162 protein-coding genes, 7 tRNA genes and 1 pseudogene are annotated in these 168,713 nt (G+C 62.8%); 86 read left to right on the top strand and 84 right to left on the bottom strand.

Annotation, left to right across the window (positions count from 1 at the left end):
- Positions 1–120: 120 nt before the first annotated feature.
- Together rlmD and amt are read right to left on the bottom strand one after the other, a co-directional pair.
- Positions 121–1,473, bottom strand: coding sequence for a 23S rRNA (uracil(1939)-C(5))-methyltransferase RlmD (gene rlmD / locus AB5Y89_RS09215; RefSeq protein ID WP_039039940.1), 1,353 nt, complete (start codon positions 1,471–1,473; stop codon positions 121–123).
- A 231-nt stretch (positions 1,474–1,704) separates the two neighbouring features.
- On the bottom strand, positions 1,705–3,132 hold the full coding sequence (amt, locus tag AB5Y89_RS09220; protein ID WP_010673021.1) for an ammonium transporter: 1,428 nt from the start codon (positions 3,130–3,132) through the stop codon (positions 1,705–1,707).
- A 533-nt stretch (positions 3,133–3,665) separates the two neighbouring features.
- Between amt and AB5Y89_RS09225 the strand changes: the two genes are divergently transcribed.
- Entirely contained in the window at positions 3,666–4,034 is a 369-nt protein-coding gene (locus AB5Y89_RS09225) for a VOC family protein (protein ID WP_128341747.1), read from the top strand.
- Between the two features lie 209 nt (positions 4,035–4,243).
- On the opposite strand, the gene AB5Y89_RS09230 is transcribed toward AB5Y89_RS09225, so the two are convergent.
- Positions 4,244–4,328 (bottom strand) — tRNA-Leu (locus tag AB5Y89_RS09230).
- A gap of 143 nt (positions 4,329–4,471) precedes the next feature.
- On the opposite strand from AB5Y89_RS09230, the gene AB5Y89_RS09235 reads away from it, so the two are divergent.
- Positions 4,472–4,984 carry an RDD family protein gene (locus tag AB5Y89_RS09235; RefSeq protein WP_161470421.1) on the top strand — a complete coding sequence of 171 codons (513 nt, stop codon included), beginning with the start codon at positions 4,472–4,474 and terminating at the stop codon, positions 4,982–4,984.
- 145 nt (positions 4,985–5,129) lie between these two features.
- Here the strand turns inward: AB5Y89_RS09235 and lptG are convergent, their stop codons facing one another.
- On the bottom strand, positions 5,130–6,200 hold the full coding sequence (lptG, locus tag AB5Y89_RS09240; protein WP_010672962.1) for an LPS export ABC transporter permease LptG: 1,071 nt from the start codon (positions 6,198–6,200) through the stop codon (positions 5,130–5,132).
- A gap of 25 nt (positions 6,201–6,225) precedes the next feature.
- Positions 6,226–7,338, bottom strand: coding sequence for an LPS export ABC transporter permease LptF (gene lptF, locus AB5Y89_RS09245; RefSeq protein ID WP_029313726.1), 1,113 nt, complete (start codon positions 7,336–7,338; stop codon positions 6,226–6,228).
- A 172-nt stretch (positions 7,339–7,510) separates the two neighbouring features.
- Here lptF and pepA point away from each other — a divergent pair, with 172 nt between their 5' ends.
- The 6 genes from pepA to pbpG all read left to right on the top strand — a co-directional run bounded on the left by pepA (position 7,511) and on the right by pbpG (position 15,713).
- Positions 7,511–9,022 (top strand): leucyl aminopeptidase, encoded by a 1,512-nt coding sequence (gene pepA / locus AB5Y89_RS09250; protein ID WP_010672960.1) that lies wholly within the window; start codon positions 7,511–7,513, stop codon positions 9,020–9,022.
- 169 nt (positions 9,023–9,191) lie between these two features.
- The gene (locus AB5Y89_RS09255) at positions 9,192–9,647 is read left to right on the top strand and encodes a DNA polymerase III subunit chi (RefSeq protein WP_368223596.1); all 456 of its coding nucleotides are present in this window, start codon (positions 9,192–9,194) and stop codon (positions 9,645–9,647) included.
- A gap of 65 nt (positions 9,648–9,712) precedes the next feature.
- Positions 9,713–12,565 (top strand): valine--tRNA ligase, encoded by a 2,853-nt coding sequence (locus AB5Y89_RS09260; protein ID WP_368223598.1) that lies wholly within the window; start codon positions 9,713–9,715, stop codon positions 12,563–12,565.
- Between the two features lie 207 nt (positions 12,566–12,772).
- Positions 12,773–14,065, top strand: a complete 1,293-nt coding sequence (locus AB5Y89_RS09265) for a hemolysin family protein (RefSeq protein WP_029313724.1) — start codon at positions 12,773–12,775, stop codon at positions 14,063–14,065.
- Positions 14,066–14,083: 18 nt separating this feature from the next.
- The gene (locus AB5Y89_RS09270; RefSeq protein ID WP_010672956.1) at positions 14,084–14,749 is read left to right on the top strand and encodes a DedA family protein; all 666 of its coding nucleotides are present in this window, start codon (positions 14,084–14,086) and stop codon (positions 14,747–14,749) included.
- Between the two features lie 136 nt (positions 14,750–14,885).
- Entirely contained in the window at positions 14,886–15,713 is an 828-nt protein-coding gene (pbpG, locus tag AB5Y89_RS09275; protein WP_041214408.1) for a D-alanyl-D-alanine endopeptidase, read from the top strand.
- Positions 15,714–16,042: 329 nt separating this feature from the next.
- On the opposite strand, the gene AB5Y89_RS09280 is transcribed toward pbpG, so the two are convergent.
- The 12 genes from AB5Y89_RS09280 to pncC form a co-directional block, all read right to left on the bottom strand.
- Positions 16,043–16,119 (bottom strand) — tRNA-Arg (locus tag AB5Y89_RS09280).
- A gap of 27 nt (positions 16,120–16,146) precedes the next feature.
- Positions 16,147–16,223: transfer RNA gene (locus AB5Y89_RS09285), tRNA-Arg, on the bottom strand.
- A 27-nt stretch (positions 16,224–16,250) separates the two neighbouring features.
- A tRNA-Arg gene (locus AB5Y89_RS09290) sits at positions 16,251–16,327 on the bottom strand.
- A gap of 25 nt (positions 16,328–16,352) precedes the next feature.
- A tRNA-Arg gene (locus AB5Y89_RS09295) sits at positions 16,353–16,429 on the bottom strand.
- Between the two features lie 94 nt (positions 16,430–16,523).
- A tRNA-Arg gene (locus tag AB5Y89_RS09300) sits at positions 16,524–16,600 on the bottom strand.
- Between the two features lie 4 nt (positions 16,601–16,604).
- Positions 16,605–16,697: transfer RNA gene (locus tag AB5Y89_RS09305), tRNA-Ser, on the bottom strand.
- A gap of 212 nt (positions 16,698–16,909) precedes the next feature.
- Positions 16,910–17,098 carry a carbon storage regulator CsrA gene (gene csrA, locus AB5Y89_RS09310; protein WP_005315760.1) on the bottom strand — a complete coding sequence of 63 codons (189 nt, stop codon included), beginning with the start codon at positions 17,096–17,098 and terminating at the stop codon, positions 16,910–16,912.
- Between the two features lie 93 nt (positions 17,099–17,191).
- Complete coding sequence (locus AB5Y89_RS09315; protein ID WP_113069578.1) at positions 17,192–18,439, bottom strand: aspartate kinase; 1,248 nt, start codon at positions 18,437–18,439, stop codon at positions 17,192–17,194.
- Positions 18,440–18,455: 16 nt separating this feature from the next.
- Positions 18,456–21,080, bottom strand: coding sequence for an alanine--tRNA ligase (gene alaS, locus AB5Y89_RS09320; protein WP_041212325.1), 2,625 nt, complete (start codon positions 21,078–21,080; stop codon positions 18,456–18,458).
- Positions 21,081–21,352: 272 nt separating this feature from the next.
- Positions 21,353–21,859 carry a regulatory protein RecX gene (locus tag AB5Y89_RS09325; protein WP_368223600.1) on the bottom strand — a complete coding sequence of 169 codons (507 nt, stop codon included), beginning with the start codon at positions 21,857–21,859 and terminating at the stop codon, positions 21,353–21,355.
- Positions 21,860–21,900: 41 nt separating this feature from the next.
- Positions 21,901–22,965, bottom strand: coding sequence for a recombinase RecA (recA, locus tag AB5Y89_RS09330; RefSeq protein WP_323951257.1), 1,065 nt, complete (start codon positions 22,963–22,965; stop codon positions 21,901–21,903).
- A gap of 80 nt (positions 22,966–23,045) precedes the next feature.
- Positions 23,046–23,537, bottom strand: a complete 492-nt coding sequence (gene pncC / locus AB5Y89_RS09335) for a nicotinamide-nucleotide amidase (RefSeq protein WP_029313644.1) — start codon at positions 23,535–23,537, stop codon at positions 23,046–23,048.
- A 199-nt stretch (positions 23,538–23,736) separates the two neighbouring features.
- Here pncC and AB5Y89_RS09340 point away from each other — a divergent pair, with 199 nt between their 5' ends.
- On the top strand, positions 23,737–24,144 hold the full coding sequence (locus tag AB5Y89_RS09340) for a Spy/CpxP family protein refolding chaperone (protein WP_268453217.1): 408 nt from the start codon (positions 23,737–23,739) through the stop codon (positions 24,142–24,144).
- Positions 24,145–24,407: 263 nt separating this feature from the next.
- The gene (gene mutS, locus AB5Y89_RS09345) at positions 24,408–26,978 is read left to right on the top strand and encodes a DNA mismatch repair protein MutS (RefSeq protein ID WP_039040927.1); all 2,571 of its coding nucleotides are present in this window, start codon (positions 24,408–24,410) and stop codon (positions 26,976–26,978) included.
- A 70-nt stretch (positions 26,979–27,048) separates the two neighbouring features.
- Here mutS and AB5Y89_RS09350 read toward each other — a convergent pair whose 3' ends face one another.
- Together AB5Y89_RS09350 and AB5Y89_RS09355 are read right to left on the bottom strand one after the other, a co-directional pair.
- Positions 27,049–28,647, bottom strand: a complete 1,599-nt coding sequence (locus AB5Y89_RS09350) for a BCCT family transporter (protein ID WP_010672815.1) — start codon at positions 28,645–28,647, stop codon at positions 27,049–27,051.
- A gap of 9 nt (positions 28,648–28,656) precedes the next feature.
- Positions 28,657–29,184: a hypothetical protein gene (locus tag AB5Y89_RS09355; protein ID WP_010672814.1), complete on the bottom strand. Its 528-nt coding sequence runs from the start codon at positions 29,182–29,184 to the stop codon at positions 28,657–28,659.
- Positions 29,185–29,347: 163 nt separating this feature from the next.
- On the opposite strand from AB5Y89_RS09355, the gene AB5Y89_RS09360 reads away from it, so the two are divergent.
- The gene (locus AB5Y89_RS09360) at positions 29,348–29,827 is read left to right on the top strand and encodes a MarR family winged helix-turn-helix transcriptional regulator (RefSeq protein ID WP_010672813.1); all 480 of its coding nucleotides are present in this window, start codon (positions 29,348–29,350) and stop codon (positions 29,825–29,827) included.
- Between the two features lie 61 nt (positions 29,828–29,888).
- Here AB5Y89_RS09360 and AB5Y89_RS09365 read toward each other — a convergent pair whose 3' ends face one another.
- Complete coding sequence (locus AB5Y89_RS09365) at positions 29,889–30,470, bottom strand: YjaG family protein (protein WP_042864483.1); 582 nt, start codon at positions 30,468–30,470, stop codon at positions 29,889–29,891.
- Between the two features lie 161 nt (positions 30,471–30,631).
- Between AB5Y89_RS09365 and AB5Y89_RS09370 the strand changes: the two genes are divergently transcribed.
- Positions 30,632–31,576, top strand: coding sequence for a D-2-hydroxyacid dehydrogenase (locus AB5Y89_RS09370; RefSeq protein ID WP_043152907.1), 945 nt, complete (start codon positions 30,632–30,634; stop codon positions 31,574–31,576).
- A gap of 63 nt (positions 31,577–31,639) precedes the next feature.
- Here AB5Y89_RS09370 and mepM read toward each other — a convergent pair whose 3' ends face one another.
- Entirely contained in the window at positions 31,640–32,977 is a 1,338-nt protein-coding gene (mepM, locus tag AB5Y89_RS09375; protein WP_201890489.1) for a murein DD-endopeptidase MepM, read from the bottom strand.
- A gap of 271 nt (positions 32,978–33,248) precedes the next feature.
- On the opposite strand from mepM, the gene AB5Y89_RS09380 reads away from it, so the two are divergent.
- Together AB5Y89_RS09380 and AB5Y89_RS09385 are read left to right on the top strand one after the other, a co-directional pair.
- Entirely contained in the window at positions 33,249–34,550 is a 1,302-nt protein-coding gene (locus AB5Y89_RS09380) for a LapD/MoxY N-terminal periplasmic domain-containing protein (protein ID WP_043152912.1), read from the top strand.
- Positions 34,544–35,485, top strand: a complete 942-nt coding sequence (locus tag AB5Y89_RS09385; protein WP_103261192.1) for a TAXI family TRAP transporter solute-binding subunit — start codon at positions 34,544–34,546, stop codon at positions 35,483–35,485. The genes AB5Y89_RS09380 and AB5Y89_RS09385 overlap by 7 nt, the downstream gene beginning before the upstream one ends.
- Here AB5Y89_RS09385 and AB5Y89_RS09390 read toward each other — a convergent pair.
- Positions 35,480–36,154 carry a transglutaminase-like cysteine peptidase gene (locus tag AB5Y89_RS09390; RefSeq protein ID WP_041212317.1) on the bottom strand — a complete coding sequence of 225 codons (675 nt, stop codon included), beginning with the start codon at positions 36,152–36,154 and terminating at the stop codon, positions 35,480–35,482. The genes AB5Y89_RS09385 and AB5Y89_RS09390 overlap by 6 nt on opposite strands.
- A gap of 76 nt (positions 36,155–36,230) precedes the next feature.
- Complete coding sequence (gene znuA / locus AB5Y89_RS09395; protein ID WP_368223604.1) at positions 36,231–37,169, bottom strand: zinc ABC transporter substrate-binding protein ZnuA; 939 nt, start codon at positions 37,167–37,169, stop codon at positions 36,231–36,233.
- Between the two features lie 94 nt (positions 37,170–37,263).
- Between znuA and znuC the strand changes: the two genes are divergently transcribed.
- Positions 37,264–38,028: a zinc ABC transporter ATP-binding protein ZnuC gene (gene znuC / locus AB5Y89_RS09400; RefSeq protein ID WP_202044571.1), complete on the top strand. Its 765-nt coding sequence runs from the start codon at positions 37,264–37,266 to the stop codon at positions 38,026–38,028.
- 9 nt (positions 38,029–38,037) lie between these two features.
- Entirely contained in the window at positions 38,038–38,817 is a 780-nt protein-coding gene (gene znuB, locus AB5Y89_RS09405; protein WP_257709721.1) for a zinc ABC transporter permease subunit ZnuB, read from the top strand.
- A gap of 104 nt (positions 38,818–38,921) precedes the next feature.
- On the opposite strand, the gene AB5Y89_RS09410 is transcribed toward znuB, so the two are convergent.
- Entirely contained in the window at positions 38,922–39,839 is a 918-nt protein-coding gene (locus tag AB5Y89_RS09410) for a LysR substrate-binding domain-containing protein (protein WP_042014956.1), read from the bottom strand.
- A gap of 91 nt (positions 39,840–39,930) precedes the next feature.
- Between AB5Y89_RS09410 and AB5Y89_RS09415 the strand changes: the two genes are divergently transcribed.
- On the top strand, positions 39,931–40,788 hold the full coding sequence (locus tag AB5Y89_RS09415; protein WP_336566573.1) for a DMT family transporter: 858 nt from the start codon (positions 39,931–39,933) through the stop codon (positions 40,786–40,788).
- On the opposite strand, the gene AB5Y89_RS09420 is transcribed toward AB5Y89_RS09415, so the two are convergent.
- Entirely contained in the window at positions 40,785–41,375 is a 591-nt protein-coding gene (locus tag AB5Y89_RS09420; RefSeq protein WP_010672800.1) for a uracil-DNA glycosylase family protein, read from the bottom strand. The two genes, AB5Y89_RS09415 and AB5Y89_RS09420, sit on opposite strands and share 4 nt — an antisense overlap.
- A gap of 102 nt (positions 41,376–41,477) precedes the next feature.
- Here AB5Y89_RS09420 and rarD point away from each other — a divergent pair, with 102 nt between their 5' ends.
- Complete coding sequence (gene rarD, locus AB5Y89_RS09425; protein WP_113069038.1) at positions 41,478–42,371, top strand: EamA family transporter RarD; 894 nt, start codon at positions 41,478–41,480, stop codon at positions 42,369–42,371.
- Positions 42,368–42,703, top strand: coding sequence for a GIY-YIG nuclease family protein (locus AB5Y89_RS09430; RefSeq protein ID WP_368223606.1), 336 nt, complete (start codon positions 42,368–42,370; stop codon positions 42,701–42,703). The genes rarD and AB5Y89_RS09430 overlap by 4 nt, the downstream gene beginning before the upstream one ends.
- Positions 42,704–42,753: 50 nt before the next feature.
- Here the strand turns inward: AB5Y89_RS09430 and pspG are convergent, their stop codons facing one another.
- The 4 genes from pspG to AB5Y89_RS09450 all read right to left on the bottom strand — a co-directional run bounded on the left by pspG (position 42,754) and on the right by AB5Y89_RS09450 (position 44,826).
- Complete coding sequence (gene pspG, locus AB5Y89_RS09435) at positions 42,754–42,972, bottom strand: envelope stress response protein PspG (protein WP_010672797.1); 219 nt, start codon at positions 42,970–42,972, stop codon at positions 42,754–42,756.
- A 47-nt stretch (positions 42,973–43,019) separates the two neighbouring features.
- Positions 43,020–43,226 carry a PspC domain-containing protein gene (locus AB5Y89_RS09440; RefSeq protein WP_010672796.1) on the bottom strand — a complete coding sequence of 69 codons (207 nt, stop codon included), beginning with the start codon at positions 43,224–43,226 and terminating at the stop codon, positions 43,020–43,022.
- A 2-nt stretch (positions 43,227–43,228) separates the two neighbouring features.
- A complete protein-coding gene (gene pspA, locus AB5Y89_RS09445) occupies positions 43,229–43,891 on the bottom strand; it encodes a phage shock protein PspA (RefSeq protein WP_201926693.1) in 663 nt (220 codons plus the stop codon).
- A 206-nt stretch (positions 43,892–44,097) separates the two neighbouring features.
- Positions 44,098–44,826: a 1-acylglycerol-3-phosphate O-acyltransferase gene (locus AB5Y89_RS09450; RefSeq protein ID WP_039039739.1), complete on the bottom strand. Its 729-nt coding sequence runs from the start codon at positions 44,824–44,826 to the stop codon at positions 44,098–44,100.
- 163 nt (positions 44,827–44,989) lie between these two features.
- On the opposite strand from AB5Y89_RS09450, the gene AB5Y89_RS09455 reads away from it, so the two are divergent.
- The 4 genes from AB5Y89_RS09455 to AB5Y89_RS09470 are packed head-to-tail and all read left to right on the top strand — an operon-like array spanning position 44,990 to position 48,761.
- Positions 44,990–45,370, top strand: a complete 381-nt coding sequence (locus tag AB5Y89_RS09455; protein ID WP_368223608.1) for a hypothetical protein — start codon at positions 44,990–44,992, stop codon at positions 45,368–45,370.
- Between the two features lie 54 nt (positions 45,371–45,424).
- The gene (locus AB5Y89_RS09460) at positions 45,425–47,467 is read left to right on the top strand and encodes a protein-disulfide reductase DsbD family protein (protein WP_368223610.1); all 2,043 of its coding nucleotides are present in this window, start codon (positions 45,425–45,427) and stop codon (positions 47,465–47,467) included.
- A gap of 10 nt (positions 47,468–47,477) precedes the next feature.
- Positions 47,478–48,233 carry a DsbA family protein gene (locus AB5Y89_RS09465; RefSeq protein WP_368223612.1) on the top strand — a complete coding sequence of 252 codons (756 nt, stop codon included), beginning with the start codon at positions 47,478–47,480 and terminating at the stop codon, positions 48,231–48,233.
- 3 nt (positions 48,234–48,236) lie between these two features.
- Positions 48,237–48,761, top strand: a complete 525-nt coding sequence (locus AB5Y89_RS09470) for a protein disulfide oxidoreductase (protein ID WP_368223614.1) — start codon at positions 48,237–48,239, stop codon at positions 48,759–48,761.
- A 76-nt stretch (positions 48,762–48,837) separates the two neighbouring features.
- Here AB5Y89_RS09470 and AB5Y89_RS09475 read toward each other — a convergent pair whose 3' ends face one another.
- Entirely contained in the window at positions 48,838–49,248 is a 411-nt protein-coding gene (locus AB5Y89_RS09475) for an EF-hand domain-containing protein (protein ID WP_010672789.1), read from the bottom strand.
- Between the two features lie 267 nt (positions 49,249–49,515).
- On the opposite strand from AB5Y89_RS09475, the gene AB5Y89_RS09480 reads away from it, so the two are divergent.
- Genes AB5Y89_RS09480 through AB5Y89_RS09495 form a run of 4 tightly spaced genes read left to right on the top strand, consistent with a single transcriptional unit; the run spans position 49,516 to position 52,060 of the window.
- The gene (locus AB5Y89_RS09480) at positions 49,516–49,800 is read left to right on the top strand and encodes a DnaJ domain-containing protein (protein ID WP_005305278.1); all 285 of its coding nucleotides are present in this window, start codon (positions 49,516–49,518) and stop codon (positions 49,798–49,800) included.
- 23 nt (positions 49,801–49,823) lie between these two features.
- Entirely contained in the window at positions 49,824–50,366 is a 543-nt protein-coding gene (locus AB5Y89_RS09485) for a hypothetical protein (RefSeq protein ID WP_128272295.1), read from the top strand.
- Positions 50,367–50,378: 12 nt separating this feature from the next.
- Positions 50,379–51,146, top strand: a complete 768-nt coding sequence (locus AB5Y89_RS09490; protein WP_045523193.1) for a hypothetical protein — start codon at positions 50,379–50,381, stop codon at positions 51,144–51,146.
- Between the two features lie 11 nt (positions 51,147–51,157).
- A complete protein-coding gene (locus AB5Y89_RS09495; RefSeq protein ID WP_368223616.1) occupies positions 51,158–52,060 on the top strand; it encodes a hypothetical protein in 903 nt (300 codons plus the stop codon).
- A gap of 85 nt (positions 52,061–52,145) precedes the next feature.
- On the opposite strand, the gene AB5Y89_RS09500 is transcribed toward AB5Y89_RS09495, so the two are convergent.
- Positions 52,146–52,469: a hypothetical protein gene (locus AB5Y89_RS09500; RefSeq protein ID WP_045523112.1), complete on the bottom strand. Its 324-nt coding sequence runs from the start codon at positions 52,467–52,469 to the stop codon at positions 52,146–52,148.
- Positions 52,470–52,715: 246 nt separating this feature from the next.
- Between AB5Y89_RS09500 and AB5Y89_RS09505 the strand changes: the two genes are divergently transcribed.
- The 4 genes from AB5Y89_RS09505 (at position 52,716) to AB5Y89_RS09520 (ending at position 56,252) form a co-directional block, all read left to right on the top strand.
- Complete coding sequence (locus AB5Y89_RS09505) at positions 52,716–52,967, top strand: hypothetical protein (RefSeq protein ID WP_368223681.1); 252 nt, start codon at positions 52,716–52,718, stop codon at positions 52,965–52,967.
- 148 nt (positions 52,968–53,115) lie between these two features.
- Positions 53,116–53,490: a hypothetical protein gene (locus tag AB5Y89_RS09510; protein WP_043152954.1), complete on the top strand. Its 375-nt coding sequence runs from the start codon at positions 53,116–53,118 to the stop codon at positions 53,488–53,490.
- A 109-nt stretch (positions 53,491–53,599) separates the two neighbouring features.
- Positions 53,600–54,394: a CPBP family intramembrane glutamic endopeptidase gene (locus tag AB5Y89_RS09515; RefSeq protein WP_368223619.1), complete on the top strand. Its 795-nt coding sequence runs from the start codon at positions 53,600–53,602 to the stop codon at positions 54,392–54,394.
- A gap of 565 nt (positions 54,395–54,959) precedes the next feature.
- A complete protein-coding gene (locus AB5Y89_RS09520; RefSeq protein WP_180911261.1) occupies positions 54,960–56,252 on the top strand; it encodes an FRG domain-containing protein in 1,293 nt (430 codons plus the stop codon).
- 91 nt (positions 56,253–56,343) lie between these two features.
- Here the strand turns inward: AB5Y89_RS09520 and parC are convergent, their stop codons facing one another.
- The 11 genes from parC to nudF form a co-directional block, all read right to left on the bottom strand.
- Complete coding sequence (parC, locus tag AB5Y89_RS09525) at positions 56,344–58,638, bottom strand: DNA topoisomerase IV subunit A (RefSeq protein ID WP_368223621.1); 2,295 nt, start codon at positions 58,636–58,638, stop codon at positions 56,344–56,346.
- Between the two features lie 178 nt (positions 58,639–58,816).
- Positions 58,817–60,727 (bottom strand): DNA topoisomerase IV subunit B, encoded by a 1,911-nt coding sequence (gene parE / locus AB5Y89_RS09530; RefSeq protein WP_319894438.1) that lies wholly within the window; start codon positions 60,725–60,727, stop codon positions 58,817–58,819.
- A 113-nt stretch (positions 60,728–60,840) separates the two neighbouring features.
- Entirely contained in the window at positions 60,841–62,844 is a 2,004-nt protein-coding gene (locus tag AB5Y89_RS09535; protein WP_368223623.1) for an FUSC family protein, read from the bottom strand.
- A 1-nt stretch (position 62,845) separates the two neighbouring features.
- Positions 62,846–63,712, bottom strand: coding sequence for an HlyD family secretion protein (locus AB5Y89_RS09540; protein WP_010672778.1), 867 nt, complete (start codon positions 63,710–63,712; stop codon positions 62,846–62,848).
- Positions 63,705–63,947: a DUF1656 domain-containing protein gene (locus AB5Y89_RS09545; RefSeq protein WP_039039819.1), complete on the bottom strand. Its 243-nt coding sequence runs from the start codon at positions 63,945–63,947 to the stop codon at positions 63,705–63,707. The genes AB5Y89_RS09540 and AB5Y89_RS09545 overlap by 8 nt, the downstream gene beginning before the upstream one ends.
- Before the next feature lie 171 nt (positions 63,948–64,118).
- Positions 64,119–64,523 (bottom strand): GFA family protein, encoded by a 405-nt coding sequence (locus AB5Y89_RS09550; RefSeq protein WP_039039754.1) that lies wholly within the window; start codon positions 64,521–64,523, stop codon positions 64,119–64,121.
- A gap of 36 nt (positions 64,524–64,559) precedes the next feature.
- On the bottom strand, positions 64,560–65,183 hold the full coding sequence (locus AB5Y89_RS09555) for an NUDIX hydrolase (protein WP_319911337.1): 624 nt from the start codon (positions 65,181–65,183) through the stop codon (positions 64,560–64,562).
- A 2-nt stretch (positions 65,184–65,185) separates the two neighbouring features.
- Entirely contained in the window at positions 65,186–65,773 is a 588-nt protein-coding gene (locus tag AB5Y89_RS09560; protein WP_368223626.1) for a YqiA/YcfP family alpha/beta fold hydrolase, read from the bottom strand.
- 9 nt (positions 65,774–65,782) lie between these two features.
- Complete coding sequence (gene cpdA / locus AB5Y89_RS09565) at positions 65,783–66,601, bottom strand: 3',5'-cyclic-AMP phosphodiesterase (RefSeq protein WP_368223628.1); 819 nt, start codon at positions 66,599–66,601, stop codon at positions 65,783–65,785.
- Between the two features lie 27 nt (positions 66,602–66,628).
- Positions 66,629–67,075 (bottom strand): DUF1249 domain-containing protein, encoded by a 447-nt coding sequence (locus tag AB5Y89_RS09570; RefSeq protein ID WP_039039758.1) that lies wholly within the window; start codon positions 67,073–67,075, stop codon positions 66,629–66,631.
- A gap of 99 nt (positions 67,076–67,174) precedes the next feature.
- A complete protein-coding gene (nudF, locus tag AB5Y89_RS09575; protein WP_010672772.1) occupies positions 67,175–67,816 on the bottom strand; it encodes an ADP-ribose diphosphatase in 642 nt (213 codons plus the stop codon).
- Between the two features lie 306 nt (positions 67,817–68,122).
- Here nudF and tolC point away from each other — a divergent pair, with 306 nt between their 5' ends.
- Positions 68,123–69,448, top strand: a complete 1,326-nt coding sequence (gene tolC, locus AB5Y89_RS09580; protein ID WP_029313618.1) for an outer membrane channel protein TolC — start codon at positions 68,123–68,125, stop codon at positions 69,446–69,448.
- A gap of 154 nt (positions 69,449–69,602) precedes the next feature.
- Here the strand turns inward: tolC and hldE are convergent, their stop codons facing one another.
- Positions 69,603–71,030, bottom strand: coding sequence for a bifunctional D-glycero-beta-D-manno-heptose-7-phosphate kinase/D-glycero-beta-D-manno-heptose 1-phosphate adenylyltransferase HldE (gene hldE / locus AB5Y89_RS09585; protein ID WP_039039759.1), 1,428 nt, complete (start codon positions 71,028–71,030; stop codon positions 69,603–69,605).
- A gap of 249 nt (positions 71,031–71,279) precedes the next feature.
- Between hldE and lpxL the strand changes: the two genes are divergently transcribed.
- Positions 71,280–72,203 (top strand): LpxL/LpxP family Kdo(2)-lipid IV(A) lauroyl/palmitoleoyl acyltransferase, encoded by a 924-nt coding sequence (gene lpxL, locus AB5Y89_RS09590; RefSeq protein WP_010672769.1) that lies wholly within the window; start codon positions 71,280–71,282, stop codon positions 72,201–72,203.
- Between the two features lie 114 nt (positions 72,204–72,317).
- On the opposite strand, the gene AB5Y89_RS09595 is transcribed toward lpxL, so the two are convergent.
- From AB5Y89_RS09595 to AB5Y89_RS09605, 3 genes are all read right to left on the bottom strand, one after another.
- Entirely contained in the window at positions 72,318–74,297 is a 1,980-nt protein-coding gene (locus AB5Y89_RS09595) for a bifunctional 2',3'-cyclic-nucleotide 2'-phosphodiesterase/3'-nucleotidase (protein ID WP_167825831.1), read from the bottom strand.
- Positions 74,298–74,424: 127 nt separating this feature from the next.
- Complete coding sequence (lysE, locus tag AB5Y89_RS09600) at positions 74,425–75,045, bottom strand: L-lysine exporter (RefSeq protein ID WP_041212291.1); 621 nt, start codon at positions 75,043–75,045, stop codon at positions 74,425–74,427.
- A gap of 262 nt (positions 75,046–75,307) precedes the next feature.
- Positions 75,308–76,090: a LuxR family transcriptional regulator gene (locus tag AB5Y89_RS09605; RefSeq protein WP_010672766.1), complete on the bottom strand. Its 783-nt coding sequence runs from the start codon at positions 76,088–76,090 to the stop codon at positions 75,308–75,310.
- Between the two features lie 64 nt (positions 76,091–76,154).
- Here AB5Y89_RS09605 and AB5Y89_RS09610 point away from each other — a divergent pair, with 64 nt between their 5' ends.
- The 8 genes from AB5Y89_RS09610 to AB5Y89_RS09645 all read left to right on the top strand — a co-directional run bounded on the left by AB5Y89_RS09610 (position 76,155) and on the right by AB5Y89_RS09645 (position 86,603).
- Positions 76,155–76,784, top strand: coding sequence for an acyl-homoserine-lactone synthase (locus AB5Y89_RS09610; RefSeq protein ID WP_029313613.1), 630 nt, complete (start codon positions 76,155–76,157; stop codon positions 76,782–76,784).
- A 233-nt stretch (positions 76,785–77,017) separates the two neighbouring features.
- Complete coding sequence (locus tag AB5Y89_RS09615; RefSeq protein WP_010672764.1) at positions 77,018–77,917, top strand: LysR family transcriptional regulator ArgP; 900 nt, start codon at positions 77,018–77,020, stop codon at positions 77,915–77,917.
- Between the two features lie 86 nt (positions 77,918–78,003).
- Positions 78,004–80,025, top strand: coding sequence for an exoribonuclease II (locus tag AB5Y89_RS09620; RefSeq protein WP_010672763.1), 2,022 nt, complete (start codon positions 78,004–78,006; stop codon positions 80,023–80,025).
- 644 nt (positions 80,026–80,669) lie between these two features.
- A complete protein-coding gene (locus AB5Y89_RS09625) occupies positions 80,670–82,598 on the top strand; it encodes a PTS mannitol transporter subunit IICBA (RefSeq protein ID WP_368223630.1) in 1,929 nt (642 codons plus the stop codon).
- 37 nt (positions 82,599–82,635) lie between these two features.
- Complete coding sequence (locus AB5Y89_RS09630) at positions 82,636–83,781, top strand: mannitol-1-phosphate 5-dehydrogenase (RefSeq protein WP_052815685.1); 1,146 nt, start codon at positions 82,636–82,638, stop codon at positions 83,779–83,781.
- A gap of 97 nt (positions 83,782–83,878) precedes the next feature.
- On the top strand, positions 83,879–84,400 hold the full coding sequence (locus tag AB5Y89_RS09635; RefSeq protein ID WP_010672759.1) for an MltR family transcriptional regulator: 522 nt from the start codon (positions 83,879–83,881) through the stop codon (positions 84,398–84,400).
- Between the two features lie 94 nt (positions 84,401–84,494).
- Positions 84,495–86,285, top strand: coding sequence for a sodium:proton antiporter (locus AB5Y89_RS09640; RefSeq protein WP_139737611.1), 1,791 nt, complete (start codon positions 84,495–84,497; stop codon positions 86,283–86,285).
- Between the two features lie 69 nt (positions 86,286–86,354).
- Positions 86,355–86,603 (top strand): hypothetical protein, encoded by a 249-nt coding sequence (locus tag AB5Y89_RS09645; protein ID WP_010672757.1) that lies wholly within the window; start codon positions 86,355–86,357, stop codon positions 86,601–86,603.
- Between the two features lie 36 nt (positions 86,604–86,639).
- On the opposite strand, the gene AB5Y89_RS09650 is transcribed toward AB5Y89_RS09645, so the two are convergent.
- Both AB5Y89_RS09650 and zntB read right to left on the bottom strand, forming a co-directional pair.
- A complete protein-coding gene (locus AB5Y89_RS09650) occupies positions 86,640–87,158 on the bottom strand; it encodes a mechanosensitive ion channel domain-containing protein (RefSeq protein ID WP_368223632.1) in 519 nt (172 codons plus the stop codon).
- Positions 87,159–87,167: 9 nt separating this feature from the next.
- On the bottom strand, positions 87,168–88,133 hold the full coding sequence (zntB, locus tag AB5Y89_RS09655; protein WP_174213885.1) for a zinc transporter ZntB: 966 nt from the start codon (positions 88,131–88,133) through the stop codon (positions 87,168–87,170).
- Positions 88,134–88,264: 131 nt separating this feature from the next.
- On the opposite strand from zntB, the gene AB5Y89_RS09660 reads away from it, so the two are divergent.
- From AB5Y89_RS09660 to AB5Y89_RS09670, 3 genes are all read left to right on the top strand, one after another.
- Positions 88,265–88,717, top strand: coding sequence for a YaiI/YqxD family protein (locus AB5Y89_RS09660; protein ID WP_103243801.1), 453 nt, complete (start codon positions 88,265–88,267; stop codon positions 88,715–88,717).
- A 121-nt stretch (positions 88,718–88,838) separates the two neighbouring features.
- Complete coding sequence (locus tag AB5Y89_RS09665; protein WP_010672753.1) at positions 88,839–89,108, top strand: PepSY domain-containing protein; 270 nt, start codon at positions 88,839–88,841, stop codon at positions 89,106–89,108.
- Positions 89,109–89,156: 48 nt separating this feature from the next.
- On the top strand, positions 89,157–89,714 hold the full coding sequence (locus tag AB5Y89_RS09670; RefSeq protein ID WP_041214375.1) for a cytochrome b/b6 domain-containing protein: 558 nt from the start codon (positions 89,157–89,159) through the stop codon (positions 89,712–89,714).
- A 106-nt stretch (positions 89,715–89,820) separates the two neighbouring features.
- Here the strand turns inward: AB5Y89_RS09670 and AB5Y89_RS09675 are convergent, their stop codons facing one another.
- Positions 89,821–91,026, bottom strand: coding sequence for a NupC/NupG family nucleoside CNT transporter (locus AB5Y89_RS09675; RefSeq protein ID WP_041214374.1), 1,206 nt, complete (start codon positions 91,024–91,026; stop codon positions 89,821–89,823).
- A gap of 527 nt (positions 91,027–91,553) precedes the next feature.
- Between AB5Y89_RS09675 and dbpA the strand changes: the two genes are divergently transcribed.
- Both dbpA and AB5Y89_RS09685 read left to right on the top strand, forming a co-directional pair.
- Entirely contained in the window at positions 91,554–92,933 is a 1,380-nt protein-coding gene (gene dbpA, locus AB5Y89_RS09680; RefSeq protein WP_223919326.1) for an ATP-dependent RNA helicase DbpA, read from the top strand.
- Positions 92,934–93,019: 86 nt separating this feature from the next.
- Positions 93,020–93,310 carry a YkgJ family cysteine cluster protein gene (locus AB5Y89_RS09685; RefSeq protein ID WP_039039772.1) on the top strand — a complete coding sequence of 97 codons (291 nt, stop codon included), beginning with the start codon at positions 93,020–93,022 and terminating at the stop codon, positions 93,308–93,310.
- Positions 93,311–93,319: 9 nt separating this feature from the next.
- On the opposite strand, the gene AB5Y89_RS09690 is transcribed toward AB5Y89_RS09685, so the two are convergent.
- Entirely contained in the window at positions 93,320–93,742 is a 423-nt protein-coding gene (locus AB5Y89_RS09690) for a hypothetical protein (RefSeq protein WP_039039773.1), read from the bottom strand.
- A gap of 255 nt (positions 93,743–93,997) precedes the next feature.
- Between AB5Y89_RS09690 and AB5Y89_RS09695 the strand changes: the two genes are divergently transcribed.
- A complete protein-coding gene (locus AB5Y89_RS09695; protein WP_045523081.1) occupies positions 93,998–95,392 on the top strand; it encodes a PepSY domain-containing protein in 1,395 nt (464 codons plus the stop codon).
- A gap of 206 nt (positions 95,393–95,598) precedes the next feature.
- On the opposite strand, the gene AB5Y89_RS09700 is transcribed toward AB5Y89_RS09695, so the two are convergent.
- Positions 95,599–96,504, bottom strand: a complete 906-nt coding sequence (locus tag AB5Y89_RS09700; RefSeq protein WP_029313608.1) for a 1,4-dihydroxy-2-naphthoate polyprenyltransferase — start codon at positions 96,502–96,504, stop codon at positions 95,599–95,601.
- Between the two features lie 210 nt (positions 96,505–96,714).
- Here AB5Y89_RS09700 and AB5Y89_RS09705 point away from each other — a divergent pair, with 210 nt between their 5' ends.
- The 8 genes from AB5Y89_RS09705 to AB5Y89_RS09740 all read left to right on the top strand — a co-directional run bounded on the left by AB5Y89_RS09705 (position 96,715) and on the right by AB5Y89_RS09740 (position 107,763).
- A complete protein-coding gene (locus tag AB5Y89_RS09705) occupies positions 96,715–98,046 on the top strand; it encodes an isochorismate synthase MenF (RefSeq protein ID WP_368223635.1) in 1,332 nt (443 codons plus the stop codon).
- Positions 98,047–98,079: 33 nt separating this feature from the next.
- Positions 98,080–99,825, top strand: a complete 1,746-nt coding sequence (menD, locus tag AB5Y89_RS09710; protein ID WP_368223637.1) for a 2-succinyl-5-enolpyruvyl-6-hydroxy-3-cyclohexene-1-carboxylic-acid synthase — start codon at positions 98,080–98,082, stop codon at positions 99,823–99,825.
- Positions 99,815–100,579, top strand: a complete 765-nt coding sequence (gene menH / locus AB5Y89_RS09715; protein ID WP_368223639.1) for a 2-succinyl-6-hydroxy-2,4-cyclohexadiene-1-carboxylate synthase — start codon at positions 99,815–99,817, stop codon at positions 100,577–100,579. The genes menD and menH overlap by 11 nt, the downstream gene beginning before the upstream one ends.
- Before the next feature lie 4 nt (positions 100,580–100,583).
- The gene (gene menB, locus AB5Y89_RS09720) at positions 100,584–101,432 is read left to right on the top strand and encodes a 1,4-dihydroxy-2-naphthoyl-CoA synthase (RefSeq protein ID WP_010672740.1); all 849 of its coding nucleotides are present in this window, start codon (positions 100,584–100,586) and stop codon (positions 101,430–101,432) included.
- Positions 101,432–102,361 carry an o-succinylbenzoate synthase gene (gene menC / locus AB5Y89_RS09725; protein WP_041212276.1) on the top strand — a complete coding sequence of 310 codons (930 nt, stop codon included), beginning with the start codon at positions 101,432–101,434 and terminating at the stop codon, positions 102,359–102,361. The genes menB and menC overlap by 1 nt, the downstream gene beginning before the upstream one ends.
- A 3-nt stretch (positions 102,362–102,364) precedes the next feature.
- Positions 102,365–103,765 (top strand): o-succinylbenzoate--CoA ligase, encoded by a 1,401-nt coding sequence (menE, locus tag AB5Y89_RS09730; protein WP_041214368.1) that lies wholly within the window; start codon positions 102,365–102,367, stop codon positions 103,763–103,765.
- 176 nt (positions 103,766–103,941) lie between these two features.
- Positions 103,942–106,689: a collagenase gene (locus tag AB5Y89_RS09735; protein WP_368223641.1), complete on the top strand. Its 2,748-nt coding sequence runs from the start codon at positions 103,942–103,944 to the stop codon at positions 106,687–106,689.
- A 156-nt stretch (positions 106,690–106,845) separates the two neighbouring features.
- Positions 106,846–107,763 (top strand): vancomycin high temperature exclusion protein, encoded by a 918-nt coding sequence (locus tag AB5Y89_RS09740; RefSeq protein WP_124244407.1) that lies wholly within the window; start codon positions 106,846–106,848, stop codon positions 107,761–107,763.
- 53 nt (positions 107,764–107,816) lie between these two features.
- Here AB5Y89_RS09740 and AB5Y89_RS09745 read toward each other — a convergent pair whose 3' ends face one another.
- Both AB5Y89_RS09745 and AB5Y89_RS09750 read right to left on the bottom strand, forming a co-directional pair.
- Positions 107,817–108,431: a superoxide dismutase gene (locus AB5Y89_RS09745; RefSeq protein ID WP_069785467.1), complete on the bottom strand. Its 615-nt coding sequence runs from the start codon at positions 108,429–108,431 to the stop codon at positions 107,817–107,819.
- A gap of 23 nt (positions 108,432–108,454) precedes the next feature.
- Positions 108,455–108,880, bottom strand: a complete 426-nt coding sequence (locus tag AB5Y89_RS09750) for a hypothetical protein (protein ID WP_069785466.1) — start codon at positions 108,878–108,880, stop codon at positions 108,455–108,457.
- Between the two features lie 305 nt (positions 108,881–109,185).
- Between AB5Y89_RS09750 and AB5Y89_RS09755 the strand changes: the two genes are divergently transcribed.
- Both AB5Y89_RS09755 and AB5Y89_RS09760 read left to right on the top strand, forming a co-directional pair.
- Positions 109,186–110,097 (top strand): esterase/lipase family protein, encoded by a 912-nt coding sequence (locus tag AB5Y89_RS09755; protein WP_368223643.1) that lies wholly within the window; start codon positions 109,186–109,188, stop codon positions 110,095–110,097.
- Positions 110,094–110,834 (top strand): lipase secretion chaperone, encoded by a 741-nt coding sequence (locus tag AB5Y89_RS09760; protein ID WP_368223644.1) that lies wholly within the window; start codon positions 110,094–110,096, stop codon positions 110,832–110,834. Before AB5Y89_RS09755 ends, AB5Y89_RS09760 begins: the two co-directional genes overlap by 4 nt.
- 54 nt (positions 110,835–110,888) lie before the next feature.
- Here AB5Y89_RS09760 and AB5Y89_RS09765 read toward each other — a convergent pair whose 3' ends face one another.
- From AB5Y89_RS09765 to sgrR, 3 genes are read right to left on the bottom strand one after another with little or no spacing between them, the layout of a single operon-like run.
- Entirely contained in the window at positions 110,889–111,602 is a 714-nt protein-coding gene (locus tag AB5Y89_RS09765; RefSeq protein WP_045523067.1) for a hypothetical protein, read from the bottom strand.
- A gap of 30 nt (positions 111,603–111,632) precedes the next feature.
- On the bottom strand, positions 111,633–112,028 hold the full coding sequence (locus tag AB5Y89_RS09770) for a thioesterase family protein (RefSeq protein WP_010672731.1): 396 nt from the start codon (positions 112,026–112,028) through the stop codon (positions 111,633–111,635).
- Between the two features lie 35 nt (positions 112,029–112,063).
- On the bottom strand, positions 112,064–113,818 hold the full coding sequence (sgrR, locus tag AB5Y89_RS09775) for an HTH-type transcriptional regulator SgrR (protein ID WP_368223646.1): 1,755 nt from the start codon (positions 113,816–113,818) through the stop codon (positions 112,064–112,066).
- 100 nt (positions 113,819–113,918) lie between these two features.
- Between sgrR and AB5Y89_RS09780 the strand changes: the two genes are divergently transcribed.
- The 3 genes from AB5Y89_RS09780 to AB5Y89_RS09790 all read left to right on the top strand — a co-directional run bounded on the left by AB5Y89_RS09780 (position 113,919) and on the right by AB5Y89_RS09790 (position 116,241).
- Positions 113,919–114,095: a hypothetical protein gene (locus tag AB5Y89_RS09780; RefSeq protein ID WP_080769963.1), complete on the top strand. Its 177-nt coding sequence runs from the start codon at positions 113,919–113,921 to the stop codon at positions 114,093–114,095.
- 139 nt (positions 114,096–114,234) lie between these two features.
- On the top strand, positions 114,235–115,503 hold the full coding sequence (locus tag AB5Y89_RS09785) for an O-acetylhomoserine aminocarboxypropyltransferase/cysteine synthase family protein (protein WP_368223648.1): 1,269 nt from the start codon (positions 114,235–114,237) through the stop codon (positions 115,501–115,503).
- A 108-nt stretch (positions 115,504–115,611) separates the two neighbouring features.
- Positions 115,612–116,241, top strand: a complete 630-nt coding sequence (locus AB5Y89_RS09790; RefSeq protein WP_368223650.1) for a glutathione S-transferase family protein — start codon at positions 115,612–115,614, stop codon at positions 116,239–116,241.
- A gap of 205 nt (positions 116,242–116,446) precedes the next feature.
- On the opposite strand, the gene AB5Y89_RS09795 is transcribed toward AB5Y89_RS09790, so the two are convergent.
- Entirely contained in the window at positions 116,447–117,622 is a 1,176-nt protein-coding gene (locus tag AB5Y89_RS09795) for an iron-containing alcohol dehydrogenase (protein WP_139737601.1), read from the bottom strand.
- A gap of 185 nt (positions 117,623–117,807) precedes the next feature.
- Here AB5Y89_RS09795 and AB5Y89_RS09800 point away from each other — a divergent pair, with 185 nt between their 5' ends.
- Positions 117,808–118,392: a hypothetical protein gene (locus AB5Y89_RS09800; protein ID WP_041212267.1), complete on the top strand. Its 585-nt coding sequence runs from the start codon at positions 117,808–117,810 to the stop codon at positions 118,390–118,392.
- An 81-nt stretch (positions 118,393–118,473) separates the two neighbouring features.
- On the opposite strand, the gene AB5Y89_RS09805 is transcribed toward AB5Y89_RS09800, so the two are convergent.
- The 4 genes from AB5Y89_RS09805 to AB5Y89_RS09820 all read right to left on the bottom strand — a co-directional run bounded on the left by AB5Y89_RS09805 (position 118,474) and on the right by AB5Y89_RS09820 (position 120,618).
- The gene (locus AB5Y89_RS09805; protein WP_029313593.1) at positions 118,474–118,899 is read right to left on the bottom strand and encodes a hypothetical protein; all 426 of its coding nucleotides are present in this window, start codon (positions 118,897–118,899) and stop codon (positions 118,474–118,476) included.
- 223 nt (positions 118,900–119,122) lie between these two features.
- The gene (locus AB5Y89_RS09810) at positions 119,123–119,869 is read right to left on the bottom strand and encodes an SDR family oxidoreductase (RefSeq protein WP_124244416.1); all 747 of its coding nucleotides are present in this window, start codon (positions 119,867–119,869) and stop codon (positions 119,123–119,125) included.
- A 42-nt stretch (positions 119,870–119,911) separates the two neighbouring features.
- A complete protein-coding gene (locus AB5Y89_RS09815; protein WP_041212265.1) occupies positions 119,912–120,148 on the bottom strand; it encodes a DUF3624 domain-containing protein in 237 nt (78 codons plus the stop codon).
- Positions 120,145–120,618, bottom strand: coding sequence for a GNAT family N-acetyltransferase (locus AB5Y89_RS09820; protein ID WP_124244417.1), 474 nt, complete (start codon positions 120,616–120,618; stop codon positions 120,145–120,147). The genes AB5Y89_RS09815 and AB5Y89_RS09820 overlap by 4 nt, the downstream gene beginning before the upstream one ends.
- Positions 120,619–120,805: 187 nt before the next feature.
- Between AB5Y89_RS09820 and AB5Y89_RS09825 the strand changes: the two genes are divergently transcribed.
- Together AB5Y89_RS09825 and AB5Y89_RS09830 are read left to right on the top strand one after the other, a co-directional pair.
- Positions 120,806–122,248, top strand: coding sequence for a RimK family protein (locus AB5Y89_RS09825; RefSeq protein WP_048208957.1), 1,443 nt, complete (start codon positions 120,806–120,808; stop codon positions 122,246–122,248).
- 24 nt (positions 122,249–122,272) lie between these two features.
- A complete protein-coding gene (locus AB5Y89_RS09830) occupies positions 122,273–122,803 on the top strand; it encodes an MgtC/SapB family protein (RefSeq protein ID WP_039039793.1) in 531 nt (176 codons plus the stop codon).
- Between the two features lie 55 nt (positions 122,804–122,858).
- Here the strand turns inward: AB5Y89_RS09830 and AB5Y89_RS09835 are convergent, their stop codons facing one another.
- Positions 122,859–124,475 (bottom strand): alpha-amylase family protein, encoded by a 1,617-nt coding sequence (locus AB5Y89_RS09835; protein WP_214002862.1) that lies wholly within the window; start codon positions 124,473–124,475, stop codon positions 122,859–122,861.
- A 117-nt stretch (positions 124,476–124,592) separates the two neighbouring features.
- Complete coding sequence (locus tag AB5Y89_RS09840; RefSeq protein WP_043154040.1) at positions 124,593–124,871, bottom strand: DUF2442 domain-containing protein; 279 nt, start codon at positions 124,869–124,871, stop codon at positions 124,593–124,595.
- Between the two features lie 258 nt (positions 124,872–125,129).
- Here AB5Y89_RS09840 and AB5Y89_RS09845 point away from each other — a divergent pair, with 258 nt between their 5' ends.
- Positions 125,130–127,094, top strand: coding sequence for an LTA synthase family protein (locus AB5Y89_RS09845; protein ID WP_213319760.1), 1,965 nt, complete (start codon positions 125,130–125,132; stop codon positions 127,092–127,094).
- Between the two features lie 55 nt (positions 127,095–127,149).
- Here AB5Y89_RS09845 and AB5Y89_RS09850 read toward each other — a convergent pair whose 3' ends face one another.
- Positions 127,150–127,620 (bottom strand): Lrp/AsnC family transcriptional regulator, encoded by a 471-nt coding sequence (locus AB5Y89_RS09850; protein ID WP_010672715.1) that lies wholly within the window; start codon positions 127,618–127,620, stop codon positions 127,150–127,152.
- Positions 127,621–127,769: 149 nt separating this feature from the next.
- On the opposite strand from AB5Y89_RS09850, the gene AB5Y89_RS09855 reads away from it, so the two are divergent.
- Entirely contained in the window at positions 127,770–128,288 is a 519-nt protein-coding gene (locus AB5Y89_RS09855) for a tyrosine-protein phosphatase (RefSeq protein WP_010672714.1), read from the top strand.
- Between the two features lie 6 nt (positions 128,289–128,294).
- Here AB5Y89_RS09855 and metA read toward each other — a convergent pair whose 3' ends face one another.
- Positions 128,295–129,242: a homoserine O-succinyltransferase gene (gene metA / locus AB5Y89_RS09860; protein WP_010672713.1), complete on the bottom strand. Its 948-nt coding sequence runs from the start codon at positions 129,240–129,242 to the stop codon at positions 128,295–128,297.
- Between the two features lie 144 nt (positions 129,243–129,386).
- Between metA and AB5Y89_RS09865 the strand changes: the two genes are divergently transcribed.
- Together AB5Y89_RS09865 and AB5Y89_RS09870 are read left to right on the top strand one after the other, a co-directional pair.
- Positions 129,387–130,631, top strand: a complete 1,245-nt coding sequence (locus AB5Y89_RS09865; protein WP_324021164.1) for an HD-GYP domain-containing protein — start codon at positions 129,387–129,389, stop codon at positions 130,629–130,631.
- A 28-nt stretch (positions 130,632–130,659) separates the two neighbouring features.
- Positions 130,660–131,835, top strand: a complete 1,176-nt coding sequence (locus AB5Y89_RS09870; RefSeq protein WP_368223653.1) for a competence/damage-inducible protein A — start codon at positions 130,660–130,662, stop codon at positions 131,833–131,835.
- Here AB5Y89_RS09870 and AB5Y89_RS09875 read toward each other — a convergent pair.
- Positions 131,832–132,347, bottom strand: a complete 516-nt coding sequence (locus AB5Y89_RS09875; RefSeq protein ID WP_010672710.1) for a metal-dependent hydrolase — start codon at positions 132,345–132,347, stop codon at positions 131,832–131,834. The two genes, AB5Y89_RS09870 and AB5Y89_RS09875, sit on opposite strands and share 4 nt — an antisense overlap.
- Before the next feature lie 394 nt (positions 132,348–132,741).
- Between AB5Y89_RS09875 and AB5Y89_RS09880 the strand changes: the two genes are divergently transcribed.
- From AB5Y89_RS09880 to AB5Y89_RS09890, 3 genes are all read left to right on the top strand, one after another.
- Positions 132,742–134,406: a FapA family protein gene (locus AB5Y89_RS09880; RefSeq protein ID WP_368223655.1), complete on the top strand. Its 1,665-nt coding sequence runs from the start codon at positions 132,742–132,744 to the stop codon at positions 134,404–134,406.
- A gap of 113 nt (positions 134,407–134,519) precedes the next feature.
- Positions 134,520–135,329: a sugar-phosphatase gene (gene yidA / locus AB5Y89_RS09885; RefSeq protein ID WP_368223657.1), complete on the top strand. Its 810-nt coding sequence runs from the start codon at positions 134,520–134,522 to the stop codon at positions 135,327–135,329.
- A gap of 363 nt (positions 135,330–135,692) precedes the next feature.
- Entirely contained in the window at positions 135,693–136,463 is a 771-nt protein-coding gene (locus AB5Y89_RS09890; protein WP_368223658.1) for a gamma-glutamyl-gamma-aminobutyrate hydrolase family protein, read from the top strand.
- Positions 136,464–136,614: 151 nt separating this feature from the next.
- On the opposite strand, the gene AB5Y89_RS09895 is transcribed toward AB5Y89_RS09890, so the two are convergent.
- The 7 genes from AB5Y89_RS09895 to AB5Y89_RS09925 form a co-directional block, all read right to left on the bottom strand.
- On the bottom strand, positions 136,615–137,019 hold the full coding sequence (locus AB5Y89_RS09895) for a hypothetical protein (protein ID WP_010672705.1): 405 nt from the start codon (positions 137,017–137,019) through the stop codon (positions 136,615–136,617).
- Between the two features lie 71 nt (positions 137,020–137,090).
- Positions 137,091–137,801, bottom strand: coding sequence for an HAD-IA family hydrolase (locus tag AB5Y89_RS09900; protein ID WP_128296375.1), 711 nt, complete (start codon positions 137,799–137,801; stop codon positions 137,091–137,093).
- Between the two features lie 95 nt (positions 137,802–137,896).
- Entirely contained in the window at positions 137,897–138,874 is a 978-nt protein-coding gene (gene xerC, locus AB5Y89_RS09905) for a tyrosine recombinase XerC (RefSeq protein WP_049637244.1), read from the bottom strand.
- Positions 138,867–139,547: a DUF484 family protein gene (locus AB5Y89_RS09910; RefSeq protein WP_010672702.1), complete on the bottom strand. Its 681-nt coding sequence runs from the start codon at positions 139,545–139,547 to the stop codon at positions 138,867–138,869. The genes xerC and AB5Y89_RS09910 overlap by 8 nt, the downstream gene beginning before the upstream one ends.
- Positions 139,548–139,626: 79 nt before the next feature.
- Positions 139,627–140,457 carry a diaminopimelate epimerase gene (dapF, locus tag AB5Y89_RS09915; protein WP_029313578.1) on the bottom strand — a complete coding sequence of 277 codons (831 nt, stop codon included), beginning with the start codon at positions 140,455–140,457 and terminating at the stop codon, positions 139,627–139,629.
- Between the two features lie 62 nt (positions 140,458–140,519).
- Positions 140,520–141,770: a diaminopimelate decarboxylase gene (lysA, locus tag AB5Y89_RS09920; protein WP_039039806.1), complete on the bottom strand. Its 1,251-nt coding sequence runs from the start codon at positions 141,768–141,770 to the stop codon at positions 140,520–140,522.
- A gap of 20 nt (positions 141,771–141,790) precedes the next feature.
- Positions 141,791–141,991, bottom strand: coding sequence for a lipoprotein (locus AB5Y89_RS09925; RefSeq protein ID WP_109112268.1), 201 nt, complete (start codon positions 141,989–141,991; stop codon positions 141,791–141,793).
- Between the two features lie 73 nt (positions 141,992–142,064).
- Here AB5Y89_RS09925 and cyaY point away from each other — a divergent pair, with 73 nt between their 5' ends.
- Positions 142,065–142,379: an iron donor protein CyaY gene (gene cyaY, locus AB5Y89_RS09930; RefSeq protein WP_010672698.1), complete on the top strand. Its 315-nt coding sequence runs from the start codon at positions 142,065–142,067 to the stop codon at positions 142,377–142,379.
- Positions 142,376–143,029 (top strand): alpha/beta hydrolase, encoded by a 654-nt coding sequence (locus tag AB5Y89_RS09935; RefSeq protein ID WP_368223661.1) that lies wholly within the window; start codon positions 142,376–142,378, stop codon positions 143,027–143,029. The genes cyaY and AB5Y89_RS09935 overlap by 4 nt, the downstream gene beginning before the upstream one ends.
- 187 nt (positions 143,030–143,216) lie before the next feature.
- Here the strand turns inward: AB5Y89_RS09935 and AB5Y89_RS09940 are convergent, their stop codons facing one another.
- The gene (locus AB5Y89_RS09940) at positions 143,217–145,736 is read right to left on the bottom strand and encodes a class I adenylate cyclase (RefSeq protein WP_268451489.1); all 2,520 of its coding nucleotides are present in this window, start codon (positions 145,734–145,736) and stop codon (positions 143,217–143,219) included.
- Positions 145,737–146,058: 322 nt separating this feature from the next.
- Between AB5Y89_RS09940 and hemC the strand changes: the two genes are divergently transcribed.
- The 4 genes from hemC to AB5Y89_RS09960 are packed head-to-tail and all read left to right on the top strand — an operon-like array spanning position 146,059 to position 150,016.
- Complete coding sequence (gene hemC, locus AB5Y89_RS09945; protein WP_368223663.1) at positions 146,059–146,988, top strand: hydroxymethylbilane synthase; 930 nt, start codon at positions 146,059–146,061, stop codon at positions 146,986–146,988.
- Positions 146,989–147,034: 46 nt separating this feature from the next.
- Entirely contained in the window at positions 147,035–147,769 is a 735-nt protein-coding gene (locus tag AB5Y89_RS09950) for a uroporphyrinogen-III synthase (protein WP_268451485.1), read from the top strand.
- Entirely contained in the window at positions 147,766–148,842 is a 1,077-nt protein-coding gene (locus AB5Y89_RS09955; RefSeq protein WP_268451483.1) for a uroporphyrinogen-III C-methyltransferase, read from the top strand. Before AB5Y89_RS09950 ends, AB5Y89_RS09955 begins: the two co-directional genes overlap by 4 nt.
- 10 nt (positions 148,843–148,852) lie before the next feature.
- Complete coding sequence (locus tag AB5Y89_RS09960; RefSeq protein ID WP_045523022.1) at positions 148,853–150,016, top strand: heme biosynthesis HemY N-terminal domain-containing protein; 1,164 nt, start codon at positions 148,853–148,855, stop codon at positions 150,014–150,016.
- Positions 150,017–150,184: 168 nt separating this feature from the next.
- Here AB5Y89_RS09960 and AB5Y89_RS09965 read toward each other — a convergent pair whose 3' ends face one another.
- Together AB5Y89_RS09965 and glpX are read right to left on the bottom strand one after the other, a co-directional pair.
- Positions 150,185–150,436, bottom strand: coding sequence for a YkgJ family cysteine cluster protein (locus tag AB5Y89_RS09965; protein ID WP_010675884.1), 252 nt, complete (start codon positions 150,434–150,436; stop codon positions 150,185–150,187).
- 355 nt (positions 150,437–150,791) lie between these two features.
- Positions 150,792–151,802, bottom strand: a complete 1,011-nt coding sequence (glpX, locus tag AB5Y89_RS09970; protein WP_039040467.1) for a class II fructose-bisphosphatase — start codon at positions 151,800–151,802, stop codon at positions 150,792–150,794.
- 218 nt (positions 151,803–152,020) lie between these two features.
- Between glpX and AB5Y89_RS09975 the strand changes: the two genes are divergently transcribed.
- The gene (locus AB5Y89_RS09975; protein ID WP_029313567.1) at positions 152,021–153,079 is read left to right on the top strand and encodes a porin; all 1,059 of its coding nucleotides are present in this window, start codon (positions 152,021–152,023) and stop codon (positions 153,077–153,079) included.
- 82 nt (positions 153,080–153,161) lie between these two features.
- On the opposite strand, the gene AB5Y89_RS09980 is transcribed toward AB5Y89_RS09975, so the two are convergent.
- Complete coding sequence (locus AB5Y89_RS09980) at positions 153,162–153,641, bottom strand: GNAT family N-acetyltransferase (protein WP_049637272.1); 480 nt, start codon at positions 153,639–153,641, stop codon at positions 153,162–153,164.
- Positions 153,642–153,913: 272 nt separating this feature from the next.
- Here AB5Y89_RS09980 and AB5Y89_RS09985 point away from each other — a divergent pair, with 272 nt between their 5' ends.
- The 3 genes from AB5Y89_RS09985 (at position 153,914) to AB5Y89_RS09995 (ending at position 157,856) form a co-directional block, all read left to right on the top strand.
- A complete protein-coding gene (locus AB5Y89_RS09985) occupies positions 153,914–155,956 on the top strand; it encodes a TonB-dependent receptor (RefSeq protein ID WP_368223666.1) in 2,043 nt (680 codons plus the stop codon).
- A 65-nt stretch (positions 155,957–156,021) separates the two neighbouring features.
- On the top strand, positions 156,022–156,642 hold the full coding sequence (locus tag AB5Y89_RS09990; protein WP_069652288.1) for a PepSY-associated TM helix domain-containing protein: 621 nt from the start codon (positions 156,022–156,024) through the stop codon (positions 156,640–156,642).
- A 176-nt stretch (positions 156,643–156,818) separates the two neighbouring features.
- Positions 156,819–157,856, top strand: coding sequence for an acyltransferase (locus AB5Y89_RS09995; RefSeq protein WP_139736941.1), 1,038 nt, complete (start codon positions 156,819–156,821; stop codon positions 157,854–157,856).
- Here AB5Y89_RS09995 and AB5Y89_RS10000 read toward each other — a convergent pair.
- Positions 157,828–158,184 (bottom strand): helix-turn-helix domain-containing protein, encoded by a 357-nt coding sequence (locus tag AB5Y89_RS10000; RefSeq protein ID WP_139736942.1) that lies wholly within the window; start codon positions 158,182–158,184, stop codon positions 157,828–157,830. The genes AB5Y89_RS09995 and AB5Y89_RS10000 overlap by 29 nt on opposite strands.
- Before the next feature lie 121 nt (positions 158,185–158,305).
- Here AB5Y89_RS10000 and AB5Y89_RS10005 point away from each other — a divergent pair, with 121 nt between their 5' ends.
- Positions 158,306–158,611, top strand: a complete 306-nt coding sequence (locus AB5Y89_RS10005) for a monooxygenase (RefSeq protein ID WP_039040460.1) — start codon at positions 158,306–158,308, stop codon at positions 158,609–158,611.
- Here AB5Y89_RS10005 and AB5Y89_RS10010 read toward each other — a convergent pair.
- Positions 158,592–159,122: a GNAT family N-acetyltransferase gene (locus AB5Y89_RS10010; protein WP_368223668.1), complete on the bottom strand. Its 531-nt coding sequence runs from the start codon at positions 159,120–159,122 to the stop codon at positions 158,592–158,594. The genes AB5Y89_RS10005 and AB5Y89_RS10010 overlap by 20 nt on opposite strands.
- Before the next feature lie 45 nt (positions 159,123–159,167).
- On the bottom strand, positions 159,168–159,782 hold the full coding sequence (locus AB5Y89_RS10015; RefSeq protein ID WP_042864545.1) for an outer membrane beta-barrel protein: 615 nt from the start codon (positions 159,780–159,782) through the stop codon (positions 159,168–159,170).
- A 201-nt stretch (positions 159,783–159,983) separates the two neighbouring features.
- Between AB5Y89_RS10015 and AB5Y89_RS10020 the strand changes: the two genes are divergently transcribed.
- A complete protein-coding gene (locus tag AB5Y89_RS10020; protein ID WP_010672675.1) occupies positions 159,984–160,622 on the top strand; it encodes an exopolysaccharide biosynthesis protein in 639 nt (212 codons plus the stop codon).
- A gap of 63 nt (positions 160,623–160,685) precedes the next feature.
- Here AB5Y89_RS10020 and AB5Y89_RS10025 read toward each other — a convergent pair whose 3' ends face one another.
- The 3 genes from AB5Y89_RS10025 to AB5Y89_RS10035 all read right to left on the bottom strand — a co-directional run bounded on the left by AB5Y89_RS10025 (position 160,686) and on the right by AB5Y89_RS10035 (position 163,266).
- Positions 160,686–161,576, bottom strand: coding sequence for a sensor domain-containing diguanylate cyclase (locus AB5Y89_RS10025; protein ID WP_042015352.1), 891 nt, complete (start codon positions 161,574–161,576; stop codon positions 160,686–160,688).
- Positions 161,577–162,145: 569 nt separating this feature from the next.
- Positions 162,146–162,730, bottom strand: coding sequence for a penicillin-binding protein activator LpoB (locus AB5Y89_RS10030; RefSeq protein ID WP_368223669.1), 585 nt, complete (start codon positions 162,728–162,730; stop codon positions 162,146–162,148).
- A 215-nt stretch (positions 162,731–162,945) separates the two neighbouring features.
- The gene (locus AB5Y89_RS10035; RefSeq protein WP_104453191.1) at positions 162,946–163,266 is read right to left on the bottom strand and encodes a hypothetical protein; all 321 of its coding nucleotides are present in this window, start codon (positions 163,264–163,266) and stop codon (positions 162,946–162,948) included.
- A 142-nt stretch (positions 163,267–163,408) separates the two neighbouring features.
- Between AB5Y89_RS10035 and AB5Y89_RS10040 the strand changes: the two genes are divergently transcribed.
- From AB5Y89_RS10040 to AB5Y89_RS10055, 4 genes and pseudogenes are all read left to right on the top strand, one after another.
- Entirely contained in the window at positions 163,409–163,744 is a 336-nt protein-coding gene (locus AB5Y89_RS10040) for a hypothetical protein (protein WP_104451985.1), read from the top strand.
- The gene (locus tag AB5Y89_RS10045) at positions 163,725–164,186 is read left to right on the top strand and encodes a hypothetical protein (RefSeq protein WP_233759649.1); all 462 of its coding nucleotides are present in this window, start codon (positions 163,725–163,727) and stop codon (positions 164,184–164,186) included. The genes AB5Y89_RS10040 and AB5Y89_RS10045 overlap by 20 nt, the downstream gene beginning before the upstream one ends.
- 81 nt (positions 164,187–164,267) lie before the next feature.
- A pseudogene (locus AB5Y89_RS10050) lies at positions 164,268–164,480 on the top strand (GNAT family N-acetyltransferase); the annotation flags it as partial.
- Positions 164,481–164,712: 232 nt separating this feature from the next.
- Entirely contained in the window at positions 164,713–166,872 is a 2,160-nt protein-coding gene (locus AB5Y89_RS10055; protein ID WP_368223671.1) for an AAA family ATPase, read from the top strand.
- A 703-nt stretch (positions 166,873–167,575) separates the two neighbouring features.
- Here the strand turns inward: AB5Y89_RS10055 and thiH are convergent.
- Positions 167,576–168,713 (bottom strand): 2-iminoacetate synthase ThiH (gene thiH / locus AB5Y89_RS10060; protein WP_368223673.1); only part of this gene is annotated, 1,138 nt, incomplete at its 5' end.

The following is a 168,713-nucleotide window of genomic DNA, read 5'->3' on the forward strand; positions in this document are numbered from 1 at the left end:
GTTTTTATCAGAGCCATATGGCTAACGCCACGCCCTCGGCCCGATCAGGCTTTCGCTGGCAGGCTCAGGCAGGCGACCACTTCCACCAGCATCGCGCGAGGGGAAGATCCCGAGCGACGATCAGGCCTTCGCTGGCAGGCTCAGGCGAGCAACGGCTTCCACGTGCATGGAGTGCGGGAACATGTCCACCGGCTGCACCTCGTCCAGCACGAAGCCCTGCTTGACCAGCCAGGCGAGATCCCGGGCCAGGGTCTGGGGGTTGCAGGAGACATAGACCAGACGGCGCGGCGCCATGGCCACCAGGGTCTGCAATACCGCCTTGTCACAGCCCTTGCGGGGCGGATCCATCACCACCACGTCGGCACTCACCCCGTCGGCATGCAGGGCAGGCATCAGCTGCTCCGCCTTGCCCACGTGGAACTCGGTCTGCTCGATGCCGTTGAGGGCCGCATTGCGACGGGCGTCGCTGATGGCGCTCTCCACCGACTCGATCCCCACCACCTTGGCGGCCTTGCCTGCCAGGAACAGGGAGATGGTGCCGATGCCGCAATAGATGTCGAACACCGTCTCGCTGCCGGTCAGCTCGCAATACTCCAGCGCCTTGGAGTAGAGCACGTCGGTCTGGCTCGGGTTGTTCTGGAAGAAGGAGAGGGGCGAGATCTCGAATTCGAGCTCGTGGATCTTGTCGCGGATCACCCCGCTGCCCAGCAGCACCCGGTTCTTGTCACCCAGGATGCGGTTGGTGCGCGCCTCGTTGATGTTCTGCACCAGAGTAGTGACCGGCAGATCCGCCAGGGCCGCCAGCAGCTCGGCTTCGAACGGCAGCGCTTCGCCCAGGGTCACCAGCACCACCATCAGCTCGCCGCTCTTGAAGCCCTTGCGGGTCATCAGGTTGCGCACGCAGCCGGTGTGGGCCACCTCGTCATAGGCCGCGATGTCGTGCTCGCGCATCCAGTTGCGTACCCGGGCGTTGAGCTCCACGTGCAGGGAGTCCTGCACCGCGCAATCATCGGCGGTGATGAGGTCATGGGAGTGTTTGCGGTAGAAGCCGATCTCGGCGCCCGCCTCGCTGCCACGCACCGCGTACTGGGCCTTGTTGCGATAGGCAAACGGCGTCTCCATGCCGAGGATGGGGTTGACCACGGCCTCACCCAGCCCGACCTGCTCCAGTGCGCTCTGCACCAGGCTCTGCTTGAGGGCAAGCTGGGCCGGATAGGCCAGCGGGCGCACCTGGCAGCCACCGCATTCGGTGTTGGGGCAAAAATCGGCCACCCGATCGGCAGAGGGCTGGGTCAGCTCGACCAGCTTGCCGTGCAGGTAGTTCGGTTTGACCTCGGTCAACTCGACCAGCGCCTGCTCACCGGGCAGCAGACCCTCGACAAACAGGGGGCGATCGAACAGGCGACCCTTGCCATCCCCCTTGTCGGTCAGTTCCAGAATATCGATCTGATGTTGGTGTCCCACTAACGGCATGAGCGGCTCCGAAGGCATGAAAGAGAGGGTGACGACGGGGCAGACCCGGCGACCCCGAATAAAGGGTGGCAGAGTTTAGCGGAGATCCGCCCAAAATGCAGGCATAAAAGACCCCGCAAACACAAATAGCGACCCTGGCCACCAGCAGCCCGGTCCGGGCAGCCTGGCCAGCCCGCCCCAATAAAAAAACCGCCGGACGGGGCCGGCGGTATGACATTCATGGCAGCAGGATCAATGGCTGTAGGCTTTCTCGCCGTGGCTGGTCACGTCCAGCCCTTCGCGCTCGGCATCTTCCTTCACCCGCAGACCGATCAGCAGGTCCACCAGCTTGTAGGCCACGGCCGAGACCAGGGCGGTCCAGACCACGGTCACCCCCACGCCGATGACCTGTACCTTGACCTGGGCCAGGATGGAGTACCCCTCGGCCACCTGGTTGGTCACATAGTCCCACACCCCGGTACCGCCCAGATCCGGGCTGGCGAACACCCCGGTCAGCACGGCCCCCAGGATCCCGCACACCCCGTGCAGGCCGAACACGTCCAGGCTGTCATCGGCCCCCAGCAGACGCTTGAGACCGTGCACGCCCCACAGACCAGCCACACCGCTGAGCAGGCCGATGATGAGGGCGCCCCCCACACCGACGAAACCGGCGGCAGGGGTGATGGCGACCAGACCCGCCACCGCACCGGAGACGGCGCCAAGCAGGGAGGGACGGCCCTTCATCGCCCACTCAGCGAAAGTCCAGGAGAGGGCGGCAGCGGCCGGTGCGATCCAGGTGTTGGCGAAGGCCAGGGCCGCCGTGCCGTTGGCTTCGAGGGAGGAGCCGGCGTTGAAGCCGAACCAGCCGAACCACAGCAGGGCGGCACCGATCATGGTCATGGTCAGGCTGTGGGGGGTCATGGGGTCACGGCCATAGCCAACCCGTTTGCCCACCATGAAGGCCCCAACCAGACCGGCCACCGCGGCGTTGATGTGCACCACGGTGCCGCCGGCGAAGTCCAGAGCGCCGTGCTGGAACAGATAGCCTGCGGTGGCACCGGCCGCTTCGGCGGCGGCCGCATCCGTGTAGGCATCCGGACCCGCCCAGTACCACACCATGTGCGCCATCGGGATATAGGCGAAGGTGAACCAGATCACCGCGAACAGCAGCACCGCCGAGAACTTCATCCGCTCGGCAAAGCCGCCGACGATGAGCCCGCAGGTGATGGCGGCAAAGGCGCCCTGGAACACCACGTAGATGAACTCGCTGATCCCGACCCCCTTGCTGAAGGTGGCGGCGATGGAATCCGGCGTCACCCCCATCAACAGCACCTTGTCGAAGGAGCCGTAGAAGGCGCCGCCCTCGGTGAAGGCCAGGGAGTAGCCGTAGACCACCCAAAGGACGGTGATGAGGCAGAACAGGGTAAACACCTGCATCAGCACACTCAGCATGTTCTTGGCGCGCACCAGGCCGCCGTAGAAGAGGGCGAGGCCCGGCACGGACATCAGGATCACCAGGGCCGCCGCCACCATCAGCCAGGTATTGTCCCCCTTGTTGATGGTCACGGTCGCGGCCGCCTGTACCACATCGGCCTGCGCGGCCACCTCTTCGGCCCAGCCCGGGGCGGCCATGGTGGCGGCCAGCGCCAGCAGGCCAGTCATTACGAGTCTCTTGAACATACAGCCCTCTCCTTGTCGTCCCGGCATCCGGGTCCATTTCCTGATATGCATTTCCAACCTGGCCACCTGCCCACCGCACCTGTGTGGCTCACGGAGACATCATGGCGACATGACATGGGGAAAGCATAAAGCAGGCCAACAAAAATAATCCTTTTATTTCATGGCGTTATGTTTTTATCACATTCAACACGCACCATCTTGGCGCACGATGCCCGGTTACAGGGGGAAAATCGCACTTTGGCTGTGCATTGCCGGGAAAATGCACCAGGATGACCCAATCGCTTCACAATGACGGGGCGAACCCGTGGTGATGTCACCCTGGCAGGCTTATCTATCCCGCTAAGGTATTTATGAAATAAATGAAATGGGCCATACCATGGTGAAATCAAATGAGGCTGACGGCCAATATCCCCCCACCCGAGGGGCACAAGCACTTTAAGAGTGCAAACGCGCGCCATTCGTCTGGCTTGCCCCGAAATGCCCGGTCATACTGGCAAGCCATCTTCCCCTGTTCCCAGCGCCGCGAGGAGCCCATGCCCAATCTCAACGTGACCGAAATAAAGGCCTTCGTGCCTGCCCGGGATTTCCCGCTGTCAAAGCAGTTCTATCAGGATCTCGGCTTTACCCTGGCCTCCGATGGCGACGGCGTGGCCTATTTTCATCTCGGCAACGCAAGCTTCCTGCTGCAGGATGGCAACCCCCCGGGGCTGGCCGAGCAGCTCATGATGCACCTCCTGGTGGAGGACGTGGCCGCCTGGCGGGCCCAAGTGGAGGCGAGCCAGATCGCCGCCCGCTACGGCGTCCGGGTCACGGAGCTCGTCACCCAGCCGTGGCGCATGAAGGAGTTCTGTCTGTACGATCCCGCCGGCGTGCTGTGGCGCATCGCACAGAACATCGACTGAGGGTATGGCAGTCCGAGAGGCTGATGGCCTGACAGCCTGTGGGTCTGAGGGTCTGAGGGTCTGAGGGTCTGAGGGTCTGAGGGTCTGAGGGTCTGAGGGTCTGAGGGTCTGAGGGTCTGAGGGTCTGAGGGTCTGAGGGTACACCTCTTCGCACCGCCCGGAAAAACAAAAGGCCATCCGCGAGGATGGCCTTTTGTCATGGAATCTGATGGTGCCCGGGGTCGGACTCGAACCGACACGTTTTGCAACGGCGGATTTTGAATCCGCTGCGTCTACCGATTTCGCCACCCGGGCAGCTGCGAGGGATTATACGAATGGCGCTTGGCCATGCAAGGTGTTTTTCTTGCCCCCACCGTTGTTTGCTCATTTATTCAACGCCTTGCCGATGCCAGGCCAGTTACATAGAATGCCCGCATCATATTAATGGAATAATCATCATGGCCAAGCGCAAGACCCCCTCCCCTCTCCAGCCTGCTCCCCGGCATCCGTCCGCCGGTCTGCTGCGCCGCCTCGGCGCCCTGCTCTATGACTATCTGGTGGTGATTGCCCTGCTGATCATCGCCGGCTTCATCGGTATGGGGGTGGCCCACCTGCTGCTGGCCACCGGCATGGCGCACGTTCCCGAGGGCAAGGATGCCGCCTGGCTGCTCACCAGCCCCCTCTACAGCGCCTGGCTGGCCTTCGTCATCTGCGGTTTCTACACCTGGTTCTGGGTCCGTGCCGGCCAGACCATCGGCATGCGGGCCTGGCGCCTGCGCATCCAGAACCTGGACGGCAGCAACATTCGCGTCACCCAGGCCCTGATCCGGCTCGCCACCTCGGCATTTGGCCTGGGCAACCTGCTGTGTGTGTTCAATCGCGCCCGTCCCCGCGCCTTCCAGGACATCTGGGCCGAGTGCGAGGTGGTGGTGCTCGGCAAGGCGGAAAACCTGGAGCAGCTCAATCGCTGATCCCAAGGCGGCAACGAAAAAGGGCACCCAGAGGTGCCCTTTTTGCTGACCAGAACTGACTGCTTGCAGCTCAGAACCTTGACGGAAGCGGTGCATCGGGATGCGATGGCCGCCTTTTGTCAGCAGCCCTCCGCCCTTCAGGCCGCTACTGCTTGCGGCTCAGGATATAGAAGGAGATGCCGCCAAACAGCAGGCTGGGTGCGATGGCCGCGAGGATGGGCGGGACCGCATAGACCAGGCTGACCGGGCCGAACACCCTGTCGCTCACATAGACCGCGAAGCCGGTCATGATCCCCATCAGCATCCGCGCCCCCATGCTCACCGAACGCAGCGGGCCGAAGATGAAGGAGGAGGCGAGCAGTATCATGGCCACCACGGAGAGCGGTGAGAGCAGCTTGCGCCACATCTCCAGCTTGTAGCGTCCGGCATCCTGCTTGTTGGCATCCAGATAACCGATGTAGTCCCGCAGCCCCGAGATGGGCAGGTTTTCGGGATCGATACTGACCACCCCGAGCTGCTTGGGGGTCAGCTCGGATTGCCAGGCCATCTGGGCATGCTCTTCGTCCTGGATCCGGGTGGGATCGTCAAACCGGGTGATGTGCACCTGTTTCAGCAGCCAGTGGTGATCCTCGAACACCCCCTCCTTCGCCTGCACCACGTCGATCAGGTTGCGGGACGGAGTGAAGCGGTAGAGGGTGATGCCGGTCAGGGCGCCATCGTTGCGCACCCCGTTGATGTTGACGAAGTTGTTGCCATCCCGTGCCCAGACCCCGTAGGCCGAGACCGTGAGCCGCCCTTCCGACATGGCCCCCGCCTTGATGTCATCCGCCATCCGCTTGGCGGCCGGTGCGACGTACTCGCCCATCAGCCCCACCAGCAGCATCAGGGGAATGGCGGTCTTGAGCGCCGCCATGACGATGCTGATCTTGGAGCGACCCGCCGCCTGCATCACCACCAGCTCGGAGCTGGTCGCGAGCTGGCCCAGACCGATGAGGCCACCGAGCAGGGCCGCCAGGGGGAAGAAGAGCACCGCCTCCTTGGGCATGGAGAGCAGCACGTAGTAGAGGGCGTTGAGCATGTCGTAGTTACCTTCCCCGACCGCCTTCAACTGCTCCACGTACTTGATGAGCGCGGCCAGCCCGACCAGGGTCAGCTCGCACAGCAGGATCGACATGAAGATGACCCTGCCTATGTATCTATCGAGAATGCCGAACATCAGCAGAGACTCCCAGGTTGCAGCATCATGCTGACTTTCTCTTGAACAATTGCCCTTTGACCCCGTTCCACCAGCTGGTGCCCTGCAGGTTGAGAGGCAACCCTATCAGCAGCAGATAGACCAGGGGCACCAGGAACATCCCGGGCCAGTGGGGCAGACGCCCGCTGTCGATGGCCGACCGGGCGGCACTGAGCAGCAGGAAATAGGAGAGATAGAGCAGGATGGCCGGCAGCAGCTTGGCGTAACGCCCCTGACGGGGATTGACCCGCGCCATCGGCACCACCAGGAAGGTGAGCACCAGGATGGAGAGGGGCAGCGACAGGCGCCACTGCAATTCGGCCATCAGCTGGTTGTCCTGGGTGCCGAGCAATGCCAGGGTCGGCTTGGCCGCCGCCTTGCGGTTGGATCGCTCCATCTCCTGCTGGCGGATCACCAGGCTGTATTCACGGAACTCCGATACCTGGAACTGCTTGCCGGTGAAATGCCCCTCGTAGCGCGAGCCATCCTTCAGGGTCAGCCACTGCAAGCCGTTGCTGTCGGCGGTCACCTGCCCCTCGTTGGCCACCACCACTGACGGGGGTGAGCCACCCTCGGCCCGTTGCAGCACGAAGATTTTCTGCAACTCCGACCCCTTGTCGTTCAGATCCTGGATGTAGGCCACCAGGCGCCCCTTGTCGAGCTCCATGAAGCGGCCGGCCTGCAGGAAAGAGATACCGGGATCGGCCTTGAACTCGTCGATCACCTGGTACTCCCGCTCCTTGGCCTGGGGGGCGACCCAGCCTGTGTTGAACGCCGCGACGGCGGCGGTCAGCAGGGCCAGCACCAGGGCACTGCCCATGATGAAACGGTGACTGAAACCCACCGCGTGCATCACCGTCATCTCGCTTTCCGCGTACAAACGGCCGTGAGCAAACAGAATGGCTAAAAACAGACTGATAGGCAGCATCAACAACGCCATATTCGGCAGGTTGAGCAGCAGGAGGGTGGATACCAGGCGCGTCGGCACCTCACCATCGGCGGCATCGCCAATGATCTGGATAAATTGCTGGCTGACGAAGATAAGCAGCAGCACGAACAGCACCGCCAGCTGGGTTTTCAGGGTCTCCCTGAACAAATATCGGAAAACGATCACAGTCATTCCCAAGTAAACTTGTGTTTTTAGTCGAATGCCTGAAAAATAGGGCCCTATATTGGATTTTTACCAGTTTGAACTGCGGAGCCTGTGACTGTTCGCTCCGCCTCTGATACCCCAACAAGCACCGCATTATTCAATAAATGGTGCCTTTTGTCTTTAGGATGTAGGAGATTCCATGGAGTTCAGTGTAAAGAGTGGCAGTCCTGAGAAGCAACGCAGTGCCTGCGTCGTGGTCGGCGTTTTTGAGCCCCGCCGCCTCTCTCCGGTTGCCGAACAGCTGGACAAGATCAGCGACGGCTACCTCAGCTCGCTGCTGCGCCGTGGCGACCTGGAAGGGAAACCGGGCCAGATGCTGCTGCTGCATCAAGTACCGGGCGTGCTCAGCGAGCGCGTACTGCTGGTCGGGTGCGGCAAGGAGCGCGAACTCGACGAGCGCCAGTACAAGCAGATCATCAACAAGACCATCACCACCCTGAACGAAACCGGCTCCATGGAGGCGGTCTGCTTCCTGACCGAGCTGCACGTCAAGGGTCGGGATACCTACTGGAAGGTGCGTCAGGCGGTGGAAACCACCAAGGCGGGCCTCTACAGCTTCGATCAGTTCAAGACCAACAAGGCCGAACCGCGCCGTCCGCTGCGCAAGCTGGTCTTCAACGTGCCGACGCGTCGGGAACTGACCATAGGCGAGCGCGCCATCAACCACGGCCTGGCCGTGGCGAAAGGGGTGCGCATCTGCCGCGACGTGGCGAACATGCCGCCCAACGTCTGCAACCCCGCCTACCTCGCCTCCCAGGCCCGCCGTCTGGCGGATGCCTATGACAACATCACCACCAGGGTGGTGGGGGAGCAGGAGATGGCCGAGCTCGGCATGAACTCCTACCTGGCAGTGGCCCGCGGCTCCGAGAACGAAGCCATGATGGCCATCATCGAGTACAAGGGCAACGCCGACGCCAAGCCCATCGTGCTGGTGGGCAAGGGGCTGACCTTCGACTCCGGCGGCATCTCCATCAAGCCGGCAGACGGCATGGACGAGATGAAGTACGACATGGGTGGCGCCGCCTCCGTGCTCGGCACCATGCACGCCCTGGCCCAGTTGCAGCTGCCCATCAACGTCATCGGCGTGCTGGCGGGCTGCGAGAACATGCCGGGGGGCAACGCCTACCGCCCCGGTGACATCCTCACTACCATGTCCGGCCAGACCGTCGAGGTGCTCAACACCGACGCCGAAGGCCGCCTGGTGTTGTGCGATGCCCTGACCTATGTGGACCGCTACGATCCCGAGACCGTGATCGATGTGGCGACCCTGACCGGTGCCTGCATCATCGCCCTTGGCCACCATACCTCTGGCCTCTTGGCGAACCACAACCCGCTGGCCCACGAGCTGCTCAACGCCTCCGAACAGGCCGGCGATCGCGCCTGGCGCCTGCCCCTGTTCGACGAGTATCAGGAGCAGCTGGAAAGCCCGTTCGCGGACATGGCCAACATCGGTGGCCGTCCGGCCGGTACCATCACCGCCGCCGCCTTCCTGTCGCGCTTCACCAAGAAGTACAACTGGGCCCACCTGGATATCGCAGGGACCGCCTGGAAGAGCGGCAAGGAGAAGGGCTCCACTGGCCGTCCTGTGCCCCTGCTGACCCAGTTCCTGCTCAACCGGGCCGGCGTGGCGGACGTCGAAGACAAGGAGTGATCCCCTTCCCCATCGACTCGAAGAGCGATGCGAGAAGGCGTTACCCTGTATCACAAGGAAGAGGCCTGCCTCTTCCTTGTTTCATTGAGAGAATCCGGGAAGTCCGTGCCAGACGCGGCTCCCGAAGACGGCCAATCGCTGTCCGTCACAGCCAAACGGGACCGACCTGATGAGCCAAGTGACCTTTTACCTGATGAGCCAGCCCGATGATGCGGATGCCACCGCCGTCGAGCGCCTCGCCTGCCAGCTTGCGGCCGATGGCTGGAGCGCAGGCCACCTCTATCTGCTGTGCGAGGACGAGGCCCAGGCCCTGCGTCTGGACGAGCTGTTGTGGCAGTTGCCGCCCGATCGCTTCGTACCGCACCAGTTGCAGGGGGAGAGCGGTCAGGCCCCGGTGGAGATAGGCCATCAGCCGCCACGGCGGCGCTATGCCTGCCTCATCAACCTGGCCCGGCAGACACCTTTGTTTGCAGGACACTTCGCTCAAGTGGTAGATTTTGTCCCCACTGACGAAACGCAAAAGCAGCAAGCCCGCGAGCGCTACAAGCACTATCGCCAGGCGGGCCATACCCTCGAGATGAGGGATCAGCCCGTCCTTGCCGCACCGGATCCGGCGCAGCCCTGACTGTGCCACCCTCGATCCACGACGAATCAACACCAGAATCCATCCATCCAGAATACGGCGAGACCATGGAAAAGACTTTTAATCACAACGCCATCGAACAGGCACTCTATCAGCACTGGGAAGCCCAGGGTTACTTCAAGCCCCACGGCGACACCAGCAAAGACTCCTTCTGCATCATGATCCCGCCGCCGAACGTCACCGGCAGCCTGCACATGGGTCACGCCTTCCAGCAGACCCTGATGGACACCCTGATCCGCTACAACCGCATGCAGGGCAAGAACACCCTGTGGCAGGCGGGTACCGACCACGCCGGTATCGCCACCCAGATGGTGGTTGAGCGCAAGATCGCCGCAGAAGAGGGCAAGACCCGCCACGATTACGGCCGGGAAGCCTTCATCGACAAGATCTGGCAGTGGAAGGAAGAGTCCGGTGGCACCATCACCCGTCAGATGCGCCGTCTGGGTGACTCCGTGGACTGGGAGCGCGAGCGCTTCACCATGGATGAGGGCCTCTCCGCCGCCGTCCAGGAAGTGTTCGTGCGCCTGTACGAAGACGGCCTGATGTACCGCGGCAAGCGTCTGGTGAACTGGGATCCCAAGCTCAACACCGCCATCTCCGACCTGGAAGTGGAAAACCGCGAGATCAAGGGCCACATGTGGCACCTTCGCTACCCGCTGGCCAACGGCGCCAAGACCGCCGAAGGCCAGGATCACCTGATCGTCGCCACCACCCGTCCGGAAACCATGCTGGGTGATACCGCCGTGGCCGTGAACCCGGAAGACCCGCGCTACAAGGCGCTGATCGGCCAGCACATCCTGCTGCCGCTGGTGAACCGTCTGATTCCCATCGTTGCCGACGAACACGCCGACATGGAAAAGGGCACCGGCTGCGTGAAAATCACCCCGGCCCACGACTTCAACGACAACGAAGTGGGCAAGCGCCACAACCTGCCGATGATCAACATCTTCACCCTGGACGCCCACGTGCGTGCCGAGGCCGAAGTGGTCGATACCAATGGCAACCCGAGCACCGCCTATGACGCTGCCCTGCCGACCGAGTTCGCCGGGATGGAGCGCTTCGCCGCCCGCAAGGCCATCGTCGCCAAGCTGGACGAGCTGGGCCTCCTGGCCGAGATCAAGGATCATGTGCTGCAACAGCCTTACGGCGATCGCGGCGGCGTGCCCATCGAGCCCATGCTGACCGACCAGTGGTACGTGCGCGTGGCCCCCATGGCCAAGACCGCCATCGAGGCGGTGGAAGATGGCCGCATCCAGTTCGTGCCGAAGCAGTACGAAAACATGTACTTCTCCTGGATGCGCGACATTCAGGACTGGTGCGTCTCCCGTCAGCTGTGGTGGGGTCACCGCATCCCGGCATGGTATGACGATGCCGGCAACGTCTACGTGGGCCGCAACGAAGAGGAAGTGCGCGCCAAGCACAGCATCCCGTCCGTGACCGTGCTGCGTCAGGACGAAGACGTGCTCGACACCTGGTTCAGCTCCGCCCTGTGGACCTTCTCCACCCTGGGCTGGCCGAACAACACCGAGGCGCTCAAGACCTTCCACCCGACCGACGTGTTGATGAGCGGCTTCGACATCATCTTCTTCTGGATTGCCCGGATGATCATGATGACCATGCACTTCATCAAGGACGAGAACGGCCAGCCGCAAGTCCCGTTCAAGACCGTCTACATCACCGGCCTCATCCGTGACGAAGAAGGCCAGAAGATGTCCAAGTCCATGGGCAACGTGCTGGACCCCCTCGACATGATCGACGGCATCTCCCTGGAAGACCTGCTGGAGAAGCGCACCGGCAACATGATGCGGCCGCAGATGGCCGAGAAGATCGCCAAGCGCACCGCCAAGCAGTTCCCGGAAGGGATCGAGGCCCACGGCACCGACGCCATGCGCTTCACCCTGGCGGCGCTCGCCTCCACCGGTCGTGACATCAACTGGGACATGAAGCGTCTGGATGGCTACAACAACTTCTGCAACAAGCTGTGGAACGCCTCCCGCTATGTGCTGATGAACACCGAAGATCAGGATTGCGGCTTTGCCGGTGGCGAGATGCAGTTCAGCCTGGCGGATCGCTGGATCCAGTCCCAGCTGCAAGTGGCCATCCGTGACTTCCGAACCGCCCTCGATACCTACCGCTTCGACATCGCGGCAGGCGTGCTGTACGAATTTATCTGGAACCAGTTCTGTGACTGGTATCTGGAACTGACCAAGCCGGTACTGACCAAGGGCTCCGAGGCCGAGCAGCGCGCTGCCCGCCACACCCTCGTCAGCGTCCTCGAGACCCTGCTGCGCCTGGCACACCCGATCATCCCGTTCATCACCGAGACCATCTGGAAATCGGTCGCCCCGCTGGCCGGCGTACACGCCGACACCATCATGATTCAGGCTTTCCCGGAATTCGACGCCGCCAAGGTGGACGAAGCCGCGATGGCGGATCAGGAGTGGGTGAAGGAGTTCATCGTCAGCATCCGCAACATCCGCGCCGAGATGAACGTGGCCCCGAGCGTGCCCCTCAACGTGCTGCTCCAGTGCGATGCCAAGGATGCCCAGCGCGCCCAGGGCAACGAGGCCTTCCTCAAATCCCTGGCCCGTCTGGAATCCATCCGCGTACTGGCGGCCGGTGAAACCGCCCCGCTGTCGGTCAAGAAATTGATCGGTGCCACCGAGCTGATGATCCCCATGGCCGGTCTCATCGACAAGGAAGCCGAACTGGCCCGTCTGGCCAAAGAGGTGGCCCGTCTGGTGGGCGAGTGCGGTCGCATCGAAGGCAAGCTCGGCAACGAGGCCTTCGTCGCCAAGGCGCCGGAAGCGGTCATCATCAAGGAGCGCGAGAAGCTGGAAGATTACCGTCTCCAGCTGACCAAGCTGGAAGCCCAGCAGGCCGAGATCGCCGCGCTCTAAGCCACAGCGCAACATGACAAGCCCCCGTTTATCGGGGGCTTTTTCATGTCAGGGGTTCAGTTCTCCCTCTCCTGCCCCGCGGTTTTATCCCTCCCGCCGGGGCGATATTCAAAAATTCACGAGCCAAATCACCTCCTTTCACAAGCGCAGAGCCCGCAAATTCATTACACTGCCAGCGGTCTTTTCTATCGGGAGTGCTGCTGCAGTATGGAAATATTGATCCTGTTTGGATTGATTTTGCTCAATGGCGTCTTCGCCATGTCGGAAATCGCCATCGTGACGGCACGCAAGGCACGTCTCGCCAAAATGGCGAGCGAAGGGAGCCGCTCCGCCGCCATCGCCCTCAAACTCGGGGAAGATCCGACCCATTTCCTCTCCGCCGTGCAGATCGGCATCACCAGCATCGGTCTGCTCAACGGTATCTATGGCGAGTCCCTGCTGGCCCAGCCCTTCGCCCTCTGGCTGCAGGAGTGGGGGCTCTCCCCCAAGAGCAGCAGCCTGCTCGCCACCGTCATCGTGGTCGTGCTGGTCACCTATCTCTCCATCGTGGTAGGGGAGCTCGTGCCCAAACGCCTCGGACAGCTCAGCGCCGAGCGCATCGCCTGTCTGGTAGCCCGCCCCATGCTCTGGCTGGCGACCCTGACCCGTCCCTTCGTCTGGTTGCTCTCCGCCTCCACCAACGCCAGCCTGCGGCTGCTGCGGGTCGATCAGCGCAGCAGCAACAACGTCACTCAGGAGGAGATCCACGCCATGCTGGTGGAGGGCTCCGAAGCGGGGGTGATCGAGGACCATGAGCACACTATGTTGCGCAACGTGTTCCGCCTCGACGAACGCAGCCTGGCCTCCCTGATGGTGCCGCGCAGCGACATCCGCTATCTGGACCTGTCACTGCCGCTGGAAGTGAACCTCCAACGTCTGGTGGAGTATCGCCACAGCTTCTTTCCTGTCTGTGACGGCAGCCTGTCAGATCTCGTCGGCATCCTCAACGTCAGCAAGGTGCTGCACGCCTACATCAAGGGAGAGCCCATCGATCTGGCGGCGCTGACCCAGGACGGCAGCCTGCTGCCGGAGACCCTCAATGGCCTGGAGCTGCTCAACCACTTCCGTACCCACTCCGAGCACATGGTGCTGGTGGTGGACGAATATGGCGAGCTGCAGGGGCTGGTCACCCAGCAGGATCTGCTGGAAACCCTGGCCGGCGACTTCCAGCAGGAAGATGGGGAGGACAACTGGGCCTTCCAGCGCGCCGACGGCAGCTGGCTGCTCGACGGCCTCATTCCACTGCCAGAATTGAAGGACTGTCTGGAGCTGGTTCGTCTGCCGGAAGAAGAAAAACATCACTATCACACCCTTGGAGGGCTTATCATGCTGCTCCTTGGCCGCCTTCCCCAGACCGGAGACCTGGTCACCCTGGAACAGTGGCAACTGGAAATCGTGGATATGGACGGCCTGCGCATCGACAAGGTACTTGCCATGCCCTTGACCGACCAACCCAGCTAACCTGCGGAGTTTGCATGTATGGAGCAGTTTTACCACCTGGCTCACGCCTTTATGCATCAGGATCTGGCGACACTCTCTGATCCCAAGATGGTCTTCATGGTCTATGTCGTCCTGCTGACCTTCCTGGTGCTCGAGAATGGCTTTATCCCCACCGCCTTCCTGCCAGGGGATACCCTGCTGATCCTGACCGGCGTGCTGATCTATCAGGGGGTGTTGCCGATGGCGGTGGTCCCGCTGCTGATCATGGCAACCTTCGTCGGTACCTGGCTTGGCTACATGCAGGGGCGTTTCCTCGGCCACACCCGGATGTATCACAGGCTGATGTCCCACCTCGATGACAAGCACAAGGAGAAGGTGCACTACCTGCTCAACAAGTACGGCATCATCACCCTGATCACCGCCCGCTACATCGCCTTCGTGCGTACCGCCTACCCCTATATCGTCGGCGCCAACGAGATCCCCCAGGGGCGCTTCCTCGTGGTCAACCTGATCAGCTCCATCATGTGGATCTGCCCCCTGGTCGGGCTGGGTTACTACCTGAGCCACACCAAGCTGGCCGCGCAGTATGAGTCCCAATTTCTCAGCGTCATTCTCTACCTGCCGGTCGTGCTGCTGGTGGGCGGCCTCATCGCTCTGGTCTGGCGCTGGTGGAGCAGACGCAAGCCCGGCGTCTCCAGAGAGTGAGACAAGCCACAGGGTCGCCCACAGGCGGCCCTTTTTTATGGAAAATAGTGGCGAATTCCCCCTGCTCGCTCTTGTAAAGCAGGGGCAAAAATGAGTGAATCTAGCGCCTTTTTTCGCTGTGGATGGAGTTGGTTGTATGGGGTGTTGGATTCGCGCAATCGCGCTGGTAGGTGGATTGATGGGACTGCTGGGTTCGCAGACAGCCCTGGCGACTCCCGACCCGGCCAAGCTGCAGCTCAAATCGGGCAGTGCCCTGGTGATGGACGTCAACACCGGCAAGACCCTGTATCAGAAAAACCCCACCCGGGTGCGCCCCATCGCCTCCCTCACCAAGCTGATGACGGCGCTGGTGGTGCTCGATGCCCGCCAGAACCTCAATCAGACCCTGACCATCGATCAGAATGACAGGGACAACATCAAGCACACCTATTCACGGGTGCGCATGGGCACCCAGGTCAGCCGCCGCGACGCCCTGCATCTGGCGCTGATGTCCTCCGAGAACCGCATGGCCTCGGCGCTTGCCCGCCACTACCCGGGGGGTCGCCAGGCCTTCATCCGCGCCATGAACAACAAGGCCAGACAGCTCGGCATGCGCAACACCCGCTACTATGACTCCACCGGTCTCTCCACCCGCAACGTCTCCACCGCCCAGGATCTGGCCAAGCTCCTCTCTGCGGCCTATCGACAGCCGCTGATCCGTGAATTCACCCAGGACACCAGCAGGGAGATGCGCTTTCGCAAGCCGGCCTACAGCCTGATGTTCAACAATACCAACCCCCTGGTGAAGAACCCGGACTGGGATGTACGCCTCTCCAAGACAGGCTATACCGACGAAGCGGGCCGCTGCCTGCTGATGCGTGCCAAACCGGATCGTCAGGAGCTCGCCATCGTACTGCTCAACTCGGTGGGCAAACGCACCCCTGTCGGGGATGCCAACCGCATCCGCAAGTGGCTGAAAAGCTGATTATCTCAACGAAGACATAAAAGGATGCCGCGGCATCCTTTTTTATTGCCCGCCAAACGCCACAGCAGACCGCCAGAGGCCGCCAGCCCCGCACAGCATAGATGCGCATGGTTCGGGCACCCAGGTCGCCACAGGCACGGCCACGGGATGCGTCAGCAGCCTGCCAGGCAAGATACGTCGAGAGTGGTGACCCGGGGGCACGTGCAGCAAGGGGGAACCGTCCCCCATGGGAGCGTCAGGGAGAAGGACACGAGAGAGACAACCCCATGATGGGGAGGAGGATATCGCCCATAAAAAAACAGCCCCGACTGACGTCGAGGCTGTCTGTATGGTGCGCCCGAGAGGATTCGAACCTCTGACCACCTGGTTCGTAGCCAGGTACTCTATCCAGCTGAGCTACGGGCGCTCACAACTTGTTGCACTGCTTGAAATATGGTGCGCCCGAGAGGATTCGAACCTCTGACCACCTGGTTCGTAGCCAGGTACTCTATCCAGCTGAGCTACGGGCGCTCATAAATTGTTGCACTGCTTTAAACATGGTGCGCCCGAGAGGATTCGAACCTCTGACCACCTGGTTCGTAGCCAGGTACTCTATCCAGCTGAGCTACGGGCGCTCATAAATCATTGTATTGCTTGAAATGGTGCGCCCGAGAGGATTCGAACCTCTGACCACCTGGTTCGTAGCCAGGTACTCTATCCAGCTGAGCTACGGGCGCCCTGTTTTCAAACGATAAAAAAAGCTTACTCAACAGTAAGCCTTCTTTAGTGTCGACTTGCTGATGGTCAACACATGACTCCAAGAGTCAAATATGGTGCGCCCGAGAGGATTCGAACCTCTGACCACCTGGTTCGTAGCCAGGTACTCTATCCAGCTGAGCTACGGGCGCAAAATGGCGGAGAAGGGGGGATTCGAACCCCCGATGCGGGTATAAGCCGCATACTCCCTTAGCAGGGGAGCGCCTTCAGCCTCTCGGCCACCTCTCCGTTTGCGGGGCTGATAATACTTCACAGGGATTTTTAGTCAAACACTTTTTTGGAGAAAACAGAGCGTTCGCTCAGCATTTGGCCAAAGAGTGGAATATTCAAGCAATATCGACACTTACCCAGTAGTTTCGGGCTCTGCAGGCCGATTTGCTGGCCCCTGAAAAACAAAAGGCGACATCCGGGATGTCGCCTTCAGGCAGCCATGAAATGGCTTAGAAATTCGGTTGGCCCGGGACTTTCTCGGCCTGTATCCGCATGTAGATCTCTTCGCGGTGTACGGAAACCTCTTTCGGTGCATTCACACCGATACGAACCTGGTTCCCTTTTACGCCCAGTACGGTAACGGTTACTTCGTCACCAATCATCAGGGTTTCCCCTACACGACGAGTCAAAATAAGCATTCGCTTGCTCCTGTATCCTGTTTTGTATTTATATCGATATGCGCCATTATCTTACAAAGATACCGATATGGTAAATGGTTGAAACTAAATCAATCAGGGATTGTTTCCCAAGGGCTGCTCATTAGGCTCTTGATCCAACCCGAACGCCGAGTGCAACGAACGCACGGCCAGCTCCAGGTACTTCTCGTCAATCACCACGGATATCTTGATTTCAGAGGTGGAGATCAGCTGCATGTTGATCCCTTCCTCACCCAATACCTTGAACATGGTGCGCGCTACACCAGGATGATTCCACATGCCGACCCCGACGATGGAGACCTTGGCGATCTCTCCGTTGCCCTGCACGCAGGCGGCCCCCAGCTCGCTGGCGGTCTCCTCCAGCAAGGCGCGGGCCCGGCGATAATCATCGCGATTCACCGTGAAGGTGAAATCGGCGGTGCCATCCCCCATGGTGTTCTGCACTATCATGTCGACATCTATGTTGGCGTCGCTGATCGGATTCAGGATCTGCGCGGCCACGGTCGGCCTGTCCGGCACACCCAGAATGGTCAGGCTGGCCTCGTTGCGATTGAACGCAATGCCGGATACCAGGGGTGCTTCCATCCTCTCACCTCCATATGTGATTAAGGTTCCCTCTCCGTCGACGAAACTCGACAGCACCCTTAGCGGCACGCGGTACTTGCCCGCGAACTCGACCGAACGGATCTGCAACACCTTGGCTCCGAGACTCGCCATCTCGAGCATCTCCTCGAAGGTGATGGTATCGAGGCGACGCGCCTTGGGCTCGATGCGCGGATCCGTGGTATAGACCCCATCCACATCGGTAAAGATCTGGCATTCATCGGCCTTGATGGCTGCCGCCACGGCAACCGCCGTGGTGTCCGACCCGCCCCGTCCCAGGGTAGTGATGGCATTGTGCTCATCACGGCCCTGGAAGCCGGCGATCACCACCACCCTGCCCGCACCCAGCTCGGCCTGAACCTGCTCGGTGTCGATGTGGGTGATGCGCGCCTTGCCATGGGCGGAATCGGTGTGGATGCGAACCTGATCACCGGTCATCGAGACCGCCGGACAACCGCGCTTGTTGAGCGCAATCGCCAGCAGTGCAATGGTGACCTGCTCACCGGTGGAGACCAGCACATCCATCTCGCGCCGGTTGGCATCCGGATCCAGCTGCTGGGCCATGCCCAGCAACCGGTTTGTTTCGCCCGACATGGCGGAGACCACCACCACCACGTCATGTCCCTGGGCACGGGTCAGTTGAACCCGCTCAGCAACTGCCTCGATCCGCTCCAGCGTGCCGACCGAGGTGCCACCGTACTTCTGTACATAGAGTGCCACAGATCACCTCGCCCGCTTACAGGCGCTCTTCCAGCCAGGAGTGAACGGATTGCAGCGCCGCCGGCACCGCCTCAGGCTGGGTACCACCCGCCTGTGCCATGTCGGGACGACCACCGCCCTTGCCACCCACCTGCTGGGCCACCAGATTGACCAGCTCACCAGCTTTGACCTTGCCGGTCAGGTCATTGGTCACGCCCGCGATCAGGTTGACCTTGCCATCACTGCTGGTTGCCAGCAGCACGACACCGGATTTCATCTGGTTCTTCAACTCGTCCAGCATGCCGCGCAGGGATTTGGGGTCGACCCCTTCCAGGGCGGCAACCAGCACCTTCTGGCCATTGATGTCGATGACCTGGCTCAGCAGGTCGTTACCCGCCTGTGCCGCCAGCTTGGCCTTGAGCTGTTCCAGCTCGCGCTCCATCATCTTGGCCTTGTCCAGTACCTGGCGAACCTTGTCGGCGATGGAGAACTGATCGCCCTTCACCAGCGCGGCGGCCTCTTCGATCTGTTCACCCAGCTGGTGCATCAGATCGATGGCGCTCTTGCCGGTGACCGCTTCGATGCGGCGCACGCCCGCCGCGATGCCGCTCTCGGCAATGATCTTGAAGAAGCCGATATCACCGGTGCGCTTGGCGTGAGTACCGCCGCACAGCTCGGTGGAGTAGTCGCCCATGCGTACCACGCGCACATCGTCTTCATATTTCTCGCCAAACAGCGCCATGGCACCGGCTGACTTGGCCTCTTCCAGCCCCATCAGCTGGGTGGCCACCTCGTGGTTGGCACGGATCTGGGCGTTGACGAGCTCCTCGATCCGGCGAATGGTCGCCATGGTCAGCCCTTCGAAGTGGGAGAAGTCGAAGCGCATGCGCTCGGCGCCCACCAGGGATCCTTTCTGGGTCACGTGCTCACCCAGCGCCTGGCGCAAGGCCGCGTGCAGCAGGTGAGTCACGGAGTGGTTAAGGGCGATGGCCTGACGACGGTCGCCATCGACCACGGCCTCGACCTCGGCTCCCTTCTCCAGGGTACCCAGTTCCAGATAGCCCTTGTGGATGATCGCCTTGCCCGCTTTCTGGGTGTCGGTGACGGCGAAGATGCCGTCATCCACCTTGAGGATGCCACTGTCACCCACCTGACCGCCGGACTCCGCATAGAAGGGGGTCTCCGCCAGCACGATCACTGCCTCTTCACCGGCGATGAGGCCATTGACCTCGACACCATCCTTGTAGATACCGACCACCTGGGTGTTCTGGCTCAGTTGCTTGTAACCGGTAAAGGGGGTCTCGAAATCGAGCTTCAGCACGTCGTTGTAGTTCACGCCGAAACTGGAAGCCTCTTTCGCGCGGGCGCGCTGCTTCTCCATCTCGGCCTTGAAGCCCTCTTCGTCGATGCCGATCTCGCGCTCGCGCACCACGTCGGCGGTCAGGTCGGCCGGGAAGCCGTATGTGTCATAGAGCTTGAACACCACTTCACCCGGGATCACCTTGGCATCACCGAGGTTGGCCAGGGCGTCTTCCAGCAGCAGCAGACCTCTGTCCAGCGTGCGGACGAACTGCTCCTCCTCGATGCGCAACACTCGCTCGACCAGCGGCAGCTGGGCGATCAGTTCCGCCGCCACATCCTTCATCTGCACGGCCAGCTCGGCAGCCAGCTTGTAGAAGAAGACGTCGGTAGCACCCAGCTTGCGGCCGTGACGCACGGCGCGGCGGATGATGCGGCGCAGCACGTAGCCGCGACCTTCATTGGAGGGCATGACACCGTCAGCCACCAGGAAGGCGCAGGAACGGATGTGGTCCGCGATGACGCGCAGGGACTGGTTGCTCAGATCCGTGGTGCCGACAATCTCGGCCGCCTTCTTGATCAACGCCTGGAAGATGTCGATCTCATAGTTGGAGTGCACCCCCTGCATGATGGCGGAGATACGCTCCAGACCCATGCCGGTATCCACGGACGGACGGGGCAGCGGCTCCATGGTGCCGTCAGCCTGACGGTTGAACTGCATGAAGACCACGTTCCAGATCTCGATGAAGCGGTCGCCATCCTCTTCCGGTGAACCGGGAGGGCCACCCCAGATGTGATCGCCGTGGTCGTAGAAGATCTCGGTACAGGGACCGCATGGGCCGGTATCGCCCATGGCCCAGAAGTTGTCGGATGCATAAGGAGCACCCTTGTTGTCACCGATGCGCACGATGCGATCGGCCGGCACGCCGACCTCTTTTTCCCAGATGTCGAAGGCTTCGTCATCAGTCGCGTAGACGGTCACCAGCAGGCGCTCTTTGGGCAGCTTGAGGGTACCGGTCAGGAATTCCCATGCAAACCGGATGGCGTCCTGTTTGAAGTAGTCACCGAAGCTGAAGTTGCCCAGCATCTCGAAGAAGGTATGGTGACGGGCGGTATAGCCGACGTTTTCCAGGTCATTGTGCTTGCCGCCAGCCCGCACGCAACGCTGGGCCGTGGTGGCACGGTGATAGGCACGCTTGTCGGCGCCAAGGAACACGTCCTTGAACTGGTTCATCCCTGCGTTGGTGAACAGCAGGGTCGGATCGTTGTGCGGTACCAGCGAGCTGGAAGAGACAACCTGGTGTCCCTGGGTGCGGAAATACTCGAGAAACGCAGCGCGAATCTCTGACGTGGACATGTACATGGAAAATCCTGCTTGATTCGAATACGGACTTTTAACCGCATTAATGTAAGTTTTCTGCAGGGTAAAGTAAAACGTGGGGACCCTTGGCGGGTGAAATAGCCCCCAAGGGGCCAGCGTTTGGCAGCAGCACCCGCAAGCACGTCGCAACAGGGGGGCTTCGGGATGCCCCGCTCGACCACAGGGCCATCATTGACAGACCCGGCGAAGGGCTGATATTCCCCACCAGCCGCACCGCACACCAGTTGCTATAGATGTTCAACCTCGGCGCGCCACTATTGCTCACCTTGCATGGCTGAGAGGGCGTAACGGGCTTGTTCCTGGGTAAAACCACGCCCCATCAGATATTTGAGCCACTTCATGCGCAGTTTAAAGTCGGCAAGGTCGGTCGCCTTTGCCCGACGCGACAACAACGCAAGCGCCAGTTCGAACCAGTCGAGCTCGGGTTGATCGAGGGCAGTCTCGATCTGGGTGTCATCCAGCCCCTTGCGGCGCAGGTCGAAGCAGATCCTGAGCGGACCATGGCCTTTGGCCGCACCAGCCCGCACCGCCATGGCACCGTAACGATCGTCATTGACCCAGTCATAGCCACGGCAATGGTCGAGTACAACGGCGACCACCTCCTCCTCGAATCCCTTCTGACGCAGGCGTCTGGCCAGCTCCGACTCGGCACTCTCGCGACGGGCCAGACTGCGCATGGCGTAGGCACGGGCGGCCGCCAGCTGCTCTTCAAAGGTCAATTCGACGGGCTCGCCCGTTCCGTTCACAGATTCATCCGCCATAAACAACAAGGCCGGGTATCAACCCGGCCTTTCCTCATTCCTTATTCGAACTCTTGTTCGTTTTCAGCTTCAAACTCGTCGTACTCGGCAGCCATGGCCTTCTCTTCCACCGGCGCGGTGCCGGAGAGCAGCAGCTCGCGCAGCTTCACTTCCACCTCGGCAGCCAGTGCCTTGTTTTCGGAGAAGAGCTTCATCACGTTGGCTTTGCCCTGGCCGATCTTCTCGCCGTTGTAGCTGTACCAGGCGCCCGCCTTGTCGATCAGCTTGTGCTTGACGCCCAGGTCCACCAGCTCGCCCTCCTTGGAGATACCGGCACCATAGAAGATCTGGAACTCAGCCTGCTTGAAGGGTGGCGCCACCTTGTTCTTGACGACCTTGACGCGGGTTTCGTTGCCGACCACCTCGTCCCCTTCCTTGATGGCGCCGGTACGACGGATGTCCAGGCGCACGGAAGCGTAAAACTTCAGAGCGTTACCACCGGTGGTGGTCTCCGGGCTGCCGAACATGACGCCAATCTTCATCCGGATCTGGTTGATGAAGATGCACAGGCAGTTGGCGTTCTTGATGTTGGCGGTCAATTTACGCAGCGCCTGGGACATCAGTCGGGCCTGCAGGCCGACGTGGGAGTCACCCATTTCGCCTTCGATTTCCGCTTTCGGGGTCAGGGCCGCCACGGAATCGACGATGATGACGTCGACGGCATTGGAGCGCACCAGCATGTCGCAAATCTCCAGTGCCTGTTCACCGGTATCCGGCTGGGAGATGAGCAGGTCGTCGACGTTGACGCCCAGCTTGGCGGCATAGATAGGATCCAGTGCGTGCTCCGCATCGACGAAAGCACAGGTCTTGCCCTTCTTCTGGGCTTCGGCGATCACCTGCAGGGTCAGCGTAGTTTTACCGGAGGATTCCGGACCGTAGATCTCGACGATACGACCGCACGGCAGACCACCGATCCCCAGCGCCACGTCCAGAGAGAGAGAGCCGGTGGAGATGGCTTCAATATCCATGGTCTTGCTGTCGCCCAGACGCATGATGGAGCCTTTGCCAAACTGCTTTTCGATCTGGCCCAGCGCAGCCGCCAGTGCCTTCTGTTTGTTCTGATCCATGCCAATCTCCGCTGGGAATCGTGAATAAGAAGTGAAGTTGGGCTAAGTATACTGTTTATGCATACAGTATCAAGCCCAATTTATTTGAGCAGTGCCAGGAGTCCGGACAAGGCCTGTCTGACCGCCTGCTGGCGCACCTGATGGCGATCCCCATCGAAACGGGCGAGCAGGGAGTGGTGACGACCGGTACGATCTGCCCAGGCAAACCAGACAGTGCCGACCGGTTTCTCCTCGCTGCCACCACCAGGCCCGGCGATACCGCTGATGGCCACGCAGATACCCGCATCGGAGCGAGCCAGGCAGCCCCGGGTCATCTCCAGCACCACGGGTTCGCTGACGGCGCCGTGGCGCAACAGGCTGTCGATGCTGACGCCGAGCATCTGCTGTTTGGCTTCGTTGGTGTAGGTCACGAAACCGCGATCGAACCAGGCCGAGCTGCCGGCAGTATCCGTGATGGCAGTGGCAACCCCGCCACCGGTGCAGGATTCCGCCGTGGCGGCAAGCCAGCCTCTGGCCAGCAGTGCCTCGCCCAATTCCCGGGATAAGCGGGAGATCTCTGCTTCAAGTCCCATCATCGCGTCCTCTTCCGGCCTCTTCCAGGCGAAATATGGCGCTCATTATGCAGTTGCCCCGCTCCTCGGGCAACCGACCCCGGGGCCACTGCGTCAGCAAGTTGTCGCCGCTTAAGCTCCAGTACATGGCTGCTCGTTATCATGTTCCAACACCGCCATGCATGCGGTTTCCATCCCATCAGACCAAGGAGAAAGCCGGATGATGCATCCGTTCAACGTCGCCATGACAGCCCTCGCAATGTGTATCGCCACCCATGCCTTTGCCACCGAGAGCACCGCCGAGCTGCAGAGCGAGACCACCCTGGCCCAGGAGCTGAACCTCTCCAGCGCCCAGGTGGAGCAGATCAAGGGGCTGCGCGAGCAGGCCACCAGGGAGCTGGGCTCAATCAAGCTCGATGCCATCGGCCAGGACGTCATCGTCAACATGATCAAGTCCGGCAAATGGGATGAAGTGGCGGCGAGGAAGCAGTTGCAGACCATCAGCGACGTACAGGCCGAGGCCCGCTACCATCGCGCCCACTACCTCTTCGAGGTGAGCCGGGTGCTGACGCCCGAGCAGAAAGCCAAGCTGCACGAGATGCTGAGCGGCGACGAAGCCATGTACTGAGGGCGACACTCTCCCCGCTCTCCCATCCCCGCATCCGTGCGGGGATGCTATTTCTCCTCCCCCGTGCCTCTTCTTGGCCAGGCTCCATCCCAGGCCACTCTGGTCAGCATCATCCGGATGCACAGATCCGCGACGGGATGCCGGCTTTGCCCCCAAGACGGAGATTCCTCCTCACCATCTTGCCTCGAGCATGTAGAATGGCCCCCAGATTCAGACCCATGACGGCAGACGTTTGCCCGCAAGAGCACCTTCTGGAATAGCACATGACAGCACAATACCAAGCGCCAGGCGCCAACTTGAGCGCCCACACCCCCATGATGCAGCAGTATCTGACTCTCAAGGCCGAAAACCCGGAGATCCTGCTGTTCTATCGCATGGGTGACTTCTACGAGCTCTTCTACGACGACGCCCGCAAGGCCTCCCAGCTGCTCGACATCTCCCTGACCAAGCGCGGCCAGTCGGCCGGCAGTCCCATCCCGATGGCCGGGGTGCCCTATCACGCCATCGAGGGGTATCTCGCCAAGCTGGTACAGCTCGGCGAATCGGCCGCCATCTGCGAGCAGGTGGGGGATCCCGCCACCAGCAAGGGGCCGGTGGAACGCAAGGTCATTCGCATCATCACCCCGGGTACCGTCTCCGACGAGGCGCTGCTCAGCGAGCGGCAGGACAACCTGATCGCCGCCGTCTACCACGATGGCCGCCGCTTCGGTTACGGCACCATGGACATCGGCTCCGGACGCTTCTTCATCAACCAGTTCGAGAAAGAAGAGACCCTGCTGGCGGAGCTGCAACGCACCAATCCGGCGGAGCTGCTCTACCCCGAATCGTTCGCCTTCCTGCACCATGTCGAGGGTCGCCGCGGTCTGCGCCGCCGCCCGGAGTGGGAGTTCGAGCTCGGCACCGCCCGCAAGCTCTTGTGCCAGCAGTTCGGCACCCAGGATCTGGTGGGCTTTGGGGTCGAGCAGAGCGAGACCGCCCTGTGCGCCGCCGGCTGCCTGATGCAGTACGTGAAAGACACCCAGCGCACCGCCCTGCCCCACATTCGCAGCGTGCGCCTGGAGCAGCCCGATCATGCGGTCATCATGGATGCCGCCACCCGCCGCAATCTGGAGCTGACCCAGAATCTGGCCGGCGGTCACGACAATACCCTCTCCGCCGTGCTCGATTGCACCGCCACGCCGATGGGCAGCCGGCTGCTCAAGCGCTGGATCCACCAGCCGATCCGCGATCGGGTGATCCTCAAAGGTCGCCAGAGCACCATCAAGGAGCTCATCGAGCAGAACCTCTATGACGAGCTGGGGAGCCTTCTGCGCCAGGTCGGCGATGTGGAGCGGGTGCTGGCGCGCCTCGCCCTGCGCAGTGCCCGCCCGCGCGATCTGACCCGGCTGCGGCAGGCTTTTGCTCAGCTGCCCGAGTTGCAGCGTCTGCTGGCGGAAAGCGAGCACGAGGCGGTGCAGCAGCTGCGCGAGCGGGCGAGCACCTTCCCCGAGCTGTTCGACCTGCTGGAGCGTGCCGTGATGGAGGTGCCGCCGGTGCTCATCCGCGATGGCGGCGTCATCCGTGAAGGGTTCAATCAGGAGCTGGACGAGCTGCGGGATCTCGCCAATGGCGCCACCGCCAGCCTGGCCCGCATCGAGGAGCGGGAGAAGGCGCTCACCGGCATCAACACTCTCAAGGTGGGCTACAACAAGGTGCACGGCTTCTACATTGAGGTGAGCCGCGCCAACAGCCACCTGGTGCCGGCCCACTACATCCGCCGCCAGACGCTGAAAAACAACGAGCGCTACATCATCGATGAGCTGAAGAAGTACGAGGACAAGGTGCTCACCGCCCAGGCCCAGGCGCTGGCGCTGGAAAAACGTCTCTACGAAGAGCTGCTCGACGCCCTGCTGCCGCACCTCGGTGATCTGCAAGAGTCTGCTGCCGCACTGGCGGAGCTGGACGTGCTGGCCAACCTGGCCGAGCGGGCAGAGACCCTCGACTACCGCTGCCCGACGCTTATCGATGAGGATCAGATCCTGATCGAAGCGGGCCGCCATCCGGTGGTGGAGCAGGTGATGACCGACCCCTTTATCGCCAACCCGATACGGCTGGAGCGGGAGCGGCGGATGCTGATCATCACCGGCCCCAACATGGGCGGTAAATCGACCTACATGCGCCAGACCGCGCTCATCGTGCTGCTGGCCCATATCGGCGCATTCGTGCCCGCCGACAGCGCCCGCATCGGCCCCATCGACCGCATCTTCACCCGCATCGGGGCGTCGGATGATCTCGCCTCCGGCCGCTCCACCTTTATGGTGGAGATGACCGAGACTGCCAATATCCTCAACAACGCCACCGCCCGCAGTCTGGTGCTGATGGACGAAATTGGCCGCGGCACCAGCACCTACGACGGCCTCTCCCTGGCCTGGGCCTGCGCCGAGCAGCTGGCAAGCAAGATTGGCGCCTACACCCTGTTCGCCACCCACTACTTCGAGCTGACCCGCCTGCCCGAGCTGATGAGCGGGCTGGCCAACGTCCACCTGGATGCGGTGGAGCACGGCGACACCATCGCCTTCATGCACGCAGTACAGGAAGGCGCGGCCAGCCGCTCCTACGGCCTGCAGGTTGCCGCACTGGCCGGGGTGCCGAAATCGGTGATCCACCAGGCCCGCCACAAACTGCATGAGCTGGAGAGTGCCACTCCGGTGGCCGCCGGCGAAAGCCGTCCGGCTCCGGTCACTCTCGCCCCGCAACCCCATCCTGTGGTGGAGGAGCTGGCAGCAGTACGCCCGGACGAGCTGACCCCGCGACAGGCCCTTGACCTGCTCTATCGACTCAAGCAGATGCTGTAGCTACCGACTGCCGAACAGGCATGAAAAAGGGGAACCGCGAGGTTCCCCTTTTGTTTGACCGAACCTGTCATCAGCCCGGACCGATGCGATCCATCAGGCTCAGATTGACCGACCCCGGATGGCGCTTGAGCTTCTGCCTGTATTCGAACTGGTGCTGGCTCTCCTGTTTGAGGCCCTGCATCAGGGAGTAGCACATGGCCAGCATGATGACCGAGAAGGGCAGCGCGGCGATGATGCTGGCGGCCTGCAGGGCGGCAAGCCCGCCGGAGACCAGCAGAATGGCCGCGACCAGCCCCTGCCCCAGCCCCCAGATGGCGCGGTGCAGCACCGGGGGATCCTGATCGCCGATGGAGAGCAGCGTCGTAATCACGAGCGTGCCCGAATCGCTGGAGGTGATGAAGTAGGTGCAGATAAGCAGGGTCAGCACCCCCTTGGCAATCCAGCCGAAGGTCTCCCAGTGCAGCAGTTCCACCGTCTTGTAGAGCGCCATGGTGACATCCTGATTGACCGCTTCCACTACGCCGCCTCCACCGAACAGCTCCAGGTTCATGGCAGTCCCGCCGAACACGGTGAGCCAGAGCATGCCGAGCAGGGAGGGCACCAGCAGAACACCGAGCACGAATTCACGGATCGTGCGGCCCTTGGAGATGCGCGCGATGAACATGCCGACAAAGGGGGCCCACGCAATCCACCAGCCCCAGTAGAACGCGGTCCAGCTGGACTGCCAGGCCGAGGTGCCGTTGGCTTCGGTATTGGTCCAGAAGCTCAGCTTGACGATGTTCTGCAGGTAATCACCGATGTTCTGCACATAGGCGTTGAGTATGTAGGTGGTCGGCCCCAGCACCAGGAAGAGGCCCAGCACGAACACGCTCAACCAGATATTGAGTTCGGAGAGGATCTTCACCCCGCGCCCGACGCCGGAGATGGCCGACAGGGTGGCAATCAGGCTGATGCCACCGATGAGCCAGAGCTGGTTCGCTTGTGACACGCCCATGCCGAACATCTGATTGAGGCCGGTGTTCATCTGGGAGACGCCCAGCCCAAGGGAGGTCGCCACCCCGAACACGGTACCGAACACCGCCAGCACGTCGGCGGCATGGCCCCAGAAGCCGTAGATGCGATCGCCAAGAATGGGATAGAGCACGGAGCGGATGGCCAGCGGCAACTTGCGCCGGTAGCTGAAGAAGGCCAGCGACAGGCCGACGATCACATAGATGGCCCAAGGGTGCAGACCCCAGTGGAAGAAGGTGAGGCGCATGGCGATCTGGGCCGCTTCCGGCGTCATGCCTTCGGTGATGAAGGGGTTGCCCTGCAGGTGATACATGGGCTCGGCGATGCTCCAGAACACCAGGCCTATGCCCATGCCTGCGCTGAACAGCATGGAGAACCAGGCAAAGTAGCCAAACTCCGGTACCTGGTCGTCGTCGCCCAGCCGGATGCTGCCAAAGCGGCTGAACATCAGGTAGACGGCGAAGAACAGGAACAGGGCGACCACCAGGATGTAATACCACTTGAAGCCAGCAATGATGGTGTCCTTGGCCCCGGTAAACCAGGTGCCTGCGGTATCCGGATCAAAGACGCCGAACAGCAGGAAGAGGGTCACGACGGTGAGGGCCGTCATGGCCATGGTGGGATTGAGGCCTTTCAAAAGCCCTTTGGTTGCTCGCATCGGGCCTCCTTAGTCGTTGTTGAAAAAGTCTTCACCCACGTGATCGCCGGCACCACCGATGGCGCGATAGGCCAGACGACCAGCCACCTGCTCACGGTGATCCACCAGGGTCACCGACGGCTGGCCGTTCACTGCGTGGCGTTTGCCGAGGAAGATAGCCATGGGCACCCCCAGATTGGAGACACCGCTGGTGATCCAGAGGCGGTTGAAGTCATAGGAGCCACCGATGAACTCCAGCTGTGCCAGCCCATTGTCCAGACCCGCCAGATAAAAGTTCATGGCACTCTCGTCGGGGAAGAGGTGAACCAGCACATAGGCATAGCGCAGCTCATTGACCAACTCCTTTAGACTGAAAGAACCTGTATTGCTGCAAGAGAGCGGCAGCTCGCCATCGTAGTGGTGTACCTTGAGGTTGTTGGGGTCCTCGTCATAAGCAGGTTGATAACGCACAAATGCCGCGGTATCCGGCAGTTCATAGCGAACTCTGACCACGCGCAGATCGGCAACCAGGGACTTGATATCCAGGTCGTCATGCATGATTTCACTCCTCAAATATCGGGTTGGAATGGGGCAATTGTCCGATAACCTAACACAATATTCATTAGAGCTGAAATCATTACATCAAAAACCATATTGACCTTGTTATGGATTAGGCGGAGAATTTCGCGCCTCTCCACAGCCCTGCGATGACCCAGACCCCATGGAAAAACATGATGAAGTGCTGATCGCCCTGCGCCAGATCATCCGTGCCATCGACATGCACTCCAAGCGCTTGATCAAGGAAGCCGGCCTGACCTCGCCCCAGCTCCTGCTGCTCAAGGGTATCGACGAGCTTGGCCAGATCTCCATGCGCCAGTTGGCGGATCACACCAACATGAGCCAGGCCACCGCCACCACCATCATGGACCGGCTGGAGAGCCGCCAGCTGGTGCAGCGCATTCGCAGCGAAACCGACAAACGCAAGGTGCATGCGACGCTCACTGACGCGGGACGCGCCCTGCTTGCCCAGGCTCCGACCCCCTTGCAGGAGAGTTTCATTCAACGCTTTCAGGCGCTGGAGAACTGGGAGCAGGGGTTGTTGCTCTCTTCCCTGCAACGCATCTCCGCCATGATGAATGCCGACGGTATCGATGCTGCCCCCGTGCTGAGTGTCAGCCCCCTGACCGAAGAGCGGGCCTGAACCGCACCCATAAAAAAAGCTCCCGACCGGGAGCTTTTTTTATGGGTAGAACGCGATGGCATTACGCCTCCAGGCTGATGCCGATGTTGGAGACGCCGTCCTGGGCCGCGAAGGCGCGAATGGCAAGGATGCGATCGCTGTCCCGTTCATGGGCCACCCGTTTGAGCAGTTCGACCTGGAACTCCAGCTCGGCCTCCATGTACTCGTGCTCATAGAGCTCCTCATCGCTGAGATCCCGCTCTTCCAGCATCTCGATGAAGCCGGCGACCGTGCCGACAGACGCATGGCTGGCGTCGTTGGCCTCTTCCCCCACCCGGCAGATCACCGAGTTGTAGGCACAACCCAGCGCCACGCAGGCGTCCAGTGCCGGATAGGCGCCGTAGGATTCAAACTTGCGGGGATCGGGAATGTAGACTTCAAACGCTTCCAGAATGGCACCAAGATTGACGCGGGATCCCTTGACCGTCAGGTAGTTCCACATCTGATCCAGCGCGTGACGGAATGCCCTCGCATCCCCGAAACCGGAGGCCTGGGTAAAGAGCACATAGTTGGGGTACATGCGCTCTGCCAGCGCCAGGGTATAGACGGTTTGCTGCCAGGGCTGCAGCTCGGCCAGTCGCTTATAAAACTTGTCACCAAACACTGGAGTCGGATCCTTTGCAAAATGTGGGGCAGATTGTAGCCCACGAGGGCCCCGTCTAAAAATGAAAAAGCGCCCTGCTCGACTATCTTGCCCGATCAACTGGGGTAAGATGGAGACAGCATCCCTCTCGCCTTGCCATAAACACGATAAGGAACAAGAGTATGAGCCAACGTACCCTGCTGCTGCTGAGTCAGGACAACAGCCACTATGAACGCCTGCTCAAGGCGGCCCATCTTCCCCATCTGCACATTCTTCGGGCCGACAATCAGGCCGAGGCCGAACAGCTTATCGGTGACGCTCATATCCTGATGGCCGAGCCTGCCCGGGCCAAGCCGCTGCTGGCCAAGGCCGGCAAGCTCAGCTGGCTCCAGTCGACTTATGCCGGGGTCGATGTGCTGCTGGACGCCAGTTGCCGCCGCGACTACCTGCTCACCAATGTCCGCGGCATCTTCGGCCCCTTGATGAGCGAGTATGTGTTCGGCCATCTGCTCAGCCTGACCCGCCAGTTGCCACTCTATCGCGAGCAGCAGCAACAGGGCGTCTGGCAGAGCCATCCCTATCAGGGCTTGAAGGGAAAGACGCTGCTGCTGCTCGGCACCGGTAGCATAGGGCAGCATATAGCCCACACCGGCAAACATTTTGGCATGAGGGTGCTCGGCATCAGCCACAGTGGCCGTGAACGTGCCGGGTTCGATCAGGTGTACCAGTTGCCGGCACTCAACAAAATGCTGGCCCAGGCCGATGTCATCGTCAGCGTGCTGCCCGCCACCCGCGAGACACGCCATCTCTTCACCGCCGAACGCTTCGGCCACTGCAAACCGGGCGCCATCTTCTTCAACGTCGGTAGAGGCAATGCCGTCCATGAGGGGGATCTGCTGGCGGCACTGCAAGCCGGCAAGCCCGCCATGGCGGTGCTCGATGTGTTCGAGCAGGAACCCCTGCCCGCTGACAGCCCGCTCTGGCACCAGCCCAATCTCATCGTGACGCCCCACAACAGCGCCTACAGCTTCCCGGAAGATGTGGCCCAGATCTTCATCCGCAACTACATCCGCTTCATCGATGGTCAGCAGCTGGACGGCAGGATCGACTTTGACAAGGGTTATTGAAGCCGTTCTGCAATGAAAAGGCCCCGCCAGTTGGCGGGGCCTTTTTCGTCAGGAGGGAGCCGTTCAGCCCGCCTCCATCTCTTTGCGGTAGCTCTTCACCTTGGCGAGGAACTGACGCTTGTCCTTGCCGGAGAGCGGCTCCGCCATCGGCAGCTTGATCTTCATGGGATCCACCGGGCGGTTGTTGATGCGCACCTCGTAGTGCAAATGAGCACCGGTGGAGCGGCCCGTGTTGCCGGAGAGGGCAATCTTGTCACCCATCTTCACCTTCTGCCCGGGTTTCACCAGCAGCTTGCTCAGGTGCAGATAACGGGTCATCAGGGTACGGCCGTGCTTGATCACAACATAGGTGCCTGCCAGCGGGTGGCTGGTTGCCTTGAGGACCACACCATCACCGGTCGCCATGATGGGCGTGCCTACCGGCAAGGCAAAGTCGGTCCCCTCATGGGGCCGGACCTGCCCGGTAATGGGATGACGGCGATTCGGGTTGAAACTGGAGCTGACCCGGTAACGGCTGTGAGTCGGATAACGGCGGAAGCCGCGCTCCAGGCTGTTTGCCTGACCGTCATAATAGTTGCCATCTTCCGACAACCAGGCTGACACGGCCTTGCCCTGGCTGAACACCTCGACCCCCAGCAACAGGGTATTGCCCGTACTCTTACCGTCGACCGTCTCCTGACGGACCAGCACCTTGAACTTGTCACCTTTTTTCAAATCCTTGGCGAAGTTGAGGCGCCACTGGAACAGGTTGGCAATCTTCTGGATATGGTTGGCCGGGATACCGGCATTGCGGGCGCTGACGTAGAAGCTGCCGTTGATGACACCGTCATAGCTCTTCTGCTGCCACTCTACCTCTTCATTGAGCATGTTGGCGCTATAGGTGTCGTCGGTACGCTCCAGCACCAGGGTCTGCTTGATGTTCAGGCGGATCTTCAACTGCTGCAGAATGTTGTCCTGATCGATCAGCAACTCGATGGTCTGACCGGGTTTAAGACGCGCCAGGTTGTTCTTGGCATCCGCATCCAGCACCTTGTAGAGGGTGGTGGTGGACAGCCCCAGGTTGTTGAAGATGGTGGTCAGGTTCTCGCCATTGCGAACCCGGTAATCTTGCCATTGAGGCGTGACATCCGCCGGGATGTCGTCTTCGGGAGCGGCTGACTCGACCAGCTCGTGATCCGGAATGTCGTTGAAGTCGGTGTTGTCTTCGTTGGTTGCGGTGCCCGTGGTGGCGATCGGCAACTCCAGACGCAGTGGCCGCTCCAGGATGTCACCGGGAGCTGGCAATACGGCTACCGCTGACAGCGTCATGGCCGTGAGCAATAGCATGGCATAGAAATGCTTGCGGGGAACCGGGGGTTCCCAATTGGCAGCCTGGGCTACCAAGGGACGGAGACGTTTCATCCGCTATCCTGTTATTAGATCTAAGGGTGGTGGTTGTGGGTCTGTTTTTATGAGTTTTTATTATGAAAAACCGAATATCTGGCTTTTAGACCTAAATACTTACAAAAAGTTCATAGCTCCATGCACGAAACTCACATTTTATGCATAACCTTCCAGCATGGGCAGAAATGATCGTCATTTTCAGCCATTTTTTTCTATTTTTAAGAACCAAGTCCGGTTGTGGTGCTCTCCGGCCCAGAAAATGTTGCAAAAACATCTCCATGGAGTGGGTATGTCATTGGCAAAATTGTTAAATGTAATCATCCTAATCCTCTTCACCATCGGCGCCGCGCTGCTGCTCGTGCTGGAGATCACGACGGTACGACAGTCTATTCTCGACCAGATGTCGGCCAACCTTGAAACCGCCATCACCGCACTGGGGCTGGTGCTGCAGGGCACTCTGCTCAACGATGACAAGGTCCTTGCCGAGACCATAGTGAACGCCATGTTCGACGGAGGCTTCGTCAACTCCGTCGTTCTGCTGGATCCGGATGGCCAGGTGCTGTTCCAGAAGGTGTTCCACACCGCACAGCAAAATGTTCCAGGCTGGCTCCCCTCAGTTATCGACATGCCACCGGTCAAGATTGAGCAGGAGTTGACCGACGGCTGGCGCATTCTCGGTACCCTCACGCTCGAGGGACACAAGGGTTACGCCTACCAGCATCTGTGGAACGCCATCAGTCGTACCGGACTTGCGCTGCTCGCCGGCCTGCTGGTGTTCAGCCTGGTGATCACCTGGGTGTGCCGCCGCCTGCTGCGCCCCCTCGAACAGATCAGTCTGCAACTGGCCCGGATCCGCAAACGCCAGTTCAGCGGCAACCTGCCAACCCCGTGGCTTCGCGAATTGCAGGAAGTCGTTGTCTCCATCAACCAGCTGGTCTCTGAACGCAAGCGGGACCTGCTGCAACAGCGGCTCAAGATCACCCAGCTTGGCAAGCACGACGCTCTCCCGACCCACCAGAAGCTCGTTGGGCTGGTCGACACCGATGGCAACACCTATCAGCAGCATTTCTTCTCCACTCAGGGGAGTATCAGGCTCTACAGCCGCCTGCTACCCAAGCACCCCCCCACCACGGACAGTTCGCCGGATGAAATTCGGGGGCTGCTCAACGACTGGCTGACTCAGAAGGCGGAAGGGCTCCAGCTGCCTCTCAGCCTGCTCGGCCACCCAGACTGGGCGCAGTTTGCCCCCGTGCTGACCAGCGCTCGTGGCAAGACGCTGGACTGGCGCTGGGATCTGGCGATCTTCCCCCCCCTGGCCGAGGAACGACTGACCGCACTCCAGTCCCAGGGGATTGAGCTGGCATTCAGCAACATCCCGATGAACAACGACAATCTGGCCAGGCTCGACCCCATCAGACCCGTCTTCATCAGTTGCCAGCTCACCCAGTCCCCCCTTTATTGGAACCTGCTCTCCCAATGCCTCCATGCTTCCGGCTACACCTTGCTGGCGGAAGCCGGCGACGTGAGCGATGTGGACATGCTGCGCAGTTGGGGCATCGATGGTTATGCCACTCAGGAGAATGCATCATGAGGATCCCGCTGCTGCTCGCCCTGCTGTGGCAACCGACCCTGCACGCGACCACCATGACCATAGGCACAGGGGGGGAGCAAGGCATCTATTACCAGGTCATCAAGGAGTTCTGCAGACTGGCCAAAAAAAGTGACCCCACGATGCCCTGCAAACTACAGGCCAGCTCCGGGTCCATCGAAAATCTCCGCCAGCTGAAAACGGGAGAGGTACCCTATGCGCTCGTCCAGTCCGACTGGCTCTATCAGGCCAGCCAGGGCACCGGGCCTTTCGCTGCCCAGCCACAACCCGAGCTGAGGGCGCTCTTTGCCACCCACGCCGAACCTTTCACCATAGTGGTGCGAGCCGATGGGGATATCACCACCCTGGAGCAGCTCAAGCTGGCCCCCATCGACATGGGCCTGAAGAGTTCAGGGACTCGTCAAACGGCATTGGCCCTGTTCAATGTTCTGGGCGCAAAGGAGCAGGATCTCGATTTGAAGAGCGTCGCCAATCTCTCCGAAGCGTTGTGCAATAAACAGATCGATGCCTATGGCCTTGTCATGGGTCATCCCAACCGTATCGTGCTGGACACCGCCAAGCGCTGCGCCGTGCGCTTCCTGGCGATCGAGGGGCCCGTAAGGGACCAGCTGCTCAAAGGGGTCAGGTATTACCAGCGCAGCCAGGTGCCGGCACGCATCTACCCGGGCAACCTCAAGGCAACCCCCACCTTCGCCATCGCCGCCACCCTGGTGACCAATGCCGCCACTCCCGATGACGAGGTCTATCGGCTGACCCGGGCCATGCTGAGCCAGCAAACCAGTTTCAACGAACAGACCTATGGCTATGCGAACCTGTTTCACAAGGCGCGCAACAAAATAGGCCCGGTGCTGAGTGTCGAACAGCATCCGGGCGCGGGAAAATATTTCGAGGAGTTGAAGGCGGCGGGCAAGTTATAGCTGGCGACGGGGGGAGCGCAAATGCTCGCTGGAGAAGCGGCTCTGCATCGAGGTCCACTGGGCCAGGCGATCGGCGCTCCCCGCCAGGGTTCCCTCGCGGCGGGATTTCATGATCCAGATGCTTTTGGCATCGAAACTGTAAACCGGCTGCAGATCATTGCGCTTGCTCCCCGGCAGGATGCGGCCATTGATGTTGTCCAGCACCAGGGGATCTGACTTGATGGTCGGGAAGTACAACGTCACCATGTGGAACTGGTTGTAACGAATTGCCTTCACATAGGCCAGCCGCAGCTTCTTCTCGTCGACCCCCAGCTCCATCAGGGTGTAGTACTTGGCGATGCTGTAGTCCTCGCAATCCCCGCCTCTCGCCCCGATGAACTCCAGCGGATTGGCCCAATAATCATCATCCCCCCACAGTCTGGGATCCTCGCTGTAGGTCAGGTTGTTGAAGTAGTTGTTCACCAGCTCCAGCTTCTGCTGGTCCGTCGTTCCGGCCCTTGGCGTCAGCAGACGAGAGAAGGCCTCGGACCGCTGGATCGCTCTGGCGCCATAGACCGCCTGCATTTTTGCCCTGAGTTCCGGGCTGGCGATGTGTTCGGAAAGACCGGATGCCTGTATGCCGGATCCCAGCAGGGTCAGCGTGCAGGCAGAGACGAGCAACCATTTCATGACTGACACTCCATATCAGATGCTGGAGGTCAGTATAGTTGGCCGCGCCGCCTCTATCGTCAATGTCGGGCAAGGCCTAGCGGCACTGGGCGAAGGCATCCGCCAACTGCTGCATGAATTGCGGATAACCGTCCGGACCGAGCGGCACCTGCTCGCCGACTTCGTCCAGCAGCAGCACCTTGGCCCCGGTATTGCGGGCAACCGACTCGATCACCGCCGGGGAGAACTGCGGCTCGGCGTAGATGCAGCTCGCCTTTTTCTCTTCCAGCGCCTTGCGGATGTCAATCAGCGTCTTGGCTCCCGGGCGACGCTCCGGGCTCACGGTGAAGTGTCCCTTGGAACTCATGCCGTAGTGGCGCTCCCAGTATCCATAGGCTTCGTGGAACACGAAGTAGCCCTTCTGATCCACCGCCTTCATCTGCACGGCGATCACCTTGTCCAGGGCGTCAACCTTGCCCTCGAAGGCCGCGAGATTGGCGGCATAGCGCGCCTGGTTGGCAGGATCCAGCTTGACCAGTTCGGTCGCGATCGCCTTGGCAATCACCTTGGCCTGGGTTGGACCCAGCCAGATGTGGGGATCCACCCCTTCGTGGTGGTGCCCTTCATGGCCCTCGTCGTGCGAGCCGTGGTCGTGGGCGGCATGGTCATGATCCTTGTCATCATGGTGATGATCGTCATGTTCCCCCTGGGTCGCATAGTTGTACAGCGGCATGCCGGGAACCTGGGTCAGGGTCAATACATGAGGATGCTGGGCCAGGGGTTTGGCCATGAAGCCTTCCAGCTCGGGACCGACCCACACCACCAGATCGGCCTCCTTGATGTTGCGCATGTCGGAAGGGCGCAGGGAAAAATCGTGGGGCGACGCGCCGGTGGGCAGCAGCACCCCGGGCTCGCTCACACCATCGGTGATCGCCGCCGCGATGAAGCCCAGTGGTTTGATGGTGGTCAGCACCTCGAGGGCACGGACAGGCAGACTCACCGCCATCAGGGCAGTGATCAGAGCAAGAATTCGCATAGAGGTCTCGTCAGGGTGTGTGTGTGTGATAATATAACAAACCAACGTCGTTGTTATATTATAACTCTCACAGGCTGTAAACCCCGGAGCTGTCATGACCCAACTGGTGGAGCTGAAAGAGGTCTGTCTCTCATTTGACGGACGACTCGTGCTCGACAAGGTCTCCTTTACCCTGAACAAAGGCAAAATCACCACCCTGGTCGGCCCCAACGGGGCGGGCAAGAGCACCCTGAGCAAGCTGGTGCTGGGCTTGCTCAGCCCAGATTCGGGGGACATCGTTCGCCGCCGCGATCTGCGGATCGGCTATGTACCCCAGCGCCTCTATCTGGACCCCACCCTCCCCCTGACGGTGCGCCGCTTCCTGCAACTTGGCAAGAACAGCCGCCTCTCCATCGAGGAGGCGCTCAATCGGGTCGGTGCCCAGGATCTGCTGGACAACCGGATGCAAAAGCTCTCCGGTGGCGAGATGCAGCGGGTACTGCTGGCCCGCGCCCTGCTGGTCAAACCCGAGCTGCTGGTGCTGGACGAACCGGTGCAAGGGGTAGATATCACGGGCCAGATCGAGCTCTATGCCCTCATCAGCCAGCTGGCCGCCGAGTTCCACTGCGCCGTGCTGATGGTCTCCCACGATCTGCACCTGGTGATGGCCAGCACTCACGAGGTGATCTGCCTCAATCGCCACGTCTGCTGCCACGGCGAGCCACAGAGCGTGGCCCGCCACCCGGAATTTGCCCGCCTGTTCGGGCGGCCGGAGCGGGAGGTGCTGGCGGTCTATACCCACCATCACCACTGCGATGGCGAACACCATCATCATGAACCGCAGGCTCCCGTCATCCGCCTGCCCTCTCGCAACAACTAGGATCTTCACGTGGACAGCTTTCTGTTATACGCCCTCGCGGCCGGACTCGGCATCGCCCTGCTGGCCGGGCCGCTTGGCAGCTTCGTGGTGTGGCGCAAGATGGCCTATTTTGGCGACACCCTCTCCCATGCCTGCCTCTTCGGCATCGCCCTCGGCATCCTGCTGCAGGTGGACCTCACCCTGGCGGTCGTGGTCTGCTGCCTCGCCATGGCGATGCTGCTGGTCATCATGAGCCGCAACCAGCAGGTGGCCACCGACACCCTGCTCGGCATTCTGGCCCACAGCGCCCTGTCGCTGGGTCTGGTCACCCTGAGCTTCATGGACAACGTGCGGGTGGACCTGATGGCCTACCTGTTTGGCGACCTGCTCTCGGTGCAGCCCATGGACCTGCTCTGGATCTACGGCGGCGGCGCCCTGGTGCTGCTCACCCTGTGGCGACTCTGGGATCCCCTGCTCTCCATGACCATCTCGGAAGAGCTGGCCCGGGTGGAAGGGGTGCGGGTGGATGTGCTGCGCTGCGTGCTGATGCTGCTGATAGGCCTGGTCATCGCCGTGGCCATGAAGTTCGTCGGGGCGCTCATCATCACCTCCTTGCTGATCATTCCCGCCGCCACCGCCCGGCGCTTCAGCCAGACTCCGGAGCAGATGGCCGGCTTTGCCGCCCTGACAGGCTGTCTCGCCGTGCTGGGGGGCCTTGCCCTCTCCTGGTATCAGGACACCCCGGCCGGTCCCTCGGTCGTAGTCTGCGCCACCTCCCTCTTTGTACTGAGCCAGTTCAAGCGCACCTGACCCGCTCCTGATGGCCCTGGTCTCGCCAGTGCCATCAGGCCTCCCGAATCAGACTCCTGCGTCGTGGGCTGCGCCGTCCATTCTGCATAGGGCCCCCAGCACGTTCAGACGCGCCTGAGAGGCTCGTTTTCCCCGGGTCTCAGGCTCGCCTGCGACTCCTGCCACAGCCACTGACGCAACCGGCTGATGGCGGGTTCATGGGCGCGCGAGCGCTTGAAGACGAAATAGAAGTTGTCGCCGGTCTCGAGGGCGTGCAGGGGCAGCCGCACCAGACGCGGATCCTCCGGCTGCAACATGTAGTCGTTGATGAGCGCCATTCCCTGGTCCCAGTTCGCCGCCTCCAGCGCGAGCAGGATATGGCTGAAATGGTGCACCCTCGCCTCGGGGGGAATGGTCAGCCCCCCCATTTCGGCCCAGCGCCGCCAATCTTCCCCCTTCTCGCGGTAGATAGCCTGGATGGAGAGCAGCGGCAGCTGCCACAGGGTGGCGGGCCACTCCCCTTCCACCTGCTGCCACATCCGGCGACTGCACACCGGCATCAGCCGCTCCCGATAGAGCAGATCGTGCATGTAGCCCGGCCCTTCGGGGGAGACGGTGATGAAACCGTCCGCCACCCTGTCGGAGAGCTCGGGATCTTCCGCCACCATCTCCAGGCTGAGATCCAGCTCGGGATAGAGCTGGCGCAGCCCGGCCAGGCGCGGGATCAGCCACTTCACCGCAAAGGAGCTGTAGACCGCGAGCCGCACCCGCATCTCGCCTCCACCGCGCAACTGCTCGCTGCTCTGGGCAATCTGGACCAGCCCGGCGGCGATCCCCTCGAAATAGATCTCCCCCTGGGGCGTCAGGGAGAGCAGCCGCCCCTGGCGCAGCAGCAGCCGCTCCCCCAGAAAATCCTCCAGCAGACGGATCTGGTGACTGACCGCACTCTGGCTGACATTGAGCTCCAGGGCGGCGCGGGAAAAACTCAGCAGGCGGGCAACCACCTCGAAATATTGAACGGCGCGCAGGGGGGGCAGCTTCATTATCCAAATTTCTCATGCGTGATGATTTTTTATCATTTTACTGGATAACAGGCCGCGGGCTACCCTCCCCTCATCTGAATCTGGAGGTGGTATGAATGCAGTCGGGATAGGCATCCTCTATCTGGTGCTCGGCAACATGGTGGCGGTCTTCTCCGATGCCCTGGTCAAGGTGCTGGAGCCGGACCAGCCCATTTTCCAGTTTGTCTTTTTCCGCCAGCTCTCCGCGGCCCTGCTGCTCGCCCCCTGGCTGCTCTGGTCCTGGCGGCGCAACCCGCCGGTAGCCCTCAAGTGGCACCTGCTGCGAGCCCATATCTGGGCCGTCGGCGTCTGCCTGATGGTGGTCGCCCTCACCCGGCTGCCGCTCGCCACCGCCAACGCCCTCTTCTATGCCGCCCCGCTGCTGATGGTGCCGCTCGCGGTCTGGCTGGCGGGGGAGGCACTCTCGCGCCAGAAGGTGCTGACGGCGCTGCTCGGCTTCGTCGGGGTGCTCATCGTGCTGCGCCCGACCGAGGTAAACTGGGCCGCCCTGGCGGCGCTCGGGGTGGCGCTCTCCCTGGCGGTCAACAACCTGCTGATCAAGCGCATCCCGCTCCAGCAGCCCATCGCCCAGACCCTGTTTTTCACCAATGTGCTGAGCATGCCCTTCATCCTGGCGCTGGCCTGGTGGGAAGGGGGCGAGTGGCAATGGCAGATGTGGTGGCCCGCCTTCGGCTCCTCGGCGCTCATCATGGTCTACGCGGGGCTGTGCGTGATGGCCTATCGCAAGGCGGAGGCGAGCAAGATCGCCTCGGCGGAGTACACCGGGCTGCTGATGGCGGTCGCCATCGGGGTCTGGCTGTTTGACGAACAGCCGGGGCTGCCGCTGCTGCTGGGGTGCCTGTGCATCATACTGCCGCTGGTCGCCATGGCCCACAGCAAGCCCAAGCCCCAGGCCGAGCCGGCACTCTAGCCTGCCGGGTCAAGCAGGGGGGCGACCCTCTGCTGCAGATGGGGGATCACCGCCTGCTCGAACCAGGGGTTCTTCCTGAGCCAGAGGGTGTTGCGCGGGGACGGGTGCGGCAGCGGCAACCAGGCCGGGCCATAGTCCGCCCAGTGTCGCACCGTCTCGGTGAGCGATCCTTTCGCCGCCGCCCTCAGGTAGTAAGCCTGCGCATACTGGCCGATGAGCAGGGTCAGCTCGATGTTGGGCAGCAGCATCAGTACCTTGTCGTGCCAGGTGGGGGCACATTCCGGGCGCGGCGGCAGATCCCCCGACTTGCCCCTGCCGGGGTAACAGAGCCCCATGGGCATGATGGCGATGCGGGATTCATCGTAAAAGGTGGCCTTGTCCACCCCGAGCCACAAGCGCAGCCGATCGCCGGAGGGATCGTCCCAGGGGATGCCGCTGGCGTGTACCCGGGTGCCGGGGGCCTGGCCGATGATGAGCAGACGGGCGCGCTCATTGCCGCGGATCACCGGCCTTGGGCCGAGCGGCAGGTGGGCCTCGCACAGGCGGCAGGCCCGGATCTGTTCAAACAGGGGATCGAGTCGGTTCATGGGCCCGATAGTACCAGAGTTTTCTCCCCGCTCCCGCTTGTGAAAGGGGCGGTGGATACTTATCATGCAGCCGCCATTGTTTAGTTTAATAAACGGAGAGAGATGAAGAACTGGATGGGCACCGGCAGCGCGGCCCTCTCATTCGTGCTGTGGGGCATGCTGCCCCTCTATTACCAGTTCATGCCCGAGATCAACATGTGGGAACTGCTTTCCCACCGGGTGCTCTGGTCCGTGGTGCTGCTGGGAGGCCTGCTTCTGCTCCTCGGCCAGCGGGTGCCCTGGGGGGCCCTGCGCGGCGATCCCCGGCAGCTCGGCCTCGTGCTGCTGGCAGGCCCCGTGATGTCCATCAGCTGGTGCATGTTCACCTGGTGCCTGACCACGGGCCAGGTGCTGGCCACCAGCCTCGCCTTCTTCATGACCCCGCTGTTCAACATCGCCTTTGCGGTGCTCTTCCTCAAAGAGAAGCTCACCCCGCAAAAACACCTGGCGGTGGCGCTCGCCCTGGCGGGGCTCGCCTACATGCTCTTTTCCTACGGCCAGCTGCCCTGGTTCTCCCTCGTGATGGGGGCCAACTTCGCCCTCTACGGCCTCATCAAGAAGAAGGTGAGACTGGACGCCGGAACCAGCCTCTATCTGGAGTCCCTGGTGCAGTTGCCCGTCGCCCTTCTCATCATCGGCTGGCTGACCTTGCAGGGCACCAGCCAGTTTATGGCCGGTGACTGGACCGATCGCCTGCTGCTGATGGGCAGTGCCCCCGCCACCCTGCTGCCGGTGGGGCTGTTCTGCTATGCGGTGGCGCGCACGCCCATGAGCACGGTGGGGCTGCTGCAATACATAGAGCCGAGCCTCGCCTTCCTGCTCGCCCTCTTCTGGTTTGGCGAGATCCCGGATCCGGTGAAATCCGTGGGCTTTGCCTTCGTCTGGGCCGGCCTGCTGGTGAGCCTGCTGCCCCTGCACCGGCTTGGGCGCCAGCGGGCCAGGTGGCGCACCTCGTGACCCTCGCCACCACCACTCCCTCCCGCTGGTTTGTCTATCTGGTGCGCACCGGCGCCGGGGCACTCTATGCGGGGATCAGCACGGATCCCGAGCGGCGACTGCGTCAGCACCAGAGCGGCAAGGGGGCCAGAGCCCTGCGCGGCAAGGTGCCCCTCTCCCTGGTATGGCAGCAGGAGGTCCCCGGCAAACGCGAGGCGCTGCGCCTCGAGTACCGCCTCAAGCAGCAGAGCAAGGCATTCAAGGAGCGCCTGGTGCACGAGCCGACGCTGTGGCACGGCTGGAGCCTTTCCTGGCTTGCCACCCCGCACACCGACCCTGTGTCGCCCCCATAAAAAGGGCCACTGCAAGCAGTGGCCAAGGAAGGATGCGAAATCAGGGAGGCTTAACGGTAGGTGTTCGACTGCTTGCGCCTGTTGCTGAGGAGCCAGCACACCACCAGCACCACCAGCAACCAGGGCGCCAGCTTGATGATGAGGGCAAACATGCCGGCCAGGGCGCCAAACAGCACGAAGACCCCGCTCACCAGCAGCATGGCCAGCACGGTGAATCCGGTCAGCGCCATGCCGATCAGCACCAGGATCAAGACGATAAATTCCAGCATGTTGTGCTCCTCACGGGCTTGCACTTGCCGACGGGACGATCCGGAGATCACCCCAGCCAGCGTTGAAGTTCACGGCGGGGAGGCATGACGAGCACCCCCACCAGATAGAGCGCCAGGGCCAGCGGCGGCATCAGGATCAGGGCGAGCAGGGCCACCACCCGCACCGTCACTCTGGACACCCCCAGCCCTCTGGCAAGACCGGCGCAGACCCCGGTCAGCTTGCGATGGGCGAGATCCTTGGGCCAGGGTGTCATGGTTATGCCTCCACCTTCTGACCCTTGAGCCGGGCCAGTTCCCGCTCAATCTCGTCGTTCAGCTCCAGCTCGCGGAACTGGGCCTCAAGGGACGGATTCTGCCCCAGGGTCGCCGCCTCCAGCTGGGCCTCCAGCTGATCGACCCGGTTCTGGAAGCCGTCGAAGCGGGCCACCAGCTCGTGCATGCGCTGGTTGTCCACCTGGGCACGGGCGCGGATGCGGCTGTGGGCGGTCTGCTCGCGCAGGGTCAGCATCTTCTGCTTCTCCCGCGCCTCGGTCAGCTTGGCCGCCAGTCGCTCGCTGTCGGCGGTGAGCTGGGCCAGCACCTCGGCCACCCGCGCCTTGTCCTCTTCCAGCCGCTCGCACTGCTTCATCTCCGCCAGCTTCTCGGTGAGGGCGGCACGGGCCAGATCTTCGCGGCCCTTCTGGATGGCGAGTTCGGCCTTGGCTGCCCACTCCTGGATCTGGTTGCGCAGCGCCTGCTGATGGCGCTCCAACTGTTTCTGTTCGGCGATGACGCGGGCGGCCTGGGTTCTCATCTCGACCTGGACCTGCTCCATCTCGTCGATCATCAGCCGCAGCATCTTCTCCGGCTCTTCGCTCTTGTCGAGCAGGCTGTGCAGGTTGGCATTGATCACGTCGGTCAGGCGGCTGAATACGCTCATGGTCTGGCTCCTTGTTGATGGGGTGTCACTCTCTTCCCATGACATTACAAGAGCCGTGCCAGAATATTTTTTCCTTTATTTACAATTAGATGAAAGTTAACGATGGATGTTTATTGGATACGGCGTGGTGAAAAAAACCAACAAGATGGTGATTTTCACCAATAAAAAAGGGAGCCAGCGGCTCCCTCTCTTCTCTGCAACCGGGCTCAGGCCGCCGGCCGATGGCCAAGCTTGCCATCCAGCTCCGCCAGCTTGGCTTCCATCTTCTCCCGGCAGGTGTCGGAGAGCTCGCGGATGCCGGCGGCGCCGTGCTCCTTGCTGCACACCGGGGCCATCACCTCCAGCAGCACCTCGCCGTTGTCCCAGCGGTTGAGATCGACCTGACCGAAGTAGCTGGAGCAGACGATGGGCACCACGGGCACCTCGGCCTGGACGGCAGTGTGGAAGGCCCCCGCCTTGAACGGCAGCAGACCACGCCCCTGGGAGCGGGTCCCCTCCGGGAACATCCAGATGGAGGTGCCGCGATGCTTGATGCGATCCACCACCTGGCCGATGGTGCCGATGGCGCGGGAGCGGTTGGAGCGGTCGATCAGCACGTTGCCGGAGAGCCAGAAGATGAGGCCGAAGAAGGGGAGCCACAGCAGGCTCTTCTTGCCCACCGCCACCACGCCGGGCTGCACGGCGCCGGTCACGGTGAAGATGTCGTAGTTGCTCTGGTGATTGCAGACATAGACCGCCGGCCCCACCGATTTGACCTCGTCGGCCACCGTCACCCGGACCTTGAGGCCGATCAGCGGGCAGACAGCATGATACATGCGGGCGAAGACATAGACGTTGTTCGGGTGGCGCGGGCGCACCAGACAAAGCAACAGGCCGAACAGGAACCAGAAGACGAGCAGCAGTGCCAGCAGCAGCACACGGGCAAGTTTGAGCATCGAACACCTCGGAATTTGACTCGGCGCAGTATACTGGTCCCCCTTTTAGCGAACAAGCGTTCGCCAGACAGAACCGACCAGGCCCGGACGCCACCGGCCACCCCGGCTTGCCCCACCCGCCATTGCCCGCTAGGATGTGGCCATCTTGATGAACGGGGCGAGCATGATTTTGCAACAACGCGCGGCGACACGACTCCTGCTGCTGGTCTGCCTGCTGGTGCTCAATTGCGCGGCCCAGCCGCTGGCCCGCCTCGCCCTGCTCGATCACGCCGTGAGTTGCCAGACCCAGCCCCAGTTCGCCTCGGCCGACGACCAGGCCGACAAGAGCACGCCCGCCAGTGTGCAGCCCTATAGCTGCCAGCTCAACGGCAAGTGGCTGAGCGCCGCCAGTCTGCTGTGCGTGGAGCAACTCTTCTTCGCCATCGCCTTCGTGATTGCCCTGCTGGTGCCCCTGTCACGGCGCGCGCCGGCACTGCCTCCCCCCATCAATGTCTCGCCGCCGGAGCGGCGACTGCACCTCACCCTCTGCGTCTGGCGGGAATGAGTTCAGCCGCGCTTTTTCAGCCTGCTGTCACTCATTTTTTGCGAGACCCAACACATGTCGAATCTCTTCAAGGCGGCCCTGCTACTGGGCAGCCTGCTGTGGCAATCCAGCGGATTGGCCAGCGATACGGGGTGGCTCACCCGCCCCCAGAACAGTCACGCCAAGGTCAGGCTGCAAGCCGACCGCAGCGTCCCGGATCAAACCCGCATCCTGCTCGATGTCCAGCTGGAGTCCGGCTGGAAGACCTACTGGCACAGCCCGGGTGAAGGGGGCATTGCGCCCCAGATCCTGTGGGATGAGCCGGTCGGCGACTTCCAGTGGCACTGGCCCACGCCGCGCCCCTTCGAGGTAGCCGGGCTCAGCACCCAGGGCTATCAGGAGCAGGTACGCTTCCCCCTGAGCCTGGACTACCCGGCCGGGCAGCCGCTCAAGGGCACCTTGCGCCTCTCCACCTGCAGCAACGTCTGCATCCTGACCGACTACCCCTTCACCCTGGCGGCAGATGGGCAAGCGCCGGCTGGCTTTGACTTCGCCTGGGCCCGGGCCATGAGCACCCTGCCACAGACGCTGCCTGCCGACACCCGGGTCGAGCTCGGCTACCAGCACAACCAGCTGCAACTGCGGGCCGAGCGGGTCGAAGGGTGGCAGACGCCTGCGCTCTTCATCGATGCGCTGGAGGGGGCCGAGTTCGGCAAGCCCGCGCTCGAGGTAAGCGGCACCACCCTGATCGCCCGTGTGCCGGTCAGCGACGGCTGGCAGGGGGATGCCCCTGACTTGCGCGGCCAATCCCTCGGCCTGCTGCTCACCAGCGGCGAGCAGGCCTGGCAGACCCGCGCCACCATCGCCGATCCCCTCGCCCTGCCGGCCCCCGAGCAGCCACTTCTCTGGCTGCTGGGGGCGGCGCTGCTCGGCGGTCTCATCCTCAACCTGATGCCCTGCGTGCTGCCGGTGCTGGCCCTGAAACTCGGCACCGTGTTGCAGCAGCAAGAGAGCGAACAAGGAGGCGTGCGCAAACAGTTCCTCGCCGCCAGCGCCGGGATAATCACCTCCTTCTGGGTGCTGGCGGCCATGAGCAGCCTGCTGCGCGCCACACAAGGGGCGGTCGGCTGGGGGATCCAGTTCCAGAGCGCCGGTTTCATCGGCTTCATGGTGGCGGTGACCCTGCTGTTTTGCGCCAACCTGCTGGGGCTGTTCGAGATAAGGCTGCCCAGCGATCTCAACACTCGCCTCGCCACCCGCGGCGGCAAGGGGCTCGGTGGCCACTTCCTGCAAGGGAGTTTCGCCACCCTGCTCGCGACCCCCTGCTCGGCCCCCTTCCTCGGCACCGCGGTGGCCTTTGCACTGGCGGCGCCCCTCGGCCAGCTCTGGCTCATCTTCACGGCCCTCGGCCTTGGCATGAGCCTGCCCTGGCTGCTGGTGGCGGCCCTGCCGCGCCTCGCCCTCTGGCTGCCCAAACCGGGGCGCTGGATGGGGCGACTGCGCATTCTGCTCGGGCTGATGATGCTAGGCTCCAGCCTCTGGCTGGCGAGCCTGCTTGGCAACCATCTGGGCAGCACGGCCACCGGCTGGCTGATGGCCGCCATGGTGCTGGTGCTGCTGATGGGCATCCTCTGGCGCTATGGCCTGCGCGGTTTCACCCTGGCCCTCTCTCTCTCGGCACTCATCGGCGGCGCCCTGCTGCTGGGGGGCGCCCTCACGGCGCAGGGGTCAGGCAGCGTCGATCGGGTGGTCTGGCAGCCGCTCACCGAACAGGCCATCGACGATGCGCTGGCCCAGCGCAAGCGGGTCTTCGTCGACGTCACCGCCGACTGGTGCGTCACTTGCAAGGCCAACAAGTACAACGTGCTGCTGCGTGACGAGGTGCAGAGCGCCCTGTCGGCCCCGGACGTGGTGGCCCTGCGCGGCGACTGGAGCCGGCCGAGCGATGCCATCTCCGCCTTCCTGCGCCAGCGCGGCGCGGCCGCCGTCCCCTTCAACCAGATCTACGGGCCCGGCCTGCCAGAGGGAGAGATCCTCTCGCCACTGCTGGACAAGGCCGACTTGCTCGATGTGTTGCACCAGGCCGGCCTCGTCCAGGCCGATGCCCCCCATTTTTAAGGAGAATCCCATGACCCTGCGTACCCTGAAACTGCGCACCCTGACCCTCTGCACCGCCCTGGTAGCCGCCACCCTCTGCGCCCCCTTGCTGCAGGCGGCGCCCTTCACCCCGGAGCAGGAGGCCCGCATCAAGGAGCTCATTCGCGAGACCCTGATCGCCAACCCCGGGATCCTCGACGAGGCAGCCGAATCCTGGGAGAAGCAGAACGCCGCGACCCAGCAGGCCCAGATGGGTGACTTCATCAAGGGCAACCAGGATGTGCTGTTCAACAGCCCCACCAGCCCGCGCCTCGGCGCCAAGCATCCCAAGCTGACCCTGGTGCTGTTCACCGACTACAACTGCCCCTACTGTAAGCAGTTCGACCCGGCGGTCGCCAAGCTGCTCGCGGCCTATCCGGACGATCTGGGGCTGGTGATCAAGCTGCTGCCGTTCAAGGGGCAGACCTCCGCCAAGGCAGCCCAGTACAGCCTGACCCTGTGGCAACAGGATCCTGCCCGCTTCCTCCCCCTGCACGACAAGCTCATGAGCAAGCAGGGGATGCTGACCGAGACGGACATCAACAAGGCGCTGGCCGCCACCGACAACCTGACCCTCAAGCCCGCAGGCAAGGCCACCGAAGAGCTGCGCAACAGCCTGCGCATCGGCACCCTGCTCGGCGTGCAAGGCACCCCGGCGACCCTTATCGGCAACCAGCTGGTGCCGGGTGCCATTCCCTATGACGAGCTGGAGCAGCTGGTCAAAGCCGAGCTGGCCAAGCGGAGCTAAGCCATGGCCGAGGATGCAGGCATAAAGGCCCCCCGCTGGCGCCGCTGGGGCAAGGAGGCGCTCTGGCTGCTGTTGATGGCGCTCGTCATCACCACACTGGTGGATCTGTGGCGCAGCCCCATGCTGCCGGCGGGGGCCATGGAGGCCCCCTTCACCCTGCAGGACGGCACCACCACCACTCTGGCCGAGCAGAGCCGCGGCAAGCCCCTGCTGGTCTACTACTGGGCCAGCTGGTGCGGGGTGTGCCGCTTCACCACTCCCACGGTGGAACAGCTCTGGCAGGAGGGCGAAAATGTGCTGACGGTGGCCCTGCGCTCCGGCAGCGATGAACCGTTGCGCGCCGGGATGGCGAAGAAGGGGCTGACCTTCCCCACCCACAACGACGAGTCCGGGGATCTGGCCGCCCGCTGGCAGGTGGGGGTGACGCCGACCTTCCTCGTCATCAAGGATGGGGCTCTGGTGAGCAGCACCACCGGCTGGAGCAGCGCCTGGGGGCTCAGGTTGCGGCTGCTCTGGGCAAGCTGGTAACCCCCTTCATGCCAGAGATGCAAAGAGCCCGGTATCGCTACCGGGCTCTTTTTCATCAGAGGGCTGACAACCCGCCCTATTGGGCGGCCTCCATCGCCCGCTTCTCCAGATTGGCCTTGATGTCGAGACGCTCAGACTCCCCGATCACCCCGTCACCGTTCTTGTCCAGGCGAGAGAAGAGCGCCTCCTGCCGCGCCATGAACTGGGCCCTGGTGGTCTCCCGCGACGGCTTGAGCTGGCTCATCCGCTCCGGGACCGGCTTGCCAGCCTGTTGCATCACGCCAGCCAGCTTTGCCAGGTTGGCCTCTTTCTCGGCAACCGACAGCACGCCGTCACCGTTCTTGTCCTGCAGGGCAAAGCGCTGGGCGGCGCGCTCCATGAACTGGGCCCTGGTGACATCCCCCATCAGCGGCGAGGCGGGCAATATGTCGCTGGCAGAGGCGGCACTCCCTGCCAGCGCGAGCACGAAAAACGCGGACTTGACCATGGCGATGACTCCTTGTGACGGCAGAATCCGGATGGTTCGGACAAGAGGGGGCCGGGCAACGCCGGGGCCTGCCGCCCCCCTCTGCCAGTGTAGCCCCGCCGCCATCTCGCACCGCCCGCTCTTTTCGTACAGAAAGACCGCACTTTCATGGCAGAGGCGCCGGCTTTCCGTTAAAATCTCCGGTTTTTGCCGAGCCTGGTTTGCCGACGTTGCGCCACCAGGTCGACACAGGATGAATTCCACCATGCCAGTGAGGCAGGATCCGTCATGAACAACTACTTCCGGGTGTTGGGCGTCAAGTCCAACGCCAGTGAAAACGACATCAAAAAAGCCTATCGACGGCTGTCGAACCAGTACCACCCCGACAAGCTGCACGGGGCGAGCGAAGAAGAGAAAGAGCAGGCAGCCCTCAAGCTGCACCAGGTAAAGCAGGCTTATGAAGTGCTGTCCGATCCGAAACAGCGGGCCGCCTTTATCAAGGATTTCAACAACGTCATCGTGACCGATCCCGCTGCTGCCATGCAGGAGATGTGGGACCAGTTCTACCCCTGAGCCACCAGGCAAGAAGAGCGACTATGCAAAAAAAATGGGACCAGGCACGGCTCAAGGCCCTGCAAAGCGATGCCAGCGAGAACATCGAATCCTACCGGGATCAGGACGACCCCAAGGGGCTCGAGCAGTTCACCGACCAGATGAAGGCCCTGCTGCTGGCCGACATGAGCATGCTGGAGTTCATGCCCGAATACCTGCCGCTCGCCCTCTATGGCCGGGTGCAGTTCCCGCCCAAGGCCAAGTCGCAGTGGAACAAGTGGCTCGCCAGCGGTGAGCAGCCCTCCTGGGACGAGTTCAAGGTGAGCGTCGGCTTCAGCAACGCCGTCCTGCCGCTGGTCAAGGCGGTGCGGGCCCAGAGCGAAGATCAGCTGATGGAAGCCTGCGCCGTGCTGTTCCTGCTGGACAACCCGCTGCCCCGCGGCAGCCACCGCGCCGATGACGACTATGAGCTGCGGGACGAAGAAGAGGAAGACGGGGAAGATGCCGACGCCGACTACCACGGCGGCAGTGACCGCTATGGTGATGACGACGGCGATCAGGATATGTACGACGAAGTCCGTTTCTAATTGGGGCAAGGCATGAGCAACAGTCTGATAGAAATTACCGCCATCGAGATCAAAGAGCTGGCCGTCATCGAGCCGAAGCAGGCCAGCGAGAAGTTCGAGCTGATCGCCAAGACCATGTCTGACGACCAGCTGGCAGAAGTGATTGAAAACATTGATATCGTTACCCTGACCCAGATCAACGGCCAGCACGACATCTCCTTCCCCTCCATCATCTCCGAGCTGATGACCCCGGAGCGGATCCGCGACATCGTCTGCCAGCAGCCCCTCTACTGGGAAGAGGCGATCAAGAACAACGCCGACGAGCTGCAACAGCACACCTTCGACTTCCTCAACTACTTGATCCGCACCCAGGAGAGCGAAGCCAAGCAGCGGGAGATCCTCGAGTGCGTGGCCGAAGACCCGGCCGGTCTCTTCTACCTCGCCATCCCCTTTATCGAGTTCTATCGCGGCGATCGCTATGAAGAGGACGAAGGTTATCGCGACGTGCTGCACGCCGAAGAGGAAGATCTCGAAGAGTCTCTGCGCTACAGCGAGCGCCAGCAGAGCGAGGATGTCCACGACTACGCGCTGGACGACCCGCGCAGCCTCTTGATGCTCATTCGCGAGCTGGCCCCCGAGGTGGAAAAATCCATCAAGTCGCTGCTGCGCAACGAGCACTCCACCTGGGACGGCATCATCAACAAGTTTGCCGCCGAGCTGGTGATGCAGGCCAAAGAGAAGAACAAGGTCGAGGAAGACGAGTACGGCGACGTCGACGACATGTTCAGCTTTCTGGATTAAGGAGCCCATTCATGCAGTTAGTCATTCGCGATGCCAACCAGGGCCCCTTTCTGACCCAGGTGCTGCGCTTTGGCCGCGACAACGAACTCTTGAGTCAGCAGCAGCTCGCCGCCATCAAGGGCAAGGCGGTGCTGATGAGCCTCAAATTCGCCGACAAGTACTACAACAAGTACAAGATGCACCTGCTGGAGCAGGCCGCCCACGACGTCATCGGCGTGGTGAGCCTCGGTCTGCAGGAGCTATCCCAACGGGATCCGGCCAAGGCCCTGGCCCTGTTGCAGGCGCCGGAAGGCCCCATCAAGCCGTTCCAGAAGGGCTGGTCCATGCTCATCACCGTCAGCCCCAAGCAGGCTGGCAACAGCCTCTACGGTGACGTGGATGCGCGGCTCTTGGACAAGATCTCCAGCCCCCCCGATGTGGAGGAGTGGCAAGGGTGGCAGGAGTACGAGAAGGCGCTGACCGAGCACAACAAGAGCCGCCTGATGGAGCTCATCGACCAGCACTTCTTCGCCTGCGAGAGCGACCACCCCACCATGGAGGACAAGCTGGCCGAAGCGCTGCTCTACCGCATCCTCTGCGGCAAGGGCAGTGGCGCCGTCCCCCTCAAGGTGAAACAGGATCTCAAGCGCAAGCTGGCGCGGGAGATTGAGCTAGACGAGGGCTGGTACGACACCGACTACCTCGCCGCCCAGCTCACCCTGATGCTGAATGCGCTGCCCGCCGACATGGCCGCCGCCCTGCGTCAGGAGCTGAGCCCGGGCTTTGTGCCCAACCTCCTCCATACCCTGGGGTTTGTGCGTCAGTACCAGCAGTTGCAAAAAGAGGACGCCTCGCCGGAGAAGCTCGACAACATGGAGATGCGCGCCGGGATCCGCCACCCCCTGCTCGGCTGGCCCCTCTACCACGACTTCTGATGACGGGCTTTCCCCTTCACGCTGTTCCAACGCCCGGCTTGCCGGGCGTTGTCATCTTTGCAGCTCGCAGATGGCGGCGCCGACCCTATCGGGCAATGGTCCACATGGCGCTCTGCATCCCGGTCTCCCGAAAATCGATCACCACGGGATAGTCGTTGCCACAGCCCGTCACCGTCCAGCGCTCCTGCCAGTGGCGACTGCCCGGCTCCCCCTCGGGAAGTTGCAACACCACGGGTACGAAGCGCTCCGGCGCGTCACACCCCTTGGTGGCCACCCAGGATGCGACCCCCACCATGGCATCCCGGATCAGCTGCTGATTGGCCAGGGTACCTTCCTGCACGGGTTCACTCGGGCTGGCCTCGGCCTGGCACACCAGGGGAAAAAGCAACAGCAGGGCACAGGGTCTCATCGCACCTCCAGAGGGGCCAGTCAAAAAGTGGTTCGTTCGGGGCTTTCATCATGACCCGAAACGGCGCCAGACAGAAGAGGCCACCAGGGGGAAGCAGGCGCAGGATCCGAGGCGCGGTGGCGTGCACGCAAGTCGGACTACCTCCTAAGCGTCATTGGCCCACATTTTGTCAGGGATATAATGACTCCCCCATACAAGCCGCCGGGGAGCCAGGCCGTGAGCAGAAAGCCGGACCGCATGACCGCCATGCAGCAGATCATCGACGCCGTGAAGGCGGAATTTCCGCTCTATCATCCGGATACCTTCAAATGCGGGCCGGACAACACCTGCATCGGCTGCCCCAAGAAGCTGATGGAGCTGGTGGATACGGACCTCTGCTACTGGCAATATCAGATCGATCGCGGCATCCCGCCCAGCTTCGACGAGCTCAACCGCTTCGGCAAGATGTGCAAAAATATCCGCCGGTCCCTGGTGCGCAATGGCCGCATTCCCGCCTGACGAGAAGCAACATGCTGCCTTCATCGGTTTTTTATGATGGTTTTATCCACCAGAATGAATCACCACCTTATTTAATGGCTAGGCACACCTTGTTCACCGCCTATCGTGCTGATGGCCGACGCAGGTTCATTGCCCCAAGGAGCACAATATGACTCAGGAAAGCATCCAGACCCGCTACACGCTGGATCCCGCCCTTGCCAGCGCCACCGAACTGGAGCAGGTCATCGCCCGGGCCATCGAGGCCAACAAGCAGGACTTCTTCCCCCTGCTGGAGCGGCTGGTGGATGTGGGTGACAGCCGGGTCAAGCTCAGCCAGAAGGATCCCCTGCGGGTGCTGGGGGTGGAACTCGACGAGGCTCGCACCGGCGGCACTGCCCGCCTCGGCTACGAATCCAACTTTTCCGAGAGCTGCCGCCTTATCGACGAATACGACCAGCACCAGACCAGCGTGGCCTTCACCCTCGACGGGGATCAGCTTGTTTTCGATCTTGAGCTGCCCATCGAGTGGAACTTCGACAACTGATTGGCGGCGGTGCCATTCCCCTGGCGTGTTGTAGCCAACGGCGCCCCTTTCCCCCCTTTCTGGTGTAGGGTTGTCTGCACAGCAACGGATAGACATCTCGAGGATCACCATGGGTGAGCATCAACCTACAGCAATGCCGGTATTGAATGACAGTGAGCGCCTCGGGCTCGAGCGCAAGAGCGCCGGGGATTTCCCCCTCTATCACCAGGATCCTCACACCCCGTCTGCCCGTGGCTGGGCACTCATCCTGCTGGGGGTCATCCTGGGGTTTGCGGCTCTCTCCGCCCCCATCGACTTTTTCAAGACCACCTCAGGGGGCTTTGTGCCCGCCCTCCTGTTCCCTCTCATTCCTCTGGCCGTGCTCGCCATGGTGGCGGGAACAGGGTGGCGCTCACTGTTTCGAACGCCGACGCGGCGGGATTGTCTCTTGATGCTGGCGATTACCGGCATCAACATACTGGTCTCAATCGCCGTTGCCATGACCATGCAGCACCTGTTCCAGCTGAATGCAAACCCGGTCAACGCCATGCTGGCAGAGGCGTCCAATACGGCGCGCATCCTCTTTTATCTCAAGACGGCGCCCCAGCTCTTCGGCGAGGAGGTGATCTCCATCCTGCCTTTTCTGGCCATCCTCTGGTGTTGTCACCAGAAGCTCGGCCTGACCCGCAAGTCCGCCATCCTCATCGCCTGGCTATCGACGGCTCTAATCTTCGGAGCCCTGCACCTGCCCACTTATGACTGGAATTTTCTGCAATGTTTTCTGGTGATCGGCACGGCCCGCATCGTGCTGCTCAGTGGCTACATCATCACCAAAAACATCTGGGTATCGACCGGCTCACACATCATCAATGACTGGCTGCTGTTTAGCCTGATGCTGCTGCTTGGCAGCCACACAGGCACCTGATGCACGCAATACACAGGCTGGCCATGGATAGAGAGAGCCGTAGGCGTGCCCGCAGCATGGCGGCAGCCTGTTTTCGCGAACGTCTGATGACGCTTCGCTAATCAGACCTACGGCCTCCCCTCACCCTGACCCTCTCCCAAGGGGAGAGGGGATCAGCGCCTGCCAACCTGTAGCCATAGATGTCACGCATTCCAAAAATGCTGCGGTCTGGGCTCCCTTCTCCCCTTGCGGGAGAAGAGTCGGGGATGAGGGGAGCAAACCATCGACAAGCAGCAGAACGTTAAAGACAACAGAGAGAAGTTGGGTCGATTAACGAAGCGTAATCGTCCGCACCGCAATCTCGGTGGCGATGGACATAGAGAAGAGATCAACTGGCGCACCAGAAGAATTGCGACAACCTGTTTTCGCGATCGTCTGATTACGCTTCGCTAATCAGACCTACTGGCTACGCTTTTGTCAAAAAGCGTAGGTGCCTCAAATTTTCATCTTCAGATCACAATTGGTTTTAGTTTTTTTTGATACGCTCCACATTCAAAATTAAAGCGCTTCAACGAGGGAAGATTCAGTGTACAACTTACTTGTAACATCAAAAATAGGAGCATGGGAAAATGGGTATTATGTATTTGACAAGAGCCGATTTCTTGAATATACAAATGAAAGAATAGCCTTAGCCTTTAAGGATTTAACAGAAAGCAACATTAACAAACTGAAAAGTTATCCTTGTATATTTGCATACGAAGGAGAAGAGTTAGATTTCCATCTCGGATATCTAACATCGATAAAAGAACGAGGCAGAGATCTTTTTGTAGAATTCCATCTAATGCCTGACATACCACCAATCCCATTTCAAAAAATAAAGGAAATAGCAGCACTTTTAGATATCCGTGATTGGGAAATGAATCGAACCCACTGGGCAGTTAAAGATGAAAATCTATTTGATAGACTAGAAAGCAACAATATAATTGAACAAAAAGCGACTTCAAGAACAAAGAAACTAGAAAGACCAACAATAACAAAATCGACGAATCCCAAAGTAACAACAATCAAAGGTTTTATTGAAAAGGTCCTAGATTATACTGCAGACAAAAATACAGAAATTTTTTATCGAGGCCACTCAGATAATAAATATAAACTAGAGCCATCAATTTTCAGGAAGGATGGAAGTGGAAACCCTCTTTATCTTGATAATGAACACATTATTTATAGAGAGCTATTGGTATCAAATTCAGCTGATTTTCAATCAGATGTATATACTCTTGATCGCCTTGTTCGTATGCAACACTTTTCACTCCCAACAAGACTCCTTGATATAACATCAAATCCATTAATAGCGCTTTACTTCGCATGTAAATCCTCTCAGGAGTCAGAAGGTGAAGTGATTTTATTATCCATGAATCGAAGTAACGTTAAATATTTTGACTCAGATGTTGCAAGCTGCCTTGCTAATTTGTCTCGTTTGCCGAAGTTAGAAAAAGACTCTATTGATTTTTCATGCGATGATTTCAATTCTCAATCATCAATCAAACAGTTGCTTCACTTTATAAAAGAAGAGAAGTCATTTTTCGAACCCCAAATAATTCCTGATGACTTACGAAAGATCATTTGTGTAAAAGGAAAAAAGAGCAACGACAGAATATCATCTCAATCTGGAGCATTTCTGTTGTTTGGAATAGATGCAATCTTGGACGAAAATGGCACTCAAGATATCAGTATATTTAGAGTTACAGTTTCAAACAAAGCTGAGATATTAACTCAACTAGACAAGCTAAATATAAATGAAAGTACGGTTTTCCCATACATTGAAAATTCAGCTAGATATATTGCCGAGCGATTTAAATTCAGCACCCCATACAGCTAATTATTTATAACTTATCACACCTCACTTTCATCAATAAAATAACACTGAGAGTTTATTTTTAAGAAGGGCGCTTTCGCGCCCTTTCTATTATTTACCCTTCCTGATTTTCCCCGGCTACCGGCTCGGCGCCAGCGGCGGGTTCAATCTCGATGCGATCGACGCGCTGCAAACCGCGGGGCAGCTTGGCGCCACGGCGGCCGCGCTCGCCACGGTAGTAGTCAAGGTCAGACGGTTTGAGGGTGAGCTTGCGCTTGCCGGCAAACAGGGTGACCGACTGGCCTTGCGGGATGACGGCGGCCATCACCACAAACTCCTCCCGCGCCTTCACGCGAGCAGAGGGGATGCTGATGAGCTTGTTGCCCTTGCCCTTGCCGAGTACCGGCAGGGTATTGAGCGGGAACAGCAACATGCGCCCCTCGTTGGAGATGGCCATGCAGAGATCCGTGTCCGGCGCGCCTATCCTCTGGGGCGCCATGACGATGCCCCCTTCCGGCACGGTCAGCAGCGCCTTGCCGTTCTTGTTCTTGGCCGTCAGGTCGTCGTATTGGCAGACGAAGCCGTAACCGGCGTCAGAACAGATGAGGTACGGCTCGCCTTCGTTGCCCATCACCAGATGGCGTACCTCTTCACCGGCCCCCAGCGCGAAGCGACCGGTGAGCGGCTCGCCCTGACTGCGGGCGGAGGGCAGGGTATGGGCCTCCAGCGAGTAGGTTCTCCCCAGGGTGGAGAGGAACACCGCCTGCTGGTTGCTGCGGCCATGGGCGTGGGCGAGATAGTTGTCCCCCGCCTTGTAGGAGAGGCCCTCCACATCCACGTCGTGGCCCTTGGCGGCGCGCACCCACCCCTTGTCGGAGAGGATCACGGTCACCGGCTCGCTCGGGGTGAGCTCCTTCTCGGTCAGGGCCACGGCGGTGGCACGCTCCACCAGCGGGGTGCGGCGATCGTCGCCGTACTTCTCGGCGTCCGCCAGGATCTCTTTCTTCAGCAATGTGCTGAGACGGCGCTCGGAACCCAGGATCAGTTCCAGCTTGTCTCGCTCTTCCGCCAGTTCATTCTGCTCGGCGCGCAGCTTGAACTCTTCGAGCTTGGCCAGGTGGCGCAGTTTGAGCTCGAGGATCGCCTCGGCCTGGGTCTCGCTGATATTGAAACGCTCCATCATCACCCGGCCCGGCTCCTCTTCGGTACGGATGATCTCGATCACCTCGTCGATGTTGAGGTAGGCAATGAGCAAGCCTTCGAGGATGTGCAGGCGGGCCAGCACCTTGTCGAGGCGATACTGCAGGCGACGACGCACCGTCTCGCGACGAAAGCTCAGCCACTCGGTGAGGATGGTCTTGAGATCTTTGACCTGGGGCCGGTTGTCCAGACCCAGGATGTTGAGGTTGACCCGGTAGTTCTTCTCCAAGTCCGTGGTGGCGAACAGGTGGGCCATCAGCCCCTCTACGTCCACCCGGTTGGAGCGCGGCACGATCACCAGACGGGTCGGGTTCTCGTGGTCCGATTCATCCCGCAGATCGGTCACCATGGGCAGCTTCTTGGCCACCATCTGGGCGGCAATCTGCTCCATGATCTTGGCGCCGGAGGCCTGATGAGGCAGCGCCGTGATGACGATGTCGCCATCTTCCTCGCTCCACACCGCCCGCTGCTTGATGGAGCCCTTGCCGGTCTCGTAGATTTTGCGGATGTCATCGCGGGGCGTGATGATCTCGGCGTTGGTCGGGTAGTCCGGCCCCTGCACATGGGCCATCAGGGCATCCAGGCCGGCATTGGGGTTGTCCAAAAGCTCCACGCAGGCGTGGGCCACTTCCCGCGCGTTGTGGGGCGGGATGTCGGTCGCCATCCCCACCGCGATGCCGGTCACCCCGTTGAGCAGGATGTGCGGCAGGCGGGCGGGCAGCACCACCGGCTCTTTCATGGTGCCGTCGAAGTTGGGCGTCCACTCCACCGTGCCCTGGCCGAGCTCGGAGAGCAGCAGCTCGGAGAAGCGTGACAGCCGCGCCTCGGTATAACGCATGGCGGCGAAGGATTTGGGATCGTCCGGCGCCCCCCAGTTGCCCTGACCGTCCACCAGCGGGTAGCGGTAAGAGAAGGGCTGGGCCATCAGCACCATGGCTTCGTAACAGGCGCTGTCGCCGTGGGGGTGGTACTTACCCAGCACGTCACCCACGGTACGGGCGGATTTCTTGTGCTTGGACAGCGCCGACAGACCCAGCTCGCTCATGGCGTAGATGATGCGCCGCTGCACGGGCTTGAGGCCGTCGCCGATATGCGGCAAGGCTCGATCCATGATGACGTACATGGAGTAGTTCAAGTAAGCCTGTTCGGTAAAGGTGCGCATTGGCTGGCGCTCTACCCCGTCCAGACTGAGCTCGATAGCATCACTCATAAGGTTGTTCTCTTGCTATGGCACGCCCTCAGAGGGCACGCCGAAAATGCGGGTCGGCAGGGGGCCGACGGTGAATCACAAGCCCCCCTCCCAACCTCCCCCTCCATGAGGGGGAGGAGAGGCTTGGCCCCCTCCCCTTGCGAACGGGAGGGCCGGGGTGGGGTACTTGGGACTCGCTTTAGATGATGGCGAGGTTGCCCTTCTCTTCCAGCCATTCACGGCGATCACCGGCGCGCTTCTTGGCCAGCAGCATGTCCATCAGTTGCAGGGTCTCGTCCCCATCTTCCCCTTCTGCCCCCCCTTCCGCGCCCATGGTGAGCTGCACCAGGCGGCGGGTGTTGGGATCCATGGTGGTTTCCCGCAGCTGTTTCGGGTTCATCTCACCCAGCCCCTTGAATCGGGTCACCATCACCTTGCCCTTCTTCTTCTCGGCCTCGACCCGTTGCAGCACGCCGTTCTTCTCGTCCTCGTCGAGGGCGTAGAAGACCTCCTTGCCGATGTCGATACGATAGAGGGGCGGCATGGCCACATAGACATGGCCCTTTTCCACCAGCGTGCGGAAGTGCTTCACAAAGAGGGCGCAGAGCAGGGTGGCGATGTGCAGACCGTCCGAGTCCGCATCCGCGAGGATGCACACCTTGCCGTAGCGCAGGCCGGAGAGATCGTCGGAATCCGGGTCGAGCCCGATGGCCACCGAGATGTCGTGCACTTCTTGCGAGGCGAGCACCTGACCGGCCTCCACCTCCCAGGTGTTCAGGATCTTGCCGCGAAGCGGCATGATGGCCTGGAATTCGCGATCCCGCGCCTGCTTGGCACTGCCGCCCGCGGAGTCACCCTCCACCAGGAAGAGCTCCCCCTGCATGGGATCGGCGCAGCCGCAGTCGGTCAGCTTGCCGGGCAGGGCCGGGCCCTGGGTTATCTTCTTGCGCACTACCGTCTTGGCGGCGCGCATCCGGCGCTGGGCGCTCGAGATGCAGAGCTCGGCCAGCTGTTCGGCCAGCTCGGTGTTGCTGTTCAAGTAAAGGCTGAAGGCATCCTTCACCACGCCCGACACGAAGGCCGAGCTCTGGCGGGACGACAGTCGCTCCTTGGTCTGGCCGGCAAACTGCGGGTCCTGCATCTTGATGGAGAGGATGTAGGCGCAGCGATCCCAGATGTCTTCCGGGGTCAGCTTGACCCCGCGGGGCAAGAGGTTGCGGAACTCGCAGAACTCACGCATGGCGTCGAGCAGCCCCTGGCGCAGGCCGTTGACATGGGTGCCACCGAGCGCGGTGGGAATGAGGTTCACATAGGATTCGGCGAGGCACTCGCCCCCTTCCGGCAACCAGCACAGGGCCCAGTCCACCGCCGACTGCTCGGAGCTGAAAGAGCCGACGAAGGGCTGCTCCGGCAGGCAGGTGAACTGCTTGACCGCATCGATGAGGTAATCCTTGAGGCCGTCTTCGTAGCACCACTCAAGCTTGATGCCGGTGTTCTTGTCGAAGAACTTGATGGTGAGGCCCGGGCAGAGCACGGCCTTGGCTTTGAGCAGGTGCTCGAGCTTGGAGACCGAGAAGCGCGGCGAATCGAAGTAGCGCGCCTCTGGCCAGAAGCGCACCCGGGTGCCGGTGTTGCGGCGTCCGCAGGTGCCGGTGATGGTCAGATCAGACACCTTGTCGCCCCGCTCGAAGGCGATGTCATAGACCTGGCCGTCCCGGCGCACCGTCACCTCGACCCGATCGGAGAGGGCGTTCACCACGGAGATCCCCACCCCGTGCAAGCCACCGGAGAACTGATAGTTCTTGTTGGAGAACTTGCCCCCCGCGTGCAGTTTGCAGAGGATCAGCTCCACGCCGGAGACCCCTTCCTCCGGGTGGATGTCCACCGGCATGCCGCGACCGTCGTCGATCACCTCGAGGGACTGATCCTCGTGCAGGATCACCTCCAGATTGCGGGCGTGACCCGCCAGCGCCTCGTCGACGCTGTTGTCGATGACCTCCTGGCCGAGGTGATTGGGCCGGGTGGTGTCGGTGTACATGCCGGGGCGGCGACGCACCGGTTCAAGGCCATTGAGGACCTCAATGGCATCCGCATTGTATTGAGTGGACATGGAGGGCCTTGCGAATTGACGTTTGGGGGGAATCTTACTCGCTGGGAGGGCCCGGGACAAATGGGGCGCTCGCAAAGGGTGATCCAGAGGGGCTCCGGCCTCCCCGCCCGGGATCAGGCGGGTTCCCCGGGCAGGGCCTGCACAAGCTGGGAGAGGGAGCAGTGGAGTCGCCACACCAGCCCCGCCAGTGCCCGGGCCGCCGGATCTGCATGTTCCCCCAGCCCCAGGCTGATGCGGTCCAGCTCCGCCAGGGTGCGCCCCAGGGTCTCGTGCTGCACGCCCCCTTCGGTCAGAATCCCTTTCAGGCAGCGCAGACAGCCGTCACGCACCAGATAGAGGGCCGGATCCCGGCTGCGCCAGAGCCTGAGCTGCCAGACGATATGGCTGCAATTGAGCAGCACCACGCCCCAGCGCAGCACCCAGAGCCGGGCCCCCTGATCCTGACTCTGGCTGAGCTGGCTCACCGCGTGATAGACCCGGGACTCAAACTCCCCCTCGCTCTGATGCGGGGCCGGGGCCAGCTGGTCCACGAAATCCCGCCGCAGACGATGCATCAGGCGGCGGCTCTTGCGCCGATCCGAGCTGGGCCTCAGGAGCTGGAACGCCAGTCCGGCACTCATCACCCCCAATGCCTGCGCGAGGCTGCTGTTGACGAAGGCGAGGTAGTCGTAGCTCGGCGGATTGGTGATGGCGAGGAAGGAGCCGAGCAGCACGATGAGCTGGCCCCAGAGCGCCGCCCCCTGGGGTCGCTGCAATTTCAGCAGTTGCAGGGTGATGAGAGCGGGGAACAGCAGGGCGCAGAAGATCCAGAAGTCGTCGATGCGGATCATCAGCCCGAACTTGACCCCGAAACAGATAAAGCTGAGCAGCACGATGGCCTTGAGCATGGTCTGGGCCCCCTTCGCCGGGGCCGGGGTGGCGGAATAGAGCACGCAGCAGATAGCGAGCAGGGTCAGGGCCGCAGCGCCCGCATCCCACTGGCTGTGGATCCAGAAGGTGCAGCCCAGCATCACGCAGAGGAAGGTACGCCCCCCGTTGTAGGCCGCCTCCAGGCCGTCGGTGTGGCTGGTCAGAGAGCTGTGGCGCGGCGGCGCCGGCCACTCCTGGCCATCGTGGCGGGCCAGCCTTTCCAGCCAGCGCTGACAATCCAGGTAGCTCCAGCAGAAGTGGCGCAGCCGCAGCCAGAAGGCCTGACAGCGATAATCATCCCCCGAACGGGCCACGAAGGGCGCCATCAGGCGGGCAATGCGCAGCTTGTCGCAGCCCCCCTGTCCCAGCTCTCGCAGCACGGCGGCCAGCATGGGGGCCGGGTCGACGGCGTCCTCTGGCCAGTGTTGCAGCATGCGGCGCAGCCCCGAGATGAGGCTGACCATCCTCAGCTGGCGATGGAGCAGATAGTTCAGCAACTGGTTGTGGCGACGCAGTCGGTGGTGGCTCCAGACGGCCTGGATGCGCAGCACGTTCAGGGTGAGGATCTGACCGATCACCCCCTCGTGGGCGGTGCGCACATCGGCGCCCGTCTCCCCGAGCCAGAGCAGCTGGGCATGTTCCAGCAGCCGGGTCTGGCTCTTGCCAAGGGAGTCCAGCAGGGTCTCGCCATCGGAGAAACTCGGCAGGATCATCATCATCAGGCCGCCGCAGAGGATGCCGACGATCACCTCGCTCACCCGGGCCTGGGCGATGTCGAAGATATGCTGCGGGTCGGTCAGGTTGACGCAGGAGAAGGCGATGATGGCGGCGGTATAGCCCGCCAGGGCGAAACCGTAGGAGACGTTGTTCTGATGGTGGTTGGAGATGTAGGTGCACCCCCCCAGCCAGAGGGCGATAAGCAGGCTGAAGAGCCAGGGATCACCGATGCCAAGGCCGGTGATCATCACCGCCGCCATGGCGCCGATGAGGCTGCCCACCACCCGCCCCAGGCTCTTGCTGATGACGCCCCCCACGGTGGGAAAGCTCACCACGGCGGCGGAGGTCATGGCCCAGTAGGGAGAGTCGAGTTGCAGCACGAACGCCAGCCAGAGCGACAGGCACATGGCCAGGGCATTGCGCAGGGCGTAGCGCCACTGGCCGCCGTTGGCCTTGCCCCAGGGGGTCTGGCGCCAGAGCGAGGGGATCACCCTAGTCCCCTATGGTGATGGTACAGGTCGTGCCCGCGATCAAGACCAGATCCGGGGGAATCGCCAGCAGCCTGATCCGCACCGGCACCCGCTGGGCCAGGCGCACCCAGGGCACGTTCGGCTTGACGTCGAGCAGCAGCCCCTCGCTGCCTTCCAGGCTCTGATCGTGAATGGCGCGCCCTATGCTTTCCACCTCCCCCCTGAGTACCCGATCCCCGCTGTAGAGCACCACCTCGGCCGGTTTGCCGGGAGCGATGTGCCTGAGCTTGGTCTCTTCGAAATAGCCCTGCACATAGAAGGAGTGGGTGTCTATCAGGGCCACCAGGGGCACCCCGGCGGTGGCGTAGTTGCCGACCCTGGCCTGTAGGTTGGTGATGTAGCCGTCGCTCGCAGCATGGACCTCGGTCCGGGCAAGGGACCATCTGGCCTGCTCCAGATTGGCTTGGGCCACCTCATAGGCCGCCTTCATCGCCTGGGCATTGAGCCTGGATTCATCCACCGCCTCGGCGGAGATGACGGTGCGGGAGAGGCTCTGGCGACGGTTCGCCTCGTGCTCCGCCTTGTCGAGATCCGACCTGGCCTTGGCCAGGGCCGCGCTGGCGTTGTCCAGCGCGATGCGATAGGGCTCGGGATCCAGGGTGAAGAGCAGCTCCCCCGCCTTCACCAGCTGGTTGTCCTTGACCCCTATCCTGACGATCTTGCCCGACACCTGGGGCGTGATGCTGACCAGCTCGGCCCGCACCTTGCCATCCCGGGTCCAGGGCCCCTGCATATAGTCGTTCCACAGCCACCAGAGCGACACCAGCGCCAGGGCAAAGACCAGCAGGGTGGAGAAGTATTTGAGGGTCGCAAGGGGTGATTTAGCCATGTAGCAATATCCATAGGGCGCCGCTGACGGCGAGGATGAAGAGGGAGAGATCCATCAGCAGGGGGTGCCAGACCTCGCCGCCGTAGAGCCAGTCCCGCAGCAGATGATGCAGCGGCAGCCAGCCCAGCAGGCCGAGCAGCACGGCCTTGAACAGGGGCGGAAAGTAGAGCGAGGCCCCGAGGATCAGATCCGGCAGCGCTGAAGCAGTCGTCACGGGTGTGCCCCCTGTTGGCAGAGATGGAATGAAGAGAGAGGCCGGGGTCCGCCGGGAGACGGACAGGGCAAGGTTAACACAGCCATTGCGGGGGCTACACCAGCAGATGACCCCCTGAGGCGTCGTCACGGGAGTGGCGCGGCAACACCTCGCCCGTCCTCCCCGCCACCCGTCGGGGCAGTCACCTCGCGTTCAATCGGCCACGGTATCTGCCGGGTGATGCACCCCGTCCCGGGTCGGCACCTCTCCCAGATCGAACGGGTTGACCCCCTCCAGACAGGCGAGGTTGTAGCCATATTCCGCCGGATTGGATCGGCGCTGGTGATGGGTGTAGATGCCGCAGACGCTGCAAAAGTAGTGTTTCGCGGTGCGGGTGTTGAACTGGTAGCAGCGAAGCGCCGCCTCCCCTTGCAGGATGCGGATGCCGGACAGCGGCACCGAGGCGACGATGGCCCCACGCCGCCGACAGAAGGAGCAGTCGCAGCGGCGCGGATCCACCACGCCATCCGGCAGGGTCAGCTCCAGCACCACGGCGCCGCAGTGGCAGCTCGCCTTGTGTTTCTTCTGGATGGGGGTATTGCCGATGCGTGTGATCATGCTGCCTCCTTGCCGCAGTGTCAGGCTGCGAACCGGTTAATCGAACAGGGTATCCCCCCGCCCCTGCGACAGATGGTCATGCAGGGTGCGCAACTGGGACGCCACCACCCGGTGGCGGGAGAGTTCGGGCAAGGCGTCGATGGGGAAGTACCCCGCCCCTTTGGTTTCATCGGTGTCGGTAAGCAGAGCGCCCCCCGTCACCTCGCACAGGAAGAAGGCCTTGTGGGCGTGGGGCAGCTGCGGGGGATGGGGATGCTTGAGCTTGTCGAACAGGGCCAGCAGTTGCACCGCCCGACAGGCGAGGCCGGTCTCCTCGCTCACTTCCCGCACCACAGCATCCGCAGGCGAATCGCCGATGTCGCACCAGCCCCCCGGCAGAGTCCAGCAACCGTCACTGCGCTCCTGCACCAGCAGGACATGGCCCGCATCGTTCTGAATGAAGGCCCGCACATCGAGCTTGGGGGTGGGATAGCCGCTGTCGAGGGCAATCCAGTCGTCGATGGCGTCGGGGGCCAGCTCGCTCTGGCTGGCGATGAGCGTCACCGTGGCCGCTCGCAGCGCCTCGAAGCGGGCGATGTCGAAGGGATCGCGGGAATAGGTGAGCCCCGCCTGGGCCGTGGCCAGCACCTGTTCGAGGAAGGCGGCCAACGGCGGCTGCACGGCTAGAGCCCGAGGAAACGGACGATCTGGGCGGGGTAGCGCTCGAAGCCTGTGAAGGCGTGATCGCCGCCGCACTCCAGGGAGAGACGGGCAAAGCGGTATTCGTCCAGCGCCTTGCGATAGTCGAGCACCTCGTCCTCCTGCTGTTGCAGCACCCAGAGCCGCTCGGGAGCAGTCACCGGCACCGCCAGCGCTCTCAGCTCGTCCATGTGTCCGGGCAACAGTTCATAGCGTTCGCCGCTGTAGGGGTTGGTCTGGGGGCCGAGGTAGTCGCAGAGCAGCTCGTGGGGGCGCACCGCCGGGTTGATGAGGGCGGCGCGGCAACCGTATCGCTCGCTGACCCGGGTCGCCATAAAGCCACCGAGGGAGCTGCCCACGGCGCCCAGTCGCAGGGCGCTGCCGTGGCGGGCCTTCAGGTCGGCGATGGCCTGCTCGATGGCAGCCCAGGCGGCCTCAGGGGTGTTGGGCTGAGCCGGGATCACCACCTCGATATCGGGCCTGTTCTCTGCCACCCAGGCCGCCATCTGCTGCGCCTTGGCCGAGCCGGGGGATGAATTGAAACCGTGCAGATAGAGCAGGACGGGCTTCATGGCAACGCCTCAGTAACCGGTGGCATTGGGGTCGGGCACGAACTGCCCCAGCGGCAGGCGCCACACCTGACTCGCCACCCGGCCATCCGGGTGCAGGGTGAGATAGCGCCAGCCCGGGCCGGATTCGTCCAGTGCGAAACCGTCGGAGAGCGGCTTGAACTGGATGCAGGTAGAGGGGCTGGCGATGAGCCGCACTCCGTGGTGCACCTCGTCAAACTCCTGATGGACGTGGCCGAACAGGATGGTCTTCTGCTGCGGGTGGCGGGCCAGCACGGCGAACAGGTCGTCGGCATTCTTGAGGTTGTGCTGATCCAGCCAGGCGCAGCCCACCGGCACCGCCTGATGGTGCAGGGCGATGAGGGCGTGGCGCTCGGGATGCTGGCGCAGGGCCTGATCCAGGGCCGCCAGCTGGTGATCCCCCAGCACCCCGTGGGGTTTGCCACGCACCTGGGTATCCAGCAGGATCACCTGCCAGTGATCCCCCACCAGCTGCTTGGCCTCGCTGATGCCGGCCGCATGGAGGTATTCGGTCATCAGGGGGCCGTCGTCGTGGTTGCCGGGCAACCAGTAGATGGGGCGAGCCAGGGGCGCCATCATGGAGGCGAAGCGCTGGTAGGACTCCGGGCTGTGATCCTGGGAGAGATCCCCGGTGGCGAGGATGAGATCGAACGGGTGCTCGTTGGCCTGCACCCGCTCCAGCACGGCGGCCAGACTCTGCGCCGTGAGCACGGCCAGCAGCCGCCCCTCGGCACTGGCGAAGAGATGGGTATCGGTAATCTGTAACAGGCGCACACTGCCGTCCGGCGCCTGAGGTAGCTCTGTTTCCAAAATCACGCTTCTTTTTTATGGGTTCGACTAGAGGATGTTAATCAGGCTGGTGCCGTGTTTGAGACAAAATCTCAACCAATCGGCCAAGAATAGATTTACCTGCTCCTTTTCATCCCTGTGATGCATTTTTTGATTGGGATAATCATAACGTGGTTGCAACATTGAAATCTGTTGCGCCGCACACACTTCCGCCATTCGCACATCATGATACAAACGAATCTCTATCCGGGCTTGCAAGTAGCTCGGCAATTCGGGGTTGTGCTGGGCCAGGATCACCTGGCTGGTGAAGCGGCTCTCCTCGGTCACCGTGAGCTGGAACTGCAGGCCGTTACCGACCTGATAGCGGCGCTCAGCACCCACGCTGCCGCCAGGCGGCAACAGTTTCATCAGCGCCATGTAATTGACCTCGCAGGTACGCTGCAAGGACATCAAATCAGGCACATAGCGCTTCATCGGGCTCTGGACTAATGACATGTCGCGGCTCCCTCAATCAGGGTCCATGAAGGGTGGACCCACTGCACAGTGTTCCAGTCGGACACAGGGCACCTGACCCGGGTCTGAACGAGCGTCACCTCAGCGCCCCGCCAGCCAGCGTGCCCGCAGCTCGCCGTGATTCAGGGCCAGCCACTGCAGGGCGATGACGGAGGCGGCATTGTCGATGCGCCCCTCTTTGAGCCAGGCATAGGCCTGCTCGCGGCTCACCACGTGGACCCGGATGTCTTCCCCCTCTTCCGCCAGACCGTGGATCCCCTTGGCCTGACTGGCATCCACCTCGCCCACGAACACCTCAATGCGCTCGGTGCTGCCACCCGGGCTCACCAGATAGCTGATGGCGTGTTCGCAGCGTCCCACCTCGATCCCTGCCTCTTCCACCGCTTCGCGCCGCACCACTGCCTCGGCGGTCTCCCCTTCATCGATGATGCCGGCCACCAGCTCCAGCAGCCAGGGGGTGGCGCTGGTCTCCATGGCACCGATGCGAAACTGCTCCACCAGCACGATCTCGTCCCGCACCGGATCATAAGGCAGCAGGGCGGCGGCATGGCCACGTTCGAACAGTTCCCGGACGATGGGGGCGTTCCAGCCACCGGCAAACAGCCTGTGTTGCAGGCGGTAGACATTCACCTTGAAGAAGCCATTATATCCAGCTGATTTTTCAATGATTTTCACATCATCGCTGGAGTAGTGGCAGGTTTGAGGCAAGGCTTGCTGTGACATTCGAGACTCCTGCCAGCTTGACTTGGCTTGGTTTGACCATAATATTCGGGGGCATGAATGAACATTCATTCACTCGCTCTCGCCGACGATGAGGGAAGGATTTTAGCAGCCACAGGGCATTTGGCTAGGCGCGTTGCCGAGAAAACTCGCCCCGGACCTTGACGTTTCCGCAGCTGGAAAAGAGACAGTTCGCAATGAAATCTGCTTATAGTAGAGTGGTTAAGCTGAAATCAAGCTTGGTCGGTGACAATCCCCCCTTCATCCAGCGGACAGCTTTGGGTTGATACAAAAGGTTAAAACTATCATATGAAAAGAACACTCTTGTCAGTCATGGTGATGCTGGGTGTGAGCGGCGCCGCTCATGCCGAAAACCTGCTCGATATTTACCAACAGGCCCAGATCAAGGACACCCAGCTGCTGGAATCCAAGGCCAAGCGGGACCAGGCCTTCGAGAAGATCAACGAATCCCGTGCAGCCCTGCTGCCCCAGATCAACCTGGGCGCCGGCCTGAACTACCTGCAAAACAAGAACGACACCATGACCAACACGGGCGCTACTGGCTCCGTGACCCTGGATCAATCCATCTACCGTCGCAGCAACTGGGTCAACCTGGATCTGACCGAGAAGAGCGCCACCCAGTCCGACGTGGCCTACAACCTCGAGTACCAGAACCTGATGCTGCGTACCGCCCAGGCCTACTTCGACGTGCTCAAGGCCATGGATACCCTGGAATTCGTGCGTGCCAACAAGACCGCGGTCGAGCGTCAGCTTGAACAGACTCAGCAGCGCTTCGAAGTGGGCCTGACCGCCATCACCGACGTGCACGAAGCCGAGGCCGAGCGCGATCAGGCGCTGGCGGACGAGATCAATGCCGAGAACACCCTGGACAACAGCTACGAGAGCCTGCGCGAGCTGACCGGTATCGACCACCGTCAACTGGACGTGCTCAACACCGATCGCTTCAGCCCGCAGAAGACCGCGTTCAACTCCGACAAGTGGCTGGAGCTGGCCCTGGACAAGAACCTGGAGCTGCACAGCGCCCGCATCGGCAAGGACATCGCCAAGGAGCAGATCGATCTGGCCAAGACCGGTCATGAACCGACCCTGGATCTGGGCGCCGGCCTGAACGCCGGTTACAACGATTACAAGGACGAGATCCGCAACCCCGAGAGCAACAGCAATCAGGGCAACATCGGCCTGAACTTCAAGCTGCCCATCTACACCGGCGGGGCCACCACCTCCCAGGTCAAGCAGGCACAGTTCAACTACGTGGCCGCCAGCGAACAGCTCGAGCGCAGCTTCCGCTCGGTGCAGAGCACGGTCCGCTCCTCCTACAACAACGTGAACGCCAGCATCGGCTCGGTCCGCGCCTACAGCCAGTCCGTCATTTCCGCCGACAGCGCCCTGAAGGCGACCGAGGCCGGTTACGAGGTGGGTACCCGCACCATCGTCGACGTGCTGGACTCCACCCGCAAGCTGTATCAGGCCAAGCAGAAGCTCTCCGAGGCCCGCTACAACTACATCCTCAGCATCCTCTCCCTCAAGCAGGCCGCCGGCATCCTGGAGCAGAAGGATCTGGAAGAGGTGAACCAGGGTCTGATGCCCGCCGCCCAGGTCACCAAGAAGTCCTGAGCCAGGCGCACACCATGAGAAAAGGCGACCCCGGGGTCGCCTTTTTCATCTCTGTTCGCCGCTGGAAGTGCGTTGGTCGGGGCCTGCCAGGCAGCGGCCATGTCACCGACCCGGCAGCCCCATCAAAAAACCCGGCCTTGGCCGGGTTTTACGCTTATCCGCGCTCGCGGATGGTCTTGATGATGTCGGTGGTGGAGCAGCCGTCCTCGAAGTTCAGCACCCGCACCTCGCCGCCGTTGGCGGTCACCTCGGCGTAACCGGCGATCTCTTCGGGCTTGTAGTCGCCCCCCTTGACCAGGAGGTCTGGCAGGATCTCGGCGATCAGACGCTGGGGAGTGTCTTCGCTGAAGGGGACCACCCAGTCCACGGCACCCAGGGCCGCCAGCACCGTCATACGGCGCTCGGTCGGGTTGACCGGGCGACCCGGCCCCTTGAGGCGACGCACGGACTCGTCGGTGTTCACCGCCACGATCAGGCGATCCCCCAGCTTGCCCGCATTGGCCAGATAGGAGACATGACCCGCGTGCAGAATGTCGAAGCAGCCGTTGGTCATCACCACCTTCTCGCCGCGCAGACGGGCGGCCTGGACGGCCACCTTGAGCTGGGCCTCGGACATGACGCCAAAGCCGGTCTCCTGCTCGGTGTAGAGGGCGTTGGCCAGTTCCACCGGGCTCACGGTGGAGGTCCCCAGCTTGCCGACCACGATGCCGGCGGCGGTGTTGGCCAGGGCGCAGGCCTCGTCCAGACTCTTGCCCGCGGCAAGGGAAGTCGCCAGGGTGGAGATGACGGTGTCACCGGCACCGGTGACGTCATAGACCTCGTGGGCCTGGGCCGGCAGGTGCAGCTCGGGCTGCCCTTCGCGGATCAGGGTCATGCCGTTCTCAGAACGGGTGACCAGCAGGGCGTCCAGCTCGAAGCGCTTGACCAGCTCCAGCCCCCTGGCGACCAGATCCTCCTCCCCCTTCACCTTGCCCACCACGGCCTCGAACTCGGACATGTTGGGGGTCAGCAGGGTGGCACCACGGTACTTCTCGAAATCGGTCCCCTTGGGGTCAACCAGCACGGGGATACCGGCGGCGCGGGCACGCCGGATCATGCCGGGCACATCGTTGAGGGCGCCCTTGCCGTAGTCGGAGAGGATCATCACGTCCGCCTGGGGCAGCGCCTGCTCCACCTTGCCCATCAGCAGGCTGGCATCCACGTCGTGAAAGGCCTCTTCGAAGTCGAGGCGCAGCAGCTGCTGGTTGCGGGACAGCACCCGCAGCTTGGTGATGGTCGGATAGTCGGTCAGGCGCACGAAATCACAGGCCACCTTGACCCCGGCCATCTGGCTGGCGAGGGCATCGGCGGCTTCATCCTGACCGGTCAGGCCCAGCAGCACGGCCTGGGCGCCGAGGGCGGCGGAGTTGAGCGCCACGTTGGCGGCGCCACCCGGGCGCTCCTCGATGTGTTCGACCTTGACCACGGGGACCGGTGCCTCGGGGGAGATCCGGCCGGTAGGGCCATGCCAGTAGCGATCCAACATGACATCGCCAACGACCAGGATGCGGGCTTTTTCAAACTCGGGCAGGGTGATTTTCATCTGTATCGGCTCTCAAAACCTGAAAAATTCAGCGGCCGATTTTATCACACTCTTTTCCGGGGCGTGAAAAAAGCACGGCCCTGCGCCCTGATGCCCCCTCTGACCAGATGACGGCGATTCGCGCCCGCCCCCGCTTTTCGGATAGAATCCTCGACATGCGAGTGACCGCATCCGCGCCGGACCACCCCACACAGGCCCCCCCGGTTCGGTCGGACTCCCCCCTTTGCCTTTGCGAACAAGAGACTCTTCATGGCCCAAGAACACGCTCCCCGCCTCGAACCCCGTCTGTTCCATCCCCGTTACTGGGGGAGCTGGCTGGGCCTCTCCCTGCTCTGGCTGCTGGTGTTGCTGCCCTGGCGCAGCCAGATGTGGCTGGGCCGCCAGCTCGGCACCCTGGCCCGCAAGCTGCTGAAATCCCGCGTCAAAATTGCCCGCCGCAACCTGGAGCTGGCGATGCCCGAGCTCAGCCGGGATGAGCGCGAAGCCCTCCTGGTGCAGAACTTCGAGAGCGTGGGCTGCGCCATCTTCGAGGTGGGCATGGCCTGGTTCTGGCCAGACTGGCGGATGCGCCGCCTGATGAAGGTGGAAGGGGAAGAGCACGTCATCAACGCCATGGAGAAGGGCCAGGGGATGCTGTTGCTCTCCTGCCACTTCCTCACCCTTGAGCTCAATGCCCGCTGCTTCGGCCTGGTACGTCCCGGGGTCGGCGTCTATCGCCCCAACACCAATCCGGTGCTGGAGTACGCCCAGTACCACGGTCGCTGCGCCTCCAACAAATACCTGGTGGACCGGATGGACGTGAAGGGGATGATCAAGGCGCTGCGCAACGGCGACGCCCTCTGGTATGCACCGGATCACGACTACGGCAGCCATGCCAGCGTCTTCGTGCCCTACTTCGCGGTGGAGCAGGCCGCCACCATCACGGGGACCGCCACCCTGGCCCGGGTGAAGAACACCGTCACCCTGCCCTGCTACAACATCCGCACCCGGGAGGGCTACACCCTGCATATCGGGGCCCCGCTCGCGGACTACCCGAGCGGTGACGACATGGCGGATGCCAGCCGCGCCAACCGCGAGATTGAAGCCGCCGTGCGCAAGGCGCCGGAGCAGTACATGTGGCTGCACCGCCGCTTCAAGACCCGCCCCAATCCGGACGATCCCGGCTACTACTGATGCCCTCCCGCCCCGTCGACCGGGCAAGTCCAGACGACAGGACAGGATGGCACCGCGCCCCATGAAAAAGCCCTCGCACTGCGAGGGCTTTTTTGTTGGCTGCCAGCGTCTGCCTTACTGGCGGATCAGGCGGTAGATGGCGTAGCCGGGGTGCTTGGCGTCATCCATCGGCAGGGTGGACTGGTACGACAGATCCGCCCCCGCCAGGGCCTTGGCCTCGTCGGTCGGCGAGGAGTAGAGGCGCACGTCCACGTTGGCGGGCAGGGCCTTCATGTGCCAGTTGTTGTTGGCCGCCGGGCTGAAGCCAGCCGGGTTGTCCGCAGACTGGGCCTTCAGGTACTGGGCGATGATCTCCCGCGTCTCGAAGGGATCTTCATGGACGATGTTGCTGCCGTCGATGCCCGGGAAGTGGCCGCCGCCGCTGGCGCGGTAGTTGTTGGTCACCACGTAGAACTTCTGGGCCGGGTCCACGGGCTGGCCGTTGAAGGTGAGGCCGCTGATGCGCTGGCCGTCGCTCACCTTAACCCCGTCCTTGCTGTAGCGGGCCGGCTGGGTGATGTCCACCTCGTAGTTGACCCCGTCAATCACATCGAAGTTGTAGGTGGGGAAGCTCTCGTTCACCAGCCACTGCACCCCGGTCTTGCCGGTGTCGATCTGGTTGAACTGGCCGGCGCTCATCTCCAGCCACTCCTTGACGGTGGCCCCGTTCACCTCGACTACCTGCAGGGTGTTCGGATAGATGTAGAGGTCGGAGACGTTGCGCAGGGAGATGTCACCCTGGGCCACATAGGTGAAGTCGTTGATGCCGTTGCGACCGCCACGGAAGGGGGCCGCCACCGAGAGGATCGGGTAGGACTCCTTGAGCAGGCCGTCTTGTTGCAACTGCTCCGCGTGGCGGCGCTGGGCATCGCTCACCAGCTGCACCGAGGGGTCGTCCTGTACCAGGGCGAAGAAGCTGTGGATGGGGGAGGTGATCTTGCCGAGCGGCTCGTCCAGCCACTGGTTGGTGGCGTCGTGGTCGGCCTGCACCAGGTCCACCACCCGCTGATCCACCGCACTGCCCTCGCTGGCGTCTATCTTGCGCAGGCTGGCCTGGCTCTGCTTCACCTGCCACTTGCCGTCCACCTGTTCCAGCTTGAGGTCGATGATGCCGAGGTGGTTGCCCCAGTAACCGGGCATCACGGTGGGGATGCCGCTGAGGGTACCGGCCTGGTTGTCCACCTCCGGCAGATCCGGGAAGTCCCCGGGGAAGTTCTTGTGGGCGTGGCCCAGCATCAGGGCGTCCACGCCCTTCACCTTGGCCAGATGCCAGGCGGAGTTCTCCATCATGGCCTCGTAGCTGCTGGCATTGATGCCGGTGTGAGCCACCACCACCACGATGTCGGCGCCCTTGGCGCGCAGCTCGGGCACATAGTGATTGGCGGTCTCGACCATGTCGGCCACCACCACCTTGCCCTCCAGATGACGCTTGTCCCACTGCAGCACCTGGGGCGGGGTCAGACCCAGGATGCCCACCTTGACGCGCTGGCGCTGGCCCTTGTCATCGGTCACCTCGCGCTCCAGCAGCAGATAGGGGGTGAACTTGTTGCCGCTCCAGTCAATTTGTCCCTTGGCATCGCGCTTGAAGGCCCCCGCCTCGAACACGTTGGCGTTCACATAGGGGAAGTCGGCTCCCGCCAGTACCTTGCCAAGGTAGTCTAGGCCGTAGTTGAACTCGTGGTTGCCCAGGTTGCCCGCGTCGTAGCCTAGCTCGTTCATCGCCTTGAACACCGGGTGCGCCTGCTTCTCGAGATAGCCGGCACCGGACTGCTCGAAGATGTAGTCCGCCAGCGGCGTGCCCTGAATGAGGTCACCGTTGTCGAGCAGCAGGTTGTTGGGGTTCTCGGCGCGGGCGGCGCGGATCAGCAGGGCGGTGCGGGAGAGGCCGAACTTGCGATCCTCCTTGTTCTGGTAGTAGTCGTACCCCAGCACGTTGGAGTGGATATCAGAGGTCTGGATCAGGCGCAGGGAGACGGTCCCCGGCTGCGCCTTGCTGTCATTCTCGTTGCTGCAGGCAGACAGCAGCACGATGGCGGCAATAGCCCCCAGCTTCATGGTGTTATTCACTGTTTTTTCCCTTTTATTATGAGTAACGCTTTACCAGCGCCGGGAATTTAACAGACGAATATGTCAGCAGATGGCACCGGGACTCATTTTTATGAAGCCCGGCACAAAAATAGCCTCATGAGGCCGGTATGGCACCCAATGCCAGCTTGACCGCCAGCACCAGCATGATGAGACCTACAACAAGATCAATGGCTTGCTGCACCCGGCCCCGGGCAAGCCAGGGGGAGAGGGCGGCCGCCCCGAACGCCAGTCCGTAGAACCAGACCAGAGAAGCCAGCATGGCCCCCGCCGCGAAGGCAGGTCTGAGCTCCTCGGCAAACTGGCTGCCGAAGGAGCCAAGCAGCATCAGGGTATCCAGATAGACGTGGGGATTGAGCAGGGTCACTCCGAGGGTCATGGCCAGCACGCTCTTCACCCCCATCAACCGGGGCGAGTCCGCCAGGGCCGCCTCCTGGCCGCGCCAGGCACTGCGCAGGGAACGGATACCGAACCAGCCGAGGAAGAGCACGCCGCCCCAGGTCAGCAGGGCCAGGCCGATCGGGCTGGCCGCCAGCAGGTTGGCCCCGCCGAACACCCCGATCCCGATCAGCACGAGATCGCACAGGCAGCAGAGGGTCGCCGTCAGCAGGTGGTGATTGCGGTGAATGCCCCGGCTCAGCACGAAGGCATTCTGGGCCCCGATGGGGATGATCATGGCAAGGCCGAGGGTAAAGCCTTGCAGGGTGGTGGCGAACATGGGGATGCGTTCCTGTGAAAGAGAGAAACGCACTATAAGGGGGCGCGGGTAATCAGAGAAATTCATTCATTTTCTGATGCATTCATAAAACTGATGAAAACCGGGCCGAAACCACACAAAGAAGGTTGTCAATTGCAGGATCTGACAATTGTGGGGTCACAGCCCCGCCCCGAGAATCGGCGGCAGGATGGGACGGCGCAGGACAGCGGTGATGGCGACAGAGGGGATGCCAGGCGACGAGCCGGTGCCGCCGGGCCTGTATTCACTGCAGCAGGGAGGGGAAGTTGGTGACCACCACCTGCTCCAGGTTCGGCAGCAGGATGCCGCTGCTCACCCCCTTGGCGATGGCCTGGTAGCGGTTCATCGACCCCGTCTTGCGGGTGACCTGATTGAGGTGGTAGTTCACGGTGCGCTCCGTGATGCCGAGGATGCAGGCGATCTCCCCCGATGTCTTCCCTTCGCTGGCCCAGAACAGGCACTCGGTTTCCCGCTCCGTCAGGGGCTCCTGGGGATCGTCCTCCCTCATGCTCTGGCGCACGATCCGGATCGCCGCCTCGAAGATGTAGTTGGACATCCAGGAGAGGATGGGCGAGGACTCCAGCATCAGATCGCTCGACGCCCGCTCCCGGGTGATGAAAGAGAGTATGCCGTTCTCCCCCGCCGCCCCGTGCAGCGGGAACGAGATGCCGTTGCGCAACCCGAATTCCGCCGCCAGCCCCATCACATCCATGCTCCCCTCTTGCAGGAAGCGCGCCTTCTCGTCCAGCCGGTTCCAGTAGATGGGCAGGGTCTGCCTGCGGGCGAGCTGGATGATGGGATCGCAGGCCAGCATGTTGTTCAGGGTGTAGGCCTGTACCCAGGAGTCGGGGCACTGGTTGAACAGCACCACCTTGGGCCTTTGCATCGACATGGGCAGGATGAGGGCGAAGCGGTAGTAGTCGTAACCCATTCCCAGGGTGAAGCGGCCGATGAGCTCGGACAACCGGTTGCCATCGGTCACCAGCGTGAAATGTTCCAGGTACTCAAGCAGTTGGTCGCGTGTCATAGGCAAGCCTCCCCTGGCCAAGGCCTTGGATTATAGCGCCTAACCATGAAATGGAGAGACATGAATGCTTGTTTTCAAAGGAAAATTGAAAGAACACCCCAGATGGGAGGTCGAAAACGAGCTCTACCGATTTCGCAACCGCGTCTTCTCCGATCGACTCGGTTGGGACGTGGAATCCCGCCGTGGCCTGGAGCGGGACAACTTCGACAAGCCCGACACCCACTGGGTGCTGATTGAAGACAAACAGGGGCTGTGCGGCTGCATCCGCCTGCTCAGTTGCGCCCAGGATTACATGCTGCCCAGCATCTTCCCCACCGCCCTCGCTGGCGAAGCCCCGCCGCGCGGCAACGACGTGTGGGAGCTGACCCGCCTCGCCATCGACGCCGACCGGGCCCCTCGCCTGGAGAACGGCATCAGCGAACTCACCTGCGTCATCTTCCGCGAGGTGCTGGCCTTCGCCAGGGAGCAGGGGATCCGCGAGCTGGTGGCCGTGGTCAGCCTGCCGGTGGAGCGCATCTTCCGTCGCCTCGGCCTGCCCATCGAGCGCCTCGGCCATCGCCAGGCGGTGGATCTGGGGGCCGTGCGCGGGGTCGGCATCCGCTTCCACCTGGACGAGCGTTTCGACCGCGCCGTCCATCGCCCCCTGCAGGGCCATTACCGGCCGGCGGGGGATGCACTGCTCGCCGTCATCTGAGCAAAAAAAGTCCCGGGACCGGCCCGGGATTCAAGACGCTCGCTATGGTCCGTTTCCACCCCATGCAAAAACGGACCGGGTGAGTATCTTATGAATCTCATGCCAGGACTACTGTCACATCTCACAGGGGCGGCCCCGGGCACGGGCCCCCTCTATGGGGGCGGTCAGGTTGTCCTCTGGCGCGCCCTTGAGTAGCATTCTTGCTGAACTCTCTTTTTTCATAAGGAATGCTGATGAAGACGCTGGACTACAAGCTGCTGCTGGCCCTGGACGCGGTGATCCGGGAGCAAAACTTCGAGCGTGCCGCCCAGCGCCTGCACATCACCCAGTCCGCCATCTCCCAGCGCATCAAGCAGCTGGAGCAGCAGTTTGCGGAGCCGCTCATCATCCGCAGCCAGCCGCTGCAGGCCACGGGGCTCGGCCAGAAGCTGCTGGCCCACTATCGCCAGGTGCGCCAGCTGGAGCTGGAGCTGGCCGGCGAGCTCTCCCCCGACGAGCCCAGGGCCCCCATCCGGGTCAGCATCGCCGTCAATGCCGACAGCCTTGCCACCTGGTTCCTGCCCGCCCTTGCGCCACTGCTGGAGCAATACCCCATCGAGCTGAACCTGCTGGTGGATGACGAGAGCCGCACCCTGGACCGGGTGCGCGAGGGGCAGGCGTTCGGCGCCGTCAGCCTGCAACCCCAGCCGCTGGCGGGCTGCTGCGTCGACGAACTCGGCGAGATGCGCTATCTGCTCACCGCCAGCCCCGCCTTCGTCGCCCGCCACTTCCCGAACGGCCTCACGGCGGCGGCCCTGGCCAAGGCGCCGGCGGTGGCCTTCGATCAGCGCGACGACATGCACATCAGCTACATGGCCCGTCATTTCGCCCTCCCCCCCGGTGGCTACCCCTGCCACACGGTGCGATCCTCCGAGGCCTTCGTCGCCATGGCGGAGCAGGGGCTGGCCTGCTGCCTCATCCCGGAATTGCAGATCCGCCAGCAACTGGAAGAGGGGCGCCTGCTCGATCTCAACCCGGATCACCACCTGGTCGAGCAGCTCTACTGGCACCGCTGGGTGCTGGAGCGGGGGCTGCACAAGCAGATATCCCAGCGCCTGATCCAGCAGGGACGACGGGCACTGCAACCCCGTTGAGGGGGCCATTCACCTTGGCTTTGGGGGGGTAAAAACGTATAGTGCTGGGCGATTAACCATCAGGTCTCCACTCAGGTTCCCCATTTATGTTCCAAGACAATCCGCTGCTGGCCCAGCTCAAGCAACAAATCCGCGAAAACATCCCCAAGAAAGAGGGTGTGATCCGCGCCTCCGATCGGGGCTTCGGCTTCCTGGAGGTCGATGAGAAGACCAGCTATTTCGTGCCGCCTCCCTACATGAAGAAGGTGATGCACGGTGACCGGGTGAGCGCCCTGATCCGCACTGAAAAAGAGAAAGAGGTGGCCGAGCCGGATGCCCTGCTGGAACAGGCCGTCACCCGCTTCGTCGGCCGCGTCAAGATGTTCCGCGACCGCCTCAACGTGGTGCCCGACCACCCCCTCATCAAGGACGCCATCAAGGCCCGCGCCAAGAAGGGTCTGGACGAGAAGTCCTTCAAGGAAGGGGACTGGGTGGTTGCCACCCTCAAGCGCCATGCCCTGGTGGACGGCAACTTCTCCGCCGAGATCACCCAGCTCATCGCCACCCAGGAAGATCACAACGTGCCCTGGTGGGTGGTGCTGGCGCGCCACAACCTGGCCCAGATTGAACCGGCGGACCTGCCGGAGTGGAAGGTGATCGAAGAGGAAGAGCTGCCCCGCCGGGATCTGACCCAGGTTCCCTTCTTCACCATCGACGGTGCCAAGACCAAGGACATGGACGATGCCCTGGCCATCACCAAGCTGGAGAACGGCTGGGAGCTGCTGGTGGCCATCGCCGACCCGACCGCCTATGTGGCCGAGGGGAGCGAGCTGGACAAGGAGGCCGCCCAGCGCGCCTTCACCGTCTACATGCCGGGACGCAACGTACCCATGATCCCGCGCACCCTCTCCGACGAGCTCTGCTCCCTGAAAGAGGGCGAGGAGCGCAACACCCTGTGCGCCCGTCTGCTCATCGCCGAGGATGGCCTGCTGCTGGAGGAGACCGAGTTCTTCGCCGCCCGCATCAATTCCCATGCCCGTCTCAGCTATGACGACGTTTCCGACTGGGCCGAGCACGGCAAAGCGCTGGATATCGACGCCGGCGTCCTGGCCCAGCTGCCCCTGATGAAGGCGATGACGGAGGCCCGCATCAAGTGGCGCACCGAGCACGCCCTGGTGTTCCCGGACAGACCCGACTACGACTTCGAGCTGGGTGAAGACGGCGAAGTGCTGGCCATCCACGTGGAGCCGCGCCGCATCGCCAACCGCATGGTGGAAGAGTCGATGATCGCCGCCAACATCTGCGCCGGCCGCGTGCTGGGCAAAGAGGTCGGCTACGGCATCTTCAACGTCCACACCGGCTTTGACGAGGAGTCCCTGGACGGCGCCATCGAGCTGCTCAAGACCGCCGAGGCCCCGTTCGAGAAGGAAGAGATCGCGAGCCTCTCCGGCTTCTGCGCCCTGCGCCGCTGGATAGACAACCTGGACACCCGCTGGCTGGACGGCAAGATCCGCCGCTTCCAGAGCTATGCCCTGATGTCCGCCGAACCGGGTGCCCACTACGGCCTGGGTCTGGATGCCTACGCCACCTGGACCTCCCCCATCCGCAAATACGGCGACATGGTCAACCATCGCCTGCTCAAGGCGGTCATCGCCGGCAAGACCCCGGGTGAGCGCCCCAGCCTGGAGCTGACCGAGCACCTGACCGCCTGCCGCCGCCTGCACCGCATGGTGGAGCGCGACATCGGCGACTGGCTCTATGTGCGCTACCTCAAGGCCGATGCGGGCACCGACAAGGTGTTCAACGCCGAGATCATCGACGTGATGCGCGCCGGCCTCAAGCTGCGTCTGCAGGAGAACGGCGCCGTGGTGTTCATGCCCGCCCGCCATATCCTGGACAACAAGGATCGGCTGGAGTGCAACTGGGACAACGGCCGCGTCTATCTGGACAAGACCGAGGTGGTCTACGAGCTCGGCCAGATCATCGAGGTGAAGCTGACCGAGGCGGTGGAAGAGACCCGCTCCCTCATCGCCAAGCCGGCGGTGGATCTGGTGCCGGGTCCGGCGCCGGTCGCTCCTGCCAGCGAGGCCGATGCCGCGCCTGCCGACGAGGCCCCCAAGGCGCAGTGATCCCCCTGCTTGTCTGCTCTGCACAAGCCCGCATCCTGCGGGCTTTTTTTATGGCTGCGCTCCACGGGCAGACGGGATGGGAGACCCGCTCGCAGGCCCCAGCCTGCGTCGCTACCGGCAGGGAGGATCGAGACGGGAGCGGATCAGGATCCGCCACCCGGGCGTCACAAGAGGCCTTGTCGGAACCGATCCTCTCGGGGAAAAAACTGAAAGTGGGTTACAAAATAAATGATTCATTGGTGATTAACGATGAACTACGGCATATCCATCGTCATTACTTGCGAATACGAGGCGACAAAACATGACTCATTTGAGTGCAAAATTTGGTTTTGTGACGACAGTCACGTTGACACCGTGTTTGCGCAAACCGCAAAACGAGACATCAATCACAAAAAATTGACACCCAGAGGCGAGAAGATCGAAATGTAGCCGAAATACAGCGACTGACTGTGATCGTCATCACTATGTCTGGAGGGGGGAGGTCGGGGTATTTGAGATCCAGGTCACAAGACACCCCGTTTTCAGCCTAATTTGATCACAAGCTGGTAGATTGAAGTTGCTTAGACGACTGGGATGGGAGTTCGGCAAAACTCGTCATCCCGACTACCACTTTTAATCACACAGGCTTAAAACGGGGTCCCGACATGTTATCACCGGATACCAAAGTCAAGATACAGAATTTTGGACGCTTCCTGTCCAATATGGTCATGCCCAACATAGGCGCCTTCATCGCCTGGGGCTTCATCACCGCCCTCTTCATCCCCACTGGCTGGCTGCCCAATGAAACCTTGGCCAAGCTGGTCGGTCCCATGATCACCTACCTGCTGCCGCTGCTCATCGGCTATACCGGCGGCAAGCTGATCGGGGGTGACCGGGGGGCCGTGGTCGGTGCCATCACCACCATGGGCGTCATCGTGGGGACCGACATCCCCATGTTCATGGGCGCCATGATGGTCGGCCCGCTGGGTGGCTGGGCCATCAAGCGCTTCGACAAGGCGATGGAAGGTCGCGTCAAGAGCGGCTTCGAGATGCTGGTGAACAACTTCTCCGCCGGCATCATCGGCATGTTGCTCGCCATTCTCGCCTTCTTCGTCATCGGTCCCTTCGTCAAGGTGCTCTCCGGCGCCCTGGCCGGTGGTGTCGACTTCCTGGTCGCCCACAGCCTGCTGCCGCTGACCTCCATTTTCGTCGAGCCGGCCAAGATCCTGTTCCTGAACAACGCCATCAACCACGGCATCTTCTCGCCGCTCGGGATCCAGCAAGCCACCGAACAGGGCCGCTCCATCTTCTTCCTGATCGAAGCGAACCCGGGTCCGGGCATGGGCGTGCTGCTGGCCTACATGGTGTTCGGCCGTGGCGCCGCCAAGCAGTCCGCAGCCGGTGCGTCCATCATCCACTTCTTCGGCGGCATCCACGAAATCTACTTCCCGTACGTGCTGATGAACCCGCGCCTCATCCTGGCGGTGATCGCAGGCGGCATGACCGGGGTCTTCACCCTGACCCTGTTCAACGCCGGTCTGGTCTCCCCCGCCTCCCCGGGCTCCATCTTCGCCGTGCTGCTGATGACGCCGAAAGCCTCCCTCATCGGGGTGCTGCTCTCCATCGTCGCCTCCGCCACCGTCTCCTTCCTGGTCGCCGCCGTGTTCGTCCGTGCCCAGCAGCCGGAAGCCGACGAGGCCGATGCCCTGGGTGAAGCCACCCGCAAGATGAAGGCCATGAAGGGTGCCAAGCCCGAGACCACCGCCGCCAAGAAGCCGGAAACCGAGCTGACCGCAGTGCGCAACATCGTCGTCGCCTGCGATGCGGGCATGGGCTCCAGCGCCATGGGCGCCGGCATGCTGCGCAAGCGGGTGCAGGCCGCCGGTCTCGACATCAGCGTCACCAACCGTGCCATCAACAACCTGGACGATCAGGTGGATCTGGTCATCACCCACAAGGATCTCACCGACCGTGCCCGTCGCCATGCGCCGCATGCACAGCATATTTCGCTGACCAACTTCCTCGACAACGCCCTCTATCAGGAGCTGGTGCAGAACCTCACCCTGGCCAACGCGGCCAACGATGACGTCGCCAACCCGCAACTGCTGGTGGCGGCCAACGACGACAGCTACGATCCGCAGGAGCCGGAAGTCTTCACCCTGAGCCTGCAGGATGTGCACCTGGGCCTCAAGGCCGAGAGCAAGGAAGCGGCCATCGTGACCGCCGGCAAGCTGCTGGCCGAGCGAGGCTATGTGGCACCGGACTACGTCGACGCCATGCTGGAGCGCGAACAGCTGGTCTCCACCTACCTCGGCGAATCCATCGCCGTGCCCCACGGCACCATCGCCGCCAAGGAGCACGTGAAGCGTACCGGCATCGTCATCTGCCAGTACCCGGCCGGAGTCGCCTTCGGCGAGGGCGCCGATGAGGTAGCGCGCCTGGTCATCGGCATTGCCGCCCGCAACGATGAACACATACAGGTCATAACCCGCCTGACCAATGCACTGGATGAGCCCGGTCTCGTCGACCGTCTGGCCAGCACCCAGGATCCCCAGGAGTTCCTGGATCTGCTGGGGGCCGAGCAGGCCGCGTAATCATCCGTCATCGTCTTTGGTTGTAGAGGTTAATATCATGAAAACATTGCATTTTGGTGCCGGCAACATCGGTCGGGGCTTCATCGGCAAACTGCTGGCTGACGCCAGCCATCAGGTCACCTTCGCCGACGTCAACGAGACCCTGATCGACCAGCTCAACCACCGCCAGGAGTACAAGGTGCACGTGGTGGGCACGGATCAGAAGCTGGACGTGGTGCGCAACGTTGCCGCCGTCAGCTCCGCCGGACACGAGGTGATCGCCCGTATCATCACCGCCGATCTGGTCACCACGGCGGTCGGCCCCAACATCCTGGACAAAATTGCCAGCACCCTGGCCAAGGGACTGCAGGCCCGCTTCGATGCCGGCAACCTGACTCCCCTCAACGTCATCGCCTGCGAGAACATGGTGCGCGGCACCAGTCACCTCAAGGAGGAGGTACTCAAGTACCTGCCGGTCGCGTATCATGCCACCCTCGAGCAGTGCGTCGGCTTCGTCGACTCGGCGGTGGATCGCATCGTTCCGCCCGCCGCGGCGAACGACGATCCCCTGGAGGTGACGGTGGAGAGCTTCAGCGAGTGGATCGTCGATCGGACCCAGTTCAAGGGGGAGCTGCCCCAGGTGGCAGGCATGGAGCCCACCGACAACCTGATGGCCTTCGTCGAACGCAAGCTGTTCACCCTCAACACCGGCCACATCGTCACCGCCTACCTCGGCAAGCTCAGGGGCTATCGCACCGTGCGCGAGGCGATCGAGGATCCGCTGATCCGCAGCAAGGTGCGCCGCGCCATGGAGGAGAGCGGGGCCGTGCTGGTGAAACGCTACGGCTTCGACCCGCGCCTGCACGCCGCCTACATCGAGAAGATCCTCTCCCGCTTCGCCAACCCCTACCTGGTGGACGAGATTGACCGGGTCGGTCGCCAGCCGCTGCGCAAGCTGGCGGCGGGGGACAGGCTGGTGAAGCCGCTGCTCGGCACCCTGGAGTACGGCCTGCCGAGCGATCACCTGCAGGAGGGCATCGCCGCCGCACTGCATTACCGCAATGAGGACGATCCCCAGGCGGTGGAGCTGCAGGCCATGCTGGCGGAACTCGGTCCGGCACGGACCCTGGCCCGCGTCACCGGCCTGGATGAGCACAGCGATGTGGTACGCACCATCGTCGCCCGTTACAACAACTTGAAGTGACCTGATGGGGTGGCGTCACACCGCCCGTGACGGACCCCATACGATACAAACCGGGGGAGGGCCTGCTCTCCCCCTGTCAGCCGGACCCGAAGCACTTATGACCACACACCAGGAAGATGAAGTACTGGAGCGACTGAACGAGCAGGATGGCCCCCGCGGCTTCTTTCTCGAGGTCGTGACCATCCTGGAAGAGGCGGTCGACTCCCTGATGCGGCGAGCCTTTCGTCAGGAGGAGTATGCCGTCAAATACGCCATCGAACCCCTGCTCAACCAGAGCGGCCCTCTCGGCCAGCTGGAGGTGCGCCTCAAGCTCATCTTCGCCCTCGGCCTCATCTCCCTCGAGCGCTATCAGGATCTCGAGGCATACCTGAAGATCCGCGACTTTCTGGTACGCGACCCCAAGGATTACCGCTTCAGCGACAAGCCGGTCCGCGATCTGCTCGAGCGCCTGAATGCCATCCAGCAGGGCAGCATGATGCCGCAGGATCCCCCGGCCAACGAGGAGGACTGGCCCCTCTACCAGATGCAGCTCAACCGGCTCGATCAGATGGTGCGCTCCGCCCTGGTGCTGGCGGTGACCGATTGCGTCACCGAACTCCACAAAGAGAGCCCCATCTGATCTGAGCGGCTCTCCCCTGCACGCCTGGCGGGTGTCATCTTGCCCCCCTTCCCCGCTACACTAGGTCCAACCCCATCACCTGTACGAGGTTGGCATGATTGCTCTCTCCCTCGCCGGAATAGCCCTCATCTCCCTGCTCGCCCAATGGCTTGCCTGGTCCGTGCGCGTTCCCGCCATTTTGTTCCTGCTGCTGAGCGGCCTCTTGCTCGGCCCGGTGACCGGTCTGCTCGATCCCGATCAGTTGCTGGGGGATCTGCTGTTTCCCCTGGTCTCCCTCTCGGTCGCCATCATCCTGTTTGAAGGGGCGCTGACCCTGCACCTGACCGAACTCAAGGGGATCGGCAAGGTGGTACGCAACCTCTGCTCCACCGGCATGGTGACCAGCTTTGCCGTCATCGGCGCCGCCAGCTACTTCCTGCTTGGGCTGGACTGGCGGGTCGCCATGGTGCTCGGCGCCGTGCTGGTGGTGACCGGCCCCACGGTGATCGCCCCCATGCTCAACGTGATCCGCCCGGTCCGGGAGGTGGACAAGATCCTGCGCTGGGAGGGGATCGTCATCGACCCCATCGGCGCCCTGTTCGCGGTACTGGTGTTCGAGGCGGTGCGCCTCGGCAGCCAGGGGGATCTGGTCGGTCATACCCTGCTGGCCCTGGCCAAGACGGTGGGAGTGGGGTCGCTCATCGGGGTCGGTGCCGGCTGGCTCACCACCCTGCTCATCCGCAAGGACTGGCTGCCGGTCAGCCTGCACAAGTTCGGGGTACTGGCGCTGGTGCTGGTGACCTTCACCCTGTCTGACTGGCTCAGTCACGAATCCGGCCTGCTGGCGGTGACCGTGTTCGGCATCTGGCTCGCCAACCAGGAGGGGCTGGATCTGGAGGAGGTGCTGGCCTTCAAGGAGGATCTCGCCGTCATTCTCATCTCCTCCCTCTTCATCCTGCTGGCGGCCCGCCTCGATCTGGCCCAGCTCTGGCAGCTCGGCCCCATGGTGCTGGCCCTGCTGTGCGTGGTGCAGTTCGTGGCCCGTCCGCTCTGCATCCTGGTCTCGACCCGGGGGTCGGACCTGCCCTGGCGCGCCCGCGCCCTGCTCGCCTGGATAGCCCCCCGGGGCATAGTGGCGGCGGCGGTCAGCGCCTCCTTCGCCATCAGCATGCACGAGGCCGGCATTGAGGATGCCGACAAGCTGGTGCCCCTGGTGTTTGCGGTCATCATCTTCACCGTGGTGCTGCAGAGCCTGACGGCCACGCCATTGGCCAGATTGCTCGACATGCGCCAGAGCGCCCCCAATGTCTGGCTGCTCATCGGCGCCAACTCGGTGGCCCGGGCCATCGGCAAGGCGCTGGCGGATCAGGGGATCCCGGTGCAGCTCTCCGATCCTGCCTGGGAGCACTGCAAGCTGGCCCGCATGAGCGGCCTGCCCTGCTACTTCGGCAACCCCCAGTCGGAGCACGCCGAGCGGCACCTGCCCCTCACCAGCATCAGCACCGTGCTGGCGCTCTCTCCCAGCCGCCACAACAACGCCCTTGGAGTGCTGCACTTCGCCCACCTCTACGGGGAGGAGAAGGTCCACTCCCTGCGTTCCAGCGAACAGCACGGCAAGGCCAACCGGGAGAGCGCCACCTTCCGTGCCCGCCAGAACCTGTTCGGTGCCGACATCAACTTCGCCAGGCTGAGCGGCCTGCTGAGCCGGGGCGGGCAGATCAAGGCGACCCGCCTGAGCGACACCTTCGACTGGGACCAGTATCAGGAGGCCAATCCCGGCGCCATTCCTCTGTTCGTGCTGGATGCCAAGGCCAGACCCAGGGTGGTCACCGGCCCTGTCACGCCGCTGTCCGGGGAGCTGCTGATCGCCCTGCAACCACCCCGGGAGGGGGCGACGGCGCCCTGATCCGATGACGGCGCCACCGGGAAGGAGAACTAGACTTGAGGGTGGCGCCATGAGTCATAGGAGGATGTCATGACAGTCAGTGAATTGCGCGCGCTTCACCAGCAGCACAGGTTCAAGGAGGCGGAGATCATGCACGACATCGTCTCCCCCGGCTGGATCGTGGAGTTCAGGGGGCAAGACGGCCACCTCTACGTGATGACGGACACCCTGGGGTGCCCCATGAGCTTCTCGTCCACCGAGGAGGCACGGGACCACATCCACCTGGTGGCCGACTGCCCCGTCCAGGTCGAGCACCTCTACCGCTTCTTCGAACGCTGAGCACCCATCGAAAAAGGCTCCCGAGGGAGCCTTTTCTCATTCCGGCTGCGTGGACTCAGCCTCCTTTCCCTCCAGCCTCCTCACCGGCTTTTGCAGAATAAGGTTCGCCGGATAGGTGACCAGATCGCCGTTGTCATCCCGCACCCGCACGTAGAAGAGGCCGATCTCGGTGATGATGCCGGTGACGGAGTCATCCTTGTCGAGGATGCGGATGCGATCGCCAATCTTGTAGGGGAAGGCGAAGAAGATGGTGATGCTGGCGGTGATGTTGGAGAGGATCGACCACTGGGCCACCATGGCGACCCCCAGTACCGCGAAGAAGGAGGAGGCGAGCACCACCAGCCGGGAGAAGTCGAGCCCCCAGACCCCGGCCAGGATCAGCAGGGTGGCGCAGCCCAGCAGGAAGTGGAATACGTGCTCCACGTAGAGTACCCGGTTCTCGCTCACCTGCCGGCTCTGGCCAAGGGCCATCAGGCTCTTGTGAATGAGGCCGCGCACCAGGGTGTGCCCCAGCAACAGCAGCAGGCTCACGCCAAAAGATTCCCATGTCGTCATGTTCACTCCTTACCACCAGCGCCTGTGCTTGAGCCAGACCGCCAGTCCGGTCGCCAGCACCAGCAGGAAGCCACAGAACACCCAGAAGGCGGTCGGACTCTCGGCCCCGGGGATCCCCCCCAGGTTGATGCCGAACAGGCCGGTCAGGAAGCTGGCGGGCAGGAACAGCAGCGCCATCACCGACATCTGGTAGGCACGGCGGTTGGTCGCCTCCGCCATCAGGTTGTTGATCTCGTCCGCCAGCACGGCGGTGCGCGCCACCCCGGCATCCAGATCGTCGAGCCAGCGCCGCAAGCGGTCGGCGATGTCGAGCAGGCGTCGCCTGTCATCTTCGTCCAGCCAGCTGATCTTCTCGTTGGCCAGGCGCGCCACCAGATCCCGCTGGGGGGAGAGGTAGCGACGGATCATGATGAGCTGCTTGCGGATGCGCGCAAGCCGACCGTTGGCGGGCAGGTCGCGCATCAGCACCATCTCCTCCAGATCCAGGATCTGGTCGTGCAGCTCCTCGACGAACTCCCCGGCCCGGTCGGTCAGGGCGTCGCATATCTCCACCAGCCAGTCGGCGGGTGTGTCGGCACCGCCCCCCAGCGACAGCTGCTCGAACACATCTTTCTCGGAGAGCAGCGGACGACGTCGGCTGCTGATGATGAGATCCGGCGTGATGAAGATCCGCAGGGCCACCATCTCTTCAGGCCTGTGATCCTTGTTGTGGTTGATGCCGCGCAGGATCAGCAGCACCGTCTCCCCCATCCGCACCAGCTTGGGACGATTGCTCTGGCCGAGCAGGGCCTCCCGGGCCGCCTCCCCCAGCAGCGGCGTCTGCAGCAGCCAGCGCGCCGACTCCGGGTTGCCATAGTCCAGATGCAGCCAGCCGGGCTGGGCACAGGGGATCTCGCTACCTTCGGCCAGCGGGGTCATGCCCCCCTTGCCGTCCAGGGTCAGGCCATAAATCACGTCACCGGGCACCCGATCCATCTCGTCTCCTTCTCGTTTCATGTGCAGGCCCCAGCTTACACCAAAGGCGGGGACGACTCAGCCCCGGGGCAGCCGCCCCGCACCAGCCATGCTAAGATGCGCCACCCGTTCCAGACACAGGAAGCCATGCCATGCCCATCTGGGTTGATGCCGATGCCTGCCCCATCCCGGTCAAGGACATCCTCTACCGCGCCGCTCACCGCGCCCAGGTGGTGACCACGCTAGTGGCCAACCAGGGGCTCAGAGTCCCCCCCTCCCCCTTCATCAAGACCCAGCAGGTGGAGAAGGGCTTCGATGTGGCAGATCATGTCATCGCCCAGCAGGTCAAGCCCGGCGACCTGGTGATCACCGGCGACATTCCCCTCGCCTCCTGGGTCATCGACGCCGGGGGCGAGGCGCTCAATCCCCGGGGCGAGATCTACACCCGGGAAACCATCCAGGCACGGCTCGGGATGCGCAACTTCATGGAGGAGCTGCGCTCTGCCGGCGTCCAGACCGGTGGCCCTGCGCCCTTCAACGCCGCCGACAAGCAGCGCTTCGCCAATGCGCTGGACAAGTGGCTGGTCAGGGGCAAGCTGAGCTGATCACCCTCTCCCCGGCCCCCTGCCGGGGAGAGCCATTCATTTCCCTTTTCCCTTAATTCTTCCTTAATGCTCCTTGATTAGCCTTGCGACTGTTGACCCAACCACCCGCAAGGAGCAAGCAATGAAACTGACCCCCCTGTTGTTACTGATCCCCCTGTTGAGCGGCGCAGCCCTGGCCGACCCCCAATGCACCCAGGCCGACAAGAGCAAGTGGATGAGCGAAGCCGACGCCCAGCAGCAGATCAAGGCGATGGGCTACGACATCAAGAAGTTCAAGGCCACCAAGACCGGCTGCTACGAGATCTACGGCTGGGACAAGGAGAAGCGCAAGGTCGAGATCTACTTCGACCCGACCGACCTGAAAAAGGTGAAAGAAGAGATCGACGAGTAACGCCGCCCAGGGCCGGTCTTCCCCCGGCCCCCACCATGGAGCCTTGCCATGACACCTGCCTCTGAAGTGAAAGTCTGGGATCCCCTCATCCGGGTGTTTCACTGGGCGACCGTCACCCTCTGCCTGCTCAACTTCTTCGTGCTGGAAGAGGGCAGCAAACCCCACAGATATGCTGGCTACGCGGTGGGCATCCTGCTCATCATCCGCCTGCTGTGGGGACTGGTCGGCCCCTATTACGCCCGCTTCGGCCAGTGGTGGCCAACCCCTGCCCGGGTCCGCTACTACCTGCGCCAGCTCGCCCAGGGGCGCCACCCCTACTACCTCGGCCACAATCCGGTCGGCTCCCTGATGATCTGGCTGCTGCTGCTGTCCCTGGTCGGGACCGTCGTCACCGGCTGGCTCACCACCTGGGATGCCTTCTGGGGCGAGGAGTGGCTGGAGGAGCTGCACGGCATCATCGCCAACACCCTGATGGCCGCCGTTGGCGTCCATGCGGCAGTGGTACTCCTGACCGATCGCCTCACCCGCAGCGATTTGGTCCGCGCCATGGTGCTGGGCAAAAAGCGGGTCCCCGCCAACATCAAGGTGGAAGACCCCCGCGCTTGATGGCCGGGCTGCCGACCAGTCCCCTCCTCTGTTCACCCGCTCATCTGCCCAAAAAAAGACCCCCTGCCAAGGCAGGGGGTCGTCATGAGCAGCGCGGGGGGAGGACCTAGATCATCACACCGGCGATAACGGCGGAGAGCAGGCTCACCAGGGTGGAGCCATAGACCAGCTTCAAACCGAAGCGGGAAACCATGTTGCCCTTCTCTTCGTTGAGCGCCTTCACCGCACCGGCAATGATGCCGATGGAGCTGAAGTTGGCGAACGACACCATGAAGATGGAGAGGATGCCGACGGTGCGCGGGGAGAGCTCGGCGGCAATCTTGCCCAGATCCATCATGGCCACAAACTCGTTGGTCACCAGCTTGGTCGCCATGATGGAGCCGGCCTGCAGCGCTTCACTGCCCGGGATGCCCAGGATCCAGGCAACGGGATAGAAGATGTAGCCCATGACGTGCTGGAAGTTGACGCCAAACGCCGCCTCGAACAGGTAGTTGATGAGGGCGATCAGGGCGATGAAGCCCACCAGCATGGCACCGACGATCACCGCCACGGTGAAACCGGCCATGATGTACTCCCCCAGCATCTCGAAGAAGTTCTCCTTCTTCGGGGTATGGTGCTCGTCACCCTCGGCCAGCGCCTTGGCATCGGTCACGGTGTTGTCGGGCTCGTAGGGGTTGATGAGGGAGAGCACCACGAAGGTGCTGAACATGTTGAGTACCAGCGCGGCCACCACGTAGCGCGGCTCGATCAGCTGCATGTAGGCACCGACGATGGACATGGAGACGGTGGACATGGCCGTCGCCGCCAGGGTGTACATCTGCTTCTCGTTCAGGTGCGGCAGTATGTTCTTGAGGGCGATGAAGTTCTCGGACTGACCGACGATCATGGAGCTGATGGCGTTGAAGGACTCCAGCTTGCCCATGCCGTTGATCCTGGCCAGCACGGTGCCGATACCACGAATGACGATGGGCAGCAGACGGATGTACTGCAAAATACCGATCAACACGGAGATGAAGACGATGGGCATCAGCACCATCAGGAAGAAGGAGAAGGCCCCTTCGTTGACCAGACCGCCGAACACGAAGTCGGTCCCCTGCTTGGCAAACTCCATCAGCTTGGTGAAGCCGGCGGCAAAGCCACCCACCACCGCCAGACCCACTTCGGAGTTGAGCATGAACCAGGCGAGCGCCAGCTCGACCACCAGCAGCTGGCCGATGTAACGCAGCTTGATCTGTTTCCAGTTGCGGCGGTTTGCCAGCAACGCCAATGCCAGGACCATCACGAGTCCGAGCACGAAATGAACGTATTCCATACCAGTAGCACCCATTGAATTGTTATTTTTGACCGGCGCCATCATAAAGAACTGCATATTTAAAAATCAGAGAATCATCACAATCCGCGGTAAAAATATGCATGCGAAATAATACAAACGTTTTTAAATTAATTGCCAAGACACATGATTATTAATCGTCATTGAGAAAGCTTAAAAATAAATCAAAAACAATAAGTTATGCTCTTTCATTAATTTTATTCCTCATTCGTATATATATTTCATAACGGCTATATCCCATATGGCATCCTCCGATGACTCATCATCACCAGGACATGTTTAATTAAAAACGTTTTCTCGCCATTCATCATGATCTGGCCATGACCACCCTGTTCCATTGTGCTCTTTTTACATACCGCAAGCCCGCCAACGCAGACAGAAGCCTCCATCGGCAACCCATGACGCCAACCGTTCAAATATTCACCGCATCCGGCGGCACATTCTGGTATGATGCGCCCCCTTGCGCACCGCGCACCCCCATTTCTGGTTTTCCGACATAGAGTCCTTTTGTGAACAACAGCGAATTTAGCAGCCTGAACCTCTCCTCCGCCCTGCAGGACAACCTCGCCAGCCTGGGCTATCTGCAGATGACCCCGATCCAGGCCCAGAGCCTGCCTCTGGTGCTCGACGGCAAAGATTTGATCGCCAAGGCGAAAACCGGCAGCGGCAAGACCGCGGCCTTCGGCCTGGGTCTGCTGGCCAAGCTGGACGTCAACCGGCTGGCCGTGCAGGCGCTGGTGCTCTGTCCGACCCGCGAGCTGGCAGATCAGGTGGCCACCGAGATCCGCCGTCTCGCCCGCACCCTGCCCAACGTCAAGCTGGTGACCCTGTGCGGCGGCACCCCGACCGCACCGCAATCCGCCACCCTGGGCTTTGGCGCCCACATCGCCGTCGGCACCCCGGGCCGGATCCTCAAGCACCTGGAGCAGGGGACCCTTGAGCTCGACGACCTCAAAACGCTGGTGCTGGACGAAGCGGATCGCATGCTGGACATGGGCTTTGGTGAAGACATCAACCGCGTCATCAGCCACGCCCCGCAGGACCGGCAAACCCTGCTCTTCTCCGCCACCTATCCGGAAGGGATCGCCCAGATGAGCCGCGGCGTGCAGCGCAACCCGGTGGAGGTGAGCGTGGAGTCCCTGCATGAAGAGAGCGCCATCGAACAGAAGCTGTATGAAGTGCCGGCCGGCCAGCGCCTCGATGCCCTCACCTGGCTGCTCAGCCACTACCAGCCGGGCTCCTGCGTGGTGTTCTGCAACACCAAGCGCGCCTGCAACGACGTGGCCGATCACCTGGCCGCCAAGGGCTTCTCGGCGCTGGCGCTGAACGGCGATCTGGAGCAGCGTGAGCGGGATCAGGTGCTGGTGCGCTTCGCCAACGGCAGCGCCACCATACTGGTCGCCACCGACGTGGCGGCCCGCGGTCTCGACATCAAGGAGCTGGGGGCCGTCATCAACTACGAGCTCACCTACGACCCCGAGGTGCACGTGCACCGCATCGGTCGTACCGGCCGCGCCGGCCAGCAGGGCCTGGCCCTGAGCCTCTACCAGCCGAACGAGGCCCAGCGCGTCAACTTCATCGAGGAGTACCAGCAGGCCCCCATTCCCCAGGGCGACCTGGCCGGGATCGGCCGCGACATCAAGCCGATCGCGCCGCAGATGGTGACCCTCTCCATCGATGCGGGCCGCAAGAGCAAGGTGCGTGCCGGTGACATCCTCGGCGCCCTGACCGGCGAAGGCGGCATTGCCGGGGCCGATGTGGGCAAGATCCAGATTTCCGAGCAGTACTCCTACGTGGCGGTGAAGCGCCAGGTGGCGAGCGCCGCCCTCAAGCGGTTGCAGGAAGGCAAGATCAAGGGGCGCAGCTACCGTGCCCGCAAACTGGGCTAAGGTATTTCATACGCCCCAGCCAGACCACAGGCGCCTGACAGGCGCCTGTTTCATATCATTCGCCGCCATGCGGCAAGACAGGTGACATGACCCAAGCAATCCAGAGCGATGTGAGCTGCCAGAACTGCGAAGCCTGCTGCTGCCGCCTCGAGGTGATGCTCTTCACCGACACCGGCGTGCCGGACCGCTATATCGAGGAACGGGAAGGAGAAGTGCCCGTGATGCACAGACTGGAAGATGGCTGGTGCGCCGCCCTCGACCGCAACACCATGATGTGTCGCATCTACGAGGTGCGGCCGCTTATCTGCCGTGAATTCGAGATGGGGGAGCCCGACTGCCTCGACGAGCGGGACAAGTGGTTCATCAGGCTGGAATGAACGGGAAGTTCAACCCGTGCTGACGTGGATCTCCTTGCCTTGCAGCCCCTCGAGGCGCTGTGTCAGCCAGTGGATGGCCTGTGCTTCCTCCTCGAAATAGCGCACCTCCTGAAAGGGAAGCTCGCTGAAGACGTGATCCGCCAGATAACGTTTGAAATCCCCGATCATGACCACCGCCAGAAAGGCGCAGCCATGAGTGGCGCACCAGTTGAACTGGCGACGAAAACGGGCCAGCACCTCGGGGCCGGCGGCCTCGAACTCGGTCGCGACCTCGACGATGCCCCAGGGGGCTCCCTGCAAACGGCTTATCTGCTGGCTGAACTTGCCCTCATAGGCCATGGCGCCTGCCAGGTTGAAAGGGCCGCTCGGCCGACAGATCAGCAGTTGCCCTTGTCGCTGCATCTCAAAATGGCCGTGTGCTTGCACGTTCACCTCCTGCCTTGAGTCCTTCGCTGCGGCTGATATGCCCTGTGTTGCCACAAAGTAAGAATTTATCCCCGAAAAGTCCATGAAGCTCCCCGCATTGTGAACGGAAAGCTCCATTCAACCCCCGTTTTTACCCCGGTGGCGGAATGTACATTTCTTCGACATGTTCTGTTGCAGTTAACAAAACGTTGCTGCTATTATCCGCGCCACTCAAAACATTCCACCTACTGAAACCTTTTGGCGTTCACCCAGGGAACAACGATGAAGCAACAAGACGCAAGTTATTACCAACGGATCTGGCGCTGGCATTTCTATGCTGGTCTCTTCGTCGCCCCCTTCCTGATCCTGCTCTCCCTCACCGGCATCGTCTACCTGTTCAAGCCGCAGCTGGACAACCTGCTCTACCCCCAGCTGATGAAGGTGACGCCCGCCACCCAGACCCTGAGTGCCGACCAGCTGCTGGCCAAGGCAACCATCGCCATGCCGGACGCCAGCCTGCGCAAATACCTGCCCCCGGTGGCAGCGGACGCGAGCGCCCAGATAGTCGTGATGCGTGAAGGGCAGGAGCTGACCCTCTTCATGGATCCCGCGAACGGCGCCCTGCTCGGTACCATGGACAACAAGTGGAACCTGCAGGCGGTGGCGCGCGCTCTCCATGCGGAGCTGATGCTTGGCACCACGGGTGATCGCCTGATCGAGCTGGCCGCAGGCTGGGGAATCGTGCTCCTCGTCAGCGGACTCTATCTCTGGTGGCCCCGCAAGGGACCGGGTGTGGGAGGCATCCTCTGGCCGAGAATGCACCAGCGCGGCCGTCTCTGGTGGCGTGATCTGCACGCCGTGGTCGGCTTCTGGGGCGCAGGTTTCCTGCTGCTGCTGCTGCTGACGGGCATGACCTGGACCGGTTTCTGGGGCGGCCAGTTCGCCGACGTCTGGAACCGCTTCCCTGCGGCCATGTGGAACGAGGTGCCCAAGTCGGCCCCCCTCACCCGCAGCCTCAACCAGGCTCACGAACAGACCGTCTCCTGGGGGGCCGAGACCCTGCCCATGCCGAGCTCCCAACCCACGGCAGAGAGCCATGATCACAGCGCCATGACCCATGGCGGCGGACACGAGGGCATGGTCATGGCCAGCCATCGCATTCCGCTGCAACAGGTGGTCGACATCGCCAGCGAGCGTGGGGTCAGCCCGGGTTACAGCATCACCCCCCCGGTCGGTGAAACCGGCGTCTATACCATCGCCATCTTTGCCGATGATCCCCGCAACGACGCCACCCTGCACATCGACCAATACAGCGGCAAGGTGCTGGTCGACGTGCGCTGGCAGGATTACGGCCCGGTCGCCAAGACGGTGGAAACCGGCGTCATGCTGCACATGGGCAAGCTCTACGGCTGGCCGCACCAGCTCGTCATGCTGCTCATCTGCCTGATGATTCTGGCAAGCTCGGTGAGCGGGCTCTGGATCTGGTGGAGCCGCCGTCCCAGTGGTCGCCTCGCCGCCCCGCCCCTGCCCGCCAAGCTGCCTCCCATGGGCGGTGCCATCGCGGTGCTGGTCGTGCTCGGGATCTGCTTCCCGCTGGTGGGGGCCTCCATGGTTGCCATCTGGCTGCTGGACAGTCTCTTCTTCTCTCGCCGCACGGCCGTGGCCCAGGCAAGCTGACCCGTCAGGGGCAAGCCCGCCTCATGCACACGAGGGCTCCCTGTCGGGGGCCCTCGTCGTCTGCATCACCTGGCATCATCCTTCGCCTGGCGGCATGCTCCTCCCCTGGCGCTCATCACATCGGTCTGATGAAACAACAACGCGTCGACACATCAACAAAAAGGGCTCCCGTTCGGGAGCCCTTTTCATTGCCAAACGCGTCGGCCTCAGGTGAGCGCCAGCCCGGCGGAGAGCAGCAGGCTGAACAGAAATGCGCTGATGGCGGTCTTCTTGAGGGCGCCGGTCAGCACCTCGCCATCGAAACTCTCTCGCAGGGTGCGGGCTGCATCGGTGAGGGGCTTCATGGCGGGCAGGAAGATCCAGGGCCAGAGGCTCGCAGGCTGAGTCAGCAGGAAGGCGATGGTCGCCAGCAGCGCCGCCCCCAGCAAGACCCAGTGATAGGCGATGGCCCGGTTGCGGCCAAGGCGCACCGCCAGGGTGATCTTGCCGCTGGCGGCATCGGTCTCGATGTCCCGCACGTTGTTGATGTTGAGCACGGCAGTCGCCAGCAGGCCGCAGGCGGTGGCGGGCAGCAACAGGTCCCACTCCAGGCTATGGGTGAAGAGGTAGTAGGAGCCGAGCACCCCCAGCAGGCCGAAGAACAGGAACACCGAGATGTCCCCGAAGCCGCGATAGCCGTAGGGGCTCTTGCCCACCGTGTAGGTGATGGCCGCGACGATGGCCGCTCCCCCCAGCAGGATGAACGTCAGGATCTGCTGCCACGCCTCCCCGAAGGCGCAGACCAGCAGGGAGAGGCCGCTCACCACGGCCGCCAGGGCGGTCAGCCCCATGGCCACACACATCTGGTGCCGGGTGATGAGGCCGGAAACCACGGCGCGCTGGGGACCGATCCGCTCCCCGTTGTCGGCACCGGAGACCGCATCGCCATAGTCGTTGGCCAGATTGGAGAGAATTTGCAGCAGGATGGCGGTCAGCAGGGAGAGCCCCATGATGGTGCCGTCGAACGCTCCCCGGCTGGCTGCCAGCCCCGAGCCCAGCAAGATGGAGGAGCACGCCAGGGGCAGTGTTCGCAAACGCGCCGCCAGCAACCAAACAGAGAAGGTATTTGTCATATTGTGATGGCCAAACAATCAGATATTGATCGTGTTAAGGGTTATCGAACCGGATTTAGGTATACTTGGCTGCGCGGGGGCGTCGGCTCCCCCGGGCAATTTACATGGACGAATGGGCAGATAATATATAGGAAATCGTCGCCCTTTGGCATCAACCTGCGCCATCCTCCCCCGGAGCGATCGCGATTATCCGGCTCAGACTAGACATCCATGTTGGCTCAGACCCACCTCAAGCAACAACTGGACGCCCTGCGTCACAGCACTGTCAGCGGTTTCGTGCGACTGCGCGTGGCCGCTCACGTCGACGTCTTTCCCGGCTGGTTGGCGGCCCAGACGCTCTACCCCCGCATCTATTGGCACGCCAGAGGGCAACAGAGCCCCGAGTACGTGGCGCTTGGCGCCATTCACGAGCTGACCCGGCCGGAGGATATCCAGCGGGTCTGCGACCTTGCCGGCACGGCCAGTGAAGACAGCCCTCGCTACTACGGCGGTCTGGCGTTCGACCCGGATCTGCCCGGCTGGCAGGGTTTTGGCCCCTGCCGCTTCGTGCTGCCCCGCATCGAACTGGTACGCCGGGGGGAGTGCACCAGCCTCTGCCTCAATCTCTGGCTGCCTGCCCGGGAAGAGGGTCACGCATTCGAAGCCGAACTCTGCGCCGCCGAGGCGGCGCTCGATGCCCTGCAACCCGAGGCCCCTCTGCCCGCCCTGCAAAAGCGGCCATGGCAGCGCCAGGACCTGCCGGGCCCTGCCCAGTGGCAGACCCTGGTGGAGCAGGTCACGGCCCCCGACTTCCAGGCCCGCACCCCCAAGGTGGTGCTGTCGCGGGAGAGCCTGCTCCAGAGCGAGGCGCACGATGCGCCACTCTGCCCCTGGTCCCTGCTGACACAGTGGGCTCGCCACGCCCAGGAGTGCTTCCACTTCGGCTTCCAGTTCTCCCCCGAGCAGAGCTTCATCTCCTGCTCCCCCGAGCGCCTCTACCGCCGGGAGAAGGGCCACCTCTTTACCGAGGCGCTGGCAGGCACCATTCGCCGTTCCGGGGATGAGGCGACCGACGCGGCCCTGGCCGCCGAGCTGCTGGCCGACAGCAAGAACCGGCTGGAGAACCGGCTGGTTCACGCCGACATTCTCAGCCGCCTGGCCCCCCTCACGACCGATGCCACCCTGACCGAGCCGCGCATTCTGAAATTGCGGCTGCTGCAACACCTCAAGTGCGACATCGAGGCCGAGCTCAAACCCGGCGTCTGCGACTGGCAACTGCTGGCTGCCCTGCACCCCACCCCCGCCGTGGGGGGCGCCCCCCGCGAGGCGGCGCTCGCCTTCATCCGTGAATGCGAGCCCCATGATCGCGGCTGGTATGCCGGTGCCTGTGGCATGCTGAGCCGGGAGACCTCGGAGTTCTCCGTCGCCATTCGCAGCGCCCGGCTCAGGGGCCCGCGTATCAGCCTGTTCGCCGGTGCCGGCATAGTGGCGGGATCGGAGCCCGCCGCCGAGTGGGCCGAACTCGACAACAAGATCGCCAACGTGCTCTCCCTGCTGGGATAGCGTTTCTCACCGACTCCTCACTGCGAGAGCTTCATGTCCGCCAGCCACGTGTCCGCGCATCACGCCTTTGCCAGCCATCACGCCACCTTCAACCATGTCTGGTCCTCCCTATTGCTGGAAGAGCTCTTTCGCCTCGGCGTGCGCGACATCGCTCTGGCCTCCGGCTCCCGCTCGGCGCCGCTCACCATGGCCGCCGCAGCCCACCCGGGCTTTCGCCGCCACCTGCACTTCGACGAGCGGGGTCTGGGCTTCATGGCGCTGGGGCTGGCCAAGGGGAGCGGCCGCCCGGTGGCGGTCATCATGACCTCGGGCACTGCGGTGGCCAACCTCTGGCCCGCGGTGGCGGAAGCCCAGCTCACCGGGGTACCGCTCATCATTCTCTCTGCCGACAGGCCACCCGAGCTCATCGACAACGGGGCCAACCAGGCCATTGATCAGCCGGGGATCTTCGGTCGCTACCCCGTCTATCAGCAAAATCTGCCGAGCCCCACTCCCACCATTCCGGCGGCCTTCGTGCTGAGCTCGGTGGATCAGGCCCTGGCCCGACAGGCGCACACCCCGGGGCCGGTGCACTTCAACTGCATGTACCCCGAGCCCCTCTATCCCGGCGATACCTACCTGGACTTTGCCGACTACCTGGCGCCCCTCGGCGACTGGCTGCACTCGGCCAAGCCCTGGAGCCCCTGGCTGGCGGGCGAGCCGGGCTGCCCCGCCCAGCCGGACTGGGAGGAGCTGAAGGGCAAGCGCGGTGTCATCGTCGCCGGGCGCATCCAGGATCCGGTGCAAGGCAAGGCGGTGGCCGAGCTGGCCGACCGCCTCGGCTGGCCCCTGCTGGCGGATCTGCAAAGCCAGATCCGCTTCGATGATCGCAACCTCGTCCACACGGATCTCGCCCTGCAACACAGCGACTTCATGGCCGAGCTGGCCCGCGCCGAGGTAGTGCTGCAATTCGGCGCCCGCCTCATCTCCAAGCGCCTCGGCCAGTTCATCAAACAACACCCCTGGCAGGATTACTGGCTGGTGGACCCGCAGCCGGCACGCCTCGACCCCGACTACCGGCTGCGCCGTCGCCTGGTGTGCGACCCCGCCGCCTTTGCGGCCGCCCATCCAATCCCCCATTCACAGCAGCCCTGGCACCAGTTGGCCGCGCGCCAGCAGGCCATCAGCCAGCAGATCCGCACCGCCTGTGATCGCTTCTCGGAGCTAGGGGTGTGCCACCGCCTGAATCAGCTCATCCAGGGTCAGTTGTTCGTCGGCAACAGCATGCCGGCCCGGCTGATGGACATGCTGGGCGAGGTGGGCAAGGGCCCCAGCCGGGTGATGACCAACCGCGGCGCCTCCGGCATCGATGGCCTTATCGCCACCGCATACGGCTTCGCACAGTCGGTCCCGCCTGACAGTCGCGAGCCCACCACCCTGCTGCTCGGGGATCTCAGCGCCCTGCACGATCTCAACAGCCTGGCGCTGCTCGGCAAGGGGAGCCGCCCCCTGGTGGTGATCCTGCTCAACAACGACGGCGGCAGCATCTTCCGCATGCTGCCTGTACCCACCCAGGACGCCCTGCTGGAGACCTACTACTGCCTGCCCCACGGCCTGCACTTCGAGCACGCCGCCGCCATGTTCGGCCTGCACTACCGGGCCCCCACCACCCTCGACGCATTTGAGCGGGACTATGCCGCAGCCCTGAAAAACGGGGTAACCCTGATTGAAATCAAGGTACCGAGCAGTGAAGTCGCCGAGGATCTCAAGGCACTGGGAGCCGCTATCCGTGGTCTCTGATCCCGCCGTACCACTGGTGCTGCTGCACGGCCTGCTGGGGGACGCCGACGACTGGCGACCTGTCATCCAGGCCCTGCCCGGCGTCCCGTGCCATGCCCTGGATCTGCCGGGCCACGGCCGCAACCGGGCACTGCGGGTGAGCGGCTTTGACGAGGCCCATCGCTGGCTCTGCGACGAGCTGGCCGCACGGGATATCGCCCACTACCGGCTGGTGGGGTATTCGCTGGGGGGGCGGCTCGCGCTTCATCACGCCAGCCACTCCCCGGCGGGGTTGCAGGCCCTGCTGCTGGAGAACTGCCACCCCGGGCTGCCTGCTGGTGAACGTCCGGCCCGCATCGCTCACGATGAAGCCTGGGCCCGGCGTTTCGAGTGCGAGCCCCTGACCCGGGTGCTTGCCGACTGGTACCGCCAGGGCGTCTTCGCCGACCTGGACGACGATGCCCGCACCCACCAGGCCGCACGCCGCCTTGGCAACGACGGCAAGGCCGTGGCCGCCATGCTGAGGGCCACGTCCCTGGGGCGACAGCCGGATCTCGCCCCCTGGCTTCGGGATACCCGGCTGCCGGTGCAGTGGATCTCCGGCAACCGGGATCACAAATTCCATGCCCTCGCTTGCCAGTTGGTAAAGCAAGGCTGCAATATCAAACACTTGGCTCTGGATGGCGGACACAATCTGCACACAAGCCAGCCCGATACCTTTGCCCGGCTCCTGCGGGAGTGGGCTCACCAACCAGAAGAGAAGATCCATGATTGAAGCAATGACGGAAGCCGAGCTCTATGCCCCTGTCGAGTGGCACGACTGCTCCGCCGGTTACGAGGACATCCTCTATCACAAGTCCCCAGAGGGCATTGCCAAGATCACCATCAACCGTCCCCAGGTGCGCAACGCCTTCCGCCCCCGCACCGTGAAAGAGATGCTGCAAGCCCTGGCCGATGCCCGCTACGACGACAAGGTCGGCTCCATCATCCTCACCGGCTTCGGCGAGAAGGCCTTCTGCGCCGGCGGCGACCAGAAGATCCGCGGCGACTACGGTGGCTACAAGGACGATGAAGGCACCCATCACCTCAACGTGCTCGACTTCCAGCGTGACATCCGTACCTGCCCCAAACCCGTGGTGGCCATGGTGGCTGGCTACGCCGTCGGTGGCGGCCACGTGCTGCACATGATGTGCGACCTGACCATCGCCGCCGACAACGCCCAGTTCGGCCAGACCGGCCCCAAGGTGGGCTCCTTCGACGGCGGCTGGGGCGCCTCCTACATGGCCCGCATCGTCGGCCAGAAGAAGGCTCGGGAGATCTGGTTCCTCTGCCGCCTCTACGACGCCAAACAGGCCCTCGACATGGGGCTGGTCAACACCGTCGTGCCCCTGGCCGAGCTGGAGCGTGAAACCGTGCGCTGGTGCCGCGAGATGCTGCAACACAGCCCCATGGCTCTACGCTGCCTGAAGGCGGCCCTCAACGCCGACTGCGACGGCCAGGCCGGTTTGCAGGAGCTGGCAGGCAATGCCACCATGCTGTTCTACATGACCGAAGAGGGTCAGGAAGGGCGCAACGCATTCAACGAGAAACGCCGTCCCGACTTCTCCAAATACAAGCGGAATCCCTGATGACACTCGCCCTCTACCGCTACCAACTGCCCTTTACCCAGCCCCTGGCCTTTCACGGTCAGTTGCAGGTAGCGCGCGAGGGCCTGCTGGTACGCATCGACGATGGCTGGGGGGAGATAGCCCCCCTGCCAGGATTTTCCAAAGAGACCCTGGCCGATGCCCAGGCCGAGGCCCTCGACTGTCTGGCGCAGCTGGCGCGGGGACAGACCCCGACGCCACAGCTGCCCTCGGTGCAGTTCGGGCTCGACTGCGCCCGTCGTAGCTGGCCCGAGCAGGGTGCCCCCCTGCCCGAGCCCTATCCGCTGATCCAGGGCTCCCCCCAGGAGCTGCTCAAGAACTGGAAGCAGTGGCTGCACGAGACCCCCCTCAAGGCCAAGCTGAAGGTAGCCCGCTACCCCATGCGCGACGAGCTGGCGCTGATCCGGCTGCTGCTCGATCGGCGCCCCAACCTCAAACTGGTCCTGGACGCCAACCAGGGCTGGACCCGCGAGGAGGCCTGGGCCTTCTGCGGCCACCTGGATCCGAATCGCATCGAATACCTCGAAGATCTGTGCGCCGACTTCGAGGACATCGCCTTCGTCGCCAGCCGCACCGGCATGCCGGTGGCGCTGGATGAACTGCTGGCCCAGGGCAAGCCCTGGGAGCCCATCCCGCAACTACGCGCCCTGGTGCTCAAGCCGACCCTGCTCGGCGCCCTGGCCAACAGCGAGGCCCTGGTGGCCCGCGCTCGCGAACTGAAGCTCAAGGTGATCGTCTCCTCCTGTTTCGAGTCCGGTCTCGGCCTCGGCCAGCTCGCCCGCCTCGCAGGGGAGTGGGCGCCGGATCAGGCCCCTGGCCTCGATACCCGCCGCTGGCTGGCCAGGGATCTGCTGGACAAGCAGGGGCAACCCGATCCGGGCAGGATGGACCCCCTGTTTCACCGTGACTGACCCATGGTGACCCGTCAGATCCCACGGCAGGAAACCTGCCCGGTACGACGCTGGGCGACACTGGCCCCTCATCGCATTGCCATCCACAGCGGGGAGCCTCTTAGCTACCAGCGCCTCGACCTGCGCCTCAACAACCTGTGCAATCAGCTCGCCCGGGCCGGGCTGGAACGGGGAGATCATCTCGCCGCCGTGGTGCGCGGCGCCCTGGAGGATGTGTTGCTGGCCTGGGCCTGCGTGCGCAGCGGCATCGTCTTCTGCCCCCTCAATCCCGCCTTTCCGGCAACCAGACACAGCGAACTGGCGAGCCAGCTCGAGGCCCGGGCATTCTGGTCGGCAGGCGAGATCCCGGCGGGCGACTGGCAAGCCCTCAGCCTCGACTTCACGGGCGAGCTGGCCGCAGATGGGGAGTCCCCGCTGGTACCCGACCAGCCGAACAACATGATCCTCACCTCGGGATCCAGCGGTACCCCCAAGGCGGTGGTACACCGCCTCGCCAACCACCTCGCCTCGGCCCGGGGTTCCGCCACCCTGATCCCCCTGGACGAAGCCTGCGGCTGGCTGCTCTCCCTGCCACTGTTTCACGTCGGCGGTTACGCCATCCTGTTCCGGGTCTTCCTGGCGGGAGCCGCCCTGGTGCTGGACGATCGCACCCGGCCCCTCAAGGCGCGGCTCGAGGATCAGCCCATCACCCACCTTTCGCTGGTGCCGACCCAGCTCTGGCGCCTGCTGGCACAGGGGTTCGACCCATCCCGCACCCGGGTGCGAGAGCTGCTGCTCGGGGGCGCCGCCATCCCGGCGCCCCTGGTCAACCGGCTGACCGCTCTGGGGCTGGAGCCCAAGGTGAGCTATGGCCTCTCCGAGATGGGCAGCCAGGTCTGCACCGGGCAACCCTGCGCCGCCGGCGTGGTGGGTCGCCCGCTGCCGGGGCGGGAGGTCTGCATCCGCCAGGGGGAGATCTGCGTGCGCGGTGAGACCCTGTTTGCCGGCTATTTCAGGGAGGGCGAGCTGGTGCGCCCCCTCGATGAAGAGGGCTGGTTCCACACCCGGGACAAGGGCCGCCTCACTCCGGGGGGCGATCTGGTGGTGGAGGGGCGGCTCGACAACCTCTTCATCTCGGGAGGGGAGAACATCCAGCCCGAGACCATAGAGCAGCGGCTGGTGGATCACCCCGCCGTGGCCCAGGCCCTGGTGGTGCCGGTGCCGAGCGACGAGTGGGGGCATAGGCCCGCCGCCTTCATCGACTGGCACGGCGAACCAGTCCCCCCTGCCGAGCTGGCCGCCTGGATCAGGCTGTCGTTACCCGGCTTCATGGTGCCGGACCAGTGGCATCCCTGGCCGGATCTCGGCGGCAATCTGAAACCCTCCCGCACCCTGCTCGCCCGCAGCTTGCGACAAGAGGAGTGACGCCTCCCCCATATGGGGCGGAGTCCTTGCTATCAACACGGCCCCCTTTGGGGCTGTTTTTATGTTGTTTGCTCCCGAATGCATCATTTCGCTGCGCCATCTGGCCAATTGATATTCCTTTGGAGCCCAATAACCTCTCTGGTCCCCACGCCTCTCCATCCACCAAAGGGATCATGATGAAGCACCTCTCTCCCCGGCTGCTGCTCCTGGCAGCCCCAGGCCTGCTCGCCACCTCGGCGCTGGCCAACTACTCCCCCTCCGACTGGCAACAGTATCAACTCAAAGGCGAAGCCAGCCGTCAGCTGGGGGATCGTCTCACCGAAGTGACCTTTGAACTGAGCGCCCACAGCGGCGACGCCTCTTATCAGCAGTTGAGGGTGTATCGCCGCTTCGACTGGCGCGATGCCAACCTGGCTGCGCTGGCAGAGCAGCAGTGCGGCGAGCCGCAACTCAAGATCGAGCAGGGCTGGCAGATCCGCTACCTCAGCTGTGAAGAGGTGGTACCGGCCGGCAAGGCCGTCCCGGCCAGCAGCTATGACTATGGCTACGGCATGAAGCAGGGCCGCTGGGAGCCGCTGGCGGGCACCCCGACCGCGCCGCGTCAGGATCGTCTGCCGCTGGCTGAGCGGGTCATCCTGGGTCACAGCGAGCAGGAGCTGGATCGCTGTGAGCTTAACGCCGAAGGTCGCTGCGCCGAGCAGGCATGGCAGTACCAGCCGCAAAACTGGCAGCAATTGAAGGTGCTGGAAGAGACCCCCAATGAACGGGATGGCCGCCTCGAGCAGATCTTCTTCCGCCTGCAGCCCATCGCGGGCAGCCAGGCCGCCAAGCAGGTGAGCGAGTTGCACGTCTGGCGCCAGTACACCTGGTTGCTGGACGAGATCAAGGCCCAGCAGGAGTGCGATGAACCCCAGACCCGTCAGGAAGGGGACAAGACCATCAGCTATCGGGTGTGCCGTCAGACCCTGCCCGCCGGCAGCGAAGTGCAGGTGGTCTTGAAGGACACCGGCTATCAATACCCGGTGGGGGGCAGCGAATGGCAGACCCTGCCGGAAACAACCGAGTGGCAGGAGAGCCGGGTGCTTAACCGCCCTATCGTGCTGGCCAGCAAGGAAGAGCAGCTCGATTGTCGCCGTGCCGACGGCCGCGCCTGCTCCGAGCCGGATCTGCCGGGCACCGAACTGCTGGATGCCGAAGCAGCCAAGATAGTACAGGATGCCAGTGGCCTGCCCGCCCCGGTCTGGCAGGAGAACTATGGTCACGATGACACCAAGCTGCTGGCCGTGTCGCGCGGCATCCAGCGCCTGCTGGCGGCCAATCAGCCGGCCCATCCGGCCATGAAGCTGCTGCTGGAATACGTGCGTGCCCACAACTACCACAACTACGGCAAGCACAAGGAAGACGGCCCGGCTGCCGCCGAGGCGCTGGCCGAGGCATTGACCGCGCTGGGCGCCCATCCGCTGCTCTTCCCGGAGCAGGCCAGCGACGAAGTAGGCGCCGTCATGGGTGCCTGGAGCATCGCCCTGCACGGTCAGTTCAAGAGCCCGGCAGTGCAGAGCCGCTTTGGCACCCTGCTCGGCGAGTTCAACCAGATGCTGGCCTACAGCACCCGCCATGCCAGCGAGATCAACGGTCAGCACGCCTGGGCAACCGGCCTGTTCGATCTGCTCAACTTCCTCGACTTCGCCAGCGACTACAGCGACCCCTTCGCCAACGACTTCCGCCAGCAGGATGGCGAGCTGCGCAAGCAGCTGCACGCCCTCGGCATGAGCGAACTCGCGTTGTGGCAAGGAAGGGATGGCGCCGATCTGTTCCTGCTCAACAACGTGCTGGATACCTACACCCGCCTCTACCGGGTCGCCCGCTATACCCGCCCGGACGAGCTCGATGGCTACCGCAAGCTGCTGGATGACTCCGTCATCGCACTGGTTCGCCACCACGACCTGATCCCTGGTGGTCAGCAGAGCCAGGATCTGCTGGAAGACATGTCGCTGACCCTCTCCACCTACTACCTGACCTACACGGACCGCACCAGCGAAGCCTGCATCAGCGGTGACTTCGCCGGGCTCTGCACCCCTGTCCGGGTGGAGGACGTGCTGCCGTTCGAGCACACCTGCTCACCGACCCTGCGCCTGCGGGCCCAGGATCTGACCATGGCTCAGGCCGAGGGGATCTGCCGTGAACTGGGTGCCGAAGAGCAGCAGTTCCATCAGCAGATGGAGACCGGCTGGCAGCCGGTGGCGGATGATAATAACGAGGCGCTGGAACTGGTGGTCTTCAACTCCTCCGCCGACTGGAAACGCTACGGCAGTGCTCTGTTTGGCGGCGTCTCCACCGACAACGGCGGCATCTACCTCGAAGGGGATCCGGCGCGCCCCGGCAACCAGGCCCGCTTCTTCGCCTACGAGGCGGAGTGGAAGCGTCCTGCGTTCCAGGTGTGGAACCTGCGCCACGAGTACGTGCACTACCTGGACGGCCGCTTCAACCAGTACGGCAGCTTCGGCCACTACCCGCTCAACCGCACCACCTGGTGGTCGGAAGGGCTGGCGGAATTCATCGCCCACGGCCAGTGCTTCACCCGTGGTCTGGACAACGTCGCCGGCCGCCCGGCCAACGATCGTCCGGCCCTGGCCGACATCCTGCACCTGGATTACGACAAGGGCGGCGAGATGGTCTACTCCTGGTCCTACACGGTACACCGCTTCCTAAACGAAACCGGTCGCAGCGCCAACTGGCTGGCCATGGCCCAGGCCCTGCGCAACCCGGATCAGCAGCAGGCCATGAGTGCCTTCGAAGCCGAGCTGGACCAGCTGATTGCCAATGACAGCGAGGCCTACCAGCAGTGGCTCGGCCGCGAGCTGCTGCCCTGGTGGGAAGCCAACAAGGACTCTGACGAGTGCAAGGCCAACGACTCCTCCCACTGAGGACGAGACGGGTATGACAAGGGGCGGCCATGGTCGCCCCTTGTTTATGGCGCCGTTTGATAAGCCCGGGATCGGGGCGCGCGCTGCGACAACCTCTGCCCGAGTGAGACCCTGCGCCGCCATCAAACCTGACGCGCCACAACAACTTGTAATAGAATGGCCCCCTGTCTTCTCTTACTTCAGACCCGAACCGCACCGCGCATGAAGAAGTTTGCCAAGATCCTGCTCGCCTGCCTCTGCCTGTTGCTGGCCTCCATCGCCGCCCTGCTTGGCTACAGCGAGTGGACCGTCTCGGACGCCCGTCACTACACCTATGACGACGTCAACGCGGTGCCCTATAACCGGGTCGCCCTGGTGCTCGGCACCTCCAAATACCTGATTGGCGGCAGCCCGAACCACTATTTCAAGTACCGGATCAAGGCCGCCGCCGAGCTCTACAACAACGGCAAGGTGGACTACATCCTGGTCTCCGGCGACAACGCCACCGTGCAGTACAACGAACCGCGCCAGATGCGGCGGGCCCTGATCCAGGCCGGCATTCCGGCCAGCGCCATCTACAGCGACTACGCAGGGTTTCGGACCCTGGATTCCATCGTGCGTGCCAAGGAGGTGTTCGGTCAGGCCCACTTCACCGTGGTCTCCCAGGCCTTTCACAACGAGCGCGCCATCTTCATCGCCCGCCATTTCGGCATCGAGGCGGTCGGCTTCAACGCCGTGGATCCCAGCGCCTATCAGGGCATCAAGACCCGGGTGCGCGAGGTGTTCGCCCGCCTGATGGGGCTGCTGGACCTCTACGTGCTGGACAAGGGGCCCAAGTTCCTCGGCGAGCCCATCGTCATCGGCGGCCCGGTCCCCTGCCAGGCGTTGAGCACCATAGGGGCGAGCCAGCCCTGCCTGCCCATTGCACCGCCCCCTCATCAGCCGAAGGCCAAGCAGGCAACGGCCGTGAGCGCTGCAACAACCACCAGTGCAGCGGCTGCAACCAGCGTTGCACCAGCCACCAGCGCAGCCGTGCCGAGCGAAGCAACACCCGTGGATAATCCGGCTGCCAGCAGCGCGCCGACCCCTCAATAGCAGAGACCCGCCAACAGGCGGGTCTCTTTCATTGGGCTCGGTATTTCCGGCGATCAGGCCAGCGCTGCCACATAACGCCGTGCCACCTCATCCCAGTCGATCACGTTGTAAAACGCGGCTATGTAGTCGGGACGCTTGTTCTGGTACTTGAGGTAGTAGGCATGCTCCCACACATCCAGCCCGAGTATCGGGGTGAGCCCCTCCATCAGGGGGCTGTCCTGGTTCGCGCTGCTCACCACCTGCAACTTGCCGCGCCCATCGACCACCAGCCAGGCCCAGCCGCTGCCAAAACGGCTCAGCGCCGCCTGAGTAAAGGCCTGCTTGAAGGCCTCCAGCCCACCCAGATCCCGCTCCATCGCCGCGGCCAGCTCGCCGTCCGGCTCGCCGCCGCCCTGTGGACTCATCACCTGCCAGAACAGGCTGTGGTTGGCGTGGCCGCCGCCGTGATTGCGCACCGCCCCCTGAACCTGGGCCGGCAGGCTGTCGATACGGGCAAGCAATGCCTCCAGCGGCAGGGCAGCCAGCTCCGGCAGATCGGCCAGGGCGGCATTGAGGTTGGTGACATAGGTCTGATGGTGACGGCTGTGATGGATCTCCATGGTCTTTGCATCGATATGGGGTTCCAGCGCGTCATAAGCGTAAGGAAGGGCTGGCAGGGTATGGCTCATGTTCATTGTCTCTCCTGTTGGGCTCAATGCAGTTGATGGGCAGAGCCGGCCTGACACAGACATTGACCCAGGCTGCGCTGGATGCCGTCGTGATGACCGTGTTTGCCCAGAAAGGTGAGCAGCTCGGTACGGGTGCTGCGGGCGTGGCGAACAGCCGCCTCCCGCAGGGCAGCGGAACTGGTGGGGGACTGGCTGGTGGCCAGCAGGCAATCATGGATGTGACACAGCAGGTCGGCGGCCCGATCCGGCAGGGTCATGGCCACCAGCAGATCCGCCAGGTTGTGATGGGCCACCACCAGGGCCGCCACCGCTTCGTCGGCATCGTGCCACTCGGCAAACTGCTGGCGGGCAAGCCACAGCGCCTGCTGATAGCAGTCGAGCGCCCTGGCGTACTCCCCCGCATCGAAATGGCGGTTGCCACTCAGGGTCTGCGCCTTCCAGTGCGCCATGCTGCTGTCCGCTCCGGTGGTACCGACCCACCCCTTCACCCAGGTTCCCGTCATGACTCGACCACTCAAATGATAATAATTATTATTTAACTTATTTAATGGGCAGACACAAGGAATAGTTGGTGCCGCCTTTTTTGCCCATATGGGTAGGGTTTTTCTGCAATCCCCGGTTTAGTGATCCCATCCACAGATACATTTGAGTTCAGCCACCATGCTGCCGGTACTGGCATGAGGCCGGTGGCTGCCCGGTGACGACCCCCGGTGACGACCAGAGTGCAGCCGGTTTTTTCACAAGGACGGTGAAGATGAAAAGATGGCTATTGATGCTGTTGTGCGCCCTGCCCATGCTGGGTCAGGGGGCCGGTTATACCCAGACCCGCTACCCCATAGTGCTGGTGCACGGTCTGTTCGGTTTCGACAAGCTGCTCGGGGTCGATTACTTCTACGGCATCCCCCAGGCCCTGACCCGGGATGGCGCCAAGGTTTACGTGGCCCAGGTCTCCGCCACCCAGAGCTCGGAGCTGCGCGGTGAACAGCTGCTCAAGCAGGTGCAGCAGGTGCTCGCCATCACGGGGGCGGAGAAGGTGAACCTCATCGGCCACTCTCACGGTGGCCCCACCATTCGCTACGTCGCTTCGGTCGCCCCCGAGCTGGTCGCTTCCGCCACCAGCGTGGGCGGGGTCAACCATGGCTCTGAGATTGCCGACCTGGTGCGGGCCAAGGTGACGCCGGGCTCGGCGGCCGAAGGTCTGGCGGTGGCCGCCGCCTCGGCCCTGTCCGGGGTCATCTCGCTGCTCTCCGGGGGCAGCCAGCTGCCGCAGGATCCCCTCGCCGCCCTCGACGCCCTCACCAGCACCGGCGCCCAGCACTTCAACCAGCGCTATCCGGAAGGGCTGCCGAGCCAGCATTGCGGCGAAGGGCCCATGCAGGCCGCCAACGGGGTCTACTACTTTTCCTGGAGCGGACGCGGCACCATGACCAACATCCTGGATCCGGTGGATCCGGCGCTGGCGCTGACCGGCAGCTTCTTCAAGGAGCCCAGTGACGGCCTGGTCGGGGTATGCAGCAGCCACCTCGGCAAGGTGATCGGTACCCACTACCGCATGAACCATCTGGACGAGGTGAACCAGTCGTTCGGCATTCGCCACCTGTTCGAGACCGACCCGGTCAACCTCTATCGCCAGCACGCCAACCGCCTGCAGAGGCTGGGACTATGAACAGGGCATGGCTGATGGCCGCTCCGCTGGCGGCGGCCCTGCTGCTGGGGGGCTGGAAGTATTGGCCCTCCGCTGACGCAACCGCCCCTTCGCCGCAACATGCCGGGCCCGCTTCCCCTCTGGTCAGGCAGGCCGCACCGCCGTCGGATAAGTCCTCGCTGCAGGCCCGCCATGAAGCCTTTCTCGGGGCTGAGGGCAGCCTGACGGTGCCGACGGATCCGGGCCTGGCCAGCTTGCAGAAGCTGTTCGACGAGCGCGAACAGTTGCGCAGGCAGCGCTTCACCCCGGCCGAGCAGGAGCAGCTGTTTGCCGAGGACAGGCTGATGGAGCAGTGGACCCTGCGCCGCAAGGCGCTGGCGGAGTCCAGCGATGCCGACAAGCCGCTGCTGGCGAGCGAGCTGGAGCTCTGGCTGGCGGAGCAGCCCCAGTGGTTTCGGGAGGCGGAGGCCAACAGCCGCCTGCTCGGCGATCTGCAGGCTCTGGAGCAACTCCCCGCAGCCGGGCGTGACGCAGCACTGCGCGAACAGTTGGGACCGGAGGCGGCAGACCGGTTGCTCCAGCTGGCAGAGAGCCAGCAGGGGTTCGAGCAGCAGCTGGCCGGCTATCTGGCAGAGATCAGGCCCCTGCCTGCCGAGGCCCGGGTCAGCCAGCAGCCGGAGATCCTGGCACGCTGGTTCGAGCCCGGTCAGTGGCGACGGGTGGAGGCCCTCACCCGGCTCACCCTGGGCGAGCAGTAACCGGCATGAAAAAGGGGCCCGCAAGTGGGCCCCCATTCTTTGACGCTGCCGCCCTTACTGCGGCTTGTTGGCACCCGGCAGCGGCTGCCAGGTGAGGCGAGTCACCCGGTTGCCCTGCACCTCGCAGGTGAGGCAGAGATCCTGCCACCCCTTATCCTGGCGCAGGGAAACCTCTCCCTTGATGCCCTCTGCACTCCTCTTGAGTTTGGCCGGCTCGAAGGTCACCTTGTCACCTCCGGCGAGCGCCATCAGCTTGCCATTGCAGAGCCACTGGGCGAGCTCCGCCCCCTTGAGCTTGACGCCCCCCTTGTCAGCCTTCTCCTCGGCGGTGCTCGGTGCAAACAACCCGCCCAGCTCGGCCGCCCGTCTGGTCAGCCAGGCTTCCCGCTGCTGCATGCTCATCTTGCTGACAAACTCCGCAGGCTGCCCCTTGTCGTCCAGCCATTGGGTCAGCTTGCCACTGTCATCGAAGGCGAACTGGGCGGCGGGCTCCTTCACCCCGAACAGCTTGCCGCCCTTGAAGTAGTAACGGCTCTCCCCTTCCTGTTTGCCCTGCTCGTTCAGGATGGGCACGGCGATGATGACGGGCGTGCCGTCGACCCAGGCCTTGATGTCAACGCCATCGTGGCTGAACAAGCGGGTATCGAGGGCGCTGTCGGCCCCCTTCTCCATCAGGGTGAACTGCTCGGCCAGGGAGGCGGCGAATGAAGGCAGGGAGCAGAGTCCCAGTCCCAAGCCGAGGCTCAGGGCGATCGCGGTTGTGCGCATAAGTGTCCTGTGGTGGGCCAGAAGGCCGGATTAACTCTCTACCAGCCAGACCCTCAGTCCCTCCCGGTGAGCCTCGCTCAAAGGGATGGACTGCCGGGTCCGGTAGTCAAAATGGATCAGGGTCGTCTCGGCGGTCACCGCCAGCTCGCCGCCCTGCCAGGCTTCCTGCCAGAGCGTGAAGGAGCTGGTACCGATACGCCGCACGCCGGTCTTGATCGACACCATCTGGCCATAGAACAGCTCCCGTTTGAATTGCACCGTGTAGCCCGCGATGATCAGATGCCAGTCATGCACATCCAGCTCGGGCGAGAAGAGGCGAAACAGGGGATCACGGGCCGATTCAAACCAGACCGCCGGCACCGTGTTGTTGATGTGGCCGAGGGCGTCCGTCTCTTGAAAACGGGGTTGGATCTGCATTTCCAGCATGGATGTCGACTCCTTGTCGTAGGACCGCGCACAGGCTAGCGCGCCAACCCGTCCGACTCAAGCGTCCCTGCCTGGGGGTGAGAGCCACCGCCGGTTTCCGGCTCCTGCGCCACCTGCTCGGGCTTTAACCAGGCGCTGCGAAAATCGAACCAGCCGAGGGCCGTCATGCGCACGCCGTGCACGCCGACCCGGCTCTCCAGCTCCAGCCAGTGGTGAAACAGCGGCACGAACCAGCTCTGGCGCTGCACCTCGGCCAGCAGGGCGCGGGGGCCGGGCTCTTCACCATGGGCGCGCCACTGCGTCAATCCCTGCCACAGGGCCTGCTGGCCGCCCCACACCCGGCGCAGCAAGGGGGTACCCTGAAGCCAGGCGTAAGGGGCGAAGGCGTGTTCATGCTCCAGGTTGAGGGTGCCGAACCAGAGATCCACATCTTCATCCTCCCCGCTCACCCAGCGCCCGTAGTCCAGGGTACGCACCTCGAGCTGGATCCCCTGCTCTGCCAGCAGGCTGCTCATGGCGCTGGCGCACTCGTTGAACTCCAGATGCTGGTTGAAGCAGGCCAGTACCAGCCGAGCTGGCAGGCTGACCGGGCCGGGCTCGGGAAGAGGCAGGCTCTCGCGCCAGTGGGGCAGGAGGCCCAATGCGCTGGTCCAGCCCCGCTGCAGCTCGGGGGCCACCCGGGCCATCAGGGCGATGGGGTTGAGCAGCCGGGTCAGCCACTGGCGCAGGGCCGGGTCCTGCAGGGGGGCCGATCTGTCGTCCTGCAGCAGGAAGTAGCAACCGGATTCCAGTTCTGACTCCCCGCGCATGGAGCCAAGCTCCGGGGTGTCGCTGCCCAGCCTGACGTGGCTCTCCAGTCGTTCCGCCAGCTCCGGCAGCATCCAGATGTCGATCTCGTCGAGCAGGGCCCGCAGCCCGAAGTAGTCGTCGAATGCTTCGAGGCACAGGTGCAGGGGATCATTGGCGCTCACCCGATAGGGGCCGGTGCCCACCGGCTGCAGGGCGAAATTCGCCTCCCCCTTGAGCTCCCGCGGTAGGATGGCCGCCACCGGCTCGGCCAGCAGGTGCGGCAGCAGAGGGTCCGGGCTGTCGAGATGGATGTCCAGGGTACGCGGCCAGCGGCTCTCCAGCCGTGCCAGATGAGCGAAAAGCGGGCGATCCCGCAAGGCCTGCAGGCTCTCCATCACATCCTCCACCACCAGTTCGCGGCCATGGTGAAAGCGCACCACGGGGCGCAGATAGAAGCGCCAGTGACAGGGGGCCAGACACTCCCAGTGATGGGCGAGATCCCCCTCGATTTCCCCATTTTCCTCGTTTCGCCGGGTCAGACCGTTGAAGATCTGGCGGCTCAGGTGAATTTCGGAGCGGCGCAAGGGCGCGGTGGGCAACAGACCGGGCAGGGGCCGGTAGTAGGGCACCCGCAGGATCTGGCGCCCCTCCCGGGTGGCCTGGCCGAGCTGCTCGATAAGCAGCGGGGTGAGCAGATCCAGGCGATCTTCGGCCAGCCGCACCGCCTGCGCCAGCTGGCCCTGACTCAGCAGATCCCGCAATCGGCGCCGGGTCAGGCTCTCCTGGTTGTCGAGCAGGGTGAGGCGGGAGCGCCGCCCCCGCCCTGCCTCTGCCGTCCAGCAAAGCCAGCCCTGCCCTTCCATGCGGCGCAGCAGCAGGCGTGCATTGCGCGTGGTGCAGCAGAGCAGATCCGCCACCTCGGCGAGGCTGATTTCCCGCTCGTCGCAGCCAAGCTGCTGGGTGAGCCGTTGAAATTGCTGATAAAGGCGGGTGGTAGGCATAAAAGAGGAAATCCTGTCTCTGAAAGTCATCAGTTTTTACTTCCGCATTTTAGCTCAATACTGCTGGCGAACGTGAGAACCACTGCACAGGAGCACCATCATGAGCCATGCCAACCCCCTCAAACCGAACCGGATCCAGCAAACCCTTCGTCGCTACTTCCTGAGGATCCTGCCCCGCCCTCTGACGCTGGTCGAAGATCCCATGGCGCAGCTCAACCGCCTGATGCAGTGGGACATGCACCAGATAGACGACAGGGAGTATCGCCGCCGTCTCTGAGGTCGCCGTCACAGACGCCATCCGGTCACCGCCATCCCCCGGCATTGCTTTGCCGGAATGGGTGGTTTACATCGGCGCTGGGCCTGATAGATTGGACGTCTATCCATCCATAATGGTGACATCCAACAAGGAGTGTGTGATGAAAGATGCGACCCTGGCCCTGCACCACGGCTTTTCCAGCGATCCCGCCACCAAGGCGGTGGCCGTGCCCATCTACCAGACGGTGGCCTACGAGTTCGAGAGCGCCCAGCACGGGGCGGACTTGTTCAATCTGGCGGTGCCGGGCAACATCTACACCCGCATCATGAACCCCACCAACGATGTGCTGGAGCAACGGATGGCCGCGCTGGAAGGGGGCATCGCCGGCCTGGTGGTCTCGGCGGGTTCCGCCGCCATCACCTACGCCATCCAGGCGCTGGCCGCCGCCGGTGACAACATCGTCTCCACCCCCCAACTCTATGGCGGCACCTACACCCTGTTCGCCCACATGCTGCCAAGTTTCGGGGTCGAGGTGCGCTTCGCCAAGGATGACAGTGCCGAGGCCATCGCCGCCCTCATCGATGACAAAACCAAGGCGGTTTACTGCGAGAGCATCGGCAACCCGGCCGGCAACATCGTCGATCTGGCGGCCTTCGCCAAGGTGGCCCACGCCCGTGGCGTACCGCTCATCGTCGACAACACGGTCGCCACTCCGGTCTTGTGCAAACCCATCGAACACGGCGCCGACATCGTGGTGCACAGCCTGACCAAATATGTCGGCGGCCACGGCAACTCCCTGGGGGGCGTCATCGTCGACTCGGGCAAGTTCCCCTGGGCGGATCACGCCGAGCGCTTCCCCCAACTGACCCAACCCGAGCCTTCTTATCACGGGGTGGTCTACACCGAGGCCTTCGGCCCGGCGGCCTTCATCGGCCGGGTGCGCACCGTGCCGCTGCGCAATACCGGGGCGGCGCTGGCGCCGATGAACGCCTTCCTGCTGCTGCAAGGGCTGGAAACCCTGAGCCTGCGCATGGAGCGCCACGTGGACAACGCTCTGCGGGTGGCCCACCACCTCAAGCACCACCCCAAGGTGGCCTGGGTCAGCTACGCCGGTCTGCCGGGTCACCCCCACTACCCGCTGGCGGAGAAGTACATGGCCGGTCGCCCCTCGGCCATCCTCTCCTTCGGCCTGAAGGACGGCTACGAGGCGGGTGTGCGCTTCTACGATGCCCTCAAGATCTTCAAGCGGCTGGTCAACATCGGCGACGCCAAGTCCCTGGCCTGCCACCCCGCCTCCACCACCCATCGCCAGTTGAGCGAAGAGGAGCAGGCCAAGGCTGGAGTGAAACCTGAGATGATCCGGCTGTCAGTGGGAATCGAAGCCATCGAGGACATACTGGCGGATCTGGATCAGGCGCTGGAGGCCTGAGTCAATAGACGAAGGAGCGGGCACCACGCCCGCTCTTTTTCATCCATCAGTGAACCTGCTGCCGGGGCGCTGCGTATCACCGCCTTCCGTCACTGCGTCGAGGTTTCCATGATAGTCCTGCACCACCTGAACAAATCCCGCTCCCAGCGCATCATCTGGCTGCTTGAAGAGCTGGGCCTGCCCTATGAGATCAAGGCCTACCAGCGCGATGCCGCCACCTTTCTGGCGCCGCCCGAGCTCAAGGCCATCCACCCCCTCGGCAAGTCGCCGGTCATCGAGTTCGACGGCCGGGTGCTGGCAGAATCCGGTGCCATCACCGAGTACCTGATCGCCCGCCACGCCCCACAACGGCTGGCACCGGCTCAAGATAGCCCCGACTATGCCGAATACCTGCAGTGGCTCCACTTCGCCGAGAGCTCCGGCATTCTGCCGCTGCTGCTCGATATGTTCGTGCGCAAGGATGGCAGCCCGATGCGCTTCCTGCCGGACTACGCCAAAGCCGAGTGCGCCAAGGTGCTGGGTTATCTCGATGAGGTGCTGGCAAACCGCCGTTACCTGGTGGCCGATCGCCTCACCGGCGCCGACATCCTGAACTCCTTCCTGGTGGATCTGCTGGCCCAGAGCGGCCAGCTGGCCCAGTTCCCGCATCTGCAGGCCTACTGGCAGCGACTCAACACTCACCCGGCCCGCCAGAAGGCGGCAGCCCTGGAGCGCGAGCTGGACCGCAGCGCCGAATAAACGGCGGTGCCCCGGTGACACCCTGCAAAACGCCCCGATGATCGGGGCGTTCTCTTTTCCGGCCGTCAGCCAGATGATCAGAGTGCGTGAGAGAGGATCCTGGCCGCACTTATTGTCCAGATCGCCCCTTGGCCAAGGGCCTCAGGCCTAGAGGGCGTGAGAAAGGATCCGCGCCACTCTGATTGCGAGACGCGAGTCCCCTGACTTAAAGCGCGTGGGAAAGGATCCTGGCTACCTTGTCGGGATCAATGTCCTGCTGCTCCCCGAGGGCGGTCAGCCCGAAACGCTTGAGGTTGGAGCAGATACCGGGGATGCAGCCCTCGTTCAGCCCGTAGTCGGCAAGCCGGGTACCCACCCCCATCTGCTGGAAGAACTGCTCGGTGCGGATGATGGCCTCCTCGATCCGCAGTGCCTTGTCCTCGCGGCTGGAGTGCCATACTCGCTCGGCGAACTGGGCCAGCTTCTCCTGCTTCTGGGCCGATTGCTCGCGCAGCAGGGAGGGCAACACCACTGCCAGGCTCTGGGCATGATCCAGCCCGTGCAGGGCGGTGAGCTGGTGACCGATGGCGTGGGTGGACCAGTCCTGGGGCACGCCACGACCGATGAGGCCGTTGAGCGCCAGGCTGGCCGCCCACATCAGGTTGGCACGCACCTGGTAGTTGGTGGGCTCCGCCAGCGCCCGCGGGCCGTTGTCCACCAGCACCTGCAACAGCCCTTCCGCCAGCCGGTCCTGTACCTCTCCCCCCACCGGGAAGGTGAGGTACTGCTCGAGGATGTGGACGAAAGCATCCACCACGCCATTGCCCACCTGGCGCGGCGGAAGGCTGTAGGTGGTGGCGGGATCCAGCACCGCAAACACCGGTTGCACCAGCGGATTGTAGAAGGAGAGCTTGGCCTCCCCCCGGCTCACCACGGCGGCGGGGTTGCTCTCCGAACCGGTGGCCGGCAGGGTCAGCACACAACCTAGCGGCAGCGCCCCCTTGATGGGGGCCTTGTCCCGCAGGATCTCCCAGGGATCGTCCCCCTCGAAGCAGGCAGCGGCGGCCACGAACTTGGTGCCATCCACCACGGAACCGCCACCCACCGCCAGCAGGAAGTCGATGCGCTCGCGCTTGACCAGAGCCACCGCCTCCATCAGCTGATCGTACTGGGGGTTGGCGCCGATGCCGGGAAACTCCAGCCACTCCCGGCCCGCCAGCGCCTGGGTCAACTGCTCATAGACCCCGTTCTGCTTGATGCTGCCACCCCCGTAGAGCACCAGCAGACGGCTGCCGGCCGGGATCAGCTCGGGCAGCCTGGCGATCTGGCCTTCACCAAAGCAGATGCGGGTGGGATTGGCATATTGGAAGTTGTACACGGCAGAGCCCTCGGTTGATTGCATGCCGGGGAATTGTGCGCCTGCCGTGCCATCAGGTCAAAAACGGGAGCCTGTCGTCAAAAATACGATGCCAGCCTGCCGATGCCGGGCGCTCCTGCCCGGCTTTGCTATGTTGATAGCGGGCAGACGAGTTCGTCGCCCCCTCAAACCCCTCCCGGGGTCCCTTTCCCACTCACAGGGTATCTATCATGAAACTGAAGCACGCCTGGATTGCGGGTGCCCTCACCCTCTGTGCCCCTCCCCTGCTCTATGCCGCAGAGGTCACCACCCATGTGGCCGTGGCCCCCGGACAAGCCAGTCTGGCCGAAGAACTGACGGCCAGGGCAACCGTCACCGCCATCGACCTGGCCACCCGCAAGGTCAGCCTGAAAAATGCCGAAGGGCAGACCCTGGACCTGATCGCCGGGGAGGAGGTGACCAACCTTCCCCAGCTCAAGGTGGGAGATGTCGTGGCCTTGAGATATCTGCAACTGCTGGACCTGACCCTGCTCAAGGGCACCGCCGGGGTGAGAAAACGGGTGGTGGAAGTAGAAGGGGGCAAGGCGGCCGCCGGGGAGAAACCCGCTGCCGGCGCCGGCATGCAGGTAACCATCTATGCCGACGTCATCGACGTGGACAAGGCGCACCAGACCATCCGGGTCAAGGGGGTCGACCATACCCTGACCCTCAAGGTGCAGGATCCGGCCCAGTTCGCCCTCATCGCCAAGGGGGACCAGATCAAGGCCGTGCAGACCACCGCCATCGCCATCGGGATCGCCCCCCAGAGTCCCTGAGCCCTGACCACGGCCTGCCAGCACCGTGGCAAGGGGGCAACCCCTTGCCTTTAACGCCCAAGGATTTCCGTTTGAATCACATCATGCCTGGGAGGCGGATTTGCCGGTGAGGCGATCCATGGCCTCCTTGAGCATGGCATCGCGCTGCGCGGCCAGGTCCTTGCTCTGCGTTTCGCGCTCCTCGGCAGAGAGCGTCTTGTCATCCGCTATCCCCTTGAGCTGACGCTCGAGATCGTCAAATTTTTTGCGATCAAAGCCCAGGGCCTTGTCCACCATCTGCTGCACCCGCGCATCCTTGACGCCACCGGTCAGGACTGTGTTCTTGCCGTTCCTGGCCAGATGCTCGTAGGTCAGCGCCTGCTGCGCCTTGCCGGTCAGCACCTGACTGGAGAGGCTGACCTGCTGAGACCAACCGCTCTGCTTGTCGTCGCTGTCGCTGAGGGTCGCCAGGGCACGGTTCTGGGACGCGCTCTGGGCAAGTTGATGACCATAGGGTTTGATATCCATGAAGGCTCCACGCTCACTGCCGGCCTCGCCGGCTCCGGGGATGGGTTCCCCGCCATGGGCCGGAGACAGCAAATTGCAGGCCAACTTGAGTACCCCCCTCTTCCGATGGTTCAGCACGGGTCACAGCACGCCTCCTTCTGCACTCCATGACGAGTGCGACCAGATCCATCAAAAAAGGCGCCCGAAGGCGCCTCTTGTGGACAGAAGTCGGCTCGTCATGACATCAGCGACGGCTGATGTGGAGCGGACCGAAGGTCTGGGCCACCGGCATGATCTCGATGCTGTTGATGTTGACGTGGGCAGGCTGCTCGCTGATCCAGAGTACGGTATTGGCGATGTCTTCCGGCAGGATGGCCTGCACCCCCTGATAGACGGTGGCCGCCTTGGCGTCGTCGCCGTGGAAGCGCACGTTGGAGAACTCGGTGCCGCCACACAGGCCGGGCTCCACGTTGGTGACACGCACCGCCGTGCCCGCCAGATCCGCACGCAGGTTGAGGCTGAACTGCTTCACGAACGCCTTGGTCGCGCCGTAGACGTTGCCGCCCGGATAGGGGTAGGTCCCTGCGATGGAGCCGATGTTGATGACGTGGCCGCGGTTGCGCGCCACCATGCCCGGCAACAGCAACCGGGTGATCAGAGCCAGGCCGCTGATGTTGGTGGCGATCATCTGCTCCCAGTCTTCCAGATCCGCCTTGTGGGCAGGCTCCAGCCCCAGTGCCAGGCCGGCGTTGTTGACCAGCAGGTCCACCTGTTGCCATTCGGTCGGCAGCGCCTCGATGGCGGCGCGGGTGGCAGCCTTGTCCTGGACATCGAACACCAGGGGCAGGAACTGCTCGCCCAGCTCCTCGGTCAGGGCGGCCAGCCGTTCGCCGCGGCGCCCGGTGCCGATCACCCGGTGGCCTGCGCTCACCAGCAGGCGGCTGATGGCCTCACCAAAGCCGGACGAGGCGCCCGTTACCATTGCAATCATGTGAACCTCCATTGTTATTTGTCTTCTTGAAAAATCAGCACGTTATATGTCGCGTTTCCCCAGCTTTCGCCATGCGAACACCGCCAGATGCAGCAGGAAGAGACCCGAGCCCCCCAGCGCAAACAGCAGGCCGGTCAGGGCGTTGACCGAGGTATCGGCGCCGCACCACCACCAGACCAGCCAGCCGACGACCCCGATGAGAAAGGTCTGGGCGGCGCAGACCGGGCAGCGCCCGAGCTTGGCCCTGATGGCCGTGGCCAGGCAATCCTCGCAACTCATGATGGCTCCTGCCGCTCATCCCCCAGCGCCAGCACCAGGCGGTGGGCATGCTGGCCGGGCCCGTAATAATCGGGCAGCCGTACCCCGGGGCGAAACCCCAGCCCCTGATAGAGGGTCCTGGCTTCTGGGTTGGCGTCGGCGACCTCGAGGCGAATCGCCCCCCAGCCGGCCTCGCGCCCTTCCCGGATCACCTGCTCCAGCAGGCGGCGTGCCCACCCCTGACGGCGGACGGTCCAGCGGATGGCGAGGGTCTGGATGATGAGACGATCCCAGCCTTTGTGCTCCAGCACGCTCAAATAGCCCATCACCTGCGCCTTCTCGTCTTGCAGCAGCAGGGTGCGCCCCTTGGCCTGATTGAGCAGATAGTGCCAGCGGCTGCGGCCGAAGGCGACCTCGGGGGGAAAACAGTAGCGTTCCAGCTTCACGATGGCGCCCAAATCATCGGCTCGGGCGGCGCGCACGGTCAACACGGGGAGTCCTTGTTCGGTTATTTATCCTCAGCACCAGAAATGCGACTTGTATCACAAGTTACCAAGGCAGAATATTAGGCACTGTAACCTCTTGTTTCCCCTCGCGCCATTGTCGTGCTTGTCGGTGCATCGAAGCCCACTGGGGATCCTGCCGTTTCTGGCAGTCCTTTCTGTGGAGCCTGAAAATATGAGTACCTATGTCATCGTCGAGGAGCCGGGCGACTGGCCCTGCCATGCCGACTATCTGCTGACCGCCCGCACCTACCTGCAACACGGTCTGCCCACCACAGGGGGGCGTCCGCGCATCATCAACCTCTGCCGCAGCCTGGAACACCTGGGGGCCGGTTATTACTGCTCCCTGCTGGCCCAGGCCCGCGGCCACCACTGCCTGCCGGGATTGCAGGCCATCAGCAGGCTGCAACCCCAGCAGCCTCCCGCCAAGCTGTGGCGCAAATTGCAGGGCTGGCTGGCCCAGCAGAGCGAAGACAGGATCCGGGTGCGCGCCATCTTCGGCCAGTGCGAACAGAGCGAGCTGGCGGGGCTCGCCCGCTATTACTACGGCCTGAGCCAGTTGCCGCTGCAGGAGCTGACCCTCAAGCGCGGTCGCCACGGCTGGTCGGTGCGCCAGCAGGAGAGCCTGTCACCGCTGGCGCTGAGCCCGAGCGAGAAGACGCTGATGGTGCAGCACGCCCAGGCGCTGGTGGGCACGGGGGACGAGGAGCAGACGGCGCCACGTTACCAGCTCGCCATCCTGGTCGACCCCAACGACGGCCGCGCCAGCAGCGATGCCCTGGCGCTGGAGCGTTTCATCAAGGCGGCCGCTGCCCAGGGGATCCAGGCCGAGATCCTGCCTCCCTCGGCCATAGAGCGGTTGCCGGAGTTCGACACCCTCTGGCTGCGCGCCGAGACCGCGGTCGGTCACTACACCTTCGAGTTTGCCCGCCGCGCCGAGCAGCTCAAGATGCCGGTCATCGACAGCTCCCGTGCCATCCTCGCCTGCAGCAACAAGCTCTATCTCTACGAGCTGATGGTGCGCAGCGGCGTGCCCATGCCCCCCACCACCGTCGTGACCCGCCGCGGCCGCCAGCATGTGGACGAACTGGTGCAGCGCCTCGGTCTGCCGCTGATGGTGAAGATCCCCGACGGCGCCCAGGGGCGCGACCTCGCCATGGCCAGCGATGACATCCAGCTCGCCCGCCTGCTGGACGAGGGGCTGGCCCGCTCCGCCCTGCTGCTGGTCCAGAGCCGGATCCCTGCCGAGTTCGACTGGCGCATCGGCTTTCTCGACGGCTCGCCGCTGTTCGCCTGCCGCCGCTACCGACCCGAACCCGGCAACCGCATCCGTCGCCGCAAACACCCCCTCGACATGAGCCGCATCGAGGCGCTGCCCCTCAGCGACGTGCCGGAGCGGGTGCTGCAAACCGCCCGCCGCGCCGTGCACCAGCTAGGCAACGGCCTGTTCGGGGTGGATCTGCGCCAGCAGGGTCAGGGCTGCGTGTTGCTGGAAATCATCGACAACCCCTGGATACGTGGCGATATTGAAGACAGGGAGGCAAAGGACCTCTACGAGCGCCTCGCCCGGGCCTTCCGCCAGCGGCTGGAGAACCGGGGGCAGAGCGCGACAGGATAACAAGCATCGCGAGCAGAGGTGGATATGATGACAATGCAGTGGTGGGACATCGCGCCCCTTGGCTGGGAGAACATCCTGGTCTGTCTGGTGTGTGGCACCCTGGTGGGGCTGGAGCGGCAGCTTCGCGGCAAGCCGGTGGGGATCCGCACCTCTTCCCTCATCGTGCTCGGCACCTACTGTTTTCTCGCTATCGGCGCCGCCGTCAGTCCTCAGGGCGCCGATCAGGCGCGGGTGCTGGGTCAGCTCATCACCGGGGTCGGCTTTCTCGGGGCCGGGGTCATGATGACCCGGGATGGTCAGGTGCTGGGGGTGACCTCCGCCGCCGCCATCTGGATGCTGGCCGCCCTCGGCGCCCTCATCGGCATGGACATGCTGCATCAGGCGCTGCTGCTCACCGTCGTCACCCTCTCCATCCTGGTGGGGGTGGACTATCTGGAAGCCAGCTTCAAGAGCCTGCGCCGCGGGGTGCACAACCGGCTGGAACACTGGCGCCACGGGGCCGAGCCCTCGGTCTCTTCCCGCCGGGACGATCTGGGCAGCGGCATCGAGAAGTAAGCCGCCACCATGAAAAAGGGCTCCATCATGGAGCCCTTTTTGTTGCCTGCCTCCCTCAGCGCACCAGCAGGAAGCGGCCAGTGAGGGGTGGCAAGTCCACCGTCACGCTGCTGCCACCGATGGCCAGATTCTCGCCGCTCTGCAGATCCACCAGGGCGCTGCCGCTGCGCAGCTTGCCGACCGGCACCGCGTAGCTCTGGGGCGTGGTGGAGACGTTGAGCAGGTAGACTACTTGCTCGCCAGCCGTCTGCTTGATGTCGCCATAGACGCTCCCCTCGGCCACCAGCTTGACCCGCTCCCCCTGATAGAGGGCCGGGTGCCCGGCGCGCAAGGCCAGCAGATCGCTCAGCCACTGCTTGAGCTCGGCCTGCTCGCTGCTCGGCACGAAGCCGGTGACACCGGGAACCTTGCCATCGCTGCGGGCCACGTGATCATCGCAGAGCCCCTGGGCCGCACAGTCGCCCCCCACCTGACTGGCAAAGCCAGGCACCTCGTCGCCAAACTCCTCGCCATAGTAGAAGGTAATGGGACCGGAGCGGGCGGCCATGAAGCTGAAGGCCGCCTTGTGGCGTTGCCAGTAGTCCGCCCCATTGAAGTTGCCCCGCTCCAGCAGATCGCCGAAGCGCACCAGATCGTGGTTGCCCAGCATCAGGTTGGGCATGGCGTGGTCCGGGTAGTTCTCCACCTTGTTCCAGCTGGCGTCGAGCACGCTGGCCCCCTGCCCGCCCTTGCCGGACTCTTCCACCGCCAGCGCCTGTACCAGGCCGTAGCGCAGGGGGAAGTCGAACGCCGAAGAGAGCGCCGGGTTGTCGCTCGGGCCATAGGCCTGGGCGCGGATCTCGTCGGCGCCCTTCCACACTTCCCCCACCATGTAGCCGAGGGTGCCCCACTGCTGGCCGGCGGCCTTGCGCGCCGCGCTGGCCTGCGCCACTTCGCTGCGAATGGCGCGCCAGTCATCCAGCCCCAACTGATAAGCCTGATCGAGGCGCCAGCCGTCGATGCCGTACTGCTCGACCCAGTAACGGGCCACCTCCTTGAAGTAGGCCAGACTCTCGGGCTGGCCGTAATCCACCAGCTGACCCGGGTAGCCTGCGCCGCCGCTCTTGAGGGCAGGCAGCCGCCCCTCTGGTGAAGGCTTGCTCACCCCCACCTTGTTGACGTGGCCGAACACCCCGTCGAGGAAGACATAGAGCCCGCGCTGGTGCGCCCCGTCCACCAGTTTTTTAAGCTGGGCGTTGCTGCCGAAGTTGGGATCCACGTTGAAGAAGTCGCAGGCGAAGTAGCCGGTGGCATCCAGCCGGTCGTCCCCGGCCTGGCCGGCGCAGGAGTCAAACACCGGCGTGAGCCAGATGGCGTTGACGTTGAGGCTCTTGATGTGGTCGAGGCTGTCGATGATCCCCTGCAGATCGCCGTTGTGCCGGGAGGGGCCGTAGCCGACGCCGTAGTTGGCGCTGCCGTCGCCGTCGACGAAGGACTCCACCATCACCTGGTAGGTGCGCAGGTTGCAGGCTGGCTGATCATTGCCATAGCAGGCGCGACTGGCCGACGCGGGGGGCGGATTGACCACCGGGGGCTGGGGGTCGCTGCTGCCACCGCCTCCCCCGCTGCCGCAAGCCGTCAGTAACAGGGCGGCCCCGATGAGGCCGCCACGACGCAACGTTCCTTGTTTCATTGTTATGTTCCCGCTGTGGTGGATGGGCGCCCAAAGCGCCGCACTGGGGTCATGATAACGACCTGACCGACGCGGGTCTGTGACTGAAAACGTTACCTGACTCAACGAGTTAGCATGTCAGAAGCGATGCATGTTGCGATCGGGGAAGGCGGCGCGCTCGTCGATGGGCAGGATCAGGTGGTAGACCTCGTGGGCCGCCAGGGTGAAGCCCGAGGGCCATGCCAGTTGATGGCGATGATCGATGAAGACACGGGCGAAGCGACGCTCGGTCTCCATGGCCGCAAACAGCGGCTGGCCGCGCCAGGGGGTGAGATCCAGCACGCCTGTGGTGCCGTCGGAGAGCACCACGAACAGAGACCAGCCCTGCATATATTCCACATCGATGAAGACCGGCATCCCTTCGGCTCCGATTGAGAAATCCGGCGCCATTATAGGCACGACCATTGTCTTGATGTGCCAGCAGGATCACAGTTTCCCCAGCGTTTTATGCTCTCTTCGAACCCTGCATCCCGTCACAAAAAAATCATAAAACGTGCCAACTTCTCCATTTATACCCCATGCCCATGCAACCTTTGCCAGGCGCCACTGTCATACTCCTGCACCATAACAACAATGCGCCCGGGGACTGGGCGCAAACAGGTTTGCAGGAACAATATGACCACCATCAAACAATGGCTGGGACCGGTTTGGCCCATCGCCGTCTTTTCATTGATCGCGCTCATCTCCCTGACCGTCAGCCGCCTTGGCCTGGGGCTCTGGCAACTGGAACGGGTGGATGCCGTCTCTGGCTGGCAGGAGATGCTGCTGCAAGGCATTCGCGTCGACATTGCCACCCTCTGCTGGGTCTGGGGCGTACCCGCCGTCTTGACCCAGTTGCTGGCCGGGCCCCACGCGCCGGGGCGGCTCTGGATGCAGCTTATCCGGATCTGGCTCACCCTGGGGCTCTGGCTGATGCTCTTTCTCGAGATCTCCACTCCCGCCTTCGTCACCGAATACGGGGTACGCCCCAACCGCCTCTATGTGGAGTACCTCATCTATCCGAAGGAGGTGCTCTCCATGCTGTGGGCTGGCCGCAAGGGCGAGCTGCTGCTGGCCGTGATCTTCAGCGGCGCCGTGCTGGGCGGTGGCTGGTGGCTGAGCGGCCGCCTGGTGCGTGACCTAAGCTTCCCCCGCTGGTACTGGCGCCCCGCCTTCGCCCTGCTGATCCTCGCCGTCGGCTTCCTCGGCGCCCGCTCCAGTCTCGGCCATCGCGCCCTGAATCCGGCCATGGTGGCCTTTGCCGACGATCCCCTGGTCAACGCCCTCACCGTCAACTCCGCCTACTCCCTCTTCTTTGCCATCAAGCAGATGGGGGCCGAGGAGGACGCCAGCCAGTTTTACGGCAAGATGGCTGACCATCAGGTACTCGACATAGTCCGCGAGGAGAGCGGTCGCCCTCTCGGCGATTTCACCTCTGCCGATCTGCCAAGTCAGACCTTCAACACGGCCAGCTACCAGGGCAAGCCCAAAAACCTGGTGATCCTGCTGCAAGAGAGTCTGGGGGCCCAGTTCGTCGGCTCCCTCGGCGGCCTGCCGCTCACCCCGAACATCGATGCCTTGTCGAAAGAGGGTTGGGCGTTCGAGCAGCTCTACGCCACCGGTACCCGTTCGGTACGCGGCATCGAGGCGGTGCTCACCGGCTTCACGCCGACCCCGGCCCAGGCCGTGGTCAAGCTCGGCAAGAGCCAGACCAACTTCTTCACCATCGCCGACCTGCTCAAGCAGCGAGGCTATGACACCAGCTTCATCTATGGTGGCGAGAGCCACTTCGACAACATGCGCAGCTTCTTCCTCGGCAATGGCTTCACCACCATCGTCGAGCAGAAGGACTTCAAGAACCCGGTGTTCGAGGGATCCTGGGGCGCCTCGGATGAAGATTTGATGGCCAAGGCCAACGAGACCTTCGCGGCGCTGCACAAGGAGGGCAAACCCTTCTTCAGCCTGGTGTTCAGCTCCAGCAACCACGATCCCTTCGAATTCCCCGACAACCGCATCGCCCTGTACGAGCAGCCCAAGCAGACCCGCAACAACGCCGCCAAGTACGCGGACTACGCCGTCGGCGAGTTCTTCAAGAAGGCCAGGGCATCGGACTACTGGAAGGACACCCTGTTCCTGGTCATCGCCGATCACGACAGCCGGGTCGGGGGAGCCAGCCTGGTGCCCATCCCCCGCTTCCACATCCCGGGGGTCATTCTGGGGGACGGCATAGCACCGAGAAAGGACCCCCGCATCGTCAGCCAGATCGACATGGCCCCGACCCTGCTCTCCCTCATGGGCATCAGTGCCGACTACCCCATGCTGGGCAAGGATCTCACCCGCATGCCCGCCGACTGGCCGGGACGCGCCATTATGCAGTACGACAAGAACTTCGCCCTGATGCGCGGCAAGGACGTGGTGATCCTGCAGCCCGAGCGGGCGCCGGAAGGCTTCATCTACGAGGATGCGACCGAAACGCTCACCCCGGCGCAGCAGCCGGACACCATGAAAGATGCCGCCCTGGGGCTGGTCCTGTGGGGCAGCCTGGCCTATCAGCAGGGGCTCTACCGGACGGCGCAGGACAGCCGGCTGGCTCTCAACTGAGGAACCGCCCACAAAAAAACCGCCCTCGGGCGGTTTTTTCTTGCGGCTAGCCCCGTCAGGGGTGGGGGAAGCAGGGAAGCGAGCGGCTGAACCTGTGCTCGAACACCAGGGAGGTCTCGAGGTGCACCACCTCTTCCCGGGAGGTGAAGTGATCGAAGACGAAATTGCGCAGGTGTTCGGTATCGGAGACGCACAGGTGCACCAGGAAATCATCCTTGCCGCCCATGTGGAACAGGCTGATCACCTCGGGCAGGGCCAGGATGGCGTCGCGAAACGCATCGATGATCTGGCGGCTGTGACGGGCCAGTTGCAGGGAGACCATGGCCTGGATGTGACCGCCCAGGGCCTGGTAATCCACCTCGCAGTGCGCCCCCTTGAGCACGCCATCCTGCTGCAGCTTGCGCACCCGCTCCAGACAGGTGGACGGCGCCACCCCGACCAGGGCCGCCAAATCCTTGTTGGTCATGCCCGCATCGCGAAACAGATGGGCCAGGATGTCCAAGTCCAGTTGATCCAGGTTTCTCATCTTTACTCCTTGCATCGCTCGATTTTTTTAGACTCTGCCCGTAAACCGGGCCGAACACAACGCAGATTGACATCGCCTCCGGCCCCTCTATGCTGTGCCGCACCCGCGGGATGCCGATCCCGTTGACCCCGACCACCACGAGGAACCCCATGCTCAGTGCCCATCCCTTCTGGAGCCTGGACGTTCCACGGCTCGACGGCCAGCTCCTGCTCACCCCCTGCCCCGGCAGCCAGCAGGTCCCCATGGCCGACGCCCTTGCCCAGTTGCAGCTGGCCGGTGCCGGCGGGGTGCTGACCCTGATGACGGTGGAGGAACTGGCCCTGTGCGGGCCCCTCTCTCTCGGGCAGCTGGTGCAGGCCAGAGGCATGAGCTGGTTCCATCTGCCCATTGCGGATGACGAGGCACCGGATGCCGCCTTCGAACAGGCCTGGCCCGGGGTGCAACCCCGACTGCTCGCCCTGCTACGCGAGGGACGGCACCTTGCCATTCACTGCCACGGAGGAAGCGGGCGTACCGGGCTGGCGGCCGCCCTGCTGCTGATGACCCAGGGGCTGCCCCAGCAGGAGGCCATGACCCTCATCCGGGCCAGACGGCCACGGGCCTTCACCCTGGCCTGCCACCGTCACTGGCTCGATACCCGTGGGCGGCGGCTGGCCGGAGCGGACTGATGGGCTCTATCCCTTGGGCTGCTGGTAGGTAAACACCTTGCCGATGTCTTCCACCTTGTAGCTGGTCAACTGGTAGACGTAATAGTTGAGCCAGTTGGAAAACAGCAGGTGACCGTGGCTACGCCAGGTGGCGCGCGGGGTCTGGCTTGGGTCGTTGTTCGGGTAATAGTTGACCGGAATGACGGGGGTGAGCCCGGCTGCCAGATCCCGCCGGTATTCCCCATCCAGGGTCAGGGCGTCATATTCCGGATGGCCGGTGACGAACACCTGGCGACAATCCTTGGTGGCGGCCAGATAGACGCCCGCCTCTTCCGACTCGGCGAAGATCTGCAGATCGGTGTGGGCGCGGATGAGATCCCCGTCGAAGGCCGCATAACGGGAGTGGGGCGCCACGAATTCGTCATCGAAGCCGCGCAGCAGCGCCTCGTGCTCGTCGAGGCGGTGGTGGCGATAGACCCCGGAGAGCTTCTCGCCGTGGGTCTGCTTTTCCATGCCGTACAAGGCTTTCAGCGCCGCCTGCACCGCCCAGCAGAGGAAGAGGGTGGAGGTGACATGCTGATGGGACCACTCGATGATCTCGACGATGCGTGGCCAATAGACCACCTCCTCGAACTCCACCAGCCCGAGCGGCGCCCCCGTGATGATCATGCCGTCGTAGTTGTTGCCTCTCACCTGCTCGAAGTCGTGATAGAAGTTCTCCAGGTGCGCCTGGGGCGTGTTTTTCGACTCCCGATCGTCGATGCGCAACAGATCCACGTCCACCTGCAAGGGCGAGTTGGAGAGCATCCGCATCAGCTGGATCTCGGTTTCTATCTTCTTGGGCATCAGATTGAGGATGAGCACCCGCAGCGGGCGGATGTTCTGGGTGACGGCCCGGGATTCCGTCATCACGAAGATGTTCTCCTGCCCCAGCACTTCGGCGGCGGGCAACTGGTCCGGGATCTTGATCGGCATGCTGACTCCCTGTACTGCATCGGTAAATATGTCTGGACATCTAGAAGCCTATAATAAAGCGCTCCCGCTGTCATCAGATACCTTTTGTATTCACCCCGCCCTTTGACTAGCATACGGCTCAGTGTGTCCCTCGTGCCCAACCCCATGACAGGAATCAAGATCTCCGTAGAACGGCTGCAAGTCGGCAATTATGTCTCCCTGCCTTTGGGATGGCGTGAGCACCCGTTTCTGTTCTCCAGCTTCAAGCTCAAGAGCGAGGAGGAGATCGAGCTCATTCGTCGCCTTGGCCTCAAGCTGGTGACCATCATTCCCGACAAGAGCGACACGCCGCCCAAGCCCCTCGGACAAACCCAGTCCCAGGCGGATGAGGTTGAAGGAGAGGGTCTTGTCGCCCGCCAGGAGGAGATGCAGCAGGAGAAACTGCGGCGCATCGAGCAGTTGCAGCGCTATCGCCGCGACCTGCAGCAGTGCGAGAAACAGTTCCGCCAATCCCTGGCCCAGGTGCGCAACCTCATGGGCAAGATCCAGTCCCGCCCCCTCAACGCCATCAGCGAGGCCCAGGAGCTGATCAACGCCATGACGGAGCAGCTCCTCTCGGTGGACGAGATGGTGCTGCACCTGGTCTCTGACAGCGATGATGGCAACAGCCTGCAGTTTCACTCCCTCAACGTCAGCGTGCTCAGCATGCTGCTCGCCCGGGAGTGCAAGTTGCCGGCCGAGGCAATCCGCCAGGTCGGCATGGGGGCCCTGTTCCACGACATCGGCAAGCTGAGGATCCCGAGCCAGATCCTGCGCAAGACGGAGCCGCTGACCAAGCCGGAGCAGAACCTGATGGCCCAGCATCCCCGCTACGGCCTGGAACTGCTGGGGCTCGTCAGCGATTTTCCGGAAGCGGCCAAGCAGATAGTGCAGAACCACCACGAGTACCTGGACGGCACCGGCCCCCATGGGCTCAAGGGGGATCAGCTCGATCCCCTCACCCAGATCGTCTCCCTCATCAACGAGTACGACAACCTCTGCCACCTGGAGGCCAAGGTGCCCTACGCGGCCCTCGGCAGCCTCTACAAGCAGCGCAAGTCCCAGTTCAACGCCGATCACCTCGGCATGCTGATCCGACTGATGGGGGTCTACCCCCCGGGTAGCGTGGTGCAGCTCTCCAACGGCCAGGTGGGGCTGGTGATGTCGGTCAACGCCTCCCGCCTGCTCTACCCCGCCGTGCTGGTATACGACCCCCGCATTCCGCGCCAGGAGGCGGCCATCATCGACCTCGACGCGGCCGGGCTGACCATCGCCAAGGTGATCCAGCCCAAACGCCTGCCCCCGGCGGTGTTCGAATACCTCAACCCCCGCACCCGGATCAGCTACTACTTCGAACACGGCAAGCCCTGAGAGGGCTGGCCCCACCCAAGGAGTCCCCATGCGCATCGAGATCATCAGCACAGGCGACGAGATAGTGACCGGCCTGGTGGTGGATACCAATGCCGCCTGGCTCAGCGCCCTCTTGCTGGAGCAGGGCTGGCAGGTGCGCCGCCGCGCCACCGTGGGGGACAACCTCGCGGATCTGACAGCCGTGCTGCAGGAGAGCGCCAACCGCGCCGAGGTGGTCCTGGTGTGCGGGGGGCTCGGCCCCACTGCGGACGACCTCACCGCCCAGGCCGCGGCCGAGGCGTTTGACCAGCCCCTGACCCTGTTCCCGGACTGGCTCGCCACCATGGCCGAACGCTATGCCAGCCGGGGCCGCACCATGGCCCGGAGCAACACCAAGCAGGCCTGGCTGCCCCGGGACTGCGAGATCCTCGGCAACCCGGTGGGCACCGCCTGCGGCTTTGTGGTCTGCCACCCGGCCAGCCACGGCCAGAGCCGGCTCTTCTTCACCCCGGGCGTGCCGTTCGAGTTCAAGCAGATGGTGCGCGAACAGATCATGCCCCGCCTCAAGGTGCTGGCCGGGGAAGAGACGGACACCGAGCTGCGCCGTTTCTACACCTTCGGCGTCTCGGAGTCCGCCCTCAGCGACATGCTGGATGCGGCCCCCTGGCCTGCCGGCATCGAGCTGGGCTACCGCTCCTCCATGCCCCTCATCGAGCTCAAGCTCATCGGTCACGGTGCCAGCACCGCCGACATGGACGCCGCCGAGGCGAGGCTGCTTGCGGCCATCGCCCCCTGGCTGGTGGGGCGTGGCAACGAGGCGCCTGCCAGCCAGATCCTGGCCCTGCTGGGGGAGCGGCCGCTGCACCTGCAAGAAGGAGAGAGCCGGGGCGCCCTGCTGACCATGTGTCACGGGCACCCGGCCCTGACCGCCGGCTTCAGCCACACCCTGAGCGACGACCTCACTCAACTGGCTGTGCCCGCCGCCCCCCTGAGCCTCACCATAGGCCGTGCCGGGCCGGACGGCGTGCCGCTGCTGCTCTGCGCCGACGGGCAACTGCACGGCCAGACGCTCAAGGTCAGCCACCCGGATCCCGCGAGCGGTCGCCGGATCCTCGCCTTCGCCGCCCTCGACATGCTGCGCCGCCACCTGCTGGGGCTGCCGGTGCTCGCCGATTACCTCACCCTGACCCGAACGGCCAGGTGCCAGGAGGGCGCCCGGGGCTAGAAGTGAGCCAAGCCTGCGCCGCCATGGACCCAGTACCCGGCAAGCGCCAGGGTCAGCAGGCAGAAGGCCCTCTCGTAGCCCCCGCCGCTCTTGAGGGGCAGGCCGGGCAGGCGAAAGCGCCGACGCCAGGGCCAGAGCAGGGGAATGCCCATGGGGGTGAGCCAGTCCCCCAGCAGATGGCTGAGATAGCCCACGATGAGGGCATCCTTCACCGCCCCCGACAGCAACCAGGGGGCTTCCACCTGGGCCAGCCCCCAGACCCCCATCCCCACCGCCAGCAGGCTGTGGGTGAAGCCGCGATGGCCGAACAGCCGGGAGAGCGGCCCCGAGATCCAGGGCAGTTGCCGCCCGAGCAGGGAGCGGGGGTGATCGAGATCCGGCAGCAGGGCGCTCGCCAGGGCCATGGGGACGATGTGCCACAGGCTGGCATCGGCCAGGGCCGGAGTCAGTTCGACCTTGTGGGCAAGCAGGACGCAGGTGACGGAAAACAGCAGGTGGCCTTGGGCGGTCATGGGGCTCGTTCGGTTGGACAGAAAAAGGGGCTGATCGGTGGCGACCAGGGTCCTCGCCCTGAGGCGGCGGCAGATTAAAATCCTTCTCTTCCTGCCTGGCAAGGTGATTTGCATCGCCACCTTCAACATGATGGACACTCTGGATAGCGAAAGCATAAAACGTCAGCATATTGCGCTAAAAAACCGCAATGGAGCCCATGACATGGCCGACTCCACCCCTCTCCCGTCAGCCGATATTTCCTCAACCCGGCTCACCCATTTGCATTCAGATCATTGACCCGGAAGGAAAAATACCCGAATACTGCGCGTTGGATCCGCCCCGGCGGCATTGGATGCCGGCAAGGAGAGGCCCCGGCATGGGGCAAACCGGACAGGGACAACGAAGGAGGGCCCGGTGTTAAGCAAAGCGTGGTTTCAGCTGTCGGCCGACATGAGCTATGTCTGCCTGCGCATCACCCCGGGCCTCACCGAGCCCATCCAGGAAAGCGACGTCCTGGCCCTGCTGCGACTCTCCAACTGTCGGCGCTACGAACCCCTCGGCGAGGGGATCCGCGAAGCCGTCACCCTGCTCAACGCCCTCATTGCAGAGCCGGATGCCCCCGCGCATCCGCCAGTCCCCATTGCCCGGCGCCAGGATGCCAGGCTGCTCATCCAGGTGGACAAGGACCAGATGAGCGCCAGGGCGCAGATCACCGCGGACTGGGGTGGCCAGCCCCTGACCCTGGCCCAGTTGCAGGAGGCCCTGGCGGCCAGCACGGTCAAGCAGGGGGTGAGCGAGCGGCTGCTTGCCGCCGCCATCCAGGCAGCGGGTGAGGCGGCCCCTGGTGCCCAGCTCAATCCCGTCATCGCCCTCGGCAAGGCCGCCAGGCACGGCCTGGATACCCGCCTGGAGCGGCTGGTGGAGACCGCAGCCGAGCGGATCCTCAAACCCCAGGAGCGGGATCACGGCAAGGTGGACATGCGCGACCTCGGCACCCTGCTCACCGTCAAGGCGGGGGCGTTGCTGATGCGCAGGCACCCCGCCACCCAGGGCATCGACGGCTTCACCGTGACGGGCCAGACCCTGACCGCCCGCCACGGCAAGGAGAGCGCCATGACGCCGGGTGACGGCACCTGCCTCTCCCCCGAGGATCCGGACCTGCTGCTGGCGACCCGCCCGGGGCTCCCCTGTCAGGAGCGTGCCGGGATGCGGGTCGACGAGGTGCTCAACGTCAAGCAGGTCGACATCCGCCACGGCCACGTCGAGTTCGAGGGATCCCTGCTGGTCACCGGGGACGTCATGCCCGGCATGCGCGTCAAGACCAGTGGGGACGTGGTGATCGGCGGCTTCGTCGAGGGCGGCTACATCGAATCCGGCGGCACCATCACGGTGCGCAACGGCATCATAGGGCGCAAGCTGGCGGACGACGAATACCTCTGCCACCTCAACGCCGGGGGGGAGATCCACGCCAGCTATGCCCAGTACGCCAAGCTGGAGGCCGATGGCGACATCCATCTCCTGAGCCAGCTCAGTCACTGCTATTGCCGCAGCGGCCAGGATCTCAAGGTGGGGGACAGCGCCATGCGCAAGGGGCACCTCATCGGCGGCATCAACATCGCCAACCGGCTCATCATGGCCCCGGTGCTCGGAGCCTCGGCGGCCAACCGGACCCGGTTGCAGATCCTCGGTGGCTATTTCAGCCAGAAGGAGCAGGAGCTGGCGCTGCGCCAGCGCAAACAGACCTGCGCCGAGCAGATAGACAAGCTGCAGGATCTCATCCTGCGGCTGCTGCAACTGCCCCGTGACAAGCGCAATCCCGAGACCCTGCAGAAGATCAAGGCGCTGCGCACCCGCCAGTTCGACGAGAGCAAGAGCCTGGACGAGCAGCTCGCCGAGGCGCAGCGGGAACTGCAGGCGCTCATGGCCAACATGGACATCATCGCCACCCAGCGCCTCTTCCCCGGCGTCGAGGTGGAGATGGCCCATCACCACAACAGGGTCGATATCGAGCACGGCCCCATCCACTTCGCCATCCGGGAAGATCAGCTGCAACTGACCCCCTACCAGGGCCAGCGCTGAGGGGCAACGTGCCCCAGCGTCGGCAGGCGGCGTGATCCCGGCGGCGATTTTCGCTACACTCGGCCTCCCCATGGCCCCATCGGGCGGGCCGGCCAGACTCAGGTAGTGAGAAGATGTACAAGCTGATCGCATTGGATATGGATGGCACCCTGCTGACCCCAGAGGGCCGAATCTCCCCCCGCACCCAGGCCGCCATCGCGGCAGCCCGCGCCAAGGGCGTGACCGTGGTGCTGGCCTCCGGCCGCCCGCTGGAAGGCATGACCGCCGCCCTGACCGAGCTGGGCCTCACCGGCCAGGATGACTACGTCATCTGCTACAACGGCGCCCTGGTGCAGCAGGTGTCCGAGCAACGCATCATCCGCAGCCAGTTGCTGACCGGCAGCGATGCCCGTGCCATCGCCTACCTGGCCTGTGAGCTGGGGGTGAACATCCACGGCTTCTCCGTCCGCCAGGGGCTCATCAGCCCCAGGATCAGCCCCTACACCGAGCACGAATCCCGCCTCATCGGTCAACCCATCAACCTGGTGGACTTCGCCACCCTGCCCGACGACGAGCAGATCATGAAGGTGATGATGATTGACCCAGAGCCCCTGCTCTCCCGTGCCATCGCCCAGCTGCCCGCCGAACTCCACGAGCGCTATACCGTGGTGCGCAGCGCCCCCTACTTCCTCGAGTTCATGAACAAACGCAGCAACAAGGGCACCGGCGTCGCCGCCCTGGCCGAGCACCTGGGGCTGGATGCCTCCCAGGTGATCGCGGTGGGAGATGCGGGCAACGATCACCACATGATCGCCTACGCCGGACTCGGGGTCGCCATGGGCAACGCCACCGACGAGATCAAGGCGCTGGCACAGCACACCACGGGGCGCAACGATGAAGACGGGGTCGCCCAGGTGATCGAACGTTTCATCCTGAACGCCTGAGTCGACAAGGGGCCCTGTGGGCCCCTTCTGCTATCCGGCCGCCCGGCCAGATGTTTAATATATCCACCATCAAATCTCTCGCCGCACCAGGCACCCCCCCTCAAGCCCCTTTAAATGGGACTCGCAGCCGCATCTCGACATCAACGGTTAACATAATTGCATCATTTTGTTTGACATATTGAACGGCCTTGGCAGACTGGAGGCAGGATCCAGGCTGTCGTTGCCAAGGCTGACCGACGATTCTGGCACGCTGGCGCGACCCTGATCCCACGACCATGCCTTGAGGCATGCCCTTGCGAGCCGAGGCGGCAAGGGCCTTCCCAAGGCGCAGGATGAGACCGCCAAGGATAGCCAAGGTGACCTATGCCCAACCCCAGTTCCCATAACAAACCCGTCGTGCTGATGACCATGGGGGCCCAGGCCCGCAGTGGCCACGCCTACCAGGTCATGACCCACAAATACATCAAGCCTCTGGTGGAGATCAGCGGCTGCGTGCCGCTGCTGGTGCCCACCTGCTGTGGCACCGAGGATCTGGAGCAGTATCTGGACCTCGCCGACGGGGTCTATCTGAGCGGTGCTGGCTCCAACATCGATCCTGCCCTCTATGGCCAGGAGAACCTCACCCCGGAGAAGCCCCAGGACAGGGACAGGGATCTGTTCGATATTCCCCTGGTGCGCGCCGCCCTCGACCGTGGCCTGCCGATCCTCGGGATCTGCCGCGGCATGCAGGAGATCAACGTGGCCCTGGGAGGCGACATTCACCAGAAGGTCTATTGCGAGCCGGGTTATGACGATCATCGGGAGGATGCGGATGACCCGGTGGACGAGCAGTATGGCGAGAGCCATCAGGTCGAGCTGGTGCCCGGTACCTGGCTGGCCGAGCTGATGGGGCAGCCGTCGATTCCGGTCAACTCCCTCCACGGGCAGGGGATCAAGACGCTGGCCCAGGGGCTGGCCCCCCTGGCCCATGCCGAAGACGGGCTGATCGAGGCGATCCACGCTCCCGCCCTCTCCCCCTTCCTGCTGGCGGTGCAGTGGCACCCGGAGTGGAAGGCCAGCGAGAACCCCTACTCCATCAAGCTCTTCACCGCCTTTGGCGACGCCTGCCGCCGGTTCAGGCAGCAGGTCGGCTAGTCGCCGACCCCTTGCCCTTGAGCCTGGGCAGGGCCTTGTACATCGGGGGCTGCCCAGAGGCATCCGACGTGACGGGCCTGTGACCCCCCCACGCCATCAAGCTGCCCACTGCCTTCGGCGACGCCTGCCGCCCGCTCAGGCAGCAGACGGGCTAGTCGCCAAATCCCTTGCCCTTGAGCTTGGGCAGGGCCCCGCGATCAGGGCGCAGGGTTCGGCAGACATCCAGCCCCTTGAGGCCCCGCTGGATATGGTCCGGGGCCTGCCCGAGCACCATGCCGTTGCCGCGATAGAGACGGGCATCCTCCAGCTCGAACAGCTCGCCACCGATGAGCAGTTGCTCCCGGCCATTCACCACCTTGCCCCGTTTCAGGGGCAGGGTCATGTCCACCTGGATCTCGCCGGTGGCACACCCCTCGCGCCAGCGCGCCTCGTCGGAAAACGGGGAGATGGCGATCTCCCGCCAGGATCCGTCCCTGAACTCCATCCGGTAACGGTCTTGCACCAGATCGCATCCCGCCAGCATCACGGGGATCGCCAGCCAGATGACACCCTTCATTCCCTTCACGCCCTTGCTCCCTTGTTGTTATTGCCAGATATAGATCACGGAATCTGTCCCTCATCCCCAGCTCAGAGCAGCAGGGTGGCCAGATCCTGCAACTGCCCCAGCTCCACATCCGGCAGCAGCGACAGCGACTGCCAGGACTGACCGCTCTCGTTGAGCCAGGCGGCCCGAAAGCCGTGCAGCCTGGCACCCAGCACGTCGGTCACCGGGTGATCCCCCACATGGAGGATGCGGCCGGGGGTCAGCCCCAGGGCTTCTTGCACCTGCACGAACATGTCGGGCGCCGGTTTCATTCTGGCTCCCGCTCCCGCCTTGCAGACCAGGGTGAAGTAGCCAGCCAGACCCGCCTGCTCCAGATCCAGGTTGCCGTTGGTGATCACCGCCAGCGGGTAGCGCGCCGCCAGACGAGCCAGCAGGGCGTGAGTCGCCTCGCTCACCTCTATCTTCGAGCGCTCGGCCATGAAGCCGGTGAACACCGCCCGGGCCTGCTGCTCCGCCAGCCCGGGCTCCATGCCCCCCTGCACCAGGGCCTCGCGAATGCCCCGCTGGCGCGCCAGGCTGACGTCGTGGCTCAGCGCCGGGTGGTCCAGCAGCAACTGGCGCTTGAGCGCGAGCCAGCGCGGCTTGTCCAGCATGGCGGTAGCCAGGTATTCGCTGCGCAGGTGGTCCAGCATCCACTGTTCCGCCCGCGCGATGGCGGGGCCGTTGTCATAGAGGGTGTCGTCCAGATCGAACGAGATGGCGGCCACCGGCTGCCAGCGACGGTAAAACTGCATGGCTGTTCCTCTTTACTCCTCATCCTCTGGCGTTGCGGGCTCCCGCCTGACCGGGGCGACGTGGAGATTGTCATCCCCGCAGATCGCACACCACATCACTCATCCTCCGGCGTTTCCGGATCCCGCTTCGCCCGCGGGTGGGCACTGTCATATACCTTGGCCAGATGCTGGAAGTCGAGGTGGGTATAGATCTGGGTGGTGGAGAGATCCGCATGCCCCAGCAGCTCCTGCACCGCCCGCAGGTCGCCGGAGGATTCCAGCATGTGGGTGGCGAAGCTGTGGCGCAGCTTGTGGGGGTGCACGTGGGCATTGAGCGCCTGCTTGTTGCCCCAGCCGTCGAGCCGCTCCTGTACCGAGCGGGCCGAGAGCCGCTGCCTGCGCTTGGAGACGAACAATGCCTCCCCCTCGTCACCGGCCAGCAGGGGGCGTACCTTGAGCCACTTGTGCAACCACTCCACCGCCATCCGCCCGATGGGCAGCACCCGCTCCCGCGAGCCCTTGCCGATCACCCTGAGCTGGCGCTCCTCGAGCTTCACGTCCGCGAGGTTGAGCCCCACCAGCTCGGCAAGGCGCAGGCCGGAGGAGTACATCAACTCCATGATGGCGCGATCCCGCACCGCCAGCGGATCCTGCTCGTCGGTGATGTTGAGCAGCTGGTACATCTCGTCCACGTCCAGGTTCTTGGGCAGGGGCCGCCCCTGCTTGGGGGTGACGATGCCACGCGCCGGGTTGGCGGTGAGCCGCCCCTGGCGCACCTGCCAGTCGCAGAAGCTGCGCAGGGCCGACACCTTGGTGGCAAGGGAACGGGGCGCCAGCCCCCCCTTGTGCATCCGGGTCACCAGACTGCGCACCTGGCTCGCCTCGAGCCGGGCCCAGTCGTCGACCCCGAGCTTCACCAGCTCGGCGGTCATCGCTTCTAAGTGGGCCTGATAGTTGCTGCGGGTGTGGGGGCTGAGCTGGCGCTCGACCCGCAGGTATTCGATAAAGGCGTCCAGCTCCCCCGCCAGTGCGACCGGCAGAGGGTCGGCGGCAGGGAGCACCTTGGCAGGGGATCGGGTCGTTGCCTTAGCCACGGGCCAGCTCGGGCAGACGCAGCTGCAGCAGACGCCCCAGCTGACCCAGCAGCAGGGTGTCGTTGTGAGGGGTGAAGTGGCTGGGATCCGAGCTCGCGAAGGCCAGCACGCCGAGCTCCCCGAGCCGCATCAGGGCCACCGAGTTGACCAGCACATCATTGCCAAACAGCGCCTGCTTCTCGCTCTGGTTGAGGCGACCGAAATAGTAGTCCGTGCCGGGCAGGCGCTGCCCCAGCAGTTGTTCGAGCTGTTTGCCCTGCGCCAGGAAACGCTGCTCGGGGCCGCTCAGCTGGAAATGCCTGGGATTGAGCCAGAGCCGCAGGCCGGTGAGTCGCAGCCGCTGGACGAAGGCCTTGCCCATCACGGCGCTCAGCTCGAACAGGGTCTGGCAGCCGTAGATCTCCCCGTAGAGATCCGCATAGACCCGGAAGATCCGCTCGTTCTCGCTGGCGACCCCCATCAGTTCGGTGATCTCCTGCTCCAGCTGCTCGATGCGCTCCCGCTGTCTGTCCAGCTGGCGCTCCACCAGGGAGATGGTGCCCTTTTGCGCATGGGGAATGCGGATCTTGTCCAGCATGGCCCCGTGACGCAGGAAAAACTCGGGATAACGGGCCAGGTACTCCAGCACTGTGGCTTCATCCACCAGTGATTCCTGCCGTTTGAGTTCGCTCATAACTTGGTTGATCCATCCGAAAAAGGGGCCAAGGGCCCCGATATGATCCGTTGATGGAGCGGGATCACCCGCTCCTTGTCTACAACTCTATCTGGCCGTCAAAGACGTGCTCGGCCGGCCCCGTCATGTAGACGGGCTGACCCGGTCCCTTCCAGGCGATGGTCAGCTTGCCACCCGGCAGGGTGACGGTGACCCGCTCCTTGAGCTTGCCCTGGCTGATGCCTATCACCACGGCCGCACAGGCCCCGGTACCGCAGGCCAGGGTCTCCCCCACCCCGCGCTCGAAGACCCGCAGCTTGATCTCGCTGGCGTTGACCATCTCCATGAAGCCGACGTTGACCCGCTCGGGGAAGCGCTCGTGGCGCTCCATGATGGGTCCCAGGGTCTCCACCGGCGCATCGGCCACCGAGGGCACCTCGATGACGCAGTGAGGGTTGCCCATGGAGACGGCACCGCACATCACGGTGTGATCCTGGGCCCGCAGCAGATACGTCTTCTCCGCCTTCTGGGCACGGAACGGGATCTTGCCCGGCTCGAACTGGGGCACCCCCATGTTGACCGTGACCTGGTTCTCCCCTTCCAGCTGCAGGGTGATGCGGCCCCGGGCGGTGCTGACCGCGATGCGATCCCGGTTGACCAGCCCCTTGAGACGCACGAAACGGGCGAAGCAACGGGCCCCGTTGCCGCACTGTTCCACCTCGCTGCCGTCGGCATTGAAGATGCGGTAATGGAAGTCGAGCTCGGGGTCATAGGGCGGCTCCACCAGCAACAGCTGGTCGAAGCCGATACCGAAGTGACGATCCGCCAGCTTCTTGATGATGTCGTTGCTGAAGAACACCTTCTGGGTGACGCCATCCACCACCATGAAGTCGTTACCGAGGCCGTGCATTTTGGAAAACTCAATCAACATCGCGCGTTCCTGTCTCACCGTTAATCACGCTCTCACATGGAGGAACGCTGAAAATCCATCCATCACGGCAGCAGGTGCTCGCCACGCCAGAGATCCGCCAACTGCTCCCGCTCACGGATGAGGTGCGCCTGGTCACCGTCCACCAGCACCTCGGCCGCACGGGGTCGGGTGTTGTAGTTGGAGGACATGGTAAAGCCGTAGGCGCCAGCGGAACGCACCGCCAGCAGGGAGCCCTCGGCAATCGCCAGGGTACGCTCCTTGCCGAGGAAGTCGCCGGTCTCGCACACCGGGCCCACCACGTCATAGAGTGCCTTCTCGTGGGTCGCCCGGCTGTCCACCTCGATGATGTTCATCCAGGCGCCGTAGAGGGAGGGGCGCAGCAGATCGTTCATGCCGGCGTCGATCAGGGCGAAGTTGCGAGTCTCGCCGGGTTTGAGGAACTCGACCCGGGTCAACAGCACACCGGCGTTGGCGACGATGGCGCGGCCCGGTTCGAACAAGAGGGTCAGATCCCGGCCCGCCAGCTTCTGCTTGAGCGCCTCGGCATACTCGGTGGGGTGCGGCGGCTGCTCGGCGCCGTAGTTGACCCCCAGACCGCCGCCCACGTCCAGGTGATGGATGTGGATGCCTTCCGCCGCCAGCTCGTCGATGAGCTTGAGCAGCTTGTCCGCCGCCTCCATAAAGGGATTCAATTCAGTGAGTTGCGAGCCGATGTGGCAATCCACCCCCTTGATCTCGATGTGGGCCATGGCCGCTGCCTTGCGGTAGATGGCGGGCGCCTGTTCGATGGGGATGCCGAACTTGTTCTGCTTGAGGCCGGTGGAGATATAGGGGTGCGTGCCTGCGTCGATGTCCGGGTTGACCCGCACCGAGACCCGCGCCTTCTTGCCCATGCTGCCTGCGACCCGGTTCAGGCGCTCCAGCTCGGCTTCGGACTCCAGGTTGAAGCAGAGGATCTCTTTTTCCAGCGCAAGGCGCATCTCGGCTTCGCTCTTGGCGACGCCGGAGAAGACCACCTTGGCCGGATCACCGCCCGCCGCCAGCACCCGGGACAGCTCGCCGCCGGAGACGATGTCAAAGCCCGAACCGAGGCGTGCCAGCAGATTGAGCAGGGCCAGGTTGGAGTTGGCCTTGACCGCATAGCAGATCAGGTGGGGAATGTCGCCAGCCGCCTGGTCGAAGGCATGCCAGTGGCGTTCCAGGGTGGCGCGGGAGTAGACATAGAGCGGAGTGCCGTACTGGTCGGCAAGCTGTTGCAGGGGAAGCTGTTCGGCCTGAAGCTGACCGTCTGCGTCGTAGTTAAAGTGATCCAAGTGGGCGGTTCCTTCCTAGATTATTGCGGCGCGGCCTCTGAGGCCGGTGTAGCGGTCGCAGGCGAGGCGGCTTGCGGTGTACTCTCTGTCATGGGCTGTGTCTGCTCTGCAGGTGCGGGCTGTTCGGCCGGCGGCATGTAGAGCGGCCCCGTCAGGCCACAGGCGGCCAACCCGAGCGACAGCGACGCGGCAAACAGGCACTTGGTGAACTGGGTAATCATAATGGTTCGCTGCGAAAAAATTTTTGGCCCTCTATAATCGCACTCACATTGTTAAAAGCAACAGGATAAACCGATGAAGGATCACGAGTATCACGCCCTGACCGACGCCTTTTTCCAGTATGTGGAAGACACCATCGACGAGGGGTATCCGGATATCGACTGCGAACGCGCAGGCGGGGTGCTGACCTTGAGCTTCGAGAACAAGACCAAGGTCATCATCAACAAGCAGGAGCCCCTGCACCAGATCTGGGTCGCTACCCGGGAGAACGGCTTCCACTTCGAGCTGCGCGGTGACAGCTGGATCGACAACCGCTTCGGCGACGAGCTCAAGGCCCTGCTGACCCGGGCCTGCACCACCCAGGCCGGCGAGCCCGTGGTCTTCTCATGACGGATCTGCATCCCGAAGGTGCCCGCCATGCGGTGATCTGGCTGCACGGGCTGGGGGACTCCGGCGCCGGCCTCGCCCCCCTGGTGGAGGCGCTGGCCCTGCCCGCCGACCTGCCCGTCCGCCATCTGCTGCCGGATGCTCCCGAGCGTCCCATCACCATCAACATGGGCTACCGGATGCGCGGCTGGTACGACATCAAGAGCTTCGAGGATCCGGCGGATCGCGCCGTGGAGTCCCATGTCAGGGAGTCAGCGGCCCGTATCGCCTCGCTGATTGAACAGTTGGTGGCCGAGGGTTTCGCCCCCGAGCGCATCGTGCTGGCCGGCTTCTCCCAGGGGGGCGTCATCGCCTCCTTCACCGCCCTGCGCCATCCGGTGCCACTGGCAGGCCTGCTCTGCATGTCCACCTATCTGGCGGTACCCGATGCCCTGCCCGGCGAGATGAGCGAGGCGGCCCGCGCCCTGCCCATCTGCTACATGCACGGCATCTATGACGACGTGGTGAACCTCTCCATGGGCTGGGACGCCAAGAACCGGCTGGAAGCGGCGGGACTCAGCCCCGAGTGGCACGAATACCCCATGCGCCACGAGATCTGCCGCCCCCAGCTGGGCGACATTCGCAGATGGTTGCTGGCCCGCCTCGGTGCCTGATTGTCGGATCACGGGTAAGACAACGGCCTGCATCAGCAGGCCGTTTGCTTTCATCCCTGACGGCGATGCTCGACGGCATCCCCCACTGGCCGCGGCCCCCTCCACACCAGATTCCCGCACCACGGATACGACAACGGCCTGCATCATGCAGGCCGTTTGCCATCTTGCCGGTGCGGTTATCAGCGTATCATCCTACTTCCCGCGCCGCTCCTGGGTTGTCCCGCTGCGGGCTCTGGCTGCGGTAGGGGATCACATCGAGTTTGTCACCCACCTGCACGATTTCGTAGTACTGGGGCAGGTTGAAGTTGCTGAACTGACCCACATTGCTGAATCGCTCGTGACCCGAGGTGTAGAACCGGTTCACCCCCTGTACCAGTTCGTCCTTGTTGCCGGCGAAGTGCTGGTAGATCTCCACCCGGTTCGCCTCGTCCAGGATATAGATGTTGGTGCCTGCATCCCGGGTATCGAAGAAGAACTGCACCAGCCCTTCGCTGGCGTAGGCGTCGACGATGCCGGGCAGGTGCTGGCTGTGGGTCTTGTCGAGGCGCAGCGGCAGGTGATCCAGCTTGTTGTGGGAGATGTGGCGGTAGAAGTCGATGGCGTTTTCCAGCTTCTTGACCGACACCCCGCGCCGCTCGAAGAAGATGCCGTACTTCTCCTTGCCGAGCGCCAGCGTCTTGACCAGCTGCTGCTTGTCCCGGGCCAGACGCAACTCGATGCATTCAGCCACAAGCTGCTGGAAGCGGGTGCGCACCAGGGAGCGGAAGTGCTGGCTGTAGCAGAACACCTCGATCATCTCGGGGGCCGCGGCGTCCTGGTGCATCTTGCCGAGGATGGTGGTGAGGGCGTCCACCACGGCTTCCTCTCCCTCGAAGTGCAGGGTGCGGATCTCGCTCCAGGAGTTGCGATAGACGAGATCCACGGATCCCACCAGACACTCCTGGTTGCGACCGAACGAGAAGACGTCCGCGGCGTTGGCATCGAACTCGATCACCTGCCCCACCCAGTGACTGGACGGGTCCGTCTCCAGGTTCAGGAAGATGGAGAGCTGGCGGATCTCGCACGGCCGGCTCAGGGCCAGGTTGGTCGCGCGGGGATACTTGACCGGGAAGGTGCCGGAGAGATCGCGACAGAACTGGTGCAGGTTGTCGATGTGCAGATCCGAGCCCTGGTTGAACAGGTGCACCCGGGACTGGGGCGTCAGCAGGCCGTTGAAATAGGCCCAGGCCACCAGCTTGCTGATGTAGCCGTTATATTCGAGCGGCGCCCGGCCGATGATGTCGGCGGGTTCGAGGGAATGCTTGTAGAGATACCAGCCGGCGCGATTCAGGCGGCCGTGGGGTACCTGGACCAGGCTGAGATCCGGCTCGCCAAGATCCGGCGCAATCTTGAGGTTGATGCGCTGCACCTTGCCCGGCAGGCTCTCGAATGCGGCATAGAGCTTGCGCGACAGGATGCCGATGTCTTCCGGGTTGATGGACTCGCTGATGTTGTTGCGTCGGGCGAACTGGATGAGATTGCGGTAGCTCTGCATCAGAGCCTCCAGCAACTCGGCGTAGGCCACCTTGACGTCCTCGACCTTCCACTCCTGGCGGTGATCAAGGTGGTAAAGGCGCTCCGGACTCCAGCCCCAGTAGGCTACCAGCTGGGCCATCTGCTCCCGGCGCCAGTCCGGGGAGTGATCTTCCTTGGGATGGCTCAGCCCGTCGCACACCTTCAGATAGAAGCAGCGACGCACCAGATCGAGGCGCTGCATGTCGCCGATGGACTTGAGGTAGTTGGTCACCTTGTCCAGCATCAGGCAGTAGTTGTCGAGGCGGTAGTGCATCCCCTCGTTGTGCTGGAACCAGTCGCGACTGGTCACCGACAGTAGCCGGGTGTTGGGATACTCGTGGGAGTAGGCCTCCATCAGCACCGACTTGAGCACCGCCTTGTAGGGGGAGTCGATTCCCTTGTAGAGCTGCCACAGGGCGGAGCCGAAGTACTCCTCGGCAGGAATGCGATCAAAGCCCCCCAGATCGAGCCAGTCATCCTGGCTCAACTTGCCGTGGGCAAACAGGCCGTTGACGTAGTCGTCGTAGTGATCGTCATATTCGGCCGGCACCAGATACCAGAGCAGCCGCTTGCCGGCGATGTGCATGGCGCTGCGGTAGAACTCGTCGAGCAGCAGCAGGTGCTGGGCGCTGCCGCAGCTCTCCCCCTGCATCTGGGCATCGTTGCGCTGGCGGAACTTGTCTTCGGGGATCAGGAAGAAGTTGAGATCGACCCCCCGCTGCTCGGCCCACATGGAGAGGTGCTGGCACTTCTGTTCCAGCAGGGCGAGGCGCTCGCTCGACAGACCGGCCACGTGACAGACCCAGATGTCGAGATCCGAGTGGCAGCACTGACCGATGGAGGAGGTGCTCCCCATGGAGTAGAGGCCCTGGATGGACTTGTCGTGGGTACTGAGACCGCCCTGGCAGTTGGCGTTCTGGCAGAGATCCTGGATGAAGGCCTGCTGGGCCTCGTTGGCGACAAAACTCCAGATACCATGAGGTACATCCCCTGCCACATAACCGGGCAACAGGGGGTGATTGAAGTGCAGCATGACAGGCAGCAAGTGGAAAACCTGCTGCCCGTAGCGACTCATGAGATCCAGCGCTCGTTGCGTCTTGAGACGATTGAGTTCGTCGTAGCGCGCCACCAGCGTGTCGAGTTTAACCAGCAATGCCCTACCTATGGGGAAGAGAAATGACGCACCAAAACGGGGAGACGTCAAAAAAGTGTGATCATGTTAACAATGCAAACAGCAGTGGTAAACAAGCCCGCACACAATCACCGGATTATTTCTGACCCTGTTCGTAACGGTATCAACGGAAAGCAATAAAGCTACTTATTTTCAATGGCTTAAAATCAATTATTGGCTGAATGAAAATAATTTTCAGCCCCCGTTTTTGAGCTTGGCCCCGCTTTTGCGGGCTGCGCCATGAAAGCCCCTGCAAAGGGTGGTAAGATCGTTTTCCTCTCAAAAGATGAAACAACTGATTGATATGGCAGCCCGAACCCTGAAAATTGCCACTCGAAAGAGCCCACTGGCCCTGTGGCAGGCCAATTTTGTGAAAGATCGGCTGGAGGTACTCCATCCGGATCTGCAGGTCGAACTGGTGCCCATGAGCACCCAGGGTGACAAGATCCTCGACACCCCCCTCGCCAAGGTCGGCGGTAAGGGGTTGTTCGTCAAGGAGCTGGAGACTGCCATGCTGGAAGGGCGTGCCGACATCGCTGTTCACTCCATGAAAGACGTACCTGTGGAGTTCCCCGACGGACTCGGCCTGCACACCATCTGTGAGCGCGAAGACCCGCGCGATGCCTTTGTTTCCAACCATTTCAACCAGATAGACGAGCTGCCTCAAGGGGCCGTGGTCGGCACCTCCAGCCTGCGCCGTCAGTGCCAGCTGCGCGCAGCCCGCCCTGATCTCGTGATCCGCGACCTGCGGGGCAACGTCAACACCCGCCTCGCCAAGCTGGATGCCGGTGAATATGACGCCATCATCCTGGCCGCCGCCGGCCTGAAACGACTGGAGATGGCCCATCGCATCGCCGCCTTCATCGAGCCCGAGCAGAGCCTGCCCGCCAACGGCCAGGGGGCGGTCGGCATCGAATGCCGCCTCGACGATCACGAGCTGCACACCCTGCTGGCGCCGCTCGAACACCCCGAGACCCGCATCCGGGTGCTGACCGAGCGCGCCATGAACCGCGCCCTGCAAGGGGGCTGTCAGGTGCCCATCGGGGCCTATGCCCTGGTACAGGGAGAAGAGGTATGGCTGCGTGGCCTGGTGGGCAGCCCGGACGGTGCCCGCGTCATTCGCGACGAGATCCGCGGCCCCCTGGCAGAGGGCGAGGCACTGGGCCACACCCTGGCCCAGCGCCTGCTGGCCGCCGGCGCCGACGTCATCCTGGCCGAGGTCTACCGGGCATGAGTGCAGTACGGACCGGTTCGCGGTCATCTGCCCGGAGCGCCCCCTGATGGTCCCCCTGGTGGTGCGCCCAGCCGCCCAGGCCAACCAGCTGGTGCAGATGCTGCGCCAGCTGGGTCATGCACCGCTCTGCTGTCCGTTGCTGGAAACCCGGCCGGGATGCGACCTCCCTCACCTGGGTGACATGCTGCGTGAGGCGGACCTCGTTATCGCCGTCAGCATGCATGCCATTCATTTTGCACATCATTTTCTGTTGCAAACTGGTCAGACCTGGCCACATATTGATTACTTTGCAGTCGGTCAGGCGAGTGCGGATGCCTTCGCCGAGGCGGGCATCCAGGCCCTGTGCCCGGCCGATCCCCGCAGTGAAGGGCTGCTGGCCCTGCCGGCGCTGCAAGGGGTGAGTGGCCGCCGGGTGCTGATCCTGCGCGGCAACGACGGGCGGGATCTCATCGCCCGGACGCTGGCCTCACGGGGCGCACTGGTGCACTATTGTGCCACCTACGAGCGCCACTACCCCGATCTTGACGGGGACGCATTGACCCGCCACTGGCAGGCAGCCGGGCTCGACAGCTTGCTCATTACCAGTGGCGAACTGTTGCAGCGGTTGCTGGCCCTGGTGCCCGGCCCGCAGCACCCCTGGCTTTATGACCGCCTGCTGGTGGTGCCCAGTCCCCGGGTGGCCGAGATGGCAGAAGGGGCTGGTTTTACCCGTATCGTGATTGCCCAAGGTGCATCCAACCAGGCTCTGGTGGCCGCCCTGGAACTGAGGAAGATGGAATGACTGAACAGCAAGAAGTCCAGCCGAGTGCCGCGGCCACCGTGGCCGACAACAACAAGCCCGCGCCCGGAACGACAGGGAGCAAGAAGGGCAGCTCTGGCACCGTGCTTGGCGGCATCGCCATCCTGCTGGCCCTGGGGCTGGCCGGTGGTCTCTATGTGCACGGACACCAGAACGCCGTTGCCCAGCAGGCCGAACTGGTAGCCCTCAAGCAGCAACTGGCCGACGCCATGACCAGGATTGATCAGGGCAGCAGCAAGGATGCCGAACAGATCGGTGCCCTCGGCAAGAGCCAGCAGCAGTTGCAGGAGGCGCTGGACGCCTTGCAGACCAAGGTGCTGGATCTGGACGACAAGCGCCCCAATGACTGGATGCTGGCGGAATCCGAATACCTGGTGCGCATGGCGGGCCGCAAGCTGTGGCTCGAACACGACATCGTCTCCGCCATCACATTGCTCGGCAACGCCGACGAGCGCATCAAGGCGCTCAACGACCCCAGCCTGATGCCCATTCGCAAGGCGCTGGCGGAAGACATCGCCAAGCTCAAGGGGATGCCGCGGGTCGATCGCGAGGGGTTGACGCTGAAGCTGGCCGCCCTCTCGGACCAGATCGAGCTGCTGCCCCTCTCCACCGTCAGCATGCCGGAAGCCAAGAGCGAGCCCGACCAGACCGTCAGCACCAACCCGGACGAGTGGCAGAGCAACCTGAAGAAGAACTGGGTCAAGTTCACCGAAAACTTCATCACCATCCGTCGTCGCGATGGCGCCGTGGAAGCCCTGCTCTCCCCGCAGCAGGAGATCTTCCTGCGGGAGAACCTCAAGACCAAGCTGCTGCAGGCCCAGCTCGCCGTCTATCGCGAACAGCAGTCCCTCTATATCGACAGCCTAGAGAAGGCCCAGCGCTGGCTGACCCAGTATTTCGATGCCGACAACAGCGCCACCCAGTACATGCAGTCCGAGCTCGACAAGCTCAAAGGCGAGCAGATCCAGTTTGACTACCCGGATCAGTTCAAGACCCAGACCATGCTGGAACAGGTGCTGACCGAACGCCTGCAACGCATCCTGGCCGGCAACTGAGGAGGAGACCATGATTCGTCTGATCGTCATAGTCGCCGTGATGGTGGCGGGCCTCATCTTCGGTCCCGAAGCCTCCGGCAACAAGGGTTATGTGCTCATCTCGCTGGGCAACTACACGGTGGAATCCTCGGTCACCAGCGCGGTGATCCTGGCGGTGCTGTTCTACGGCGCCCTGCTCATCGTGGAATGGGTGCTGGCCCGCCTGTTCGGCCTGCGCCGCAAGACCCAGGGCTGGTTCGGCTCCCGCCGCCGCCGCAAGGCCAACCTGCAAACCGTCAATGCCACCCTGGCCATGGCAGAGGGGCACTACAACCAGGCCGAGAAGCTCCTCATCAAGGGCGCCGACAACAGCGACACCCCGCTGCTCAACTACCTGAGCGCCGCCCGGGTGGCCCAGGCCCGGGGCGATGACGTGCGCCGGGATCACTACCTGCAGAAAGCTCAGGAAGAGAACCCCAAGGCAGAGCTGGCACTGACCCTGATCCAGACCCAGTTGCAGATTGAGCAGGGCCAGTACGACAGCGCCCTCGGTCGCCTCGAGTCCATCTATGCCCTCAACCCGCGCCACCCCATGGTGCTGGATCAGCTGCGTCAGGTGTATCTGGCCCGTGAAGACTGGGCGGCCCTCATCGATCTCGCCCCTGCCCTGCGCAAGGTGGGCAAGCTGACCGCCCAGCAGGAAGAGACCCTGCTGCACCAGGCGTGGTGCGGTCGTCTGGAGGCCGCCAGCGGCTCCCTCGACACCCTGCGCACGGTCTGGCAGGGTCTGCCCCGCAAACAGCGCCAGGATCCCGTGCTGCTGGCCAGTTACGGGGATCGCCTGCGCCGATTGGGGGCCGATGCCGAAGCCGCCGACCTCTGGCTGGAGGCCCTGCGCAAGGATCCCTCCCCCGAGCTGTTCGCCCGCCTGCCCAAGCTCAAACTGGACGACTACCAGCCCATGCTGACCCTGCTCAGAAAGATCCAGGATCAGCCTGGCGCCGAAGCCGCGCTGGCCCGGGTCTGCCTGCTGGCCGGTCAACTGGACGACGCCCAGCGGCTGCTGGAGCAGGAAGTGGCGAAGGCGCCGGATGCCGCCCTCTACCACGCCCTCGGCCAGGTGATGGACAAGCGCCGGCTGACCAACAAGGCCAACGAGTACTACCGCCAGGCATTGCAGCTGGCCGACATCTGACGCCCGTTCGTCGCGAAACAGGAAGAGGCCGCAATTGCAGCCTCTTTTTATTGGGATTGTTTATTGGCATTGTTCCGGATGGCGGCTCTCTTCTCCCCTTGCGGGAGAAGGGAGCGGGGATGAGGAGGACAAGCAGACACCCTTTCCCCAAGGGAGAGGGTCAAGGGCTCAGGCGGTCAGCCGCTCCAGCTCGCCGATAAGCCAGATGGCCTCCTGGCGATGGGAGCCGCACACGTCCGCCATGGGGCGAAAGCCGCCGCATACCGCCGGGCGCTCCGGCTGGCCGAAGATCTTGCACCCCAGGTGCGCATCGAGCTGCACACAGGGCACACCGGCGGGCTTGCCATCCGGCATGCCGGGAATGGCACTGCTGATGCTGGGGGCGATGCAGCAGGCACCGCATCCCTGACGACATTCCATGTGATTTTTCCTCTGTGGGGCACCGCAGTGTAGCAAGGAGTCCGGTTTCTCCTAAGCCTTATCCCTGCCCGGGCACCCTGGCGCCCTGCAGAGCGCAAAAAGCCCGGCAGTGCCGGGCTTTTTGCTGCGGGAGTCAGCACATCACAGGATGATGTCGCGTACCACGCTGTCCTTGCGATCCAGGAAGTGGATCGACTTGATGCGACGGCATGAGAGTTCGTGACTTGCCGCCACCGCCATCCTCCTGCTTACAGGATGATGTCACGCACCACGCTGTCCTTGCGATCCAGGAAGTGGATCGACTTGATGCGACGGCATGAGAGTACGTGACTTGCCGCCACCGCCATCCTCCGGCTTACAGGATAATGTCGCGTACCACGCTGTCCTTGCGATCCAGGAAGTGGATCGACTTGATACGACGGATGGTGCGCGATTTGCCGCGGATCAGCAGGGTCTCGGTGGTCGCCATGACGCCGTCGCTGGTGATCCCTTCCAGCAGATCACCCTTGGTGATGCCGGTGGCCGAGAAGATGACGTTGTCATTCTTGGCCAGATCTTCGAGCTTGAGCACCTTGCTCACGTCGATGCCCAGCTCCTCGCAGCGCGCGATCTCCTGTTCACCCAGGGCGCGAACCTCGGGGCTGTCACCCTTGACCTGGTGGCGGGGGATCAGGCGAGCCTGCATGTCACCGTCCAGGGCGCGGATCACCGCCGCCGAGATCACCCCTTCCGGTGCGCCACCGATGCCGTAGAGCATGTCCACTTCGCTGTCCGGCAGACAGGTGAGGATGGAAGCGGCCACGTCGCCGTCGGGAATGGCGAACACCCGCACTCCCAGACCCTGCATCTCCTTGATCGCCTTGTCATGACGCGGCTTGGCCAGGGTGATAACGGTCAGACGGGAGAGGGGCTTGCCGAGCGCCTTGGCCACGGCCTTGAGGTTCAGCTCCAGGGCCTGATCGAGATCGATGGCGCCTCTCGCCTTAGGGCCCACGATCAGCTTTTCCATGTACATGTCGGGGGCCTTGAGGAAGGATCCCTTGTCGCCCACCGCCAGCACGGCCAGGGCATTGGCCTGACCCATGGCGGTCATGCGGGTCCCTTCGATGGGGTCGACCGCGATGTCCACGGCGTCGCCCTGACCCGTGCCCACCTTCTCGCCGATGTAGAGCATGGGGGCTTCGTCGATCTCCCCTTCGCCGATCACAATCTCGCCATCGATCTGGATCTGATTGAGGATGTGACGCATGGCCGCCACGGCCGCGCCATCGGCGATATTCTTGTCACCACGTCCGAGCCACTTGTAGCCAGCCAGTGCAGCCGCTTCCGTCACTCGGGAAAATTCGATTGCCAGTTCACGTCTCATCGCATATCCAACCTTAGGAGCTCGAAAACGGGCGGCATTCTACCACAAGGGCAAACCTTTGCGCGTAAAAGTGGCGACCAGCCACATAAATCCCGGTTTTCATCCCGCTGACATGGAACCGACACGGTTTGTTCATTGCACGGTCACCCGACTGTCATCTGTCACTTCTAGCATGGCCCCGTCTTTTAAAACAAAAGCTTGCAACACAAGGGATCATGATGAAAAAGCTGACAGTAGTAGCATTGGCTCTTACCGCCGCCTTCCAGGCTCAAGCCGTCGAAGTGTACAAAAACGAGAGCACCCTGCTCGACCTCTACGGCCGCATCTACGCCGGCCAGTTCTTCGGCGAGAAGAAAGAGCTGGACGCCAACGGTGACATCAAGAACGAATACAGCGACAAGCAGGGGGCCAACCAGTTTGTCCGTCTGGGCGCCAAGGTAGAGAGCGAGATCAACCCGGGTCTCAAGGCGCTGGCCCAGTACGAACTGCAGATGTACATCAACGACAGCGAGAAGACCGTCAGCGAGAACTCCGACAACCTGCGTACCCGTCTGGCGTTCGCCGGTGTCGGCGCCAACTGGGGAACCGTCACCTTCGGTCGCCAGAAGGGGGCTCCTGGCTTCCTGGCGGACTGGACTGATGTCTCTCTCTCAGATGGTTACGGCAACGAGGCACTGGGCGCCAAGACCGACACCTTCGCCACCAACCGCGCCGGCTCCGTGCTGAAGTACTCCGGTCTGTTCAACGGTTTCCAGGTCGATACCAGCTACAAGTTCGATGGCGGTGACACCGAAGAGACCTCCAGCAAGGACAGCGATGCCGCCTACGGTGCCGCCGTGGCCTACACCTTCCCGTTCAACCTCTCCCTGGGGACCGCCTACAACGTGGGCATCCGCGACAAGAGCGGTGAAGAGGATGCCAAGCTGTGGCTGCTCTCCGCCAAGTACGACAACAAGGCCCTCTACGCTGCTCTGAGCTATGCCGACGGCAGCGACTTCCTGGCCACTGGCAAGGATCACACCGGCTGGGAAGGGGCGCTGGGTTACAACTTCGAGAGCGGCTTCGGCCTGATGGCCCTGTGGAACAAGCAGAAGGTGGAGCAGGCTGGCAAGTCTGACTACGACTCCATCGACTACTACACCCTGGGTGCCCAGTACAAGTTCAACAAGAACCTGCGCGTCATCGGCGAGTACCGTATCAACAACCTCGACAGCCATGACAGCGGCAAGCTCAACACCAAGGATGACTTCCAGCTGGCGGCCCGCTACGACTTCTAAGTCGGCAACCACCTGACGACACGGCGCGCAGATCCCTCTGCGCGCCGTTTTTCATTTGGGATGATCGCGTTGTCACTGAGGCTCAGAGCTTCTTCTGCCAGAACATGGCCCGGCCCACCTCAGGATCGAGCTCATAACCCGCAAAGCCGCTGGCGCGATAGGCAGCCTGGGCCACCTTGTTCCCCTCCAGCACCTCCAGGGTCAGCTTGCAGCAACCGAGCTCCCTGGCGAGCCGCTCCGCCTCCGCCAACAGCTGCTTGCCGATGCCGTGGCCGCGATGGGCAGGGTGCACCGCCACGTCGTGGATATTGAGCAGCGGCTGACAGGCGAAGGTCGAGAAGCCCTCGAAGCAGGTGGCAACGCCAGCGGGCTCCCCATCGACCCAGGCCAGCAGCACATGGGCACCGGGTCGCGCGGCCAGGGCGTCGGCCAGATTCGCCTTCACCTCGTCCGCCAGTGCATTGCCGCCCCCCATCTCGTCCCTGGCGTATTCGTCCAGCATCGCGATCAGCGCCTCGCCGTGGCGAGGGTTGTGCAGATCCGCCCTGATGATCTCGACCATGTTTCTCTCCCTGTGTGTGCCGGATGGTGCGCCAAGGCGCGAGGCCACCATGGTAGCGTCCCCTCCGAACCGAACCAAGGTTTCCCCCGGCCTTTTCCCCGAGGTTCCGACCCCTCAGTGCCTGCCCGCCAATGATCTCTTTTTCTTGCATCTTCTCCTTGCAAGGCAAATGAAAATCAATATCATTAGCAACCTCTCGCGATGAGAGAAATCAATAATTACAAATAAATCAACAAGTTCAGGCCGATTGGTCGACAAAGAGTCACACCCAGATGAACCATTCCAACCCCCCGCACGCCTTGCTGGGCGTCGCCTTGCTGGCGGTTTGCACCAGCCCCCGTGCCGAAGACGAAACCCTGACCGTGGTCGCCAAACGCAGCCAACATGAAGAGGTCGCCACCGCGACCCGCACCGCCACCCCGGCCAAGCTGGTGCCCCAGAGCATCGAGAGCGTCAAGGCAAGCGAGCTGACCGCCTTCGGCCAGCCTACCCTGAGTGAAGCCCTGACCGGCATCCCTGGCGTCAACGCCAGCGGCGACACCCGCTTTGACGGCGTCACCATCCGCGGTTTCAGCGCCAGCAACGACTTCTACCTCGACGGCCTGCGCGACGACATGCAATACACCCGCGACCTTGGCAACATCGAACGGGTCGAAGTGCTCAAGGGCCCCGCCGCCGTGCTCTACGGCCGTGGCAGCACGGGCGGCATCGTCAACCGGGTCAGCAAGGTTCCCCAGAAGGGGCAGGCCTCCAGCGTCAGCGCCCAGGTCGGCAGCTTCGACAGCCGACGCTTCGCCGCCGATCTCAACGGCGAGGCAGGAGAGCGGGTACAGGTGCGCCTGAACCTGGCCCAGGAAGACAAAGACAGCTTTCGCGACGACGTGACCAGCAAGCGCACCCTGCTGGCCCCCTCCGTCAACTGGGAGATCACCGACACCCTGAACTGGCTGGTGCAATACGAGCGCAACGAGCACGATCGCACCCCGGATCGCGGCATTCCCGGCGTCGATGGTCGCCCGGCGGATGTCCCCATCGAGAGCGTCTACAGCGACACCCGCCGCGACTTCATCGACGATGTTGCCCAGTCCACCCGCTCCCGCTTCACCTGGGACATCAACGATCAGTGGCAACTGCGCCAGCAGCTCGGCTACACCACCCTCGACAGCCAGTTCGACAATACCTATGTCACCAGCGTCAAGGGTGACAAGGTGACCCGCGCCCGCTGGCAGCAGGATCTCAAGGCCAGCAGCCTCACCAGCAACACCGAGGCGGAAGGCCAGCTGCAAACCGGCCCCGTCGCCCATCGTCTGCTGGTGGGCCTGGAGCAGGGCTGGCAGGATCGCACCCCCAAGCTCTACCAGAACGCCAGCCCGATCCCGGCAGGCAACCTCTATGATCCGGGCTCCCTGCCCACCTACGACGGCGCCATGAAACTCTCCAGCGACGCCCATCACAGGGTGCGCGGTGTCGGCCTCTATGTGCAGGATCAGCTCAGCCTGGGCGACTGGCACCTGCTGGCAGGCCTGCGCCGCGACGACTTCACCGTCACCAGCCGCCGCAACGACCTCGACAAGGAAGAGACCCTCTCGGTCACCAGCCTGAGTCCGCGCCTGGGCCTGGTGTGGAACCCCATCGAGGAGCATGCCTTCTACACCTCCTACAGCAAGACCTTCACCCCGGTGGGCGGTGAGCTTATCGGCATCACCCCGGGGGACAAGAACAACAACCTGGATCCCCAGCACACCCGGCTCTATGAAGGGGGCGTGAAGAGCGACTGGCTGAACGGCCGCCTCGCCACCACCCTCTCCCTCTACCGGCTGGAGATGTACAACAAGCGCAGCAAGGATCCGCTGGATCCCACTAAGGTGATCCTCACCGGTCTGCAGCGCACCGACGGCATCGAGCTGAGCGCCCGTGCCCAGCTGACCGACGAGATCTATCTGCGCGGCGGCGTCGCCATCCAGGATGCCGAGCAGGTCAAGGCAGACGCGGACCTGCAAGGCAAGCGACCGATGAACGTCTCCCGCCAGAACGGCCAGCTGTTCGCCGGCTACCAGAGCGGCAAGCAGGGCTGGTTCGGCGAGACCGGGATGACGGCGGTGGGGGATCGCTTCGCCGACAACGCCAACACCACCACCTTGCCCGGTTACGCCCGCTTCGACGCCCGTGCCGGCTACCGCTGGCCCCAGTGGGAAGCCCAGCTGAGCGTGGAGAACCTGACCGATCACGACTACTTCGTCAGCGCCACCAGTGCGGCCCAGATCATGCCGGGCACGCCCCGTCAGCTGCACCTGACCGCCGCCTACCGCTTCTGATCCTCCCTGTTTATCGACCCCTCTGGCCAGCGTTCGCTGGCCAGATTGTTATGAAGCACCGAACGATGACACGCAGAAAACTCCCCCTGCACAACAACAAGTGGGTGCGCCGCATCCACGCCTGGGCAGGCTTTGCCACCCTCACCCTGATGCTGCTCTACGGCCTCACCGGCCTCTGGCTGCAACACAGGGCCGTGCTGCCCCTGCCCGGTCCCCACACCGCCAAGTCGAGCGAAGAGATAGTACTGAGCACGCCGCTGGCCAGCCCGGATGAATTGAAAGCCCTGCTGCAACAGCGTTATGCAGACATGTTCGAGGAGGGGCGACCCCAGATCACCCCGCCCCAGACCCTGCCCACACCATCCGGCGCCCTCACCCTGCCGGCCCGCTGGGAGCTGCGCGGTGTCACCCTCAGCCAGAGCGTGGCCGCCAGCTATGTGGAAGGCACCCTGCTGGTGCGCACCGAGCTGCAGCAGGCCAACTTCGCTGCCAGCCTCAACCGGCTGCACCGTGGCATGGGCACCGGCCTGCCCTGGCAACTGGTGGGAGATCTGGCGGCCCTGGCCATGCTGCTGCTGGCCCTCACCAGCCTGCTGATGTGGAACAAGCTGCACGGCCCCGCCGGTCGCGGCATCACCCTGCTGCTGCTGGGCGCCCTGGTCACCGTGCTGGTGGCCCTGCTCTAGCCCTTTTACCGACACCAAAACGGGATCCTGCTCCCGGCGGCGGTAACCTTGCCCGCACCTCGGGTAACAAAGGGTAACCGGCCGCCGATGGGGGTCACAGTTGGCGACCAGGCGGCTGGATAGGGAGCACCTGCGGCTGATAGGGTGCGCCCAGCTCCCGAACGCCACGAGGAATCATGCGCATCTCCAGCATCGAATGCGGGCGAGTGGTGGCCATCCTGGCCGTGATGACCATCCATCTCTCCCCTTTCAGCAACCCCTTCGACCCCGCCCTGTGGGACGGCACGCCCTACCCTCTGGTCGGGGCCGTCATCAACCAGCTCTGCCGCTTCGCGGTGCCGCTGTTCTTCCTGTGCGCCGGTTACTTCTTGCAACCCGCCCTCGCCGCGGGCCACCCGCTGACCGTCGCACTGCGCTACTGCCGCCCCCTGCTGGGACTCTGGCTGGCGTGGAGCCTGCTCTACGTGCTGATACCCTTCAACCCGCTCGCGGCGGTGAGCGAGGGCTACCTGCCCGCCATGGCAGGCCAGTGGCAGATGCAGCTCGGGGATCATCTCAACGTCTGGTGGGTGGGCGGCATGATCCACCTCTGGTTCCTGCCCGCCCTGATGGTGGCGGTGCTGATCCTGGGGCTCTGCCAGCAGGCCCGCCTGCCGAGGCTGGCCCTGCTGCTGGGGGCCCTGCTCTACGCCCTGGCCCTGATCGGTGGCTCCTATGGCCCGCTGCTGCCGGGGGGCGAGTGGGCCCTGCTGACCCGCAACGGCCCCTTCTTCTCCTTGCTGTTCGTGGCGCTTGGCGCCGAGCTGCGCCTGCGTGCCTGGCAGCCGGACGCCAGGCGCTGCGCCCTGATGATGATGGCGGGGATGGGGCTCTACGCCCTGGAGGCCGCAGGTCTGCTGCGCGTTGCCGCCGTCCCCCTCGCTCGTCATGATTTCCTGCTGGGTTCGCTCCCCTGGGCGCTGGGGCTGTTCGGCCTGCTGCTGGCCAACCCCGCATGGGGCAAAGGCAGCTGGCTGGAGCGCCAGGCCCCCAAGGTGCTCGGCCTCTACTGTCTGCACATGATGCTGGTGGTGTGGCTGATGATCTTCGGCCCCCAGGGCAAACAGGTGTGGTGGGAACTCCTCAAAGTACCCGCGCTGCTGGCGCTCACTCTGCTCTGCTACCGACTGCTGGCGGCCACCGCCCTCAGCCGCTGGTTGCTGCGGGCTCGCTAGAAACAGGACCCTGACCAGCCAGCAGATCAACGTGGTTCAGCGCAAAATCGTGCATCTGCTGGAGCAGGGGGATCAGGGCGACGCCAAGCGGGCTCAGGCTGTACTCCACCCTGGGCGGTACGTCGGGGTAGAGGGTGCGAATGATGACACCGTCGCTCTCCAGCTCCTTGAGCTGGGCGGTGAGCACCTTCTGGCTCACATCGGGCAGGCAGCGGCGCAAGTCGCCAAAGCGCAGGGTCTGTTCGCGCAGATGAAACAGAATGGCCGGCTTCCATTTGCCGGTCAGCAGGCGCAATACCTGATAGGCGGGACAGGGCAGTGAGGGCACGGTATGGCTCGCGAGTGGTTACTTTGCGGTAACTATGCCACGAAAATGTGCCTTCTTGCAGCCAAGATGCCGGCTTCCTATGATGCGGATTCCGTCAATCAACGCCCACGAGAGGTTTATCATGCCCAGCCTGCTGCAGATCCATTTCAACTTCCCCGCCGAGATGATGGGACCGGCCCTCACTGCTGCGGCCATGCCGCTGGCCGACTCCATCACCCGGGAGCCGGGCTTCATCTCCAAGATCTGGACCGAGAACCCGCGCACCGGCGAGGCGGGCGGCATCTATCTGTTCGAGGATGAGGGGAGCGCCCTCGCCTACGCCACCATGCACGAGCAGCGGGTGCTCGCCATGGGCGCCAGCGCGGTGCAGTACAAGGTGTTCGACGTCAACGAGCCCCTCAGCCGCGTCACGCGCGGTCTGGTGTGATCCCCTCGCCCAGCAGTAACCGGTAGCTGGTATCCTGCTGCCAGATGAAGCCCAGCCGCTCAAATAGCCGCTGGCTGGGCAGATTGTCCGGTTCGATATCCGCAAGCAGGGTGATGATGCCAAGCTGGCGGGCATAGGCGATCAGGGCGCTCAGCGCCTCCCCCATCAGACCTTGTCCCCAGTGGCTGCGGGCCAGCATGCAGCCCACCTCCGCCTGGCACAGGCTGGCGCCGGCCGCAAAGCTGTGCAAGCCGCAGGTGCCCACCAGGCGGCCGCTGCCGCGTAACTCCAGCCCCCACTCCAGCGACTCGCCGCCAGCCAGCAACCGCTCGACGCTAGCCAGCATCTGCGACACGGTGGCAAGGGAGGGAAACGGCGGCTCCCCGACGAAGCGCATCACCAGGGGATCCCCGTAGATGGCGAAGAGATCGGCAGCATCCCGCCCATCGAAGGGGCGCAGTCGCCCCCTTGGCGTCAGCAGTACGGGCAGTTCACGGGGCAGGGATGGCACGGAGTCGTATCGCCTTGTCTGGTCAAAGGAGTCCAATCATGAGGCTCAGAACCTCAAGGTCAAGCCGATATTGGCCTGCCACTGGGTGATCAGCTCCCCTCGCACCCGAAAGGCGCAGATCTCGGGGTTGCAGAGAAACTGGCTGTCGTCGTTGACCAGGGCACCATAACCGCGCACCTCGGCCCGCACGGCCAGATGTTCGGTCAGGCGCGGCTGCACCCCGAGGGCCAGGGACATGGAAGGGGCCGTCTCGCTGTCGTAGGCATCGAAGCGGGTGACCCCTATCCCGGCACCGATATAGGGGGCCATCAGGTTGTCAGAGAGGGTCAGGGCCCCGGCAAACTGCAGGGTGTCCACCGTCAGCCTGTCGGGCAGTTCGGGGGACACCCGGGTCGACTGGTGGCTGTAGAGAAGCTCCACCATGCCGGGGTCATCCACCTCCCTGCTGATGAAGAGCCCCCAGCTGCCGGAGCGCTCCCCTTGCAGGGTGTCGATGTCGCTCCCGTGCGGCGTGGGGGCCGGCTCGTCCATGGCCCGAAAGTCGATGGCCGAGCTGTATCCCGCAAAGGGAGTCAGCTGCCAGCCCGTCGCCGGGGGCTCGGCTGCCCAGCCCGCCAGGGGCAGCAGCAGCCCAGGCACCATCCCCATCGCTCCTCTCATGTGCTCATCCTTTGGTGAAAAGACCTGCGCAAAGCATATCAGAGCGCCCGTCTCCCACACTGGACAGGCGCTGTACCAGCCTCATTGCCCCGCTCCCGATGGAAAAATCTGTGCTCCCCGGGGTTATTCATCCGGGATTAACCTCGCCCCCGTAAGCTGGCGGCGCCACAGCGGTGGCATCAACAGACGAGGATCTCAGGAATGGTTGCCGCGCAACTCAACGACCCCCAAAGCACGCTCTCCGATACCCTGAGGGCCACCGCCCACGCCATCGAGGAGAGCCACATCAGCCTGCGCCAGATGCTGGCCCTGGTGGGCGAGCAGGGCATGCTGCTGTTTTGCGTGCTGCTCACGGTTCCCTTCCTGCTGCCGGTCTCCATTCCCGGCGTCAGCACCCCCTTTGGCCTGCTGATCCTCTTCATCGGCATCGGCATCACCCTCAACCGGGTGCCCTGGCTGCCCGCCTTCCTGATGGAGCGCCGCTTCGCCGCCGAGCACCTCAAGCCGACCCTGCACAAGGGGGCGGATCTGCTGGCCCGCATCGACCGCTTCATCCGCCCGCGCCTGCTCATCCTGACCGGCAGCGTGACCATCAACCGCTGCAACGGCCTGCTCATCATGCTGGCCGCCCTGCTGCTGATGCTGCCGCTGGGCGCCATTCCCTTCACCAACGCCATGCCCGCCTGGGCCATCCTGCTGCTGGCCATCGGCATGTTGCAGCGGGACGGTCTCTTCGTCGCCCTCGGCTATGCCCTGGTCGCCGCTACCCTGGTCTGGTTCAGCGCCCTGGCCATCGGCCTGCTGATGGCGGGGCAGAATATCTCGACCCTGTTCGGCTGATCTGGCCCGGCCAAATGAAAGAGGGCGACCCCGGGTCGCCCTCTTTCCTGTTCACTGCGCCCCTCAGGGCGCCCCATCGTGGGCCACCCGGTTGCGCCCGCCCCGCTTGGCGCGATAGAGCCACTCGTCCGCCCGGGCCAGCACGGTGCCAAGATCCTCTCCCGGCCGGATCAGGGTGGTGCCCAGGCTCACGGTCACGGGGGCGGGATCCGGCGCCATGGCCGCCACTGCGGCGCGGATCCGCTCCGCCACCTTCAGCAATATCCCCTCGTCTATCTGCGGCAGCAGGATCAGAAACTCCTCGCCACCGCTGCGCACGAAGAGATCCTCCCCCCGCAACTGGGCAGAGACGCACTCGCAGACCCGGCACAAGACCTTGTCACCGGTCTGGTGGCCGAAGCGATCGTTGATCTGCTTGAAGTGATCGAGATCCAGCATGATGAGGCCGGTGAGATGCTGCCCCTGCACCCTGTGGTGATACTGGTCGAAGAAGAAGTGGCGGTTGTAGAGGCCAGTGAGCTGATCCGTCTCCCCGAGCCGCTTGAGCCGCTGTTGCAGCTCGTGCTGGCGGGTGATGCTGCGGGTCATCCAGGCCACCGCCCGCTTCCCCTCATATAAAGAGGGCAAGGGCGCTATCTTGCCCTCGAAACGCTGCATTCCCTGGGGCCCGGCGTCGGCGTCGATGCCGTCCACCTCGGCGGGGGAGAGGTCATACTCCACCACCTGCACCTGGCCGCTGGCGAGGGCCTGAGCCACCTGCGCCATCACCCACTGCGCCTTGTCCTCGGGCAGCACGTCCAGCAGTTGTCTGCCGATCAGCGGGTTGCCGTTCTGGTAGGACTGCTGCTCCATCCCGCCGATGTACTCGATGTAGTAGCCATCTTCGCTGAGGATGAAAACGGGATCCGGCAACTGGGCCATCACTTCGTAGAGTTGTGCCACTGAGAGCGCCATCCGAGCTCCTTGCTATCCGTGGGAGTGGGTCCCTGTACTCCTGTTATACAAGACTCATGGAGTATCGCACAGGGGCAGAAAGCTGCCTGCCGGGCGGGAAGGATGCGGTCGGTGACGTGTTCACCGGACAAGCCTCCGGCAAAGTGAATGGTAGCAATCGGGGATGCTGTCAGAACCAGAGCTGTCAGACAGTCAGGAAGGTTTTTTTGCCTTCAGGCAGTGCGACATGCCAACCCCTGTGACGTCAGGGGCGCCATAGGGGTATTCCCGCCCCCGGACAAGGGGGGCAAGGCCGGATCCCGGTCAAGAGGGATCCGGCGAGCCGGCATCAGCGGGCAGCGGGCAGCGGATCGACTGGCGTTCCAGAGCAGTTCGCCGCCCTTGAGATCCATCAGGCTCATGGCGAGCCGGCATCAACGGGCAGCGGATCGGCTGGCATTCCAGAGCAGTTCGCCGCTCTTGAGATCCATCAGGCTCATGGCGAGCCGGTATCAGCGGGCAGCGGATCGGCTGGCATTCCAGAGCAGTTCACCGCCCTTGAGATCCATCAGGCTCATGGCAAATCGGCATCAGCGGGCAGCGGATCGGCTGGCATTCCAGAGCAGTTCACCGCTCTTGAGATCCATCAGGCTCATGGCGAGCCGGTAGCGGCCCCCTTCAGAGAGGAGATCCCCGTAGAGCATGTAACCCGCCCCGGTCTGGCGACCCAGACGCACCAGGGAAGCGGGGTTCATGCCCCCCTGCTGGTATTCAAGCTGACCCGTGATGGCCGTCACCTGGCCCGGGTCTGCGAAACGAAAGCCGCTATTGGCCTGAATGCGCTGGATCATGGCCACCGCCAGGGGCTGGGTGCTGAAGGGCTCACCTGTGCCGTTCTGGGGCGCCATCAGCAGCAGTACCGGGCTGCTGCCCGCCAGTGCCTGCACATCGGCGGCCTTCAGGAAGTCATCGGCCAGGGCGACCGCCAGCCCCGTCGGTGCCACGGGTTTGGGAGCAGGCACCGGCTCGGCCTTGTCAGGCTCGGCCACGGGTTTCTCTGGTTTGGTCACCGGCTTGTCCGGCTCGCCGACCGGCGCAGGCGTCCCCCCATAGGGATTGACCGCACATCCGCCCAGCAGCAGGGCACCCACCATCAACAAGGAACGCAGCTTCATCTTTTCTCTCCGCCAGAAGTGTGCAAGGCGCACTTCGTCCATCATCCATTTTGACGGAGCCAGACTCCGCCGCCCCTCCATGCTAGAGACAAACCCGCCCCGGGTCGATGCGCACATGGGCAGGGGGCGACAGAGACTGGCGAACAGACAGTGCCAGAGAATGCCTCGAATCAAATGAGGCCTGAGCGCAACACCGCCGTTGTGACCATATTGCGCTACTGAATAGCGAAGAACACCAGGTGATAGAGAGAGGCGGCGATCAACCCACCAACACCTACCCAAGGGATATACCTTCCCTTGTCGAAGGGAAAAATGGCTTCACCAAACAAGATGGCGGCGTAGGACAAGACCGGCAGATATTGCCCCAGACGCCCTTGATGGATGGAGCTACCGACGAGATCAGAAGGAAAAAGGTAATAGAGGGCAAGATACAGGAGCATCAAGAATGACCCACATACAAAACGCCTCTCTGCAAAGCGCCCCCAACCCGACAAGAGGTAGCTACCTGCAACAAGCCCAACAACCAATAACATCATGATCAATGCCTATCTCTTCATGCTCGGCATCACGCGACACAGGGCGATATGACTCTCATTTTTCAGCTTTTAATTTGATCATCGGTTGCATTAATGATATCCAATTTGGCCTCATTCATGTCCGATAAAGCAGGAGAGTATCATGGGGATAGCTACATGTCCGATCAAAGGACTGACATTGAGCTCCCGTTCAATCGATGCCCTGGAGCAAATGGACCAGCTTGTAGACAGCGCCAATCAACTGGCTGTCGCCGTTTCCGCCACACCGCTTTATACGATTTTCAGCGACCCGAGAAGTGCCAAGGACGTTGCCTACAACATCAGTGATTACGATTGGGAGTTGTATGGCCAGGCGATGGAAGGTATCCCCAATATCCTGCGCCACAAACTGAATCAGGTTGTTGAACCCATGGCATGGTCTTCAGCAGGTAAAGAATCCCAGTTCTGGAAATGTGTCCATGCCTCATACAACAAGTAAATTTGCCCTTCTGCTGCTCTTCGCCTGCCAAGGCGCCATGGCGCTGTCACTGCACGATCTGGACCCGGCATTTGAGCGGTGCGAAGCCATCAAGTCGCAACACGGCACCACTCTGCCCACGAAAAGCGACCCCTTCTGGTCACTGGAGAGGGAACAACAAGTGACCGTGCTTATCTATCTTCATGAGAAAAGCATGGAGCGCTGCACCGCAGCAGAGGTCGATGCGCTGGCGCTCAAAGCGTTCCATCAGGCGGTAGAGGGAGACCGCACCTTTCTCGACACCTTGATCAAGGCGAGGACTACCACCCTGACGCCAGCCCAGCAAACCCAGTTGCAGCAGATGGGGCAGGCGGAGCTGGACAGGCTGGCAGGCATGAAGGAATTTGCTCAGCCATTCTCACTGACCGCTTACCTCAAGCAACTGGGCAGCGCCACGCCCTGACAAGAGAAGTAGTACCGTAGGTCACTATGTCTGCATGGGTGATAAGGTGCGGATTATGTCGGACATGAACATCGGCAACGGGTCGCCCGGCAGGCGGCCACCCTGCTGTGTAGCTTTGGTTTGCAGCAGTTGGGTCTATTTCGACTGGAGAGCGTGATGGGGGTTGGCAACATCGCCAACAAAGCTGTTGCCATCGCTGTAGGGGCTACCTTTGAGTGTCGGGCGAGGAACCGCATATTCCTCCATGGTCAGCCTATTGATGCACTTATTTATTCTCTTGTTCCAACAGGCTGATTTCTATTGCAGGGTGGATTTTCTAGGCTTATCTGTCATAGGTGGATGATGGTCATGGCAACCTCCCCCTTCCACTCCATGCTTTAGTCAAACATATTAAGTGCTCTCATATCTTCGAAGTCATAGATACATCACATTTCAACATATCTGCACTTCATATGAGACTTGCACAACAGTAAACTGATAAGTGTATTTATATCTTTAGTTTGAACAACTTAATTTGGGTATAAAAATGATCAGATCAATTACACTCCAAAATATTACCTCATATCATCCTACAACACCCACAACAATAACACTGAGTAAACAAAGAACAATCTTCTTTGGGCAGAATGGTAGTGGAAAAAGTACCATAGGTCGCCTAATAAGCGCCCATGCAAAAGGAGAGCAGCTTAGCCAACAATCCAATGTCCAAAGCGATGAAAAGACAAGATATTATGTCTATAACAGCGACTTCATTAGAGAATCATTTTATGAATCAGCCTCCCAACCGGGTGTATTTACAGTTGGAAAGGATGATTCAAATGCTCAAGCTACTATAGAGGAGCTAGAAAAACAGAGGGAACTAAAATCCGCTCAAATCAGTAAAGCTGAAATCCAAAGCAATGAAATTAGGCTGTCAAGAGATGAAATTCTAAAAAAATATCAAGATTCCGTTTATTCACATAAAAAGCATTACCAACATGATGCCTTATCATACTGTCTAAAAGGAAGAGCTCAAAAAGCCTCGTTCTTTAGTGCAGCCGAATCAGGCCGTAAAATTAATGAATTCACACTAGATGAGTTAATAAAAGAAAAAGAAAAAATCGATGCTTTCTCGGTTGAAGTTCCAATTAAACCTGAGTTTATAACTATTCATAAAACAGATGTCAATATCAATACTCTACTTGGTTCTCCTCTCGTAAATACATCAACCTCTTATTTATCATCACTTATAGAAAAGTTGAATAGCCAACATTGGGTTCGAGATGGGCGTAAGTATATTGAACATACGAATGTCTGCCCATTCTGTCAAAAGACACCTACAAGTGAATTTAAAGAGCAAATTGAACAAGTTTTCGACACCCACTATGAAGATGCAATATCTAGCCTTGAAGAATATAAAGAAGAATATGAAGTATATATTAACTCTGTCAAGGAGTGCTTAAATAGTGACAAATTAGCTTACATTGAAAGCAACCAAGAATACCAGAGTGCTCGGAAAGCATTCATTGACGCCATAGAGAAAAACAATGAAATGGTTGCGCATAAAATAAAACACCCCATAGAAGTCATAACTCTAATTGATCAAGAGCAATTGGCTGGAAAAATAAATGCCATTATTGATATGACCAGGCAAGAGATTGATGCATTTAGTTCACAGTTAGCACAGAAAAAAGTCACTGAGTCCAATATAGAAAAACAATTTTGGGGATTGATAAATGAAGCTCTGAGCAGTGTCTTTTCTGATTATAAAAAAGAATTAAAAATAAATGACTCTGAAATAGAAAAGAATCATAACATTGTTGTAAAACTAAAAAGTGAACTTGCAACTATAGATAAAGATATTAGAGATCTTGCTGGAAGTATTGTTGGCATCGATTCTGCCTTAGACGCGATCAATAATAGACTTAAATCTATAGGTTTAGATAGCTTTGAATTAGTTAAACATCATGATGGAACATATTGCATTCATAGGGGCGGTGAAACAGACGCGGTATATCATACTCTTAGTGAGGGTGAAAAAACATTAATCACACTTGTCTATTTCATTGAGTTAGTTAAAGGTGACATAAACAAGAACGATTGCACTACTCCAAAAAATGAAAAAACTATTGTTATTGATGACCCCATATCCAGCCTATCATCAAATTATATATATGATGTTGCCACAATGATTCACAAGGATATCTTTGAAGAAAACTATGGTCAATCTATTGTCTTGACTCATAATTTATTTTTTTACCATGAGCTACTAAAGCAATCGGAATCTAATAAATTCGAAAAATTGTATGACCTCTATCGGGTTAAGAAAGATGAATACAGTAACATACATTCTCTAGGAAAGGATGAAATAAAAAATGACTATGAACTCTATTGGCTTGCCATTAGAGACTTCAAAGAAACCGGGAATTGGTCGCCACTTATTCCAAATGCAATGAGAAACATACTGGAACATTATTTTGCATTTGTACACAAGAATGACAAATTACATAAGGTAATTACAGCATTAGAGCAAACAGATCATCAATTCAAAGTTCTTTATAGATACTTAAATCGTTCTTCTCACTCTGATGCGATCAATATAACAGATATCAGTGTCGGTGATTATCAACGCTTCCTAGACATTTTCAAAAACATATTTGAAAAAACAGGAGATGAAGAACACTACCAGAAAATGATCAGTGCATAACAGCACGGAGAGAAATAATGAAGATGTTGCCGCCTTGGTATACCTCACTTACCGATTGGGCAGGGAGCGATAGTGTTTGCACACATCTTCCCAGCGACCAAAACGAAAGCGTTGGTAGCGCCGTACAGGAACACATTTGTGTTTCATGGCAGCCTCCTCGTCCGAAAACGACAGTGTTGGACACTGACATCCCTCACAGGGCCTCTGCGAGCTTGCATGTGGCTAAGCAAGAGAAGTGGAAGGCGGCAACGGCTGATAGGAGACAACAAACAGTGTTATTTGTCAATTAATACAGAAACATACATCTCATTTCCACAGTAAGGATTGAATCGCTAGCAGCTCCCATAATGGCAAGAGTGGCATCTGACTCGAGCAAAGAGGTGGGCATGACCTTGGTTCCCCCTCTTATTCGCAGAGGCGAGCCCGCTTGTCCAGGCCGCGAGACAGGATGTCGAGCGAGCGGCGCCGGGCCATGGACGGCCCGTCGGCGCGTGCCGTCGGACAAGCAGGTGAGCCGAAGGCACCCGACGTAAGTCGGGCGAATAAGCGGGGGAAAAGACCTTTGGTGACTTTGGGTCTTTCCAAAGTCACTCGCCCAAGCCCGAAGGGCGGGCGAAACCCCGTCGAGGCCAGCGGCCTCGCGTCCTGCACGGCGCAGCCGTGCCTGCTCGCCACAGGCATGGAGTTTGGCCGAACTCCGCTCCTATCGGCCCAAGAAGGGCTCCCAATCCTTGAACACCGGCTGCAACCCTGCCAGCCGCACGGCAGCCGCCACTTCCCCCACAGGGCGGTCGTCGTGGATGGCGAACTGCTCCAGCTCCTCTTTATCCCCCTCGGCATAGCCACCCGGCTGGGTGCGCGACTCGGCCGACATCTGGGTGATGCCAAGGCGCACCGCGCCGTTGCGAAACGTGGCGGACTCGCGGGTGGAGAGGGACAACTCCAGCGTGGGCGAGAAGAGGCGCCAGGCGCAGATAAGCTGGGCCAGCTGGCGATCCGACATGACCACGGCAGGCTCCAGCCCGCCGGTGCAGGGGCGCAGGCGCGGGAAGGAGAGCGAGTAGCGGCTCTGCCAGTGGTGGCGCTCAAGCCAGGCGAGGTGCTCGGCGACGAAGTAGCTGTCGGCACGCCAATCCGCGGAGAGGCCGATGAGCGCCCCCAACCCTATCTTGTCGATACCGGCGCGGCCGAGCCGATCCGGCGTGGCGAGGCGCCATGCGATGTCCCGCTTGTTGCCGCGCAGGTGGTGGCGGGCGTAGGTGGGAGCGTGGTAGGTCTCCTGATAGACCATGACCGAATCGAGGCCGAGGGTCTTGAGCTCGGCGTATTCGTCTTGGGAGAGGGGCTGCACCTCCATCGCCACCGTGCTGAAGTGGCGGCGAATGATGGGCATCACCTGCCGAAAATAGGTGAGCCCCACCTTGTGCTCATGCTCGCCGGTCACCAGCAGCACGCTGTCGAAACCGCGCTCCTTGATGGCCAGACACTCGCGCTCTATCTCGTCGCTATTCAAAGTCTTGCGCTTGAGGCGGTTGCTCATGGAGAAGCCGCAGTAGGTGCAGTCGTTGGCGCACAGGTTCGACAGATAGAGGGGCACATAGAAGCCGATGGTGTTGCCAAAACGCTGGCGGGTCAGGCGCTCGGCTTCGGCTGCCATCTGTGGCAAAAACGCCTCGGCGGCCGGGGAGATCAGCGCCATAAAGTCCGCCAGGGTACGGCGGGGTGCGCTCAGGGCCCGCGCCACATCGGCGGCGGTCTTGGCGCGGATCTGCATGCCGATATCGTCCCACTCCAGCTCCTGCCATCTATCGAGAAAACTCTCCGACTTTCTCTCAACCCCC

This window comes from Aeromonas sp. s4, assembly GCF_040907855.1.
GTDB classification, from domain to species: domain Bacteria; phylum Pseudomonadota; class Gammaproteobacteria; order Enterobacterales; family Aeromonadaceae; genus Aeromonas; species Aeromonas caviae.

What these genes read in the sequence shown, in the direction of transcription:
- rlmD (WP_039039940.1), bottom strand. Translation starts at nt 1,473, where the DNA reads ATGCCGTTAGTGGGACACCAACATCAGATCGATATTCTGGAACTGACC.
- amt (WP_010673021.1), bottom strand. Translation starts at nt 3,132, where the DNA reads ATGTTCAAGAGACTCGTAATGACTGGCCTGCTGGCGCTGGCCGCCACC.
- AB5Y89_RS09225 (WP_128341747.1), top strand. Translation starts at nt 3,666, where the DNA reads ATGCCCAATCTCAACGTGACCGAAATAAAGGCCTTCGTGCCTGCCCGG.
- AB5Y89_RS09235 (WP_161470421.1), top strand. Translation starts at nt 4,472, where the DNA reads ATGGCCAAGCGCAAGACCCCCTCCCCTCTCCAGCCTGCTCCCCGGCAT.
- lptG (WP_010672962.1), bottom strand. Translation starts at nt 6,200, where the DNA reads ATGTTCGGCATTCTCGATAGATACATAGGCAGGGTCATCTTCATGTCG.
- lptF (WP_029313726.1), bottom strand. Translation starts at nt 7,338, where the DNA reads ATGACTGTGATCGTTTTCCGATATTTGTTCAGGGAGACCCTGAAAACC.
- pepA (WP_010672960.1), top strand. Translation starts at nt 7,511, where the DNA reads ATGGAGTTCAGTGTAAAGAGTGGCAGTCCTGAGAAGCAACGCAGTGCC.
- AB5Y89_RS09255 (WP_368223596.1), top strand. Translation starts at nt 9,192, where the DNA reads ATGAGCCAAGTGACCTTTTACCTGATGAGCCAGCCCGATGATGCGGAT.
- AB5Y89_RS09260 (WP_368223598.1), top strand. Translation starts at nt 9,713, where the DNA reads ATGGAAAAGACTTTTAATCACAACGCCATCGAACAGGCACTCTATCAG.
- AB5Y89_RS09265 (WP_029313724.1), top strand. Translation starts at nt 12,773, where the DNA reads ATGGAAATATTGATCCTGTTTGGATTGATTTTGCTCAATGGCGTCTTC.
- AB5Y89_RS09270 (WP_010672956.1), top strand. Translation starts at nt 14,084, where the DNA reads ATGGAGCAGTTTTACCACCTGGCTCACGCCTTTATGCATCAGGATCTG.
- pbpG (WP_041214408.1), top strand. Translation starts at nt 14,886, where the DNA reads ATGGGGTGTTGGATTCGCGCAATCGCGCTGGTAGGTGGATTGATGGGA.
- csrA (WP_005315760.1), bottom strand. Translation starts at nt 17,098, where the DNA reads ATGCTTATTTTGACTCGTCGTGTAGGGGAAACCCTGATGATTGGTGAC.
- alaS (WP_041212325.1), bottom strand. Translation starts at nt 21,080, where the DNA reads ATGTACATGTCCACGTCAGAGATTCGCGCTGCGTTTCTCGAGTATTTC.
- AB5Y89_RS09325 (WP_368223600.1), bottom strand. Translation starts at nt 21,859, where the DNA reads ATGGCGGATGAATCTGTGAACGGAACGGGCGAGCCCGTCGAATTGACC.
- recA (WP_323951257.1), bottom strand. Translation starts at nt 22,965, where the DNA reads ATGGATCAGAACAAACAGAAGGCACTGGCGGCTGCGCTGGGCCAGATC.
- pncC (WP_029313644.1), bottom strand. Translation starts at nt 23,537, where the DNA reads ATGGGACTTGAAGCAGAGATCTCCCGCTTATCCCGGGAATTGGGCGAG.
- AB5Y89_RS09340 (WP_268453217.1), top strand. Translation starts at nt 23,737, where the DNA reads ATGATGCATCCGTTCAACGTCGCCATGACAGCCCTCGCAATGTGTATC.
- mutS (WP_039040927.1), top strand. Translation starts at nt 24,408, where the DNA reads ATGACAGCACAATACCAAGCGCCAGGCGCCAACTTGAGCGCCCACACC.
- AB5Y89_RS09350 (WP_010672815.1), bottom strand. Translation starts at nt 28,647, where the DNA reads ATGCGAGCAACCAAAGGGCTTTTGAAAGGCCTCAATCCCACCATGGCC.
- AB5Y89_RS09355 (WP_010672814.1), bottom strand. Translation starts at nt 29,184, where the DNA reads ATGCATGACGACCTGGATATCAAGTCCCTGGTTGCCGATCTGCGCGTG.
- AB5Y89_RS09360 (WP_010672813.1), top strand. Translation starts at nt 29,348, where the DNA reads ATGGAAAAACATGATGAAGTGCTGATCGCCCTGCGCCAGATCATCCGT.
- AB5Y89_RS09370 (WP_043152907.1), top strand. Translation starts at nt 30,632, where the DNA reads ATGAGCCAACGTACCCTGCTGCTGCTGAGTCAGGACAACAGCCACTAT.
- mepM (WP_201890489.1), bottom strand. Translation starts at nt 32,977, where the DNA reads ATGAAACGTCTCCGTCCCTTGGTAGCCCAGGCTGCCAATTGGGAACCC.
- AB5Y89_RS09380 (WP_043152912.1), top strand. Translation starts at nt 33,249, where the DNA reads ATGTCATTGGCAAAATTGTTAAATGTAATCATCCTAATCCTCTTCACC.
- AB5Y89_RS09390 (WP_041212317.1), bottom strand. Translation starts at nt 36,154, where the DNA reads ATGAAATGGTTGCTCGTCTCTGCCTGCACGCTGACCCTGCTGGGATCC.
- znuA (WP_368223604.1), bottom strand. Translation starts at nt 37,169, where the DNA reads ATGCGAATTCTTGCTCTGATCACTGCCCTGATGGCGGTGAGTCTGCCT.
- znuC (WP_202044571.1), top strand. Translation starts at nt 37,264, where the DNA reads ATGACCCAACTGGTGGAGCTGAAAGAGGTCTGTCTCTCATTTGACGGA.
- AB5Y89_RS09410 (WP_042014956.1), bottom strand. Translation starts at nt 39,839, where the DNA reads ATGAAGCTGCCCCCCCTGCGCGCCGTTCAATATTTCGAGGTGGTTGCC.
- AB5Y89_RS09415 (WP_336566573.1), top strand. Translation starts at nt 39,931, where the DNA reads ATGAATGCAGTCGGGATAGGCATCCTCTATCTGGTGCTCGGCAACATG.
- AB5Y89_RS09420 (WP_010672800.1), bottom strand. Translation starts at nt 41,375, where the DNA reads ATGAACCGACTCGATCCCCTGTTTGAACAGATCCGGGCCTGCCGCCTG.
- rarD (WP_113069038.1), top strand. Translation starts at nt 41,478, where the DNA reads ATGAAGAACTGGATGGGCACCGGCAGCGCGGCCCTCTCATTCGTGCTG.
- pspG (WP_010672797.1), bottom strand. Translation starts at nt 42,972, where the DNA reads ATGCTGGAATTTATCGTCTTGATCCTGGTGCTGATCGGCATGGCGCTG.
- AB5Y89_RS09440 (WP_010672796.1), bottom strand. Translation starts at nt 43,226, where the DNA reads ATGACACCCTGGCCCAAGGATCTCGCCCATCGCAAGCTGACCGGGGTC.
- pspA (WP_201926693.1), bottom strand. Translation starts at nt 43,891, where the DNA reads ATGAGCGTATTCAGCCGCCTGACCGACGTGATCAATGCCAACCTGCAC.
- AB5Y89_RS09450 (WP_039039739.1), bottom strand. Translation starts at nt 44,826, where the DNA reads ATGCTCAAACTTGCCCGTGTGCTGCTGCTGGCACTGCTGCTCGTCTTC.
- AB5Y89_RS09455 (WP_368223608.1), top strand. Translation starts at nt 44,990, where the DNA reads ATGATTTTGCAACAACGCGCGGCGACACGACTCCTGCTGCTGGTCTGC.
- AB5Y89_RS09460 (WP_368223610.1), top strand. Translation starts at nt 45,425, where the DNA reads ATGTCGAATCTCTTCAAGGCGGCCCTGCTACTGGGCAGCCTGCTGTGG.
- AB5Y89_RS09465 (WP_368223612.1), top strand. Translation starts at nt 47,478, where the DNA reads ATGACCCTGCGTACCCTGAAACTGCGCACCCTGACCCTCTGCACCGCC.
- AB5Y89_RS09470 (WP_368223614.1), top strand. Translation starts at nt 48,237, where the DNA reads ATGGCCGAGGATGCAGGCATAAAGGCCCCCCGCTGGCGCCGCTGGGGC.
- AB5Y89_RS09475 (WP_010672789.1), bottom strand. Translation starts at nt 49,248, where the DNA reads ATGGTCAAGTCCGCGTTTTTCGTGCTCGCGCTGGCAGGGAGTGCCGCC.
- AB5Y89_RS09480 (WP_005305278.1), top strand. Translation starts at nt 49,516, where the DNA reads ATGAACAACTACTTCCGGGTGTTGGGCGTCAAGTCCAACGCCAGTGAA.
- AB5Y89_RS09485 (WP_128272295.1), top strand. Translation starts at nt 49,824, where the DNA reads ATGCAAAAAAAATGGGACCAGGCACGGCTCAAGGCCCTGCAAAGCGAT.
- AB5Y89_RS09490 (WP_045523193.1), top strand. Translation starts at nt 50,379, where the DNA reads ATGAGCAACAGTCTGATAGAAATTACCGCCATCGAGATCAAAGAGCTG.
- AB5Y89_RS09495 (WP_368223616.1), top strand. Translation starts at nt 51,158, where the DNA reads ATGCAGTTAGTCATTCGCGATGCCAACCAGGGCCCCTTTCTGACCCAG.
- AB5Y89_RS09500 (WP_045523112.1), bottom strand. Translation starts at nt 52,469, where the DNA reads ATGAGACCCTGTGCCCTGCTGTTGCTTTTTCCCCTGGTGTGCCAGGCC.
- AB5Y89_RS09505 (WP_368223681.1), top strand. Translation starts at nt 52,716, where the DNA reads ATGCAGCAGATCATCGACGCCGTGAAGGCGGAATTTCCGCTCTATCAT.
- AB5Y89_RS09510 (WP_043152954.1), top strand. Translation starts at nt 53,116, where the DNA reads ATGACTCAGGAAAGCATCCAGACCCGCTACACGCTGGATCCCGCCCTT.
- AB5Y89_RS09515 (WP_368223619.1), top strand. Translation starts at nt 53,600, where the DNA reads ATGGGTGAGCATCAACCTACAGCAATGCCGGTATTGAATGACAGTGAG.
- parC (WP_368223621.1), bottom strand. Translation starts at nt 58,638, where the DNA reads ATGAGTGATGCTATCGAGCTCAGTCTGGACGGGGTAGAGCGCCAGCCA.
- parE (WP_319894438.1), bottom strand. Translation starts at nt 60,727, where the DNA reads ATGTCCACTCAATACAATGCGGATGCCATTGAGGTCCTCAATGGCCTT.
- AB5Y89_RS09540 (WP_010672778.1), bottom strand. Translation starts at nt 63,712, where the DNA reads ATGGCTAAATCACCCCTTGCGACCCTCAAATACTTCTCCACCCTGCTG.
- AB5Y89_RS09550 (WP_039039754.1), bottom strand. Translation starts at nt 64,523, where the DNA reads ATGATCACACGCATCGGCAATACCCCCATCCAGAAGAAACACAAGGCG.
- AB5Y89_RS09560 (WP_368223626.1), bottom strand. Translation starts at nt 65,773, where the DNA reads ATGAAGCCCGTCCTGCTCTATCTGCACGGTTTCAATTCATCCCCCGGC.
- AB5Y89_RS09570 (WP_039039758.1), bottom strand. Translation starts at nt 67,075, where the DNA reads ATGTCATTAGTCCAGAGCCCGATGAAGCGCTATGTGCCTGATTTGATG.
- nudF (WP_010672772.1), bottom strand. Translation starts at nt 67,816, where the DNA reads ATGTCACAGCAAGCCTTGCCTCAAACCTGCCACTACTCCAGCGATGAT.
- tolC (WP_029313618.1), top strand. Translation starts at nt 68,123, where the DNA reads ATGAAAAGAACACTCTTGTCAGTCATGGTGATGCTGGGTGTGAGCGGC.
- hldE (WP_039039759.1), bottom strand. Translation starts at nt 71,030, where the DNA reads ATGAAAATCACCCTGCCCGAGTTTGAAAAAGCCCGCATCCTGGTCGTT.
- lpxL (WP_010672769.1), top strand. Translation starts at nt 71,280, where the DNA reads ATGGCCCAAGAACACGCTCCCCGCCTCGAACCCCGTCTGTTCCATCCC.
- AB5Y89_RS09595 (WP_167825831.1), bottom strand. Translation starts at nt 74,297, where the DNA reads ATGAAGCTGGGGGCTATTGCCGCCATCGTGCTGCTGTCTGCCTGCAGC.
- lysE (WP_041212291.1), bottom strand. Translation starts at nt 75,045, where the DNA reads ATGTTCGCCACCACCCTGCAAGGCTTTACCCTCGGCCTTGCCATGATC.
- AB5Y89_RS09605 (WP_010672766.1), bottom strand. Translation starts at nt 76,090, where the DNA reads ATGACACGCGACCAACTGCTTGAGTACCTGGAACATTTCACGCTGGTG.
- AB5Y89_RS09610 (WP_029313613.1), top strand. Translation starts at nt 76,155, where the DNA reads ATGCTTGTTTTCAAAGGAAAATTGAAAGAACACCCCAGATGGGAGGTC.
- AB5Y89_RS09615 (WP_010672764.1), top strand. Translation starts at nt 77,018, where the DNA reads ATGAAGACGCTGGACTACAAGCTGCTGCTGGCCCTGGACGCGGTGATC.
- AB5Y89_RS09620 (WP_010672763.1), top strand. Translation starts at nt 78,004, where the DNA reads ATGTTCCAAGACAATCCGCTGCTGGCCCAGCTCAAGCAACAAATCCGC.
- AB5Y89_RS09625 (WP_368223630.1), top strand. Translation starts at nt 80,670, where the DNA reads ATGTTATCACCGGATACCAAAGTCAAGATACAGAATTTTGGACGCTTC.
- AB5Y89_RS09630 (WP_052815685.1), top strand. Translation starts at nt 82,636, where the DNA reads ATGAAAACATTGCATTTTGGTGCCGGCAACATCGGTCGGGGCTTCATC.
- AB5Y89_RS09635 (WP_010672759.1), top strand. Translation starts at nt 83,879, where the DNA reads ATGACCACACACCAGGAAGATGAAGTACTGGAGCGACTGAACGAGCAG.
- AB5Y89_RS09640 (WP_139737611.1), top strand. Translation starts at nt 84,495, where the DNA reads ATGATTGCTCTCTCCCTCGCCGGAATAGCCCTCATCTCCCTGCTCGCC.
- AB5Y89_RS09645 (WP_010672757.1), top strand. Translation starts at nt 86,355, where the DNA reads ATGACAGTCAGTGAATTGCGCGCGCTTCACCAGCAGCACAGGTTCAAG.
- AB5Y89_RS09650 (WP_368223632.1), bottom strand. Translation starts at nt 87,158, where the DNA reads ATGACGACATGGGAATCTTTTGGCGTGAGCCTGCTGCTGTTGCTGGGG.
- zntB (WP_174213885.1), bottom strand. Translation starts at nt 88,133, where the DNA reads ATGGATCGGGTGCCCGGTGACGTGATTTATGGCCTGACCCTGGACGGC.
- AB5Y89_RS09660 (WP_103243801.1), top strand. Translation starts at nt 88,265, where the DNA reads ATGCCCATCTGGGTTGATGCCGATGCCTGCCCCATCCCGGTCAAGGAC.
- AB5Y89_RS09665 (WP_010672753.1), top strand. Translation starts at nt 88,839, where the DNA reads ATGAAACTGACCCCCCTGTTGTTACTGATCCCCCTGTTGAGCGGCGCA.
- AB5Y89_RS09670 (WP_041214375.1), top strand. Translation starts at nt 89,157, where the DNA reads ATGACACCTGCCTCTGAAGTGAAAGTCTGGGATCCCCTCATCCGGGTG.
- AB5Y89_RS09675 (WP_041214374.1), bottom strand. Translation starts at nt 91,026, where the DNA reads ATGGAATACGTTCATTTCGTGCTCGGACTCGTGATGGTCCTGGCATTG.
- AB5Y89_RS09685 (WP_039039772.1), top strand. Translation starts at nt 93,020, where the DNA reads ATGACCCAAGCAATCCAGAGCGATGTGAGCTGCCAGAACTGCGAAGCC.
- AB5Y89_RS09695 (WP_045523081.1), top strand. Translation starts at nt 93,998, where the DNA reads ATGAAGCAACAAGACGCAAGTTATTACCAACGGATCTGGCGCTGGCAT.
- AB5Y89_RS09700 (WP_029313608.1), bottom strand. Translation starts at nt 96,504, where the DNA reads ATGACAAATACCTTCTCTGTTTGGTTGCTGGCGGCGCGTTTGCGAACA.
- AB5Y89_RS09705 (WP_368223635.1), top strand. Translation starts at nt 96,715, where the DNA reads ATGTTGGCTCAGACCCACCTCAAGCAACAACTGGACGCCCTGCGTCAC.
- menD (WP_368223637.1), top strand. Translation starts at nt 98,080, where the DNA reads ATGTCCGCCAGCCACGTGTCCGCGCATCACGCCTTTGCCAGCCATCAC.
- menB (WP_010672740.1), top strand. Translation starts at nt 100,584, where the DNA reads ATGACGGAAGCCGAGCTCTATGCCCCTGTCGAGTGGCACGACTGCTCC.
- menC (WP_041212276.1), top strand. Translation starts at nt 101,432, where the DNA reads ATGACACTCGCCCTCTACCGCTACCAACTGCCCTTTACCCAGCCCCTG.
- menE (WP_041214368.1), top strand. Translation starts at nt 102,365, where the DNA reads ATGGTGACCCGTCAGATCCCACGGCAGGAAACCTGCCCGGTACGACGC.
- AB5Y89_RS09735 (WP_368223641.1), top strand. Translation starts at nt 103,942, where the DNA reads ATGAAGCACCTCTCTCCCCGGCTGCTGCTCCTGGCAGCCCCAGGCCTG.
- AB5Y89_RS09740 (WP_124244407.1), top strand. Translation starts at nt 106,846, where the DNA reads ATGGCCCCCTGTCTTCTCTTACTTCAGACCCGAACCGCACCGCGCATG.
- AB5Y89_RS09745 (WP_069785467.1), bottom strand. Translation starts at nt 108,431, where the DNA reads ATGAGCCATACCCTGCCAGCCCTTCCTTACGCTTATGACGCGCTGGAA.
- AB5Y89_RS09750 (WP_069785466.1), bottom strand. Translation starts at nt 108,880, where the DNA reads ATGGCGCACTGGAAGGCGCAGACCCTGAGTGGCAACCGCCATTTCGAT.
- AB5Y89_RS09755 (WP_368223643.1), top strand. Translation starts at nt 109,186, where the DNA reads ATGAAAAGATGGCTATTGATGCTGTTGTGCGCCCTGCCCATGCTGGGT.
- AB5Y89_RS09760 (WP_368223644.1), top strand. Translation starts at nt 110,094, where the DNA reads ATGAACAGGGCATGGCTGATGGCCGCTCCGCTGGCGGCGGCCCTGCTG.
- AB5Y89_RS09765 (WP_045523067.1), bottom strand. Translation starts at nt 111,602, where the DNA reads ATGCGCACAACCGCGATCGCCCTGAGCCTCGGCTTGGGACTGGGACTC.
- AB5Y89_RS09770 (WP_010672731.1), bottom strand. Translation starts at nt 112,028, where the DNA reads ATGCTGGAAATGCAGATCCAACCCCGTTTTCAAGAGACGGACGCCCTC.
- sgrR (WP_368223646.1), bottom strand. Translation starts at nt 113,818, where the DNA reads ATGCCTACCACCCGCCTTTATCAGCAATTTCAACGGCTCACCCAGCAG.
- AB5Y89_RS09780 (WP_080769963.1), top strand. Translation starts at nt 113,919, where the DNA reads ATGAGCCATGCCAACCCCCTCAAACCGAACCGGATCCAGCAAACCCTT.
- AB5Y89_RS09785 (WP_368223648.1), top strand. Translation starts at nt 114,235, where the DNA reads ATGAAAGATGCGACCCTGGCCCTGCACCACGGCTTTTCCAGCGATCCC.
- AB5Y89_RS09790 (WP_368223650.1), top strand. Translation starts at nt 115,612, where the DNA reads ATGATAGTCCTGCACCACCTGAACAAATCCCGCTCCCAGCGCATCATC.
- AB5Y89_RS09795 (WP_139737601.1), bottom strand. Translation starts at nt 117,622, where the DNA reads ATGCAATCAACCGAGGGCTCTGCCGTGTACAACTTCCAATATGCCAAT.
- AB5Y89_RS09800 (WP_041212267.1), top strand. Translation starts at nt 117,808, where the DNA reads ATGAAACTGAAGCACGCCTGGATTGCGGGTGCCCTCACCCTCTGTGCC.
- AB5Y89_RS09805 (WP_029313593.1), bottom strand. Translation starts at nt 118,899, where the DNA reads ATGGATATCAAACCCTATGGTCATCAACTTGCCCAGAGCGCGTCCCAG.
- AB5Y89_RS09810 (WP_124244416.1), bottom strand. Translation starts at nt 119,869, where the DNA reads ATGATTGCAATGGTAACGGGCGCCTCGTCCGGCTTTGGTGAGGCCATC.
- AB5Y89_RS09815 (WP_041212265.1), bottom strand. Translation starts at nt 120,148, where the DNA reads ATGAGTTGCGAGGATTGCCTGGCCACGGCCATCAGGGCCAAGCTCGGG.
- AB5Y89_RS09825 (WP_048208957.1), top strand. Translation starts at nt 120,806, where the DNA reads ATGAGTACCTATGTCATCGTCGAGGAGCCGGGCGACTGGCCCTGCCAT.
- AB5Y89_RS09830 (WP_039039793.1), top strand. Translation starts at nt 122,273, where the DNA reads ATGATGACAATGCAGTGGTGGGACATCGCGCCCCTTGGCTGGGAGAAC.
- AB5Y89_RS09835 (WP_214002862.1), bottom strand. Translation starts at nt 124,475, where the DNA reads ATGAAACAAGGAACGTTGCGTCGTGGCGGCCTCATCGGGGCCGCCCTG.
- AB5Y89_RS09840 (WP_043154040.1), bottom strand. Translation starts at nt 124,871, where the DNA reads ATGCCGGTCTTCATCGATGTGGAATATATGCAGGGCTGGTCTCTGTTC.
- AB5Y89_RS09845 (WP_213319760.1), top strand. Translation starts at nt 125,130, where the DNA reads ATGACCACCATCAAACAATGGCTGGGACCGGTTTGGCCCATCGCCGTC.
- AB5Y89_RS09850 (WP_010672715.1), bottom strand. Translation starts at nt 127,620, where the DNA reads ATGAGAAACCTGGATCAACTGGACTTGGACATCCTGGCCCATCTGTTT.
- AB5Y89_RS09855 (WP_010672714.1), top strand. Translation starts at nt 127,770, where the DNA reads ATGCTCAGTGCCCATCCCTTCTGGAGCCTGGACGTTCCACGGCTCGAC.
- metA (WP_010672713.1), bottom strand. Translation starts at nt 129,242, where the DNA reads ATGCCGATCAAGATCCCGGACCAGTTGCCCGCCGCCGAAGTGCTGGGG.
- AB5Y89_RS09865 (WP_324021164.1), top strand. Translation starts at nt 129,387, where the DNA reads ATGACAGGAATCAAGATCTCCGTAGAACGGCTGCAAGTCGGCAATTAT.
- AB5Y89_RS09870 (WP_368223653.1), top strand. Translation starts at nt 130,660, where the DNA reads ATGCGCATCGAGATCATCAGCACAGGCGACGAGATAGTGACCGGCCTG.
- AB5Y89_RS09875 (WP_010672710.1), bottom strand. Translation starts at nt 132,347, where the DNA reads ATGACCGCCCAAGGCCACCTGCTGTTTTCCGTCACCTGCGTCCTGCTT.
- yidA (WP_368223657.1), top strand. Translation starts at nt 134,520, where the DNA reads ATGTACAAGCTGATCGCATTGGATATGGATGGCACCCTGCTGACCCCA.
- AB5Y89_RS09890 (WP_368223658.1), top strand. Translation starts at nt 135,693, where the DNA reads ATGCCCAACCCCAGTTCCCATAACAAACCCGTCGTGCTGATGACCATG.
- AB5Y89_RS09895 (WP_010672705.1), bottom strand. Translation starts at nt 137,019, where the DNA reads ATGAAGGGTGTCATCTGGCTGGCGATCCCCGTGATGCTGGCGGGATGC.
- AB5Y89_RS09900 (WP_128296375.1), bottom strand. Translation starts at nt 137,801, where the DNA reads ATGCAGTTTTACCGTCGCTGGCAGCCGGTGGCCGCCATCTCGTTCGAT.
- AB5Y89_RS09910 (WP_010672702.1), bottom strand. Translation starts at nt 139,547, where the DNA reads ATGAGCGAACTCAAACGGCAGGAATCACTGGTGGATGAAGCCACAGTG.
- dapF (WP_029313578.1), bottom strand. Translation starts at nt 140,457, where the DNA reads ATGTTGATTGAGTTTTCCAAAATGCACGGCCTCGGTAACGACTTCATG.
- AB5Y89_RS09925 (WP_109112268.1), bottom strand. Translation starts at nt 141,991, where the DNA reads ATGATTACCCAGTTCACCAAGTGCCTGTTTGCCGCGTCGCTGTCGCTC.
- cyaY (WP_010672698.1), top strand. Translation starts at nt 142,065, where the DNA reads ATGAAGGATCACGAGTATCACGCCCTGACCGACGCCTTTTTCCAGTAT.
- AB5Y89_RS09935 (WP_368223661.1), top strand. Translation starts at nt 142,376, where the DNA reads ATGACGGATCTGCATCCCGAAGGTGCCCGCCATGCGGTGATCTGGCTG.
- hemC (WP_368223663.1), top strand. Translation starts at nt 146,059, where the DNA reads ATGGCAGCCCGAACCCTGAAAATTGCCACTCGAAAGAGCCCACTGGCC.
- AB5Y89_RS09950 (WP_268451485.1), top strand. Translation starts at nt 147,035, where the DNA reads ATGGTCCCCCTGGTGGTGCGCCCAGCCGCCCAGGCCAACCAGCTGGTG.
- AB5Y89_RS09955 (WP_268451483.1), top strand. Translation starts at nt 147,766, where the DNA reads ATGACTGAACAGCAAGAAGTCCAGCCGAGTGCCGCGGCCACCGTGGCC.
- AB5Y89_RS09960 (WP_045523022.1), top strand. Translation starts at nt 148,853, where the DNA reads ATGATTCGTCTGATCGTCATAGTCGCCGTGATGGTGGCGGGCCTCATC.
- AB5Y89_RS09965 (WP_010675884.1), bottom strand. Translation starts at nt 150,436, where the DNA reads ATGGAATGTCGTCAGGGATGCGGTGCCTGCTGCATCGCCCCCAGCATC.
- glpX (WP_039040467.1), bottom strand. Translation starts at nt 151,802, where the DNA reads ATGAGACGTGAACTGGCAATCGAATTTTCCCGAGTGACGGAAGCGGCT.
- AB5Y89_RS09975 (WP_029313567.1), top strand. Translation starts at nt 152,021, where the DNA reads ATGAAAAAGCTGACAGTAGTAGCATTGGCTCTTACCGCCGCCTTCCAG.
- AB5Y89_RS09980 (WP_049637272.1), bottom strand. Translation starts at nt 153,641, where the DNA reads ATGGTCGAGATCATCAGGGCGGATCTGCACAACCCTCGCCACGGCGAG.
- AB5Y89_RS09985 (WP_368223666.1), top strand. Translation starts at nt 153,914, where the DNA reads ATGAACCATTCCAACCCCCCGCACGCCTTGCTGGGCGTCGCCTTGCTG.
- AB5Y89_RS09990 (WP_069652288.1), top strand. Translation starts at nt 156,022, where the DNA reads ATGACACGCAGAAAACTCCCCCTGCACAACAACAAGTGGGTGCGCCGC.
- AB5Y89_RS09995 (WP_139736941.1), top strand. Translation starts at nt 156,819, where the DNA reads ATGCGCATCTCCAGCATCGAATGCGGGCGAGTGGTGGCCATCCTGGCC.
- AB5Y89_RS10005 (WP_039040460.1), top strand. Translation starts at nt 158,306, where the DNA reads ATGCCCAGCCTGCTGCAGATCCATTTCAACTTCCCCGCCGAGATGATG.
- AB5Y89_RS10015 (WP_042864545.1), bottom strand. Translation starts at nt 159,782, where the DNA reads ATGAGAGGAGCGATGGGGATGGTGCCTGGGCTGCTGCTGCCCCTGGCG.
- AB5Y89_RS10020 (WP_010672675.1), top strand. Translation starts at nt 159,984, where the DNA reads ATGGTTGCCGCGCAACTCAACGACCCCCAAAGCACGCTCTCCGATACC.
- AB5Y89_RS10025 (WP_042015352.1), bottom strand. Translation starts at nt 161,576, where the DNA reads ATGGCGCTCTCAGTGGCACAACTCTACGAAGTGATGGCCCAGTTGCCG.
- AB5Y89_RS10030 (WP_368223669.1), bottom strand. Translation starts at nt 162,730, where the DNA reads ATGAAGCTGCGTTCCTTGTTGATGGTGGGTGCCCTGCTGCTGGGCGGA.
- AB5Y89_RS10035 (WP_104453191.1), bottom strand. Translation starts at nt 163,266, where the DNA reads ATGATGTTATTGGTTGTTGGGCTTGTTGCAGGTAGCTACCTCTTGTCG.
- AB5Y89_RS10040 (WP_104451985.1), top strand. Translation starts at nt 163,409, where the DNA reads ATGGGGATAGCTACATGTCCGATCAAAGGACTGACATTGAGCTCCCGT.
- AB5Y89_RS10045 (WP_233759649.1), top strand. Translation starts at nt 163,725, where the DNA reads ATGCCTCATACAACAAGTAAATTTGCCCTTCTGCTGCTCTTCGCCTGC.
- AB5Y89_RS10055 (WP_368223671.1), top strand. Translation starts at nt 164,713, where the DNA reads ATGATCAGATCAATTACACTCCAAAATATTACCTCATATCATCCTACA.